Raw genomic sequence first — 230,686 nt, forward strand, 5'->3', positions numbered from 1 at the left:
CCAGCGCGCCCGGCTCGACGGCCGGACCGGCGTCGGAGATCTCCGCACCCGCGGCGAGCCGGGCCGCGGCCGGGGCGAACACGTCCCGCCCGTGGAACGTGCGCGACACGTCGCCCAGCGTCCAGTCCTTGTTGGTCAGCTCGTGCGCCGCCGTGATCCCGCCGAGCGCGTCGGCCGCCCAGATCAGCAGGCCGTTGTCCGGGCCGACGAGCACGCCGTTGGGGGTGGCCAGCACCACACCCCGGCGGGCCGTGCCGACGCCCGGGTCGACCACCGCGAGGTGCACCGACGCGGGGAGGAACGGCGCGGTCTGGGCCAGCACGGCGGCACCCCGGGTCACGTCGGCGGGCGGCACGTGGTGCGTGACATCGATCACGCGGGCATCCGGCGCGATGCGGGCGATCGAGCCGTGGCAGGCCGCGACGAAGCCGTCGAACGTGCCATAGTCGGTGGTGAAGCTGATCCATCCATAACCGGGCATGCTGGCGACGTTACTGGCAGCCGCGGCCGGATGCGGGCCGGGCGCGCCGCGTATCTGGCAGGGTTGTCCCCATGCGTCTTGTGATCTTCACCGAACCCCAGCAGGGTGCGAGCCACGACGACCTGCTGCGAGTGGCGAAAGCTGCCGAGGACGGCGGTTTCGACGGGTTCTTCCGCTCCGACCACTACCTGAAGATGGGCGACGGGCCCGGCCTGCCCGGGCCGAGCGACGCCTGGATCACGCTGGCCGCGCTGGCCGTGCAGACCTCCCGGATCCGGCTGGGCACGCTGGTCAGTTCGGCGACGTTCCGGCTGCCCGGGCCGCTGGCGATCGCGGTCGCGCAGGTCGACGCCATGAGCGGCGGCCGGGTCGAGTTCGGGCTCGGCGGCGGCTGGTTCGACGCCGAGCACAAGGCTTACGGCATCCCGTTCCCGGCGGTCGGCGAGCGCTTCGACCGGCTGGAGGAGCAGCTGGAGATCATCACCGGCCTGTGGAAGACCGCGGAGGGCTCGACCTTCGACTTCGACGGCAAGTTCTACCAGGTCAGCGACTCGCCGGCGCTGCCCAAGCCGGTGCAGTCGCCGCTGCCCGTGATCATCGGCGGCCACGGCAAGAAGCGCACGCCGGACCTGGCCGCCCGCTTCGCGGCCGAGTTCAACGTGCCGTTCTCCAAGATCGAGGACATTCCCGCACAGTACGAGCGTGTCCGCGCGGCAAGCGCAGCCGCCGGTCGCGCCGAGCCGCCGGCGTTCAGTGCGGCGACCGTGCTCTGCGTCGGCCGCGACGACGCCGAGGTGCGCCGCCGGGCCGCGGCGATCGGCCGCGAGGTCGAGGAGATGCGGGAGAACGGCGGCGTCGTCGGCACCCCGGCCGAGGCCGTCGAGACGATCAAGCGGTACGCGGCGGCGGGATCGTCCCGGCTCTTCCTGCAGGTGCTGGACCTGTCCGACATCGATCACATCGACCTGGTCGCCTCGGACGTGCTGCCCCACGTGTGACCGGTCCCGGCGGCCGCTCGACCGGGCGGCCGCCGCCCGCACGTCCCAGGGGCGCCCCCCGAGGCGATTGTCCCGCGAAACGCCAAGATCGTGCCGACGGCCTGTGGACAAGCCGTCGTTGTGGACAAGCCGTCGTTGTGGAGAAACCCGTCGCTGTGGAGAAACCCGTCGCTGTGGACAGAGCCGCGTCGCCGCCCGGGCCCGGGCCTCCGGCTGCGGTCACCCCCGGAGCCGCAGCCCGCGCGGCGTGGCCCGGAACCCCGCCGCCTGCAACGCGTCCCGCAGCGGCGAGGCGTTCACCGACTCCCCGTCGGCCCGCTCGACCGACATCGCCCCCAGCGCCCCGGACCGCACCGACCCGGCCAGCGCCTGCCCGGCCGCCAGCAGCGATTCCGGATCGTCGGCGAACGACAGCAGGGTCCGCCCGCCGCGCTCCACATAGAGCACCAGTTCACCGCCGACGAGCACGACCAGCGCCCCCGCTTTCCGCCCGGCGCGGTGCCCGGCTTTGGCGACCGGTTCGCCGTCGCCGCTGTCGATGATCCGTTCCGGCCAGGGCAGCGCGGCACCGTACGGATTGGCGGGGTCGGCCGCGGCCAGCACCAGCGCACCCGACCCGGTACGTTTGGCCAGTTCAGCGGGCTCGGCCAGGGCTCGCAGCCGATCCACCGCCCCGGGCACCGCGAACTGGGCCGCGCCGAGCCCTTCGACGAAGTAGCCCCGCCGGGCCGCGCCGCGCTCCTCCAGCGCGCTCAGCACCGGGTAGACCGCGGCGAACCCGCCGGTCACGCCTTCGGCCATCACCGCGCCGCGGGTCACCACGCCGTGTCGTTCCAGCAGCAGGTCGGCGAGGGCGGCGGCCCGCCGGGTCGGGTCGAGATCGCGTTCGGGCAGGCGGGACCAGCGGCCGGCCATGTTCAGCGGACCGGTCCGGGACGGCATGGTCGCCCGGCCGGGCCGCCGGTACCGGCTGCGGGCCGGGGCGGCCTTGGCCTTGTGCGCGCCGCTGCCGCTGAGCAGCGCCCGTAACGGCGCGAAGGTGTCGTTGGTCAGGTGCCCGGCCCACACCAGGTCCCACACCGTCGCGGCCAGTTCGGTGTCGTCGGTGGAGCCCGCTCTGTCCGAAAGCGATCGGAAGAACAGTGCCTGCCCGTCGCCCAGCGCGTCCAGCACCGCCTGGTGTGCGGGGGTGAGTGCGAGTTCGTCGTCGGGCGGCGGGAGCAGCAGGGGAGCGCTGTCCGCGTAGGCCAGCGTCACCCACCCGTCGCCGCCGGCGATCGACCCCGAACCGGCCCACAGCACCTCGCCGCTGCCGCACAACTCGTCGAGCAGCGGCGGCGTGTAGTCGGCGACCCGGGCCGGGAGCACCAGTCGTTCCCAGGCCGAGGCCGGCACGGCGACGCCCTGCACCTGCTCGATCGTCGCGGCCAGTGCGTCCACCCCGCGGACGTTGCCGCCGACCTGATGCCAGCGGGGCAGGAACGCGGCAAGCGTTTTCGGCGGCACCGGTTCGATCTCCCGGCGCAGTGCAGCCAGCGACCGCCGGCGCAGCATCCGCAGCACCTCGGCGTCGCACCATTCGGTGCCCGCGCCGTCCGGTGAGAACTCGCCGGAGGTGACCCGTCCGGTCGCGCTCAACCGTTTGAGGACCTGTTCCACCACGAAGACGCCGAGCCCGAACCGGGCCGCGCAGGTCGCCGCGAGGAACGGCCCGTGCGTCTTCGCATAGCGCGCGACCAGGTCACCGAGCGGGTCGGCGACCGGCTCCAGGTAGGCCTCGGCGATGCCGACCGGCAGGGCGACGCCGAGCGCGTCCCGATAGCGCCCGGCGTCGTCGATGCCGATCCAGCGCTCCTGGCCGGCCACCCGCACCCGGGCCGCCCGCCGCGTCGTCTCCAGCGCGACCACCCACTCCTCGGGCACGCCGCGCTCGGCCAGCTCGGCCGCGGAGAGATCGCCGAGCAGCCGGAGCAGCTCGGCCGCGTCCTCGGCGTCCCGTGGGGTGCGCTGGGTCGTGCGCCACTGCAGCTGGGCCTCGGTCTCGGCGACCACCGCCGGGTCGAGCAACTCCCGCAGGTCGACCCGGCCGAGCAGCTCGCCGAGCAGGGTCGCGTCCAGGGCCAGGGCGGCGGCGCGGCGCTCGGCCAGGGGCGCGTCACCCTCGTACAGGAAAGCGCCCACGTATCCGAAGAGCAGTGATCGGGCGAACGGGGAGGGCCGCGGGGTCTCGGTCTCGACCAGGCGCACCTTGCGGCCGCCGATCTCGCGCATCAGCCCGGACAGGCCGGGCACGTCGAAGACGTCCTGCAGGCACTCGCGGGCCGCCTCCAGGGTCACCGGGAAGTCGGCGAACTCGCGGGCGACGTCGAGCAGCTGCGCGGACCGCTGCCGCTGCTGCCAGAGCGGCTGGCGGCGGCGCGGATCGCGGCGCGGCAGCAGCAGCGACCGGGCCGCGCACTCCCGGAACCGGGATGCGAACAGCGCGGACGTGCCGACCGACTCCTCGACGATCTGGGCGATCTCCTCCGGGTCGAACGCCACCAGATCGGCGCCGGGCGGCTCGTCGGCGGTGTCCGGCAGCCGGATCACGATGCCGTCGTCGGAGGGCATGACCTGGCCGTCCACCCCGTAGCGCTCGCTGAGCCGCCGGCCGATGGCCAGCGCCCAGGGCGCGTTGACCTTGGCGCCGAGTACGCAGTGCACGGTCATCCGCCAGTCGCCCAGCTCGTCGCGGAAACGCTCGACCACGATGGTCCGGTCGTCGGGCAGGTGCCGGGTGGCCTCGCGCTGCTCGCGCAGGTAGTTCACCAGGTTCGCGGCGGCCCATTCGTCCAGACCGGACTCGCGCAGCGCCGTGGTCGCACCCTCGTCGCCGGCCTTGGTCAGCGCGCGCAGCCGGGCCCCGATCGCCCGGCCCAGCTCGATCGGCCGGCCGGGGGAGTCGCCCTTCCAGAACGGCATCCGCGCCGGGGCACCGGGTGCGGGGGAGACCAGCACCCGGTCGGGCGTGATGTCCTCGATCCGCCAGGAGGTCGAGCCGAGCAGGAAGACATCACCCACGCGGGACTCGTAGACCATCTCCTCGTCCAGCTCACCGACCCGGGAAGCCCGCTCGGAGCCGGCCAGGAAGACACCGAACATTCCGCGGTCCGGAATCGTGCCGCCGCTGGTCACGGCCAGCCGCTGCGCGCCCGGACGCCCGGTCAGCAGGTCGGTGCCGCGATCCCAGACCAGCCGCGGCCGCAACTCGGCGAACGCGGTCGACGGATATCGCCCGGACAACATGTCCAACACCGCGTGGAGCGCGGATTCCGGCAATTCGGCGAACGGGGCGGCCCGCCGGACCAGCCCGGCCAACTCGTCGACCGGCCACTCGTCCAGCGCCACCATCGCGACCACCTGCTGGGCCAGCACATCGAGCGGATTGCGCGGATAGCGCAACTCCTCGATCGCGCCCGCACTCATCCGCTCCGCCACCACGGCGCAGGAGAGCAGGTCACCGCGGTGCTTGGGGAACACGACACCGCGCGAGACGGCCCCGACCTGGTGCCCGGCCCGGCCGATCCGCTGCAACCCGGCCGCGACCGTGGGCGGAGCCTCGATCTGCACGACCAGATCGACCGCGCCCATGTCGATGCCGAGCTCCAGGCTCGACGTGGCGACGACGGCCGGCAGCCGGCCCGACTTCAGCGCCTCCTCGATCTGTTTGCGCTCCTCACGGGAGACGCTGCCGTGGTGCGCGCGGGCGACGACCGGCGGCGCGCCCTGGGCCGCAGCCGACTGCGCCATGATCGCCGCGGGCATTCCGGCGGCCCCGTTTCCCCTGATCAAAGGCGGGATTCTGCCGGGTTCAGCTGCGCTTGCGGCTTCCGGCACTGCGCCGAGGGAAAACCCGTTCGCCGTACGGCCATAGCCCCGTCCCCCCTCGGCGGGGTCCGGCTCGGTGCGGGGCTCCGTCGTACGCCAAGCGTCTTGGTCTTGGTCTTGGTTTGGGTTTGGGTCTGTCGTGGCGAAGCCGGCCGGGTCGCCGGGCTCTCCGCCGGACTCGTCGAGGCGGGCGAAGTCGGCACGCTCCCCGGATTCGTCGAGGCGGGCGAGCTCGGCGCGCTCCGCGGACAGTTCGTTGAGGCGGGCGCAGAGGCGTTCCGCGCCGCGTCGTGAGTTGGTGAACACGATGGTCGATCGGTGAGCCTCGATCAGGTCGAGCACCCGCTCCTCGACGGCCGGCCAGATCGACGGCGTGCGCCGCCCACCCTCCAGGTCGTCGTCGGCGGGCTGCTCGTCCAGCCGGGTCATGTCCTCGACCGGCACCTGGACGGAGATCTCGATCGTCTTCGCACTGGGCGGCCGGACGATCTCCACGTGCTGCGACCCGCCGAGGAACCGCGCGGTCTCCTCGATCGGCCGCACCGTCGCGGACAGGCCGATCCGCTGCGCGGGACGCTCCAGCAGCGCGTCCAGCCGCTCCAGAGAAAGTGCCAGGTGAGCGCCGCGCTTGGTGGCCGCGACCGCGTGCACCTCGTCGATGATCACCGTCTCGACGCCGCGCAGCGACTCCCGCGCCGCGGACGTGAGCAGCAGGAACAACGACTCCGGAGTGGTGATCAGGATGTCCGGCGGGGTGCGGGCGAAGCCACGCCGCTCGTCGGCCGGCGTGTCCCCCGTGCGCATCCCGACGGTGATCTCCGGCGGGGGCAGACCGAGCCGGCCGGCCGCCTGGCGGATGCCGGTGAGCGGCGCGCGCAGGTTGCGCTCCACGTCGACGGCCAGGGCCTTCAGCGGGCTCACGTAGAGCACCCGGCATCGCCGCCGGACCTGCTCGGGGACCGGCTCGCGGGCCAGCTTGTCGAGTGACCACAGGAAGGCGGCCAAGGTCTTGCCGGAACCGGTGGGCGCGACCACGAGCGCATGACGGCCGGCCCCGATCGCCCGCCACGCGCCGTCCTGAGCGGCGGTGGGCGCGGCGAACGCGGCCGTGAACCACTCCCGGGTGGCCGGACCGAATTTCTCGAGCACCTCTCGCACGCCATCCATCCCTCCCCGGGGGTACGACAAAAACCTCGCCGAGCCCCACGCGGAACCCGGGTGATCGTCATTCCGTGGGCGGTCTGTACCTGATTATCCTGATGACCGACGTGATGGGTGGTTGCCGATGGCGGTCAGGCAGATGCTCGTCGCAGGCCGGTACCGTCTTCTGGAACCGGTCGGCGCCGGTGGAATGGGTCGGGTCTGGCTGGCCCGCGATCAGATGCTGGATCGGGACGTCGCGGTCAAGGAGATCGTCCCGCCCGATTGGATGTCCGACGCCGAGAAGGACCGGCTGCACAGCCGGACCCTGCGCGAGGCCCGGAGCGCGGCCCGGCTGACCCATCCGCACGTGGTCCGCGTCTACGACGTGGTCCACGCCGAGGGGCTGTCCTGGATCGTGATGGAGTACGTCGCGTCCCGGTCGCTCTACCAGGTGCTGACCACCAAAGGGCCGTACCCGCCGATCGCGGCGGCCCGGATCGGCCTGGCCGTGCTCGACGCGCTCACGGCGGCCCACCGAGCCGGCGTACTGCATCGCGACGTCAAGCCGCACAACGTGTTGATCGGCTCCGACGGCCGAGTTCTGCTGACCGATTTCGGCCTGGCCACGTTCGTCGACGACGGCATGATCACCACACCCGGTCTGATCGTCGGATCTCCGCAGTACGTGTCACCGGAGCGCGCCCGCGACGGCGCCTCCACGGTGGAGTCCGACCTGTGGTCGTTCGGGGCGACGCTGTACGCCACGGTCGAGGGACAGTCGCCGTACGCACGGGACAGTGCGATGGCGACCCTTGCCGCCCTGGCCACCGAACCCCCTGATCAGCCGTTCCGGGCCGGGCCGCTCGGGCCGATCCTGGACGGGCTGCTCCGGTACGAGCCGGCCGAACGGCTGAGCGCCCGCGAAGTCGAACGGCGACTGCGGGCAGTGCTGGAAGCGGAACCCGCGGAGACGCGCCGTGACGTGGGCGTCGCGCGGCCGAGCGTCGAGCCGGTCGCCGAGAACACCGAGGAACTGGGCGGGGGACCGGTGAGTCCGGCCGATCTTGACACCCCGAATCTGACCGAGTCTGATCAGTCGCTTCTGCCGGTTCTCTTCGTAGGAGCACGGGAACTCCCGGCCGGTGTTCTGGGGAACCCGGCCGGCGGCGCTCCGCAACCCGCCGACGAGCCGTCGGCGGCGATCGACGACTCCGACGAGTGGTGGCGGTCCTCGGACGACGACCTGTCCCGGAGCGGCTACATCGAGGGCACGTTCACCGACGTTGAAGTCTTCTCGCAGGTCGGAGCCCATGTCGTCGGCGATCGGGGCGGGGCTGAGGCCCATCCTCTGGGCGAACCCGGGGGCGTCACCGGGAGAAAGGCCGGCGAGGGCAAAACCCGCGGTGCCGCCTCACCCAGGCCCCGTCCTAATCGCCGGCCGTCCGCCGCGGGAGAACCCGCGGCCAGTCCCTCGGCCCGCCGGGGCAACCAGGTGCTGCTGGGTGCGATCCCGTCGCAGCGGTCACCGGTGTCCGGCCCGCTCGCCGCGAACGAGCCCCCGCCGGGCCGCTGGTCCCGACGTTCCCGGCCGGCGACCCCGGGCCGTACCCGGCTGATCCTCGGCGCCCTCGTGGTGGCTGTCCTGCTCGGTGGTGGGTTGGTCGGGATGCGGCTGATCGCCCAGGAGGACTCCGCGCCGGAGGTGGGCGTGCCCCCGACCCCGTCCACTCAGTCGTCACCGCGTGCCTCGCCGTCGGTCTCCGCCGCGGCCCTGCCTGGTTCCGCGCAGCCCTCAGGTCCCGCGTCACCAGCGGTTTCCGCCCCGGGCTCGGCGTCTCCAGGTTCGGTGCCGGTGCCGGGATCGGTGTCAGCGCCGGGCTCGGCTTCGTCCCCTGGCCCGGCGTCGTCGCGCGGTTCCGCGGCAGCGTCCGGTTCGAGTTCGTCCCCGGCGGCCGGTTTCTCGCCGGTCGTCTGTGATGTGCGGCCGCCATCCCGCGTGCCGATCACCCCGAAGGAGGATGCTGCCCGGGGCGTCAACGGCTGGGAGTTGCAGGCCGGCTGGTCCTACTTCACCGACGGCACCGGATTCCACATCCCGATCCCGGACGGCTGGACCTACCAGCGGATCGGCACCACCTACTGCTTCCGTGACCCGCGCGGAGCCCGGGTACTGAGCCTGGACGTCGGCCGCCCCACCGGCACCGCCCCGCAGGAGGGGTGCCGTGCCGAGGATCGCCGCCTGCGGGCATCCACCCGTATCCGCGACTACACGCCGATCGCGATCTCCCCGGTCACGCTGCTGCACGAGGCCGCCGACTGGGACTACCGGTACCGCACCGCCGCCGGCGTGCTCCGCCGCGCCACCACCAGGTGGTTCGCTCTTGGCGGCCACGCCTACGCCCTCGGCTGGGCCACGCCGGAAGCCGCCTGGGCCACCGAGCTCAGCAAGATCCAGATGGTCCGAGCCACTTTCTACACCGACACCCCGTCCACCACCCCCACCCGCAGCTGACCACCCCGCCGCACTGCGCGCCGCCGCACTGCGCGCCGCCGCACTGCGCGCCGCCGCACTGCGCGATGCCGCACTGCGCGATGCCGCACCCACCGCGCGTGCAGAATCGCGCCCCACCCCGCCGCCTCGCGCCGAGACCTGGCGTGCCGCGCAGCCGTCGGACTGCGCTGCGCCGCGCCGGAGCGCGCCGCGCCGCGCCGCGCAGGGTAGGGCAGGGCCGCGCCGCGCCGCGCCGCGGTCAGCTCAGGCTGGCGGTGGCCAGTTTGATGCTGAAGCCGACGAACAGCGCGCCCACCCCGGTAGCCGCCCCAGCCGCCAGCCGGCGCCGCCGCTGGAACTGCCCGGCCAGGAACCGCCCCCCGAAGATCAGCGCGGTCAGGTACAGCGCGCTGAAGAACTGCACGACCGCCCCGAGCACCAGGAACGACAGCGCGGGATGCGCATATCCCGGCTGGACGAACTGGATGAAGAACGAGACGAAGAACAGGATCGCCTTCGGGTTCAGCAGACTGATCACCAGCGCCCGCCGGAACGGCCGCTGCATTTCAGCGGGTTCTTCCTCGACCGCGTTGGCGACGGTCTCGCCCCGGTTCCGCCACCGGCCCCAGGCGCCGCGCAGAATGTTCACGCCCACCCAGGCCAGGTAGGCCGCACCCGCATACTTCAACACCAGGAACAGCGGCGGATAGGCCCCCAGCAGCGAGGACACCCCGGTCGCGGACAAGATCATCAAGACCGCGTCGCCGAGGAACACTCCGCAAGCGGCCTGATACCCGACTCGCACGCCGCGCCGCGCCCCCACCGAGAGCACGAAGATCGAGTTCGGCCCGGGCAGCAGGATGATGGCCACCACACCGAGCACGTACGTCCAGAAGTCAGTTATGCCCAGCACGAGTCACGCCTCCCCAGCCCTGATCAACCGGCGGCGAGCCGGTCCCGCAGGCGCTGAGCCGCGGCCGGCCACTCGTCCGCCGTCATCGCGAACACTACGGTGTCCCGCCAGCTGCCATCCGGCCGTAGCCGCTGCCTGCGGATCATCCCGTCCCGGCTCGCGCCGAGCCGGGCGATCGCGCGCTGCGACCGCTCGTTGCGAATGTCGGTGTACCAGAACACCTTGGCCGCGCCGAGCACGTCGAACGCCCGCTCCAGCAGCAACAGCTTCGCCTCCGTGTTGACCCCGCTCCGCCACCACTTGCGGCCCAGCATGGTGTGGCCGATCCCGACCGAGCGACGGACCGGATCGACGTCGTGATACGTCGTGAGGCCCATCACGACGCCGGTCACCGGGTCGACCTGGGCCCAGCCGGACCGGTCGCCCCGCCACTGCCCGCGGATCACCTCGGCGATGTCGGCCGCCGTGTCGTCCACCGAGCGAGCCTGCGGCGTGGGGAGATACCGCCAGACCTCCTCGTCGTCCAGCGCCTCGAACATCCCCGGCGCGTGCGCGGGGGACAGCGGCTCCAGCCGCACGTGCCGGCCCTCCAGCCGGACCGGGGTCTGCCAGGCGGTCGCCGGATTGCCGGGCAGATAGGCCGGCGGCGGCAGCGCGACGCCGGCGTCGGTTTCCGGCGGGCCGGACACCCGGCGGATCGGCAGGACGCCGGCCCAGTGCGGCAGGCCGAGGTCGGCCTCGTCGTCCTTCACCCCGCCGGACCGGGCCCGCACCGACACCTCGACCAGCGGGAGAGCCAGCACACTGGTCTGCGCCATCTCCTGCTTGGTCGGCGGGCGGCTCCCGGCCGCGCGCCCGGTGCCGGTCTTCTCCACCAGGGCCAGCATGGCCTCGGCCTTCTCCGCCGGGTCGGTGACCGGCCGGGCGACGCCGAGGGCGACCACCGAGCGGTAGTTGGCACTGTGGTGGAACTGGGAACGCCCGTAGACCAGGCCGTCGAGCAGCGTCACGCTGACGCAGACCGAGACGCCGTCGCCTCGGGCCCCCAGCGCCATCCGGCCGCCGGTGGACCCGTGCAGATAGAGCGTCTCGCCGACCCGGACGTGCAGGGTCGGGAGCACGCGGGGCTCACCGTCCACCACGAAGCCGACCGAGCAGTCGAACGCTTCGTCGAGAATGGCATGCGCGGCCTCCCGCTCGTAATGCATGCGCTCCCGTGTGCGGGTCGCGGTGGTGCGGTCGGTAGCGGCGTAGACATCGGTCATCAGGGCCTCCCCGGGTGGCGTTGTTCCACTTGCTTTCGAGCTTGTACTAGTACAGAATCTCGGCTGTGGCAGAACAATATCAGGTCAGCGGGGACACTGCCGCCGAGATTTCGGCGAGCATCGAGGCCGGCGTCGTCCGCGGCGACTGGATCTTCGGGGCAGCCCTTCCTCCCGTGCGGGTCCTGGCCGGCGCTCTGCACGTCAGTCCGGCCACGGTCGCCAAGGCGTATCAGGAGCTGCGGCAACGCGGTGTCGTGGAGACCGAGGGCCGGCGCGGCACTCGGATCCGGGCCCGGCCCCCGGTCGAGGTGTCCCGGTCAGCGCTGCGTCTCGCCGTACCGGAAAATGTTCTCGATCTTTCTTCTGGCGAGCCCGACCTGCGACTTCTCCCGCCGCTGGGTCCGGCTCTGCGCGCGGTCGCCGAGCACGTCGGGCCGCCGCAGGGCTACACGTCGGCGGTGACCATGCCGGAGCTGATCGAGGCGGCTCGCGCGCGCCTGTCGGAGGAGGGCATTCCGGTCGACGGTGCGGCGATCGCGGTCACCGCCGGCACGCTGGATTCGATCGAGCGCCTGCTCATAGCTCATCTCAGACCGGGCGACGCGGTCGCGGTGGAGGATCCGGGCTGGGCGAATCTGCTGGATCTGGTCGCGGCTCTGGGTATGCGGACGGTGCCCGTCGCGATGGATGAGGAGGGGCCCGAGCCCGAGTCGCTGGCCGCCGCGCTGCGGGCCGGTGCCCGCGCCGTCGTGATCACCGTGCGCGCGCAGAATCCGACCGGCGCCGTGGTCAGCGCGGCCCGGGCCACGTCGATGCGGGAGCTGTTCGCGGAGCATCCCGAGGTCCTGCTGGTGGAGGATGATCATGCGGCTGAGCTGGCCGTCGAGCCGGCTCAGGTGGTCGGCCCGGTGACCCGGCGGTGGGCCTTCGTCCGATCCGCGTCGAAACCGTTCGGTCCCGACCTGCGCATCGCGGTGCTGGCCGGGGATGAGGCGTCGGTGGCCCGGGTCGCCGGCCGGATGCGGATCGGCATGGGCTGGGTCTCCACCCTGTCCCAGCGGCTGTTGCTCCAGCTCTGGCGGGACGAGGCGGTCACCGCGCTGATCAAAGAGGCGGCCCGATCGTACGGGGTTCGGCGCACCACCCTGATCGACATGCTCCGCGTGCAGGGCGTCGCGGCGTCCGGCGCGGCCGGCATCAACGTCTGGGTCCCGGTGCCGGACGAGACCCACGCGGTCGCCGCCCTGCGTGACTCGGGTTACGCGGTGGCTCCCGGCGCCCGGTTCCGGATCTCCTCGCCGCCCGGCGTCCGGATCACCGTCAGCCCGCTCGACGAGCTGGATCTTCCCGCGCTCGCGCAGGCGGTGGTGGCCGCCGTCCGCCCGGCCGTCGGCATCGTCATGCGGTGATGTCCTTCGGATGGGTGGGCCGGTCGGCGTGACGCGGGTCACCCCGGGTAGAACGGAGGGATGCCGAGGACCGAAGCGCCGGTCGGCGCTCAGCAGTGGGTGCCGCCACGACCGCACAGCATCGACGAGCTCAAGCAGGCCGCCGCCGACTGCCACGGCTGTGAGCTGCACGAGCACGCGACCCAGACGGTCTTCGGCCGGGGCGCTCCGCACGCGAAGATCGTCTTCGTGGGTGAGCAGCCCGGCGACATCGAGGACCAGAAGGGCCTGCCGTTCGTCGGCCCGGCCGGTCGGCTGCTGCGCGAGGCCGTGGACGACGCCGGCATCGACCCGGCCGAGCTGTACATCACGAATTCCGTGAAGCATTTCCGCTTCGAGCTGCGGGGGACGAGGCGGGTCCACCAGACGCCCGGCCCGGCGCACATCACCGCCTGCCGGCCCTGGCTCGTCTCGGAGTTCTCGCTGCTCAAGCCCCAGTTGGTGGTCATCCTGGGTGCGACCGCGGGCAAGGCGCTGCTCGGGCCGTCGTTCCGCGTCAACCGCTCCCGCGGCCGGCTCATGCCCTGGCCGGGCTCGGCCGAGCACCCGGAGGACTTCCCGGTGACCGAGATCAGAGCGCTGGCCACGATCCACCCGTCGGCGGTCCTGCGCGCGGACAACCGCGAGATCGCCTACCGCGGCCTGGTCGACGACCTGAAAGTCGCCGCCGCGGCGATCGCCGCCTGATTCGGAAGAGATTTCGCGCGTACGGAATGTGCCCCGCACCGTGTTCCGCCGGCGCCCCCGCCCCTGAGTGCCGCACGTCACAAACGGCTGCACAGCTTTGCGGAAGGAGTCACTCCGGAGTCCCGTGGGTACGCTCGGGTCGTGCGATTGACGGACTTCTGGGGACGCCTGGAGCAGGCGTTCGGGGCACCTTACGCCCGCAGCATCGCGGCCGACCACGCCTTCGGTGACCTGGGCGGACGCACCATCAACCAAGCCATTGCCGACGGTGTCGAAACGGCTACTATCTGGCGTTCCGTGGTGGCCGCATACCCCGATCGGGTGCCGTCCCGGCTGCATTGAGTCATTTTTCGTACGCTTGTTCTGGCGTGTCGCTCGATGTAGTACAAGTGTTCGGCTATTGTCCACAGCGGCTCGGCCATCCACAGCCCTCGGTGGGGTGGAGGATTTTTGTCATACCCACCGCATACCGTGTCGGCCGTGGCGAAGAACGCGAAGTCCAATACAGGGGTGGCGGCAATGGTGGCAGGACCGGACCGGGAAAAGGCGCTCGAACTGGCGCTGGCACAGATCGACAAGCAGTTCGGCAAGGGCTCGGTGATGCGGCTCGGTGAGCGGCCGGTCGTGCAGACCGCCGTGATCCCGACCAGCTCCATCGCGCTCGACGTGGCCCTCGGCGTCGGCGGCCTGCCGCGCGGCCGGGTCATCGAGGTCTACGGACCGGAGTCCAGCGGCAAGACGACCGTCGCGCTGCACGCGGTGGCGAACGCGCAGAAGGCCGGCGGCACCGCGGCCTTCATCGACGCCGAGCACGCGCTCGACCCGGTTTACGCCCAGGCGCTCGGTGTCGACACCGACGCGCTGCTGGTGTCCCAGCCGGACACCGGTGAGCAGGCGCTGGAGATCGCGGACATGCTGATCCGCTCCGGCGCCATCGACGTCATCGTCATCGACTCGGTCGCCGCGCTGGTGCCGCGCGCCGAGATCGAGGGCGAGATGGGTGACAGCCACGTCGGTCTGCAGGCCCGCCTGATGAGCCAGGCGCTGCGGAAGATCACCGGCGTGCTCAGCAACACCGGCACCACGGCGATCTTCATCAACCAGCTGCGCGAGAAGATCGGCGTCATGTTCGGCTCGCCGGAGACGACGACGGGTGGTCGCGCGCTGAAGTTCTACGCTTCGGTCCGGCTCGACATCCGCCGCATCGAGGCGCTGAAGGACGGCACCGACGTCGTCGGTAACCGCACCCGGGTCAAGGTCGTGAAGAACAAGGTCGCGGCGCCGTTCAAGCAGGCCGAGTTCGACATCATGTATGGCAAGGGCATCTCCCGCGAGGGCTCGCTGATCGACGTCGGCGTCGAGCAGAGCATCATCCGCAAGTCCGGTGCCTGGTACACGTATGACGGCGACCAGTTGGGCCAGGGCAAGGAGAAGGCGCGGGAGTTCCTCAAGGAGAACCCGGACGTCGCCGCCGAGATCGAGAAGAAGATCCTGGAGAAGCTCGGCGTCGGGCAGACCACCGGGGACGCCACCGGCGGCCCCGAGCTGCCGCCGGTCGACTTCTGATCCGGTAAGCCGAGATGGCCGGACGACGTGGTGCCCGGTCCGGGCGCGGGTGGGATGCGATCCCGCCCCGGGCCGGCGCCGACGAACCGGATGGCGAGACCCCGGGCGAGCCTGCCCGGGGAGAGCCCCGGCGTGGCTTCGGGCGGCGTGGCGCCTCCGCGCGCCGCCGCCGTCCCGAGACCGAAGAGGGGCTCTGGCAGACGTTCGGTTCCTCCAGCGAGCCGAGTGAGCCGAGTGAGCCCAGCGAGGCGAGTGGCCTCGGCAAGGCGACTGCGCCCGACGACACCTCGGAGGGGAGCGCCCGACGCGGTCCGAGAAGCGAGCGCAGCGCGGCAGGGAAACCGGATGGCGGCTTCGGACGCGGCGGCGTGAGCAGATCGGCCCGGCCCGACCGTGGCTCAGGGCTGACCAGCGATTTCGGCTCGGGTGCGGCCGATCCTCGGGCGGCCCGGGGGTTCGGTTCGGGGGCCGCCGATTCCCGGGCGGGGGAGGGCCGGCGAGGCGGTTCACGGGACGAGCCGCGGAAGCCCGCGCCGCCCGAGCAGACCGAGTCGGAGCGGGCCCGGGAGATCTGTCTCAACCAGCTCTCGACCCGTCCGCGCACCCGGGCCGAGCTGGCCAAGGTGCTGGCCCGCAAGGAGATCTCCGAGGAGGTCATCGCCGAGGTCCTGGACCGGTATGACGAGGTCGGCATCATCGACGACGCGGCGTTCGCCCGAGCCTGGGTGTCCAGCCGGCATCACGGGCGTGGCCTGGCCCGCCGGGCGCTCGCCAACGAGCTACGGCAGCGCGGGGTGGACGCCGAGGTGGCGAGCGAGGCCCTGGAGTCCGTCGACGACGAATCCGAGGCGGAAACCGCCCGCGCTCTCGTCGATCGCAAGCTTCGCACGGCCACCGGCACGCCGGAGGCCGTCTTCCGGCGGCTCGTCGGCATGCTCGCCCGCAAGGGCTACCCCGCGGGTATCGCCATCCGCGCGGTCAAGGATGCGCTGGCCGCCCGGGACGAGGAGGCCGCCGAGTTCGCCGAGAACGTGGACGCCGACGCCCTGGCCGACCAGGCCGACCCGCTCTCCTGACCCTCGCTGCCCAGCCGGGCGAGAAGATCCGATCCTCGCTGCCCAGCCGGGCGAGAAGATCCGATCCTCGCCGCCGAGCCGGGCGAGAAGAGCCGATCCTCGCTGCCCAGCTGAACACCCCACGTCACCCGGCCGTGGCTGTGTGCACGTTCCCAGCCCGCCGAGCGAAGATTGCCCATGGTTGCGCTTTGTAACAAGTGCCCATGAGCGCAGAGAAATCCCCCGGACCCGGTCAAGCCGATCGCCCCGCACCCCGGCGGCCTCCGTGGTTCTCGGTTCCGGGCTTCGGCGGGCCACCCGGACGAGGTGGCATTGGTGACGATCTCAAGGCGTCGGACCTATATAGTCCGGATGTGAGGAAGTCCACCCATTCGACGGGAACCTCCGGATCGGTGTCCACCGACCCGGTGTTCGTCACGCTCGGTGGGGTGGGCGGCCGCTCGCCGGGCCGCGGAATAATGGTTGGACGGGCATCAGTCGACGTGCTCGGAGCGCCCGTTGAAGCGCTCGATGTTACGGCACGTCGGAAATATCCGGGCGATATCGTGAGCTGGGCGTAAGTGGGTCTGTGCCCTACGTCCCATCCGCTGCCGAATCATGAGTCCTTGACCGAAGCGGCACTTGCGACCTAGCCTCGCGTTACACAAGGTTTGCTCGACCATCGCAAGCAACACACACAACATAGATCGCATTACATTACGGCATCACTTGACGGGTCCGGCCCGTCAGAGGATGCCGCAGACGTCGCCTACCGCTGACCGCGCGGTGGACGGTGAGACATAACAGCGGTCGACCCCACAACTCCACACACTCTGATCCGAGCCATCAGCAGCCGACCCGGATTCGGAAGCCGCCCACACCCATCAGCGGGCCGGGCAGCGCCTTGAGGACGAGGCGTTGTCACACTCCGTTGACGATGGTGAGAGCTGGCGATCGAGCAGGTCGACGATCGTGAAGCCGACACCGAGAGGTGTGTCGTTCACGAGAGCCGACGATCGAGAGCCGGCCGTTCACGTGGCGCGGCACCGGTCTTGACGACGGCAGGGCGAGCGACTCCCGCAATCATGCGCGTGGGCCGCCCGGCCGAGTCGTCGGCACGACAGTCCGAGAACGGGCCAGGGGGCACGACGGGCCGATAGGGCACGCCGGGTCGCCAGGTTGCACGGGATGCGGAACGGCGAATGGCACGACCGGCACTGCGGAAACCGTGAAGCCGGCCGTGCGACGAGCCGTCGAGCGCCGACCCGAGCAGGCTTCGGACCGGCAAAGCGGATCGGCCCCCGGCCGACCGGCACCGCGGATCCCCGCGACGCAGGCCGACCGGAATCAGCCAAACCCGCCGCAAAGCCGAAGCGCCAAGCCGCAAGCCGCAAAGCCGAAGCGCCGAGCAGCAGGCAGCGAGGCCACCGAGCCGAGCAGCAGGCAGCAAAGCCACCGAGCCGAGCAGCAAGCAGCGAAGCCAAGAAGCCGAGCAGCAATCCGCCCACCCCGGACCAACCACCGAAACCAGCTGGGGAACCCCCGAACGCAGGGACCTGAAGGCAAGCCGGAAATCGGCCACCACGGCACCACATGCCGGAACGGCCCCGACGACACCTCCATAAACCAGCCGGAGTCAGAGAAACGACGAACCGGCCGGAGCGGCGTAAACCGATCCGGAAGCCGGAACAGGCGGCAACCGGCCTCTCCGAGAGGCGAAGCTGGTAGTCGTTAGGGCGGAGCGTGTGAGCCGGTCATCTGCCTTGGTCGGGCATCCCGCAGATAGCCCGCGCGCGTGCACACCGCGCCGGCGGCGAAGGGAGACGCGGCGAGATGGCCCCCCAGGACTGGGTGTTGGTAGTGGCGGTCGTCGTGCTCGCCGTGACGGTGATCGTCGGCATGACACTCGGCGCCCGTGCGCTGCGTCAGTTCCGGACCGAGCGGCAGGACGCCCAGGACCGGCAGGAGCAGGAGGTCGGCGTCGCCCAGGCGAAGGTGGCCGACGCGAACGCCAAGGCCGCTTCGGTGCGGGCCGAGGCCGCCGCAGCGAAGGCCGAGGCCGCGGCCGCCCGCGCCGAGGCCCGCCGGGTGCTGGAGAACGCGCACAGCGAGGCCGACACGATCCTGGAGCACGCCCACCGGCAGGCCGAGACCGACGTCGAGCAGTTGCGGACCGCCGCCCGCCGTTCCGGTGAGCGCGAGATCGCCCTGCTCAACGCGACCGTGAAGGAGCAGGCGGCCGAGGTCGAGCGCCGTGCCGCCCGGATCGACGAGCGGGAGCGTCTGCACTCCGAGGAGGTGGAGCGCCTGGTCGAGCGGGAGCGCCGGCTGGGCACGCTGGAGTCGGAGCTGAACAAGAAGCAGGCGCTCCTGACTCAGCGCGAGGCCGATCTGGCCAAGAACGAGGAGACCAAGCGCCGCGAGCTGGAACGCATCGCCGGTCTGACCGTCGAGACCGCGAAGACCGAGCTGATCGATTCGATCGAGGGCCAGGCCAAGCGGGAGGCGGCGATCCTGGTCCGGGACATCGAGCAGGACGCGCGGAACACCGCCGATACCCGGGCCCGGCACATCGTGGTCGACGCGATTCAGCGGATCGCCAGCGAGCAGACCGCGGAGAGCGTGGTCAGCGTCCTGCACCTGCCGAGCGACGAGATGAAGGGCCGGATCATCGGCCGTGAGGGCCGCAACATCCGCGCGTTCGAGTCGACCACCGGCGTCAACCTGATCATCGACGACACTCCCGAGGCCGTGCTGCTCTCCTGTTTCGACCCGGTCCGCCGCGAGGTCGGCCGGCTCACGCTGGAGAAACTGGTGCTGGACGGCCGGATTCATCCGCACCGGATCGAGGAGGTTTTCGACAGCGCGAAGAACGAGGTGGAGCGGCTCTGCGACCGCGCCGCCGAGGAGGCGCTGGTCGACGTCGGCATCACCAGCATCCACCCCGAGTTGACCAAGCTGCTGGGTCGTCTGCGGTACCGGACGAGTTACGGCCAGAACGTGCTCAAGCACCTGGTCGAGACCGCTCACATCGCCGGGATCATGGCCGCCGAGCTGGGCCTGGACGTGCCGACGATGAAGCGCGCGGCGTTCCTGCACGACATCGGCAAGGCGTTGACGCACGAGGTCGAGGGCAGTCACGCCCTGATCGGCGCCGACATCGCCCGCAAGTACGGCGAGCACGAGGACATCGTCCACGCCATCGAAGCGCATCACAACGAGGTGCCCCCGCAGACCATCGAGGCGGTGCTGACCCAGGCATCGGATGCCTGCTCAGGGGGTCGGCCGGGCGCTCGGCGGGAGAGCTTGGAGGCGTACGTCAAGCGTCTCGAACGTATCGAGGAGATCGCCGGCGGCAAACTCGGAGTCGAGAAGGTCTTCGCGATGCAGGCCGGTCGCGAGATCCGCGTCATGGTCCGCCCGGACGACATCGACGACATCGGCGCCGCCGTCCTCGCCCGCGACGTCGCCAAGCAGATCGAGGAGGAGCTGACCTACCCGGGCCAGATCCGGGTCACGGTCGTCCGCGAGTCCCGCGTGACGGAACTAGCCCGCTAAAACCCTCAAAATCCTATTTTTGTACGTCGGCCGACCGGTCCCCACGGCCCGGCCGAACGCGCCCACCCCCTCCCGCGCTGTGGCAACGCGAGGTGCAGGGGGCGCGCGGCCGGAGCCTCAGACCTGCCGGTCCACCGAGTTCACCGGCAGCGGCTTCGCCGCCGTCGTCCGCACCCGGGTCAGCCGCCGCTGCAGCCACCACGCGAAGACCGACAGCAGCCCGCAGATCCCGATGTAGATCGCCGCCACCACCATGTACGCCGGCACGTAGGGGAACCCGAAGGCGAGCCGCCCACCGATCGTCTTCCCCACGGTCAGCAGTTCCGGGTACGTGATGATGAACCCGAGCGCGGTGTCCTTGAGCAGCACCACGATCTGGCTCACGATCGCCGGCAGCATGGTCCGGACCGCCTGCGGCAGCAGGATGATCCGCAGCACCTGGTTCTTGCGCAGCCCGATCGCGTACGCCGCCTCGGTCTGCCCCCGGGGCACGGCGTTGATGCCGGCCCGGAAGATCTCGGCCAGCACCGACCCGTTGTACAGGGTCAGGCCGAGGACCAGGGCCCACAGGTTGCTGATCGACCAGCCGTACTGCAGGGGCACGTAGTACCCGAAGAAGATCAGGATGAGCAGCGGGATCGCCCGGAACAGTTCGACCACCGCGGTCGACGGCGCGCGCAGGATCGCGTGGTCGCTGAGCCGCCCGGCGGCGAAGACCGACCCGAAGAGCAGCGCCAGCACGGTCGCGATGCCGGCCGCCTTGAGCGTCGACAGCAGCCCGTCGAGCAGTTCGGTCTGGACCGCCTTGTACTCGAACTGCACCCAGCGGCGTTGCTCGAACTGCCCGGTCGCGTTGAAGCGGTAGATCACCCAGGCGATCAGCGCGACGATGGCCAGCGAGGCCAGAACGCCGATGATCAGATTGCGCCGACGCCCGCGCGGCCCCGGCAGGTCATACAGAACCGAGGAGCTCATCGTGTCGCCTCCGCTTCGCTCCGGCGCCACGATGGGCTGACGACTGAGCCTATGGATTCGTTCGCAAGCTCTCTCATCGCGCCACCGCCAACTTGCGCTCGAGGACCCGCTGCAGCACCACCAGCGGAGTGATCAGGATCAGGAAGCCGATGACGATCCAGAGCAGCACGTAGAACTGCGGTTCGCCGAACTCGGACATGTACGACGGGATCGCGCCGGCCTCGAGCACCGAGAAGCCGGCCGCCACCGTCGTGTTCTTGAGCATCGCGATCTCGACGCTCATCAGCGGCGGCACCATCGCGCGCAGCGCCTGCGGCAGCACCACCTGGGTGAGCACCTGCCCGAAGCCCAGGCCGAGCGCCCGTGCTGCCTCGGCCTGCCCGGGCGGGACGGTGTTGACGCCGGAGCGGACCACCTCGCAGATGAATGCGCCGGTGTAGACGGTCAGCGCGACCGTGGCCGCGGTGAAGTACTCCAGGTTCAGGCCGAGCTTGGGGGCGGCGAAGACCAGGAACGCGAAGACCAGCGTCAGCGGCGTGTTGCGGACGAGGTTGACGTAGGTCGCGCCGAACCAGCGCAACGCCGGGATCGGGGACACCCGGAACGAGCCGATCAGGATGCCGACCACGAGGCTACCGACGGCGGCGATCAGGAACAGTTTGACCGTGTTCCAGAAGTGCTCACCGAACAGGCTCCAGTGATCCGTCAGTACGTGCAGGAACTCCGTCATTCCCCGTCCTCAGGTCCCACCGGCCGGGGCCGGACGGAAGTGATCCGCCCGGCCCCGGCTCATGATGATGTGGATCAGTACCGCTCGAGGGCCGGCGGCGTGGCCGGCGAGCCCGACTTGCCCAGCGTGCCGTCGTAGATCTTCTGCCAGGTGCCGTCCTTGAAGGCGGCCTCCAGCGCGTTGTTGACGTAGTCGCGCAGGGCCTTGTCGTCGTGCGGCAGGCCGATGCCGTACTTCTCGGTGCTGAACGGCTGGCCGACGACCTTCAGGTCGGTCGAGTTCTGCGCGGCGTAGCCCTTGAGGATCGCGTCGTCGGTGGTGACGGCGTCGACCTTCTTGTCGAGCAGCTGCGAGACGCACTCGGAGTAGGTCTTGAACTCGACGATGTTCTCCGGCTCGGTCAGCTTCTCGTCCTTGACCCGCTGGATCGGGGTCGAGCCGGTGGCCGAGCAGACCTTCTTGCCCTTGAGTGTGTCCTTGCCGGTGATCGCCGACTCGTCCTTGCGGACCAGCAGGTCCTGGCCGGCCACGAAGTACGGCCCGGCGAACGAGATGTCGGCCTTGCGCTTGTCGGTGATCGAGTAGGTGCCGACGTAGTAGTCGACCTCCCCGCCCTTGATCGCCGTCTCGCGGTTGGCCGACGGGATCTCCTTGTACTCGATCTTCGCCGGGTCGACACCCAGCTTGGACGCGATGTACTGGGCGATCTCGATGTCGAAGCCGCAGCGCTTGCCGGACGTGTCCTTGTAGCCCAGGTTCGGCTGGTCGAACTTGACGCCGACGACGACCTTGCCGGCCGACTTGATCTTGTCGAAGGTGGTGCTGCCGGCGACCGCCGCGGCGCTGTCCGCCGTGAAGGTCGCGCCCGACGACACGCAGGTGTCGGAGGCCGGTGCGGCCCCGCTGGCCCCGCCGTCGCCGCTGGCCGTGGGGGTCCCCTCTTTGCCGCACGCGGTCAGCGTGAAGGCGAATGCCGCAGCGGTGGCGAACACCGCTACCCGCTTCATGCCCATGATCAACTCTCTCCTCTGCTCCAGTGGTGACTGGAATCGGCTTGGGGGCCGGTCATTGGGGTTACTCAGTGCGTAAGGATCTTGGAAAGGAAGTCCTTGGCCCGGTCGCTCTTCGGGTTCGCGAAGAACTCAGCGGGCGGAGCCTGCTCGACCAGCTGGCCGTCGGCCATGAAGACCACCCGGTTCGCCGCGTGCCGGGCGAAGCCCATCTCGTGGGTGACGACCACCATGGTCATCCCCTCCCGGGCCAGCGAGGTCATCACGTCCAGCACCTCGCCGACCATCTCCGGGTCGAGGGCGCTGGTCGGCTCGTCGAAAAGCAGGGCCTTGGGCTGCATCGCGAGGGCCCGGGCGATCGCCACGCGCTGCTGCTGGCCGCCGGAGAGCTGGGCCGGGAACTTGTCGGCCTGGCTGGCGATGCCGACCCGCTCCAGCAACGCCATCGCGCGATCGCGGGCGGCGGCCGGTTTCTCCTTGCGGACCTTCACCGGGCCGAGCGTCACGTTCTGCAGGATCGTCTTGTGGGCGAACAGGTTGAACGACTGGAAGACCATGCCGACCTCGCTGCGCAGGCGCGCCAGCGGCCGGCCCTCGGCGGGCAGCGGCGTCCCGTCGAAGGTGATCGTGCCGGAGTCGATGGGCTCCAGCCGGTTGATCGCCCGGCACAGCGTGGACTTGCCCGATCCGGACGGTCCGATCACGACGACGACCTCGCCGCGCTCGACGGACAGATCGACGTCCTGCAGCACGTGCAGTGGACCGAACCACTTGTTCACGTTCTCCAGAACGATCAGAGCCTCGCCTGCCACCTGATCCCCATCCCATCCCCGCCCATCCGCCCGGCGTCCATCCGCCAGCCGGGCCAGCTGTTGGCAGCCACCCTAGGGGGACATGTGTATCGGAAGGTGACGAGAATGGTCACGGAGCCGTAACGCAGCGAGCGCGGGAGGAAAGGTGCCGACACCATGGTGGTTATGTCTGGCCTCTGGAACTGGTCCGCCGCCGGGCTGATCGAGCCCGATCGGGTGCGGAATGCGCTGGCCGGAGCGCTGGAGTCGCCGGTGGGCGAGCTGCCCGACGTCGGCCCGGGCGCGCTGATGTGCGACGTCTACCACGTCGGTGGCGACTTTCCGACACTGATCGATGTATTTCTTGCGCCCGAGCACGTCGCTGAGGAGATCGTCGCGAGCGCGGTGGCGGTCCGGCTGGGCGCCGCGCTCCTGCTCCCGGACGACACGCTCAACCCGACGAGATACGTGCTGGCCGAGCCGGACGGGACGCTGCGAGCCGTGCACGTGGACGAGGAGGAGACCGACGACGGTGCCGAGCGACGGCACGCCCGCCCGTGCACCGGCGTCGACCCGGCGTGTGCCACCGGCCCGGGCTGCAGCCGTTCCCGCTTCCGGCCGGGCGGCGACCCGGGCCGCTCCGCCGCGGCCTGAGCGTCGCGGGTTAATGGCGGGAGAAGGGCGGGTGAACAACCTCCACAATGGACGTGCGGTACATCACATGGCGTTTGCGAACTGGGCATATGTTAATCCGGCCCGCATATAAGTCATCGAGTGAGATCACTTCTACGAGCCGCGGCCGCCGCGGCGTTACTCAGCTCCGCGCTGCTCGTTCCGGCCACCGCCGCCCAGGCCGCCGCCGTGAGCGCCGCCCGCCTGCTGCCCAACCCGGGCTTCGAGGCCGGCCTGGCCTCGTGGACCGCCGACAGCACCGCGGCGACCGCGACCACCGATACCGTCCGCACCGGCTCCGGCGCGGTGCGGATCGTCGACTCCAGCACCACCACCGGCGTCAGCGTCCGGAGCGCCCGGCTCGCCGTCGTCCCGGCTGAGCGGCTGACCGCGAGCATCTGGGTCAAGCAGGCCGTGGCCGGCGCGGGCGGCTCGCTCTATCTCGAGTTCCGGCGGGCCGACGGCAGCCGCACCACCCCGGTGCTGGCCCGGGCGGCCGTCGCCGGCACCGCCTGGCAGCAGCTGACCGTGGTCGGCGACGTGCCGGACGACGCGGTCACCGCGAACGTGCTGGCCTACTCGTCGCTGGCCGACTCGGGTACCACCTACTGGGACGACGCCGCGGTCAGCGCGCTGCCGGCGCCGCTGCGCAAGGTGCCGAACGCGGGCTTCGAGGAGCAGCGCGACGCGACCTACCCGACCCAGTGGGCGACCGACAAGACCGGGGTCAGCCTGGTCCGGGACGCCGCCGCCTTCGAGGGTGACACCGCGGTGCGCATCACCGACACCAGCACCACCGACGCCGTCTCGGTGCTCAGCAAGGCCGTCCCGGTCGCGGTCGGGGAGAGCATCACCGCGTCCGCCTGGGCGAACCCGCTCAGCGGCACCGGCGCCACCCTCTACCTGGAGTTCCGGAACGCCGACGGGGACCGGATCGGCGCCACCACCGCCACCCCCGGTTCCGCCGGGAGCGGCTGGCAACGGGTCAGCGTCACGGCGACCGCGCCGGCCGCCACCACCACGCTGACCGTCCGGCTCTACAACCTGCTCGGCGACGTCGGCACCACGACCTGGGACGACGTGCGGCTGCGGTCCGGCGCGGACACCTCGTACGCCCCGGCGCTCGGCGCCGGCCAGCAGGTGCTGTTCGCCGGGGACGAGCGGATCGAGTCGTACAGCGGCGTGGCCCATCGGGTCTTCCCGGGGACCAAGGCCGGCGCCACCGGCATCGTGCTCGGCAAGGGCACCGCGGCCTACACCGCGAACCCGCGGTGCCCCTGCACCGTGCTGCCGGGCGCGACCGGCGAGCCGGCCTGGAAGATGTGGTTCGCCGGCAGTCCGCAGGACGGGCTGAACTCCGGATACGCGACCAGCGCGGACGGGCTGACCTTCCAGCACGTCGCGGTCGTCACCGGGACGCCCGGCCTGGGCGGTGTGGTGGCCAACCCGGCCTGGAGCGCCGGCGCCGGCGTTCCCCGCTACTTCGGCCTGGGCAAGCGCACCGACCCGGCGAACCAGTACTACTGGGTGCAGTCCACCGACGGCATCGCCTGGACCGAGGTGCCGGGCTCGACGCCGCTGGCCGGCTTCGACGTCGCCACCGTGACCTACGACCCGATCGCCAAGCTCTACGTCGCGCAGATCAAACGGCACCTGAGCATCCCGCTCGGCCCGCGCACCACCTGGGTCTCCACCAGCACGAACTTCGTGCAGTGGAGCACGCCCCGGCCGTCGTTCGCCACCGACGGGCTGGACGACGAGCTGATCACCGGGGCCGGCCGGCACGGCCAGACGCCGTGGAGCGAGGTCTACGGCATGCCGGCGATCCGCTACGGGGACCAGTACCTGGGCACACCGTGGATCTTCGACATCACGTACAGCCCGAATCGGGATGCCGGCGACAACGGCCCGGACAAGGGCCGCAGCCACCTGGAGCTGACCACGTCGCGGGACCTGGTCAACTGGAGCCGGCCGAGCCGGGGCGACCTGGTCACCCCGGGCGCCGCCGGCTCGTGGGACTACGGTTTCCAGCTCAGCGGCACCAACTTCGTCACGGTGACGAATGCGGCGGGCGAGCCCGAGACCCGGTTCTACTACGGCTCGTTCAGCGGTGAGCACAGTTGCTCGGCGGCGAACGTCACCGCCGGCGACTGCCTCTACGGCGCCGGCAACTCCAACGTCGGCATGGTCAGTTGGCCGGCCGATCGGTTCGCGTCGTTCCACGGCACGGGCACGGTGACCACCCGCCCGCTGACCCCGGCCGGCACCGGCCTGACCGTGAACTACGCCCCCGGGGCGAGCGGTGACCACCTGGTGGTCGAGGTGCTCGGCGTCGACGGCACCGTCCTCCCCGGGTACGGCGCGGCGGACGTCACCCCGATCACCACCGATGCCCGGGCGCCCGGTGCGCGGGTGACCTGGGCCGCCGGCACGACCCTGCCGACCGGCCCGATCCGGCTGCGGTTCACCCAGACCGGCGGCGACCTGTACGCGTTCACGGTCTCCTGAGGTGTTCGGGCGGGTGGCGCTACCGGCCACCCGCCCGATCGGTTTCCCGCGCCGATGGCAGTACCCTGGTCAATTGCCATGACTACCGAGATGCAGGGCGCCGCGCGCACCTACGATGTGCGCACCTACGGCTGCCAGATGAACGTGCACGACAGCGAGCGGATCTCCGGGCTGATGGAGGACGCCGGCTACGTGCGCGCCGCTGACGCCGACGCGGCCGACGTGGTCGTCTTCAACACCTGCGCGGTCCGGGAGAACGCCGACAACCGCCTCTACGGCAACCTCGGCCACCTGCGCCCGACCAAGATGAAGAACCCGGGCATGCAGATCGCGGTCGGCGGCTGCCTGGCCCAGAAGGACAAGGGCGACATCGTCAAGAAGGCGCCCTGGGTCGACGTGGTCTTCGGCACCCACAACATCGGCTCGCTGCCGGCACTGCTGGAGCGCGCCCGGCACAACGAGGAGGCCGAGGTCGAGATCCTCGAGTCGCTCGAGGTGTTCCCGTCGACGCTGCCGACCAAGCGCGAGTCGACGTACGCGGGATGGGTCTCGATCTCGGTCGGTTGCAACAACACCTGCACGTTCTGCATCGTCCCGTCGCTGCGGGGCAAGGAGAAGGACCGCCGCCCGGGTGACGTCCTGGCCGAGGTGCGCGCGCTCGTCGCCGAGGGTGTGTCCGAGGTCACCCTGCTCGGGCAGAACGTGAACTCCTACGGTGTCGAGTTCGGCGACCGGCTGGCCTTCGGCAAGCTGTTGCGCGCCTGCGGCGAGGTCGAGGGCCTGGAGCGGGTCCGCTTCACCAGCCCGCACCCGAAGGACTTCACCGACGACGTGATCGCCGCGATGGCCGAGACGCCGAACGTGTGCCACTCCCTGCACATGCCGCTGCAGTCCGGGTCGGACCGCGTGCTCAAGGCCATGCGCCGCAGCTACCGCCAGGAGAAGTACCTGGGGATCATCGAGAAGGTCCGGGCCGCGATGCCGGACGCGGCGATCACCACCGACATCATCGTCGGCTTCCCCGGCGAGACCGAGGAGGACTTCGAGCAGACCCTCGAAGTCGTCCGCCAGGCCCGCTTCTCCAGCGCCTTCACGTTCCAGTATTCGATCCGCCCCGGCACCCCGGCCGCGACGATGGAGGACCAGGTCCCGAAGAAGGTCGTCCAGGCCCGCTACGAGCGCCTGATCGCCACCCTCGAAGAGATCACCTGGGCCGAGAACAAGAAGCTCGTCGGTCAGAAGGTCGAGGTCCTGGTCGCGGTCGGCGAGGGCCGCAAGGACGAGCGCACCGGCCGGATGAGCGGCCGCGCCCGCGACGGCCGCCTGGTCCACTTCGCCACCGGCACGCTCACACCGCGCCCGGGCGACATCGTCGAGACGGTCATCACCTACGCCGCGCCGCACCACCTGAACGCCGACGGTGACCCGCTGAGCCACCGCCGCACCCGCGCCGGCGACGCCTTCGAGGCCGGCGTCACGCCGAAACTCAAGGGTGTCTCGCTCGGCCTGCCGACGATCGGCGTTCCCGCCCCGCTGCCCCCGGCCGCGGACGGTTGCGCTCTCTAAAACTTCAAGATCCAAACATCAACCGCTTCGGCGGTACGGCGGTGAGCCCGCGACCGCCCGCAGCTGACGCAGCAGCGCGGAGGTCCCGGGCGGGTCGGGCGTGTCCCCGTAGACCGCGGCGTAGACGTTCCGGCTCGTCGCGGGCAGCTGAAATGTCCGTACCCCCGAATTGTGGTGTGCGGCCAAGGCCAGCCCGGGCAGGACCGTGACCCCCAAGCCGGCCGCGACCAGCGCCTGCACCGCGACGTAGTCGTCGGTGGTGAAGCGGATGTCCGGCTGAAAGCCGGCCGCCGCGCACACCCGCAGCAGCTCCCCGCGGCAGCGCTCACACCCGGAGATCCACGGCCGCTCCCGATAGTCGGCGAGCGTCCCGCCCTCCCCGCCACCCGGCATCCCGCCGCCGGCGTCGGTCGGCGTCCCCTCGTTCCCGTCGGCGGGCGTCACGAGATCGTGGCCGGCCGGAGGCGCGAGATCGCGGCCGGCTGGGGGCAGGAAATCGTGGCCGGCCGGGGTCACCAGGTGTAGCGGCTCTTCGAGAAGCAGCTCGTGTCGCAACCCGTTGAGGTCCGGCGCGATCCGGGCGGCCGGGTCGCCGGGCGACTGATCCGATGCGGGCACCGGCTCGCCGGGATAGGTGAACAGCAGCGCGACCTCGACCTCACCGCTGCGCAGCAACCGCACCGCCTCGGGCGGCTCGGCCTCGGTGAACCGCAGGTCGACCCCGGGATGAGCGGTCACGAACCCGGCCGCCGCGGCCGGCACGAACGTCCCCAGCGCGGACGGGAAAGCGGCCAGCCGCACCCGCCCCGACCGCAGCCCGGTGTGGGCCGCGAGCTCGGCCTCGGCCGCGTCGAGCCGGCCCAGGATCTCCTCGGCCCGCTCGGCCAGCATCCGCCCGGCGTCGGTGAGCCGGATGCCCCGCCCGGCCCGCTGGATCAGCCGGCTGCCGGTCTCGGCCTCCAGCCGGGCGAGGTGATGGCTCACCGACGGCTGGGCGTAGTGCAGCGCGGCCGCGGCGGCGGTCACCGATCCGTGCCGGGCCACGGCGACCAGCACCCGCAGACGAGTCACGTCGAGCATGGGGGCAACCTATCAACGCGGCCTATGAGTCTATCCGAATTCCGGCATTGGACCGATGGGTCGGGCCCGGCCGAGGATCGACCGCATGGACCTGACCCTCGCGGATTTCCGTGCCGCCCACGACGTCGTCGGCCGCCACCTGCCGCCCACCCCACTGTGGAACTACCCGCTGCTGGACCGCGCGACCGGCGCGAACGTCCTGGTCAAGCACGAGAACACGCAACCGGTGGGCGCGTTCAAGGTGCGCGGCGGCCTCACCCTGCTGGACGCCATGCCGCCGGCCGACCGGGCCCGGGGCACGGTCACCTGGTCGACCGGGAATCACGCGCAGTCGATCGCCTACGCGAGTCGCCTCTACGGCGCGCCGTGCACGGTCGTCATGCCGTCGACCGCCAGCCCGTCGAAGGCCGCCGCGGTCGAGGCCTGGGGTGGCCGCGCGGTGCTGACCGGCGACTCCCTGGAGGACGCCCAGCGGCACGCCGAGAAGCTGGCCGCCGACTCCGGCGCGCGGCTGGTCAGCCCGGGTGACACGCCGGAGCTGCTGGCCGGCGTGGGCACGCTCTACCTGGAGATCCTGGAGCGGGCGCCGAAGCTGGACGCGATCGTCGTGCCGGTCGGCAGCGGCACCGGCGCGGCCTCGGCCGCCCTGGTCGCGGCCGCTCTGGCGCCGGGCTGCGCGGTGATCGGCGTGCAGTCCTCGGCCTCGCCGGCCGCGCACGACTCGTGGCGGTCGGGCGAGTTGCTCGCCCGGCCCAACCGGACCGCCGTGGCCGGGCTGGCCACCGGTCGCGGGTTCGCGCTGCCGCAGCGGGTCATGCGGGCCCGGCTGGCCGACTTCCTGCTGGTCACCGACGAGGAGATCGGCGCCGCGCGGCGGCTGCTGGCGACCGCCGCGCACACCCTGGCCGAGGGGGCCGGGGCGGCCGCGGTCGCGGCCGTGTCGAGCCGGCCGGACCTGTTCGCCGGGCGCTCGGTCGCGGTGGTCTGCACCGGAGGCAACGCCGACGCGGCCGAGCTGTCCACGTTGATCGATCGGTGATGGGGCTGTCACACTGGAATCTGTCGAGAGGTGTCGATGGTCAACTTCCCACGCGCGCCCCTGCCCCTGCGCGGTGAGCGGCGCCGGCCGGCGGTCACCGCGACCCGTCTGCTGTTCGCCCTGACCGGGCTGGCTGCGCTGGTGCTGGGCTATGCCGGCCTCGATCAGTACCTGGCCGGGGCGTCCGACCCGCACACCCGCGACCCGCTCAACCTGACCTACAACACGCTGCAGCTCTTCGTCCTCGGGGCCGACCCGCTGCAGGACGCGGTGCGGATCCCGCTCGCGCTGCAGATCGCCCGGTTCGCCGCGCCGGCCGTCACCCTCTACGCGTTCTTCGAGGCCGGCCGGGTGCTGCTGGCGGCCGAGCTGCGCCGCTGGCGGGCCCGCCGCTCCCGCGGTCACGTGGTCGTCTGCGGCGACACGTCGGTGGCCCGGACGCTGGCCGAGCGGCTGCACCGGGCCGGCCGTCGCGTGATCTGGGTGCGGACCCGGCCGATCGGCCCGCTCGAACTGCGCCGGCGCACCCTGCTCGGCGTGCAGGGCGACGCCCGCGACCCGGACGTGCTGCGCGGTGCCGCGGCCGGGCACGCCGCGGTCGTCTACCTGTGCACGGGGGAGAGCGCGGCCAACCTGGCGATCGCCGCGGCGGTGTCCCGGCTGGCCCCGCCGGGCCGCTCCGATCTGGCCATCTACGCCCAGATCCACGAGCCCGACTGGGCGTTGACCCTGCAGGCGCGGCGGCTCGGGGTGCCCGACGTGGCCGCCCAGCGACTCGACTTCTTCCACCTCGACGAGCTCGCCGTGCGGGTGCTGCTGGCCCGGTCGCCGCTGCTCGTCCGGCCGGACGGGTCGGTGCCCCGGGTGCTGGTCGCCGGGGATTCGTCGCTGGCCCGGTCGCTGCTGGTCGAGCTGGCCCGGCACTGGCGGCTGCACCGGCGTGTCCCGGGCAGCCGGGTCGAGGTGGACTTCGTGGCGCCGGACGCCGCCCGGGCGGTGGAACAGCTGGCCCGGCGGCATCCGGGGCTGCGGGACGGGTGCCGGATCACGACGTACGAGGAGATGCTCTTCGAGGTCATCTCGAGGGAGTCCCGTTACGACCGGGCGTTTCTCTGCTTCACCGATGAGCGCTACGGCCTGCAGGTGGCGCTCTCCGAGTTCCGGTTGTGGCACGCGGTCGACGGTGACGTGGTGGTCGCCGTGGACGGGCTGGCCGAGCTGGCCGACGTGTTCAGCCCGCGCCGGTCACCGCCGCTGCTCGATCCGCTGGGCGGTCGCCTGCGGCTGTTCTCGCCGGTCGCGGCCGGCGGTGATCCGGAGCTGATCGCCGAGGATCTCTCCGAGCGCCTGGCCCGCCTGATCCACGAGCGGTACGTGGTCGCGGGCCAGTCCCGGGGCGACCGGCGCGCCGCCGTGACCTGGTCCGATCTGCCCGAGTCACTGCGTCGCTCGAACCGTCTGCAGGCTGCCGACATCGGTCCGAAGCTGCACCGGGCGCACTGCGCGATCGTGCCGAGCGACGGATCGAGCGACGTCTTCCGTTTCCGTGACGACGAGATCGAGGAACTGGCCCGTCACGAGTCGCGCCGCTGGGTCGAGGCGACCGAGGCCGAGGCCCGCGAGCACGGCCGGCCGATCGACGAGGAAACGGCCCGTTACCTGCGCGACTGGGACGACCTGCCGGTTGACGGGCAGGAGAAGTGTCGAGCGGCAATCCGTGACATTCCAGACATTCTAGGCGAGGCTGGCTTCCAGGTTGTCCGATTGGCGGACACTGAGGCCGGCCGGGCCTTGTACCCGGCGTAAGGCAAGGGGGAGCGATGGTGCGCATCGGCGTGACGGGCCATGTCCGGTTGCAGCCGTCGGCCCACCGGTTGATCACCCGGGAGCTGAGACGGCTGCTCCGGGGCTATTCCGGCATCCACGGCGTGACCTGTCTGGCCGAGGGGGCCGACCGGATCTTCGCCGAGGTGGTGCGGGACAGCCGCGGCACGTTCGAGGCGGTCCTGCCGGTCCCGGAGATCTCGGCGGCGCCGGAAGAAGACCGTGACCTGCGAGAACTTCTGAAGTATGCAACCGACGTCACCAAGATCACGGTGCCCGGCCCGCCCGAGGCGTCGTACGAGGCGGCCAGCCGCGAGGTGGTCCTGCGCAGCGACGTGCTCGTCGCGATCTGGGACGGCGGCGAGGAGGGCCTGCGCGGTGGCACCGCGGCGACCGTGGCCTTCGCCCGCGAGCAGGGCCGGCCGGTCGAGGTGGTCTGGCCGGTCGGAGCGCTGCGCCTGCCCGCCGAGCCACTCGTCGCGGCGGCCCCGGTCCGTTCGTCCTGGCTGGGCCGCTGGGCCGACACGAGCACCCCGGCGACGAACCAGGCCTCCTGATCCACGCGGCGCCGGTCAGCCGGAAAGCGCATCGGCTGTCCGGAAGACGCAGCCGGCCGTCAAAGGGTCTCCCAGGCGTCGTCGTCGACCAGGTCCCGCGCGAGCCGGATGAACGCGTCCCGGGTCTCCACATTGGCGACGCCGAGCACCACGTCGCTGTCGGTGATCAACTGCTCCTGCCACTGCAGCACCGGATCGGTCGGGATCGACCCCAACAGGACGTTGCGTCCCAGCTGGTGGCTGTCGGCCAGGCGCAGCAGCCGCCAGTCGCACTGCTGGAGCCAGACGGTCTGCTCGACGCTGAGACCGCGCTGGCCCAGGGAGTCCGGGTTGATCACCACGGTCCGGACGAACCGCAGGCGGCCGGCGAACGCGCTCGGATCGTGCCCGAACTCCTTGGCCACCGGCAGCAGACCGCGCGGGCCGTTGACCAGGTTGCCCGCGGCTATCACATGCTGCCTGGTCCACCGGTGGAAGACCAGCCAGCGGGCGGGAACGTTGCGCATCGACGGCATCGCCGTCACCCGCAGCGCCAGCTCCACGGCCAGGTTCCGGCCGGCGCTCAGATCGACGAAACAGATCGAGAACTCGTCGTTCAGCCGGCGGAACAGTTTCTCGCAGCGCTCGGCGAGCTCGGCACTGTCGCCGCGGAAATCGGCGCCCCCGACATCACCCGGGAACAGCACGAGACGACCCGCGCCGACCGGCCGGTCCCGGATCGTGCTGAAACCGGTCTCCTCCCACACGTCGATCCGCTCCGGCTGCGCCACCGTGCCGTTCAGGTACGAGTGCAGGCCCGCCCCACCGATCGTGCCGCTCTCGGCCCGCTCCAGGCCGAAAACCGCCCCCGCCGTCGGGGAACCGAAGTCGAAATCCAGGTAGCAGACGTCGTGACCGTCCAGGGCAGCCCGGTACATCAGGTTGCAGCTGGTCACCGAGCGGCCGGTGCCACCCTTGTCGGACGCGGCGAAGACGAACATCAGAGCACCGTGTTCGACGAGTCGCGGGCGGCGTCCAGGTTGCCCAGCATCTCCAGCGCCGCACTGGCCGAGGCGACGGCCACGGCCGGGCGGGTGCGGGCGATCGCGCGGGCCCGTTCGAGTTTGGTCCGGATCTCGGTCAAATGATCCTTCAATCCGAGACTCACGCCGGCCGAGCCTCTCATGAGTTCCATGTCGTACAGGTGCTCGGCCTCGTAGAGCAGGTCGTACGCCTGACCCACCAGCCGGTCGTTGACCAGCGGCTCCTGGCTGACCAGGCCGGCCGCGCCGACCAGGCCCCGGACCACCCGCTCGGTGTGGTACCAGGACGGCCCGGCATGCTCGGGCACCGTCTCGAACACCTGGGACGGCTGATCCCACAGCCCGCGGAACTCACCGTCGGTGAACCGGCGCCGGGCGATGTGGTCCCACACCCGGTCGGCCAGCCGCAGCATCCGGGCCCGGGACTCCGGCTCGGTCAGCAGCGCGGCCACCGTGAGGCACTGGCGCAGCAGCAGCGTGGAGAACTCGCCGACGCTCCACCACGGTGTCGACTTCGGCTCGTCGTCCGCGTCGGCGGCGACCGCCAGGGGAACCAGCAGGCCCGGCTCGTGCAGTCGGATCGCCGAGTCCTCGCTGTGGTGCTGGCGGGTCACCCGGGCCTCGTTGGCCAGGTCGGCCAGGACCGCGCCGATCCGCCCCAGCTGAGTGTCCGAACCGCGGCGCCGGACCAGGTCCTTGGCCACGATCGAGGTCACCAGCAGCGTGTAGTACTCGCTGCGCCGGGTGTCGGTGGTCTGCCAGGGCGGATTCTCCAGCGGCCAGACCGAGCCGTCGCCGAACGTGGCCACCGTCGCCCAGTACGTCAGGGTCAGGTCCCACCGCAGCTGCAGCGCCCGGGCCAGCCGCTGCTGCTCCTCGCTGAGCAGGCCGAGCACGCGGGTCCGCTCGGAGAACAGGTCCTCGATGGCGTCGACGGCGATCACGGTGAAGTACAGGTACGGCTTGTTCTCGGCGCAACCCTCCGGCTGGGCGCCGCCGTCGGCCGGGTCGCTGGCGTCCACCTCGGCGGCGACCGCCACCGTCGGCGCGTCCTTGACGACGCTCCACGACCAGCCGCACTCGAAGAGCTGATCGGCGCCCTGCATCTGACTCGTCTGCCCGGATCCGATCAGGACCTCGCCGAACGACGCGATCGTCTCCTGCAGGGCGTGCTGGAACTGGGCGACCACCTGCCTCGACGGCAGGCCGGCCGGGTTCAGCGTCGCGACCAGGGTCCGGCCCGGCTCGCTGCCGGCGTCGAAGACGTGGGTGGAGAAGCTGCGCAGCAACCCGATCATGGCGGCGGTGAGCCGGCCGCCGGCCAGCCGCTCCAACCGGCGCAGCCGCTCCCGCAGCTCGGCCCGGCTGACCGCCTGCCGGAAGATCCGGACGAACCCGATCGTGGCCAGTGACAGGGTGACCGAGATGGCGAACGAGTCCACGATGTCCCGCCCGCGCTGATCGTCGGTCAGGGTCTCGCTCTCGTCGGCCGAGTAGTAGTCGCCACCGGCGAACGTCGGCCGGCCGGTCTCGTCCCGGTACCGCTCGAAATACTCGGTGGCGATCTCGACCAGGCGCACCGGAACGGTCCGCTCGTTGCCCAGCGGCGCCAGGGCCTGCAGGATCTCGTCCGAGGTCACGTTCGGACGGTCCACCGCGAACGGCATGACCTGGGTCGCCGGCCGGAGGATGCAGAGCAACTGCTCGGCGTCGCTTATCGAGTTGGCGCCGTCGCGACCGCCCCAGCGCCAGGCCCCGTCACGCCACGACGTGGCGACTGTCGCCTTCCACGTCTCCAGCAGGTGTTGCCGCGGTTCGATCCTCACGGGTGCGCACCACCATTCCGGTCGGCCCATCCCATGATGGCGCACCGGTCGCGGCGGTGGGAACGCGAAAAGGGCGGCGGATCGATCGATCCACCGCCCTTGTCACCGACAGAGCGTCAGTTGGCCTGCTCGGCCAGGGCCAGGAACTGCTTCTTGGAGGCGAGCGCCTGCTCGGCCTCCTTGATCCGGCGGTTGTCGCCGGCCGCCTGGGCGCGGGCCAGACGCTGCTCGGCCTCGGCGACCTGGTCACGCATCTGACGCAGCAGCGGGTTGTCCTGCGGGCTGGTCTTGCGCCAGGCCGAGTCCATCGCGACCCGGATCCGGTCCTCGGCGGCCCGCCAGCGGCGGTCCAGCCCGGCGGCGGCCTCACGCGGCACGCGGCCGGCGTCGTGCCACGCGGCCTGGGCGTCACGCAGCTTGTTCTGCGCGGCGCGGGCGTCCGCGTCGACGTCGATCGCCTCCAGCTCGGCCAGGATCGCCTGCTTGCGGTCCAGATTGCCCTGGTACTCCGCGTCGCGGGCCGAGAAGACCTCGCTGCGCCGGGTGAAGAACGCGTCCTGAGCGGCCCGGAAGCGTTCCCAGAGGCGCTGCTCGGCCTCCTTGGCGGCGCGCGGCGCCGCCTTCCACTCGGTCATCAGCTCCTTGAGCCGGTTCGCCGTGGTGTTCCACTCGTCCGAGCCCGAGATCGCCTCGGCCTCCTTGACCAGGTCTTCCTTGGCGGTCTGGGCCTGCTTGCGCTGCCCGTCCAGGGTGGCGAAGTGGGCGCCCCGGCGCCGGGTGAAACCGTCCCGGGCGGCGGCGAACCGCTTCCACAGCTCACCGTCGGTCTTCTTGTCGACGCCGCGGATCGTCTTCCACTCGTCGAGGATCTCCTTGAGCCGGTCACCGGCCGACTTCCACCCGGTGGCCTCGGCGGCGAGCTTCTCGGCCTCCTCGACCAGCGCGGTCTTGCGCGCGAGGGCCTCGGTCCGGGCGACCTCGCGGGCGGCCTTGGCCTCGCCCGCCTTCTCGTCGGCGAGCGCGGCGAGCCGCTCCAGCCGGGTCGTGAGGCCGTCGATGTCGCCGACCACGTGCGCCTCGTCGAGCTGCGTGCGCAGCCGCTTGACGCTGCTCAGGGAGTGGGCCGCGTCGGCCACACCCGACTTGAGCCGGGCCTCGACGAGCTCGACCTCGGTCAGCAGGTCCTCGAATCGCCGGGCGAAGTGGGCGAGGCCCTCCTCAGGAGTCCCGGCCTGCCACGAGCCGACCACCCGGTCGCCCTCGGCGGTCTTCACGTACACGGTGCCGTCGGCATCCACGCGCCCGAAGGCAGTCCAGTCGGTGCTCATCAGCTCATCCTCGTTCTCCCGGCGCCGCCGGACCACTCCGGTCCCCGGCCACCGCCACAGCGCAGTGGAATGCCAACCTTCTCAGTGGCATTCTTTCTCGCGCATTGTCACAGGTCCAACCCGGTCAGGGGAAAGCTCCCGCCGACGACCGTGACACAACCTTGTCCTACGGTTGCTTTGTGCCGTCAAGTCCGGGTCTCCGTGTGGTCACCGTCGTCGGGCCGACGGCGGCCGGCAAGTCCGCCCTGAGCATCGCGATCGCCCAGGAACTGGGCGGTGAGGTCGTCAACGCCGACTCGATGCAGCTCTACCGCGGGATGGACATCGGGACCGCGAAGCTGAGCGTGGCCGAGCGCGACGGCGTGCCCCACCATCTGCTCGACATCTGGGACGTCACGGTCACCGCGGCCGTCGCCGAGTACCAGGCGCTGGCCCGGGCCGCGATCGACGACATCTTCGCCCGCGGGCGTGTCCCGGTGCTGGTCGGCGGCTCGGGGCTGTACATCCGGGCGGTGCTGGAGGAGTTCGAGTTCCCGGGCACCGACCCGGCGATCCGGGCGCGCCTGGAGGCGGAACTGGCCGAGACCGGTCCGGCTCCGCTGTTCGCCCGGCTGACCGAGCGCGACCCGGTCGCCGCCGCCAAGATCCTGCCGTCCAACGGCCGCCGCATCGTCCGCGCCCTCGAAGTGATCGAGCTGACCGGGCTGCCGTTCACCGCGGCCCTGCCCGACCCGAAGCCGTACTACGACGCCGTGCAGATCGGTGTCGACCGGGACCCGGCCGAGCTGGACGAGCGGATCGCCCGGCGCGTCGACCTGATGTGGGCGGCCGGCCTGCTCGACGAGGTGCGCGCGCTGGACGCGGCCGGGATCCGGGACGGGCGCACCGCCTCCCGGGCGCTCGGCTACCAGCAGGCCCTGGCCGAGCTGGACGGCACGACGACCGAGGCCGAGGCCAAGGAGGACACGGTCCGCGGCACCCGGCGGTTCGTCCGGCGGCAGCGCTCCTGGTTCCGCCGCGACCCGAACATCGCCTGGCTGGACGGCGCGACCCCGACGCTCGTAGCCGATGCCCTGGTCCTTGCGCGATGATGGACCGCGTGTTTTTCACCAAGGGCCACGGCACCTCGAACGACTTCGTCATCCTCGCCGACCCCGACGGCGAGCTGGAGCTGACGCCGGCGCTCGTCGCCGCGCTCTGCGACCGGCGGCGCGGGATCGGCGGCGACGGTGTGCTGCGGGTGGTGCGCGCGGCCAAACACCCCGCCGCGGTCGAGCACGCCGCCGAGGCCGAGTGGTTCATGGACTACTGGAACAGTGACGGCTCGATCGCCGAGATGTGCGGCAACGGGGTCCGGGTCTTCGCGCGCTACCTGGTGGAGAACGACCTGGCCACGCCCGGCCCTGCGGGCCTGCCGGTGGCCACCCGCGCCGGGATCATGCACGCCGTGGTCCAGGCCGACATCATTTCGGTACGGATGAGCACCCCCCGGGTGTACGCGGCCAGCACCGCCACCGTCGGCTCCCTGACCGTTCCCGGCATCGCCGTCGACTGCGGCAACCCGCACCTGGTCTGCGGCCTGCACGACGGTGTCGCCCTGGCCGGGCTCGACCTGACCGTCGCCCCGCTGGTCGACAAGACCCTGTTCAGCGCCGGGGTCAACGTCGAGTTCGTCGAAGCGGCCGAGCCCGTCGAGGGGCGCGACCGGCACGTCACGATGCGCGTCCACGAGCGCGGGTCGGGCGAGACCATGTCCTGCGGCACCGGCGCGCTCGCGGTCGGCGCGGTCGCGCTGCGCGAGGCCGGCCTGACCGGCGGCTCGGTCGCGGTCGACGTGCTCGGCGGACGCCTGGTGATCACCTGCGACGAGCAGGGTGCGTGGTGGCTGGCCGGCCCGGCCGTCCTGGTCGCCTCCGGCGAGATCGACCTCACCGCCCTCCCCTTCTGACCCACCACCTGTCCAGCTGGCGCTCAGGGCTGTCTCCGGCCGCTTTTTGCAGCCCTGAGCGCCAGCCGAGCCGGTGAGCCGCGGCTGGGGCTTGTGTGGCAGCCACGTCGCGGCGTTGACGCTGGTCAGGCGTCGCGGCGCGGGTTGCGGGGCTCGGCTGGTGCTCAGGGTTGTGTCTGGCTGTTTTTGGAGCCCTCAGGGCCAGCCGAGCGGCGGGGGCGCGGCTGGGGGTGGGGTGGGCTGCGGCCTTGCGTGGGACGGCGGGCGGGACTCTGGTGGGCGGTTTCGGGCGTGGGTGGGTTTGTTGCTCTGAGCGCAACCCAAAGATCAGGTCGCCCTTTCGGGCCTTGCGTTTTGGCCGCGCCAGCGGCCTGCGAGGGTCGGAAGGGTCCCCGCGGGAGCGGCGATCGGGACCACGGCGGACCGGGGCAATGAAGAATTTGATCTTGGGGTTCAGGGGTGTGACCCGGAAGTCACACCCCTGAGGGACCCTAGAAGATGCCTTCCGGGGCCTTGTCGAGCTCGGACTCCGGGGCGGCGGCCGGGTTGGCCGGGATCGGACCGCCGCGGACGACCGCGCGGATGGCGGCCGCGACGGCCGGGGTGACGCGGGGGTCGAACACGCTGGGGATGATCACCGTGGGGTTGAGCTTGTCCTCACCGACCACGTCGGCGATGGCGCGGGCTGCGGCCAGGGCCATCTCCTCGGTGAACTCCTCGGCGGCGGCGTCCAGCATGCCGCGGAACACGCCGGGGAAGGCCAGCACGTTGTTGATCTGGTTGGGCTGGTCGGAGCGGCCGGTGGCGACGATCGCGGCGTGCTTGCGGGCCTCGCGCGGGTCGACCTCCGGGTCCGGGTTGGCCATCGCGAAGACGATCGACCGGTCGGCCATCTTGGCGATGTCGTCGCCGGTCAGCAGGTTGGGGGCGGAGACGCCGATGAAGACGTCGGCGCCGGCGATGGCCCCGGGCAGGTCGCCCGCGTAGTTCGCCTTGTTGGTGTGGTCGGCCAGCCACTGCATGGACTCGTTCAGGTCGGGCATGCCACGGTGCAGGGCGCCCTTCCGGTCGTAGGCGATGATGTCGCCCACACCCTGACGCATCAGCAGCTTCATGATCGCCGTGCCGGCCGCGCCCGCACCGGAGACGACGACCTTGACGTCCTGCATCCGCTTGCCGACCACGCGCAGCGCGTTGGTCAGCGCGGCCAGCACGCAGATCGCGGTGCCGTGCTGGTCGTCGTGGAAGACCGGGATGTCGAGCAGTTCCTTCAGCCGGGCCTCGATCTCGAAGCAGCGCGGCGCCGCGATGTCCTCCAGGTTGATGCCGCCGTAGGCCGGCGCGATCGCCTTGACGATCTTGACGATCTCGTCCGTGTCCTGTGTGTCCAGCACCACAGGCCAGGCGTCGACGCCGCCGAAGCGCTTGAACAGCGCGGCCTTGCCCTCCATGACCGGCATCGCCGCGGCCGGACCGATGTTGCCCAGGCCCAGCACGGCCGAGCCGTCGCTGACCACGGCCACGGTGTTGCGCTTGATGGTCAGCCGGCGGGCGTCGGCCGGGTTCTCCGCGATCGCCATGCAGACCCGGGCCACACCCGGCGTGTACGCCCGGGAGAGCTCGTCACGGTTGCGGAGCGCGACCTTCGAACTGACCTCGATCTTGCCGCCGAGGTGCAGCAGGAACGTACGGTCGGAAACCTTCCGGACGTCGACGCCGTCCTGGTCCTCGAGCTGCTTGACGACCTGGTCGGCGTGCGCGGAGTCGGCGGTGTCACAGGTCAGGTCGACGACGACGTGACTGGGGTCGGAGTCCACCACGTCCAAAGCCGTCACGATCGCACCGGCCTCGCCGACGCAGGTGGTGAGGCGGCCGATGGACGACGCGTCCGCGGTAACAGCGATGCGGATCGTGATCGAGAATCCTGCGCTCGGCAGGCGGGTGGTCACCACGGTTGTCCCTCCGACGTTGGTGGGGTGATCGAACAAATTGTCGCTCGCTCGGAATGTTCGATCGCCTTGCGGTGGTTACTGGTGAGTCAGCCACGCTTATGTGGATGCGCTCGCCCGCGTGACGTGCCACGATCGGGCGTAGGAGGTCACTTTTGCGAAACACGTACCAGACACCCGTCCTTGACGAGCCGGATCTGACGACCGGCGATCTCGAGCTCGAGGAGCGGCACTCGCTCAGGCGGGTGGCCGGTCTCTCCACCGAGCTCACCGACATCACCGAGGTCGAGTACCGCCAGCTGCGACTGGAACGCGTCGTCCTGGTCGGCGTCTGGACCGAGGGCAGCGTCGAGGACGCGGACAACTCGCTGGCCGAGCTCGCGCAGCTCGCCGAGACCGCCGGCTCCCAGGTCCTGGAGGGCCTGATCCAGCGGCGCCGGCAGCCCGACGCGGCGACGTTCATCGGCCGGGGCAAGGTCGACGAGCTGCGTGACGTAGTTCTCAGCAGCGGCGCCGACACCGTCATCTGCGACGGCGAGCTGTCCCCGTCCCAGCTGCGCAACCTGGAGCAGCAGGTCAAGGTCAAGGTCGTCGACCGGACCGCGCTGATCCTGGACATCTTCGCCCAGCACGCGAAGAGCAAAGAGGGCAAGGCCCAGGTCGAGCTGGCCCAGCTGCAATACCTTCTGCCGCGACTGCGCGGCTGGGGTGACTCGCTGTCCCGGCAGGGCGGTGGCGCCGGCGGTGGTTCCGGTGGCGGCGGCGTGGGCACGCGCGGTCCCGGTGAGACGAAGCTGGAGACCGACCGTCGCCGGATCAATCAGCGCATCGCCAAGCTGCGCCGGGAGATCAAGGCCATGCGGACGGTACGGGAGACCAAGCGCTCCCGCCGCCAGTCCAGCGGCACGCCCGCCGTGGCCATCGCCGGCTACACCAACGCCGGCAAGTCCAGCCTGCTCAACCGCCTGACCGAGGCCGGCGTCCTGGTGGAGAACGCACTGTTCGCCACCCTGGACCCGACCACCCGGCGCACGTCCGCGGAGGACGGCCGGGTCTACACGCTCTCCGACACCGTCGGGTTCGTCCGGCACCTGCCGCACCAGATCGTCGAGGCGTTCCGCTCGACGCTGGAGGAGGTGGCCGAGGCCGACCTGCTGGTGCACGTCGTCGACGGCTCCCACCCGGACCCGGAGGGCCAGGTCAGCGCGGTCCGCGAGGTGCTCAGCGAGGTCGAGGCCGACCGGGTTCCCGAGCTGCTGGTCATCAACAAGATGGACGCGGCCGACGAGGAGACGGTTCTGCGTCTCAAGCGGGCGTGGCCGGATGCCGTGTTCGTCTCGGCGTGGAGCGGCTCGGGCATTCAGGAGCTGAAGGCGGCCATCGCGGAACGGCTTCCGCGGCCGGCCGTGGATCTGCGGGTTCTGTTGCCTTATTCACGGGCCGATCTGGTCGCCCGGGTGCACCGGACGGGGCAGGTTCTTCAATCCCGTCATCTGGACGACGGTACGGAGATGCAGGTCCGGGTCGGTGAGCACCTCGCCGCCGACCTGGAACAGTTCCGTTGCTGAGAGTTACCTGTGTCTAGGCGCGAAATCAGACACCTGGTGAGCTTTGACCAGGGTTGATCCACGCGTTACACCGATGGGTGACGCCGCATGCGACACTGTGCGGATGCGGCGTCTCGTGTTCTCGATCGTGCTGGGTGTGGGCCTGGTGGCGATTGGCGGTACAGGCGCGTCGGCCGCTGACCCGACGCCGACGGCGACGGTCAGCGCGAAGGCGACGCCCGGCAAGAAGATCTGTCAGATCAAGGACGAGAAGCTCGACGAGCTCTCCGGCCTGGTCGCCACGAGCTCCGGCTTCATCGTGATCGACGACAGCAGCACGCAGGACGCCAAGAAGAAGATCTTCTTCCTGGACAAGAACTGCAAGATCAAGAGCACCCGGAACTTCGGTAGCCCGCCGCGGGACACCGAGGACATGGTGCTCTCGCCCGACCAGAAGACCCTGTGGATCGCCGACACCGGCGACAACGAGGTCCTCAAGGGCGGCGACGTGCGCACGTCGGTCGTGCTGTGGAGCATGCCGCTGGCCGGTACCAAGGACGCTACTCTCCACCGGTTCACGTACCCGGACGGGGACCTGCACGACGCCGAGGCGCTCCTGCTCGACGGTGACGGCACGCCGATCATCGTGACCAAGGAACTCGGCAACGCCTACATCTACAAGCCGGCCTCGGCGGTCAAGAACAGCGACACCGCCGTCCCGCTCAAGCGGGTCGGGGAGCTGGCGCTGCCGGCCACCGAGACCACCAGCAACGCCTTCGCCAAGATCTTCAACCGGGTGATCACCGGTGGGGCGATCGCGCCCGGCGGCAAGAAGGTCGTGCTGCGGACGTACACCGACGCGTCCGAGTGGGACGTGACGAACGGCGACGTGCTGGCCGCGCTGAAGACCAAGCCGCGCACCACGGGCCTGCCGAACGAGACGTTCGGCGAGGCGATCTCGTACAGCGCGGACGGCAAGACGTTCTACACCGTGTCGGACATGAACGGCGACCACGACACCGAGAACTGGATCCAGCAGTACGTGCCGGCCACCGAGGTCGCCGTGGTCTCCAAGAAGCAGGACGGCGCCGGCGGCACCGGCGACTCGTGGTACTCGAACCTCAGCATCAGCGACATCACGAAGCTGGTCGGAGGGGTCGGCGTCATCGGCCTGGTGCTGGTCGCGATCGGCGTCATCGGCATCGTCCGGTTCCGCAAGCGCAACCCGGCCGGGCTCGTGGTCGACGAAGCGCCCAGCGGGGGCATCGACAAGGTGGACCCGGCGACCGAGCTGATCGGCGTGGGCAGCGGGGGCGGGCCGCAGCGCGGCGCGGCCTACGGTTCCGGCGGTGGCGGCAACGGTCCGGTGTACGGCAGCGGGGGTGGCCAGCAGCAGCGTCCCCCGGCCTACGGCGGCGGCGGTCAGGGCAGCGGCGGTCAGGGCAGTGGCGGTCAGGGCGGCGGGCAGTACGGCCGGCCGGCTGGGCCCGGTGGCGGGCAGCCGCCGCGCGGTCCGCAGCGTGGCCCCGGCGGCCCCCAGCAGAATCCGCAGCAGCGGCCCCAGGTTCAGCCGCCGCGCCCGCAGGTGCAGCAGCCGCAACGTGGGCCCCAGCAGCAGCCGCCGCGCGGTCCGCAGCAGCAGCCCCCGCGTGGGCCGCAGCCTCCGCGCGGGCCCCAGCAGCCGCAGCGTGGTCCGCAGCAGCCGCAGCGCGGCCCCGCCGGTGGGCAGCAGCCCGGCGGTGGTGGCGGGGTCTACGGTGGGCAGCAGCGTCCGCCGCAGGGCGGTGGCCAGCAGCAGCGGCAGGGCGGGACCTACGGTGGTGGGCGTCCGCCCCAGAACCGCGACGACAACGGCTTCAACCGCCGCTGACTTCCTGAATCGAACGCGAAGGCCGGCATCCGCAGGGGTGCCGGCCTTTCCGCATCCAGCCGTCAGCGCCGGCCCACCGCGGCGAGCTGGCGCTGGCGGCTGCCTCAGCGCCCCGAATACAGCCGTGAGTTCCAGCCGGCGGCAGTGAGCTGGTGCTGGCGGCTGTCTCGGGGTCCCGGATGCAGCCGTGAGTTCCAGCCGGCGGCAGTGAGCTGGTGCTGGCGGCTGTCTCGGGGCCCCGGGCGCAGCCGTGAGTGCCAGCTGGCGGTGGTGGGCTGGTGCTGGTGGCTGTCTCGGGGTCCCGGATGCAGCCGTGAGTGCCAGCTGGCGGGCCGGGGCGGCGGGGTGGCCTGGAGTTGGGCGGGCCTTGCGTGGTGAGGGCCCGCCATCCCCGGCGGCGCGGGCCGGGGATGGTGGAGCGGCGGCGCCGCGGACCGTGGGGACGGGCGGGTGCTCACCGGCGTACGCAAAAGGGATTTTCAGACGCGGCGCAGGACCGCGACCACCTTCCCCATGATGCTGGCGTCGTCACCGGGGATCGGGTCGAAGGCCGGGTTGGCCGGCATCAGCCACACGTGCCCGTCGCGCTGCCGGTAGCTCTTGACCGTCGCCTCGCCGTCGATCATGGCGGCGACGATGTCGCCGGCCTCGGCGGTGGGCTGCTGGCGCACGACGACCCAGTCGCCGTTGCAGATCGCGGCGTCGATCATCGAGTCGCCCTTGACCTCGAGCATGAAGACCTCGCCCTCGCCGACCAGCTCGCGCGGCAGGGGGTAGAACTCGTCGACCGACTGCTCGGCCAGGATCGGGCCACCGGCGGCGATCCGGCCGATCAGGGGCACGTAGGCCGGCTGCGGCCGGGCGGCCCGCAGCGCGTCGTCGTCGACCAGCTCGCCGGGGGAGCGGACGTCGACGGCGCGCGGACGGTTCGGGTCGCGGCGCAGGTAGCCCTTGGTCTCGAGGGCCTTCAACTGGTACGCCACCGAGGAGGGGGAGACCAGGCCGACGGCCTCGCCGATCTCACGGACGCTGGGTGGGTAACCGTATTTCTCGCCCCACTCGCGGATGAAGTCGAGGATCCGCCGCTGGCGGGCGGTGAGGTCGTTGGTGACCGGTTCGGTCACGCTGCCGATTGCGGTCACCGACCGCAGCTGCGGGGCGTCGGCGGAGCGAGCCCGGCCCGGTGTGCGGCGGCGAAGAGCGGAGTCCTGCCTGATCGGTTGCTTGCGGTCGTCGGTCGACACGTCCGCCCTCCCTGTCGGCCAGTGCCTGTCGGCACGTGGTGCGTCGCGGAGCCGGACGCGCCGTGGGGATGGCGTTTGTCCGGCTGACCCCTCTTGACAGGAAACCGTAGTGGGCGGGGCCGACATATTCAAACATCTGTACGAGGTTTCACCGGCGTGTCGCCCCGGAAGACTGGATTTTCGTACTCCCGTTCTGATAGACCGTCGTACGGGCGTTCTATCGAACGGGTGTCCGAGAGAGAGGGAGCTTGTCATGGTGGTCACCGGTGGGGCTCGGCACACGGCGCCGCCCCTGCGACTGACTCGCCGCGGCCGGGTGGTCGTTCTCGGTCTCTTCTTCGCGTCGGCGGCGCTGGCGAGCATTGTCTTGTTCATGACTGCCGCGCGGGCCTGACGCCCCGGCAACCGGTTTCCCGACGCGCCAGGTGATCGCACCGTCACCCCAGCGTGTTGAGGTGCGAATTACGGCGCGTCGGCACGTCGCTTAACTTGCATCGGCGTCGGCTGCGGCATAGCGTCGTCCCCAACATCTAGTGGTTACAGAGATGTAAGTCATCCACAGGTTGGGTTTCTCCTCCCCGGTTTTCCGCAGGTTCGGCCGCAGTCGCGCGATGGGTTAGTACATTGCGAGGCTGGGCTTCGCCATGTCTGGACCAAGGCCGGGGTGGGGCGAAGGGGGAGATCGCGGTGCGTTGCCCGTATTGCCGGCACGCCGACTCGCGCGTCGTGGACTCGCGGGAGGCCGACGACGGTCAGCTGATCCGTCGCCGACGGTCGTGTCCCGAGTGCGGGAAGCGGTTCACCACGGTCGAGGAGGCGATTCTCGCGGTGGTCAAGCGCAGTGGCGTCACCGAGCCCTTCAGCCGGACCAAGGTCATGAGTGGGGTGCGCAAGGCCTGTCAGGGCCGGCCCGTCGACGAGGACTCGATCGCGCTGCTCGCGCAGCGGGTGGAGGAGACCGTCCGGGCCCGCGGCGCCGCGGAGATTCCGAGCCACGAGGTCGGTCTGGCGATTCTCACGCCCTTGCGTGAACTCGACCAGGTCGCCTATCTGCGGTTCGCCAGCGTGTACAAGGCTTTCGACTCGCTCGACGAGTTCGAGAGCGAGATCGCCGCGCTCCGTGAGGCGCCGCCGGTCCGGGACGCCGGGACGCGACATGCCGTCGCGCCGCGGTCCGGTTCGGCCCGCCCACCCAAGATCAACGGCTGAGCACACCCGGCCGCATCAGAGCTACACCTGTCAGCAGTACTACGAGGGGGAGCACGTTCATATGGCCGGAGACGGCGTGACAGCGGGTCGCCAGCGGAGCAGGGCAAGTTCCAGTGGCGGGGCGGCCGGGGGGCTGCGTGTGGAGCGGGTGTGGACGACGGCGGGAGTCCACCCGTACGACGAGGTCGAGTGGGAGCGCCGCGACGTCGTCATGACGAACTGGCGTGACGGCTCGATCAACTTCGAGCAGCGTGGTGTGGAGTTCCCGGCGTTCTGGAGCGTGAACGCCGCGAACATCGTGACGACGAAGTACTTCCGGGGTGCGGTCGGCACGCCCGAGCGGGAGCAGTCGCTGCGGCAGCTGATCGACCGCGTGGTCCAGACGTACCGCAAGGCGGGCGAGGAGCACGGTTACTTCGCGAGCGCGTCCGACGCCGAGGTGTTCGACCACGAGCTGACCTGGATGCTGCTGCACCAGGTGTTCAGCTTCAACTCGCCGGTCTGGTTCAACGTCGGCACCAAGTCGCCGCAGCAGGTCAGCGCATGTTTCATCCTCTCCGTGGACGACTCGATGGACTCGATCCTCGAGTGGTACAAGGAGGAGGGCCTGATCTTCAAGGGTGGTTCCGGCTCGGGTGTGAACCTGTCCCGCATCCGCTCGTCCAAGGAGCTGCTGTCGTCCGGGGGAACGGCGAGCGGCCCGGTCAGCTTCATGCGCGGCGCGGACGCGAGCGCCGGCACCATCAAGTCCGGCGGCGCCACCCGGCGCGCGGCCAAGATGGTCATCCTCGACGTCGACCACCCGGACATCGAGGAGTTCGTCCGGACCAAGGCGCGCGAGGAGGACAAGATCCGCGCGCTGCGGGACGCCGGTTTCGACATGGACCTGGGCGGCACCGACATCGTCTCGGTGCAGTACCAGAACGCCAACAACTCGGTCCGCGTCAGCGACGAGTTCATGACGGCGTACGAGAACGGCACCGAGTTCGGTCTGCGTGGCCGGCTCAACGGCGAGGTCATCGAGACCATCGACGCCCGCAAGCTGTTCCGGGACATCGCCCAGGCCGCCTGGGAGTGCGCCGACCCCGGCCTGCAGTACGACGACACCATCAACGACTGGCACACGAACCCGGAGACGGGCCGGATCACCGGCTCCAACCCGTGCTCGGAGTACATGTCGCTGGACGACTCGTCCTGCAACCTGGCCTCGCTGAACCTGATGAAGTTCCTCAAGGCCGACGGCGGCTTCGAGGTGGAGAAGTTCGTCAAGAGCGTCGAGTTCATCATCACCGCGATGGACATCTCGATCTGCTTCGCCGACTTCCCGACCGAGAAGATCGGGGTCACCACCCGGGCGTACCGGCAGCTCGGCATCGGCTACGCCAACATCGGCGCGCTGCTGATGGCCTCCGGCCTGCCGTACGACTCGGACGGCGGCCGCACCCTGGCCGCCGCGATCACCTCGCTGATGAACGGTACGGCGTACCGTCGCTCGGCCGAGCTGGCCGGCGTCGTCGGCGCGTACGAGGGCTACGCCCGCAACGCCGACGCCCACCAGCGCGTGATGCGCAAGCACGCCGCGGCCAACGACGAGATCCGTCCCGTCGGCCCGGTCGCCACCGAGATCGTCCGTGAGGCCACCAAGCAGTGGAAGAACGGCAACAAGATCGGTGAGAAGAGCGGCTGGCGCAACGCCCAGGCGTCGGTGCTGGCCCCGACCGGCACCATCGGCCTGATGATGGACTGCGACACCACCGGCATCGAGCCCGACCTGGCCCTGGTCAAGTTCAAGAAGCTGGTCGGCGGCGGCTCGATGCAGATCGTCAACCAGACCGTGCCGCGCGCGCTGCGCAGCCTCGGGTACCCCGAGGAGCAGGTCGAGGCGATCGTCGAGCACATCGCCGAGCACGGCAACGTGGTCGACGCGCCCGGCCTCAAGACCGAGCACTACGCGATCTTCGACTGCGCCATGGGCGAGCGGGTGATCTCCCCGATCGGTCACGTCAAGATGATGGCCGCGGTGCAGCCGTTCATCTCCGGTGCCATCTCGAAGACGGTCAACATGCCGGAGACGGCGACCGTCGAGGAGATCGAGGAGATCCACTACCAGGGCTGGAAGCTGGGCCTGAAGGCGCTCGCGATCTACCGCGACAACTGCAAGGTCGGCCAGCCGCTGTCGGCCGGCAAGGGCGCCAAGGAGACCGCTCCGGCGGTCGTCGAGCCGGCCGTGCAGACCGTGGTCGAGAAGGTCGTCGAGTACCGGCCGATCCGCAAGCGCCTCCCGAAGAAGCGCACGTCCGAGACGGTCTCCTTCTCGGTCGGCGGCGCCGAGGGCTACCTCACCGCGTCGTCCTACCCGGACGACGGCCTCGGCGAGGTCTTCCTGAAGATGTCCAAGCAGGGCTCGACCCTGGCCGGGGTCATGGACGCCTTCTCGGTCGCGATCTCGATAGGGCTGCAGTACGGCGTCCCCCTGGAGACGTACGTCAGCAAGTTCACCAACATGCGCTTCGAGCCGGCCGGCATGACCGACGACCCGGACGTGCGCATGGCGTCCTCGGTGATGGACTACATCTTCCGTCGCCTGGCGCTGGACTTCCTGCCCTACGAGACCCGCGCCGAGCTGGGCATCTTCACGGCCAAGGAGCGCACCGCGCAGGCTCAGGCCGAGGCGGCGGCCGAGGCCGCGGCCGACCTGGCCGTGTCGGTGCCGGTCACGGCTCCGGTCACGACGACGGTCACGGTCGCCGAGGTGCGGGCCGCGGCCACCCCGGAGAAACAGGCCGGTTCCTCGACCGAGCTTCTCGAACTGGTCACCGGTCACGCCGCGGACGCGCCGCTCTGTTTCACCTGCGGCACCAAGATGCGCCGGGCCGGCAGCTGCTACGTGTGCGAGGGCTGCGGCTCGACCTCCGGCTGCAGCTGATCATCAAGATGTGAGGGCGGGCGGTGAGCGGGAAGCTCACCGCCCGCTGTCGCGTACGGCGGTCAGCGCTTCTTCGGCGCCTCGTCCCGCAGCCACACCCCGAACTCCACGGCCGTTCGCACCCCGTGCTCCAGCACCGCCGTGCACACGTCCCACCCGCACACCTCGTCCGGATATTCCGGCCGCTGGTGCCACATGGTCTTGATGGCCAGGATGGCCTGCCGCTCCTCCTCGGTCAGCCGCCCGGCCAACTTCCGGTGCCACTCGCTCACGTCCGCGTGGTCCTCGTTGAGCCAGATGGAGAGGTCCACCCGCCACTCGCCGAGCGTGATCGTCACGTGGTACCGCTCGTCCCGCTTCTCCCCGCCGCGCTCGTCCCGGTAGGCGAAACCGGTCACGCCCGGGATCGCGACCACCGTGCCGAGCAGTGCGAGTACATCCGACGGGGTGAATCCGGGCCCGCCGAGCAGCATCACGTCAAGGTCGCGCCAGACCATGAGCCCGGACACGTAGCTGCCCGTGGGGAGCAGCGGTCCCAGCGGCTCCAGCAGCGCGAGCACGGAACGTGCCTCCGCCTGCAGTTCCTCGGGCCGGTCCATGCCGCTCTCCTTCCGTATCCATCGACGCCGGGGGGAACGACGCCGACGCCCATTGTGGGACGTGCCCGGAGCGCGCCCGCTTCCGGCCCGGCCGCGAAACCTCGATGACCCGATCGGCTTTAACGTGTAAGTTGAGCTGGTGAGCAGCGTTGACGTCGTACCCGCCCGGGTGAACACGGCCAAGATCGCAGTTGGCGTCACGTTCGCCATGAACGGTCTGGCCCTGGCCGGCTGGCTGTCCCGGGCCCCCGCGATCCGCGACGGCCTGGAGCTGTCGGTCGCCGGTTTCGGCCTGCTGCTGCTCTGCATGTCCGGCACGTCGGTCGCGTCCATCCCGCTGGCCGGCCCGCTGGTGCAGCGCGTCGGCCCGGCCCGCGCGGTGCTGATCGCCAGCATGGCCGAGGCGTTCGGCCTGGCCCTGCTGGCCACCGCCACGCTCATCAGCTCGGTTCCGCTGGCCGGTCTCGCCCTGCTGTTCTGCGGCTTCGGCACCAGCACCTGGGACGTCGCCATGAACGTCGAGGCGGCCGACGTCGAGCGCCGCATCGGCCGCACGATCATGCCGCGCTTCCACGCCGGTTTCAGCCTGGGCACGGTCGCCGGCGCCGGCGTCGGTGCGGCCGCCTCGGCCATCGGCGTGCCGATCTGGGCCCAGCTCTACGTCACCACGGTGATCGTCGTCGCCGTCCAACTCGCCGTCGTCCGCCGCTTCCTCCCGCACGTCGAGCCCGAGCCGGGCACGAAGCCGGCAATGACCGCCGGTCAGGCCTGGCGCGAGCCGAGGACGATTTTGATCGGCCTGATCCTGCTCGGCTTCGGCTTCACCGAGGGCAGCGCCAACGACTGGCTGGCCATCAGCCTGGTCGATGGATACCACGCCGGCGACACCCTCGGTGCCATCGGCTTCGGTGTATTCGTCACGGCCATGACCCTGGGTCGCATGTATGGCGGCGCCGCCGCCGACCGCTGGGGCCGAGTCCCCGTCCTCCGCCTGACGGCGGTCTCCGCCGCGGCCGGCGTCCTGCTCGTCGTCTTCGGCGGTTCCATCGAGTTCGCCCTGGCCGGAGCCCTCCTCTGGGGTGTCGGCGCCTCCCTCGGCTTCCCGATCGGCATGAGCGCCGCCGCCGACGACCCGATCCATGCCGCCATGCGCGTCTCGGTCGCCGGCTCGGTCGGCTACGGCGCTTTCCTGGCCGGCCCGCCCCTGATCGGCTTCCTCTCGGAGCACTTCGGCATCCTCAAGGGCCTCCTCTGCGTCTTCGCCGCCCTCCTCCTCGGCCTGGCCGCCTCGCACGCCGCCAAGCCCCTCCGCACCCCCTGACCACCATCCCCCAAGAGCCAGCCACTGTCCGCTTCTGATCACGCGAGGCAGGTGGTCAGGTCCGCCCCGAAGATCAACTTCAAATTCTTCATTGCCTCGGTCCGCCGTGGTCCAGATCGTCGCTCCCGCGGGGACCCTTCCGACCCTCGCAGGGCGCTGGCGCGCCCAGAACGCGAGGCCCGCAAGGGCGACGTGGTCGGGTGGTTGCGGTCAGAGCAACAACCCGACCACGGCCCGAGCCCCAGGGCTGGTGCTCAGGGGTGTCTCCGGCGGAGAAGCCGGCGGCGCGCTGGGGGCCGGAGGACGGCGGAGGCCGCGACGTACGCGCAAAAGGTTTTCAGGGTTTGGTGAGGAAGTCCGTGATCAGGGCGGCCAGCAGCGCCGGCTGCTCGATGACCATGGCGTGCGAGGCGTCGGCCAGCTCGACGTGCCGCACGTGCGGCACGGCCTGCACCTGGGCGAGCAGGAACCGCCGGTGCGCGGCGTAGAGATCCGCGAACGACTCCTGTTCCGGCAGCGACCGGGTGGCCAGCACCACGAGGGCCGGGCAGCTGATCGCCGCGTAGACCGGCCCCAGGTCCAGCGAGTTCATCAGCCCCCGCAGCTGCGTGACGGTCTCGAACGAGGGCCGGAACGTCGTCCGCCCGTCCTTGCCGTGGACGAGGTTGCGCCGGAAGCCCTCGATCCACACCTTCTCGTTGGCCCCCATGTCCCGAGCGGCCATCCGCTGCCGTTCCACCAGGTCGGCCAGTTCCTCGGCGGCCACGGTCTGCCCGGCGGCGGCCTCCACCATGTCGAAGACCGAGGCCAGCCGTTCCAGCTCGGCCGTCGCGGTGGACGGGTCGAGGCCGGGCAGCTGGGCCGGGCCGGTCGGCGGCGGGTTCCCGTCGAGGCTGACGACGCCGGGGGATTCGGGGTGGCGTTCGCCCCAGAGTGCGGCCAGCATCCCGCCGAGCGAGTGCCCGACGACGGCCGGGCGTTCCAGTTCCAGTTCGACGCAGACCGCGGCGAGGTCGCCGAGTGCGTTGTCCCAGCTCCACGGCCCGTCGGCGGAGCGGCCGTGGCCGCGCAGGTCGACCGTGACCACCCGGTGGCTCGGGCGCAGCGCCCGGGCCAGGCCGGTCATCTGGGCGAGGTTGCCCCCGGCGCCGTGGACCAGGAGCAGCGGTGGCGCGTCACCCCCGAAGTCGCGAACGGCGAGCTGCACGTTCCCCACGTCGACAAGACTGTCGTTGATCATTGCCCCTCCACGTCGAAGCCGTAGTCGTCCGAGGCGAGCAGGCGTTCCCGCACCGCGCTCACCAGTACCCCACCGTCCGGGTGGCGGGGCAGTTTCCCGCGCCGCACCAGGTCGTGCACTCCCTGCCGGCTGATCCCGAGCATGGCGCCGGCGGTGGCCAGCGACACCGACGTGACGAACGGGTGCCCGACCCGCCGCGCCACGACCTGCCCGAGCGGTGTCTGCCACCACTCGGGGGGCGGCGCGAACGCGTGATCGTCCGGGTAGAGCGTCGCGATCAGTCGCGCGATGGTCCCCACGGCTTCCGGCTCCGGCCCGTACGAGATCACGAAAGCCCAGTCCAGGGCCCGTCGATGCAGTCGCCGGCGGACCTCGTCCACACTGCGGTCCCCCTCCAGGAGGATTTCCAGCGGGTCGGCCAGGCGCGCGTCGACGAGCCGGACGATCTGCTCGGCGAGAGGTGAAGTCACCGCGCCATCCTGCCGGTACTTGACATCGACCGTCAAGTACCGTGGCGCACACCTTACGGCTACCCTCCGTACGCGAATAATCTTTGGCTTCCGTGAAGCGCCCTCCGGGCAATAGGGTGTGGCCCGAAACCCGGGAGGAGCACTGGTGCGAACAGTCGGAGCCGTGTTCGGCGTCGTCGCGTTGCTCGCCGTTTCCGGCTGCAACGAGAAGCCGGAGACGACCGCCAAGCTGCCGCCGGTCACCATCGCCGAGGCGCCGGCCGCCTCCGCCGGTGGCGCGTGCATCCTCTGGGACTGGTCGTTCATCCAGGAGAAGATCGGCGTCAAGTTCTCGGTCGCCGCCTCCGACCAGGTCGACGACACGTCCACCTGCGTGGTGCAGACGGTGGACGGTTCGTGGCCCGACCTCTCACTCTCCGTGGTCGAGCAGACCAAGGCCGACGCCAAGATCTTCCTGGCCACCCGGATGCCGAAGAAGGCGACCAAGCTCAAGGGGCTCGGCCAGGCCGGCTATCGGCTGAACTCGGCGGCCGCCTCTGGCCACGGCCCGTCGGTGGAGATCGGCTGGCTGAGCGAGGCCGACCAGCTCCAGACGCTGAAGTTCACGTTCGCCAAGGGCGCGACCAACGCGGCCGTGACCCGGATGAACGCGGGCCTGTTCGAGCTGGCCAAGGCGATGGACACCACCGACGGCTGATCGCCGCCGGCGGATGTCCACAAGCCCGGCCGAGCCGAGACGGGTCAGCGAGCGGCGACGAACACCCGCGACGCCACCTCACGGGGCAGCCGGATCTTGTCCCCCGACTTGTCGATGGTGACGCCGTCCCGCTCCTGCGCGACGGTCACCGTCGTACCCGGATCGATGCCGGCCGCGTGCAGCTGCCGCAACACGTCGGCGTTGGTCTGGACGCTCTCGCAGATCCGGGACACGACGACGCTGCCGGTCAGCCCGGGGAACGCCAGGTTGCGCTCACCGTGACCGAACGGGTCGGTGTTGTCGTCCTCGGGCAGGCCGAGCTGCTCCAGACCGGGGATCGGATTCCCGTACGGCGAGCGGGTCGGCTTGTTCAGCAGCTCGTAGACCCGGCGCTCGACCGAGTCGCTCATCACGTGCTCCCACCGGCAGGCCTCCTCGTGGGCTTCTTCCCACGGCATGCCGATGACGTTGACCAGTAGTAGTTCGGCCAGGCGGTGCTTGCGCATGACGGAGACGGCGGTGGCCCGCCCCTCCTCGGTGAGCACCAGGTGGCGGTCGCCCTCGACGGTGAGCAGACCGTCCCGCTCCATGCGGGCGACTGTCTGGCTGACCGTGGGGCCGCTCTGGTGCAGGCGCTCGGCGATGCGAGCCCGAAGCGGAGGCACGCCTTCTTCTTCGAGTTCGAGAATGGTCCGGAGATACATCTCGGTGGTATCGACAAGGTCGTTCACGATGCGGTCCTCCCAGCAGCGATGTTACCGCGTGGCGGGGGGTTGACATCCGCCCCGAGCAAGTGCCAGGAGACCCTACCGGAGGCGGCGTGACGAGTGCCTCCTTAGGCACCCCGTGGGAGCATGTCGGGATGGCGGACGAGACGACGGCGGTGGTCTGGGACAAGGCCCTGCTCGACTACGACATGGGCGATCACCCGCTCAACCCGGTACGGGTCGAGCTGACCATGGCGCTCGCCCGTGAGCTGGGGGTGCTCGACCGTCCCGGTGTGCAGTTGATCACGCCGCGGCCGGCCACCGAGGCCGAGCTGACCCGGGTCCACCGGGAGGACTACCTCGATGCCGTACGTCAGGCTCCGATCGATCCGTTCTTCCTCGGGTGGGGGCTGAACACTTCCGACAATCCGGTCTTCGAGGGGATGCACGAGTCGTCGGCGCGGATCTGTGGCGCCAGCATCGCCGCCGCCGAGGCCGTCTGGCACGGTTCGGCCCGCCGCGCGGTGAACGTGGCCGGCGGCCTGCACCACGCGATGCCGGCCCGGGCGGCCGGTTTCTGCGTCTACAACGACCCGGCGGTGGCGATCGCCTGGCTGCTGGACCACGGCGCGCAGCGGGTCGCCTACATCGACGTCGACGTGCACCACGGCGACGGGGTGCAGGCGATGTTCTACGACGACCCGCGGGTGCTCACGGTCAGCCTGCACGAGACGCCGCTGGCCCTGTTCCCGGGCACCGGCTTCTGCGACGAGACCGGGGGGCCGGGCGCCGAGGGCACCGCGGTGAACGTGCCGCTGCCGCCCGGGACCGGGGACGCCGGCTGGCTGAAGGCGTACCACGCGGTGGTGCCGTCGGTGGTCCGCGCGTTCGCGCCGGAGATCATCGTGAGCCAGTGCGGGGCGGACGCGCACCGGCTGGACCCGCTGGCCGACCTGATGCTGTCGGTCGACTGCCAGCGGGCCGCCTACGTGGCGATGCGCGAGCTGGCCGACGAGCTCTGCGACGGCCGCTGGGTGGCGCTCGGCGGTGGGGGATACGCGCTGGTCGAGGTCGTGCCCCGGGCGTGGTCGCACCTGCTCGGGGTGGCGACCGGGGAGCCGTTGGACCCAGGGATCCGTACCCCCAAGGCCTGGCGGAAGATGGCCGCCGACCGTCGACCGGGGGCCGCCGTCCCGGAGACGATGGGTGACGACGCCGTGCTGGTCGACGAACCCTGGACCCCGGGCACCGAGAGCGACCCGGTCGACCGCGCGATCCTCGCCACCCGCCTCGCGGTCTTCCCCCTGCACGGGCTCGACCCGCACGACCCCCGAGACTGACATGGAACGCAGCGCTGACGTTCTCCTGGCCGACGGCACCGCCGTGCACCTGCGGCAGATCCGTCCCGAGGACGCTCCGGCCATCGTGGAGTTCCACTCCCGGATGAGCGACCGGACGCGGTACCTGCGCTACTTCTCGCCCTATCCGCGCATTCCGGAGCGCGACCTTCACCGGTTCGTGAACGTGGACCACCGCGACCGGGAGGCGTTCGTCACGGTCACCGCCGACGGCCGGATCACCTCGGTCGGGCGGTACGAACGTCTCGGCCCGGACTCCCCGGAGGCCGAGGTCGCGTTCGTGGTGGAGGACGCCCAGCAGGGCCGCGGGATCGGCTCGGTGCTGCTGGAACACCTGGCCGAGGCCGCCCGCGACCACGGGATCAGCCGTTTCGTGGCCGAAGTGCTCCCGGAGAACGGCGGGATGCTGCGCGTCTTCGGCGACTCCGGTTACCAGGTGCAGCGCCGGTACGCGGACGGCGTCGTCCACCTGAACTTCCCGATCGCCACCACCGAGAAATCGCGTGAGGTGCAGGAGTCCCGGGAGCACCTGACCGAGTCGCGCTCGATCGCGCGGCTGATCGCCCCGCGCGGCATCGCCATCTACGGCGCCAGCGCGAGCGGGCACGGGATCGGCGCGGCCATGCTCGGCAATCTGCGCGACGGCGGCTACACCGGCGCGGTCGTCCCGGTGCACCCGTCGGCCGAACGGGTGGCCGGGCTCACCGCGTACCGGAAAGCGTCCGATGCCCGGACCCCGATCGACCTGGCCGTGATCGCCGTGCCGGCCGAGAAGGTCGCGGAGGCCCTGGCCGACGCGGCGTCGGCCGGCGCCGGCGGCGTGGTGATCGGCTCGGCCGGGTTCGCCGAGTCGGGCGCCGAGGGCGTGGCCCGCCAGCGGCAGCTGATCGAGACCGCGCACGCGGCCGGCCTGCGGGTGGTCGGCCCGAGCAGTTTCGGGATCGCCAACACCGACCCGGAGGTCCGGCTGAACGCGACGATGGCGCCGCGCCTGCCGGCCGCCGGGCGGGTCGGTTTCTTCGCGCAGAGCGGCGCGCTGGGCGTGGCCCTGCTGGCCGAGGCCGACCGGCGCGGCCTGGGCCTGTCCAGCTTCGTCTCGGCCGGCAACCGGGCCGACGTGTCCGGGAACGATCTCCTGCAGTACTGGCGTGACGATCCCGGCACCGACGTGGTGCTGCTCTACCTGGAGACGTTCGGCAACCCGCGCAAGTTCGCCCGGCTGGCCCGCCGGATGAGCCGGGTCAAGCCGGTGGTCGCGGTCGCCTCGGCGACCCGCCCGCCCGGCCTCGCCGGTGATCTCCCGGGGCCGGACGCGCACGCGGTCACCGCCCTGTTCGCCCGGTCCGGGGTGATCCGGGTCGACACCGTGCAGGAGCTCTTCGACGTCGGCATGCTCCTGGCCCACCAGCCGCTGCCGGCCGGTCGCCGGGTCGCCGTGGTCGGCAACTCGTCGGCGCTGGCCGCCCTGGCCGAGGTCGCCTGCCGCGCGGCTGGCCTGGTCGTCGCCGAGGGCTATCCGCACGACCTGAGCCCGATGGCCTCGGCCCACGACCTGGCCGACGCGCTGGCCGACGCCGCGGTCGACGACCGGGTGGACGCCCTGGTCGTGGTCTTCGCGCCGGTCGTGCCCGGCCAGCAGCTCACCGAGGAGGACGCGGATTTCGCGGCCGCGCTGGCCAGCGTCGCGCTCGCCGGGGAGAAACCGACGGTGGCCACGCTGGTCTTCGGCCGGGTGCCGCCGCGCGTGCCGGTCTACGCCTCGGTCGAGGAGGCGGTCCGCGCGCTGGCCCGGGTCGTCAACTACGCGGAGTGGCTGCGCCGGCCGCCGGGACTGATGCCGGCCCTGTCGGGAATTGATCCGCCCGCCGCCGAGTCGGCCCCGTCGGCCACGGAACTGCTGACCGCGTACGGGATCGAGGTCGTTCCGTCGATCCTGGCCCGCGAAGCGGACGAGGCGGTCGCCGCCGCCGGCGAGCTCGGTTACCCGGTCGCTCTCAAGGCGGCCGGTGGCGGTCTACGGCATCGCATCGACCTCGGCGCGGTCCGGCTGGCACTTCACAACCCAGAGGATTTGCGTACGGCCTACCGCGAACTCGCCGGCACGTTCGGCCCCGAGGTGCTCGTCCAGACGATGGTCGCCCCCGGCGTCGCCTGCGTCGTCGAGGTGATCGAGGATCCCGCGTTCGGCCCGGTCGTCGGCTTCGGCCTCGGCGGGGTCGCCAGTGAACTGCTCGGCGACCTGGCCTGGCGGGCCGCCCCGCTGACCGATCGCGCGGCCGAGGCGCTGGTCGACGAGCCCCGCGCGGCCCCGCTGCTGCACGGCTACCGCGGGTCGACCCCGGTCGACCGGGCCGCGCTGATCGACCTGTTGCTGCGGGTGGGCCGGCTCGCCGACGAGCACCCGCGGGTGCGGTCGCTGATGCTCAACCCGGTGCTGATGCGGCCGGACGGCTTCTCGGTGCTGCACGCGGCCGCGGAACTGGGCGAGCCCGGCGTCCGTCCGGACACCGGGCCCCGCAGGTTGCACTGAGGATCAGACCGCGTAGGCCTCCAGGCGGGACGCCCGCTCCGGGTCACGCAGCTTCAGCATCGTGACCTTCTCGATCTGGCGGATGCGCTCCCGGCTGAGGCCGAACTCGCGACCCACCTCGTCGAGCGTGCGCTGCCGGCCGTCGTCCAGGCCGAAGCGCAGCCGGATCACCGCCGACTCCCGCTCGGAGAGCGTGGCCAGCACGATCTCGACCTGGCCGCGCAGCTCGCCCTGGGCGACGCCCTCGCCGGGCTGGTTCGGGTCGACCGCGGCGACGAAGTCACCGAGCGCGCTCTCCCCGTCCTCACCGACCGCCTGGTCCAGGCTGACCGGCTCGCGGTCGTACGAGATCAGCTCGATGACCTGGAACTCCGGCACCGCCATGGCGACCGCGATCTCGGCGACGCTGGGCTCCCGGCCGAGCTGGGTGGCCAGGTCACGGCGGGCCCGGACCATCCGGTTGACCTGCTCGACCATGTGCACCGGGATGCGGATGGTGCGGGCCTGGTCGGCCATGGCGCGGGTGATGGCCTGGCGGATCCACCAGGTGGCGTACGTGGAGAACTTGTAGCCCTTGGTGTAGTCGAACTTCTCGACCGCGCGGATCAGGCCGAGGTTGCCTTCCTGGATCAGGTCCAGGAACGCCATGCCGCGACCGGTGTAGCGCTTGGCGATGCTGACGACCAGCCGCAGGTTGGCTTCGAGCAGGTGATTCTTCGCGGCCCGGCCCTCGGCGATGATGACCCGCAGCAGCGGCGCCAGCTCGTCGCCGGCCGTCGGGAGCTTCTCCTCGGCGTAGAGGCCGGCCTCGATCCGCTTGGAGAGGGTGACCTCCTCCACCGCGGTGAGCAGGCGGGTGCGGCCGATGCCGTTGAGGTAAGCCCGGACCAGGTCGGCGGAGACGCCCCGCTCGTCCGTCGCGTCGAGGTCAGCCATCGTCGGCTCGACATCGCCGGTCGTTAGGTCGGCCTCCGGCTCGACAGAGTCGGTCATGCTGTCCTCAACCGTCGCCTTCGTCGTCTCCAGGACCACTGGAAGCCCCTCCCCGTTTGTCGTGCCTGCCAGCCACTTCCGTGCCGGTGACGAGAAGCTTCGTCGCAGACGCGTTAAGCGGAGGTGAGGCCAGCGTCCAGGTGGCATGAATCAGGGAGAACCCTGACGTCGGCAAGCCGACAAGCCTGGGTGAAACGGACGATCATCCTTGCCGCGCGGGGATAATGTGCAGGCGTGGTCTTCAAAAGGATGTTGCAAGCACTCGGTGTGGGTGGCCCGTCCGTCGACACCGTGCTGACGAATCCGAACTGTCGCCCCGGTGGTTCCCTGGAGGGTCAGGTCCACGTCGTCGGGGGCGACCACGCGGTCGACGTGGAATATGTGGCCGTCGGCCTGATGACCCGGGTCGAGGTCGAGAGCGGCGACAGTGAGTACCAGACCAACCAGGAGTTCCATCGCCAGCGCCTGACCGGCTCGTTCCGCCTGGAGGCCGGGGCCCGGCACGACGTCCCGTTCCGGTTCGAGGTGCCGTGGCAGACCCCCATCACCGAGGTGTACGGGCAGCGCCTGCACGGCATGACGATGGGCCTGGCCACCGAGCTGGAGGTCGCCCGCGCGGTCGACAAGTCCGACCTGGACGCGGTGCACGTCCACCCGCTGCCGGCGCAGGAGCGCATCCTGCAGGCGCTGCTGCGGCTCGGCTTCCGCTTCCACAAGGCCGACGTGGAGCGTGGCCGGGTCTACGGGGTGGAGCAGGAGCTGCCGTTCTACCAGGAGATCGAGTTCTACCCGCCGGCGCAGTTCGCCGCCGGCATCACCCAGCTGGAGCTGACGTTCCTGCCCACGCCGCGCAAGCTGCAGGTGGTGCTCGAGCTGGACAAGCGCGGTGGCCTGTTCACCGAGGGGCACGACGCGTTCGGCAGCTTCGACGTCGATTACGCGACCGTGGACCAGGTCGACTGGATCGGCCGCCTCGACGAGTGGTTGCGCCAGTCGGCCTCGCGTCGGGGCTTCCGCTTCTGATCGTCTAATATTCCCCTGCCATTCATTTACACGGGGGAATATTTAAATGCGAAGAGCTCTGACCGCGTTCGTGGCACTGATCGTCGCCGGGGTGGTCGCGGCCGTGCCGTCTCCATCCCCGGCCAGTGCCGCCGAGCCCGATCCGGTGATCGGCGGCGCCGTCTTCAACAACCCGGCCGGGGCCCAGACCTCGCAATATGCGATCTACCAGCAGATCGCCCGGATCATCGACCGGGTGCCGGCGGGCGAGACGATCCGCATGTCGTGGCTCGACTTCTCCAACCCGGTCGCGGCCGGTGAGGCCGACACGGCCGAGCGGCCCAACCTGGTCGAGCGGCTCAAGACCGCTCACCAGCGCGGTGTGAACGTGCAGATCATCCTGAACTACTCGTCGTACGACGACAGTGCCGGCACCCGGATCTACCCGGGCGTGGCCCTCTCGGCCGAGCTGGGCACGAACGCCGCGGCGTCGTCCTTCGTGATGTTCTGCCGGGACGGGGCCGGTTGCATCGCCAAGCGCTCGGTCTACAACGTGCTGGCCTACAACCACAACAAGTTCCTGCTCGCCTCGCGGGTGGTGCTCAACAGCGGCGCCTCGGTGAGCAACGTGGCGTTCCAGTCGTCCGGCAACCTCACGGTGTGGGACGCGGAGTCCGCGTACAACAACTCGATCACGTGGAGCGAGCTCAGCTCGTACACCAACTACGTGAACTACTTCGCCGACCAGAAGAAGTACGGGCCGCTCGCCACCGGGGTGGACAACTACTACCGGACCGGTTCGACCGACGACGTCTACAAGACGCACTTCTTCCCGCGGATGGAGACCGACGGGGACCCGAACCAGACCTCGACCGACACGATGATCTCGGTGCTGAACTCGGTGACCTGCTCGTACAAGGGCGAGACGGACGGGCTGACCCACCAGACCGACATCCGGGTCGTCGTCTGGGGCTTCACCCGGATCGAGGTCGCCAAGAAGCTGTCGGCGCTGGCCAAGGCCGGCTGCTGGGTGGATGTCGTCTACGCGGCCGGGCCGTCGTCGGACCCCTACGCCTACGCCAGCGAGCGGGTGGTCAACGAGCTGAAGAGCGCGGGGACCAAGCTCGGCCTGCACAGCTGCGGTGTGGCCTACGACGGGCGGACCCTCAAGCCGCACAGCAAGTACATGCTGATCGACGGGCAGTACGACGACGACCAGATCCCGCGGGTCTTCACCGGTAGCCACAACTACTCGTACTCGGCCCTGCGCAACGCCGACGAGACGATCGTGCGGGTGCGCAGCGCGGAGATCCACCGCCAGTACCTGACCAACTTCTACAAGGTCCGGGACACCTGCAGCGGCAAGATCCCGCCCTCCTGATTCACAGCTCCAACAGGATCGTCCGCGGTCCGACGTTCACCGATTCGACGAGCATGTGCGCCCGGAAGCGACCGGTCTCCACGGTCGCTCCCCGGGCGCGCAGTGCTTCCACGTACGCCATGACCAGCGGCTCGGCCACCTCGGCGGGCGCCGCCGCGTTCCAGGTGGGCCGGCGACCCTTGCGCGCGTCGCCGTACAGCGTGAACTGACTGACGACCAGCAGCGGGGCGTCCTCGTCCGACGCCGACCGGTCCCCGTCCAGGATCCGCAGCTCCCACGTCTTGCGGGCGAGTTCCGCCGCCGTGGCCGGCGTGTCGTCGTGGGTCACCCCGACCAGCACGAGAAGCCCGTCGGTGATCTTCCCGATCACCTCGTCGTCGACCGTGACACTCGCCCGGCTCACCGTCTGCACCAAAGCCCGCATGCCGCGCAGCCTAAAACATCGAACTGGCCGCATACTCCCTCGCCGAGGCGGCGAGGATGCCAAGAATTGGTGCCGGGCGGAGGGGCCACCGGACGTTCGATTTTCTGGGGAGGGTGGCCGGATCGCCACCGGACTCAGACGGGAGACCACCCATGCCCCTCACCAGTACTGCGAACGGACGGAGCACCGAGCAGACCCGGCCGGCCCGCTCACCCGCCGCTCCGGCCACCGCCGCCCGGAGCGCTCGGGGGCCGGACAGCGACGCGACCCGGCGACAGGCCCGGTCGGTGGCCAAGCAGCAGCAGGCGGCCGAGCGGATCGCCGCCGCCACCGCCGAGATCTCCGCGCAGAACGCCGAGGCCGCCGAGGCGTCGCGCCAGCTCACCGAGTCCATGCAACAGATCGCCGCCGGCGCCGAGGAGGCCTCGGGCGCGACCCAGCAGAGCCTGGCCGCGATGAACCAGATCGAGGACCGGGTCGGCCGTCAGGAGCTGACCACCCGTCAGGTCGCCGACCTCAGCCATGCCTTGCAGGGGCTGTTGAACGAGACCCGGACCGGGATCGTCGGCCTGCTGACCAACGTCGAGAGCGCGTCCGCCCGGCAGACGGCGTCCGTCGTGACCATCTCCGAGCTGGAGAAGCAGGCGGACGAGATCGGCGAGATCGTGAAGACCGTCGCGCACATCGCCGACCAGACGAACCTGCTGGCGCTGAACGCGGCGATCGAGGCGGCCCGGGCCCGGCAGCACGGCAAGGGCTTCGCGGTGGTCGCCGACGAGGTTCGCACGCTGGCCGAGACCAGCGAGCGCAGCGCGCGGCAGATCCGGGACCTGATCGACGAGGTCCGCAATTCGGTGACCGAGATCGCGGGCGCGGTGCAGAGCTCCGCGGAGATGGCCCGGGGCGAGGCGGAGAAGGGCAAGGCGATCACCTCGCAACTGGAGACGATCCGGGCCGACATGGGTTCGATCATGTCGGCGGCGACCGAGATGGCCGCCGTGGCGGAACAGGCCAAGCGCTCCGCCGGGAGCGCCAAACAGCGGTCCGAGGAGATCGCCGCCGCGGCCGAGCAGCAATCCGCGGCGTGCGAGGAGTCGTTGCAGACGGTCGGTCAGCAGACCCAGGCGTTGCGGCAGAGCGAGGAGGCGGCCGAGGCCCTGGCCGAGGTTTCCGAGACGCTGCGCAGCAGCACCGACATCGCGAAGAGCGCCGAGGACGTGGCGTCGACGGCCGAAGAGCTGTCCGCGGCGGTGGAGGAGATCAATCGGGCGGCCAGCCAGATCGACATCGCGATCAAGGAGATCAACGCCGGAGCGCGGACGGCCGCCGAGAAGGGTGAGCAGACGGCCGTGCTGGTGAACGAGATCGAGCAGGGGGCGCAGCTCTCGGCGGAGCGCGGCAACACCGCGGTGGAGCGCTCGGACGCGATCCTGGAGCTGCTGGCCACCAACAAGGAAGCGGTCGACTCGATGATCGACGCGATCGGCCGGGCCGCCCGGGAGGGCATCGACAACGTCCGGAAGGTCGGCGAGCTGGAACAGATCTCGCGCCGGATCGACAAGATCGTCGACGCGATCGCGAACGTGTCGATCCAGACCAACATGCTGGCCGTGAACGGTTCGGTCGAGTCGGCCCGGGCGGGCGAGTTCGGCAAGGGTTTCGCCGTGGTCTCCACGGACATCCGGAACCTGGCCAGGGATTCGGCGGACAACGCCGACCGGATCAAGGATCTGGTCAAGTCGGTTCAGGATCGGATCGTCGAGGTCCGTGGCGATCTGGAGGAGACCAGTCGCCTGTCGCTGGCCGAGGCGGAAGCGGCGAAGGCCACCACCGCGCGGCTGGACGAGATCGAGCGCGACATGCAACAGGTGCGGGGCGGCAACCAGGAGGTGAGCGAGGGCGCCGAGGAGATCGCCAAGGTGCTCGGCGAGGTGAAGATCGGCCTGGAACAGATCTCCGGCTCCGCCAGCGAGGCCGAGCAGCTCGCCGCGCAGGCCTCCACCGCCGCCCGCGAGCAGGCCCAGGGCGCCGAAGAACTGGCCGCCGCCGTCGAGGAGATCGCCGCACTCGCCGACGAGCTGCAGAATGCGGGCTGATCATGGACGACATCGAGTTGGGCGAGGACGGGGACTCCTCCGACTACGTCACCTTCGACATGGTGGGAGAGCGGTACGCCTTCCCGATGCGCCGGGTACAGGAGATCATCCGGATGCCGTCGGTGGTGAAGGTCCCGCTCGGGCCACCGTCCCTGGAAGGGCTGGCCAACCTGCGGGGCCGTGTCCTGCCGGTGGTCAACCTGCGGCAATGCTGCGCGCTGGAGCAGGCTGAGCACGACGAGACCACCCGAGTGATCGTGGTCGACGGCGGGGTGCCGCTCGGCTTCGTGGTGGACCGGGTGGCCAGCGTGATCAGCGTCGACCCGCAAGCGCTCGAACCGGCCGAGGCGGTGCAGGCCACGGTCCGTTCGGACGTGCTGGTCGGCGTGATCAAATCGGATGGCGGGGAGATGACCACGGTTCTCGACGTCGATCAGCTGATCGGTACCCAGTTCACCCGGCTGGCCGAGAGACGCGGCGGCGGCGGTGGCCGGGACGCCGCGGTGTCCCGGATGTCCGGCGAGCCGGATCCGGACGCCGAGTCGGACGACACGCTGGAACTGGTCAGTTTCGCGGTCGAGGGCCAGGAGTACGCCCTGCCGATCGACCAGGTGCAGGAGATCGTCCAGGCCCCGGAGTCGGTCAGCCACGTCCCGAACGCGGCCGGCCAGGTGCTCGGCGTGATCGACCTGCGCGGCCGGCTGCTGCCGGTGGTGAGCATGCGCCGGGTCTTCGGGCTGCCGGTCACACCGCTGGAGGCGCAGAACCGGATCGTCGTCGTCTCCCTGCCGGACGGGGTGGTCGGCGTCGTGATGGACACCGTGCGCGAGGTGCTGCGGGTCCCGCACGAGCTGGTCGCGCCGCTGCCGAGCGTGGTGGCCGGGGCACGCGGCCGGACCGAGGTGGAGTCGGTGTGCCGCCTGGAGGACGGCAAGCGGCTCGTCTCGGTGCTGAGCGTGAACCGGATGTTCGACTCGCCCGAGGTACGCGACGAGATCGCCGAGTACCGGGACGACGCCCAGGAGGCAACCATGGACCGTCCAGGCGAGGCCGACGACGGCCGCGGTGACGAGGAACTGTTCGTCGTCTTCCGGCTCGACGACGAGGAGTACGCGGTCGACGTCGACGCGGTGCAGGAGATCATCCGGGTGCCCCAGGCGCTGATCCGGGTGCCGAAGTCCTTCGACTTCGTAGAGGGCCTGGTCAACCTTCGCGGCACGGTGTTGCCGGTGGTGGACCTGCGGACCCGGCTCGGCCTGGTCCGCACCGACCGGGACGAACGGCAGCGGATCGTGGTGCTGATCATCGGCGGGGTCCGGACCGGTTTCATCGTCGACTCGGTGGCCGAGGTCGCCCGGGTCGGCCGCAACGTCCTGGAACCGGCCCCGGAGCTCTCCGAGGAGCAGGCACGCGTGGTGTCCCGGGTCGCCAATCTGCCCGAGCAGCAACGGATGCTGCTGCTCGTACAGGTGGATCAGCTACTCGCGGCCGAGCAGGCCGTCGTGGCGGCGCGCCTGGGCGAGGAGACCGCCGACGAGGCACTCGCCGGGGTTTGAGCACGATGGCAACTTCGGTCCTGGTTGTCGACGACTCGGCGCTGATGCGGCGGGCGCTCAAGGGCATGCTCGTGGACGCGGGCGACTTCGAGGTGCACACCGCCCGCAACGGGGTGGACGCCTTGGACCAGCTCGATCGCGTCCACCCAGATGTGGTCACCCTGGACGTGAACATGCCGGAGATGGACGGACTCACCTGCCTGGCCGAGATCATGGCGAAGCATCCGACCCCGGTCGTCATGGTCTCCTCCCTGACTGATCACAACGCCCTGGTCACGCTGGAGGCGTTGCAGCTGGGCGCGGTCGACTACGTGCCCAAGCCGGGCGGCACGGTCTCCCTCAACATCGACGAGGTCGCCGCCGAGCTGGTCAACAAGGTGCGCGGCGCGGCGAAAGCGAGGATCAAACGGGCCCGGCGGGGCGTTGCACCGCCCGTACGGGAGCACCTCTCTTCCGAGAGGAACCAGGTGGACCTGGTCCTGATCGGTTCGTCCACCGGCGGCCCGGCGCTGCTCTCCGAGCTGTTGCCACAGCTGCCCGGCACGCTGGCCGCACCGGTCGTGGTGGCTCAGCACATCCCGGCCTCGTTCACCGCGCCCCTGGCCCGCCGGCTGGACGACGCCTGCTCGCTGAGGGTGCACGAGGTCGACCGGGTCATGACGCTCCGCCGCGGGAATGTCTATATCGGCCGTGGTGGCGCCGACGTCCTGGTGGCGCGGCGCGCCGACGGGATGATCGTGAAGTCCTCGCCGGCTGACCCGCAGTACCGCTGGCATCCCAGCGTGGACCGGCTGGTGCAGTCGGCGAGTCGCTGTGCCGACCCCCAGCGGCTGGTGTGCGTGCTGCTGACCGGCATGGGAGACGACGGCGCCGCGGCGATGGCCGCGGTCCGGATCGCCGGCGGCCGGACCATCGCCGAGAGCCAGGAGACCGCGGTGGTCTGGGGAATGCCCGGCGAACTGGTCCGCCGGGGCGGGGCCACCGAGGTGCTGCCGGCGTACGAGATCGCCGGCCGGCTTGTCGACTGGGTGCGCTGAGAGAGGTTGAGGGGCATGGGACTGGTCCGTAAACAGGCCGCCGAGCCGGAGACGCCACGCGCGCTCGACCCGGGCGCGCTGATCCGCCAGCTCGACGACTCGGATCCGGAGCGCCGCCGCGAGGCCGCACTCGATCTGGCCGACGTGCCGGACGCGGTTCCGGAGCTGCTGGCCCGCGCCGGGCTGGAGTCCGAGCCGCGGGTGCGCGACGCGGTGCTGACCACGCTCGCCGGGCACGACACGGAAGTGGTCGCGGCCGGCCTGGCGGTCCATCTGGCCAGTGACGATGCCGGGCTGCGGACGGCGGTGGCCGAGTCGCTGGCGACCATGCCGCGGTCGGTCCCGGCGCTTCTTCCCAGCCTGGTCGCGGCGCCCGATCACGATGTACGCGTGATGACCGCCATGGTCCTCGCCGACCTCGCCGACCCGGCCGCACACGACTGGCTGATCCGGATGATCACCGAGGACGACCATCCCAACGTGGTGACGGCCGCGATCGACGCGTTCCTGCCGTCCGCCACGAGCGATCATGTCCCGGTCCTCCAGGCGGCCGCCGATCGCTTCCCGGACGATCCGTTCCTCCAGTTCACGGTCCGGGTATCACTGCCACGGCTGGCCGGTACGGCGTGATGGCCGGCGCCACCACGACCGGTTCCGGCCTCAGCGATGCTGACTTCACCCGGTTCACCGAGTACTTCTACAAACGCACCGGCATCCACTTCACGACGGGCAAGCGGTACTTCGTCGACAAGCGTGTGGAGACGTGCGTCCGCAGTTCGCCCTACGACTCGTTCACGACCTGGTTCGCCGCGCTCCGGATGGACAAGCCGGACATGCTCCAGGAGCTGATCAACCAGCTCACCGTGAACGAGACGTACTTCCTGCGTGAGGACTACCAGTTCGACGCGATGCTCAGCACGGTCCTGCCGAATACCCTGGTGGCGCGGGGTGGACCGGCGCGGATGACCGGCCCCGTCAAGATCCTCTCGCTGCCCTGCTCGACCGGCGAGGAACCGTACTCGATCGCCCTGCGCCTCCTCGAGGAATGGGATCAGATCGACCACGTCGACGTCGAGATCCACGGGGCCGACATCGACAGCGACGTGCTGGCCAAGGCGGCGCACGCCAGCTACGGCGAACGGTCGCTGTCGCGGGTGCCGCGTGCCTGGGTGGACAAGTACTTCACCGCGGTCGGCTCCGGGCGCTACCAGGTCGACGAGGGCATCCGTAGCGCGGTCACGCTGCACAAGATGAATGTCTGCGACACCACGGCGATGCGTGCCCTCCGCGACTTCGACCTGATCTTCTGCCGCAATGTGCTGATCTACTTCGACGAGCTGTCCAGCCGGCGAGCCGCCGAGAACCTCTACGGCGCGCTGCGTCCCGGCGGCTACCTCTTCCTCGGGCATTCCGAGTCGATGAGCCGGATCTCGCCGATTTTCACCCCGACCCGCCTGCCGGAGGGCATCGTCTACCAGCGACCGACCGGAGCGAAGTGATGACCCGAGTTTTGGTAGTGGACGACGCCGCGACCGTGCGTCTCTATCACTGCAGCCTGCTCCAGGAAGCCGGCTTCGAGGTGGCCGAGGCGGCGAATGGGCTGGAGGCCGTCGAGGCGGCCATGACCGCGTCCTACGACCTGTTCGTGGTGGACGTGAACATGCCCAAGATGAACGGCTACACCTGTGTGGAGACGCTGCGTTCGGAGGCTGTCGGGACGGCCGCGCCGGTGCTGATGATCAGCACCGAGGACCGGCCCGGCGACGCCGACCGGGCATATCAGGCCGGGGCCAACCTCTACCTGGTCAAGCCGGTGGACGCCGAGCGGCTGGTCCGGGTCGCCACCATGCTTACCGCGGGAAGGGGCCCGGCGGCATGAATCCGCTGCTCGCCCAGTTCCTGGCCGAGGCCGGCGACCTGCTCGCCTCGGTCGACGACGGCCTGCTGCAGCTGGAACGCAATCCCGGCGACCCGGAGCTGGTCAACGAGGTGTTCCGGGCCGCGCACACCTTCAAGGGCTCCTCCGGGCTTTTCGACTTCCCGGAACTGACCCGGCTCACCCATGCCGCCGAGGATCTCCTGGACTCGGTACGCGGCGGCCGGCTGGCGCTGGACTCCGGCATGGCCGACGACCTGCTCGCCGCGTTCGACCTGATCCGCGGCTGGCTCGCGCACGTTACCGCGCACGAGCGGTTGCCCGCCACGGCCGGTCAGGACGCGGCCGGTCTGATCACCCGGCTGCGGGCTCCGCTCGGCGAGCCCGAGGCCGTTGATCAAGGTCAAGGGCCTTCCGTCGTACGGCGGTCGGATCCACCCCCGGAATGGCTCGCGCACCTCGGCACGGAGTGGCTGATCGAGACCGCCGGCTGGCTCACCATCACCAGGTCCACACTGCGGTTCGTCCGGTACCGGCCGGATCAGGACTGCTTCTTCCGCGCCGAGGACCCGCTGCATCTGATCCGCCAGGTGCCCGGCCTGGCCAGGATGGTGGTGATCCGCCCCGAACAGTGGCCGCCGCGCGAGGAGTACGACGAGTACGCCTGCCTGGTCTCCTTTGTCGTCGCCACCCGCGCCTCGATCGGCGAGCTGGACTATCTGTTCCGCTATGTCTCGGACCAGATCAGCGTCGTCGAGCTGGACGGCGCGGCGATCACCCGCCACCTGGAGGACGAGGACCTGGCCGAAGCCGGGGCCGGGCCGGTGGCGCCGCCCGTGGTCGTGGAGCCCCTGCACGTCGACGCCGGACTGGCCGCCGACGCCCGGGCCGTGCTCATCGCCGCCCACCGCACCCTCGCCGTCGGCGAGCCGGCCGGCACCCAGCTGCTCGCCCTGATCAGCTCGGTCACCTCGGCCGCGGATGCGCTCGGCGTCCCGCTCGATCTGAGCGGCGCCGACCGTGCCGCGGTGAACGCCGCTGTCGAGGGTGTCCTGGGCCGCGCGCCGGTCGAGCCGGCCGCGACCCCGCCCGCCCTCGATTCGCCCGTGCTCGCCGCGCTGGTCGCGCCGCCCGCCGGGAGCGCGGCCGCGGCCGAGCCGGTCGCCCGGGCCGACGATCCCGGCGGCCAGGTCGGCACCCGGATACTCAAGGTTGACCAGGAGAAGGTGGACCGGCTGATGGAGCTGGTCGGTGAGCTGAACGTGGCCAAGAATGGGCTCACCTTCCTGGCCGCCGCAGCCGAGGAGGAGTACGGCAGCCGCGCGCTGAGCCGCCGGATCAAGGACCAGTATGCGGGCCTGCACCGGATCGCCGAAGAGCTGCAGGCGGCCGTCATGGACGTCCGGATGCTGCCGCTTTCGGTCGCCTTCGGCCGCTTCCCCCGGCTGGTGCGGGACCTGAGCCGCCGGCTCGGCAAGTCCATCGAACTGGTCACCGAAGGCGACGACACGATGGCCGACAAGGACGTCATCGAGGCCCTCGGCGACCCGCTGGTGCACCTGGTCCGCAACAGCCTCGACCACGGGATCGAGACCTCCGACGAGCGCGTTGCCGCCGGCAAGCCGGCTACCGCGCGGCTCACCCTCGCGGCGGTCGCCGACGGGGACGCGGTGCTGGTCGAGGTCTCGGACGACGGGCGGGGCGTGGACCCGGCCCGGGTGAAGCGGAAGGCGTACGAGAAAGGCCTGATCTCCGAGGAGGAACTGGAGGCCCTCAGCGACAGCGAGGCCGTGGACCTGGTCTTCCGGGCCGGCTTCTCGACCGCCGACCAGATCTCCGACCTCTCCGGACGCGGCGTGGGGATGGACGCGGTCCGGGCCAGCGTGGAGAAGCTCGGCGGCACCGTGACCATGCGCTCCCAGCTGGGCGGCGGCACCGTCACCCGGTTGCGGCTGCCGCTCTCCATGGCGGTCACCCAGGTGATGGTGGTCAGTGTGGCCGGCCAGCGCTTCGGTGTCCCGGTGGATCTGGTGGTGGAGACGGTCCGGGTGCCGGCCGCTGAGATGGGCCGGGTCCTGCACCAGGACGTCGTGGTGATGCGCGGTGAGGTGGTGCCGGTGATCGACCTGGCCCGGGCACTGGAGATGCCGTGGTCGCCGGCGGCCGACCGGGATCGTGCGGTACTGATCGCGTCGGTGAACGGACAGCGAATCGGCCTTCTGGTCGAGCAGTTCCACCGCGAGGTCGACGTGATCCTCAAGCCGATGGAGGGTCTGCTCGCCTACGCCGACGAGTTCTCCGGCACCGCACTGCTCGGCGACGGCCTGGTTCTGCTGGTACTGAACCTGAAGGAGGTGCTCGGCCTTGCCGCTCGAACTGCATGACGAGAACGCCACCCTGATCGGGGTGGTGACGGTCGACGAGGTGGAACAGTTCGTCGGCTGGCTGCGCTCCTGCCGGCGCCCACGGGTCAGCCTGCGTCGATGCAACCATCTCCATACCGGCGCACTCCAGGCGATGCTGCTTTTCCGGCCGAAGATTTCAGCGGCACCGAAGGACGCCTTTCTGGCGGATCAGGTGCTGCCGCTGCTCACCGGAGCCGGCGGGGACACCAGCCGACAGGGGACCGAACCACCATGACCACCGTGATGCTCGTCGACGACTCGGCCACGATGCTGATGAGCCTGAAGTCGATCCTGACGAAGGCCGGTTACGCCGTCGAGACCGCCGCCCACGGCAAGGAGGCGCTGGACAAGCTCGGCAAGGGGGTCAAGCCGAACCTGATCATCAGTGACGTCAACATGCCGCAGATGGACGGGATCACCTTCGCCCGTGAGGCGCGTAAGACCCCGGGTATGCGGTTCACCCCGATCCTGATGCTGACCACCGAGTCGGAGCAGACCAAGCGGGCCGAGGCGAAGACCGCCGGTGCCACTGGCTGGCTGGTCAAGCCGGTCGGGCCCGACCAGTTGCTCGGTGTGATCAAGCAGGTGTTGCCCGGCGCCTGAGGGCGCGTTCCCACGCAACGGAGGTATCGCATGGTCAGCCTGCTCCGCAGGCCGACGCCTGGTCCGGATCAGATGGCGGGGCAGAGCGTCCGGGGCGACGTCGTCGCCGACGCGCTGGGCCCGGTCCCGGCGTACTGCGACGTGATCGACGGCCACGTGCGGGACGTGATCGAACAGACCGGTGACGCCGCGACGGCGATCGTCCAGCAGATGGTGAAGGTCGACTCGCTGGCTGAGGTGATGTCCGGCGACGTGTCCCGGCTTGCCGGCACCCTCAGCCGTACCGAGCGTGAGCTGAGTCAGGTCAGCTCGTCCAACGATCAACTGGTCGGCCGTCTGATCTCGTACTTCATCTACCGCGATCATCAGATCCGGGCCCTGGTCGACCAGATGCGGGACCTGAACGAGCACGTCAATGAGATCGAGCAGGTCAGCCGGGCCACCAACATCCTCGCCCTGAACGCGATGATCGAGGCGGTCCGGGCCGGTGAGGCCGGCGAGGGCTTCTCGGTCGTCGCCGACGAGGTGCGAAAACTGGCCCACCGCTCGTCAGAGGCGGCTCAGGGCATCGGCAGCAGCATCGCCGACCTGACCGCCAAGCTCGACGGCGTACTCTCCGACGACACCCAGTTCGATCGCGCCCAGGGTTTCCCGGTCGGCGACCAGGACACCGCGATGACCCGCCGGCTCGGTGGCATCGCCAGCGCCCAGCGGGAGATGTCGGAGATGGTCAGCGGCATCCTGCGGGACACCGTCGAAGCCGCGCGCCAGGTGCAGAAGAGTTCGGACGTGCTGATCTCGGAGACCACCGGAGCTGTCGGACATGTCCAGTTCCAGGACATCAGCCGCCAGATGCTGGAACATGTTGCTGACGCGGTGGCCGACATCTCTGGGCAGGCGGAGACGGTCACCGGGTACGCCCGGGGCGAGATCACCGAGGAAGAGGTCCGGAAACGAGCCATCGACGTCGATGATCTGCGAGCGAAGCACGTGATGGCCCGGCAGCGGTTCACACATGCCACGCAGACCGGAGCGGACGACCAGACCGCGGACGAACCGTTAATCGAACTGTTCTGAGCGAGGGAAGAGGCGTCGCGATGGCTCGCATGGAGGACTACGGCCAGGAGGTGCCGACCGAGGAGGACGCGGTCAAGGCCTTCGCTGACCTGGTCGGTCCGAGGATGGCCGAGGGGCTGTGGAGCCTCGCCGTGCAGTCGCTCGGCCTGGAACGGCCGGTCACCGACCCCGGCGACCTGCGCAAGGTGGCCGAGCACGTGATGGAGGTCGGTGAGCTGAGCCGGGTGGCCGGGCGCTCGCTGAAGGTGCGGCTGATCACGTACGAGGCCCTGGCCCGGACGGTCCAGTCGTGACCTCACCCGCCCAGGTGCGGGACCCCGTCCGCCTCCGCGAGGTGGCCCGGCTCGGGCTCGACCGCGAGGGCCCGCGGGACTACCTGACCGACGTGGTCAAGACGGTCTCGAACCGCCTCGGCACCCCGTTCGCGATCGTGGACGCCCTGCTCGACGACGCCCAGGTGTTCCTGGCCGGGTGCGGCCCGGTCCCGGAGTGGTTCGACGAGGCCGGCGGCACCCCGATCGAATGGGCGTTCTGCGCGCCGTTCGTCCAGGACCGCGTGCCCCGGGTCATCGACGACTTCACCAGCGACCCCAGGTACCGGCACAACCCCCTGGTCATCGTCGAGGGCGTGCGGTCGTACATCGGCGCCCCGCTGATCACCGCGGGTGGCCACGTCGTCGGCGGCCTGTGCGCCCTGGACCTGCGCCGCCGCAGCTTCACCGACGCCGACGTCGAATATCTGGCCGACATGGCCGACCGGACGATCCGCCGCATCGAGGAGCACGCCGAACCGGCATCATGACGGCATGACTTTCTCCCTGCCCATCCCGGCCGAGGCCAACGCGCTGCTGGACCGTTCGCCCCTGGCCGTGCTGCTCGGCCTGGTCCTGGACCAGCAGATCACCATGGAGAAGGCGTTCACCTCGCCGCTCGTGCTGGCCCAGCGGCTGGGCCACGAGCCGACCGCGACCGAGCTGGCCGACTTCGACCCCGAGGCGCTGCTCGAACACTTCGCGACCCCGCCCGCGCTGCACCGCTTCCCGAAGGCGATGGCCACCCGCGTGCAGGAGGTCTGCCGGGTGATCGCCGATCAGTACGACGGCGACGTCGCCGCCCTGTGGAAGGACGCCCCGACCGGCGCCGAACTCTACAAGCGGATCTTCGCGCTCCCCGGCTTCGGCCGGCAGAAGGCGCAGATCTTCGTCGCGCTGCTCGGCAAGCAGATCGAGGTGCGGCCGGCCGGCTGGCGGGAGGCCGCCGGCGGCTACGGCGACGAGGGCGCCTACCGCTCGGTCGCCGACATCGTCGACGACGAATCCCTGGCCAAGGTGCGCGAATACAAGAAGGCGGCGAAGGCGGAGGCCAAGGCCGCGAAGGGGTGACGCCGTTCCTGTGCAAGGATGGCAGGGTCGGACGGAGACCCCTGTGAAGAAGCAGCCCTCGGTGGTGATCACCGACGCCGCCCCGAGCCCCGGTGACCAGCTCCGCAGCCGCGAGATCCGTTACGTCACGATGATGAGCGCCCGCGTCGCCTGCCTGATCATCGGCGGGGTGCTGGTCAGCGTCAACGCGCCGTGGCTGCCGCTCTGGCTCACCCTCTGCGTCATCGGCATGGTCCTGCTGCCCTGGATGGCCGTGCTCATCGCCAACGACCGCTCACCGAAGTCGAAGGCCGAGCGCGCCGCCGACGCCGCCGCCCGCGAGCGCCACCAGATGTCCCTGACCGAGACCACCCCCGACCCGGTCGAGCCGATCACCATCGACGCCGAAATCATCGACCGAGACCCAAAACCGTAAGATCAAATTCTTCATTGCCCCGGTCCGCCGTGGTCCCGATCGTCGCTCCCGCGGGGACCCTTCCGACCCTCGCAGGCCGCTGGCGCGGCCAAAACGCAAGGCCCGAAAGGGCGACCTGATCTTCTGGTCACGCTCAAACCAACAACCCCACCCACCAGAGTCCCGCCCGCCGTCCCACGCAAGGCCGCAGCCCACCCCACCCCCAGCCGCGCCCCCGCCGCTCGGCTGGCCCTGAGGGCTCCAAAAACGGCCAGACACAACCCTGAGCACCAGCCGAGCCCCGCAACCCGCGCCGCCACGCCGGACCGGCGTCAACGCCGCGACGTGGCTGCCACGCAAGGCCCAGCCGCGACTCACGGGCTCGGCTGGTGCTCAGGGCTGTAAAAACGGCCGGAAACAGCCCTGAGCACCAGCTGGGTCTGTGACCCGCGCCGCGACGCCGGACCGGCGTCAACGCCGCGATGTGGCTGCCACGCAAGGTCCGGCTGGGGCGGCGCTGGGTGGGAGGTTATGGGGTGGGGCGGGCGCCGATTCGCTGGACGGCGGCGGCGCCGAGGGTGGCGCCGGCCGCGAGTGCGTCGAGCGGTGACGTTCCGGACAGCCAGGCTGCGAGCAGGCCCGCGGCGAAGGCGTCGCCGGCGCCCGTGGGGTCCTTGACCGGGACCGGGACGGCCGGGGCGGTCCACGACGAGCCGTCGCGGGAGGCCCAGACCGCGCCGGCGGCGCCCTGCTTGACGACGGCGTGGTGGACGAAAGCGGTCAGGCGGGCCGCCTGGTCGGCGGCGGGACCCGGACCGGCGAGGACGTCCGCCTCGTCGGCGTTGCACAGGAGCAGGTCGGAATCCCGTACCCAAGCAAGGAAGACCTCGGCCCCCGCATCGCGCAAGGGGGCAGCGGAGGCCGCGTCGACGCTCACCGTGATTCCTTGTTCTTTGGCGGCCGTGAGGGCCGCCAGGCCCGCCGGCCGGGACCCGGCGTGCAGCAGCGGATAACCGGAGAGGTGCAGATGGCTCCCGGGCGCCGCGGCCCGCACCGCGGCGGTCACGTGCCCGGGGTCGAGCAGCAGGCAGGCCCCCCGATCGGTGATCATGGTGCGTTCGTCGGCGCCGGTCAGCACGACGACGCTGCCGGTCACCGCCCCGGCCTGCACCTGGATCGCGTCCCCGACGCCGGCCGCGGTCAGCTCGGCCACCCGGTCCCGGCCGGCCGGGTCGTCCCCGACCGCGGCCACCAGCACCGTCGCCTGCCCGGAGTGGGCCAGCCAGGCGGCCGTGTTGGCCGCCTGGCCGCCGCCGCTCACCCGGATGGCGGCGGCGGTGTCCGAGCCGGGCCGGATCGGCCCGTCGTGTTCGACCAGCACGTCGGTGACCAGGTCACCGACGACGATCACGGCGCCCACGGATCAGGCCGGCACGGCGAAGCCCACCGGCGCCGACGACCCGGTGTTCTCGGCCACCGCGATCTTGGCGGCCAGGGCGGCGTTGCGCAGGATGATCCGGACGTTGGTGGCCAGGCTCTGCCCGTCGGTGCTGGAGTGGAAGTGCGCCAGCAGGAACGGGGTGACCGCCTTGCCGGTGACGCCCTGCTCGGCCAGCAGCGCCAGCCCGGACTCCAGGGTCCGGTCGTGCAGCGCCGGGTCCAGCTGCTCGTCGACCGGCAGCGGGTTGGCCAGCACCAGCGCGCCCTCGGTGACACCCTGGTCGCGGCGGGCCCGGATGAAGTCGGCGACCTGGTCGGGCGTGTCCAGCTGCCAGTCGACGTCGAAGCCGCCGTCGGTGATGAAGAAGCCGGGGAAGCGGCGGGTGCCGTAGCCGGCCACCGAGACGCCCAGCGTCTCCAGCCGTTCCAGGGTCGCGCCCACGTCGAGGATCGACTTGACCCCGGCGCAGACCACGACGATCGGGGTCCGGGCCAGCGCGGTCAGGTCGGCCGACTCGTCGAACGTGAGGTTGGCCTCGCGGTGCACCCCGCCCAGGCCGCCGGTGGCGAACACGCCGACCCCGGCCGCGGCGGCGACCGCGCTGGTGGCGGCGACCGTGGTGGCGCCGTCGGCCCGTTTGGCGGCGGCGATGGCCAGGTCCCGCACCGACAGCTTGGCCACGTCGCCGGCGAGCGCCAGGTGCTCGATCTGGGCGTCGTCCAGGCCGACGACCAGTTCGCCGCCGATCATGCCGATGGTCGCGGGGACCGCGCCGTTGTCCCGGACGGTCTGCTCGATCTCCCGGGCCACCCGCAGATTGTCCGGGTGCGGCAGGCCGTGCGAGATGATGGTGCTCTCCAGGGCCACCACGGGCCGGCCGTCCCGGCGGGCCCGGGTCACGTGCTCGCCGTACTGAATTACGAAGTCAGTCACGTTGACCAACGTTACGGTGCGGACCAGCGCAGTTGCCGTTGGACCGACCCGGCGTGAGGTGTCAGACTTGTCGGTCGGAGCTTGCTCCGTGACTAAACGATCTCCTGAAGGGCAGATACCCGTGAGCACCCAGATCCTGGAGCGTCCGGAAACCAAGGATGCCGACACCGGTCCGGAGATGTTCCACTACGTGCGCAAGGAAAAGATCGCCGAGAGCGCGGTCATGGGCACCCACGTGGTCGCCCTCTGCGGTGAGACCTTCCCGGTGACCAAGACCCCCAAGAAGGGCTCGCCGGTCTGCCCGCAGTGCAAGGAGATCTACGAAGCCATGAAGGCCTGATCGGGGCGTGGCGGGCGGATATGGACTGCTCGTCGCGGATCTGATCGGGGTGGCGGTGTTCGCCGCCTCGGGCGCCTCGGCCGGCGTCGCGAAACGCCTCGACCTGTTCGGGGTCGCGTTCGTCGGCTTCGCGGCGGCACTGGGTGGTGGCATCCTGCGCGACCTGACGATCGGCGCGGTCCCTCCGCTGGCCTTCTCGGACTGGCGGTACGCGGTGACCGCGGTGCTCGCCTCGATCGCGGTGTTCTGGCTGCACCCGAAACTGAACCGGGTGCGGCGGACCGTTCTCGTCCTGGACGCCGCCGGCCTCGGCCTGTTCACCGTGACCGGCACGATGAAGGCGCTGGCGGCCGGGGTGCCGCCGGTCGGCGCGTGCCTGATCGGCATGCTCACCGCCATCGGTGGTGGCCTGACCCGCGACCTGCTCACCGGGGAGATCCCGATCGTGCTGCAACGTGACATCTACGCGATCGTCGCCCTGGGCGGGGCGATTCTTGTCACCATTCTCCAGCGGCTGGGTCATACCGGCCTGATCTCGCTGGTCGGCGCTTCGGCCCTGATGACCGGGCTGCGCCTGGTGGCGCTCTACCGTCGATGGTCGGCGCCCGTCGCGGTGCCGTAACCCGCGATCGCACCCGTCCGTGGCTATGCTGGAGCCTCGCCTCCGCGACCTGTGCCGCGGAGGTTTTTCCATGGATTGAAGGGATCACCGGAGCTTGAGCCCGACCGCGCCGAACCTGGAGACCTTCCCGCCCCTGCGGGCATGGCAGCGCAAGGCGATGGTGGAGTACCTGCGCCGCCGTTCCGAGGACTTCATGGCCGTGGCGACGCCCGGCGCCGGCAAGACCACGTTCGCGCTGCGGCTGGCCGCCGAGATGCTGAACGACGGAACGGTCGACGCGGTCACCGTGGTCTGCCCGACCGAGCACCTGAAGACCCAGTGGTCGCTGGCCGCGGCCCGGGTCGGCATCCAGCTCGACCCGAAGTTCCGCAACTCCGACGTCCACTCCTCGCGGGACTTCCACGGTGCCGTGGTGACCTACGCCCAGGTCGGCATGGCGCCCCAGGTGCACAAGCGCCGCACGATCACCCGGCGGACGTTCGTCATCCTGGACGAGATCCACCACGCGGGCGACGCGCGGACCTGGGGTGACGGGGTCAAGGACGCGTTCGAGCCGGCCGAGCGGCGGCTGCTGCTCACCGGGACACCGTTCCGCTCGGACGAGAACCCGATCCCCTTCGTGCAGTACGAACGGGGCATGGACGGGGTCCAGCGGTCGAAGGCCGACTCGGTCTACGGGTACGCGGACGCGCTGAAGGACCGGGTCGTGCGGCCGGTCATGTTCATGGCGTACTCGGGGGAGACCCGCTGGCGCACCAACGCCGGTGACGAACTGGCCGCCCGCCTCGGCGAGCCGATGACCAAGGACCTGATCGCGCAGGCCTGGCGGACCGCCCTGGACCACCGGGGCGAGTGGATGCCCCAGGTGATGGGCGCCGCCCACAACCGGCTGCGCCGCGTCCGTGAGGGCATGCCGGACGCCGGTGGCCTGGTCATCGCCAGCGACCAGACCGCCGCCCGGGCGTACGCGAAGCTGCTGCACGACCTCACCGGCGAGGCTCCGACGGTGGTCCTCTCCGACGACGACGGCGCCTCGGGCCGGATCGCCGAGTTCGCCGCCTCCGACAAGCTCTGGATGGTCGCCGTCCGGATGGTGTCCGAGGGCGTCGACATCCCGCGCCTGGCCGTCGGCGTCTACGCGACCAGCGCCTCCACCCCGCTCTACTTCGCCCAGGCGATCGGCCGGTTCGTGCGGTCCCGGCAGCCGGGCGAGACCGCCACCGTCTTCCTGCCCAGCGTGCCGCACCTGCTCGGGCTGGCCAGCGAAATGGAGGCGGAACGCAACCACGTCCTCGGCGCCCCCAAGGAGAAGGACGGGCTCGACGACGAGATGCTGGAGCGGGCCCAGAAGTCCGAGGACGCACTCGGTGACCTGGACAAGCAGTTCGAGGCGCTGTCCGCGACGGCCGAGCTGCAGGAGGTCATCTACGACGGCGCGTCGTTCGGCCTGCCCGCGCAGACCGGCACCGCCGAGGAGGCCGACTACCTGGGCCTGCCCGGCCTGCTCACCCCCGACGAGGTCTCGATGCTGCTGAACAAGCGGCAGTCCGAGCAGATGGCCGCGCAGAAACGCCAGGAGAAGACCGCGCCGGAACCGGCCCCGGTCGAGAAGGTCGTGCCGATGAGCGCGGGGGAGCGCCGGGCGACCCTGCGCCGGCAGCTGAACACCCTGGTCGCGGCCCACCATCACCGGACCAACCTGCCGCACGGGAAGATCCACGCCGAGCTGCGGCGGCTCTGCGGCGGCCCGCCCAGCGCGCAGGCCACGATCGAACAGCTCGAAGAGCGGATCGCGACGATCCAGACGCTGTAGTTCTCTCGCCTGGCGCCTCTCCCGGTCGATAAGGCCCCGAGGAGGTGCCGATGCGGGAGATCACGCAGCACGCGGTACGCCTGCTGGAGCGGGCGCAGACCGGCGATCCGGACGGTGCGCTGGCCGAGGCCGAGACCGTCCTGCGGGCGGCCACCGGCGACCTCGTGGACGGTCCCGCCTGCATGCACTTCGTCCGGGTCGTGGCGCACATCGCCCGTTCCGACCCGCGAGGCGCCATCGCCGCCGTCGAACCGATGCTGACCGCCGCCGTCCGCGAGGACAGCGGCGGCTGGCAGGCGTGCGCCCTGGCCAGCCGGGCCTGGCAGCGCCTGCGCCTGGGCGAGCTGGACGCGACCGAACACGACCTGGACGGCGTGCTGCACGACCTGGTCGCCGCCGAGATGCTGGCCGCCGGTGAGGCCGACCCGGTGGCCGCGGTCAACTCGCGGGTCGCGGTCGCCATCGGCTATTACGAACTTCGACTGTACGAGCTGGTGGAACCACAATTCCGCAGCGCGTACGAGATGAGCGCGGCCGACGGCGAGCAGAACGGCAACCGCGCGATGTGGCTGATCAACCTGGCCGAGATGCACCTGCGGTGGGCGCTTGAGCTCTACCAGATCCACCGGGTGACCGAGGCCGAGGCGCACACGGCCGAGGCCGAGCGGTACGCGACCCAGGCCGCCGCCGAGGTCTCCGGCGACGACGCGGTCGTGTGGCGCGACAACGCGCTGCTCTACGCCGCGTGCGCCCGGGCCGACCGGCACGACCCGGCCGGTGCCGCCGTCGACATCGAGCTCTACACCGGTTACCTGCGCAAACGGGGCTTCACCCCGGACGCGCTGGCGCTGAGCCGGCCGTTCTACGCGGTCGCCCTGCAACGCTCCGGACAGCCGCAGGCGGCCCTGACCGTCCTGGCCGACGCGGCCACCGAACTGCCGCCCGACGCCGACTGGCTGGTGTCGGCCAGCACCCACCGGACCCGGGCCGTGCTCCTGGCCCACCTCGGGTCACCCGACGCCCGGTCGACCCTCGCCTACGGGGACAGCCTGGCCACCGCGCTCTGGCGGCAGCGGCTCAACACCCTGCACGCGGCCCGGACCATGCACGACCTGGCGATCCTGCGGACACAGCACGAGCAGGTCGCCCGGGCCGCCGACCTCGACCCGCTGACCGGGATCGCCAACCGGCGGGCCTTCGACCGCGCGACCGGCCTGGTCGCCGACCGGCCCGGCGTGGTCGCGGTCCTGCTCGTCGACACCGACAAGTTCAAGGTGATCAACGACACGCGTGGGCACGCGGCGGGCGACGAGGCCCTGCGGGCGATCGCCGCGGCGCTGTCGGCCCAGGTCGGCCCCGGCGACGTGGTCGCGCGGCTCGGCGGCGACGAGTTCGCGGCCCTGCTCCCCGGGGCGTCCGCTGCCGAGGCCGCGGCCGTGGCCACGCGGATGATCCAGGCCGTCCGCGACATCCCGGACTGCATCGCCACGGTCAGCGTCGGCGTCGCCCTCGGCCCGTCGACCGACCTGCCCGACCTGATGAGCCGGGCCGACGACGCCATGTACCGCATCAAACGTCGCGGCGGCGACGCCCTCCACCTCGCCGAACTCCCCGCCCACCCCCGAGCCGCCTGACCCCGGTCGGGTCGCGCTCCTGAGAGCGGGCCGAGGGCGTGAGCCGCGGCCGGGCGGTGCATGGCGGCGACCTCGCGAAGTGCCGGCCGGCAGCGCGGTCGTCGGCTGGTGCTGGTGGCTGTTTTTTCCCGGAATTAGGACCGTGAGTGCCAGCTGGAGAGCGGGCGGCGCGGGGGTGGGTTTTGGGTTGAGCTCAGCCACCCGACCACGTCGCCCTGGAGGGGTTCGCGTTCTGGGCGCGCCAGCGCCCTGCGAGCCCCGGAAGGGTCCCCGCGGGAGCGACGGTCTGGACCACGGCGGACGTAGGCCATGAAGATCTTGATTTTGGGTGGGCATGGTGAAGGGGCGCCTCGTTGGAGACGCCCCTGACCACGTCTTTTCAGTTTTGGGGGACCGCTGTTGCTGCTGTTAGTTGCTGGAGTTCGACATCATGTTCGCGCCGCGCCAGGTGAATTCCGGATCGGCGGAGAACTGCACCGCGATCTTCACCAGGTCCTCGGCGTAACGGTTGGCGTGGTGGCCACAGAAAACGAGGTCACCTCCACCCGCCAGGGTCAAACGGAGCTTCCCTGCTGCATTGCAGCGGTCGCACCGTTCATCGGCTGCTGTGCCGGCCAGGCTTCCCGCTGGCGGCGTGAGAGTCGGGGTCATCGCCTTCCTCCTCTGTTCGTCACCGATGAACATGTTCCTCGGCTACTGCTCACACATCGTGCAACACCCTGCACCCTTGCAGCCTTCCCAAAGTGCCCCGGGGGGACCGAGGTCACACCGGTTCCGACTAGTGTGCCGTGATCCCAGGGTGCCACGTCAACGATCACTTCTGCACAACGGTCTGATCACCACCCGTTGATGTACGGGTGGTGACCAAATGGACACGTAAAGTTGACTGAAAGTCCTAGTCGAGGTAGTCGCGCAGAACCTGCGACCGTGATGGGTGCCGCAGCTTCGACATCGTCTTGGACTCGATCTGGCGGATCCGCTCGCGGGTCACGCCGTAGACCTGGCCGATCTCGTCCAGCGTGCGGGGCTGACCGTCGGTCAGGCCGAACCGCAGCCGGACGACGCCCGCCTCGCGCTCGGAGAGCGTCTGCAGCACCTGCTGGAGCTGGTCCTGCAGCAGCGAGAACGACACCGCGTCGACCGCGACGACCGCCTCGGAGTCCTCGATGAAGTCACCGAGCTGGCTGTCGCCCTCGTCGCCGATCGTCTGGTCCAGGGAGATGGGCTCACGCGCGTACTGCTGGATCTCCAGCACCTTCTCGGGCGTGATGTCCATTTCCTTGGCCAACTCCTCCGGGGTGGGCTCACGGCCCAGGTCCTGGAGCAGCTCGCGCTGGATGCGGCCGAGCTTGTTGATGACCTCGACCATGTGCACCGGGATGCGGATGGTGCGGGCCTGGTCGGCCATGGCGCGGGTGATGGCCTGGCGGATCCACCAGGTGGCGTACGTGGAGAACTTGTAGCCCTTGGTGTAGTCGAACTTCTCGACCGCGCGGATCAGGCCGAGGTTGCCTTCCTGGATCAGGTCCAGGAACGCCATGCCGCGACCGGTGTAGCGCTTGGCCAGCGAGACGACGAGCCGCAGGTTGGCTTCGAGCAGGTGATTCTTCGCCCGCTCGCCGTCCCGGTTGATCCACTTGAGGTCGCGCTCGAAGTTGCGTTCGAGCGTCTCCTCGCCCTCCTCGGCGGCGCGCAGCCGCTCGGCGGCGTAGAGGCCGGCCTCGATGCGCTTGGCCAGCTCGACCTCCTGCTCGGCGTTGAGCAGCGGAACCTTGCCGATCTGCTTGAGGTAGGCGCGGACCGAGTCGGCCGAGGCGGTCAGTTCCGCGTCGCGGCGGGCCTGCTTGAGGGCCTCGGACTCCTCGTCGTCCCACTCGAAGTCGCCGTCGGTGGCCGAGCTGGCGGCGTCGGCCGCGGCCGCCGCGACGACCGCCGCCGGCTCCTCGACGACGACGTCCTCGATCTCGGCGGCGAGCTCCTCGGGGTCGATCTCCTCGCCCTCGGGGCCCTCCTCGCCGGGCTTGGCGGCCTTGGCCGGCGCCGCCTTGGCGGTCGTGGCGGCCTTCTTCGCGGGGACGGCCTTGGCCGCGGCGGCGGTGGCCTTGCGGACCGGGGCGGGCTTGCCGGCCGCGTCGGCGGACGGGGCCGCCTGCTTCGGGGCGGGCGCCGCCTTCTTCACCGGGGCGGTCTTGGCGGTGGTCGCCTTCGAGGCCGGGGTGGCGGAGCGTGCGGCCGCCACCTTGGGGCGGCGGGTGCTGGCCGACCCGTCGACGACGACGGTGATGCCCGCGTCGACCAGACCGCGAAGGATCTTCTTGGCCTGCGCCGGGTTGACGGCGGCGGACTCGAGCGTGTGCGCGACCTGTGCCGACGTGAGCTGCCCGCCCGCACCCTGAGCATGGGTGATCAAAGCCTCGGTGAGAGAGCGAACGTCGGCACCGTTCTGGTGGGCTTCTGTCACGAATGACCTTCCGGAGGCGATGAGGTTGGGCACGGCCATGTCCAGCGCAGGCACGCGGGGGCGAGTCTCGCCGGAGTCGATTTTGGGAACCCCCGGGTCATGGACAGTCCCACTGCGGCCTGTTCGGTGGAGCGCAGTGAGTGTCCGTGAAGCGTGGGCAGGGGTGAATTGTAGCGCCGTCCACCGAGATCCTCCCCCCGCAGCACGCCGCCGGGGGCCGACGACCTCGTCGGAGACGCTCCGGGCGAGAATCGTATCGGCGGAAAGGACGCAAACGTGAGCGAGATTTCTCCGGGCTCGTCGCCCGAGGAGCTGTTGTCGATCGCCGTCCGGGTGGCCCGGGAGGCCGCGGCCACCGCGCGCCGGATGCGGGACGAGGCGATCGGCGACGTGCAGACCAAGAGCACCGACACCGACGTCGTGACCGCGGCCGACAAGGCGGTCGAGCGCCAGGTGGTGGAGGCGCTGCTGGCCGAGCGCCCCGGCGACACGGTGCTCGGTGAGGAGTACGGCGGGGCCGACCGTGCCGCGCCGGGCGCGGTCCGCTGGATCCTGGACCCGATCGACGGCACGGTCAACTACCTGTACGGCCTGCCGCAGTACGCGGTCTCCCTGGCCGCCGAGGTCGACGGCGAGGTGGTGGCCGGGGTGGTCCGCAATGCCGCCACCGGCGACGAGTGGACGGCGACCCGCGGCGGCGGCGCCTGGCGCGACGGCCGGCGGATCACCTGCTCGACCGAGACCACGCTGGGGCAGGCGCTGATCGGCACCGGGTTCGGCTACGACCCCCGCCGGCGGGCCCATCAGGGGCAGGTCTTCGCCCGGATGATCACCCGTGTGCGGGACATCCGGCGACTGGGCGCGGCGTCCCTCGACCTGTGCCTGGCCGCGGAGGGCAGACTGGACGCCTTCTTCGAGAAAGGTCTCAACCCGTGGGATCATGCGGCCGGTGGGCTGATCGCGGCCGAGGCCGGAATGGTCGTCTCCGGCCTGAACGGTGCCCCGGCCGGTGTCGAGATGGTGCTGCTGGCCCCACCGGCGCTTCATCCGGAACTGCACGACCTGCTGGTCGAGCTGGACGCCGCCGGTGGGCCGTAAAGGCCGCTCAGAGCCCCGCTGGGGGGCGCCGGCGGCCTCGGTGCGAGTGTGGGGCCGACCCGTACGCCTCAGTCGTCCTCGGGCTTCTTGGTGGCCGGCTTGACGCAGGCGCCGGGCGGGAGGGTCGGCTCGCCGATCTCGACCAGGGACTGGTTGACCTCGGTGGTGGTCGCGAGGGACTGGAACTTGCTTCCGATCACGATCTCGACCACCGCGCCCTTACGCTTGGCGTTGTAGACCATGTCCGACTGGGCGAGGAAGTATGCCTGGACCAGCTGCGCCTTGCCGACCGCGTCCGGGCCGAAGCGGATCTCGGCGACGCCCTTGTACTTCGTCTTGCTCTGGCCGGACGGCTGGACGGTGAACCGGCGGTTCTTGAACTCGGTCGTCACACTGTCGGCCAGACCGACCTGGGCGGTGCCGTTGAGGATCTTCAGAGTCACCTCGGCGGGGTCGTCCGGCAGCTGCACGTCGGCCAGCGGGGCGCCGTCGGGGCAGTTGGCGCCGTTGGCGATGTCCGCCTGCTTGTCGCGCACCAGGGCGACGACGACGAAGACGATCGCGGCAACGGCGAGCACGCCGACGACGACAAGCGCTCGGACGCGCGCAAAGCTCATGGGGTTGGCTCCAGGATCGGACGACAGGTCCCGGTGAGGTCGCCGGGCCTGTCGAGAGGTTAACGTCTGTCCGCCAGGCGCGCGGAAACAGGGAATGCTTCCGGCGTGCCGACGATGATCCAGAGGCTGGTACCCCTACTTTGATGTCGCCTCAGTCACATCGGGAACAATGTGCCGCCAGTGGGCGTACAACTCTGCCGCAACAGCGGTAAGGTTCCGCGCTCGCCAGGCCGGTGCTCGATGTTTGAGCGAGTGTCAGAAATCGTCTGGCGGAACCGGGAACCGAAACCATGCCATTGGCGTTACTAACGCCAAGTGACACATCGATACAGGAGAGTGAAGACCGATGGCCACCGACTACGACGCCCCGCGTCGCGATGAGGTCGACCTCGGCGAGGACAGCCTCGAGGAGCTGAAGTCGCGCCGTGCTGACTCCCAGTCCGGCTCGGTGGACGTTGACGAGGTCGAGGTGGCGGAGAGCTTCGAGCTGCCGGGCGCCGACCTCGCCGACGAGGAGCTGACCGTCAAGGTTCTGCCGATGCAGACCGACGAGTTCCGATGCTCGCGTTGTTTCCTCGTGCACCACCGCAGCCAGCTGGCGACCGAGCGCAACGGGGAGCTGATCTGCCGCGAGTGCGCCTGATCCGGGGCGCTCGCATTGACACGGGGTTTGACCCTGACGCTGAACCGGGCACAGGTACCGGTGACGAAGACGGGGAGGACGGACGATGACTGAACCGGACCGCGTTACCGGCTCCGAGCCGCCCGCGATCGGCACCGACCCGACGGAGACACCCGCCGAGGCGCGGGCCGACGAGGAACTGGGCCGCACCGTGGCGGCCCTGACCGAGGACGACCTGGAGCCGTCAGGCCGGCGGCGCCTGCTCGGCCGGCTGGTCGGTGACGTGCGCCGTCGTGGCGTGGGCCAGCTGTTCAAGCCGAAGGCGGCTCTGCGCTGGATGGCCGACGTGGTGGCCGATGTGGCGCCGCACGTCCCGGTGCGCAGCCGGGAGACGCTGCGCCGGCACTTCCCGGACCTGGACGACGACGCCCTCGCGGACCGACTGATCCGCAACGCCGCCCGGGCGACGGCCGGCGTGGGTGCGGCCGGCGGCGGTGTCGCCGCCGTCGAGTGGGCCGCGGCGCCGACCCTGCTCTCCGCCCCGGTGCTGCTGTCGGCGGAGACGATCGCCGTGGTCGCGATCGAGATGAAGCTGATCGGCGAGCTGCACGAGGTGTACGGTGCGCCGATCGTCGGCAACGGCACCGAACGGGCCCTGGCGCTGATCCAGGCCTGGGCCGGGCAGCGCGGGGTGAACCCGCTCGTGCCGGGGACGGGCGTGGCCAGTGTGCTGGGCACTGCCGCCCGCGGTGAGCTGCAGAAGATGCTGCTGCGCCGGTTCGGGCGCAACCTGACCTCGATGGGCCCGATGCTGACCGGGGCCGCCGTCGCCGGCTACCTGAACCGGCGGGCCACCCGCGCGATCGGCGACAAGGTGCGCGACGACCTGCGCAAGAAGGCGCTCAAGACGCCTGAGCGGCGCGCTCTCGACGGCTGACCTCGAGCAACGCGGTGGCCAGCTCGACCGGCCGCCGGCTGCTGATCACCCAGTAGGGGGTCGGGTCGGCCGGATCGTCGAGCAGGACCTGCACGGCCGTGCCGATCCACGGGCGCTGGACGACGAAGGCGAGCGGGTGCGCGCCGACGCCCAGCGCCTCGCGCTTGCCCGCCGCGTCCAGAGCGACCACGCCGGCGATCACCGAGGTCGGCAGACGCGCGTCGTCGACCAGGAATTCACCATCCCGTACGGCGACACGGAGCCGCCCCAGGGGGAAGATCAGCAGCAGTGAGAGCGGGAGCAGGATCGCGTACGGCAACCAGGCCGGCAGGTCGGGCACGCCCAGGGTCAGCTCGGTGGCCACGACGGCGCCGGTCAGCAGGCTCGACGGCCACGCCCACCACGGCAGGCCGAGGCGCTCCTGGTAGGTCTCGGCGGTGCGGGCCGGGGGCTGGGGTGTCACCCTCGAAGGGTACGGCGTGCCTCCGCTGCGGGGCGCGGCAGGATGGCAGGGTAGGCACCGACTCCGCCCGTACGTATGTGAGGAAGTTTTCTTGACCGAGGTAGTCATCCAGGTCCGCCGGCTCGACCCGGATCTCCCCCTTCCGGACTACGCGCACCCGGGCGACGCGGGCGCCGACCTGGTCGCGGCCGAGGACGCGGAGATCGAACCGGGCACCTGGGTCAAGGTCCGGACCGGCATCGCGATCGCCATCCCGGAGGGTTTCGTCGGGCTGGTCCACCCCCGTTCCGGACTGGCCGCGCGACTGGGCGTGACGGTGCTCAACGCGCCCGGTACGGTCGACGCCGGTTACCGTGGCGAGATCCTCGTCAACCTGATCAATCACGACCGGGCCCGGACCGTGAAGATCTCCCGTGGTGACCGGATCGCCCAGCTGGTCGTCCAGCGGGTGGAGCGGGCGGTGTTCCACGCGGTGGACACCCTCGACGACACCTCGCGCGGCGCGGGCGGCCACGGTTCGACCGGCGGCCACCAGGCCCTCTGAGCCCTGAAAAGTAAGAAAGGCTGGCAGTGATGTTCTCCCGTAAGCGCGAGGGCGCCAAGCACGTACGCTCCGCCGACGCGCCGCCCTCCAAGGCGCTCGCCCAGAGCCTGGCGGCCGACGGGGAAGCCCCGGCGCCCGAGTTCGGCCCGTGGGACGTCCGGCACGCTCCGGGCGACGTGCAGCGGCTCGACCTGGGCAGCCTGCAGATCCCGGCCATCGAGGGCGTCGAGGTGCGGGTGCAGGCCAACCCGGACGGCGGCATCGAGCAGGTCGTCCTGGTCGACGGCGAGAGCGCTCTGCAGCTCGGGGTGTTCGCGGCGCCGAAGACCGAGGGCATCTGGGACGAGGTGCGCGAGGAGATCGCCACCGCGATGGGCGACGACGGCGTGCAGCCCCGCGAGGTCACCGGGCGGTACGGCACCGAGCTGATCGCCCGGGTCAACACCCCGGACGGCCCGGCCGACGTCCGGTTCGTCGGCGTCGACGGCCCCCGCTGGATGGTCCGGGCCCTGTTCCAGGGCGCGGCCGCCTCCGACCCGGCCCGCGAGGGTGTGCTCGGCGTCGCGCTGGAGGGCCTGGTCGTGATCCGCGACGACGAGCCGCGCCCGGTGCGCGAGCCGCTGCCGCTGCGACTGCCCCGCGAGATGGCCGAACAGAACCCCGCACAGCAGGTTTGAGCCCCGATCGGGTTACCGTGAACTCATGACCACCGACGAGCGCACCGGCCTGCGCCGGTTCCTTGACCGGTTGACCGCCACCGACTCCGAGCTCGACGCTCAGGAGCTGCAGCGGGATTCCGCCAAGTGCGGCGCCATGCCCGCCGGCCAGTGCCGGCGGGGCCAGGTCGTTTCGGTGTCCGGGCGACTGCGCACCGTGGCGTACACTCCACGCACCAACCTGCCGACCCTGGAGGCCGACCTCTGGGACGGCAGTGACGTGGTCACGCTGGTCTTCCTGGGTCGCCGGTCGATCGCCGGCATCGAGCCCGGGCGCCAGCTCACCGCGCGTGGCCGGATCGCCATCCGGGACGACCGCAAGGTCATCTACAACCCGTACTACGAGCTGGAGGCGCCGCGGTGACACCCGGCAACGAGCCGCGCCACGTGGCGCACGAAACCGTCGAGGAGCGGCTCGCCGAGGAAGTCGTCGAGGAGCTCGACCTGCACCCGGTTCCTCAGGACGACGAGGAGGAGCCGCTCCCGCCGCTCAGCGAGCAGATCGCCGAGCAGTTGGGCGGGGTGCGCGGCCTGATCGAGTCGAGCGTCCCGGTCCTCGCCTTCGTGCTGTTCAACGTGCTGTTCGGCGAGTCCGTGATCGGGCTGGAGAAGCGCACCGCGCTGCTCTGGGCGATCATCGGCTCGGTCGGCTCGGCGGTCGCCATCGGCGCCGTCCGGCTGGCCCGCAAGCAGCCGGTCCGGCACGCGGTGAACGGGCTGTTCGGCATCGCGCTGGGTGCGTGGCTGGCCTGGCGCAGCGGCGACGCGAAGAACTTCTACCTGCCGGGCATTCTGCTCACGTTCGGGCAGGCGGCGGTGCTGCTGGTGTCGGTGGCGTTCCGCAAGCCGCTGATCGGTTACGCCTGGGGCATCATGGCCAACAAGGGCCGGCAGGACTGGTTCGGCAACGCGCGGCTGTTCCGCGCCTTCCAATGGCTCACCCTGCTCTGGGTGGTCTCCCTGGCGGCGCGTGCCGGCATCCAGTTCTACCTGTGGAAGCTCGGCGAGGCGAACGCTCTGGGTGTCGTGCGGATCCTGATCAGCTGGCCGATCTACGCCGCGACGTTCGCCTTCACCGCCTGGTTCATCCACCGCATCAACTCGGCGGAAAAAAACTAGGCGTTCCCCAGGACGACCGCGCGGATCTGGTCCTCCACCTCGGTGGTGCACACGAAGATCAGCTCGTCGCCGGCCTCCAGCGGGTCGTCCGGCGTCGGCACGACCACGCGCTTGCCGCGCAGGATGGCGACCAGCGCCGCGTCCCGCGGCATCGGCACCGACCGCAGCGGCTGGCCCTCGTAGGGCGCGTTCCTCGGCAGGGTGATCTCCACCAGGTTGGCCTCACCCTGCCGGAACGTCATCAGCCGGACCAGGTCGCCGACCGTCACCGCCTCCTCGACCAGGGCGGCCATCAGGCGCGGCTTGCTGACCGAGACGTCGACCCCCCACTGCTCGGTGAAGAGCCACTCGTTCTCGGCCCGGTTCACCCGGGCCACCACCCGGGCGACCGCGAACTCGGTCTTGGCCAGCAGCGACACCACCAGGTTGGCCTTGTCGTCGCCGGTCGCGGCGACCACCACGTCGCAGGACGCGACGTCGGCCTCCTCCAGGCTGCTCAGCTCGCAGGCGTCGGCCAGGATCCACTGCGCCTGGGGCACCCGCTCGGGACGCAGCTGGCGCGGCTGCCGCTCGATGAGCATCACCTCGTGGCCGTTGCCGATCAGTTCCTGAGCGATGGAGCGGCCCACGTTGCCGGCTCCCGCGATGGCGATGCGCATGTCAGTGCCCCTCGTTCCCGGCGCGCCCGGCGATGTCCAGAACCTTGTTCGCGGTCTCGTCGGTGACCAGCATGAAGACCTGGTCACCGTCCTGCAGCACGGTGGACGGCTGGGCGAGCGCGCCCATGCCGAACCGGGACAGGTAGGCCACCCGGGCGCCGGTGCCGTCCTCCAGCGACTTCACCGGCTGACCGACCCAGTCGGCGTGCAGCGGGACCTCGAGAATGCTGACCACGCTGGTCGGGTCCCGGAACACCTCGTTCTGGGAGTCGGGCACGAGGAGGCGGAACATCCGGTCGGCCGCCCAGCGGATGGTGGCGATGGTCGGGATGCCGAGACGCTCGTACACCTGGGCGCGTTTGGCGTCGTAGATCCGGGCGACCACGCGTGCGACGCCGAACGTCTCCCGGGCCAGCCGGGCCGAGATGATGTTCGAGTTGTCCCCGCTGGAGACCGCGGCGAACGCGTCGGCCCGCTCGATGCCGGCGGCACGCAGCACGTCCCGGTCGAAGCCGATCCCGTTGACCGTGATGCCGCCGAAGTCCGAGCCCAGGCGCCGGAACGCGTCCGCGTTCTGATCGATCACGGCCACCTGGTGACCGCCCGAGTCGAGGCTCTGCGCCAGCGTGGATCCGAGCCGGCCACACCCCATGATCACCACGTGCACGGTCTGTGTCCTCCCCGATCGCCTACCGTCCCGGGATGAGCGTCCCATGCCGCTCTGGCGCACGGTGTCCGGGGCGGGCAACGGCTGAAGTCGCCCGGCCGTACCCTTGGCAACCGTGGCAAGTACCACCTCCCTAGCCAAGCGGCTGCTCCTCGGCCGGCCGTTCCGCTCGGACAAGCTGCAGCACACGCTGCTGCCCAAGCGGATCGCCCTGCCGGTGTTCGCGAGCGACGCTCTCTCCAGCGTGGCCTACGCGCCGGACGAGATCCTGCTGACCCTCTCGATCGCGGGGGCCAGTGCCTTCGCGATCTCTCCCTGGGTGACGCTCGCGGTCGCGGTGGTGATGGTGACCGTGGTCGCCAGCTACCGGCAGAACGTGCACGCCTACCCCTCCGGCGGTGGCGACTACGAGGTGGCCACGGTCAACCTGGGCCCACGGGCCGGGCTCGGGGTGGCCAGCGCGCTGCTGGTCGACTACATCCTGACCGTCGCGGTGTCGGTCTCCTCCGGGGTGAACAACCTCGGGTCGGTCGTGCCCTGGGTGGCCGACAACCGGGTCGGGGTCGCGATCGCCGCGGTCGCCCTGCTGACCGCGCTCAACCTTCGCGGGCTGCGCGAGGCCGGGGTGGCGTTCGCCGTCCCGACGTACCTCTTCATCATCGTCATCCTCGGGATGATCGCGACCGGCCTGTTCCGGATCTTCATCCTCGGCCAGGACCTGCGGGCGCCCAGCGCCGGCCTGGTCATCTCGGCCGAGGAGCATCACCTCACCAGCTTCGCCTTCGTCTTCCTGCTGCTGCGGACGTTCTCCTCCGGGTGTGCCGCGCTCACCGGCGTCGAGGCGATCTCCAACGGCGTGCCCGCGTTCAAGCCGCCCAAGAGCAAGAACGCCGCGACCACACTGTTGCTGCTGGGCGGCCTGGCCATCGTGATGCTGGCCGGCATCGTCCTGCTGGCCCGGATGACCCACCTGCAGTACGTCGAGGACCCGACCACCCAGATCGTCTCCAACCCCGGGTTCTACGAGCAGAAGACGGTCACCGCCCAGCTGGCGCAGACCGTGTTCGGCTCGGGCTCGTTCCTCTTCCTGCTGACCGGCGCGATCACCGCGCTGATCCTGTTCCTGGCCGCGAACACGGCGTTCAACGGCTTCCCGGTGCTCGGCTCGATCCTGGCTCAGGACCGTTATCTGCCGCGCCAGTTCCACACCCGCGGCGACCGGCTGGCCTTCAGCAACGGCATCGTCTTCCTGGCCGGGGCCGCGATGGTGCTGATCGTCGCGTTCGGGGCGGAGACCACCCGGCTGATCCAGCTCTACATCGTCGGCGTGTTCGTGTCGTTCACCCTGTCGCAGGGCGGCATGATCCGGCACTGGAACCGGCTGCTGAAGATCCAGCGAGACCCGGAACGCCGGCGCCGGATGATCCGCTCCCGGGCGATCAACGCCTTCGGCATGGGGCTGACCGGTGCGGTCCTGATCGTCGTGCTGATCACCAAGTTCCTGCTCGGCGCCTGGATCGCGATCGCCGCGATGATCCTGTTCTACGTGCTGATGCTGGCCATCCACAAGCACTACACGCGGGTCGCCGAGGAGTTGCAGCCCACCGAGGAACGCCCGGTGCTGCCGTCCCGCAACCACGCGGTGATCCTGGTCAGCAAGGTGCACCAGCCGACGCTGCGGGCGGTCGCCTACGCCCAGGCGACCCGGCCGGACACGATCACCGCGGTCACCGTGAACGTCGACGACAAGGACACCCGGGCCATCCAGGCCGAGTGGGAGCGCCGCGAGCTGCCCGTGCAGCTGACCGTGATCGACTCGCCGTACCGGGAGATCACCAAGCCGATCATCGACTACGTGAAGGGCGTGCGCCGGGCGTCGCCCCGGGACGTGGTCACGGTCTTCGTTCCCGAGTACGTCGTCGGCCGCTGGTGGGAGAATCTGCTGCACAACCAGAGCGCGCTGCGGATCAAGGGACGGCTGCTGTTCGAGCCCGGAGTCATGGTGACCAGCGTGCCGTGGCAGCTGAGGTCCAGCCAGGATCGCGATCTCGACCGGCTGGACCGCGGGTTGAGCCGGGCGCCGGCTCGTGGGCCGCGGTTCCATCCGGTGGAGCCGGCGCCCGTTCCCGATCAGGAAGGCGCCGACAAGAAATGACATCTCCCGACTTCGCCCCGCTGTCCCCGGCCGATGATCTCGTCGAGGGGGACCGGATCGAGCTGGTCGTCGGGGCACCCGCCCACGGCGGCCACTGCGTCGCCCGATTCGGCGGCGAACACGGGCGGGTGATCTTCGTCCGGCACGCCCTCCCCGGCGAACGCGTCACCGCCGAGATCACCGAACGCCACCGTGGCTACCTGCGTGCCGACGCCGTCGAGATCCACGAGGCGTCCCCGGACCGGGTCGAGGCGCCCTGCCGCTTCGCCCACCCGGGCGGCTGCGGCGGCTGCGACCTGCAGCACGTCACGCCCGAGGCCCAGCTGCGCTGGAAGACCCAGGTCGTCCGGGAACAGCTGGGCCGTCTGGGCGGGCTCACCCCAGAAGATCAGGACAAGGTTTTCGTACGGACGGAGCCCCTCCCCGGCGGCCCGCTGGGCTGGCGCACCCGGGTCCGGTACGCCGTCGACGCGCTCGGCCGCCCCGGCCTGCTCCAGCACCGGTCGCACCAGGTCGTCCCGGTCGACCGATGCCTGATCGCGCACCCGGCCATCCAGGAACTCGACCTGCTGAGCCGTACCTGGCCCGAATCGGCGGCACTCCAGGCCGTCGCGTCCGGCGGCGGTGACGTGGTCGCGCTCGAACGCCCGGCCGGAACCTCGGGCTCGTCCGGCGGCGACCCGACCGACGAGCCCGGCGGCACCGGACTCGTCCGGCTCAGCGGCCCGGCCGAGGTGGCCGAGACGGTCGGCGACCGCACCTGGCAGGTGGCACCCGAAGGCTTCTGGCAGGTCCATCCCGAGGCCGCGGCGACCCTGACCGCCGCCGTGCTGGAGATGCTGCGACCGGCCGCGGGCGAGGTCGCCTGGGACCTGTACGGCGGAGCCGGCCTGTTCGCCGCCGCCGTCGCCGAGGTGACCGGGGCGCGGACCACCGTCGTCGAGTCCTCCACCCCGGGCGTCGCCGCGGCCCGGGCCAACCTGGCCGACCTGCCCCAGGTCGAGGTCGTGCAGGCCGCGGTCGAGACGGCCCTGAGCCGCCGCCGGATCACCGGCCCGGTCGACCTGGTCGTGCTCGACCCGCCCCGGGCCGGCGCCGGCGCCCGGGTGGTGCGCGGGATCGTGGCCTCGTCGCCGCGCGCGGTCGCGTACGTGGCCTGCGACCCGGCGGCCCTGGCGCGGGACGTGAAGACGTTCCGGTCGCTGGGCTGGGAGCTGGCGGAGTTGCGCGCCTTCGACTGCTTCCCGATGACCCAGCACGTGGAGTGCGTAGCCCTGCTCCTCCCAGCGCTCTGAGCGCCAGCTCAGCCCGTTCGGCTGGTGCTCACGGCTGTAAAACAGCGCCGAGGCAGCCCTGAACGCCAGCTCAGCCCGTTCGGCTGGTGCTGAGGGTCGCAAAACAGCGCCGAGGCAGCCCTCAGCGCCAGCTCGGCCGGCTTGGCTGGTGCTGAGGGCTGTAAAACAGCGCTGGGGCAGCCCTGAACGCCAGCTCGGCCTGTTCGGCTGGTGCTCACGGCTGTAGGGCGACGGCCGGGTGCGGGCGGTGGGGTCAGAAGTGGTCGCGATACTCCGCGGCGGCGGACATCAAGTGGTCGAGGGCGTCCCTCGTACGGATCAGGTCTTCGATGTGGGTGGAAAGGCGATCGCGTTCCTCGCGCATCCGGGTCATGGCCGCGTCGGAATTCTCCAGACTGGGGGAGTCGACGCAGGGCAGCAGCTCGGCGATGGTGCGACTGGAGAGCCCGGCCGCGTAGAGCCGCTGGATGAAGCCGACCCGGTCGACCTCCTCCTCGGTGTAGTGCCGCTGGCCGCTGGGACTGCGGACGCTGCTGAGCAGGCCCTGCTCCTCGTAGTAGCGAACCGAGCGGACGCTGACGCCGGCCCGCGCCGCGAGATCACCGATGCGCAATTCACACCTCCCGGGAAACTCTGCCTCTGACGTCAACGTCAGGTTTCAGCGTAGCCGCCTGAGCGCTGACCGAGTTTGTCCAGCGCCCCGAGCCGGCCCGGCCGGACCGTGATGACGCCCGCCCCGACCGACATTTCGGAAATGTCGGGAAAGCGGTGGCCGCGCGCCGAAATCGGAAACGCGCGGCCACCCCCGAAACCCCAGGACGGCCGCCCCCGAGACCCGAGGACGGCCGCGCGCCGAAACTACGGGTTGGCCCGCTCCGCGGCGCTCACCGCGTTCCGGAAGAGCATCGCCACCGTGGTCGGCCCCACACCCCCGACCCGCGGAGTGATCGCCCCCGCGACGGCCGCGCACGACTCGTCCACGTCCGGAAGCAGCCGCCGGCCCTCATACCGGACCCCGGCCCCGATCACCGTGGCCCCCGGCTTCACGTGCTCCGGCTGGATGATCCCGGGCACCCCGGCCGCCGCGATCAGGATCTCGGCCCGCTGCGTGTACCGCGGCCAGTCCTTCACCCCGGTGTGCACCACGGTGACCGCCGCGTTCGCGGTCGGCCGCTTCTGCGCCAGCAGCATCGCCAGGGGCCGCCCGAGGGTCGCCCCGCGACCGAGAATGACCACCTCCCGGCCGGAGATCTCGATGCCGTGGTGCGCGAGCAGCGCCTCGATCCCGGCCGGCGTGCACGGCAGCGGCCCGGGCAGCCCGACGGCGAGCCGGCCCATGTTGAGCGGGTGCATGCCGTCGACGTCCTTGTCCGGATCGAGGGTCATCAGCGCCGCGTCGTAGTCCAGGTGGGCCGGGATCGGGTACTGGATCAGGACGCCGTGCACGCCCTTGTCGTCGTTGAACCCGGCGATGACCTTGAGCAGGTCGGCCTGCGTGACGTCCCCGCTGAGGTGCTCGTGCGGCGACTCGAAGCCCAGCTCGGCGGCCTGCTTCTGCTTGATCCGGATGTACCCGGCGCTGGCGTCGTCGTCGCCGACCAGGATGGTGGCCAGGCTCGGCCGGATGCCCCGGGCCTTCAGCGCGGTGACCCGCTCCCGGACATCGGCCAGGACGGCCTCGGCCACGGGCGCGCCGGGCAGGAGGCGGGCGCCACTGTTTTCGCTGGTCATGTCTTTGCTCCTTGGCCGGGAGCCCAGGCGGTCGACTCCCGTGAACGAGCTCCCCGATGGTTCGACCATCCCCGAGCCGCCAGTCGCTGCTTGCCCTCCAGGATGCCGGACGCGACCGATCCGCGAGGCGGCGGGGGTCCGGAAAATCAAGATCAAATTCTTCATTGCCTACGTCCGCCGTGGTCCCGATCGTCGCTCCCGCGGGGACCGTTCCGGGCTGAGCAGGGCGCTGGCGCGCCCAGAACGCTCAGCCCGGAACGGCGACGTGGTCGGGTGGTTGCGGTTACCCCGAAGATCACAACCAACCGGATGCGAGCGTCACGTCGGTGGCGACCAGCACCAGGAGCAGGATCCCGGCGAGGATCCAGAAGCTCGCCGGCTGTCCGAAATTGAGGGTCATCCGGCCCAGCGCCCCGGGGACGAGCAGGTCCGGGTTGCCGGGGTCGTACCGGATGAGGTGATGCCGGGCGCCCGGATTCCGCCGGGCCCGAGCCATCAGCAGCCGGACGACCAGCAGGGCGCCCGCCATGACGAACCCCACCCCGAGGGTGGGCGCGACGAGATCGCCGAGCGGCATGCCCCGACGGTATCGCCGGGCGGGGGCCGGCCGGCGCGGTGGGCGAGGGCTGGCCGGCTCGGTGGGCGAGGGTCGGCCGGCTCGGTGGGCGGGGGCGGGTCCGGCGGGAGCGGGAGCAGGCCGGTCAGCCGGGCTCGGCCGGGCGTGCCGGTGGGGCGGAAACCGGGGTGCCGGCCGTGGCGGGTTCGGCCGCACGGTCGCCGTGCGGGTCGTCGTCGAAACTGGACTCGTCGAACGGGGCCTCGCCGGCCAGCACCCGAGCCGCCTGTTCCCGATCGATCTCGTGGGTCCACGTGCCGACCAGGACGGTCGCGACCGCGTTCCCGGCGAAGTTGGTCAGGGCCCGGGCCTCGGACATCAGCCGGTCGATGCCCACGATCAGCCCCACCCCGGGCACCAGATCGGGCCGATGGCTCTGCAGTCCACCGGCGAGCGTCGCCAGCCCGGCCCCGGTGACCCCGGCCGCCCCTTTGGACGCCACGATCATGAAGAGCAGCAGCCCGATCTGCTGCCCGACCGAGAGCGGCTGGTCCAGCGCGTCGGCGATGAACAGCGACGCCATGGTCAGGTAGATCGCGGTCCCGTCCAGGTTGAACGAGTACCCGGTCGGCACCACGATCCCGACCACCGGCCGGCTCACCCCGAGGTGGCCCATCTTGGCGATCAGCCGGGGCAGCGCCGACTCGGACGACGACGTCGACAGGATCAGCAGGAATTCCCGGGCCAGGTACCGCAGCAGCCGGAAGATCGACACCCCGGCGGCCAGCCGGAGCAGCAGTCCGAGCACCACGAACACGAAGATCGCGCAGGTGATGTAGAAGCCGACCATGATCGCGGCCAGGCTCTTCAGCGCGTCGAACCCGGTCGCCCCGACCAGGGCGGCCATCGCCCCGAAGGCCCCGACCGGCGCCAGCCACATGATCATCGCGAGGATCTTGAAGACCACCCGCTGGATCAGTGCGACCGCGGCGATCACCGGTTCGCCCCGGTCGCCCAGCGACTGCACGGCGAACCCGACGAGCAGGGCCACCAGCAGCGTCTGCAGCACCTGGGTGCTGGTCAGGGCCGAGACCAGTGTGTCCGGGATGATCCCGAGGACGAAGTCGACGCCGCCCTCGGCCTGTTTGCTGACCTGGGCCGTGCCGGTCTTGGCGAGTTCCTGGCTCAGGTGCAGGCCGGAGCCGGGGTGCAGGATGTTGCCGACCACCAGCCCGATCGCCAGCGCGACGGTCGACATGATCAGGAAGTAGCCGAGGGCCAGCCCGCCGACCCGGCCGACCTGGGCGGCCCGCCGGATCGAGCCGACGCCGAGCACGAGCGTGCAGAAGATGACCGGGGCGATCATCATCCGGATCAGGTTCACGAACCCGGTGCCGAGCGGTTTCAGCTCGACCGCGAAGTCCGGGAAGAGGAACCCCACCGCGATCCCGAGGGCCATCGCGACGAGCACGGCGAGGTAGAGGAAGTGGCTACGGTCCCGGCGCCGCGGGGCCTCGGCATCGACAGACATGCATCGACGGTACTCCCGCTCGTGATCTGAGTCACAGGTCAGCGCGCAAACCTCCCCCGTACCGGGGAATGTGTAGGTGCTGTGGAGGATTCCGGCCTGTCCGTTCGCTCCAGGTCGCGCCCGCCCGCCACCCCGATAGACTCGTGCCTCATGAGCGACTCCCCCTCGACCCCGGCCGGCCTGCTGACGACCATCACCACCCCGGGTGATCTGAAGCGACTGTCCGCGGAGCAGCTGACCCTGCTCGCGGCCGAGATCCGTGACTTCCTCGTGACCAAGGTGTCGAAGACCGGGGGGCACCTCGGTCCGAACCTCGGGGTGGTCGAGGTGACCCTGGCGATGCACCGGGTCTTCGACTCCCCGCGGGACAAGATCCTCTTCGACACCGGCCACCAGTCGTACGTGCACAAGATTCTCACCGGCCGGCAGGAGGGCTTCGATCTGCTGCGCCAGCGTGGCGGGCTGACCGGATACCCGAGCCAGGCCGAGAGCGAGCACGACCTGATCGAGAACTCGCACGCCTCCACCGCGCTCTCCTACGCCGACGGCCTGGCCAAGGCGTTCGCCCTGCGCGGCGAGGACCGGCACGTGGTCGCCGTGGTCGGTGACGGCGCGCTGACCGGCGGCATGTGCTGGGAGGCGCTCAACAACATCGCCGCCACGAAGAACAAGCTGGTCATCGTCGTCAACGACAACGGCCGGTCCTACGCGCCGACGATCGGCGGCCTGGCCGACCACCTCTCCACCCTGCGACTCAATCCGGGCTACGAGAAGGTGCTCGACCTGGTCAAGGACGCGCTCGGCCAGACCCCGGTGGTCGGCCGGCCGGTCTTCGAGGTGCTGCACGCGGTCAAGCGCGGTATCAAGGACGCGATCAGCCCGCAGCCGATGTTCGAGGACCTGGGGCTGAAGTACATCGGCCCGGTCGACGGCCACGACCAGCAGGCGATGGAGTCGGCGCTGCGCCGGGCCAAGGGCTTCAACGCGCCGGTCATCGTGCACGCGGTCACCCGCAAGGGGTTCGGCTACAGCCCGGCCGAGCAGGACGAGGCCGACCGCTGGCACAGCCCGAGCGCGTTCGACGCGGCCACCGGCAAGCTGGTCGCCTCCTCGGCCGTGAAGTGGACCAAGATCTTCGCCGAGGAGCTCGTGGCGATCGCCGATGAGCGACCCGACATCGTCGGCATCACGGCCGCGATGGCCGAGCCGACCGGCATCGCCGCGCTGGCCAAGAAGTACCCCGAGCGGACCTATGACGTGGGCATCGCCGAGCAGCACGCCGTCACCAGCGCCGCCGGCCTGGCGATGGGCGGCCTGCACCCGGTGGCCGCGATCTACGCCACGTTCCTCAACCGCGCCTTCGACCAGGTCCTGCTGGATGTGGCGATGCACAAGCTGCCGGTCACGTTCGTGCTGGACCGGGCCGGCATCACCGGTCCGGACGGTCCGAGCCACTACGGCATCTGGGACATGAGCGTCTTCGGCACGGTCCCCGGGCTGCGGCTGGCCGCCCCGCGTGACGCCGCCACCCTGCGTGAGGAGCTGCGCGAGGCGGTCGCGGTCGACGACGGCCCGACGGTGGTGCGGTTCCCGACCGGCTCGGTCGCCCCGGACACCCCGGCCCTGCGCCGGGTCGGCCCGGTCGACGTGCTGCGTGAGGACAAGAAGAAGGACATCCTGCTGGTCGGGGTCGGCTCGTTCGTCGGCCTGGGGCTGGACGCGGCCGAGCGCCTGGCCGAGCAGGGTTACGGCGTGACCGTGGTCGACCCGCGCTGGGTCCGCCCGGTGCCGGCCGAGCTGGTCGCCCTGGCCGCCGAGCACCGCCTGGTGGTGACCCTGGAGGACGGCATCCGCGCCGGTGGCGTCGGTGACGCGGTGGCTGCCGCGCTGCGGGACGCCGGGGTGCCGGTGCCGCTGCGCGACTTCGGTGTGCCGGCCGGTTTCCACCCGCACGGCACCCGGGCCGAGATCCTCACCTCGCTGGGCCTGACCGCGCAGGACATCGCGCGGGACGTGACCGAGTGGGTGTCCCGCATCGACGCCGGTGCCGCCGTGGAGGAACCCGCCCTCTGACATTGGCAGAACTGTGACAAGCGCCTCCGTTACTACATCGTTATATTCGATGGATGGGAGCGGAGGCGTTCGTCATCGACCTCGGCCTGGGCCGGGGCGACTCGGAGGCCGCCTATGAGCGGCCGTGGCGGGAGACGGTGCCGCGCTGGTTCACGCCGGTCCTGGTCGTCGTCCTGCTGCTGCTCGGCTCGGGGGCGTCGGCCGCCCCGGCCAAGCCGCCTTTCAGCGCGCTCCTGCGGATCACCCTCGGCCCGGCCGATCCGTACCTGATCACCGGCGCCGGGCGGCTGCTCACCCAGACCAACGGCCTGATCACCGCGTACGACCTGGGCACCGGCACGCTGCGCTGGCAGGCCGGCCAGTCCACCCCGGTCTACCGGCTGCGCATCGGCGAGGGCCTGGTGCTGATGCAGCCGTGGACCACCACCGGCGCCTCGGACAGCACCAGCGCGATCTCGGTGGCCACCGGGGCCAAGGTGTGGGACAACCCGCGCAGCGTGATCACCTTCACCGGCAGTGACACGCTGCTCGCAGTGACCGGGACCCGCAGCCTCTCCGGCACCAATCGCCGTGTCCAGGGCCTGATCGAGGTGCTCGACCCGGGCACCGGCCAGGCCCGCTGGCAGGTCCGGGTGCCGTCGACCGCGGTGGTGCTGGGCGTGCCCGGGCCGGCCGACTCGGGCACACGGATGCTCATGGTCCGCGACGACCGGACCGCGCGCCTGTTCGACCTGTCGGACGGGCGGCAGATGAACGTCCGGGAGCTGCCGGCGGCCAACTACGGCCCGGAGAACCCGGTCGTGGCCGGTGGGGTCGTGCTGCTGCGCCATCCCGGGCCGTCCGGGATGGAGGTCTCGGCCTACGACCCGGTGACCCTGCGCGAGTTGTGGACCATGCCGGCCGACGGGACGTACGAGGTCCGCTCCTGCGGTCTGCTCGCCTGTTTCCTCGGCCAGGACGGGGTGTCGGCCGTCGACCCGTCGACCGGGGACCGGCGCTGGGCCGAGGCCGGCTGGCAGGCCGTCACCGAGCGCGGTTCGGCGCTGCTGGCCTACCCGGACTCGGACATCAGCCGCCCGGTCGGCCTGGTCGACAGCGCGACCGGCCGGGTGCGGGTCGACCTGCGCGGCTGGCTGCCCATGCCGGGGTCCGACAGTTCCGGCGATCTGCTGGTCACCCGGGAGGTGCCGGCCGGCGCGCGTACCATGGTCGCGGTCGCCGACCAGGTCGCCGGCCGCGTGCGCCCGATCGCCCTGCTCCCCGAGGACACCGGGGACTGCGAGGCCGCCCCGGGCCGGCTGGTCTGCCGGTCGACGACCGGTGAGCTGGTGGTGTGGGCCTACGACGAGGCGGCGGGCGCGGGCTGATCCCCGTACGGGAAAGGGTGTCGTGTGACGCTGATCGAGCTGGACCGCGAAGCCCACCTCGACCCGCCGCCGGCCTCGCGTCCTCCGATCTCCGCCTATCGTCGCGGCGGCCTGCTGCTGGCCGTGCTCCTGCTCGCGGTCGTGGGTGGCGCGGTGCCCGCGGCCGGCATCGGCTGGCGTTACCTCGGCGCGATCTCCCCGGCGCCGGGCCCGGACGTTCCTTTCGAGCTGGTCGACGGCCAGGTCTACACGGTCGACACCGGCGGCTCCGAGCCGGTGGTGACCGCGTGGAGCCCGGCGAGCCCGCCGGTCCGGCTCTGGGAGGTCCGGCTGCCGGTCGGGGACGAGAAGAGTGTGATCCCGGCCGGGTCGGTGACGGTCCGGGCCGCCGGTGAGATGACCCTGCTGACCGCCGGGGTCGCGACGACCGCGGTCGACACCGCGACCGGGCGGGTCCGCTGGTCCTCGCCGATCGCGGTGACCGTGCTGCCGGGCAGCGGCATCGGTGTCACCGTCGACCGGGTGTTCCGGCCCGGCACCGAGTACGACCAGGAGTCCGGTGATCCGGGCCCGCTCTACTTCTCGGCCAGCGGCGAGCCACACACCGAGCCGCCGCTGCGCACCGACGTCCGTGGCCTGCGGCTCAGCGACGGGAAGACGTTGTGGACGACCGCGCCGGGCGGCTCGGTGACCGTCGACGGGGTGCCCGGCGAGGACCCGGCCGTGCTGATCACCTCGTCGGAGCGGCTCACCCTGGTCGACGGCGACACCGGCACGCTGCTGCGGGACACGCCGCTGCCGCAGTTCTCCGGGCACGGGCCGGCCAGCGGTTCGCTGCTCGGCGACGTCGCGCTGATCAGCTACCAGAGCCCGGGCCGGCAGATCGCCTTCGACGCCCGCACGCTGCGGCAGCTGTGGAACCGCAAGGTGCCCGACATGGTCGCCGACCCGGCCGACTGCCAGGGCGTGCTCTGCGACGGCGGGCACGGTGACCTGCGCGTGCTCGACCCGGTGACCGGGCTGACCCGGTGGCGGGTGAAGGACGACGTCGACCTGACCGTCCGCGCGGGGTACGTGCTGGAGACCGACGCGGCCTCGGACGAGCCGGTGCGGCTGGCCGACCCGCGGACCGGGGCGACCCGGGCCGACCTGACCGGCTGGACCGGGGACGTGGCCGGGGCGGCCGACGAGCCGCTGGTGCTGCGCCGCCGGGAGAGCAGCGGGCAGGCGTTCGCGGCGGTGGTGCCCGGGCACGCGGAGATCCGCCGGCTCGGGGTGGCCACCACCGGGTCGGGGGACTGCGACTCGGACGGTCGGTACCTGGTGTGCCGGTCGTCCGGCGGGCTACGCATCTGGGCCTATCGCATCTAACTTGTTCGGTGTGCCCGACGTATTGATCGACCTCGGTGTAGTCCCCGACGAACCGGCGGCGATCCCACCGCGGCCCCGGCGGCAGTACCTCCGGCCGCTGGCCGCGGTCGTCGCGGCCGGACTGTTGTTCCTGCTCGGCGGCGCGGCGACGGCCACCCGGCCGGCGCCCCCGAAGATCGTTGCGGCCGCGGTCGACGGCCGGGTGGTGGTGCGGGCGAACCGGCTGTTCGTGGTCGACGCCGGGCGGCCGGTCGGCGCCCCGGAACGGCAGCAGGTCATCCACGCGTACTCGCTGCCCGACGTCCGGCCGCTCTTCGACCAGACCGTGACCGTCTCCGGGGAGATCATCGACGTCCGGCCGGTCAGCGACGACCTGCTGCTCGTCGAGGAGCGCAGCTACACGCAGGCCGCGCGGAGCATCATCGCGATCCGGCCGGGCACGGCCGAGCCGCTCTGGCGGCGGGACGGGATCCTGGTCGGCGTCACGCCCGGTGGCCCGGCCGTGTTCGGGGCGGACATCCTGGTCGGCGACGACGCGGACGGCCCCGTCGAGTGGACCGGGGTCGACCTGGCGACCGGCGCGACCACGTGGACCGTCACCAAGTCGGCCGGGGAGCGGGCCTTGCCGGACACGCTGCGCGGCGACCCGCGGTGGCTCTACGTGCTCCGGGCCGGGCGGCTGACCTCGTACGACATGCGGGACGGCCGGCCGGCGGCCGAGGTGCCCCTGCCCGGGCTGCGGCCGGACACGTCCGCGCTGTGGCCGCTCGGCGACCGGCTCCTGGTCAGCAGCGACGCGACCGGCACCACGATCTTCAGCACCGCGGCCGGACTGACCCCGTCCGCGCACACCGTCCACAGCCTGGCCGCGTACCTGGACGGGTACCCCTGCGGGGAGCTGATCTGCGCGTACGCCGCGGGCGGCGGCCTGACCGGCATCGACCCGGCCACGCTGGCCGACAAGTGGTCGGTCGAGCACGCGGAGTACTCGCTGTGGATGAGCGGCTACCTGTTCGCGATCGAGGAGACCACCTCGGAGCCCCGGATCCGGCGATCCGATCCGGTCACCGGCCGGGACGCCGGGCAGCTCGACGGCTGGACCCTGGCCGCCGCGACGAGCGAGGACTTCTACGTACGGCACAAGGAGGACGGCGGCCGGCTGTGGTTCGGCCTCCTGGATCCGGCCCGGCTGCGGGTCCGGCCGCTCCTCGCGGCCGACGGGGTCACCGACGAGTGCCTGATCGCCGACGACGTGCTGGTCTGCCGCAAGATCGATGCGAACGTCGGGGTTTGGCGGCTTCGGTAGCCTTCAGCTACGGCCGCCGGGGCCGGGCGGCGGGGTACGGAGGTCTGCGATGCGCGTGCTGGTGGTGGAGGACGAGCGGACGATGGCCGACGCGATCGCCCGGGGGCTGCGGCGGCACGGGATGGCGGTCGACGTGGCCTACGACGGCCTGGAGGGCCACGAGATGGCCTACGTCACCCGCTACGACGTGGTCGTGCTCGACCGCGACCTGCCCGGCATGCACGGCGACGAGATCTGCGCCGCCCTGGTCGAGTCCGGCGCGCTGACCCGGGTGCTGATGCTCACCGCCAGCGCCTCGGTCGCCGACCGGGTCGAGGGCCTGCAGCTGGGCGCCGACGACTACCTGCCCAAGCCGTTCGCCTTCGACGAGCTGGTGGCCCGGGTGCAGGCGCTGGGCCGGCGGGCCACGCCGCCCGCCCCGCCGGTCTTCAGCGTGGGGAACCTGGTGCTCGACCCCGGCCGCCGCGCGGTGACCCGCGGCGAGTCCCCGGTGGATCTCACCAACAAGGAGTTCGGGGTGCTGGAGGTGCTGCTCAAGGCCAGCGGCGCCGTGGTCTCCAGCGAGGAGCTGCTGGAGCGGGTCTGGGACGCGAACACCGACCCGTTCACCACCACCGTCCGGGTCACCGTGATGACCCTGCGGAAGAAGCTCGGGGACCCGCCGCTGATCGAGACGGTCGTCGGCGCGGGCTACCGGGTCGTGAACAATTGACCGTCTACCAGGGACAGGGCCAGCAGCCGGCCCGGCGGCCGGGTGTGCTGCGCCGGCTGGCGCGACCCACCCTGCGGTTGCGGCTCACCCTGCTGAACGGGATCCTGCTCGTCGCCGCCGGCGCCGTCCTGGTCGTACTGGCCTGGCTGCTGGTCGACGAGTCGCTGCACCCGGCCGACGAGCTGCGGCCCGGCTCAACCGTCACCCTGAACGACGGCAGTGTCCGCGAGGCGCGCGCCTGGCAGACCCGGACCATCGACGCCGCCTCCGATCAGCTGCTCGTCAAGGGCCTGAGCGCGCTGGTGGCGATCGGCATCATCGGCATCGCCGGGGGTTACCTGGTGACCCGCCGGGCACTGCGCCCGTTGCACACGGTCACGCAGACCGCCCAGCGGCTGGGTGAGGAGACGCTGGACCAGCGGATCCGGTACGCGGGGGCCGACGACGAGGTGGCCGAGCTGGCCCGGACGTTCGACGCCATGCTGGACCGGCTGGCCGAGGCGTTCGAGTCGCAGAAACGGTTCGTCGCCAACGCCTCGCACGAGCTGCGCACCCCGCTCGCGGTGATGCGCACCGAGATCGACGTCACGCTCAGCGACCCCGAGGCCGACCTGGCCGAGTACCGGCGGATGGCCCGGGTCGTGCGCGACGCGTCGAGCCGCGCGAACGGGCTGGTCGACGCGCTGCTGGTGCTGGCCCGCTCGGAGGCGCAGTCCGGCCGGCGGCTGGTCCGCAAGGTGCCGGCCGACCTGGCGACGAGCGCCTACAACGCGCTGTCGGCGGTCAAGGACGAGGCCGAGCGGATGCGGCTGGAGATCACCACGGATCTGGCCGCGGCCCCGGTGGTCGGCGACCCGAGCCTGCTCGACCGGCTGGCCGGCAACCTGATCGAGAACGCGATCCGCTACAACCACCTGCTCGGGCGGCTGTGGCTGCGCACCACGTCGGTGGACGGGCAGGCGCGGCTGATCGTCGGCAACACCGGGCACGAGGTCGAGCAGTCCGAGGTGCCGGGGCTGTTCGAGCCGTTCCGCCGGGGCGGCTGGGAACGGACCGGGTCGCGCGGCTCCGGGCTGGGGCTGTCGATCGTCCGGGCGGTGTGCGACGCGCACGGCGGCACGGTCTCGGCGATCGCGCTGGCCGACGGCGGGCTGGAGGTCACGGTCTCGCTGCCGGCCGCGGACACCACTCCCGTGGTGGCCGCGACCGCCAGCGTCCCGCGAACCTAGAGCCCGGGCGTTACTTGATCTGCTCCATCTCGGCCCGCACCTTCGGGAACTCCGCCTTCGCCTTGGTGGCCGAGGAGTAGTACCACACCAGCATGCCGACACTGCCCTCGTCGGCCCAGACGCAGACGGCCAGGTCGATGCCGGACGACTCGCTGTTGCCGCACTTGGCCGAGCCGCCCAGCGTGCCGGTGTCGACCGGGGCCACGTCGTCCACCGCGAGGCCGGTCAGGGCCGCGTTGGTGAAGTTCTTGTCCAGCTCCAGCGCCGGGTTGGGGATCGGGGCGGCGACCGCGATCGCCATCACCATGTTCTTCTTGGCCGGGGTGCCGTAGAACGCGCCGAACGACTTCGTCGCCCCCGGGTAGGAGGTCAGCAGGCCGTCCTCCATGGTCTTGGTGACCTCGGCGAACGCGGCGGTGTCCAGTTTCGGCCGGCCGTTCAGCGTCTTCGGCTCGACGACGGTGATGTCGGCGGTCTTCGGCGCGGTGGTGCTCTCGGCCGGGCCGCTGCCCGGGTCGGCGCTGGTGGAGCTCTGCGCGGTGTCCTTGGCCTGGTCGTCGCCGTAGACCATGCCGACCACGGCCAGACCGCCGATGCAGAGCACGATCACGATGGCGACCGAGACCAGGACGATCGGGAGGGTCCACGACTTCTTCGGCGGCCCCGGCGGGATCGGCGCGAACTGCGGCTGCTGCGGGAAGACCGGCTGGCCGTAGGCGGGCTGACCATAGGCCGGCTGCTGCGGATAGCCGTCGGGCTGCGGCGGCACGTAGCCCGGCGGCTGACCGTAGGCAGGCGGGGCCGACGGCTGCCCATAGGCCGGCTGTCCGGGCTGGCCGTAGGCCGGCGGGAAGGGCTGGGCCGGAGGGAAGGGTTGCGCCGGATCGGGCCCGGGCACGTTGGGATTCGGCACGCCGGGGTAGGGCGGGCCCGAGTACGGGTCTTGCGACATCGACGGACTCCAGGATCAGGGGTAACGCGCCGCAGCCTATCCGCGCGGTATGACAAAAAGCGACGCCCCCACCCGGATGACGGGTGAGGGCGTCGCTGGAATCACGCTCAGGAGCGGCGTACGTTCGCCAGACCCGAGGGCAGGAAACGCTTGCCGGTGACCTGCTCGGCGATGCCGCTGCGGTCCAGGTACGGCGTCACGCCACCCAGGTGGAACGGGTAGCCCGCCCCGAGGATCATGCACAGGTCGATGTCCTGCGCCTCCGCGACCACGCCCTCGTCGAGCATGATGCGGATCTCCTCGGCCAGCGCCGCGAGGGCCGCCGCCCGCACCTGGTCGCCGGTGAGCACGGTGTCGCCGACCTCGAGCAGCTTTACGACCTCGGCGTTGATCTCGTCGTCGACCAGCAGGGGCAGGCCGGCGTCGACGATGCGCTTGAGGTTCGGGCTGTCCACGTACCGCTCCGGGAACGCCCGGTGCAGCGTCTCGCCCACGTGGTAGGCCACCGCCGGGCCGACCAGCTGCAGCAGCGCGATCGGGCGCATCGGCAGACCCATCGGGTCGAACGCCTCGTTCACCACGTCGAGCGGGGTGCCGGCGTCGATCGCCTTGAACACCTCGCTGGTGAAGCGGGTCAGCACCCGGTTGACCACGAACGCCGGGGCGTCCTTGACCAGCACCGAGGACTTCTTCAGCTCCTTGCCGACCGCGAACGCGGTGGCCAGCGTGGCGTCGTCGGTCTTCTCGCCCTTGATGATCTCCAGCAGGGGGAGGACGGCGACCGGGTTGAAGAAGTGGAAGCCGACCACCCGCTCGGGGTGCTCCAGGTCGGCCGCCATGTCGGTGATCGACAGCGAGCTGGTGTTGGTGGCGAGGATCGCCTCCGGCTTCACGATCTTCTCGAAGTCGGCCCAGATCTGCTTCTTCAGGTCGAGGTTCTCGAAGACGGCCTCGATCACGAAGTCGGCGTCGGCGAAGACCGACTTGTCGACCGAGCCGCTGATCAGGCCGCGCAGCTTGGCCGCGGTGCCCTCGTCCAGGCGGCGCTTGCCGACCAGCTTGTCGATCTCGCCGGTCACGTAGGCCACGCCTTTGTCGACCCGCTCCTGGTCCAGGTCGGTCAGCACGACCGGGACCTGCAGGCGGCGCAGGAAGAGCAGGGCCAGCTGGGACGCCATCAGACCGGCGCCGACGATGCCGACCTTGGTGACCTTGCGGGCCAGCGACTGGTCGGGCACGCCGACCGGACGCTTGGCCCGGCGCTGCACCAGGTCGAACGCGTACAGGCTGGCCCGCGCCTCGTCGCCCATGATCAGGTCGGCCAGCGCCTCGGTCTCGGCCGCGGTGCCGTCCTCGAACGACGCGTCCTTGGCCAGGGCCAGCAGCTCCAGGGCCTTGTTGGCCGAGGGGACGGCGCCGTGCAGCTTCTCGTCCAGCTGGTTCTTGGCGAACCAGAGCACGCCGTCCCACATGTCCCGGTCGATCTCCGGCCGTTCGACCGTGACGTCGCCCTTGACGACCCCGGCCGCCCAGGCCAGCGAGTCCTCCAGGAAGTCGGCCGCCTCGAACAGCGCGTCGGCGACGCCCAGCTCCTTGGCCTGCTTCGGGCGCAGCACCTTCTGGGTCAGCGGGTTCTGCAGGATGACCTGGGCCGCGCCGGGGATGCCGATCAGGTTCGGCAGCAGCTGGGAGCCGCCCCAGCCGGGGATCAGGCCGATCGCGACCTCGGGCAGGCCGAGCGCGGCGGCACCGGTCGAGACCGTGCGGTAGTGGCAGTGCAGCGCGACCTCGAGGCCGCCGCCGAGCGCCGCGCCGTTGACGAACGCGAACGTCGGGATGGTGCTGTTCTTCAGGCGGGCGAAGACCCGGTGGCCCAGCTCGCCCAGCTCGACCGCCTGCTCCCGGGTGGAGAGCAGCGGCATACCGGTGATGTCGGCGCCGACGCAGAAGATGTACGGCTTACCGGTGATCGCGATGAACGCCGGGTCGGCCGCGGTCGCCGCGGTGATCGCCTCGTCCAGCGACTTCAGACCGGCCGGGCCGAAGCTGTTCGGCTTCTTGTGGTCGAAGCCGTTGTCCAGGGTGATCAGGGCGACCGGCTTGTCCAGACCGGGGACCCGGACGGCGCGCACCAGCGCCTTGGTCACGACCTCGTTCGGGTTCTCGATCACTTCGCGAAGCCTTCCCAGTTCGGGTTCTCCCAGATCACGGTGCCACCCATGCCGATACCGATGCACATGGCGTTGAGGCCGTACCGCACCTCGGGGTGCTCGGCGAAGTGCCGCGCGAGCTGCGTCATCAGGCGCACGCCGGAGGAGGCGAGCGGGTGGCCGATGGCGATCGCGCCGCCCCACGGGTTGACCCGCGGGTCGTCGTCGGCGATGCCGTAGTGGTCCAGCAGCGCCAGCACCTGCACGGCGAAGGCCTCGTTCAGCTCGAACAGGCCGATGTCGTCGATGGTCAGGCCGGCCTTCTTCAGCGCCTTCTCGGTCGACGGGATCGGGCCGTAGCCCATGATCTCCGGCTCGACACCCGCGTAGGCGAACGACACCAGCCGCATGGCGACCGGCAGGCCCAGCTCACGGGCGGTGGCCTCGTCGGCCAGCAGGGCCGCGGTGGCGCCGTCGTTCAGGCCGGCCGCGTTGCCCGCGGTGACCCGGCCGTGCGGGCGGAACGGGGTCTTCAGCGTCGCGAGCTTCTCCATCGAGGTCTCGCGGGGCGCCTCGTCGACCGTGGCCAGGCCCCAGCCCAGCTCGGCGCTGCGGATCGCGACCGGGACCAGGTCCGGCTGGAGCTTGCCGTCGGCATACGCCTTGGCCGTCTTGAGCTGCGAGTTCAGCCCGAAGCGGTCGGTGCGCTCCTTGGTGATGTGCGGCAGCCGGTCGTGCAGGTTCTCCGCCGTGGAGCCCATGACCAGGGCCGACGGGTCGACCAGCTTCTCGGTCAGGATCCGCGGGTTCGGGTCGACGCCCTCGCCCATCGGGTGGCGGCCCATGTGCTCGACGCCACCGGCGATGGCCAGGTCATACGCCCCCATCGCGATGCCGCCGGCGACGTTGGTCACCGCGGTCAGCGCGCCGGCGCACATCCGGTCGATGGCGTAGCCCGGCACCGTCTTGGGCAGGCCGGCCAGCAGGGCCGCGGTCCGGCCGATGGTCAGGCCCTGGTCGCCGATCTGGGTGGTGGCCGCGATCGCGACCTCGTCCACCCGGTCCGTCGGGAGCTGCGGGTTGCGCTTGATCAGCTCTCGGATGCAGCGGATCACCAGGTCGTCGGCGCGGGTCTCGGCATACATGCCGCCCGCCTTGCCGAACGGGGTGCGGACGCCGTCGACGAAGACGACCTCGCGTACTTCACGGGGCACAGCAAGCCTCCTTGCGGGCGTGAACCCAAATGTGTGGAGAATGCTACTCGCCGGTAACTAGCGCCCGCCATGCCCTGGCCGAAATGTCACAGCGCTGTTTCCGCGGACGCCCCAGCAGATCAAGAAACCCAAGATCAAGGGCCTTTTTGCCTACGTCCGCCGTGGTCCCGATCGTCGCTCCCGCGGGGACCGTTCCGGTCTGAGCAGGGCGCTGGCGCGCCCAGAACGCTCAGCCCGAAACGGCGACGTCCGTGGGTGGTTGCGGTCAAACCCCGTTCAGTCGGTGAGCGGGGAGGGTAAGACTGCGGCCAGCTGGTTGGCGATCAGGCTGACCTGCCAGTTGCGGGCCCCGAAACCACGCAGAGTGTCGCTGACCGTCTGCGCGCTGACGTCATCCGGCGGGGACCAGGCCAGTCGCCGGATGTAGTCCGGGCTGATCAGGTTCTCCGGGGGCAGCCGATGCGTCTCGGCGGTGCCGACCACGACCGCCCGGCAACGAGCCAGGCGGGCCGCCGCGATCGGGTCGCGTTCGGCCCAGCGGTGCGGCGGGGGCGGCCCCTCGACCGGCTGGTTCACCGGCAGCGCGTCGTCCGGCAGGGCCCGCGCCTGGTCCAACGCGTCCAGCCAGATCTTGGCCAGGCGGCGCACCGAGCGCCCCCCGAACCCGGGAATGGCCAGCAGGGTCCGCTCGTCCTTCGGGTCGGCCTCGGCCGCGGCCACGATCGCCGAGTCGGGCAGCACCCGGCCCGGCGCCGAGTCCCGGCGGGCGGCGACACCGTCCCGCGCGTACCAGAGCGCGCGCACCCGGCCCTGCGCCCGCGCCCCGCGCACCCGGTGGATGCCGGACGTGCGGCGCCACGGGTCGGCGCGGACCCGGGGCGGCCGGTCGGCGCCGGCCACCAGCGCGGCGAACTCCTCCGCCGCCCAGGCCGCCTTGCCCTGCCGGTCCAGCTCGGTCGCCAGCAGGTCACGCAGGTCGGTGAGCAGTTCCACGTCCAGCGCCGCGTACGTCAGCCAGGACTCCGGCAGCGGCCGGGTCGACCAGTCGGCCGCCGAGTGGTGCTTCTCCAGGGAGAAGCCGAGCAGGCTCTCGGTGAGCGCGGCCAGACCGACCCGCTCGAACCCGGCCAGCCGCGCGGCCAGCTCGGTGTCGAACAGCCGGCGCGGTTTCATCCCGAGCTCGGCCAGGCAGGGCAGGTCCTGGCTGGCGGCGTGCAGCACCCACTCGGTGTCGGCCAGGGCCGTGTCCAGGGTGCGCAGGTCGTCCAGCGGGAGGGGGTCGAGCAGCACCGTGCCGGAGCCCGCCCGGCGCAATTGCACCAGGTAGGCCCGCTGGGTGTAGCGGTAGCCGGAGGCACGCTCGGCGTCCACGGCGACGGGGCCGGTGCCGGCGGCCAGCCGGGCCACGACCTCGGCCAGCTCGGCCGAGGTCTCCACCGGGGCGGGGGTGCCGTCGCGGGGCGCGGTCAGGGGAACAGCCTCGGAACCGCCAGAACTCGGGTCGGGCGGCACTTCGTGCGGTCCGTCCCCTGCTGGCTCTGGCGTGTCCCGACGGCGCAGGGGTGTTTCGTCGGTCACTCCGTAACCGTACGGGGGTCACACCCTTGCCGTGCGCAGCCGGGTCCCGGCGCGCCGATTTCTCGATCGACTTCCGGTCCGGATCTCATAGCGGAAGCACAGGTTCCGGGTTCAACCATTGCGCGGTTCGCTCCGTATATCCGGGTGCCACGCCGAGACACCGGGAGGCCGTGCGGATGACCGCCACCTACGAGCCCTTCACCCCAGCCGGTTCACCCGAACCGCGCCGGGACCGCTACGCCTCGCGGCAGGATGAGCGTTACGCCTCGCAGGAGGAGCGTTACCCGCGGGAGGAGGAGCGCTACGACACGCGCTACGACGACCGTTATGCGCGGGCCGAGGATCCGTGGGCGGCGCAACCGGCTCCGCAGCAGCGGTCCTGGGAGCAGCCGGCCGCGCCCGCCTGGCAGGACCCGGAGCCGGCTCCGCGCTGGTCGGACCAGCCGTCGCAGCAGTTCGCGGCCCAGTCCTACAGCGCGCCGGCCTACACGGCCCCGGCGTACTCCGCCCCGGCCTACGAGGCGTCCGCGCCGCCGGCCGTCCGGGCGAACCGTCCGGGTCGCGCCAAGCCGATCATTCTCGGGCTGGTCGTGGTGCTGCTCGCGGTCATCGGCTGGCAGGCGTACCGCATCGAGAGCGTGATCAAGAGCAGCAACGACCTGGCCTCGGCCGTGACCAACGAGAAGGACCGCAGCGCCGACCTGGAGAAGCAGCTCACCAACGTCTTCGACCCGGAGTCGATCTCCTCGGCGACGCTGCCCAGCGTCTTCCGGGTGCGTGCGGGCGACTTCACCGGCACCGCGTTCTCGGTCGGGACCAAGGCCGCGGGCGGCACGGCCAACCTGTTCACGAACTTCCACGTCGTCGAGTCCATCTGGAAGGCCGGCAACAAGGCGGTCACCCTGGAACGCGGCACCACCAAGATCAACGCGACGATCGTCAAGGTGGACGAGGGCAAGGACCTGGCCCTGCTCGTCGCCAAGAAGACGATCAAGCCGCTGGCCGTCTTCACCGGCACGGTCAAACCCGGTCAGCAGGTGGTCGTCGTCGGCGCCCCGCTCGGCCTCGACGACACGGTCACGGTCGGCGCGATCAGCGCCTACCGCGAGGACGACGCCGACGGCCCGACGATCCAGTTCGACGCGCCGATCAACCCGGGCAACTCCGGCGGCCCGGTGGTCAACGCCTCCAAGCAGGTCGTCGGCCTGGCCACCGCCAAGGCCCGCGACGCCGAGGGCATCGGCCTCGCCATCACCATCACCACGGCCTGCGACACCTTCAAGGTCTGCTGAAGCCCGCGAGTCGCCCACCCGGCCCGAGCCCCGTGCGTATCTCGCGCGGGGCTCCGGCGTTCCCGCCCCCAGCCGCGCCGCCGGCCCTCGGCTGGTGCTCACGGTCGTATCGGGGCCCTCGGAACAGCCCTCAGTGCCAGCCGGCCGGCGGGAGACGCGGCCGGGGCCCGGACCCGGGACGACCTTGCGGGCCATCCACTTTCGCCGGTGGTCGCCGGGCGGCCCGGCACCGGGACGAGCTCGCGTGATCGGACCAGGGGCTGGGGGATTGCGGTTGGGGGGTTGCTAGGACGTACTGCCGAAGGGGTTTTTTCGTCAGGAAGCCGGGGCCCGGTGGCGGTCGGCCAGGGAGGCGACGCCGGGTGGGGGCAGGCCGGCGGTGGAGGCCAGCATGGCGCACCAGCCGCAGAGGTGGGCGGCGAGGTCGTCCGAGGTCGGGGTCCAGGAGGCGCGGACCTCCAGGTCGGCCGTGGGGGCCGGGCCGGCGAGTTCGCCGAAGCGGGTCGACGCGGTCTCGGTGACCGTGCCGCCGATCGCCGTGTAGGACGCCGAGAACTGTTCCAGGGCGTCGGTCAGCCAGGTCCAGGCGACCGCCGGGAGCAGCGGGTCGGTGGCCAGGTCGGGTTCGAGTTCGGCGGTGACCAGGGTGACCAGCCGCAGGTCGCCGCGCCAGGCGTCGTGCCCGGCCGGGTCGTGCAGGAGGATGAGACGGCCGCTGGCCACCTCGTCGCCGGATCGGAGGACGGTTGCGCTGAGCGCGAACGAGTACGGCGCGAGCCGCTGCGGCGCGGCGATCTCCTCGAGCAGGATCTCCGGCCGGGGCGAGTCCGCGCGCAACGCGGCCACCGCACGGGTGAACGTGTCGGGAACAGCGGAGGGGGACGCCATGGGGGAAGAGTATGCCGATCTACGCCCCGGCCGCCGTCGCCGCGCCGCCGGAGGCTCTTCACTCACGTGGCACGATGACCCGGTGACGGTTCTCGAGGATTCCGCTTTCGTCCGCGCGTGCCGGGGGTTGCCCGGTTCGCACACGCCGGTCTGGTTCATGCGGCAGGCCGGGCGGTCGCTGCCGGAGTACCGGAAGGTTCGCGAGGGCATCGCCATGCTGGAGTCGTGCCGCCGGCCCGATCTGGTCACCGAGATCACCCTGCAGCCGGTCCGCCGGCACAACGTGGACGCGGCGATCCTGTACAGCGACATCGTGGTGCCGATCGCCGCGGCCGGCGTCGACCTGGACATCGTGCCCGGCACCGGCCCGGTCGTGGCCGACCCGATCCGCACCGAGAAGGATCTGGAGCGCCTGCGGCCGATCACCGCGGACGACGTGGACTATGTCGCGCAGTCGGTCCGGCTGCTGGTCGCCGAGCTCGGGGCCACCCCGCTGATCGGTTTCGCCGGGGCGCCGTTCACCCTGGCCAGCTACCTGATCGAGGGCGGTCCCTCGCGGACCTATCTCAAGACCAAGGCGATGATGTACGGCGATCCGCAGCTCTGGCACGCGCTGCTGTCCCGCCTGGCCGGGATCACCCTCGCGTTCCTGCGCACGCAGATCGACGCCGGGGTCAGCGCCGTCCAGCTGTTCGACTCGTGGGCGGGCGCGCTCTCCGAGGCCGACTACCGCGAGTTCGTGATGCCGCACTCGGCGAGCGTGCTGCGCGGCCTGGACGACGCCGGGGTGCCCCGGATCCACTTCGGGGTGGGTACGGGCGTGCTGCTGGAGGCCATGGGCGAGGCCGGCGCGGACGTGGTCGGGGTCGACTGGCGCACCCCGCTGGACGTGGCCACCAAGCGCATCGGGCCGGACAAGCCGGTGCAGGGCAACCTGGACCCGGCGATCCTGTTCGCCGGCTGGGACGTGGTCGAGCGGGAGGCCCGGCGGGTCCTGGCGCAGGGGCAGGCGGCCCCCGGTCACGTGTTCAACCTCGGTCACGGCGTGATGCCGGAGACCGATCCGGAGATTCTCACCCGGCTCACCGCCCTGGTGCACGAGGTCTCCGCTCGGTAGCTCACACCCGCGGGACCCGGCTGGGCGAGCGGGCGCGGGGCCTGGGAGGGTGGGGAACGTGCGGAAGCGGATCGCGATCATCGGCGGGGGTGTCGCCGGCCTGGCCGCGGCTGTGCGCCTGCGGGACGTGTCACCGGCCGACACCGAGATCATCGTGTACGAGCAGAGCGGCGCCCTGGGCGGCAAACTGCGTACCGGTGAGCTGGCCGGTGTCCCGGTCGAGCGCGGCGCCGAGTCGTTCCTGTTCGGTGCGCCCGACGGCGGCGAGTCGGCCGCGGTGACGTTCGCCCGCCGGCTCGGCCTGGGTGACGCGCTGGTGCATCCGGCGGCTCAGCCGGCCGCGCTGGCGATCGGCGGGCGACTGGCCCGGATCCCGGCCGGCACCCTGGTCGGTGTGCCCGGCGACCTGTCGACGCTGGACGGTGTCGCGCTGCCGGACACCGATGCCGATTCCGACGACGGCCACCCGTTGCTCGCCCCCGGGGCTGACATCGCGGTCGGCGCGCTGGTCCGGTCGCGTTACGGCGCCGAGGTGGTGGACCGGCTGGTCGACCCGATGCTCGGCGGGGTCTACGCGGGCCGCGCCGACCGGCTCTCGCTGCGCGCCACGATGCCGCAGCTGGCCCGCACCGCCGAGACCGAGCACACGCTGCGCGGGGCGGTCCGGGCCGCCCAGGCGCTCAGCAAACGAACCCCTGGTCAACCGGTGTTCGCGGCCGTGGACGGTGGGATGAGCCGGCTGATCGGCGCCGCCGCGACCGCGGCCCGGGCCCGGATCAGCCTGGGCCTGCCGGTGCGTGAGATCGTCCGCACCGGTGACCGCTGGCACCTCGTGCTCGGCCCGGCCCCGGAACCGCAGACCGACGACGTCGACGCCGTGATCCTGGCCGTCCCGGCCAAACCGGCGGCCCGCCTGCTCATCGACGTCGCACCCGAGGCCGCGGCCGCGATCGGCGGGTTGGAGTACGCGAGCGTCGCCCTGGTCGGGATGGCCCTGCCGCCCGGCACCCCGCTGCCCGAGCTGTCGGGTTTCCTGGTCCCGCCGGGCGAGGGCACCCTGGTCAAGGCGGCCACCTTCTTCACCCGCAAATGGCCGCACCTGGCCGGGCCCGACGGGCCGGTGATCGTGCGGGCGTCGCTGGGCCGGGCCGGCGAGGAGGAGCGGCTCCACCTCAGCGACCAGGCGCTGCTCGAGATCGCGCACCGGGAGCTGGGCGAGCTGGCCGGTGGTGGGCTGCCCCCGGCGGCCGCGGCCTGGATCCAGCGCTGGGGCGGCGGCCTGCCGCAGTACGCACCCGGCCACCCGGATCGGGTCGCCGCGGCGCGGGCCGCGCTGCCCCCGGGCCTGGCCGTGGCCGGCGCGGCGCTGGACGGCGTGGGCATCCCGGTCTGTGTGGCCGGCGGCGAGCGGGCGGCCGACGATGTGAACAGTTATTTGGAGGCAGCATGAGCGAGCAGACCAACGCGGCCCGGATCAACGAGCTGAACGCGACGATCCGGTACACGATGTGGTCGGTCTTCCGGGCGTCGAGCCCGCTGCCGGCGCTGCGGGACGAGCTGGCCGGTGAGGTCGACGCGCTCTTCGAGCAGCTGGCGGCCAAGGACGTGACGATCCGGGGCACCTACGACGTGTCCGGGCTGCGGGCCGACGCCGACCTGATGATCTGGTGGCACTCCAGCGACCCGGACGCGCTGCAGGAGGCGTATTCGCTGTTCCGGCGCACCGCGCTGGGCCGGCACTTCACCCCGGTCTGGTCGCAGATGGCGCTGCACCGGCCGGCCGAGTTCAACAAGAGCCACCTGCCGGCGTTCCTGGCCGGTGAGGAGGCGCGGCCGTACATCTGCGTCTACCCGTTCGTCCGCTCCTACGAGTGGTACCTGCTGCCCGACGAGGAGCGGCGCGACATGCTGGCCGAGCACGGCCGCCAGGCCCGCGGCTACCCGGACGTGCGGGCCAACACGGTGGCGTCGTTCGCGCTGGGCGACTACGAGTGGATGCTGGCCTTCGAGGCCGACGAACTGCACCGCATCGTCGACCTGATGCGCGACCTGCGGGCGTCCCGGGCGCGCCGGCACGTCCGCGAGGAGGTGCCGTTCTACACCGGCCGCCGTCGCTCGATCGCCGAGATCACCGCGTCGCTGCCCTGAACAACCCCTGAAGATCAACTTCAAGATCTTCATGTCCCCGGTCCGCCGTGGTCCGGATCGTCGCTCCCGCGGGGACCCTTCCGAGCCTCGCAGGCCGCTGGCGCGGCCAGAACGCGAGGCCCGGAAGGGCGACGTGGTCGGGTGGTTGCGGTCAGAGCAGAAAACCGGTCATCGGCCGCGCCGACGAGCACATGCCCCGCCCGCGAGGCGCTGCCACCGGCGGCCCGGCCGCGCCCTCGGTCCCCGGCTGGTTCTCCAGGGGTGCCGGCCGGGCCTCGCGCGGCGGGCGCGGGCTCATGGCCGTACCGAATCGGGGGTTTCAGGGTTTTCGGGCCATGGGGGTGTGGGGGATGCCGTCCTCGACGAACTCCGGGCCGGACGGCTCGAAACCGTACTTCGCGTAGAAGCTCACCAGGTAGGACTGGGCGTCCAGGACGGCCGGACGAGAACCGATGATCTCCAGCGCGTGATCCATCAGGCGGCCGGCCAGGCCGGCGCCGCGGGCCGACTTCGCGGTGACCACGCGGCCGATCCGTTCGACCCCATGGTCGTCGAGAATCCGCAGATAGGCCCGAACTTCCCGATCATGGGAGAACCATAGGTGTCGGGTACCGGGTTCGGTGTCGCGACCGTCCAGGTCGGGGTAGGGGCATTCCTGCTCCACCACGAACACGTCGCTGCGCAGACGAAGGATGTCGTACAGCGTCGCGGCGGGAAGGTCACGGAACGAGGCCGCGCGGAACTCGTCGTCGTGTACGGGGTGCATCGGCACAGCGTAGAGCGGCGCGTCGTCACTCCGTCGCCGGTACCGCTGTTGTAGTGATGAGGCTACGGCCGGTGGAGGACGCCATGATCAAACGCAGCAAACTGTTCGGCAACAAGACGCGGGTGACCTTCACCCTGCCGGCCGAAGAGCCGTCCGGAGTGGTGAGCGTGGTGGGCACCTTCAACGACTGGCAGCCGGGGAAACACGAGCTGCAGGTGCGGCGCAACGGCACCCGGACCGTGAGCGTCCCGCTCGACCCGGGCGAGTACCGGTTCCGCTACCTGGCCACCGGCGGCGTCTGGTTCGACGACCCCGAGGGCAGCGAACTCCGCCTATAAACGATTCGGCCGACCCGTCGAGACGATTTGCTGGAGTCCGGCAAGTGCATCCTCGACGAAGGGCACATCGTGGCAGACGTCAAGCTGGCGATCATCTACTACTCGGCGACCGGCACCGTGCACGCGATGGCGCGCCGGCTGAGCGAGGCCGCCGAGAAGACGGGCGCCGAGGTGCGCCTGCGCCAGGTCGCCGAACTGGCCCCGCCCGAGGCGATCGCCTCGAACGCGGCGTGGAGCCAGCACTTCGACACCACCAAGGACGAGCCGCGGGCGACCGCGGACGACGTGGTCTGGGCGGACGCCGTGCTGTTCGGCACGCCCACCCGCTACGGCAACGTGACCAGCCAGCTCAAGCAGTTCATCGACACGCTCGGCCCGCAGTGGGCGCAGGGGCAGCTGGCCAACAAGGCGTACGCCGGGTTCACCGCGTCGATGACCGAGCACGGCGGTCAGGAGTCGACGCTGCTGGCGCTCTACAACACGATCTACCACTTCGGCGGGGTGGTGGTGGCGCCCGGCTACACGGATCCGCTCAAGTTCTCCGACGGCAACCCCTACGGTGTATCGCACGTCACCGGGGGCACCAACGACGCGCCGTTGACCGACGTCCAGTACGCGGCGCTCGATCACCTGGCCCGGCGAATCGTCTCGATCGGCGGCAAACTGCGCGGCTAGGCGGTCCTTGATCACGGCGGGCGAGGCGTTACCGTTTCGCCATGGCCGTCGACACGCAATACGAGGACCTGCTGCGGCGGGTGCTGGAGACCGGGACGCCGAAGAGCGACCGCACCGGAACCGGCACCCGCAGTCTCTTCGGTGAGCGCCTGCGCTACGACCTGTCGGAAGGGTTTCCGCTGGTCACGACGAAGCGGGTGCACTTCAAGTCGATCGCGGTGGAGCTGTTGTGGTTCCTGCGCGGCGAGACGAACACGCAGTGGCTGCGGGACCAGGGTGTGACGATCTGGGACGAGTGGGCCTCGCCGACGGGGGAGCTGGGCCCGGTCTACGGCTATCAATGGCGGTCCTGGCCGACGCCGGACGGTTCCGTCGATCAGATTTCCGAAATCTTGGACACTCTCCGGAAAAATCCGGACTCGCGCCGCATGATCGTCTCGGCCTGGAACGTGGGACAACTCGGTGAGATGGCCCTCATGCCGTGCCACGCGATGTTCCAGTTCTACGTGGCCGACGGCAAGCTGTCCTGCCAGCTCTACCAGCGCAGCGCCGACCTGTTCCTCGGCGTGCCGTTCAACATCGCGTCGTACGCGCTGCTCACCCGCATGATCGCCGACCAGGTCGGCCTGATCCCGGGCGACTTCATCTGGGTCGGCGGCGACTGCCACATCTACGACAACCACGTCGAGCAGGTGACCGAGCAGCTGAGCCGGGAGGCGTTCGCGTTCCCGACTCTGGAGATCGCCGCGCGGCCGAGCCTCTTCGACTACGAGTTCGCCGACTTCCAGGTCGTCGACTACAAGCACCACCCGGCGATCAAGGCGCCCGTCGCGGTATGAGCGGCGACACCGGGGGCGGTCGAAGCGGTCGAAGCGGTCGAAGCGGTCGAAGGGGTCGAAGCGGTCGTAGCGGCCGGGCCGAGGGGCGGGCGTGAGCGTGCACCTGATCTGGGCCGAGGCCCGTCGCCGGGTGATCGGCGCCGGGGGGAGCATCCCCTGGCGGGTCCCCGGCGAGCAGGCGATCTTCAAGGAGCGGACGGCCGGCGCGACGATCGTGATGGGCCGGGCCACCTGGGACTCCCTGCCGCGGCGGCCGCTGCCCGGGCGGCGCAACGTGGTGCTCACCCGGGACGCTTCGTGGCGGGCGGACGGGGCTGAGGCCGTACCAAATCCGGATCTGATCGTCGAAGACGATTTCTGGGTCATCGGGGGAGCGGCGATCTACGCAGCGTTCCTGCCGGTTGCGGACCACATCGTGCGTACGACGATCGATCTCGACGTGGAGGGCGACACCTACGCCCCGGAGCTGGGCCCGGAGTGGGCGGTGACCGCCTCCACCGGGTGGATCACCGCACCGAACGGGGTCCGGTACGTGGTGGAGGACCTGATCGCTACTTCGGGTCGAGCCGGATAGACAGGCTGTTCACGCAGTGCCGCGTGTTCTTGTCGGTGAAGCCCTCGCCGCGGAACACGTGGCCCAGGTGCCCGTCGCAGCGCGCGCACCGGATCTCGACCCGCGTCATCCCGTGGCTGCGGTCCTCGATCTCCTTGATCGCGCCCGGGATGGCGTCGTCGAAAGAGGGCCATCCGCAGTGTGAGTCGAACTTCGTGGTGCTCGGGTAGAGCTCGGCGCCGCAGCCGCGGCAGTGATACGTGCCCTCGGTCTTGGTGTCCACATACTCCCCGGTCCAGGCGGGCTCGGTGCCGGCCTGACGGAGCACCCGGAACTCGGCCGGGTCGAGCCGGACCCGCCACTCGTCCTCGGTGGTGGGCAGGGTGGTCTCTTCGATTGCCATGCCCTCAAAGGTACGTCGCACCCGGGGTGCGCCGCCGCTCGCGGGCGGGCCGTTGAGCCGTCTATGGAAGCTGCATCCCCGACGTTCCGGCCGACCTTCCAGCAGGCATTCGGCCACGGCCTCTATCTCGGTGCGCTGAGCGCCGTGGCGAGTGTCACCACGGGGGTGATCGCGACCATGGTCTGGCCCGGGCCGGCGAGTCCGCCCGCCTGGTCGTGGGCGGTGCTGGTGCTGGCGCCGCTGATGCTCGGGGTGGCGCTCGGGATCATGTCCGGGCGGCGCACCGGGGTCGAGGTGGGCAGCCGCGAGATCCGTACGTCGTCGCTGCTCGGCGAGGGTGAGGTGCCCTGGAACCGGGTGGTCGACCTGCGGGCCGAGCGCCGGGGGCGCCGCAACGTGGTCTCGGTCTACCTGGACTCGGGTGCCAGCGTGCAGCTCACCGCCCCGTACAGCGGGGGTCTGTTCGCGGCCGACCCCCAGTTCGAGCTCAAGGTGTTTGCTTTGTCGCATTTGTGGCGGAGTCACCGTTTCGGTGGTCTTCCGGGCTGAAGACACGCGGCGGGATGTTTTCGGGTAAAACGGGCAATTCCTGCTAAGCTCCCGTGCGACCATGCAATCGTACCTAACAGCAACAGAACGGATACTCCTCATGAGCTTTGTTCGTCGGCTGGCCCTGGGTCTCCCCGTGGCCGGCGTCACCGCCTTTGCCGCGCTCACCATCGCGTCGCCGGCCCTCGCGGCCGCCGACGCCGCCCAGGCCGCACACCCGGTCGTGGCGGCCAGCCCGGACCGGGGCAACACCGGATACGGCAACGGCGAGCTGCCGTCGCCGCCCACCACCCCGCCGACCACGGGGGTCGTGACGACCACCCCGCCGCCGGCCGTCACGCCGTCGGCGTCGGTGAGCCCGGACACCACCGGTGCCACTCGCGGGCACCCGGGCTACAGCGCCTCCATCAGCGCCGGCCCGAGCGGTGGGGCGCAGTCCGTCCCCGGCAACGGTGTGAACCACGAGACCGTGCCGTCGCCGAGCGAGTCGGTCAGCAGCACGCCTCAGGTCAGCTCCGGCTCGCTGCCGCTGACCGGTGGACCGGTCGGGGCGACCGTCGGGGTCGGCGCGGTTCTGGTGGCTGCGGGCGCGGGTGCGCTCTGGTACACGCGTCGCCGCAAGACCGCCTGATCTGAGCCTATGTCCGATTTGTGAAGGTCACCCGGTTATGTCGGGTGGCCTTCACCTTTTTATGGGCTCTGTCGTCTTTGCGGTCTCTGTCGTCGCAGCCCGCTCTTGTCATGGCTTGTTCGTGGTGGCGCGGGGGCGAGGGCAGGCCTGCTGCGGCGCGGGGTCGAGGACATGGTGAAGGCTGCCGCGCTCGTTGTGGCATAGGGTCGGAGGCATGCCGAAAGCCGCCGCGGAAGAGCACGACATCGCCGGCCACACCGTGCGCCTGAGCAGCCCCGACAAGATCGTTTTCGCCGAGCGTGGCTACACCAAGCGGGACGTCTTCGAGTTCTACCTCGCGGTCGGCGACGGCATCCTGCGCGCCCTGCGGGACCGGCCCACCACGCTGCAACGCTTCCCCGACGGCCTGGACGGCGAGGCGTTCTTCCAGAAGCGCATCCCCACCCGCGGTGTCCCCGATTGGATCACCACGGCAAAGATCAAATTCCCTTCGATGCGTACGGCGGATGAGCTGTGCGTCGCCGACCTGGCGCACGTCGCGTGGGCCGCCCAGATGGGCACCGTGGTGTTCCACCCGTGGCCGGTCCGCGGGGCCGCCCCCGACAACCCGGACGAACTGCGCATCGACCTCGACCCGCAGCCCGGCCTGACCTTCCGCGACGTGACCGCCGCGGCCGGCGTCGTGCACGAGGTCCTCGACGAACTGGGCTGGGTCGGCTACCCGAAGACGTCCGGCGGGCGCGGCGTGCACGTGTACATGCGGATCGCCCCGCAATGGGACTTCGTGCAGGTCCGGCGGGCCGCGATCGCCCTGGCCCGCGAGGTGGAACGGCGCAACCCGGCCGGGATCACCACAGCCTGGTGGAAAGAGGAACGCGGGCAGAAGGTGTTCCTCGACTTCAACCAGATGGCCCGGGACCGGACCATCGCCTGCGCCTACTCGTTGCGGGCCAACCAGCGGGCGACCGTGTCCACCCCGGTCACCTGGGACGAACTGTCCCAGGTCGAACCGGACGACTTCGACCTGCGGACCGTGCCCGTGCGGATCGCGAAGATCGGCGATCCGCACGCCGGGATCGACGACGTGGCCCATGACCTGACGCCGCTGCTGGAATGGGTGGAACGTGACGAGAAGGCGGGGGTGGGCGACATGCCGTACCCGCCGGACCACCCGAAGATGCCGGGCGAGCCGCCGCGGGTCCAGCCCAGCAAGAAGAACCACGCCAACTGGACCACCGACTCCTAGCCCACCCGCGCCGTGGCCGTCCCACCCGCGCCCCGCGTCGCGACGGCGTCACGGTTTGGCGCCGCCGCGCGGTCGGGCGGGGCGCCACGGCCGACCCGGCGAGGCCGCCGCACCCGTCGCGCGCCACTTCCCCGGGCAGTCGTCACCGCAGCGTTTGCCGGGGGTATTCCGTGGGCGCCGCCGTCGCGCGTGCCGCTGCTTGCCTTCGGGGGCGCTCACCCGCCGTACGCGCAAAGCGGTTTTGATCTTGGTTTCAGAGGGTGAGTTTCATGCCCACGTGGGAGGCGGTGAAGCCGAGCCGCTCGTAGAAGCGGTGCGCCGCGGTGCGCTGGTTGTCCGAGGTGAGTTGGACCATCCGGCAGCCTCGGGCGCGGGCGCGCTCGATCGTCCAGCGCATCATCTCCGCGCCGAGTCCGTTGCCGCGCAGGCCGGAGTGGATGCGGACGGCCTCGATCTGCATCCGCCACGAACCGCCGCGGCTCAGCCCGGGCAGGTAGGTGAGCTGGCAGGTCCCGACCACGACCCCGTCCTGGACGGCCACGATCAGCTCGTTGTTCGGGTCGTCGGTGATCGCCGTGAACGCGTCCTGGATCGCCGGCGCGACCTCGTCCGGAACGTCACCGAACCCGCGCTGATGCGAGATCGCGTCGTCGGCGAGCAGCGCCAGCACGGCGGGGACATCTTCACGTTCGGCGATCCGGAATTCCATGATCATCATTCTGTCAGCCGCGCCGGGCGCATCGTGCTGACTACTTGGCCGGGCAGCGCAACCCCTCCTTCGGCACGGTCAGATCGATCAGGTAACCATCGACCGCCTTGACGATGCAGTCCGTCGAGGGGTAGGCCGTGTGGCCCTCGCCCTCCCAGGTCAGCACGTGCCCGGTGCCCAGCATGGTGGCCAGGTGGGCGGTGTTCTCGTAGGGCGTGGCCGGGTCCCCGGTCGTCCCGACGACGACGATCGGCGGCGCGCCGTTCGCCTTGCCGGCCGGATACGGATCCCGCTTGCCCGGCCAGTACGTGCACGGCAGCATCCCCATGGCCAGCGGCGCCCCGAAGATCGGATATTTCGCCCGCCACTCGGACTGCAGCTTGCGGACCTGCTCGGCGGTCGGCGCGTCCTCGGTGTCGGCGCAGTTCACCGCCAGGTTGGCGTCGAACAGGTTGGAGTAGGTGCCGTTGGTCTTGCGCTCCGCGTACTGATCGGCCAGGTCCATGATCCCCTTGGCGTCCCCGTCGGCCAGGTCGGCGATCGCCTCGGCCAGCGAGGTCCAGCCGGTCTCGGTATAGAGCGACGAGATCAGCCCGACGAAGATCCAGCCGGCGGTGACCTGGCGCCCGTCCTTGTATTTCATCGGGGACTTCTCGGCCTTGGCCAGCGCGTCGGTCACCGCGCCGCGCGGGTCGGCCGAGATCGGGCACTTCGCCGCATTCGCCTTGCACCAGGTGGTGAAGTTGCCGAACGCCCGCTCGAAGCCCTTGGCCTGCGTCTCCGAGCCCTGGATGTAATCCTCGGTCGGGTCGACCGCGCCGTCGAGCACCAGGGCGCGAATGTTCTGCGGGAACAGCTGGGCGTAGGTCGCCCCGAGCAGCGTGCCGTAGGAGAAGCCCAGGTAGGTCAGCTTGCTGTCGCCCACCGCGGCGCGCAGCGCGTCCATGTCCCGCGCGGCCTGCTCGGTGGCGAACTTGGGCAGCTGGTCGCCGTATTTCTGGCCGCAGCCCGCGGCGATCTTCTTGTTCAGCGCCGCGACCTCGTCGAACTCGGCCTGGCTGACCGGGTCGGGGTCGGCGCCGAAGCTGGCGTCCTGATCGCTGTCGCTGATGCACTTGACCGGGCTGGACCGGCTCACCCCGCGCGGGTCGAAGCCGACCAGGTCGAACCGGTCGGTGATCTCGGTCGGCAGACCGCCCAGCTGCGGGCCGAACGACAGGTAGACGGCCAGGTCGATGCCGGAACCGCCGGGACCGCCCGGGTTCAGCATCAGCGAGCCGATCCGCTGCTTCTGCGTGCGGGACCGGATGCGGATCATCGCGATGTCGTAGGTCTCGCCGTTGTCCGGCTGGGCCCAGTCGCGCGGCACCGACACGGTGGCGCAGTCGTAGCTCATCCCGGCGGCGCCCCGGCCGACCAGCTTCTCGGGCACGTCGTCGCAGGGTGACCACTGGGCGGCCGCGCCCGGCGTGGAGCCGGTGGTCGGCCGGCTGCCGGTCGCACCGGCCGGCTCGTCCGTGCCCTCCGGGGCGAACGCGGGCAGGGTGCAACCCCCGAGGGTCATGACCAGCGTGGCCAGCAGAGCAATGACCGAACGCGATCGACGGGGCACGGCGCGACCTTTCGACGAGCGTTTTGCGGAGCGCGCCCTAGGCTAGCCGGTGGGTCCGACAGCCGCGGTCAGCGGCTGGTGAGCACCTCGGCCAGATCGAAGCTCACCGGGCGCTCCAACTGGTCGTAGGTGCAGGTCCGGGGCTCGCGATCGGGACGCCAGCGCTCGAACTGGGCGGTGTGCCGGAAGCGGATGCCCTCCATGTAGTCGTAGCGGACCTCGACCACGCGCTCCGGGCGCAGCGGGATGAACGACAGGTCCTTGCCGTTGTTCCAGCGGCTCACCTCGTTCTTGCGCGGGGTGCGTTCGCCCTGCTGGTGGGCGGCCCAGTTCCACGGATGGTCCTCGAACTCGGTGACCAGCGGCTGCATCTCCTCGAACAGCTCCTCGCGCACCTTCATCGGGAACGAGCCGATCACGCCGACCGAGACCAGCACGTCCCGCTCGTCGTAGAGGCCGAGCAGCAGCGATCCGATCCGGTTCTCGCCCGACTTGTGCACCCGGTAGCCGGCGACCACGCAGTCCGCCGTGCGCTTGTGCTTGATCTTGAACATCACCCGTTTGTCGGGCTGATAGGTGAGATCACGCCCCTTGGCGATCAACCCGTCCAGCCCGGCGCCCTCGAACTGCTCGAACCACCGTTGCGCGGTGGTCATGTCATCGGTGGCCGGGGTGACGTACACCGGAGGTTCGGCCTTGGCCAGCGCCTGCCGCAGCCGTTCCCGCCGGGTCTCGAAGGGCAGCTCGGTGAGATCCTCGTCGCCGAGCGCGAGCAGGTCGAAGGCCACGAAACCGGCCGGCGTCTGCTCGGAGAGCAGCTTGACCCGGCTCGCGGCCGGATGGATGCGCTGCTGCAGGGCCTCGAAGTCGAGCGTGTTGCGCCCGGTGTCGGCGACGATCACCTCGCCGTCGATCACCGCCCGCTCCGGGAAATTGGCCAGCACGGCCCGCACGACCTCGGGAAAGTAGCGGGTCATCGGCTTCTCGTTGCGGCTGCCGATCTCCACCTCGTCACCGTCCCGGAAGATGATCGAGCGGAACCCGTCCCATTTGGGCTCGTAGATCTGCCCCGGTGGGATCTCGGCGACGGGCTTGGCGAGCATCGGCTTGACCGGATGGTGGATCGGCAGCTGCATCCGCTCAGTGTGCCGGGAAAATTGTCTCGGGGAAGCCCTTTACTCGGCCCCTGGGGCAGACCCCACGATCGATCGCATGAGCGAGCCTTGGTCGTCCACCGGTTCCCCGTCCGCTTCCCCATCGGCCGATTCCACCGATTCGCTGTCCACTGCCGAGTTCGGCCGCCTCGCCGGGCTGTCGATCAAGGCCCTCCGGCTCTACGACGCGTCCGGCCTGCTGCCACCCGCTGCGGTCGACGAGCTCAGCGGCTATCGGCGGTACCGGCCGGAGCAACTGGAGCCGGCCCGGCGGGTCAGCCTGCTGCGCCGGCTCGGTGTGCCGCTCGCGGTGATCCACGAGATGCTGGCGCTGCGCGACGCCGAGGTGGTGACCCGCCTCGACCGCTGGTGGGCGGGGGAGGACGCGGCCATGGAGGCCCGCCGGTCGACCTACTACTGGTTACGCACCAGTCTTGCCCACGGCGACGACCCCGAAAGAATTTATTCGGTACGGACGGAGCACCGCGCCGAACGCAAGGTCGCCACCATCCGGGTCGAGGTCGATCAGCAGTCCCTGGTGCCGGCGATCGGCACCGCCCAGTGGACGATCCGGGCGCACCTCGACGAGCAGGGCGCCGTGCACGGCCCGGAGCACTGGGTGATCTACCACGGCCTGGTCACGCCCGACGCCGAGGCGACCGTCGAGGTCTGCGTGCCGTTCTCCGGGACGGTCGAGCCGGCTCGGGACATCGCGCTCCGGCTGGAGCCCGGCCGGCTCGTGGCGTTCGCGACGGTGCTGCGCGACGACTGCTTCTACCCGCGGATAACGGCCGCCTACGAGGCCGTGCAGCGACACATCACCACCGGCGGGCTGGTCGCGGCCGGCCCGCCCCGGGAGATCTATCTCAACCACTGGGAGCGACTGACCGGCGAGGACCCGTTCGCCCTGGTCGCCCAACCGATCGAGGAGTGACGACAACGATGGACTGGACACGACAGACCCGATTCTCCGACCCCGGCCGCCACCACGACCGGCTCGCGGCGCTGCCCGCCGACGTGGCCGCGATCAGCGCGGCCGTGCGCAACCTGACCGTGCACTATCGAGCCTCCGGCATCGACTTCCCGCCGGAGCGTCTCGCCGAGATCGACACCCGCTGGGTGAGCCGCATGCTCGACCTGGACCAGGAACGTTTCGCCGGCGCGCCCCTGGACACCCCGCGCCCCGAGGCGGAACAACTCGTCGGCTGCTGCCGGGACGAGACCCTGCTGACGGTCTCGGCCCTGCGGGCGCACGGCATTCCGGCCCGCAGCCGGGTCGGCTTCGCCGGCTACCTGGCGCCGGATTACCACGTCGACCACGTGATCGCCGAATATCACGACGGCACCCGCTGGATCGGCACGGACTCCGGCGTCGGCCTGCCCGAGGTCGCGCTGAACCCGGCCGGTCTGCACACCGCGGCCCAGAGCTGGGTGGCCATGCGCCGCGGCGAGATCGACCCCTCGACGTACGGGGTGGGTCCGGGCCAGGAGATCAGCGGCCCGTGGATGCTCCTGCAGTACCTGTTGCTGGAACTGGCCCACCGCATGGGCGACGAGGTGCTGCTCTGGGACATCTTCGGGCAGGGCATCCCGTTCGCGGATCGCGAGTGGTCCGAGCTCCCGGCCGACCTGCCCGCGGACCTGAGCCTCCAGGACGAGATCGCCGACCTGCTGCTGGCGGCCGACGCGGGGGACGAGGCCGCCGAGCGGAAGCTGGAGGCCCGATACCGGGAGGACGACCGACTGCATCCGGGGGCGACGGTCCGGTGCGTGTCGCCCCGGGGCGCCCGCTACGACGTATCCCTCACGTAGCCACAACCTCGTTCCGAGCCGAGCCGAGCCGGGCCGGGCCGGGCTGGGCCGAGCCGGGCTGGGCCGGGCTGGGCTGGGCTGGGCCGGGCTGGGCCGGGCTGGGCCGGGCTGGGCCGGGCTGGGCCGGGCCGGGCCGGGCCGGGCCGGGCCGCTTGGTGGGTCGGGTTGGGGCTTTCGGGTGGGTTAGCGGACGAGGAGGTCGACGAGGCGGGAGAGTTCGGCGGCGGGGTCTTCGGCCAGGCCCATGTGGACCGGGCCGGCGCGGAGGATGGTGCTGCGGGGGGCCACCAGCCAGCGGAAGCGTTCGCCGAGTTTCATGCCGGCCGAGGCGCCGCCGCCGGTGCAGGTGGTCTCCCACGAGCCCAGCGCGGCGCGGACCGCGGTCACGTCGGCGGCCGGGTCCAGGCAGAGGAGGCGGGGCTCGTCCAGGTGGGTGTGCGCGGCCAGGAAATCCCGGCGGTGACAGTAGAGGAGGACTCCGACGTTGATCAGTTCACCGCGTTCGATCCGGGGGACGGCCTGGATGACGGCGTACTCGTAAGGGATTCTCATGGCAGCCACGCCTCCGGCTGCGCGGCCCGGCGCACGAGATGGTCGAGGTAGGCGCTGCGGTCGCCGTCGTCCAGCCAGTCCTGCGGGACCAGCTCGATCACTTCGGTAAGCAGTTCCGGCGTGATCCGGGCGGCGAGGGCCGGGCCCTCCACGGGCAGCTGGGTGGCGTAGGGCTTGAGCACGTGGTCGTCCCACTTGTAGGGCCGGTGCACGACGCTCTCGGCCCGGGCCCAGTTGTGGTGGAAGTACAGGGTGGCGCCGTGGTCGATCAACCAGAGGCCGCCGTGCCAGATCAGCAGGTTCGGGTTGCGCCAGCTGCGGTCCACGTTCTCGACGAACGCGTCGAAGGCGAGGATCCGGCTGGCCAGTCCGGCCTCGACCGGGTGCGCGTTCGGGTCGTAGCCGAGCGCGCCCGGCAGGAAGTCCATCCCCAGGTTGCCGCCGGCGCTGGCCTTGATCAGCTCCTGGACCTCCTCGTCGGGTTCGGCCCGGGCGACGACCGGGTCCAGCTCCACCCGGGTCAGCTCCGGCATCGGCAGTTCGAGCCGCCGCGCCAGCTCGCCGGAGATCACCTCGGCGACCAGGGCTTTCGGGCCCTGCCCGGCGCCGCGGAACTTCACCACATACGTCCCGAGGTCGTCGGCCTCGACGACGCCGGGCAGCGAGCCACCCTCTCTGAGAGGGGTGACATAACGAATGGCGGTGACCTCGCGCAGCACCCGATCACCCTAGCGGTGCCCTGCCCCGGCGGTTACCGAGTATTCGCCCGGCCGCTCTCGCCCGGGCTCTCACCGTGGAACCGGTCCGCGGCGCGCGGACGGTGGGCGCGGCATGGGTGTCGGGTGGTTACCGGCGGGGGCGATGTTTGCGGTGCGGGTGCTGGGGCTCACCGCGGGGGTGGTTGTTTGCGGTGCGGGTGCTGGGGCTCACCGCGGGAGTGGTTGCTTGCGGTTGGGGCGCTGGGGGCCACCGGGTGGAGGTAGCTTGCGGCGGGGTGCGGGTCGGGTCGTCCGCTGCCAGGGTGGTGGGGCCTGGCAGCGGACGGTGTCGGGGTTGCTCGGCGCCGGGGTTACTGGGTGTTGGGGCCCTGGCGACGGAGCTCGTCGACCTTGGTCATGGCTGAGCGGAGGTCGGACAGCCAGTCCTCGGTGTGCTGGCCGACCAGGCGGACGCACCAGGCCAGGGCGTCCGAGCGGGAGCGGGCCACACCGGCGTCGACCAGGGTGTCCAGGACCTGGCGTTCGGGCTGGCGCAGGCGGGTCATGACCGGGGCGGCGAGGTGGGTGTAGAGCTCCGACGTGTCGCCGCAGCGGGCGCCCCAGGCGACCTTGCGCTGGTAGCGGTGCTCGACCTGGCGGGCGACCCGGATCCGGTCGTCGCGGGTGTTCTCCCGGAACTGGGTGACGCGTCCGCCCTGGGCGGCGGCCCGGTCGGCGTCGGTGGCGTCGGCGGCCAGGTCCGGCTCGGGCAGGCGGCCCCAGATGATGATCTCGTCGCGGTCGACGACGACCTCGGGCGGCTCGACGAACCAGCCGTCCGGCACCGCACCGGTCACCCAGGCGGCGGCGTCGTCAGCGGGTGGTGGTTCGGTGCGTGCCCCGGGCGGGGTGGGACGAAAACGCATGACGACCTCCTCGGTCATTGCAGTGATTACATGCTTACACCGCAATCACGTAAGCCGCCAACAAAGCGGGTGAGCCGTTTCGCGAAAGACTTGAGCGGTTGCTCAAATCCGTCTAGCCTCAGTTTTGAGCGGTCGCTCAAACGGGGGGTGACCGCTCAGGAAACGAGCGAGACGGGGTGAGATGCGGATGGCGATGGATCGGATCGTCGCAACGTCGCTGGTATCGGTGATCGCGCACGGGGCGAGCGTTCTTCTGCTCCTCGCCCCGATCCTGCTCGGCGCCGGCCGCGGCCGACGGGAGCGGGCGGGCGCGTTCCTCGCGTTCCTGGTCGCCGTGCTCGGTGTCGCGGTTCTGCACGAGCTGGCCGGGATCGCCGGGTGGTATGGATTCGCCCCGGGCGGACTCGACTACCGGGGCATGCCGGTCGACCTCTGGCTGGCCTGGGCCGCCCTCTGGGGTCCACTCCCGGTCCTGCTCAGCCGCCACCTGCCAATCTCGGGCCCGGGCCGCCGCCATCAGCCGCACCCGGGCCTGCCTCGCCGAGAGCTGCCCCTCCCGGTCCTGCTCAGCCGTCAACTGTCGGTGCCGGTCACGCTGGCCGGGCTGTTCGGGATCGACCTGGTGGCCATGCCCGCGCTGGATCCGCTGGTGCGGCTCGGCCCGCACTGGCTGCACGGCGAACTTCTCGGCCTGGCGCTGGTCGCCCTCCCGGCCCAGTTGCTCGGCCGCTGGACCGCGACCGGCCGTCACCTGTACGGCCGGGCGACGCTCCAGGCGATCGTGTTCACCGGGCTGTTTCTGTGGCTGGTGCCGATGGTGGCGTTCACCGTCGGCAACGGCGGCTGGCCCGACCCCGCCCGGGCCGTCGTGTTCCTGCCGATCGCGGCGCTGCTGGGGCTGCCGACGGTGGCCGCGGTCCGGGAGTTCGCGGTGCGCGGTGGCGGCACCCCGTTCCCGTGTGATCCGCCGGTGCGGTTGGTGACGACCGGGCCGTACGCCTGTGTCGCCAATCCCATGCAGGTCAGCATGGTCGCCGAGCTGGGCCTGCTGGCCCTGGTCGCGCACAGTCCGGCGCTGGGCGTGGCCATGGTGGGGGCGGTGCTCTTCTCGATCGTCGTCGCCGCTCGGCAGGAGCGGTGTGACCTGGGGAGGCGGCACGGGGCGGCGTGGCTGGACTATCGGCGGGAGGTTCGCTCCTGGGTGCCCCGCTCACGTCCGTACGCGCAAATCGTCTTTGATCTTCAACGGTGAAACCGGTGAAGCCGGTGGATACTCCGCCCGGGATGTGGCGGGCGGGGCGTCCGCGTTCGATCATGTGGGACTGGGCCGCGCCCGAATCGGAGGACTACGGTGAGTGACACCAAGCAGCGCCTGCTCGACGGCGCGCTGGCCGCTGTGCGTGAGCACGGCGTGACCGGCGCGTCGGCCCGGACCATCGCCGCCGCCGCCGGGGCCAACCAGGCTCTGGTCTTCTACCACTTCGGGTCGGTCGACGAGCTGCTCGGCGCGGCCTGCCGGCAGGCGACCGAGCAGCGGGTGGCGTTCTACGCGGACCGGTTCGCCGCCGTCACCTCGCTCCGCGATCTGCTGCAGGTGGGGCGGGACCTGCACGCGACCGAGCTGGCCGAGGGCAACGTGTCGGTGCTGGCGCAGACGCTGGCGGCCGCGCAGAGCAACGAGCGGCTGGCCGAGTCGATCCGGGCGACGCTCCAGCTCTGGACCGACGAGATCGAGAAGGTGCTGCGCCGGGTGCTCGCCGGGTCGCCGATCGCCGAGGTGGCGGACGTGCCGGGGCTGGCCGGGGCGATCTCGTCGGCGTTCGTAGGGCTGGAGCTTTTCGAGGGGATCGACGCCGAGGGCGGGCAGCGGGCCCTGGAGGCGATCGATCAGCTCGCGGTGCTGGTGGAGGTGATGGACGAGCTGGGCCCGCTGGCGACGCGGGTCCTGCGCTCCCGCCTCAAGAAAGCCGGGAAGAAGTAGCGAGGCTCACAGCACGAACGTATCGGTCCACAACTGCCGCGACCGCCCCGACAGCGCGTCCATCAGCCCCACGGCCTGACTGTCCGTCAACCCCGCCACGAAGTCGATCACCGCGCGCCCGCGGGCCCGCCCGATCCGCTCCGGCGTACCCTCCGGAAGCTCCGCCTCGGCCAGTTCCACCAGGTCACGCAGTCGCCGCGGCAGCCGATCCTCCTCGTCCGGGTCGGTCAGCCAGGCCAGCAACGCCTCCACCAGCGTGGCCAGCAGTCGCCCCTGACCGCGCTGGTGCAGGGCCAGATCCGGCCGGGCCAGCACGAACGTGTTCTGCACGAACTTGAGGATCTGCACCTCGTGCCACTGCGCCACGGCCAGCTGCGCGTGCCCGCTGCGGATGGCCGCCTGCTCGGTCAGCTCCACCGAGTCGACCAGCCGGCGCGTCCAGGTCGCCGAGAACGCCGCGACCCGGGCCTCGGACTGCACCGACCCGTCGAACGGCTGGGCCAGCAACCCGTCCACCAGCTCGGCCCGGACCAGCTCGACCGCATCGGCGAACGCGCCGTCGTCGGCGATCCAGCCCTCCTTGCGGTGCAGGCTGCGGCGCAGTGACTCGATCGCGCCGCCGGCCCGTTTCAGATCGGTCGACGCGCCCCAGCGTTGCCAGGCCATCAGCTCGGTGGCCACGGCGCCCTGCTGCAGCACGCCGACCCGGTGCACATCCTCAAGATCATGGATTGCGTACGCGATGTCGTCCGCCGTATCCATCACCGAGGCCTCGACGGTCTGCTGCCAGTCGGCGACGCGATCGGTGAACGGGGCGCGAGCCGCCCGTACATCATTGATCTCGGTCGAATAGGCACCGAACTTGGCCGATCCGCCGTCGGGATCCTCGGCGTGGGCCGCGGCGCCGCGCGGGGGCGGATCCATGAACCGCGGATGCGGCTCCGGATGCCCGTGGCGGGTCCACGGATATTTCAGGATCGCCGCCCGTACGGCATTGGTCAGGTTCAACCCGATCGTGGCCTGCCCGCGGATCTCGGTGCTGGTCACGATCCGATACGACTGGGCGTTGCCCTCGAACCCGTCGCGCAGCCCCAGCCGTTGCCGGGCCAGCCGGTCCAGCACCCGCTCGCCGAGGTGCCCGAACGGCGGGTGACCCAGATCATGTGCGAGCGCCGCCGCCTCGACCACATCCGGGTCGCAGCCGCCCAGCTTGTCGGCCAGGCCCGGGTCGCCGGCCTGGATGCGCTCGGCGATGGCCCGCGCCACCTGCGCGACCTTGAGACTGTGGGTGAGCCGGTTGTGCACCAGCAAGCCGGCCCCGCCGGGGCTGATCACCTGGGTGACCCCGGCGAGGCGGGCGAAGAAGGGTGAGCTCACGATCCGGTCCCGGTCGACCCGGAAGGGGCTGAAAGCAAGATCGCCGGGGGCTACCGTGCTGTCTCCGAAGAGGCGTTGAGCACGCGGATCGTCCATGCGGCGAAGGTTACCGGGACTGCAGGGCGTCCAGTCCGACGGCCATGGCCACGACCAGACGGCGGTCCAGGTTCGGCTCGTTGATGGTCACGTTGTAGGTGTCCCGCAGGCCCCACTTGCGTTCCACCGAGAACGCGACGCGGCCGTCGATCTCGAAGTCGAAGTGGTACGGCAACCAGGACAGGTAGTCGATGAAGCGGCGCAGCAGCGCCACGAAGAAGTTCCGCTCCTGGCCGACGATCTCGGGCCAGCCCGGCTGCTCGACCACCCAGGTGGACCGCAGCAGCGAGGCGCCGAACTTCTTGCGGAACAGGCCGATGCCGGTGCCGGCCGCGTCGAACACGTCGTAGGTGGCACCCAGGTCGATCACCTGACGGGCCTTGAAGCCCAGCACCGGGACCTGCTTGGTGTCATCGGTGTAGAGGGTGACCTGCTCCTTGAACGCCAGCCGCTTCTGCTGGGCGAAAGCCAGGACACCGGCTTCCTGCCCGTCCGGGCCGACCGCGTGCACCTCGTACTGATTCACCATCAAACGAATGCGCTGACGCACGATGAGCTGCGTCTGCTGCTGGAGAATATCGATCGTCACGGCGGCAGTGTGTCATACCGGTCACAAGCTGAGGGCGGCCTCAGGGAGGCGGTGGGCGCGGAGGGCCGGATCGGTTCAGACTGGACGCATGGCGAAGCGTGTTCGTACCCGTACAGTCGTTGCTCTGGCACTCGGCGCCGCGGCGGTCTGGGCCGCCCGCGACCTGCCCGCCCAGATGGGCGCCAAGGCGCGTGGCGCACGCCGCGCCCGGATGGAGTCGTCCCCGCAGTTCTCCGGCGGCAAGTTCCGCAACACCGTCCCGGCCACCGAGGTCGCCGCGGCCTCGATGCCCCGGCTGTTCGTCGCGGCGATGACCGACCGTGACACCCGCCGCCCGCACCTGCCGGTCCCGGTGGTCACCCCGGCCCCCGCGCCCGCAGACGGTCTGCACGTCACCTGGTACGGCCACTCGACCGCGATGGTCGAGATCGAAGGCCGCCGCGTGCTGCTCGACCCGGTCTGGAGCGAACGCTGCTCCCCGTCCCGGCTGACCGGCCCGCGCCGCCTGCACCAGCCGCCGGCCCCGCTGCGCGAACTGCCCCCGCTGGACGCGATCCTGATCTCCCACGACCACTACGACCACCTCGACATGGAGTCGATCCAGAACCTGGTCGACCTGCAGGCCGCCCCGTTCCTGGTCCCGCTCGGCGTCGGCGCCCACCTCGAACGCTGGGGCGTCCCCGAGACCCGCATCATCGAGCTCGACTGGAACGACAGCCACAAGATCGGCAACCTGGAGCTGATCGCCACCCCGGCTCGCCACTTCTCCGGCCGCGGCTTCAACCGCGACGAAACCCTCTGGGCCAGCTGGGTGATCAAGGGCCCCACGCGTCGCGCCTTCTACTCCGGCGACACCGGATACTTCCCCGGCTTCGCCGACATCGGCGCCGAACACGGTCCCTTCGACGTCACCCTGGTCCAGGTCGGCGCCTACGGCGACGCCTGGCCGGACATCCACATGATCCCGGAAGACGGCGTCTCGGTCCACGTCGACGTCCGCGGCGGCCTCATGATCCCGGTCCACTGGGCCACCTTCAACCTGGCCCTGCACGACTGGTCCGAACCCGCCGACCGCACCTGGAGCGAAGCCAAAGCCCGCGGCGTCCGCCTCGCCGTCCCCCGCCCCGGCGAACGCGTCGACGTCGACAACCCGCCCCCGGTCGACGGCTGGTGGCAACAGATCGCCTGACCCCACCACCCGCCGCAGCCGCCCGCCCGACCCCCACCGCCCCTCGGCGCCCTCCGGCCCACCGCGGCACCACGACCGAGCCCCGACTGCCTCGCCGCGGCACCACGACCGAGCCCCGACTGCCTCGCCGCGGCACCACGACCGAGCCCCGACTGCCTCGCCGCGGCACCACGACCGAGCCCCGGCCGGCTTGCCGTGGTAATAAGGCCGAGCGCCGGGTTCCGCGATCCCCGGGCTGATCTTCCGGTCAGCCCGGGCCCAAACCAAGATCAAATTCTTCATTGCCTCGGTCCGCCGTGGTCCAGATCGTCGCTCCCGCGGGGACCCTTCCGGGCCTCGCAGGGCGCTGGCGCGCCCAGAACGCGAGACCCTCCAGGGCGATCTGGTCGGTTGGTCGCGCTCAGAGCAAAAAACCCACCCACCCCCTCCAGCCCCAACCCCGAACCCGCGCGTGCCCCCACGCGAGCCCGCCCCCACTCCAGCCCCACCCGCTCCGCACGGTCACCAGCTGGCACTGAGGGCTGCCTCAACCCCACGAAGCAGCCCTCAGCACCAGCTCCTGCCGCTCGGCTGGCGTTGAGGGTTGCTTCGGCCCTTGCGGGGCAGCCGTCAGCGCCAGCTTGAGCCGCTCGGCTGGTGCTGAGGGTTGTCTCGCGGGGCTCGAAGCAGCCCTCAGCGCCAGCTGGAGGACTGGGCGGCGCGGGTGGGGCTGGAGTGGCGTGGGGCTGCGAGTCCGGCCTCGAGGGTGCGGGGTCCGTCAGGTGAAGGGGGTGGGGAGCGGGAGGCCGAAGCGTTTGCAGAGGAGGGGGACGTCGTGGCGGTCGGCGGCGCGGGGTGGGTAGCCGGTGTGCCACTGGACAGCCCAGGCCGGGGCTTCGCAGCGGACCGGGCGGCCGCTGATCTCGCCGCGGCCGGAGAGCGCGGCGGCGGGGAAGACAGAGCTGGTGGAGGCCGGGCTGGTGGAGGCCGAATCGGCTGGTGCCGAGCCAACGAGGGCTGGAACGCCGGTGGCAGTCGAGTCGGATGGGGTGGGGGCTGCGGTGGTGACGTGCCTGACCGCCATCGGTGCTCCTGTCGTGCGGTGTCAGAGGCGGGTGCCCGCGGCGGCCCGGACTTCCGGGGTTTCCAGGGGATCATCGTGGAGCCATCGGAGGGCGGATCGGGTTCGTTCGTCGAGATCCACGTGTTCCGCGGCGAATGTGCGGACGTCCGTCTCGGCGTCCCATAGGCCTTCGACGAGGAATTTTGTGGCCGCCGAGGGGTCCAGGGTGTGGATGGCGCGCAGGCAGGCGGCCCGCTCGTAGCTGTGCGGGCTGTACCAGGCGCGACGGATCCGGGGGAGCAGGTCGTGTCCGCCGAGGCGGGCGGCGCCGGCGGCCAGCCGGTAGTAGCCGCAGCGGTCGCCGCGGCGGGCGTCCAGCCAGTCCCATGCGGCGGTGAGCGCGGGCAGGTCGGTCTCGTCGCCGATCTCGGCCAGGATCAGCCAGGACTGCCATCGCATGGGCCCGTTCTCGGTGGCCGCCCAGGCCCGGGCGGTGGGGAGGGCCGCCGCCCCGAGCCGCAGGAAGGCGTCGATGACGGGTACGGCCAGTTCGTCGTGGCGCAGGTGTTCGGCGATCTCCAGGAGTTCCGGGTGAGCGCCGCGCCGGTTGAGCTCGCGCAGGGCCCGCCGCTGGGATGACGTGTCGCCGCCCGGCAGCGACGCCAGCAGGTCTTCGGTCGTGCGGTCGAGCGGCGGGCGCCGGCCCGGGCCGGGGCGAGGCCGGATCCGGGCGGCGATCGTCGGATCGGTCTCGGCCCACACGGTCCACGGCGGCCCGGGGAAGAGGCTGGTGGGTTCGGCGTCGAGCCGGTTCCGGGCGATCGGCCTCAGGTCGTCCCAGTGCGGGCGGGACCACTCACGGGCGATCGTCTCCAGGACGTCCGTGTACGCGGGCCCGTCCCGCACATACCGCCGCAGGCCGTCGACCGCGGCCGGGTCGTCGTCGCGGCCGAGCACGACCAGCACGTCGAGGATGTTGTCGAAGGCGTCGCCGCCGTCGAGGAGCACGTCCACGAGCGGGCCGATCGGCATCTCCAGTCCACGGACCAGCTTGGCCAGGTAGATCGCGCGGCTGTCGATCGACCGGAACCAGCGGTGGTCCCGGGTCAGGCAGGCCAGTACGTCCTCGGTGGCGTGCCGCGATCGGGCCTGCACGAACCCGCGCCCGAGCCCACGCTGCAACGCTCCGAGAGGAGTGTCGAAGCGCTCGTAGTGCACCGCGCGACGCTAACGGCGGGCGTGGGCGTCACGCGACGCATTTACCACGCCGTACGCGCGAATCGGCCGGAGCCTGGAGTCAAGCGACCGGAAGTGATCAGCGAGCCAGGTCGAACGCGGCGGCCGTCAGGCCGATCAGCAGGAGCAGCGCGCCGGCGGCTAATCGGGCGGTGTGACCCCAGGCCGTCCGGCGGTCCCGGCGCAGCGACCGCTTCGCGTTGTGCGCGTCCTGCCAGGCCGCTTGGGCGCGACCGACGCGGTAGGCCAGGAACGGCACGGTGCCGGCGGCCAGCAGGCTGCCGATGATCCTCGTCATGGTGGACCCCTTCGAGAGGCGGATGTGAAACGCCAGTCTGGGGTCAGCCGCCCGCCACAATCCAGTGGATTCATGGGCAAATACCGGCAAAAACGTGGCGGACGGCGATGAACCTCGCTGTCGCTTATCGGTCACTGGAATCGTCGGACCGAGCGGGCACGCAGACGCGCACCGCCGACGGCACGACCTTGGCCCGGAAGTGCTTGGTCCGGGTGCGGGCGCCGCCGTCGAGCTCGTACTCCAGCTTCGACTCCAGCGTGACCTCGATCTTCCGGGCCCTCGTGGTCCGCACGAACGGCGAGCTGTCGGACCGTTTCACCGCCATCGTGCCGAGCGCCCGGGCCCACTGCATGGCGCCCTGGGCGGTGGCCACGCCGACGTCGAGCCAGCCGTCGTCCGGCGACGCGTCGTCGAAGGCGTGGATGCCGCCGGTGATGGTGCCGACGTTGCCGATCAGCACGCAGCTGGCCGCGTCGTCGAACCAGGTCGTGCCGTCCACCTTGATCTTCGTGCGGGGCGCGTCGCCGCCGACGTGGCGAATGCCGGTCCAGACGTACGCGAGTTTGCCCAGCCGATCCTTCAGGTCACCGTCGGCGTCCTTGATCATCGCGCCGTCGAAGCCGACCCCGGCCATCACGGCGAAGTGCTCGCCGTTCAGTTTGCCCAGGTCGAGGCGGCGGTGCTCGCCCTCGAAGGCGATCTCGACGGCCTTCGGGAGGTCGGCCGGGATACCCAGGTTGGTGGCGAACAGGTTCCCGGTGCCGGCCGGCATGATCGCGACCGGGACGGACGAACCGGCGACCACGTCCAGGGTGCGCTGCACCATGCCGTCACCGCCCCAGACCACCAGCAGGTCGGGCTTCTCGCGGAGGGCCTTGCGCACCAGCTTGGGTGCTTTGCGGGACTTCGGTACCTCGTACCAGATCAGGTCTTTGATGTCGTGATCGGTGAGCAGCCGGCGCAGCTCGTCCAGGCCACCACCGAGGGTCTTGTTCTGATGGGCGACGACAGCGATCGTGCGGGGGGTTCGCATGTGGAGCCGTTACCCGAATCGGGCTCCTCAGAACCGGGCGAAGGACCGCACCGGCATCCGCGGGCCGTAGCGGGGCGCCATCAGGCCGCCCAGAGCGAGCAGGTCGCAGACCCGGCCGCGGTGACCGCGGAACGGTTCGAGCAGCTGCAGCATCCGCTCGTCGGTGCCGCGCGGCTCACCGGCCAGCGCGAAGGCCACCGTGTTGGGGATGTGGTAGTCGCCGACGCTCACCGCGTCCGGGTCACCGAAGGCGATCCGCACCACCTCGGCCGCGGTCCACGGCCCGATCCCGGGCAGCGCGGTCATCCGGGTGGTCGCCTCGGCGGCGTCGGCGCACTGTTCGAGCCGGTCGGCGACGGCGGCGGCGCGCAGCAGGGCCTGGGTGCGGCGCTGCTCGACGCCGAGCGGGTGGAACACCCAGTACGCACTGGCGGCGATCGCGGCCGGGTCGGGCGGCAGCATCAACTCGACCGGGCCGGGCGCGGGCTCACCGAAGTGCCGGCAGATCGCCCGGTACGACCGGTGCGCCTCCTTGCCGGTGACCTTCTGCTCCAGGATCGCCCGGAGGAGACGGGGGAAGACACGGCCGGTGTTCGGGATCCGTACGCCGGAAAAGGTTTTGGCCAGTTGAGCGACGACCGGATGACGCCGGGCCAGCTCGGGGAAGTCGCTCACGTCGTCGCGGAGACCGGCGATCGCGTCGGCCTGCTCGACGGCCCACCGCGCCCCGGGGCCGAAACCGGTGGCGACCAGCTCACGGTCCAGGCGAAGCGTCGCGGCGCCGTCCGGGGTGCGCATGGCCAGCCACAACGCGCCGTCGAGGATCGTTCCGCAGGGATCGTGCTTGGGGACCAGCAGCGGTCGCACCGAGGGGCCGAACTGATACCGCTCGGGGGGCGTCAGCCGGCGGGTCACCTCGGAAGTCACCGCTGAACTGTACTGCCGGACAAGCCGATGGCCCTGTCCCCGGTGCTGGGGGTCAGGGCCATCGGACGGTGATCGAACACCCGAGAAAGGCTCGATCACCCGGTTGCGGAGCGGTGCCCCGGGTGGAGGCCGGGCAACTGTGGTTCCGTCCGGCAGGGGGAAGGACGGTCGGCGGGCCCGAAGGGGGGTCCCGGCGAGGACACCGTGGGAATGTGCCCTCTCCGGTTCGGGCCCGCCGAACAGCTGTGCTCCGCGGGCTTTACAGGGTCAGCGCACCCGGATCTTGACCACGTCGAACGCCGGGGTCTGGTTGGCGCGCTCCATCATCGGGATACGGTGCGAGCCGTCACCGGCCCACGAGGCGCACTGCGCGGTGCCGGCGGTCGGCAGGCCGGGCACCTGGATGGTGACCGTGTCCGGGGTGGCGCCGCCCTTGCTGTCCTCGGTCGCCACGAAGAACGCGGGCACCGGGTCCGGGGCCGGAGCCTCGGTCAGGCTGGTGAGCATCCGGCAGGCGGTGTGGAAGTGGCCGCGGACCAGGCCGTTCTGCAGCACGCTGGACTCGACGTAGTAGCCGCCCTGGCCGGCCGCGAGGAAGCGGTCGCGGATCAGGTTCCGGGTGCTGACCTGCAGGGTGAACGCGGTGTTCCGGTTGACCTGACGCGGCGCCTGGGTGATCAGCAGCGACGGGTTGTTCGCGGCCGAACCGACCTCACCGAACTCGGTGCTGACGCAGCGGTCGCCCTTCTGGAAGCCGTCGTGGGCGGGCAGGTTGCTGGTCGCGCAGCTGTTGGTCAGGATGCCGAGGCCGGCGCCGGGCGGGGCGGTGCTGGGGGCCGCGGTCGCGCCGCCGCCGTTGTTCCCACCACCGTTGTTGTTGCCACCGCCGTTGTTGCCGTTGTTGTTCCCACCGTTGTTACCGGCCGGAGCGCTGCTGGCGCCGGCCGACGGCGCGCTGCTCGCCGCCCCGCCGTTGTTACCGCCGTTGTTCCCGCCGTTGTTGTTCTTGCCGCCGCGACCCTTCTGGGTGTTGGCGACGTTCTTCATCACCCAGTCCCGGCAGCGGGCGCGCACCTGCTCGGTGGTCGCCACGTTGGCGGCGCCGTCGTCCGGGTGCTGCGTGACCGTGCCGTTGTTGGTGGTGTAGTCGGTCCGGCGGGTGTTCGTCGACAGCTTGGTCTGACCACCGGCCTTCAGGTTGTCGCAGGCCGCGAGCGCGGTCTTCTGACCGTCGTTGGTGCTCGCGCTGGAGATCTGCGTAACCGTCACGATGCCGCCGAACGCCGCCAGCGTGGCCGCCACGGCGATGATCCGGCGACGCCCGCTGAACCACTTAGAGTCGTTAGCGCGCCGGTACTTGGACCTTCGCATGGGTGACACCTTTCTTCGTCGCCGTCGGGGCGATATCTCTCGGGGCTACCGCGAACGGAAGATGCGCATGGTGGTGATCACGCCGATCACCAGTGCGGCAGCAAGGACGAGCAGGACTACCGTGTTGCTGAGACCAGGCACTCCGCCGCCGTTGCTGGCCGCCTGGATCATCTGGTTGTCGATCGGGACCGGACCCTTCTGGGCCGGGTTGACCGGCGCGGCCACCGTCGGCAGCGCGCCGTAGTCGACGACGCCGCTGCTCTCCAGCAGAGTCATGTGTGTCATCACGAACTGGTTGGCCTGCTGGGCCAGCTTGCGGACCGTGTCGTTGCGCGTACCGGCCCGGATGCTGGCGATGGCCGGGAAGATCTTGCCGTGCGCGGCGCGGAGCCGGTCGACGAAGATCTGGTCGAACTGGGCCCCCGAGGCGTTCTTCATCTCGTTGAGCCAGCCCTGCTGGTCACCGTTGGGCTGGTTCGGCAGCTCGATGTTGAGCTTCTTGGCCGCCGCCCGGTCCAGGTTGTCCAGAGAGACGTGCTGCGCCGCGATCGACTTGCCGATCTTGACGACGTTCGGGTCGTTCGACTTCTCCTGGGCCATGTTGCCGGCCGGGATCTCCCAGAGCCCGGCCAGCCGGACCTTGATCACGAAGTCGATGTCGGCCGGGCTGATCGCGCCCTTGGCCGTGTCGGTGAGCCCCGTGTTCGGGGGAACCGGAACCGGGTCGTCGGCGGCCAGGGCCGGCGCGGCCGGCGTCAGAAGGAACGCCAGCGTCACCGCCGCGGCGCCGACCAGCCAGGATTTAATCTTCACACCCATCACCATCAGTAGCTAATGTCGCCGCTGGAGTCGCCGGAGTCCGCGGGCGGCGCGACCGGCTTCGAGATCTTCGGAAGGCAGGTGAGGTTCTTCGTGCCGGTCGGAGTGATGACGAACCACTTGCCGTTGACGTTCTGGCCCTTCCACGAACCGGCCTTCTTGTCACCGACGTAGCCGTAGAGCGGCCAGCCCTTGAGCGTCAGCTGCTTGGTGCCGTCGGCCCGGGTCACCGTGCCGACCAGTTTGGAGTCGACGCCCTTGATGGTCGGCTTGGCGTCGTTGGTCAGCGCCGGCGGCCAGATCTTGGCGCAGTCACCGTTGCAGTTGGACTTGCTCGGGTTGTCGCCGTCGTCGTCGAACCGGTAGAGCACGAAGCCCTTCTGGTTCTCCACGACCTTGCCCATCTTCGGCACCGAGGTGCCGGTGAGCGAGGTGGTCACCAGGTTCTCGGCGACCTTGGTGCCGCTGTCGGCCGGGGCCGGCTCGGCAGTGGACGCGGGGTCGGCCACGTTCGGGTCGACCGCACCCGCGGTCGACTCGGCGCCCGGGGTCGCCGCCACGTCGGCCGCGGCGGGCTCGGCGGCGTTGCCGTAGTCGGCCGCGTTGTAGCTGGCCGGGGCGCAGCCGGGTAGTGCGACCAGTGCCGCCAGCGCCGCGCTGGCGACCATCAACTTGCGCTTGTCCGGTGCCACTGGGCTCCTCCAGCTGATCGAAACCTCTAGCCTTTTCCGCGCAGTAGTACGGGACCTGTGCGGTAGCGGTTGAATATTCGGCTCGATCAAATTGGGGAATTTTTGTTTGAACCCTCCACCGGGTCGCGTACGTAAAGGAATGGCCCGGACGACGAAAAAGGGCCCAGCCGGTATCGGCTGAGCCCTTTTCGTGTTCGTACGATTACGGAATGCTTACCAGCGTCTCCGAAGTGCCGCCGGCCGAGAGCTCCTGAACCTGCACGTGGGCGATGTCGTCCCGCGGGGTGCCGGTGACCGCCTGCAGCAGCAGGGGTGCCGGGTTGGCCGCGGTGCCCCAGCCCTTCTCGCCGATCGTCCAGCTGGCCACCCGCTCGGACGTACCGTCCGTGTGGACCAGGGTCAGCGCGCAGGTCTTCGGGCCCTTGAGGTTGGAGACGGCGAAGGAGATCTGGGTGCCCCAGTCCTTCTTCTCCAGGCCGACCGCGGCGCTCACGTTGGTGCGGGTGTCGGTGCCGCTGTAGTTCTCACCCGGCAGGCGGGTGCCGCCGATGCCGACCCCGTTGCTGTCCGGCAGCGGGTCGAGCTGGTCGCTGCCGCGCTGGGCGGTCGTGCCCGGGTTGGTGGTCGCCGAGTCGCCGCCGAGCCACTTGCCGCCGGCGAAGAGCGCGCCGATGGAGAGCATCGCGAAGATGACCACGGCGGCGGCCAGCGAGTAGAGCCGGCGGCTGTTGGCCCGGCTCCGGTCGGAGCGCACCTCGTGCATCATCTTGGTGAGAAGGAGCGCGTCCTTCTCCGACTTCTCCGCGGCCAGCAACGCCTCCGCGTCGACGTCGGCCAGCACGTCCGCGACCTGGACGAACGACTCCAGCTCGTAGGCGCACTGCGGGCAGTCGATCAGGTGGTCCTCGAAGCGGCCGGCGTCACGGTCGTCGAGCACGCCGAGGGCGTACGACGCGACGTCGTAGTGCTCTTCCTGGGTCATTCCGTCACCCCCCGCTGCTGCAGAGCGGTACGCAGCGCACGCAGAGCGTAATACACCCGCGACTTCGCGGTACCCAACGGAAGGCCGAGAGTTTCGGCCGCCTCGGGCACGGTCCGTCCCCGGAAGTACGTCTCGATCAGGATCTCCCGGTGCGAATGGCTCAACTGACGGAGCGCGTCCGACACGGTCATGGACTGCAGCACGCGGTCCGTGTCGTCGGCCGTGCTCGGGAAGCTCTCCAGCTCCCGATCGTACGTCTCCGCGGGGCGCGCGTTGGCGCTGCGGTGCTCGTCGATCGCGATCCGGCGGGCGACCGTGACCAGCCACGGGCGCAGCGACTGCTGACCCTGCGCGCCGAGCCGGTGCGCGTTGCGCCAGGCCCGCAGCAGCGTCTCCTGCACGATGTCCTCGGCGCGCTGCCGGTCACCGCCGGTCAGTCGCAGCACGAACATCAGCAACGGTCCCGCGTGCTCTTCGTAGAGCAGCTTGACCAGAGTGTCCTCATGGCTGGCACCGGTATCCGGCTGGGCTCCGTGCCGAGCCGACTGCTGGCGGGGAATCACCGAACCGTCATCCTGCGCACCGCGCCCTCCGTCGACCGCCTGCCACCTGCTTCCGGAGTGTCGCGCCATCACACGCACCCTCTCCGGCGTGAGCCGCTTCTCGGCCACCGCATGCATCGATTCCTCCGCCCGGACCTTTCCCCGTCGCCTGAGATACGGCTGGGGGGCCCGGCCGGGATCAAAGCCGGCGCGAGATTTTCCGGGACACGCGGTCTCAAGGGTCCTCCGCTGTGGTGACGATCGTGTGGGCGTGCCGGGCCGCGGATCACGGGGGGATTGATCTACGCCGATTCGGACGCCAGGTAAGGCGGAATGATACTCAGTGACATCGGGACCGAGACATGGCTCTGAGAATAATTTCCCCCGACCGAAGAGAGCGTGATCTCGCTCCGTGAACGCGTGATTCCGTTGCGTGCGCACGGATGAGTAATGTGTGGTGAAAGGCGTGGCCGCCGAACCGTTCGGGGGATGCCCGGATATCTCTTGGACCCTTTCGGGCGACACCCGGTGGGGAGCGCTCCCATTTCTTGATCTTGCTGCTGGGGCGCCTCTGGATCTTGTAAGCGACTGTTTACCAGATCTTGGTCCGGAGCGCGGGGGCGGTGCTTTTCCGGCTGGTCCGGACCAGTTATGGAGCCACTCCGACTAAATTCGTTTAGTTGGTCGAAGTGTTCCGATATGCGGGCTCGCATCCCGATAAGTGAGACAGCGTCCCGAAGCCGGCGCGAGGTCCGCTTGCCGCCGCCGGCTCCACCCACCCAAAACCAACCGCCTGAGACGTACGGCCACAGCCCCGCCCACCCAAACCCGCCGCTCCCCACCCGGCCCTCCACGCGACCCGCCCTGCCCGTGGCCATTGCACGCCGCCGCGCCCCCACGCGACCCCCGCCCCACTCACCCCCGCGGCGCGGCTTGCGGTCTGCGGCTGGTGCTCACGGCTGTAAAACCCGGTGGGATCAGCCGTGAGCGCCAGCCGGCGGTGTGTGCCGCGCGGTGTGCTGGGCCGACGCGATGTTGGCGGCCTGCTTGCTGTCCGCGGCGCGGCTTGCGGTCTCCGGCTGGTGCTCACGGCTGTAAAACCCGGCCGAAGCAGCCCTGAGCGCCAGCCGGGCTGCCCGCGGTGTCCGGCATGCCCAGCCCCGCGGCCGGGCCGACCGCGAGCGACCGCGAGCGACCGCGAGCGGGCTCGGGTGGGCTCGGGTGGGCTCGGGGTGGGGTCAGCGGGTTTGGGAGGTGGCCAGGGCCAGGGCGCGGTGCAGGACCCGGGAGTCGCCGAGCATGCCGCGCAACCGCCGCTCCAGCCCGGCGATCGGGACGAGGTTCTGCGGGGCGCGCGGATCCTTGTACGACGCCGACGCGAACCGCGGCAGCGTCGCCTGGGACTGCGCGGCCAGTTCGATCGCCTGCTCCACGGTCAGATCGGGCGAGCATTCGACCCGCACGATCCCGGACCACGGCGCCCCGGTCGCCCCGGGCAGCCGCAGGTACCACGACCAGCCGCCCCACACCGTCCCCAGGTGGAAGACGGGGGTCCGCTGGGCCGGCCGCAGCGTGGTCACCACGGTGGTCAGCGCGGCCGGCAGGTACTGCTTCTGCTGCGTCTTCACGTACCCGATGGTGCGTGGCAGTTGTCGCCGGTTGCGCAGCGGACCGTCCACGATGAGCAGGTCGGCGCCGTCCGACCCGGTGTCCCGGGCCGCGCTCGAGATCTCGATCTCCAGTGCGGTCAGCGGCCCCTGCACGGCGGCCGGGAGTTTGCTGGCCTCGCCGCTGCCGTTGATCCGGTGGATCTCGTACCGGACCGTGCCGGCCTGCAGATCCGAAACGGAGGGGCTGGCGGTGAACAGCCCGCGTCCGACCCGGGCGGAGACGAGGTCGGCCACGCCGTTCCTCAGGTCGCACCGGACGACGCCGGCCGCGAAGGACGCCGCGAGCCCGGCGAAGGAGGTGCCGTCGTCCTCCGCCGTCCAGATCTGCGCGTCGTTGCGCCGGACGCCGTCGACCAGGAACACCACGTCGGGCGGGCGGGCGCCGGAGGGTACGTCGATCGGCGCCCATTCGGCGGCCGGCACCTCCACATCGGTGTCGACCTGGGCGCTGCTGGGCGAGGCCGGCCCTTCGCCGTCCCCGCCCTCGAAGCTGGCCCCGTACGCCGGGTCCCACATGTCGACGAACATCCGTGTCACAGGCCGACCCTTTCGACGTACGCCGTCCGTGCGTCCTTGTGCACCTCGAACCGCACCGGCACCCGTTCGGCCAGCGCGTGCACGTGGGTGACCAGCCCGACCATCCGGTCACCGCGGGCGGCCAGGTTCTCCAGGGTGGCCGCGACCACGTCCAGGGTGGCCGCGTCCAGGGTGCCGAAGCCCTCGTCCAGCACGATCGACTCCAGGCTGGCGGCGGTCGTGCTCATCCCGGCCAGCTGTTCGGACAGGGCCAGGGCGAGGGCCAGCGACGCCTGGAACGTCTCGCCGCCGGAGAGGGTGCGCACGCCCCGCCGCAGCCCGGCGTCGTGGTGGTCGATGACGTAGAACTCGCCCTTGTCGTGCATCAACTCGTACTGCCCGCCGGTGAGCTCGCGCAGGATCCGGGACGCGCCGTCGACGAGCATGTCGAGCGCCTCCTCGAGCAGCCAGCGCTCGAAGTTGTTGGCCCGCAGGTGACCGGCCAGCGACTTGGCGACCCGGCTCTCCTGGACCAGCGTCATGCGTTGTTCCTGCTGTTCGCGGGCCTGTTCGAGACGTTCGACGGTCCGCTGCCAGGCCGCTTCGGCCCGCTCGGCGGTGACCGCGGCGGCCCGGATCAGGGTGGACTCGGCGTCGACCGGGGACGCGGCCGGCGGCTGCACCCCGGCCGCGGTGAAGAGCGCGACGATCGCCGAGTGCGCCCCGGCGGTCGACTGCTGGGCCGCGCGCACGGCCGCCTCGGCCTCGGCCCGCCGGTCGGAGCGGGTGGCGTGCTCGCCCCGGGCCCAGTCGACCAGGGTGTGCCAGGCGGCGGCCAGGTCGTCCCGGTCGGCCGGCGGCGGTACGAAACGGGCCAGCCCGTCCCGTACCGCATCGAATTTCCGCCAGGCGGATCGCTGTTGCTCCTCCGCGGCCCGGACCGACGTCTGCGCGGAGCGCAGCGTGTCCCGGGCCGAGCGGACGCCCGCGGTGGCGTCCTCCAGCTGGCCCTGCAGGCGCCCGAACTCGGCCAGCTGCTGTTTGATCGCCTCGACCCCGGGCAGGCCCTGGACGGTCTTGCGAACCTCGGCCAGCCGGGTCAGATGGTGTTCATACTGCCCGCGCTTGCGTTCGAGGTCGCTCTCCAGGTTGCGGGCGACCGCGTCGCGCTGCTGCCAGCGGGCGGTCGCCTGCTCGGCCGCCTCCCGCGCGGCGGCCCCGGCGGCCTCGGCCAGCCGCACCGCGGACTCGCGCGGCACCTCCGGCACCACGGTGACGGTCTGCTCACAGACCGGGCAGTTGTCCCCGGCGGTCAGGTGCCCGCGCAGCGCGGTGGCGCGATCCCGCTGCTGGGCGTCCCGATAGTCCTGCCGGGCTTGTTCCAGCAGCTGCTGGGCGCCGGTGTGCTCGGACTCGGCCAGGTCGGCCGAGGTCCGGGCGTCGCGGCACTCGACCTCGGCCACCGAGACCTTGCCGGCGAACCACGCCTCCTGCTCGGTGAGACGTTCCCATTCGGTGTGCCGGTCCAGCGCCAGCCGCAGCGATCCGGGGTCGCCGGCCGCGGTCAGCTCGCCGCGGACCTTCTCCTCGGCCTCCTCGGCCTCGTGCACCGCTTCCGCCGCCTTGGCGGCGGCGTCGCGGGCGGCCAGGACCGCTCCGGTCGCTTCCGACAAACCTTGGGGGGTACGGACGGAGGACAGCAACCCCAACTCGGAGTCCAGGGTGTCGCGGGTGCTCCGGGCGCCCTCCTCGGCCGCCCGCGCCGCCCGCAGGCCGGGCATCGCGGCCTCGACGTCGGCGGTCAGTTCCCGCATCCGGGCCAGGCGGGCGGCCGCCTCCTCGACGGCCTCCTCGGTCGCGTCCTCCAGGGCGGCCAGCGACTGGTCGACCACGGTCAGCTTGGCCTCGGCCGTCTTGCCCCGCTCGGCCGCCTTGACCTGCACCTGCTCGTACATCTGCAGGCCGAGCAGGTTGATCAGGATCTGCTGCCGGGTGGCCGGCTTGGCGTGCAGGAAGTCGGCGAACTGGCCCTGCGGCAGCACCACACAGCTGGTGAACTGCTCGTAGGGCAGCCCGACGGCGTGCAGCACGGCGGCGTCCATCTCGGCCGGGACGCCGGCCAGGACCTCGCCCAGATCCTCCAGGTCCATGCCGGTGTCCAGCTTGCTGACGTCGAAGCCGGGCGGCATCAGCTGCAGCCCGGCGCCGGACGTCTTGACGTTGCCCCGCCCGTCGCGCCGGATGACGCGGGTCGCCACGTACCGGTCGCCGGCCGACTCGAAGACCAGGCGGACCCGGGCCTCGACGGCCGACGGGGCCAGCGCGTTGCCGATGCCGCGGACGCCACCCCAGCGCGGGACCTGGCCGTAGAGGGCGAAACAGATCGCGTCCAGCACCGTCGACTTGCCCGAACCGGTCGGGCCGACCAGGGCGAAGTAGTCCGCGTCGGTGAAATCCACGGTGGTCTGGTCACGGAAGACCGTGAACCCGGACATGTCCAGCCGGATGGGCCTCATTGGTTGCTGCTCACCTCGTCGTACAGCTCGTCGAAGAGCTCGCGGACGCCCTCCTCGGCGTTGCCGCGACTGTCCAGGTAGTCGCCGAAGAGCTCGCGCGGGGAACGGCCGGCGCGCTCCGCGGCGCGGGCCCCCGTGCGGTCGGGCAGCATGTCGGGGTCGATGCGGACCTCCAGGGCGTTCGGCAGCAGCTCCTGCACGTCCTCGCGCAGGCCGGGGCGGGGTGCCTCGCGCACCAGGACACGCAGCCAGGCATCCGGAAGGTTCACCGTCGCGAGCTGTTCCAAGGTTCCTTTGACAGTTCGCAAAGTGAGCGCTTCGGTCACCGGGACGTCGCGCACCTGGGCCGCCTTGTCGACGCCGACCTCGACGATCGCGACCGAGCTGACGTTCTCCTCCTCGCCGAAGTCGACGGCCAGGGGACTGCCCGAATACCGCGTCGGGCAGGGGGAGATCACCCGCTGCGCCCGGTGCAGGTGACCGAGGGCGACGTAGTGGGCGTTGGGCGGGAAGACGGTCGAGGGCACCGCGTATCCCATGATGGTGTGCGCCTCTCGTTCACCGCCGCCGGTGCTGGCCCCGACCAGGGTCAGGTGGGCGGTGACCAGGTTGACCACGCCGGGCTCGTCGAAGGACGAACTGAGCTTGGCGATCAGCCGGGCCATCAGATCGGCATAGGTCTGGTTGGCCTCGGCCTCGGTGAGCTCATACATCTCGGCGGCGCGGACCGCGAAGCGCTGGGAGAGGAACGGCAACGCCACCAGCTTCCACCGCTCGCCGCTCGCCGTCGTCCCCTCGATCAGCAGATCTCCGAGGCTGTCCCGGACCGAGCCGCGCAACTCGATGCCGGCGGCGTCGGCCCACGGGCGCAGCGCATCCAGCGCGTTCCCGTTGTCGTGGTTGCCGCCGATCGCCACCACCCGGGCCCCGGTGTTGCGCAGCGCGGAGAGCGCCCGGGTGACCAGGCGGGTCGACTCGGCCGTGGGGGCTGCGCTGTCGTACAGATCACCCGCGACGATGACCAGGTCGGGCTTCTCGGCCCGGGCGATCTCGATCACCTGGGCGAGCACCTTGGTGTGCTCCTCGAAGCGGTTCCGGCCCTTGAGGACCTTGCCGACGTGCCAGTCGGAGGTGTGCAGGATGCGCATCGCAGAACCTTAGACCTAGAACGGGATGTCGTCGTCGCCACCGGCGCGCCCGCCGATGACGGCGAACGGGTCGGCGCCCTGCACGATCGAGCGCTGCGTCTCGGCCGGTGGGGGACCGGACTCGGACTTGCGGGTGGCCCAGGCCGGGAACGGGAACTCGACGCAGAGCGGGACCGGGATGTCCGGCTGGTTGACGAACATCGTGCCCGGGCGGGCCAGCAGCGCCCGCTGGCGCATGGCCGGGGGGAGGAAACCGTATTCCGGCCGGGACGCCTCGGCCGGGTCGAGCCGGCCGACGACCCGGATCGCCGAGTTGGTCACGATGCGCCGCTCGACCTCGCTGGCCGTCTGCTGCGCGCCGATCAGGATCACGCCCAGCGAGCGGCCGCGCTCGGCGATGTCCAGCAGCACCTCCTTGATCGGGGAGGAACCCTCGCGAGGTGCGTACTTGTTCAGCTCGTCGAGGACCACGAAGAGCAGCGGACGACCGGTGCCGGCCTTCTCCTTCTCCTCGAACTCGGTCTTGAGCGTCACGCCGACCACGAACCGCTGCGCGCGATCGGGCAGGTTGTGCAGGTCGACCACGGTGACCTGGGCGCTGTCGGCGGTCTTGATCTGGTGCGGGCGGCGCTGGGCCAGGTCGCCCCGGATCAGCCGGGACAGGTCGCGCTTGCTGTTGATCATGCGGCGGGCGAACGCGTTGACCGTGCCCATGTTGACCGCGCTGCCGGCCCAGGTGCCCCGGGTCTCGTCGTCGGTGAGCTGCTCGACGATGTGGTCGACGAGATCACCGTACGACCCGATGCGGCGGCCGTCGATGCTGATGCCGCCCTCGGCCGGGACGGCGTAACGGTTCAGGTGGGCGGTCACCGAGTGGACGACCATCGTGTACTGCTGGCGCTCGTCGTCGGCGTCGGCGAACACGTACGGCAACAGCTTCAGGGAGCAGAACTCGTCGAGCGTCCAGTAGAACGAGTCGACCCCGGTCAGCCGGCCGCTCACGTCGGGGGCGCCGGACGGGTCGTTGGCCCGCGGCGGCGCGTAGACCCGGACGTCGGTGAACGGGGTGTCCGGCAGGTCCAGCAGCTTGTAGTTGGCCCGGGTGTTCTCGTCCAGCTTCGTGTTCGGGTGGTCGAGGAAGAGCAGGTCCTCACCCTTGACGTTGAAGATCAGGGCCCGCGCGTTGGCCCCGTCGGCGCCCAGCTGACCGGAACGGAACACCGAGTAGAGCAGGAACGTGGCGAAACTGGTCTTGGTGGCGACGCCGGAGATGCCGGAGATCGAGACGTGGGCGCCGCGGGTGCCGTCCAGGAAGTCCGCGTTCAGGAAGACCGGGACGCCGTCGCGGCCGGTGCCCATCGGCACGCGGCGCTCCATGCGGTCGAAGTGCAGGGCGGCGTCGCGGTCCTCACCCGTGGCGCGGTGCACGATCGCGCCGGGAGCGGGCGGAACATACAGCTCCGGGTCGACGCGCGTGGTGGTGATCTCGGCCGCCTCCTGGACCATGGCCGGCAGTGTGCCGTCGGCGATGGCGAACACGTCCGAGTCGAACTGGGCGCCCTCGTGCCGGGCCCGGACCTGGGTGACCACGCCGGAGATGGTCACCGGCTCCCGGTCCGGAAGGTCACGCTTCGTGGTCACGACGTCGTCGAGCTGCAGGTAACTGCCGGGGGCGACGGCCGTCCAGAACTGGAGCGGGGTCGCGTCGGCAGTACCAAGCACCCGCCCGACGGGGGAAGTTTCGTCAGACACGTCGATCATGGTGCCTCAGAGGTACGACAAAATCCCCACGGGATCTTCCCTCTTTCGGGTTTTCCACAACTTCTGGGGTTCATCCACAGAGTTATGCACAAGATCTTGATCGAGAGCGTCAGACACGCGGGCGCCCGTATCGGAGGAACAACATGTCCTCCCGGGTCAGCGCGTGCCGCAACGCCATCCGCCGCGGCGGCGTCCCCGGCCCGTGCGCGATGCGCCCGGCCGAACCCCCGGCCAGCAGCGGCGCGACCGTGAGGCAGAGCTCGTCGACCAGGTCGGCGGCGATCATCGAGCCGAGCAGGCCCGGACCGCCCTCGCAGAGCAGCTGTGTGGCACCGCGCTCGTGCAGCGCGGCGATCCCGGCGGCCAGGTCGACCTGCTGGTCACCGACCCGGACCAGCTCGGCGACCTCGGCGATCGGGCTGTCCGAGGGGGCGGCGCGACTGGTCAGCACGATCGGGCGGACCGGTGCGTCCGAGAAGATCAGCTGGGCCGGATCGAGATCGAGCGAGCCGGAGACGATCACCATCAGCGGGAACTCGGGGAGTCCCATGGCCGTACGCCAAGCGCGGTCTTCCGATGTGAGGCGAAGCGCGTCGTAACGCTCGGCGCGCACCGTGCCGGCGGCGACGACCAGCGCGTCGCAGACCGTCCGGAGGGTGTCGAAGACCTCCTTGTCGCCCGGCCCCTGCAGGCCGGCCGAGAGACCGTCGACGCTCACCGCGCCGTCGGCGCTGGCGATGAAGTTCACCCGGAGGGTGGGCTCCGGTAGTCGCGGATAGTGGCCGGCCAGCGCGTCGCGACCGGTGGGGAGCGTGCTCACGGGCCGGGTGGCCCGGTCACCGGTGGAACCGGCTCGGGTTCCCGATGCTGGCAGTCGCACCACGACCCGCCCTTGCACTCCCCGTGCCGCTGATCCCGGCAAGCCACGCAAATCATTCCGCAATTTTAGAGGTACGAGGTCTGTCCGACAGGCGACAGGCGGTGGCGAAGCCGGACCCTTCGTTGCCTACTCTGAGTTGTGAAATCTGGCATATCCCGCCCGGCTTGACGGCCGGGACACGGCCGTGCAACGGCTCGGAAACGCCGGGTGGGCACTGTTGTTCACCAGGACGGCGTCACCGGCCGTCGCGACGGGAGGAGTTACATGTTGCTGCGGGTTCGAGTCACCCTGCCGGACCGTCCCGGTGCTCTCGGCCAGGTCGCGCGCACCCTGGGTGTCGCCGGCGCGGACATCGTCCAGGTCGTGGTGCTGGAACGCCTCGGCGGCCGGGCCGTGGACGACTTCACCGTCGTCTGGCCGGGCGCGGCACGCGTGGAACGCCTCCTGGCCGGGCTCGCCGCCATCCCGGGAGTGCAGGTCGACGGGGTGTGGAAGGCGATAGGAGCACCGGTCAGCGGTGGTCACGACGCCGAACTGCTGGCCCAGGTCGCGGCCAACCCGGCCGACGGGCTGGCCACCCTGGTCGACGCCGTGCCCGGGCTGCTCGCGGCCGACTGGGCGGCCGCCGCGGTGGTCCCGGCCGACTGGGCCGCCCGCAACGGCGCCAACGGCGTCAACCACGAACCCCAGGTGGCGTACGCGAGCTGGCGCGCCCCGTCCCCGCTGCACCTGCCCGAGGTCACCCCGCTGCGGGCCCGCCCGTTCGCCGAGCCGGGTGGCCCGCGGTACGCGGTTGCCCCGTTCGGCCGGGGCGGCCTGGTCCTGCTCGTGGCCCGCACCGACGAGGACGACCTGCAGGCCGCCGCGTTCCACGTCACCGAGGTGGACCGGGTGGCCCAGCTGGTGCGCGCGGCCGCGGTGATCCTGGGCGACCGGCTGGACTCCGTGACGCCCGCCACGATCGCCCAGGTGTGATCGTCTTAACGGAGAAATCGCAGCTCAGGCAATAAGACGGCAACAACGTCGGGGCACTCTTGAGTCAGGGCTCGTCCGGTGGATCCGGTGGGATCGGGGCGGCGTCCAGGAGCGAAAGGAGTGCCCCGCGTGGCGTTGTGGCGAATCCGGGCGACGGTCGACGACCGCCCCGGCTACCTCTCCGTGCTGACCGCGAGTCTCGCCCTGAAATCGGTGAACATCCTCGCCGTCCAGGTGCACACCACCGAGGGCGGTGCGGTCGACGACTTCCTGGTCGACGCGCCGGACGCGATGACCGAGGCCGACGTGCTGGCCGCGGTGGCCAAGGGCCGCGGCCGGGACGCCTACGTCACCCGGGCCGAGGCCCAGGGCCTGGCCGACCAGCCGACCCGCGCGCTGGCCATGGCCGGCCGCCTGGTCCACGAGCCCGACGCGCTCGGCGAGACCCTGGCCACCCTGCTCGACGCGACCGACGTGCGCTGGCGTCCGCACCCGGCCTACGACCAGCCCGGCGTCCACGGTGGGCGGATGACCCTGGCCGACCCGGCCGGCGGGTCCTACGAGGTGCTCCGGGCGCTGCCCGCCTTCACCCCGGCCGAATACGCGCGGGCCCAGGCCCTGGTCGAGCTGGCCGCCGCGGTCACCCGCCACCAGCGGGAGAATGTGACCTTCATGCTGCCGGACGGCGCCGAGGTCACCCTGCGGCCGGCCGCCGCGGACGATCTGGCCGCCGTTCGCGAGCTGCACGACCACTGCTCGGCCACCACCCTGCGCCGACGTTACCTGGGCGGCGGCGCCCCGGTCGAGTCCCGGCTGCGCCGCCTGCTGGAACCGGCCGGCGGGGTCACCCTGCTCGCCGTCGCCGGCGGCGGGCGCGTGGTGGCGATGGCCAGCCTGCTCGCCGAGGGCGACCTGGGCGAGGTCTCGGTCCTGGTCGAGGACGCGTGGCAGCGTCGTGGCCTGGGCACCGCCCTGCTCCGGCGGCTGCGGGCCCACGCCGAGCGGGCCGGGTTCGCGGCGCTGGTCGCCCACACGGCGGCCGACAACGTGGGGATGCTGCGCACGCTGCGCCGCCTCGGCCACGGCCCGATGGATCGTGACGGCGCCCTGGTCAGCGTCACGCTGCCGGCGGCACCCCAGCCGGTCGGCGAGGAGACTCCCGCTACCTCGGGGTAGCCGGGTGAGAGGGGTGGCGGCGGGTACCGGTTCGGGCCCGCCGTCACCCAGGGTTGTCAGCTCGTGCGGAGCCCGTGCTCCACACACTTCGCGGTCCAGCCGGTCGGGACGACCTGGACCTTCATGCGGCGTCGGCAGTCCGGGCAGAACCGGGGCGGCTCCAGCTCGCGGGCCGCCGCGCAGGCCGTGTGGTCGCCCGCCGCGGCCGGCTCGCCGCACCGGTCGCAGTAGGAGCCGAGCACGGTCGCCATCAGAACGTCGCCGACAGCGACTTGACCGGCATCTTCAGATCCTGCAGGAGTTCCAGGTCGGCGGTGGCGGGCCGGCCCAGCGTCGTCAGATAGTTCCCGACGATCACGGCGTTGATGCCGCCGAGCAGCCCCTCCCGCGTGCCCAGGTCGCCCAGCGTGATCTCGCGCCCACCCGCGTACCGAAGAATGGTCTTGGGCATGGCCAGGCGGAACGCCGCGATGGCGCGCAGCGCGTCCTTGCCCTCGACCACCGGCCGGTCGCCGAGCGGCGTGCCGGGCCGCGGGTTCAGGAAGTTCAGCGGGACCTCGTGCGGGTCCAGCCGGGCCAGCTGCGCGGCGAACTCGGCCCGCTGCTCGATCGACTCGCCCAGCCCGAGGATGCCGCCGCAGCAGACCTCCATCCCGGACTCGCGGACCATGGTCAGCGTGGACCAGCGCTCTTCCCACGAATGGGTGGTTACCACGTTCGGAAAGTAGGACTCGCAGGTCTCGAGGTTGTGGTTGTACCGGTGCACGCCCATGTCGACCAGGTCGTCGACCTGTTCCTGGGTGAGCATGCCGAGGCTGGCGGCGACCTGGATGTCGACCGCCTCCTTGATCGCCTTGACGCCCTCGCGCATCTGATCCATCAGACGCTGGTCGGGACCGCGGACGGCGGCGACGATGCAGAACTCCGTGGCACCGGTCGCGGCAGTCTGCTCGGCCGCCTTGACCAGGGACGGAATGTCCAGCCAGAGGGATCGGACGGGCGACGAGAACAGCCCCGACTGGGAGCAGAAGTGGCAGTCCTCCGGGCAGCCGCCGGTCTTCAGCGAGACGATCCCCTCGACCTCGACCTCGGGGCCGCACCACTTCATCCGGACGTCGTGGGCGAGTTGGAGCAGCTCGGGAAGGTCCTCGTCGGGCAGTCGCAGGATCTCGAGGATCTCGGCCTGATCGAGGCCGGCGCCGCCGTCGAGGACCCGGGCACGGGCCCGGTCGAGGATCTGAGGCATGTCCGTACCCTACAGACTTCCCTTCCGGGCTGGGACTGTCGGAGGTGGGTGGTAGTTTCCGGTTCTCGTGATCTCTGGGGGCGTTTTGGCGGACTGGCTGGAGTCGCTCGATCGCCTGGCCCGTGAGCGGGCCAAGGCGGGACTCACCCGTCACCTGAGGCCCCGGCCGGCCGACGACTCCGTCGTCGACCTCGCCGGCAATGACTACCTCGGGCTTTCCGATCACGTCGCGGTGGTCTCGGCCGCAAGATCAGCCCTTGAGGCGTACGGGTTGGGAGCCACCGGTTCACGACTCGTCCGGGGCAGCACCGACGCCCACGCCGAGCTCGAATCGTCCCTGGCCGCGTGGCTCGGCACCGAGGCCGCCCTGGTCTTCTCGTCGGGTTACCTGGCCAACCTGGCCGTCATCCGCGCCGCCGCCACGGTCTGCGAACTGGTCGTCTCCGACGCGTACAACCACGCCTCCCTGATCGACGGCTGCAAGATCTCCGGCTTGCCGGTGACGGTCGCGCCGCACAACGATCCGGCCGGTGTCGCCGCGATCCTGGACGCCCGTCCGGGCCGCACGGCGGCCGTGGTCACCGAGTCGGTCTTCTCGGTCGACGGCGATCTGGCCCCCCTCGACGAGCTCTACGCGGTCACCTCGGCCCGGGGCGCGCTGCTGATCGTCGACGACGCGCACGCGCTCGGCCTGCTCGGCCCGTCCGGCAGCGGTGGTGTGGCCGCGGCCGGCCTGGCCGGGCGCCCCGACGTGGTCGTCACGGCCACGCTCTCCAAGTCGCTGGGCGGCGCCGGCGGGGTCGTCGCCGGTGCCGAGGCGCTGATCCGGCACCTGGTCGACACCGGCCGCACCTTCATCTACGACACCGCCCCGCCGCCCGCCGTCGTGGCCGGCGTGCGGGCCGCGGTCGACCTGGCCCGGGCCGCCGACGACCGGCGCGCGACGCTGTTCGAGCGCGGCGCCCGGATCGCCGCGCGGCTGCGGGCCGCCGGGTTCGCGGTCACCGACCCGGCCGCCGGGGTGCTGTCGGTGCCCGCGCCCGGCCCGGAGGCGGCCGTCGGCTGGGCCGCCGACTGCCGGGATCGCGGGGTGGCGGTCGGCTGCTTCCGGCCGCCGTCGACCCCGGACGGCAGCTCGCGCCTGCGTCTGACCGTCAACGCGGGCGTGCCCGAGGCGGACTTCGCCCGGGCTCTGGACGTGATCGTGGAGTGCGCACCATGAACGCCAACCCTCCCCGGACCACCCCGTCGTACCCGGGAGTCGCGGTCACCCCGCTGCCCCGGGGCTGGCGCAGCGGGGGCCACGGGCTGCCGATCGTCACGCCGGTCCGGGTGCTGGACCCGGTCGACCCGCTGCTGGCTCACGGCGGCGGACACCATGTGGGAGACGAGGGGCGGCCGGAGGGCGTACCGTCGCCGGTTGTGACCGCGCCGCCCGCCGAGCCGGAAGCCGAAGAGCCCGGCCCGACCACCAGCGACCCGGGCGTTCCGCCGCAGGCGGCGCCCGACGATGCTCCCGCGCCTCCGGGCGATGCGCCGACGTCTCCCGGCGATGCGCCCGGGGTGCAGGCCGCGCCCCGCCGCACCCCCGAGCACGGCGAATGGCACGGCATCGTCCTGGTCACCGGCACCGACACCGAGGTCGGCAAGACCATCACCACCGCCGCCGTGGCCGCCGCCGCCCAGGCCGCCGGGCTGCGTGTCGCGGTTCTCAAGCCGGGCCAGACCGGCACGATCACCGGCGCCCCGACCGACGCCGAGGTGATCACCCGCCTGGCCGGCCCGGACACGGTGAAGACCCTCGCCGAGTATCCGGAGCCGCTGGCCCCGCTGGCCGCGGCCAAGGTCGCCGAGCTGCCCCCGCTGGAGCTGTTCGACGTCGTCGACGCGATCCGGGCCGAGGCCGACAAGCACGACCTGGTCCTGGTCGAGGGCGCCGGCGGTCTGCTGGTCCCGATGGGTGTGCGTCCCTCCGGCGAGGCCTGGACGTTCGCCGACCTGGCCACCACCCTGGCGGCGAACGTGCTGGTGGTGGCCCGCGCCGGGCTGGGCACGCTGAATCACACCGCCCTCACCCTGGAGGCGCTGAGCCGTCGCGGGGTGCGGGCCCGGGTGATTCTCGGCGCCTGGCCGGCCGATCCCGAGCTGGTCCACTGGGCGAATCTGAGCGAGCTGGTCCCGCACCTGGTCGGCGCGTTGCCGGCCGGTGCCGGATCGATGGATCCGGGTGTCTTCCGGCGTTCCGCGCCGGGCTGGCTCACCCCGGCCCTGCACGGCGTGCTGGATAATTGGCGGGTGTGGGCCGAGGAAGCGGGCTGATCCGCGGCCGGCGGCGGCACCGTCGAACAGTGCGGGACTGACCGGGCAGGCGGGATCGTGAACAGTCGAGAGGGTTCGTAGATGACGAGCGAAGACCTGGCGACGCCGGTTTCCCTGGGGCGCAACCCGATCTTCACGCTGACCATCGACTGTGGCGGCGGCGGCATCAAGGGCTCGGTGCTGGACGAGGCCGGGACGATGCGGGCGCACCCGATCCGGGTCCCCACGCCGTACCCGTTGCCCCCCGAGTTGTTCGTCAAGACCCTGGTCGACCTGGCCGGCCAGTTGCCGAACGCGGATCGGGTGACGGTCGGGATGCCGGGCATGATCCGGCACGGCGTGGTGGTGGCGACCCCGCACTACGTGACCCGCAGCGGCCCCCGCACCAAGGTGGATCCGGAGTTGTTCGAGGCGTGGCGCGGTTTCGACGCCCGGACCGCGCTGGCCGAGGCGTTCGGGCTGCCCACGCTGGTGCTCAACGACGCCGAGGTGCACGGGGCCGGGGTGGTCGCGGGCACCGGCTGCGAGCTGGTGCTGACGTTGGGGACCGGGCTGGGGTGCGCGTTGTTCGACGGTGGTGAGCTGGCCCCGCATCTGGAGATGTCGCAGGCGCCGGTGCGGTGGGGGATGTCCTACGACACGTACATCGGGGAGCATGAGCGGCGTCGCCTGGGTGACGCGCTCTGGTCGCGCCGGGTTCGCAACGTGATCGAGGGGCTGCGACCGGTTTTCCTGTGGGACCGGGTCTATCTGGGTGGCGGCAATTCGCGCCTGATCACTCCGGCCCAGCTGGCCCGGATGGGTGACGACGTGGTCGTGGTGCCGAACACGGCCGGCATCGTCGGCGGTGTGCGCGCGTGGACGTTGGGGCAGCGATGATCCCGGCCGCGCTTCTGCTGGATTTCGGTGGTGTGTTGGCCGATTCGCCTCGGCCGTTCCGGGCGGCGCCGCCCGAGATCGTCCTGCGGATCTACAACCTGACCCGGGGTGTGATGACGCCGGGGGAGATCCAGGCGGCGCTGACCGAGGGCGCCGCGGCGTATGCGCGCTGGCGCGACGAGGATTCTCCGGACGAGTTGCCGCAGGCCGAGGTCTGGGAGCGGTTCGTGATCGGGAAGTGGCCGCCGGCCGCGGCGGTTCCGGTGCGCGGCGCGATCGCGAAGCTCAGCTACGAGTGGGCCTGGCGGGACGACTGGGCGTTGCGGCCGGGTATCCCGGAGGCGCTGGAGGCGTTCACGGCGGCGGGTGTCCCGCTGGCCGTGGTCAGCAACACGCTGTGCGGCGCGGCCCACCGGGATTTCCTGGCCAAGGTCGGTGTCGGGCACCTGTTCGCGGTGCAGGTGTACAGCGACGAGGCCGGTGTCCGGAAGCCGAATCCGCAGATGATCTGGAATGCGACCGACGCGCTCGGGGTGCCGCCGGCCGACTGCTGGTTCGTCGGTGACAGCCGGCGGCGGGATGTGGCCTGTGCCCGTCGCGCCGACGTCGCCAAGGCGATCCAGATGCCTTCCGGCCGGGTCGATCAGTCCCCGGATCCGGAGCCGGACGTGATCGTCGAGGACGGCTTCGGCTTGATTGGTCTTCTGTCGGAGTAAAAAGATCAGACAACCTGCCACACCGACGTACGGCGGATCGTGCAGCTCTCCAGCGCCTCGGTCACCGGCACGTCGTACGTGGCCCGTTTGACCAGCCCCGGCGGCAGGTAAGCCCGCCCCGGGTCCCCGACCAGCACGAGCGACCCCCGCCCGGCCGCCCGCCGCAGATACGGCAGCACCCGTGCGGCCATCTCCCGGCTGTAGAACACGTCGCCGGCCAGGACCACCCCGTACTTCTCGTCCGTGTCCAGCAGGTCCGCTTCGACGGTCTCCACCGCCATCCCGTTGTCCTCGGCGTTGGCCGCGGCGGCGGCCAGCGACAGCGGGTCGATGTCGTTGGCGACCACCGGCCGTGCCCCGGCGACCGCCGCCGCGACCGCGACGAGCCCGGATCCGGTGGCCAGGTCGAGCACGCTGCGCCCGGCGACCAGCGTCGGATCGTCCAGGATGTGCCGGGCCAGCGCCTGCCCGCCGGCCCAGGCGAACGCCCAGAACGGCGGCGGCTGCTCGGCCCCGCCCGCCTCGGTGGCCTCCCAGAGCGCGATCGGTTCCTCGGCCTGCCGGAGTCGAACTTCCGGCACGAAGGCGACCGGCGCCAGGACGGTGTGGGCACGTACGAAATCGAGGAGCACCCGACGATTGTGCCCTTTCCCTCAGATCGGTGATCTACCAGCCGAAGAGTCGGTCAGAAGAGCGTGAGTCGGGAGGGTGACGGGATGCCGACGCGGTGGCCGGCCGCCCTCTTCGGCGCCTGGATCGTGGTCCTCGGCGTCGTCTACGCGCTCACTCCCGCCGTGCACGGCTGGCTGATTCTGGCCGGTGGTCTGTCCGCGGCGGTGGCCGTGCTGGTCGGCACGTACCGCAGTCAGCCCGACGACCGCCTGCCGTGGTGGCTGCTGGCCGGCGCGACCGCGCTGTCCGGGCTGGGTGCCGCGATCGCCCAGGCCCCGTCGTTCCTGACCAACTGGCTGCTGTGGCTGGAGCCGGTCGGCACCGGGCTGCTGCTGGCCTCCTATCCGCTGCTGGCGGTCGCGCTGTCCCGGTTCACCCGCCGGCGCACCGGCTCGGCCCGGGACGTGCCGGGCCTGCTCGACGCCGCGATCGTCACCTCGGGCGCGGCCCTGCTGGTGTGGACGTTCGTGGTCGGCCCGCGGATGTCCGACCTGAGTGTGGGCGGGCTGGAGCAGTTGCTGCCGGTGGCCGACCTGCTCTGTCTGGGTCTGCTGATCCGGCTGGCCGTGGTCCCGGGACGGCTCGTCGCGTCCGGGTACTGGCTGGGTGCAGGCACCGGCGCGATGCTGATCGCCGACGTCACGCGGTCCTCGGCGTACGGGCAAATGGCTCTTTATGCGACAGCGGCGATGGCGGCTCTGATCCCGTCGATGGCCGAGTTGACCCGGCAGACGTCGGCCCCGCCGTCCGAGACCAGCCGTGGACGCCTGGCCCTGCTCGCGGTCGCCGCCCTGGTGGCGCCGAGCGTGCTGATGGTCAAGCTGTTCCAGGACAGCCAGGTGGCCGGCCTGTTCCTGGTGGCCGTGCTCAGTCTGCTGATGCTCATGCTGGTGCTGGCCCGGATGTCCGGGATCATGGCCAGTCACCGCCAGGCGATGAGCCGTGAGCGCGCGCTGCGCGAGGCGTCGGCGGCGCTGGTCTCGGCGGCCGACGCCGAGGCGGTCGGGCTGGCCGTGCGCACCACGGTGGCCCAGTTGCTGCCGGGTGACGTGCCGCACGGCGTGGTCCTGGCGATCAGCATCGCCCAGGTCGAGCCGCAGTCGCCCGAGGCGGCCGCGCAGGCCGCGGTGGACCGGGCCACCGGCACCGCGGCGCGGCTGGTGCAGACCCGGGACGTGGACTGGGCGGTCGCGGTCCGGCTGACCCAGTTCGCCGAGACGCTGCGCTGTCCGATGGTGCTGCAGGACCGGCCGCACGGCGACTCGCTGGTCGGCGTGCTGCACGTGGGTGCGCCCGGCTGGGCGTTGCGGGAGTTGCGGCGCTCGGTGGAGGTGCTGGCCGGGCCGGTGGCGCTGGCCCTGGAGCGGATCGCGCTCAGCCACGAGGTGGCCCAGCGCAACAGCGAGGCGTACTTCCGGACCCTGATCCTGAACACCGCCGACGTGATCACCATCCTCGACCAGGACGACCGGATCCGGTACGCGAGCCCGTCCGCCCTCGGGGTCTTCGGCGCCGACCCGACCGGGGTGCGGTTGCCCGACGTGATGCAGCCGGCCGACCGGAATCGGCTGGTCAGCCTGCTGGCCGGGGTGCGCGGTGGCGCCGAGGACCCGGAGCAGCTGGACTTCCGGGCGCTCAACGCCCGCGGCACCGACCTGCTGCTGGAGCTGCACTGCCGGGACCTGCGGGCCGACCGCAGCGTGGCCGGGCTGGTCATCACCATGCGCGACGTCACCGAGCAGCGCAAACTCCAGGAGGAGCTGGTCCACCAGGCGTTCCACGACGCGATGACCGGACTGGCCAACCGGGTGCTGTTCCACGACCGGCTCAAGCACGCGCTGGCCCGCAGCGCCCGGGACGGTTCGGTGGTCGGGGTGCTCTTCATCGACCTGGACGACTTCAAGATCGTCAACGACACCCTCGGGCACGCGATCGGCGACCAGCTGCTGATCGAGGTGGCCAACCGGATCGCCGGTTCGCTGCGGGCCGACGACACCGCGGCCCGGCTCGGCGGTGACGAGTTCGCCGCCCTGATCGAGAACGTCAACGACCCGCTGGCCGTGGAGGAGACCGCGACCCGGATCCTGAACGCGCTGGCCTCGCCGATCGACACCGACGCCAAGCCGCTGCACGCGATGACCAGCATCGGCATCACCACCACGCTGGAGGCGACCGACGGCGACGAGTTGCTGCGCCAGGCCGACCTGGCGCTCTACGTGGCCAAGGGGGCCGGCAAGAACCAGTGGCGGCGCTACCAGCGGCACCTGCACGACGAGATGGTGGAACGCCTGGAACTGCGCTCGGCCCTCGACCACGCGGTCAACGAGGGTCACTTCCTGCTGCACTACCAGCCGATCGTCGACCTGGTGAACGGCTACCCGGTCGGCTTCGAGGCGCTGGTCCGCTGGGCCCACCCGAACCGTGGCGTGATCACTCCGGACCAGTTCATCGAGGTCGCCGAGGAGAGCGGGCTGATCGTGCCGATGGGCCGCTGGGTCCTGGAGGAGGCGCTGCGCACGGTCTCCGAGTGGCGCCGGATCCTGCCGCCGGGGCGCGCGCCCTACGTCAGCGTCAACGTGTCGGTCCGCCAGTTCCGGGAGGCCGGATTCGTCGACCAGGTGCGCAACGCGCTGCACCACACCGGCGTACCCCCGGAGTCGTTGATGTTGGAGATCACCGAGACGTTGCTGATGAAGGACGATGAGCAGCGGATCTGGGCCGACCTCGGCGTGCTGCGCGAGATGGGCATCCGGATCGCCATCGACGACTTCGGCACCGGGTACTCGTCGCTGGGCTATCTGCGCCAGCACCCGATCGACATCGTGAAGATCGACAAGACGTTCATCGACGACATGGTCGACAGCCCGCAACTGGTCGGCGGCATCGTCAGCCTGGCCCGATCACTGCAGCTGGTGGTCGTCGCCGAGGGGATCGAGGACATGGCGCACCGCGATCTGCTGATCCGGATGGGGTGCCCGCTGGGCCAGGGATTCCTGTTCTCCAGCCCGCTCGGCCCGACCGAGGTGCTCGCCTGGATGACCAGCTCCTCGGTCGCCGTCTGAAAAACCTTTCACCAGACGATTTTCCCGTACGTCGTCAGGAGGCGTCCCCGGAGCCGGGCAACCGCCCCCGCAACAGTCCACCGAAACGCCCCGGCCGGCTCGCCGCGGTGTCCGGCGGCGGCTCGTCGTCCCGTCCCGCCCGTTCGGCCAGCCCGTCCACCGCCTCGCGCAACGCCGCCACCGCGTCCCGCTCCGGCCGCCACCCGAGTTCGGTCTTGGCCCGATCGCAGGACATCAGCGGCGCCTTGAGGGCCAGTTTCACCCATCCGTGGTCCACCGGCTGCAGCCGTAGTCGCCAGCTCAGCGACGCGGCCCCGGTCAGCGCGAACCCGGGCACCGGGATCGGCACCCCGTGGAACGCCCGGGCCAGCGTCATCGGGTCGAGCACCGGCCCGGCCGCTATGTTGAACGCCCCCTGCACGTCGGCCCGCAGCGCCCGCACGTACGCCTCGGCCAGGTCGTCGGCGTGCACCGCCTGCAACCGCAGTCCGGGGGTGGCCGGCAGCACCGGGATCCACCCGTGGCGCAGCAGTCGTGCCGGCACCGGCGGCCCGATCCCCGCCCCGGCGTCCCGCTGGAAGATCAACCCCGGTCGCAGCCGCACCACCCGCAGCGTCGGATGGTCCGACTCGATCTCGTCGAGCAGCCGCTCGACCAGCACCTTGTGCCGGCTGTAGGACGACTCGGGCACGCCCGTCCGCGGCCACGTCTCCCGCACGAACGCCCATTTCGGGCCGGGCCCGTAGACCCCGACCGACGACGTGTGCACCAGGGTGGCGACCCCGGCCCGCAGCGCCGCCCGGAACACCGTACGGCTGCCCAGCACGTTCGTCCGGTACAGCCGCCGGGTGTCGTGGCTCGGCCGGATCTGCCAGGCCAGGTTCACCACCGCGTCGGTGCCGTCGAAGACCTGGGTGAGGTGATCGAGCGCGTCGTCCCGCCCGATGTCGACCGAGTGCCACTCCATGTCGGCGTACGGCCCGCTGTCCGACGGGGTCCGCCGGGCGATCCCGATGACCTCGACGTCCGGCTCCGTACGGAGGCGGCGCAGCAGCGCGGTGCCGGCGTTGCCGGTCGCGCCCACGATGACGACACGCATGCCGGAAGGCGTACCCGCCCGGGCGCGATCGAATCAGATTCCGGCCGCTATTCGGCCCGTTCCCGGTTTCCGGCGACGGCTCACCGGCCCCTGGGATTCGGCCCGGCCGGCGGCTCGGGTTTCGGCGCGGAGCGGTGCTCGACGGCCCCTCGGGCCCGGCGTTTTCGTTCTCGGCCCGCGCGGTTTCCGCACTTCCGCGCGCCGGTTTCCGGCCCTCTACGCGCCGGTTTCCGGCCGTCCACGTGCTGGTTTTTGCCCTTCCCGGCGCCGTTTCGGCCCGATGGGAACGCACAGTTTCCGAGCGGCCGGTCCGCCGCCGGAACGTTGGGTCGACTCGGTACCGGCCCGGCGTCACCGTTTTCCCGGACGTCCGGCGTCGCTTTCCCGCACGGTTCGTTCGGCTTTCCGGTACGGTCTTCGCCCGCCCGCCGGCGATTCGACCGGCAAGCCGCCCGAGGTTCACAGCTCGCGCTCAGATACCGCGAGGATCGGCCGGTCATTCCGCACCCGCCGCCGAATTGGCCCCGGACCGGCACCGTTCTCGATCATGAACGTGGGTTGTCCGCCCGATCCGCGAAATCCGCCCGGATTGACAGCAGTCATCCCGCCCGGCGGCCCGTTCCGGCCCGCCGGTTCCGCGGACAAGCGTCGTGACCTGCGGATACATGCGAAAACGGCGCCACCGGAGGATCCGGTGACGCCGTTTACAACGGACGGTCCGACTATCGCTTGGCGTGGTACGCCTCGACGACGTTGCTCGGGATCCGGCCACGCTCGGAAACGGGGTACCCGTTCTTGTTGGCCCACTCGCGAATGGCCTGATTCTGGTCGCGGCTGGACCGGCTGGTGGCGGCCGGCGCGGCCCGCCGGGCAACCGCCGGAGTGACGCCGGAACGCCCGAGCCGGGTGGCTGCGGAGAGGAACGGTTCCAGAGCCTTGCGCAGCTTGCCGGCGTTCTTCTCGGACAGATCGATCGTGTAGTTCACGCCGTCGAGTCCGAATTCGACGGTGCGGTCGGCCTCCCCGCCGTCGAGGTCGTCGGTCAGAAGGGTAATTATCTGCTTGGCCATGTTGTGTTCGCTCCTACAGCGATGTCATTCGGGTGACGGCTGTACGCGAGCGATGGGGGTGCCGCGATTAGTCGTCGTCGCATTCATTGTGTCGCGCACATGGTAGCTATTGCAAATTGCGTCTCTTGGCATGTCGCAATTCCTCTGCGCATCCACCCGGCAGCGGAGGGTGGTCGACGCTGGTCGGAAACGTGTCCCGCAGACTCTTTTCGAACTCGTGAATGTACGGTAACGTCGCAGCTGGGAGCGCTCCCAGCAGCTCGGACCGGCCTCCCCCTCGCCACCAGGCGTCTCATTCCCGAGCCGCCCCGTCGCCGATTCTCCGACGCCGGGGCGGTTCGTCCAACCCGGCCGCGCGAGATCCCCGGCCGGCGCTGAGTGCTGCCTCAGAGCGGCCGGGGCAACCCTGAGAACCAGCCCGACGGTCCCGGCCGGCGCTGAGTGCCGCCTTGCCGCCGCCGGGACGACCCTGAGGACCAGCCGGAGAGCGGCGCCGCCGGCTGTCACCTGTTCGGGGCCCACGACCGCGTTCGGTGTGGACAGGGTGCCGATCCGGCCGCCGTCGTCTCGGGAAGCGTCAGGCCCCGGATCCTCCGGCAGGTGAACGCAGCGCCGCCGGTGCGTGCGCCGGGACCGCCGGTGACTCCGGCGCCACCGCCGCCACCCGCCGATACTCGGCCCCCAGGGCCGGCCGCCCGTCGGCCGCACCCTTGTTGGGCCAGAACGACATGGCCCGCTCGGCCATCGCCGTGATCGTCAGTGAGGGGTTGACCCCCAGGTTGGCCGGCACCGCCGACCCGTCGACCACGTGCAGCCCGGGGTGACCGAAGACCCGGTGATAAGGGTCCACCACCCCGGACTCGGCGGTCGCCCCGATGGTCGCCCCGCCGAGGATGTGCGCGGTCATCGGGATGTTGAAGATGTCACCGACCGTGCCTCCGGGGAACCCGTCGATGCGGTCGGCGATCCGCCGTACGGCTTCGTGGCCGACCGGGATCCAGGTCGGGTTCGGGTCGCCGTGCCCGGGGTTCGTGGTCAGGCGGCCGCGCCTGGTCCGCCGTACCGTCAAGGAATTGTCCAAAGTCTGCATGACCAGCGCGATGATCGTGCGCTCGCTCCACCGCCGCACCGAGAGCGAGTAGGCCAGCACCATCGGATGCCGCACGCAGTTGAGCAGGAAGCGCAGGGGCCGGGGCAGTCGCCCGCCGCCGTCGACCAGCAGCGTCGAGAGCAGGCCCATCGCGTTGCTGCCGGGCCCGTATCGGACCGGCTCGATGTGGGTGGTCGGGTCCGGGTGGAACGACGAGGTGATCGCCACCCCGCGGCTGAACGGCTGGGCCGGCACCTTCTTGGTCTCCGCGCCGAGCAGCGCTTCGGAGTTGGTCCTGGTCAGCGAGCCGATCCGGGGCGAGATCCGGGGCAGGACGCCGGTGTCGCGCATGGCGTGCAGCAGCCGCTGGGTGCCGAGCGCGCCGGCCGAGAGGATCACCTGCCGGGCCGTGAACGTGCCGTTGCGCGTCTGGACCCGCCAGCCGTCACCGTCCGGCCGGATCGCCGTGACCTCGGTGTCCGGGTGCACCGTGGCACCCCTGCGTTCGGCCAGGTAGAGGTAGTTCACGTCGAGCCGGTTCTTGGCGCCGACCTTGCACCCGATCATGCAGTTCCCGCATTCGACGCAGCCCGTGCGGTCCGGCCCGGCGCCGCCGAAATAGGGATCGGGAACGGTCTTGCCGGGCTCTCCGAAAAAGACCCCCACGGGGGTACGGCGGAACGTGTGCCCCACCCCCATGTCATCCGCGACCTGCTTGATCACCACGTCGGACGGTGTCATGGTCGGCTGCTCGGTCACGCCGAGCATCCGGGACGCCTGGTCGTAGTGCGGCGCCAGCTCGTCGGCCCAGTCGGTGATCCCGGCCCAGTGCGGGTCCTGGAAGAACGGCGCCGGCGGCTGGTAGAGCGTGTTGGCGTAGACCAGCGAACCGCCGCCGACCCCGGCCGCGGACAGCACCATGATGTCCTTGAGCAGGGTGATCCGCTGGATGCCGCGCATGCCGAGCTTCGGCGCCCAGAGGAAGTTCTTCAGGTCCCATGACGTCTTCGGCAGCGTCTCCGGGGTGAAGCGGCGACCGGCTTCGAGCACGCCGACCCGGTAGCCCTTTTCGGTCAGGCGCAGTGCGCTGACGCTGCCGCCGAAGCCGCTGCCCACGATCACGATGTCGTAATCCGTCATCGCTTCACCTAAGCATTACTCGCCAGTAACGTCCAGGGGCGAAATCAGCGCCGGTAGATCGTCATGGAATATCCGACTTGATCGATCTCGGTGCTTGTCGAGAGCAATGCCCGCAGACGTACGGTCGCGAGCGCCACCCGCGAGTCGGAGACGACCAGGATGCCGTGGACCTGCTCCGGCGCGACCGTGTACGGATCGCTCGACCGGATGCCGTAGTAGGCCGGCACCCCGCTGCCCTTGTAGATCAGCCACACCTTCTCGCCCGGATAGTCGGTCTTCAGCTTCTGGCTGAGCCGGGCCAGGTCCTGCCCCCAGTCCACGTTCGAGTCGTGCAGGTTGAGGTGCGTCCTCGCGGTCCCGCCGAACGCCTCGTTCGAGTAGGGCAGGTAGTACGGGAACGTCCGCAGCGAACTCACCGCCACGAACAGGACCAGCAGCGCGGTCGTGACCTGCACCCAGCGGACCCGGATCAGCGTGACCGTGCCGGCCGCCACGGCCAGGAACATCGGCAGGAAGATCGCGTACCGGGTGCCGTAGTCCCGGGAACCGGTCATCGCGATCACCAGCAGCACGACCGAGACCGGCAGCAGGTAGAGCGCGGCCGCCCGCAGCCGCGGGATGAAGATCATGGTGAGCCCGCCGACGGCCCACAGCACCAGCATCCCCAGCGGTGTCTTGATCAGCAGGGCGGCGGGCAGGTAGAACCAGAGATTTCCCTTGTACGCGTGCCCGAACAGGAACCCGTTGTAGGTCTTCAGTTCCAGCTTGAACTGCATGAGGATGCCGTCCCGGTAGGCCTGCGGGAACGGCAGCCAGTCGACGGCCAGCCCCTTCAGCCCGCCCGGGTGCGGCAGGTTCGCCGGCGGTGTCCACCGCAGATGCGGGTCCACCGCCAGGTAGACCACCCACACCACGGCCACCGCGATCAGCCCGGTCCCCACCGCCGCCCCGGCACTGGCCAGAAGCCGCCCCCGAAGCCCCGGCCCGGACCGCGGCTCGTCCGCCACCGCCACCCCGGCGGGCTCGTCCGTACCCGCGGCGTCAGCGGGCGGGGCAGAAACCTCGGCCTCGGCCGGGCGGGCCCGTTGCGCCTGCCACATGGACCAGGCCGCCAGAAGAACCAGCAACGGTACGGCCGGAAGCGCGCTCGCCCGGGTGGCCAGCGCCGCCCCGAGCGCGAGCCCGGCCAACGGCAGATACCGATACGGCCGTTTCCGCCCCCGCCAGGCCAGCCAGAACGCGGTGAGCAGCATCCCGGCGGCCGGAACGTCGAGCGTGGCCAGGGACCCGTGCGCGATCACGTCCGGCGAGAACGCGTACAGCGCCAGCGCGACCAGCCCGCCCGCCGGCCCGGCCACGTCCCGCGCGAACGCGAGCACGACCAGCCCGAACAGCAACGTCAGCAGGATCATCGGCAGCCGGGCGGCCATCAGCAGCCGGAACGGGTTGTTCCCGCTCTCGTAGAGCAGCGTGCGCCCCAGCGCGGTCTGGCTGCCCGGATACGCCGGATCCAGCTCGTGCGCGCCCCCGAACGCCAGCCCGGCCGCCATGATCAGCTTGCCCAGCGGCGGATGCTCCGGGTTGTACCGCAGGCTGTGCTGCTGCGTGTACACCTCGGCGGTGGCCAGGTAGACCGGCTCGTCGATGGTCGGCGTCTGCTGCATCGCCGTGGTCACCATCGCGAACGCCATCTGCCCGAGAATCGCGACGACGGCGAGCAGATACAACAGGCGTCGTCTCGGCATCGGGCAAAGATAGCCGGAAAGATCAGCCGGTGTACTCGCCCGCAGGAGTGGCGGCCGGGTCGGCGTGCTTCTCCAGCTCGGCCGCCCGCAGCTCGACCCGCCGGATCTTCCCGGAGATCGTCTTGGGCAGGTCGGCGAACTCCAGCCGGCGAATCCGCGCGTACGGCGGCATGTGCTCCCGCGCATGCTCGAAGATCGCCGCCGCGGTCTTCTCGTCGGCCGCCCACCCCTGCGCGAGCAGCACGTACGCCTTGGGCACGGCCAGCCGCACCGGGTCGGGCGACGGCACGACGGCGGCCTCCACCACGGCCTCGTGCTCGATCAGCACGCTCTCCAGCTCGAACGGCGAGATCCGGTAGTCGGAGGCCTTGAAGACGTCGTCGGTCCGCCCCACGTACGTGATGTAGCCGTCCTGATCCCGCGAGGCCACGTCCCCGGTGTGGTAGAACCCGTCGACCATCCGCTCGGCGGTCAGCTCCGGATCGCCGTGGTAGCCGACCATCAGCCCGACCGGCCGTGGCTCCATGGCCACGCAGATCTCGCCCTCCTCGGCCGGCAGCCCGGTGATCGGGTCGAGCAGCGCGATCGTGAACCCGGGCACGGGCCGGCCCATCGACCCGGACTTGACCGGCTGCCCCGGCGAGTTGGCGATCTGCACGGACGTCTCGGTCTGCCCGAACCCGTCCCGGATGGTGACCCCCCACCTGGCCGCGACCTGCTCGATCACCTCGGGGTTGAGCGGCTCCCCGGCGCCGACGGCGACCCGGGGCGGTGTCTTGAGCTCGGTCAGGTCGGCCTGGATGAGCATCCGCCAGACCGTCGGCGGCGCGCAGAAGCTGGTCACCCCGCAGCGCTGCATCTCGCCCATCAGCCGCCCGGCGTCGAACCGGGTGTAGTTGTAGATGAACACGCAGGCCTCGGCGTTCCACGGCGCGAAGACGTTGCTCCAGGCGTGCTTGGCCCAGCCCGGGGACGAGATGTTCAGGTGCACGTCGCCCGGCTGCAGACCGATCCAGTACATCGTCGAGAGGTGGCCCACCGGATACGACACGTGGGTGTGCTCGACCAGTTTGGGTTGCGCGGTCGTGCCCGAGGTGAAGTAGAGCAGCAGCGTCTCGTCGGCCCGGGTGACGCCGTCCGGCGTGAACTGGGCGCTCGCCCCGTACGCCGAGCGGAAGTCCTGCCAGCCCTCGGCGGAACCCACCGCGATCCGGGTGACCGCGGGATCGACCTGCTCGAACTTGGCCGCGGCGGACCCCATCGCGATCACGTGCCGGGCGCCGCCGCGGGCCACCCGGGCCGCCGCGTCGGCCGGGCCGAGCAGCGGGGTGGCCGGGATCAGCACGGCGCCCAGCTTGATCCCGGCGAGCACGGTCTCCCAGAGCTCGACCTGGTTGCCGAGCATGACCACGATCCGGTCGCCGCGCCGCACGCCCTGCTCACGCAGCCAGTTGGCCACCCGGTTGGAGCGCTCGGACATCTCGGCGAACGAGAGGCGCTGCTCGGAGCCGTCCTCCTCGACGATCCAGAGCGCGGGCCGGTCGTTGCCCGCGGCGATCACGTCGAACCAGTCGAGTGCCCAGTTGAATTCCTCCAACTCGGGCCAGGCGAAATTCTCGTACGCGAAGGTGTAGTCCTCGCGGTGAGCGAGCAGGAAGTCCCGCGCCTGCCGAAAGCTGTCAGCCATGTGTCCCCTCCTAGCGGCCCCGTCAGTCTGCTCCCCACGACTGAGCCCCGCCACCAGGTAGGCCATAACCCCGGCCCGGGGTTGTCCCCGGGGTCAGACCCCGCTGGAGACGAGCCGCTCCCGGGCCGCCGCGAGCCGAGCCGGATGTTCCCGGGCCGCCTGATAGAGCCGGATGATCACGATCAACTCGAAGAGCAGCAGGGCCGCCCCCGCGACGATCGTCACCGGGAAGATCAGGCCGGTCAGCGGGCCGATGATGTAGACGAACATCTCGAACTCGATCCCGCTGAACAGATGCGTCCGGATCCGGCGGCGCCCCAGCCAGGCCGCGGTGCGCCCGGCTCCGCCGGCATCGTCCTCGGCCGGCCCGAGCTCGTCGGTCATCACCTGGCGGACCTTGGCGACCTGGCTGCCGTTGAGGTAACGGATCAGGTCCAGGAAGATCGCCACGGCCATCAGCCACAGGTAGGCCACGTCCTGGTGCCGCAGGTACTGCCCGCCGAAGAGGGTGAGCGCGCAGAAGAAGACCCGCACCCGGTCGAGCACGAAGTCCAGCCACTGGCCGAAGACCGTGCCGGTCCCGTTCAGCCGGGCGATCTTGCCGTCCATGCAGTCGACCACGAAGCTCAGGTGGAACAGGACCGCGCCGAGGACCAGCGACCGCGGGTCACCCTGGGCGAACGCGGCCATCGCGCCGACGCCGATCACGGTGGCGACCAGGGTCAGCCCGTTCGGGGTGATCCACCGGCAGGGCGCGACCAGGCGCACCAGCCGGGACGCCAGCGGATCGACCAGGAGCACCGTCCACCAGGCGTCGACCGGCTTGTACGTACGTTCGCGGATCTCGGCCAGGGAAACCCTCACGCGCTCTCCTTGAGGCCGAGCCGCGCGTGCAACGCCCGCAGCGGTCGCGGCGCCCACCAGTTCCACCGCCCGGCCGCCCGCATGAACGCCGGCACCAGGATCGGCCGCACCAGCAGCGCGTCCAGGATGATGGCCAGGCTGGCGCAGAGCCCGAAGAACTGGATCAGGGACACGCCGGACGAGAGCATGGCCAGGAACGACACCGACAGGATGCCGGCCGCCGCGCTGATCACCCGGACGCTCTTGGACATCCCCTCGACCACCGCGGTGTGCAGGTCGGCGCCGTGCTCGCGGCGTTCGATGATCCGGGACAGAACGAACACTTCGTAGTCCATCGACAGGCCGAAGGCCACGCAGAACAGCAGCACCGGGATGGCCACCGCGAGCGGCGCCCCGGTCTGCCCGAGCACCGACGAGAGGTGGCCGTCCTGGAAGACCCAGACCGCCACGCCGAAGACCGCGCTCATCGTCAGCGTGTTCAGCAGCAGCGCCTTGATCGGCAGCAGCACGCTGCCGGTCAGCAGGAAGAGCAGGATGAACGTGGTGACCGCGATCAGGATCGCGGCGATCGGCAGCCGCCCGCCGATCGAGCCGGTGATGTCCACCAGCTGCGCGCCCGGGCCGGTGACCAGCACCGGAACCTCGGCCGGGACCGGCACCGAACGCACCGCGCGGGCCAGGTCGGCGCCCGCGTCGGAGTACGGCTCCACCTCGCTGACCACCGAGAACCAGGTCGCGTCACCCTCGGTGAAGCGCGGGTCGGCGTGGCCCGGGGCGATCACGATCACGCCGTGCTGGTACGTGCCGACCATGCTGTCCACCCGGGTCACACCGGGCACCTCGGAGAGTCGCGCGGCGTAGTCGGCCGACCGGATCCGCGCGTCGGTCCCGCCGCCCCAATGCTCGGCCACCACCACCGTCGCCCCGCTGCCGGTGTCGGCGAACTCGTTGCGCAGCGTGTCGGCGACGACCCGGCTCTCGGCCTCGTGCGGCAGCACGCGATCGTCGGCCACGCCGAAACGCACATGGGTGAAGGGAAGAGCGAGAAAAACCAAGATCAAGATCACCGGCGCGGCCGTACGGACGGGCCGGCGCAACACGAAGGCGGCCAGTCGCGCCCAGAACGTCGACTCGGCCCGCACCTTCCACACCGACCACTTGTCGATCCGGGCCCCGAGCAGCGCCAGCAGCGCCGGGAGCACCAGCATGGCGGCGCCGACGGTGGTCACCACGACGGCGATGCCGGCGAACGCGAACGAGCGCAGGAAGTACTGCGGGAACACCATCAGGCTGCACAGCGCCACGGCCACGGTCGCGGCGCTGAACAGGATGGTCCGCCCGGCCGTCCGCATCGTGTTCCCGAGCGCCACGGCCAGGTCGGCCTCCCGGACCCGCTCCTCGCGGTACCGGGAGACGAACAGCAGGCTGTAGTCGACGGCCAGACCCAGCCCCAGCGCCGTCGCCATGTTGACCGAGAAGACCGACACGTCGGTGATCGCCGCCAGCAGCCGCAGCGTGCCCAGCGTGGAGACGATCGAGAAGATGCCGATCAGCAGCGGCGCCCCGGCCGCCCCGACCGTCCCGAAGACCAGCAGCAACAGCACCAGGGTGATCGGGATGGCGATCGACTCGGCGGTGGCCAGGTCCTTGGTGACCTGGTCGTTGATGTCGTTGTTGATCTGGGTGAACCCGCCGAACCGGACCTGGATCGGCCCCTGGTCGACGGCGAGCTGGTCGTGCAGGACGGCGGCCCGGTCGGCGCTGGTGTCGTCGTCGCCGTCTACGTGGACCAGGATCATGCCCTTGTCGTGGGCCCGGCCGGCCAGCTGCGGCGGCCCGCCGGCCCAGTAGGAGCCGGCCACGGTCACCCCGGGGTCGGCCGCCAGGTGCTGGGTGACCCGCTTGGCCGCCGCCCGGACGTCCGGGTCGTCGACGCTGCCGCCCGGCTTCGAGATCAGCACCACCAGGTTCGGGTCGGCGGTACGGAAGTGCTCGGCGAGCACCTGCCGTCCGCGTACCGAATCGGAGTCCGGATCGTCGAAACCGCCGGTCTTCAGAGCGGTCACCACGTCGCCGCTGAACGCCACGGCCAGCCCGGCCAGCAGCAGCGCGACGAGCAGGACGAGCTTGGGGCGGCGGGCGGTGAACCGGACGACGGGCCCCGGCCCGGGGACGACCGGCTGGTCGTCCCCGGCCACGGGCGGCGTGCGTGTCAGAGAGGTCATGATCTGCTTTCAGGCTGGTCAGGCCGGTTGTGGCACCCGAGCCGGGTCGAGGAACCGGGCGCACAGGTCCACGGTCGTCTCGATGTCCTCGTTGCTGTGCTCGGCGGTGATGAAGAACCGGAGGCGGGCCAGTTGCTCCTTGACGGCCGGGTACATGATCGGGTTCGCGCTGACCCCGTTCTTGAGCAGCGCGTCCGCCAGCTTCAACGCCTTGACCGAGTCGCCGGTGATGCACGGGACGACCGGGGTTCCGAGGCTCGGCCCGGTGTCCAGACCGGCCTGCTTGGACAACCGCAGGAACGTCGCGGCCCGGTCGTGCAGCACCTTCAGCCGCTGCGGCTCCTCCCGCAGGATGTGCAGCGCGGCCAGCGCGGCGGCGGCGTTGGCCGGGCTCATGCCGGCGCTGAAGATGAAACCGGGCAGCGTGTAGCGCAGGTACTCGATCAGCTCGTGCCGGCCGGCGATGTAGCCGCCGCAGCTGGCCAGCGACTTCGACAGGGTGCCCATCCAGATGTCGACGTCCCGGCGGTCCACCCCGAAGTGCTCGCCGACCCCGCCGCCGCGGGCGCCGAGCACGCCGATGCTGTGCGCCTCGTCGACCATCAGCAGCGCGCCGTGCTTCTTCTTGAGCGCGATCAGGGCCGGCAGGTCACAAATGTCGCCGTCCATGCTGTAGACGCCCTCGACGATGATCAGCACCCGGCGGTACCGGTCGCGGATCCGGGTCAGCAGCGCGTCCAGGGCGGCCAGGTCCTGGTGCGGGAACGGCTGGCGGTTGGCCCCGGAGAGCCGGCAGCCCTGCAGGATGCTGTCGTGCGCGAGCGCGTCGTGCACGATCAGGTCCTCCGGGCCGACCATGTGCCCGATGATCCCGACGTTGGTCGAGTGCCCGCCGAGCAGCGAGATCGCGTCCTCGGCGCCGACCAGCGCGGCCAGCCCGCGGTCGAGCTCGTCGTGCAGGGCCCGGTTGCCGGAGAGGATGCGGGCGGCCGAGACCGAGGAGCCGTAGCGCTCGACCGCTTCCTTCACCGCGTAGTTGACCATCGGGTGCCCGGACAGGCCCAGGTAGTTGTAGCTGGAGAAGGAGATCAGCTGGCGGCCGTGCACCGAGGTCCGGGCGTTGATCACGCTGTCGTGCACGATGTAGTACGGGTTGGCCACCCCGACCCGCTCCAGGATGTTGCCGCGGGACTCGAACTGCACGACCTCGGGCAGCTTGGTGATGTCGGCGACCTCGGGCCGGCGGGTGTCGGACCGCGGGACGAGCGACTGCTGCGGCTCGGGTTCGGGCGTGGGTGCCGGGGCCACGACCGGCGCCGGAGCGACCGCACCGCCGCCCAGGGCCCGGGCCAGCAGCTGGGTCAGCTCGCCGACCGTGGCGATGCCGAACACCTGCTCGGGCGCGATGTCGAGGTCGGTCCAGCGGCGCTTGGCCGCGGCGATCAGCTCGGCCGTCATGATCGAGTCGAAGCCCAGGTCGGTCGCGAACGACTGCTCGGGCCGGACCATGTCGGCCGGGTACGCGCTGATCTTGCCGACCATGGCCGCGAGCTCGGCGAAGATCTGCCGGTCGTCGACCTTCGAGGGCGCCGGCTTCTGGGCCGGGACGGCGACGCGGGCCGCGGGCGGCGGGGCGATCTCCGGCTGGGCCTTGGCCGGGGCCTCGGCGGCGGCCACGGCCGGGAGGGCCGGGACGGCGGGGACGGCCGGGCTGACCGGGGCGTCCGGAAGGGCGCCCGGCTCGGCACCGATGCCGCGAAGGACCGCAAGCTGCTCGCGCATCAGGGAGATGACGTCGTTCACCGGGATCTGCTCTCCGTTCCTGTTTGCGGCGGCCGGCTGCGCCTCGCGCGCCGGGGTTACGGGGGTACGGGTGTGACGATCTTCACTTGTCCGGACAAATCGGGCCGGGGCTGCGCCCGGTTGAGTGCGCCGGATCGAGTAGTGCTGCTCGGCCAGCGGTGACGGCGGCAGCGTGACCAGCGGAATGCCCAGCCCCTCGAAGAGCGGCGTGAGATCCACCGGAGCACCGGCGACGGCGATCCGCCCCAGGCCCTCCAGCAGCGCGTAGCCCTCGTCCGGTTCGGACGGCATCAGCGCGATCGAGTCCAGCCCGCGGGCCGCCGGCGTCTGCGCCGCCATCCCGAGCAGCGCGTCCCCAGCCGAGACCTGGACCAGGATCTTCGCGCCCCCGGCGATCGCCTTGTCGATCGCGTCGCGGAACAGCACCGGCGCCGAACCCTGCCGGGCCCAGAGCGCACGCAGCGTCTCCGGATCGGCCGCGGCCGACGGGTCCACGCTGGAGACGAACGTCCGGATCGGCTTGCGCACCGGCAGCCGCTCCAGGTGCTCGGCGACCCGGGTGTCGACCTCGGACATCAGCGGCGAGTGGAACGCGTGCGACACCCGCAGCGGCACCACCGGGACGTCGCGCTCCCGGCACCGCTCGACCAGCCGGTCGACCGCGTCCCGGTGCCCGCTGGCGACGATCTGGGTCGGGTGGTTGTAGCAGCCCGCCCAGACCCCCTCGATGCCGGCGCGCAGCTGCTCGAAGCCGGCCGCGTCGATCCGGACCGCGGCCATCGTGCCGGGCTCCGGCTCCGGGCCGGCGGTGACCGCGGCGCCGCGCTCGATCAGGAATTCCAGCCCGTCGTCCGGGGTCAGCGACCCGGCCGCGACCGCCGCGGCCAGCTCGCCGACGCTGTGCCCGAGCGTGACCTGCGGGGTCACGCCCAGGTCGGCGAGCAGCTGGGTCATCCCGATCCCGGTCACGCCGAGGCCGGGCTGACAGATCCGGGTGGCGCTGACCAGGTCCTCGTCGCCCGGTCCGGGCGTGTCGCAGAGCAGGTCGGTGACCGGGGTCTTGGTGCGCTCGTCGACCCGGTCGGCCAGCGGGCGGACGTGCTCGGCCAGCGCCGGGAACCGCGCGACCAGGTCCCGCAGCACGCCGGGCCGCAGCGAGCCCTGACCCGGATAGAGGAAGGCCAGCGAGCGCTGCTCCGGCGCGAGCGGGGCGAGGCTCGCGTACAGCCCGGCGGCCAGCCGTCCGGTGGCCCCCGCGGCCAGCTCCCGGGCGGCCACGGCGAGACGTTCGGCCAGCTCGGCGCGGGTCCGGCACATCACCGCGAGCCGCGCGGTGAGCAGGGTCCGGCTGGCCATCGTCCGGGCCACCGCGGCCGGCGTCAGCGCCGCGTTCGCGGCGATCAGACCCGACAACCTTTGCGCGTACGAGGTGAGCAGCTCCCCGTTGTCGGCGGAGAGGAGCACCACCCACGGACGGTCGGCGTCGTCGCCGTCCTCCTCGGGCTCCGGCGCCTCGCTGAGCACCGCGTGCACGTTCGTGCCGCCGAACCCGAACGAGCTGACCCCGGCCCGCCGCCGGTCGTCGGCCGGTTGCTCCCACGGCCGCGGTTCGGTGGCGATGGTCAGGCCCGACTCGGCCAGCGGCAGCTCGGCGTGCGGGTCGATGCTCGCCGGCTGCGGCGGGACGGTCCGATGGTGCAGGGCGAGCGCGGTCCGCAGGACACCGGCGGCGCCGGCCGCGGGCAGCGTGTGCCCGATGGTCGCCTTGCCCGACGACAGGTAGCAGGCCCGGTCCGCGGACTTGGCCCGCAGCCGCCGGACCGCCTCCATCTCCACCTTGTCGCCGACGGTGGTGCCGGTGCCGTGCGCCTCCAGGAAGTCGATCGCCCCCGGCTCCACGCGGGCGTCCCGGTAGGCGGCTCGCATGGCCTGCTCCTGGCCCTCGGCGCGGGGCGTCATCGGGCCGGCACCCTTGCCGTCGTTGGCCGTGCCGATGCCGTTGATCACCGCGTAGATGCGGTCGCCGGCCTCCAGCGCGTCGTCCAGCGGGCGCAGCACCGCGAGGGAGCCGCCCTCGCCGAGCACGAAGCCGTCGGCCCGGGTGTCGAACGGCCGGCACACCCCGGCCGGCGACAGCGCGCCCACCCGGGAGAAGCCGACCAGCGCGTTCGGCGTCAGGTTGACGAACACCCCGCCGACCAGGGCCGCGCTGCACGAGCCGGCGCGCAGGTGGTTGACCGCCTCGTGCATGGCCACCAGCGCCGACGAGCAGGCCGCGTCCACCGCGAACGACGGGCCGCCCAGGTCGAGCAGTTCGCTGACGGTGGCCGGGGCCATGTTCAGCAGCGAGCCGGCCATCGAGAACGACTGCGGCGGGTCGATGGCCGCCTTGGCCGCCTCGGCGATGGCCTTCAGCAGCTCCGGGTCGTTGGCGTTGGCCGACAACGAACCGTCCGCGAGCAGGCTCGCGGTGAGCCGGGCCCCGGTCATGTCCTTGTAGTCGGCGGTGCTCAGGCCGACGAAGACACCGGTGGTCGAACGATCGAACGGACGCCGCTCCCAGCCCGCGTCCTGGACCGCCTCACGGGCCAGGTCGACGAGCAGGCGGTGCTGCGGATCCATGGCTTTGGCACGCCGCGGTGGGATGCGGTGGTGCAGGGCGGCGAACTTCTCGACCTCGTCAAGAAAGGCCACCCGGTCGGTGTACGTGGAATGGGTGTCACGAAAATTCGTCGAATAGAATGTTTCGTGATTCCAACGTGTCGACGGTACGGGCCGGAATTGATGAGCGGCGGCCAGTGAGTTCGCCCAGAACTCGACCACGTCGCGCGCCCCCGGAAAACGGCAGGATAGGCCGACGATGGCAATGTCCAATGAATGTTCCCCATGCTTGCGTGCCTGAAGGTCCGCCGTAAGGCGACCGGGGAAGCGCGGGACAAGCCGATGGATGATCGTCGGCAGATGCGCTTCGTCCGCAGAGGCTAACGCACGACGCGCGGAAAAAGGATGGAAGCTGTCTCGGCGTTTTCACGAGACACCTGTTGCGGCTTCCTCTCAAAAGTTAGAGCAACGCCGGGCCGGGCGGTGTGATCTTTTACTCCGGATCACCCCTTCGCATTACCCCCGTGTCGCGGTCGGGGCCGCTCGCGCGTTGTCCCCATGCAGGTCGGGGAGGATTTCCGTCACCCGTGAGTGTGTCGATTTGGGAAAAACGCCCGCTTCGCCTAGTTTTGTGCGCCATGAAGCAAACGACCATGCGGTGGCTCGCAGCAGCCGCGGCGCTGGCCGGCCTCGCCGCCTCCAGCCCCGCTCAGGCGGCCCCCTCGGCACCACGATTCGGTCCCGTTCGCATGAACGCGACCGCCTACTACGGGACTCTCGACGTCATCGCTCGCGAGACGCTCGGGCTCAAGGCCCACTTCACTACCTGGGACGGCCACCCGGTGGCCGGCCTGCCGATCCAGTTCACCACCACCGGTGAGCGCTTCCCGCTCTGTGAGGCGACCACCGACTTCGGCGGCTGGGCCGAGTGCAAGAACGGCCCCGTCCCGCCGCCCGTCTCCCTGGCGAACCTGCTGGTGAACGGATACGACGCGGTGTGGCTGGGCAACCGGCGCTTCGCTCCGGTCAGCGCTCACAACAACATCGGGATCGGCTGATCGCCGTACGGCGAAATTGTTTTTAGTTTTTTGATGCGGCCGTGGGGCGCGCGAACCGCGCGCCCCGGGGCGGCCTTGATCCTCAGCTCCGAAGGTCGGCGCCGACCTCGTGCAAATGGCGCAGAGCCTGCCGGTAGGAATCGAACAGACCGGTCATCTCGTAAGGAACCCCGATCTCCGCACAGTAATCCCGGACGATCGGCTGGGCCTTGCGCAGATTGGGCGTCGGCATCGCCGGGAAAAGGTGATGCTCGATCTGATAGTTCAGCCCGCCCAGCGCCGCGTCGGTGAGCAGGCCGCCGCGAACATTGCGTGACGTCAGAACCTGCTTACGGAAGAAATCCTCGGTTCCGTCCGGGTGCGGCATGCCCTTGTGATTGGGCGCGAAGGTCATTCCCAGATAAACCCCGAAAAGCGCCTGGTGTACGACCAGGAACGCCAGAGCCTGCAGCGGGCTCAGCACCAGCAGCAGCGCCGCGAGATATCCCACGAAGTGCGCGCCGAGCAGCACCCACTCCATTCCACGCCGTTTCACCGTCCCGTTCATCAGCGCGCGGACACTGTCCCGCTTCAGCGAGATCCCGAGCAGGGTGAGCAGCGGGAAGAAGAGCCAGGCCTGGTGCCTGGCCAGGAATCCGCCCTGCTCCCGGGCCTGCTCCCGCGACCAGACCAGAACACCGGGCCCGACGTCCGGATCCAGGTCGTCGTGATTCGGATTCGCGTGATGCTTGGTGTGCTTGTCCATCCAATAGCCGTAGGACATGCCGATCGCCAGGTTGCCGGCGATCAGGCCGGCCCGCGAACTCGGCCGGTTCGTGCGGAACACCTGCCGGTGCGCGAGATCGTGCGCGACCAGCGCGACCTGCGCGAACACCACGGCCAGGAAAACCGCCACCGCGAGGGTCCACCACGACGCGCCGACCAGGAAGAACGCCGTCCAGCCGCCGATCAGGGCGAGCGCCACCAGGCTCAGGCGGAGCGCGTAGTAACCCGGCCTCCGGCGGAGCAGCCCGGCCGCGTTGATCCGTCGGTTGAGCTCCGCGAAGTCACTTCCGGCGGCGCGTGGCCGCTCCGTCATGGTCGTCATGCCTCTCAGCCAACCGGTTCGGCGGCGCCGGCACAGGAGCGCAGACCCCCCGACCGGGGCCGGGAAGACCCCCGGTGCGGGGGTAGTGCTGGCACTACCGACAGGCGGGCGAAGGGTGGGCAGGATGGGGTCATGGACTCGCGTGACTGGATCCGGGGCGGGCTCCGCGCCGTCCTCGGCGGGCTGATCGCCATCCCGCTCGCGGCGCTGAACCTGCCGCTGTTCGTGCTCTCCGTGGCCACGCTCGTCCTGGGCGTGGTGCCGTTCCTCGGCATGGTGCTGTTCCCGCTGGTCACGCTCCTGGTCCGGGCGCATGCCGACCTGGCCCGGCGGCTCGCCGCGCGATCCGGCGTGCCGATCGCCCGGCCCTATCGCCCACTGCCGGAGAGCGGCCGGGTCGGCCCGTGGCGTTACTACAGGTGGATCCTCACCGACCCGGCCACCTGGCGCGACTTCGCTTGGCTGGTCCCCGGCGCCGTGATCGGCATCGCCCTCGGCGCGCTGATACTTGCCGTTCCGCTCTACGGGCTGGAGGGCGTCCTGCTCGTTCCGCTGTGGATCTGGCTCGGCACGGGGTGGTATGGCTACGGTGCCATCTGGCCGTTCGACACCGTCGGCGACGCGTTCCTGTCCCTGCCCCAGGGCGTGCTGATCCTGGCCATCGGGGTGGCCGGCGCACCCCACCTGCGCCGGTTCGACGCGCTCTTCGCCCGCCTGCTGCTCGGGCCCACCCGCAACGCCGAGCTGCGCCTGCGGGTCAGCCAGCTCACCGTCACCCGGGCCGACACGGTCGACGCGCAGGCCGCCGAGCTCCGCCGGATCGAGCGTGACCTGCACGACGGCGCCCAGGTCCGGCTCGTGTCGCTCGGCATGACGATCGGCCTGGCCGAGGAGATGGTCGAGTCCGACCCGGCCGGCGCCCGCAAACTGCTCGCCGAGGCCCGGGAGACCAGCACCGCCGCGCTGGCCGACCTGCGGCACCTGGTCCGCGGCATCCACCCACCGGTGCTGGCCGAGCGCGGGCTGGACGGCGCGGTCCGCGCGCTCGCCCTGGCCCTGCCGATCCCGATCACCGTCGAGACCGCGCTGCCCGGGCGGCTGGACACCCCGGTCGAGTCGGCCGCCTACTTCGCGGTCGCCGAGGCCCTGGCCAACACGACCCGGCACAGCTATGCGACAAGCGCCCGGGTCGACCTCCGGCACAGCGGCACGCTGCTGATCATGCAGGTCAGCGACGACGGGCTGGGCGGCGCCGACCCGGCCGGGGGCAGCGGCCTGCGAGGCATCGAACGCCGTCTTGCCGCGTTCGATGGCACGATGAGCCTGTCCAGCCCACCGGGCGGACCGACCGTCGTGACCATGGAGCTGCCTTGCGCGTCGTTCTCGCCGAAGACCACGCCCTCCTCCGGGACGGGTTGACCCGCCTGCTGACCGCGCACGGCTGCGAGGTCGTGGCCGCCGTCGACAACGGACCGGCGCTGCTCCCGGCCCTGATGGAGCATCGCCCGGACATCGCGGTCGTCGACGTACGCCTGCCGCCCACGTTCACTGACGAGGGCCTGCAAGCCTCGATCGCGGCCCGCGGCAAGATCCCCGGCATGCCGATCCTCGTGCTCAGCCAGCACGTCGAGCCGCTCTACGCCCGCGAACTGCTCTCCGACCGCACCGGCGGCGTCGGCTACCTGCTGAAGGACCGCGTCTCCCACGTCGCCCAGTTCATCGACGCCGTCCGCCGCGTCGCCACCGGCGGCACCGCCATGGACCCCGAAGTCGTCTACCAACTCCTGGCCCGCCGCCAATCCCCACTCTCCGCCCTCACCGCCCGCGAACGCGAAGTACTCGGCCTGATGGCCGAAGGCCGCTCCAACGGCGCCATCGCCACCAAACTCTTCATCGGCGAGAAAGCGGTCAGCAAACACATCAACAACATCTTCACCAAACTCGACCTCCCCCCGTCCGACGACGACAACCGTCGAGTCCTAGCCGTCCTCACCTACCTCAACCCCTGACCCACCCCTCCCTCCTTCCCGATCTCCCTGCCACCGACCACCCCACCCCTCCCGGCCTTCCTGCCCACCGACCGCCCCACACAGCGTTGCCGCCCCATCTCCCACGGCACGTTGCCGTCCACGGACCTGTTCCGTGCGGCGTTGCCGCTGGCTGGGCGTTCTCCCGCGGTGCGTTGCTGTTCACGGACCGTCCCGCGCGGCGTTGCCGCCGGCCGGGTGCTCCCGCGACGCGTTGCTGCTGGCCGACCGTTCCGCGACGTGGCGGCCCACTCCAGGTTGCCGGGGCGGGGCGCGGTTTCCAGCTGGTGCTCACGGCTGTATCGGTGCCCACGAACCAGCCCTGATCGCCAGCTGGGCTCGGTTGGCTGGTGGTGGTGGTTGTGTCAGGGCCTGCGAAGCAGCCGTGATCGCCAGCTGGGCTCGGTTGGCTGGTGGTGGTGGTTGTGTCAGGGCCTGCGAAGCAACCGTGATCGCCAGCTGGGCTCGGTTGGCTGGTGGTGGTGGTTGTGTCAGGGCCTGCGAAGCAACCGTGATCGCCAGCCGGGATCTCTCGGCCGGCGATCACGGGTGTGTCGAGGGGGTGAAGCGGGAGTGGAGTGGGGTTGGGGGTGAACTGGGGGTGGGAACGGGTTGGTTAGAAGGGGGTGGTGAGGCGGGCTACCCGGCCCTGTTCGCCGGAGGCCCAGCAAGTGTGGGCGACGCAGGCGACGGCGTCGAAGCTGCCGGTGTCGAAGCGACGCCAGGTGAGGCCGCCGTCGTGGGAGAGGTCGCTGCCGGTGGGGCCTACCGTGATGGCAGCGCGGCCGGACCAGGCCACGCCGGAACGGTATTCGCCCGGGGGAGTGGTGGACGCCGACCAGGTGCGGCCGTTGCGGGTGACGGCGGCGCCGGCGGGGGCGGAGTCGGGGACGGTGTAGTCGCCGCCTACGGCCAGGCCGTGGGCCGGGTCGCGAAATGCGAGACCGTAGATGCCGGCGCTCGGGCCGCTCGGGATGGGGGTTTCGGTGACGCGCCAGCTGCGGCCGAGGTCGTTCGAGCTGAAGACCCGGGATGCCGGGCCGCCGCCGGTGGCGAAGTAGGCGCGGCCGGAGGACGACGTGAGGCAGGTGCCGCTGGCGGCGAACGCGAACTCGCCGTCCAGGGCGGCCGGCATTCCGGTGTCGGGGAGGACCGACCAGGTGCGGCCGCCGTCGCGGGTGGCGAGGATGCGGAACTTTCCGTTGACCGGGTCGGAGAGGGCCAGGCCGTGCCTACGGTCGAGGAAGGTCATGCAGTCGTAGAAGGCGGACGCGTCCTCGTTCTGGAACGTGCGGGTCCAGGTCCGTCCGGCGTCCGCGGTCGCGTAGATCCGGGAGTCGGTGCCGGAGCCGATGGTCAGGGCCACCGCGTGCCGGGCGTCGAACGCCTCGATGTCGCGGAACTGCAGCTCAGCGGCGTCCGCTGGGCCGACCGAGGACCAGGTGCGGCCGGCGTCGACGGTGCGCAGGACGGTTCCGGCGCTTCCGGCCACCCAGGCGACCGAGGCACTGACCGGTGCCAGGCCACGGAAACGCGCGGTGGTCCCGGTGTCACCGAGCCGCCAAACCGGATCATGCCCGCCGGACAAGCCGGATGCCCCACCGGACAAGTCCGTGGCCGCGCCGGACAAGCCCGAGGGAAGGCCGGACGGGCTCGTGCTGGTGAACCCGCTCGTGGCGGCCACCGTCCCGAGCGCCAGCAGAACAATCGACAACCTTCGCTTGATCGTCATGTTCGCAGAACATACCGGGTCGCCGGGTGTGTGGCACGGCACTGATTGGCGGGACGCCATCGGGGCGAAACACCCGCGTACCAGAATGTGGGACATGGAATCCGCTGTCACCGTCGCCATCACTCGCCGCGCTGATCCGTCGCGAGCTGCGGAGATGGCCGCCTGGGTGCGCGCCGGGGCCTCGCTCGCCGAGGACTTCCCGGGCTTTCTCGGCACGGGCTGGGTGCGCCCGGCCCCGGGTTCTCCGGAGTGGCACATGCTCTACCGGTTCGCGACCGCGGACGCTCTCCGGGAGTGGGAGGAGTCGCCGCAGCGGCTGTGGTGGCTGACTTCGGCCGAGGGTTTCGTCGAGCACACCCGGATGGAGAAGCGCACCGGCATCGAGGGCTGGTTCGATCCGCCGCGTGAGCTCCCGCCGAGTGACCTGCACGTCAAGCCGGAGGTGAAGGCGCCGCCGCGCTGGAAGCAGGCGGTGACCATCTGGCTCGGCTTCTTCCCGGTCAGTTTGCTCGCCGGCTGGCTGCTGGCCCCGCATCTGACCGGCCTGCACCTGATCCTGCGCACCATGATCACTACGCTGATCCTGACCCCGATCATGACCTACCTCGTTCTGCCGAGGGTCACCCGAGCCCTCCAGCCCTGGCTGACCGGGCAGCGCCCAAAATAAAAACCGACTAAAGCCCACAAAACGCCAATAATCCGAAGAGGGCGAGGGTCGCGCCCTAGTTGCCGAGCCGGTCCCGCAACCGGATCGTGTCGGCCACGGTCCATCCCGACGGCGGCGCCACGGTGGCCCACCCGTCCACCGTCGACGACTTGTAGACGTGCCCGTGCCCGGTCGGTGCCTTGTTGGCGAAGACCAGATCGCACGTGGTCTGCCAGAACGTCACCCACGGAAACCAGTGCATGGACGGCATCACGTCCGGCCCGCGTTCGCCGCGCAGCCAGGCCGGGCGTTGCCAGAGCAGGCTCCAGTTCCACCAGACGATCGGGTCGGACGAGTTCTGCAGGTAGACGACCTTGGGTCGCACCCCGGGCCGGTCGCGCAGTTCGGTCGCGGTGTCGGCGAATTCGATGGGCAGCCGGGGGTAGGCCGGGTCCCACACCGGTGAGCCGGCCGCCCGTTCCCGGGTGAGCTGCTGGTGGATCGGGTTGGCGAAGGTGGGCCCTTCCATGAGCACCCCGTCGGCCCCGGCGGCCAGGGCTTCCGCGGTGCCGAAGGTGGCTTCGATCCCGTACGTCCCGAGGCTCTCGCCGAAGAGCAGCAGCTTGGGCCGATGGTCGGAGGGGAGTGCCGCCCAGCGCCGCTGCACGGCGGTGATCAGGGCGGAGGCCGCGTCGGCGACGTCGGATCGGTCGCCGATGAACGAGATCCAGCTCGGCAGGTACGAGTACTGCACCGACACCAGCGCGGTGTTCCCGGCGTACATGTATTCCAGCGACTGGGTCACCTTGTTGTCCACCCAGCCGGTGCCGGTGGGCAGGAACAGGGCGACCACGTCGCGCTGGAACGCGCCGGTCCGGTCCATCTCGCGGACCACCAGGTCGGCCCGGGCCTGCATGGTGTCGGCCGAGGCGAGCCCGGCGTAGAGGCGGATCGGTTCGACGGCGGGCCGCCCGGCGAACGCGGTGAGTTCCTCGTGGGTGGGTGCGCTGGCCACGAAGTTGCGGCCCTGCCGGCCGAGGGTGTCCCAGGGTACGAGCGATTGTGGCCCACCCGACCGCAGTGTCGAGGTGGGCACGTGCACGCCGTTCCCGGTCCCGTTGTTGATCACCGCGGCGGACCGGTCGGCGACCGCGAACAGGTGGGCGACGAGCAGTCCGTCGAAGGCGCTGTAGCTGAGGACGGCCACCACGACGGTGCCGGCGCAGTAGGCCGCCCGTTCGGGCACGATCAGCCGGAACACCTGGGCGCAGCCGTGCGTGGCCAGCCGCAGGGCGCGCGCGACCAGCAGGATCAGGCCGAAGGTGAGCAGGCTGGCTCCGACGGTACGGACGATGTCGTACTCCTGGGCCGGTGCCATCCCCAACCGGAGTCGCAGCTCACGCTGCCAGCGGACGCCGAGCACCAGGCACGTGGCGATCATGGGGATGAGCAGGACGGCCAGTACACGCCACCAGATCCGGACGGCCCGGGCCGAGAACCGGAACCGCAGACGGATCAGCGCGCCGATCGCGGTGCCCAGCGCGTACCCCATCGTGGCGGTGATGCCGGCCACAGCGCCCTGCAGGATCCCGGTGCGGGGGAGCAGCGAGGGGGTGAAGGCCAGGCAGTAGAAGAGGGCGGCCAGCCCGGCCCCGGTGAGACTGAGCGGGGCCCGCATGATCCGGGGCCGAAGATTTTCCGGTGAGCGCCTGGGCCGGGGAATCCGCGCGCCGAATTTCTCCGCGGCGGGTGCGACAACCTCGTTGCGCATGCAAGCTCCGATCATCGACGGGGGCGTCGGGTCGGTACCTCCTCATCATCGGGGGTCGATGGGTTCATGCGCTTCCCCGTTTTCGGGGGGTTTTGTGCCACAGGTTCATTCAGCCGGGCGATCTCCTGCCGATGACATGCGGTGAGGGAGGGACGCGATGCGGGTACGGAACTGGATCGCGGTGTTGGTCAGCCTGTTGCTGCTGGCAGCCGCCGGCGGAGTCGCCATCGTGGTGAACCGCTCGGCGCTGAGCGCCGCGGACGCGGTGCACCGCACCGACAGCACCGAGCTGGGCACCAACAACGCGACCCTGACCGGTCAGCTGCAACTGCTTTCCGCGCAGGAGCTGGCCCAGGTGCTGGCCGAGCATCCGCTCAACATGGCCAAGGGTGACGCGACCGACCATGCCCTGCTGGTTCTCGCCGCGTCCAAGAGCACCACCTTCCAGTACGGCATGCTCATCGCCGACTCGGCGGGCAACGTCCTGAACGCGAGCCGCACGGCCGGCCTGCCCGACGCCGACAACGCCGGCTGGGCGCCGATGCGCAAGCAGCTCACCGCGGGCGCCGACGTCGGCTTCTCGTCGGTGATGACCGTCGACAACATCCCGCTGGCCGGGGTGGGGGTGCCGATCCTGATCGGCGGCGAGACGGCCGGGTACCTGATCGGGCTCAACCAGGTCGCGATCACCCCGTTGCAGAAGTACACCGTGCAGCTGGCCAGCGACAATCACCGTACGGATGTGGTCGACAGCTCCGGGGTCGTGGCCGCGAGCAGTGTCGCCGACCTGATCGGCGGCCGGATCGACCCGGCCATCGCGGTCCACCTGGGCACCAACGGCACCCAGTTCGTGGAGTACCGGTCGGGCAGTACGGCCATGATCGCGGTCGTGGTCGGCGGCCTGCCCAGCGGCTACTCCTATGTCCGCTCGCAGACCAAGTCCACCTTCGACGGCGCGGTGCACCGCCGCAGCCAGACGGTGAACATCACGCTGCTCGTCATGCTGCTGATCGGCGTGGTCGGCATCTCGGTGCTCGGCTATCGCACCCAGGTCCAGCGGCGCCGCGCCGACGAGCGCTTCCAAGCGCTGTTCCAGCACGCCCCGGACATCGTCACGGTGATCGACCGGGACGGCCGGATGATCTTCACGAGTCCCAGTTCGGCGGCGATCCTCGGGTTCGAGCACGGCATGCTCACCGGGCACAGCGTCTTCGAGCTGGTGCACCCGGACGATCAGCCGGCGATGCGGGAGCGGCTGGGCGCGCTGTTGACCGACCCGGCCGGGGTGCTGCGCCTGCAGTGCCGGGTCCGGGCGTCGACCGGCCACTACCGCTGGTTCGACTTCACCGCCTCCAACCAGATGGCCAACCCGGCCCTGAACGGCGTGGTGATCAACGCCCGGGACATCTCGGAGAACCGGGCGTTCCAGGAGCGGCTGGCCCACGAGGCGCAGCACGACCCGCTGACCGGTCTGCCCAACCGGCGCCGGATGCAGGACGCGCTCTGCTCGTCGCTGCGCCGCGACCCGGTGGCGGTGCTCTTCGTCGACCTGGACGGGTTCAAGCCGGTCAACGACAAGTACGGCCACGAGGCCGGCGACGAGTTGCTGCGCCAGGTGGCCGAGCGGCTGAGCGGCTGCATCCGGGCCGGTGACGTGCTATCCCGGGTCGGCGGCGACGAGTTCGTGGTGCTCATGCCCGGTGTGCTCGGGCCCGCCGACGTCGAGGCGATGGCCAATCGGGTCCGGATGGTGGTCGAGATGCCGTTCCGGATCGCCGGTCAGCACATCAACATCGGCGCGAGTGTCGGTGTCCACCTGGCCAACCCGGCCTCGGACCCGGACTCGGCGCTGCGGGCGGCCGACCACGCGATGTACGAGATCAAGCGTTCGGGCGGGAGCCGTGGGCTGAATCGGGTCCTGGAGACGATCGGACGGCACCGCGCCCGGGACTGAAGTTAGTGCACACTAGGTGCATGAATTCCAAGGTTCTGTCGCGGCGCGACCTCGACTTCCTGCTCTACGAATGGCTCGACGTCGAGTCGCTGACCACCCGTGAGCGGTTCGCCGACCACTCCCGGGAGACGTTCGACGCCTTCCTGGACGTCTCCCAGCAGATCGCCGAACGGGACTTCGCGCCGCACAACCGCAAGAACGACCTGAACGAGCCGACCTTCGACGGCGAGCGGGTGACGATCATCCCCGAGGTGTCGCACGCGCTGCGGGTGTTCGCCGAGTCGGGGCTGCTCGGCGCGACCATGGACGCCGAGCACGGCGGGTTGCAGCTGCCGCACGTCGTGCAGCGCGCCTGTTTCCTCTGGTTCCAGGCGGCCAACACGGCCACGTCGGCCTACGCGATGCTCACCGGCGGCAACGCGCACCTGCTGCTCGCGCACGGGACCGAGGACCAGATCCGGCGGTTCGTCCACCCGATGCTGGAGGGCCGGTTCACGGGCACGATGTGCCTCTCGGAGCCGCAGGCCGGTTCGTCGCTGAGTGACGTGACCACCAAGGCCGTACGCGAAGAATCTGGTCTTTATCGGATCAGCGGCGGCAAGATGTGGATCTCCGGGGGCGACCACGAACTCAGCGAGAACATCATCCACCTGGTGCTCGCCCGGGTCGCCGGCGCTCCGGCCGGGGTGAAGAGCCTCTCGCTGTTCATCGTGCCCAAGAAGCTGGAGTCGGGCGAGCGTAACGGCGTCACCCTGGCCGGGCTCAACCACAAGATGGGTTACCGCGGCACCACCAACACCGTGCTCGCCTTCGACGACGCCGAAGGCGAACTGGTCGGCGAGGAGGGGCGCGGCCTGCAGTACATGTTCCACATGATGAACGAGGCGCGGATCGGCGTCGGGTCCGGCGCGGTCGCCCTCGGATACACCGGTTACCTGCACGCGCTCGATTACGCGCGGGAGAGGCTGCAGGGCCGCCCGGTCGACGCCAAGGACCCCACGGCACCTCCGGTGCCGATCATCAACCATGCCGACGTACGGCGGATGCTGCTCGCCAGCAAGACGTACGTCGAAGGCGGTTTGGCTCTTATGCTCTATTCGGCGAAACTGCTGGACGAACCGTCCCCGGAGAACGACCTGCTCCTCGACACGCTCACGCCGATCGTCAAGGCCTGGCCGTCGCAGTGGTGCCGGCTCGCCGACGACCACGCCATCCAGATCCACGGCGGCTACGGCTACACCCGGGAGTACCCGGTCGAGCAGTTCTACCGCGACAACCGGCTGAACTCGATCCACGAGGGCACCGACGGCATCCAGGCCCTCGACCTGCTCGGCCGCAAGGTCACCCAGCGTGGCGGGGCCGGCCTGGCCCTGCTCCTGGACCGGATCCGCGCCACCGCCACCAAGTCGGATCTCGGCGCCCCGGTCCTGGCCGCCTGCGACCGCCTCGCCGCGACCACCGCCAAGCTGTGGGCCGGGGGCGACCCGAACCGGGCGCTGGCCAACGCCACGGCGTATCTCGACGCCGCCGGCCACCTGGTGATCGCCTGGATGTGGCTCGCCCAGCTCGAAGCCGCGTCCGGCCGGGACGGCGACTTCTACGACGGCAAGCGGATCGCCGCCAGGTACTTCATCACCCACGAACTGCCCCGCATCGGCCCGATGCTGGACCTGCTCGATTCCGGTGACACCCTCCTTCTCGACCTTGAGGACGCCTGGTTGGGCTAAGTTCGCTGTATGGCCGGTAAAGCCACCGTCATCGAAGTCGGCGACCACGACGTCCGCGTCTCCAACCCGGACCGGATCTACTTCCCGGAGCTCGGCGCCACCAAGCTCGACCTGGTCGAGTACTACCTGGCGGTGAGCGACGGGATAGTCCGCGCACTGCGCGAACGCCCGTGCATGCTGCACCGCTTCCCGGACGGCCTGGCCGGGGAGAAGGTGCACCAGAAACGGGTGCCGAACGGCGCACCACCCTGGCTGGAGACGGTCCGGGTCACGTTCCCGCGCTACCACCGGCACGCCGACGAGCTGTGCGTGACCAAACCGGCCGACGTGATCTGGGCGGTCCAGATGTCCACCGTGGAGTTCCACCCGTGGAACTCCCGGCGGGCCGACACCGAGAAGCCGGACGAGTGGCGCATCGACCTGGACCCGATGCCGGACTGCCCGTTCGACACGATCCGCCGCGTCGCCCCGGTCGTCCGCTCGGTCCTGGACGAGCTCGGCATCGTCGGCTACCCGAAAACCTCCGGCGGCAAGGGCCTGCACATCTACGTCCGGATCCAGCCGAGCTGGGGATTCTCCGACGTACGGCGGGCCGCGCTCGCGTTCGCCCGCGAGGTCGAACGCCGCGCCCCGGACGACGTCACCACCACCTGGTGGCGCAAGGACCGCGACCCGAAAGCGCTGTTCATCGACTACAACCAGAACGCCCGCGACCACACGATCGCCAGCGCCTACTCGGTCCGCGGCGTCCCGGCGGCCACCGTCTCGACCCCGATCACCTGGGACGAGATCCCCGGCGTCGACCCGCAGGCGTTCACCATCCGAACGGTCCCGGCCCGGTTCGCCGAACTCGGCGACCTGCACGCGACCATCGATGACACCCACCACTCCCTCGATACGCTGCTGGAATGGGCCGACCGCGACGAGCGGGCCGGCCTGGAAACACCAGCCGAGCAGTGATCGTGGGAGCGTTATGCCGTGGGGCCGGTCCCGACCCAGCGGTAGCGGCGTTTTGGGCTGTGGGCCGGCCCGATGACGTCGACCGCTCCGGTATCGATCAGCTCGCGCAGGTGATTATGGATTGTTCTCCGAGACCAGCCGGTGATCTCGACGAGCTCGATGACAGTGGCCTCGCCGCGGCTGCTGAGCACGTCGCCAACGCTGGGCACCACTTGAGCCGGAGGGAGCGCGGAGAAAAGATCGGGCTGCTCCGCGCGGCCAGAAATCCTGGGATCGAGGACGTACCGCGCATATCGCCGTCCGCCCTCCTTGACGGCCAGATCCTGGTCGACCGGATCGCCTCATCGTCCAAATCCTGCGCCGAGGTGCCGTCGACAGGTTCACGGTCGTACAGAGGTTGAGTACGGGCGGCCATGACCATGGCGATTTCAGCCTCGGCCATATGGCGATCGCCGTCTCCGCCGCGCAGGTACGACCCTGCTGAGATGCCCTGTGCGGTGACGTATGCCGGTCGCCGGTCTGCCGACAGAGGCGGCACTTCAGCGACCACCAGCCGGTGACCTTCCGCCTCGACGACCTCGGCGCTGATCTGAAGTGAGGGCGTTATGTCATCGCGCGACATCTGAACAAGGCTGTTCCGCAGGGCAGAGGGATCGGCCAGTTCGACGACACTGAAATCGGTCTGCTCGTCGACGCCCAGCAGGATCGTCCCGCCATCGGTGTTCGAGAAAGCGGACAACGTCTCACGGATTGCCTTCGGTAACCCCCCGGAAGCTCTCTTAGCCTCCACGCGGGTGGGCTCTCAGCCGATCCTCCGCAGCGTGGCGAGGGTTTTCCAGCACTTCCTCCGCACTCATAGGGCCATCTCAGCACTTGACTGCGCACTGCGCAACGGAGATGCGCAGTCCATTGCGCAGCCTTGCGCAGTTCTGCGTAGGCAGGTGGGCTCGATGGCCGGCCTGCGGTCGTCAATGGCGGCCGGTGGTGCTCTCTCGGACGATCAGTTTGTGGGGGGCCCGGATCTCCAATGCGGCCGGCGGGGTCGGGCTGCCGATGCGCAGCAGCAGGCGCTCGACCGCGCTGGTCGCGATCATCTCCTTGTCCGGGGAGATCGTGGTGACCGACGGGTTGGAGTAGGCGCCGTCCTCGATGTCGTCGTAGCCGATCACGGCCACGTCCTCCGGCACCCGCAGCCCCCGCCCGATCAGCGTGTGGATGGCTCCGAGGGCGACCAGGTCGGAGTAGCAGAACACGGCGTCCGGCGGGTCTTCCCGGTCCAGCAGGAACGCCATGGCCTGGGCGCCGTCCTTCCGGTTGAACCGTGGCGTCCCGATGATCAGGTCTTCCCGGGCGGTCAGTCCGCGCGCCTCGTGCGCTTCCCGGAAGCCCCGGGTGCGCAGCTGGGCGGCCTCGCCGGTCGCGTACGGCTGGTCGCCGATCGCGGCCAGCCGGCGCCGGCCCAGGTCGAGCAGGTGTTCGGTGGCCTGGCGGGAGGCGGCCACGTCGTCGATGCCGACGTGGTCGAACGTGCCGTCGCTGGAGCGTTCGCCGAGGACGACCAGGGGCAGGTTCGGGTCGTGGTCGGCGAGGGCTTTCTGGTCGAGGCCGAGGGGGCTGAAGATGACGCCGTCGAAGAGGAGCCGGCGGGAGCCGTGGGCGATGAACGCGCGTTCGTGTTCGGGGTCGCCGTCGGTCTGGTCGATCAAAACGTTATAGCCGCGTTCCCGGGCCGCTCTTATCACGCTCTGCAGCAGCTCGGAGAAGTACGGCGTGTCGAGGTAGGGCACCACCAGGGCGATCTGACCGGACCGTCCCTGCGCCAGGTTGCGCGCGAGCACGTTGGGGCGGTAGCCGAGTTCCTCCACCGCACGCTGCACGCGGACCCGGGTCCGCTCGGTGACGTTCGCATACCCGTTGACCACGTTGGAGACGGTTCGGCTGGAAACCCCGGCCAGTTCCGCCACGTCACGTAGCGTGACTTCTCGACGCAATGTGCCCCCTCTGCCCGCGCCAAGTTTCCGGCAGGTTACCCCTTGCCGTGGTTTGGACGCCCGTGCATGCTGTTTTGCAGCGCTGCAAAAGCGTAGCAACAAAGACCAACGCGAACTGAAGAGCTGATTGCCGACCCCCGGTGTGCCAGCACCGGAGGCCGGCCTCTGACCCATCACTAATCTTGTGAGGACCCAGTGAACGTCAGAAAGTTTAGTGTACGGCGGTCGGCCGCAGCCGTGATCGCGGCTGTGACCGCCCTGACTCTCACCGCCTGTAGCGGTGGCTCGGACGCCGACGCGGGCAAGTCCGACGGCCCGGTGACCGTGAAGGTCTGGGCGTGGTACCCGTCCTTCCAGAAGGTCGTCGACCTCTACAACTCCACCCACACCGACATCAAGATCGAGTGGACCAACGCCGGCGCCGGCCAGGACGAGTACACCAAGCTGCAGACCGCGCTGAAGGCCGGCAAGGGCGCCCCCGACGTGGTCATGCTCGAATTCCAGGAGCTGCCCACCTACCAGCTCACCAAGCACCTGGTCGACATGGGCAAGTACGGCGCCAACGACCTCAAGTCGAGCTACGTCGACTGGGCCTGGAAGCAGGTCAGCCAGGGCGACAAGGTGTACGCGATCCCGGTCGACGCCGGCCCGATGGCCATGCTCTACCGCGAGGACCTGTTCAAGCAGTACGGCCTGACCATCCCGACCACCTGGGACGAGTACAAGGCGCAGGCGGAGAAGCTGAAAACCGCCTCGGCCGGCAAGGCGTACATGACCGACTTCGGCGGCAACGACGGCGGCTTCATGACCGGGCTGATGTGGCAGGCCGGCAGCAAGCCGTACACCTACGACCCGGCCAACCCGTCGAACATCGGCGTGACCGTCAACGACGCCGGCGCCAAGCAGGTCGCCACGTACTGGGAGGGCATGGTCAACTCCGGCCTGGCCGACACCAAGGCGTACGGCACGACCGACTTCTACAACGGTCTCGGCTCCGGCAAGTACGTCACCTACCTGGCCGCCGGCTGGGGCCCGGGCTACCTGGCCAGCGTGGCCAAGACGACCGCGGGCAAGTGGCGCGCGGCCCCGCTGCCGCAGTGGACCGCCGGCGCGAACGTGCAGGGTGACTGGGGTGGCTCGTCGTTCGCGGTGACCGACCAGGCCAAGAACCCGGAGGCCGCGACCAAGGTCGCGATGGACATCTACGGCGCCAAGAACACCGACGCCTGGAAGATTGGCATCGACGAGGCCTACCTGTTCCCGACCGCGACCCCGGTCCTGGAGTCGGACACGTTCCTCAAGAAGAAGTACGACTTCTTCGGCGGCCAGACCGTCAACGACGTCTTCGTCCCGGCCTACAAGCAGATCTCCCCGTTCTCGTGGAGCCCGTTCAACAGCTACAACTTCAACCAGCTGACGACCGGGATCAACGGCGCGATCGAGAAGAAGACGTCCTGGACGGCGGCGCTCGACACCGCCCAGACCAACATCAACCAGTACGCCACCCAGCAGGGCTTCAAGGTTCAGTAATGACCCAGGTGGAAACCCGGTCCGCGACCGCTCCGGCGGTCGCGGGTCCCGCGCCCCGTTTCAAGAAAGGCCGGGAAGCCGCGACCGGTTGGCTCTTCGTCCTCCCGTTCGCGGTGCTCCTGGTCGCGTTCCTGCTGCTGCCGATGGCCTACGCGCTCAAGCTCAGCCTGTACCGCTCCACCCTGATCGAGGGCGAGCACTTCGCGCTCTTCGAGAACTACACCCAGGCGTTCAAGGACCCGCTGGTCCGCCAGGGGGTGGTCCGGGTGATCCTGTTCGGTCTGGTGCAGACCCCCGTGATGATCGGGATCGCGCTGCTCGCGGCACTGCTGATCGACCACGCGACCTCGCGGTTCTCCCGGTTCTTCCGGCTGGCGGCGTTCGTCCCGTACGCCGTCCCGGTGGTCATCGGCACGCTGATGTGGGGCTTTCTCTACAGCAAGGACACCGGCCCGCTGAGTTCGCTGCTGCACGTGGACTTCCTGTCCAGCAGCGTGGTGCTGGCCTCGCTGGGCAACGTGGTGACCTGGCAGTGGGCCGGCTACAACATGATCGTGCTGTACGCGGCCCTGCAGGGCCTGCCGCGGGAGGTCTACGAGTCGGCCCGCATCGACGGCGCCGGCCCGGCCCAGATCGCGTGGCGGATCAAGACCCCGATGATCTCCTCGGCGATCATCCTGGCCACGCTCTTCACGATCCTCGGCACGCTGCAGTTCTTCACCGAGCCGCTGATCCTGCAGCCGCTCAACCCGGGCTCGATCACCCAGCACTACACCCCGAACGTGTACGCGTTCAACCAGGCCTTCTCGTTCCAGCAGTACAACTACTCGGCCGCGATCTCGTTCCTGCTCGGCGCGGTGGTCTTCGTCGGGTCGTACATCTTCCTCTTCGCCACCAGGAAACGGAGCGCGCTGTGAACAGCAAGACCGAGCGCGCCGGGGTCGTCCCGCACCTCGTCATGGGCGTGATGGCGATCTACTTCCTGCTGCCGTTCTGGTGGCTGCTGGTCGCCGCGACCAAGGACAACGACGGGCTGTTCCTCTCCGCCCCGCTGTGGTTCTCCGACTTCCACCTGATCGACAACCTGAAGACGGTGTTCTCCCAGGAGAACGGGATCTACCTGGTCTGGCTGCGCAACTCCGCGCTGTACGCGGTGGTCAGCGGCGTCGGCGCGACGGCCGTCTCGGCGCTCGCCGGGTACGCGTTCGCCAAGTTGCGCTTTCCCGGCCGTACCAAATTATTCGGTTTGCTCTTGGGTTTGATCATGGTCCCGGCGACCGCGCTGGTGCTCCCCACCTACCTGCTGATGTCGCAGGCCGGGCTGGTCGACTCGATCTGGGCGGTGATCCTGCCGTCGCTGCTGAACCCGTTCGGCGTCTACCTGCTGCGGGTCTACACCCACGAGTCGGTGCCGGACGAGATGCTCGAAGCGGCCCGCATCGACGGCGCCGGCGAACTGCGCGTGTTCACCAGCGTGGCGCTCCCGGCGATGCGCCCGGCCTTGGTCACCGTGCTGCTGTTCTCGATGGTCGCGTCCTGGAACAACTTCTTCCTGCCGCTGGTCATGCTCAGCGACGACCATCTCTTCCCCCTGACGGTCGGCCTGCGCACCTGGTACATGTCGGCGACTCTCGGCAACGGCGGCGAGGCCCTGTTCAACGTCATCGTGACGGGTGCGCTGGTGGCCATCGTGCCCCTGATCGCCGCCTTCCTCCTTCTTCAGCGTTACTGGCGCGGTGGCTTGACCATCGGCGCCGTCAAGTAGCCATTTTCAAGGGAAAACACATGTTTCGTGCGCATGTCGCATTGAATCCGGCTGCCGTCGTGGCCCCCGTCAACCGCCGGACCTTCGGCTCGTTCGTCGAGCACATGGGCCGCTGCGTCTACACCGGCATCTACGAGCCCGGCCACCCCAGCGCCGACGAGGACGGTTTTCGCACCGACGTCCTGGCCCTGGCCCGCGAACTCGGGGTCAGCATGATCCGCTACCCCGGCGGCAACTTCGTCTCCGGCTACCGCTGGGAGGACGGCACCGGCCCGGTCGAGAAGCGCCCGCGCCGCCGTGACCTGGCCTGGCGCAGCATCGAGACCAACGAGGTCGGCATCGACGAATTCGCCAGATGGGCCACCAAGGCCGACGTCGAGATCATGTACGCGGTCAACCTCGGCACCCGCGGCGTCCAGGAGGCGTTGGACGTCCACGAATACGTCAACCACCCGGAAGGCACCGAACTCTCCGAGCGCCGCCGGTCCAACGGCGCCGAGAAACCGTACGGGATCAAGCTCTGGTGTCTCGGCAATGAGCTCGACGGGCCCTGGCAGACCGGACACAAGACCGCCGAGGAGTACGGCCTGCTCGCCGCCTCCACCGCCCGTGCCCTCAAATCGGCCGAACCCGATCTCGAACTCGTCGCGTGCGGCAGCTCCAGCTCGACCATGCCCACGTTCGGCGCCTGGGAGTCGACCGTGCTGGAGCACGCCTACGACGTCGTCGAATACGTCTCCTGCCACGCCTACTACGAGGAACACGACGGCGACCTGGGCAGCTTCCTGGCCAGCGCGGTCGACATGGACCACTTCGTCAACAGCATCGTCGCCACCGCCGACGCGGTCGGCGCCCGCCTGAAGAGCAAGAAGAAGATCAACCTCTCGTTCGACGAGTGGAACGTCTGGTACCTGTCCCGCTTCCAGAACGCCCCGCTCCCCAACGAGTGGGAGGTCGCCCCGCGCGTCATCGAAGACCGGTACAACGTGGCCGACGCCGTCGTCGTCGGCAACCTGCTGATCTCCCTGCTCCGCCACAGCGACCGCGTCACCGCCGCCTGCCAGGCCCAGCTGGTCAACGTCATCGCCCCGATCATGACCGAACCCGGCGGCCCGGCCTGGCGCCAGACCATCTTCCATCCGTTCGCCCGCACCGCGGCCCTGGCCAAAGGCGACGTCCTGGAAACCCGCATCGACACGCCCGGCTACCAGACCGCCAAATACGGCGAAGCCCCGCTGATCGACGCCGTCGCCACCCACGACCCGGCCACCGGCGACGTCACCGTCTTCGTCGTCAACCGCTCTACCACCGACCAGGCCGACCTGACCATCGACCTGTCCGCCTTCGGCCCCGGCCTCGCCGTCGCCTCCTCGGACACCCTGACCGACGACGACGTCCGGGCCACCAACACCAAGGACACCCCGGACCGCGTCACCCTCCGCCCCACCCCGGAAATCCCCGGCGGCGCGGTAGCCACCGAAGGCAGCACGGTCACCCTCTCGCTGCCCGCCGTCTCCTGGACGGCCCTGCGCCTGACCAGGTGAAAGACGCTGATCCTCAGGGCCGCGAACCGGGGCGGGACGTGTCCCTGAGGATCAGTTCAACTTCACATTCTTCATTGCCTCGGTCCGCCGTGGTCCCGATCGTCGCTCCCGCGGGGACCCTTCCGGGCCGAGCAGGGCGCTGGCGCGCCCAGAACGCTCACCCCTCCAGGGCGACGTGGTCTTCTGGTCACGGTCAACCCAAACCCCCACCCCACCCCGGCTCGCCCCGCGCGCCGCCGCGTGGGCCCGCTCGGCTCGCTGTCGGGCCGGCCCGAAGCCGATCGCGATACGCCCAGCGCTACCCGCACAACGCCGCCAGGCCGCACCCACGCAGCCCCCAGCCGCGACTCGCGCCCCTCGGCTGGCGCTCACGGTTGTTGCAGTGCCTGCGAATCAGCCCTGAGCACCAGCTGGTTCGCGCCGCGGCGCGGCTGCGAGCTTGAACGGCTGCGGCCGCGCGTCGGCGGGCGGGGAGGTCTGGGCGGGCGGGCCACGGGCGCGGGCCTGTCGCCGTACCCGCGAATGGTGTTTTGAATGGGGTTGAGGCCCGCCGCGAGAAAGCGGCGGGCCTCAAGGAAACGCTGGTCAGAACGGGGTGAACGTGATCGCGGCGGTGCGCGGGTCGCCGTCGTGGACCAGGGATTCCTGGTTCTGGACGTCGTCGAAGGCGAACGCGTACGCCTTCCCGTCGACCATGTTGGCGTGGATCACCCGGGCGTAGACGTTGGCCGGATCGCCCTGGTAGAAGTCCGCAGCCGTGCCACTGGGCTGGACGTCGAGCCGGCCCAGCGTGGTCCGCTGCAGAGCGGCGCACAGGGTCCGCGCGATCGGGCCCACCACCTGGTCGTTCGGCGCGCCGAGGGCACCGTCGCAGCCCCAGACGTTGGCCGTGGACGGCTTGGTGAACGACGCCACCACCTTGCCCGTGCCGTCGGTGAAGCTCATCACGTCACCCGAGGTCCGCCCGGTGTACTTGACGGCCGGCTGGTCGGTGAACGGCGTCACCGTCAGATTCTTCGACGTGTACGCCGACCAGGCCGACGTGATGTACGAGTCCAGATAGGTCGGGCTCATCAGGCCGGCATCGGCCGCCTTGCCCGGCGCGAGCACCCGCAGAACCGTGCCGTCGGCCCGGGTCACCACGCTCTTCGCGAAGTCGGCGTTCCCCTTGATCGCGTCGATGACCTTCTGCCGGCCGCCGGTCACGACCTCACCGGTCGAGCTGGTCGTGCCGCTGCCGCCGGTGACGCTGACGATGTGCGGCACCGCGAACATGTCCACCTGGGAGCTGTTCAGCCACAGGCCGGACGAGTTGACGGTGAACTCGCTCCAGTCGAAGAGGATGTCGTGGTTCGGGTCGCCGCCGGCCCACGGCGCGGGCTGGACGAGTCCGTCCGTGGTCAGCCGGAAGTCGAGCTTCTGACCGAACGAGAAGTACAGCCGGCCGGACAGGTTGCGCGGCACCCGGATCGTGGTGCTGCCGCCGTTGGCCGGGCCGTCGATCGACACGTCGGGCGCCGGGACCGGCGTGGCCGCGCCGCCGGTCCACGCGGTGAACCCGCCGGTCCTGTTCACGTAGCCGAGCTTGCCGGTGTCCAGGTTGACGCCGAGAACGTACAGGTGAACGGCGTCGCCCCGCCCGGTCTTGTTGGTGACCGTGACCGGGAGCAGGTCTTCCTTCGGCGGAACGGTGGTCGCCGCTGGTGCTGCCGTGGTTGTCGTGGCCTTCGTCGGCGTCGGAGCGGTGGTCGTCACCGTCCTGGTCGGCGTGACCGTGGTCGGGGCGACCGTCGCCGGCGTGGTCGGGGCGGTCGTGGCCCCGGTGCCGCACGGCTGGCCGTTGAGCTTGCAGTTCACCGGCTGCCCCCCGGACCCGACGAACCCGAACGTCACCTTTCCGTCGACCGGAACAGCACCGTTCCAACTACGATTGGTGAATGTCCGATGACTGCCGCTGACCGCCATATCGGTGTCCCAGAAACTGCCGATCGTGGCCCCGGAAGGTAGATCGAATTCGACTTTCCAGGAGGTCAACGCGGCCGTTCCGGCGTTGCTCACCACCACCTCGTCCTGCCAGCCGGTGCCCCAGTCGGACACCGTACGCAGGGTCGCCGTGGCCGCTGCGGCCGAAGCGGGCAGCGCGATCCAGGCGGTCGCGACCGCCGCGACGGTTGCCAGCGAGGCGAACAGCAACGTTCTTTTCCGGCGCATCAGGAATTGCCTCCGGGGATAGGCGACGGGGAGACTTCATTATGGGAAGCCGCCCCGGAATCACGCCTGTCGTTTAAGGTTCCTTTAACGTCGACGACTTTCCCGGGAATGGATAACACTTTCCCGCATGATTTTTTCTTGAGCGGGACTGCGCGAACGCGGGCGGGCGGGCTATCGTACGTTTTCAGCGCTGCACCGACCTCGGTAGCACGCGTTCACCTGCCACAACCCTGTAAATCAACCGAATCCGCCGCAGCAGGAGATCGGGATGACCACCGCACTCGAAGCGATGATCGCCGCCCAGCCGACCGCCCTGAAAACCCTCGCCGACCCGGAGCCGACCGCCAAAGCGGCCGCGCAGCTCGACCCGGCGTCCCGGATCTGGCTGGTCGGCACCGGCACCAGCCACCACGCCGCCGAACTCGGCGCGAACGCGCTGCTCGACGCCGGCCGCGACGCCCGCGCCACCCCGGCCGCTCACTTCACACCACGCCTGCTCCGTGCCGGAGACGCCGTCGTCGTGATCACGCACACCGGCGAGACGCCGTACGCGCTGCGCGCCCGCCGCATCACCCAGGACGCCGGGCTGCCCCTGGTCACCGTCGCCGGCCCGGAAGCCCAGTTCACCGACGTGATCCGTACACCGGTGGTCGAGGCTTCGGAGACGTACACCGTCAGCTACACCACCGCGCTGACCGTCCTCGCCCAGCTCGCCCACCACCTCGGCGCCCCCGGCCTCGGCCCGGACGCGATCCGCACCACCGCCGACCGCGTCGCCACGGTGCTCGCCTACCCCGGCCTCACCGGAGTCCCGATCCCCGGCCGCGCGATGGCCATCACCGCCCCCGGCCCCTGGTCGATCACCGCCCGCGAAGGTGCCCTCAAGATCCGCGAAGGCGCCCGCATCCTGTGCGAGGGCTTCGACCCGGAACGTCTTCTGCACGGCGCCGCGGTTCCCTACACGGCCGCGGACACGCTGCTCGCCCTCCAGCCCTCGGCCGACCCGGACGGCCTGACCGCCGCGGTCACCGAAGCGGCCCGGCAGGAGGGAATCCACGTCGCCACCCTGACCGAACCCGACACCGGCCTCCCCGGCATCCTCGCCCAGATCCCGATGACGGTCCGCCTGCAGCTGCTGGCGTTGCGCTTCGCCCGCATGCGCGGCCAGGACGCCGATGTCGCCATCACCGGGGCCTGGGCCGACAAGCCCCTCTGGCGAATCGGCTGACCCCGGCCCATCGACGCGCGAGGGAGTCCCGGGCCAAGGCCCGGCCCCGCGAGGAAATCCCGGGTCAAGGCCCGCCCGCGACCCGCGCTCGCCGGCTGGCGCTCAGGGCTGTAAAACGGGCTGAGAACAGCCGTGAGCACCAGCCGACTAGCGCGGGTCGCGGCTGGGGCTTGGGTGGGCCGGAGCCTTGCGGGGTTCTTTTGAGCGCAACCACCCGACCACGTCGCCCTTGCGGGCCTCGCGTTCTGGGCGCGCCAGCGCCCTGCGAGGACCGGAAGGGTCCCCGCGGGAGCGACGGTCTGTACCCCGGCGGACCGAGGCAATGAAGAATGTGAAGTTGATCTCAGGAAGTGGGGCGGTAGGCGATCTCGGGGTCCAGCAGCGGGGTCCAGGTCGGGCGCCACCTGGGGTGGCGGGCCTCGACCTCCTCCTGCAGGTTGGTGCGCCAGGGGCCGGAGACGCTGTCGTCGTGCCACCAGGCGGGCCAGGAGTCGTAGCAGCGGTCGATCTCGTAGCCGGTCGCCGTCGTCTCGACGCGCAGGAACAGCCAGCGGCCGTAGCGGGGGTCGGACTCGGCGCGGCGCAGGGCGCGGACCAGCTCGGTCTGGCGGCGGAAGGCGAAGTAGCGCTCCTCGCCGGGGCGGTCGCCCGGGGGGTGCTCGCCCGGCTGGGAGCTGAAACTGGTGGCGTCGGCGTAGATCAGCAGGGAGCAGCGGCCGTCGCCCGCCGGGGCCCGTTCCCGCAGCCAGCGGACCAGTTCGGCGAGCTCGTCGGTGTCCGGCGGGGACGGGCGGCGCAGCTCGGTGGCCTCGTGCATGGCCGACCAGACCAGGCGGTCGTGCTCGCCCTGACTGATCCGGCGGACGCGGCGCATCGGCGGGCGGGTGCCCGGCGGGATTCGCGGTGGACGGGTGCCCGGGGTGATGCCGCCCCGGTTGGCCGCGGCCAGCGCCGCGTCCAGGTCGGCGGCGTCGCCGAGCAGCGCGCCCAGACTGCCGGCGTCGACCTCGCCGCGGACGGCGGCGTGCAGCAGGTCGGCGGCGATCTCCCGGGCCGTCGGCCGGTCGGCCGTGGTGTTCAGGCCGCGCAGCACGGCGGCGGTCTGCTCCTCGGAGAGCAGCGGCGCGATCACCTCGGTCAGGCCGTCCTCGGTACGGTGCTGGTAGCGCACCCGGGACCAGCGGCCGCTCTCGTGCCAGATCACGAAACCCAGCTGATCGGTCTCGGCCAGCGGGGTCAGATCGGCCCAGGGCAGCCAGTCCGGCGCGCCGGTGAGCGGATCCACCGCCGGGTCGGAGGAGACGGCCGCGTGATGGTCGCGGTGGGCGCCGTACAGGACCGCGCGGCGTCCGTCGAGCAGGGCGAAGCGGGCCCAGCCGGTCGCCGGGTCGTCGTGCCGGGCGCCGCGCTCGTCGACGGACCACGGTTCACCACGGTCGATACCGGTCATCGCGGCGCTCAACGCCGCCCAGCGGGTCCAGAGCAGTCCGGGCGCGGGGAGGTCCACGTCGGTCAGCATGTGTCCACTGTGCCAAATGCGGCGGGCCGGGTGTCACTCGCGGGGGTGCCGCTCGTGACGATCTTGAGGGGATTCGGGGGATACGTGCATCGGAGTCCTACGATGCGAGCTTCGTGAGAAAGGGGCTCTGCATGCACCTCTCCAGATCACGCTTCATGGCCGCCGGAATCGCCGGTATCGCTCTGGCCGCAAGCGTGTCCGTCCCGGCTTCGGCCGCTGCGAAAACCGGCGTCGACGCGGTGCCGACGCCAAAACTCGGCTGGTACAAGTGCTACGAGATCGCCGAGTGCGCCACCGTCCGGCTGCCGCTCGACTACGACCAGCCCAAGGGGGCGACCACCGAGATCGCGGTCCTGCGGGTCAAGGCCAAGGACCAGAAACACAAGATCGGCAGCCTGTTCGTCAACCCGGGCGGGCCGGGCGGCTCGGCCACCGACTTCGCGCTGAACGCGCCGTACTTCCTCAGCGACGCCGTCCTGCAGAAGTTCGACGTCGTCGGTGTGGACCCGCGCGGCATCGGCGCCAGTGCCAACATCAAATGCTTCAAGTCGGTGAAGGCGCAGACCGCGGTCATCGACAAGCTCAACGTCGCTTTCCCGGTCGGGAAGAAGGAAGAGGCGACGTACGCGACCGGGTCGCGCGAGCTCGGAAAGGCGTGCTCGTCCACCGGCAAGCCGCTCTCCGGCTCGATGTCCACGACCGAGGTCGCCCGGGACATGGACGTCATCCGCCGCGCGGTCGGCGACAAGAAGCTCACCTACCTGGGCTTCAGCTACGGCACCGCCCTCGGGGAGTATTACGCGAACCTGTTCCCGGACCGGATTCGCGCCCTCGCCATCGACGGCAACCTCGACCCGCGCTCGTGGGTCGGCGCCGGAAAGGCCGGCGACCAGATCCTGGACGCGCGGCTGCACTCGGCCGACGGGGCCTACCGTGCGCTGAAGGAGATCTTCAAGCGCTGCGACCAGGCCGGGGAAGAGTACTGCGCGTTCGCCGCGGGCAACCCGGAGGCGAACTTCGCGGCGATCGCCAAGAGCCTCAAGGCCAAGCCGCTGGTGGTCACCGACGAGAGCGGGACGTACGAGATCACGTACGCCGCGTTCGTGGGCGGGGTGCTCAGCCTGCTCTACTCGCCCTACGCCGGTGAGGGCACGATGCAACTGGCGGCCGACGTCGCCGCGCTGATCAAGGGCGGGGCGCCGGCCACCGACGCCCGGGCCTCGGTGCTGCAACGAATCCGGGCGGCCAAGGTCGGGTACGACTTCCCGTACGACAACGGCTACGAATCCACGATGGGCGTGGTCTGCACCGACGGCACCCACCCGCGCAACGCCGCGAGCTGGGCCGCCGCCACCGACGTGCGGGACCGGCAGGCGCCGTACTTCGGGAAGGTGTGGGGTTACCTCGACGCGCCGTGCGCCCGCGACACGTGGACCGTGCGGGACGAGGACGCGTACCGGGGGCCGTTCAACAAGCGGACCTCCGCGCCCGTGCTGATCGTCGGCAACTACTGGGACCCGGCGACCAACTACGACTCGTCCGTGGCGATGAGCCGGGTGCTGCCGAACTCGCGGCTGCTGAGCAGCGACAACTGGGGGCACACGGCGTACGGGACCGGGGTCTGCGCGACCGACGCGATCGACAACTACCTGCTGAGCGTGACGGTGCCGGCCAAGGGGACGGTGTGCGCGGCCGAACACCAGCCGTTCACCGAGCCGATCGACGGCGGGGACGCGCCGGCCGTGGCCACGACGATGGCCGCCACGGCGGGCAAGCGGCTGCCGCCGGTGGTGGCGCCGCTTCCGGCTTCGATCCTGGTGGCTGGTCGCTGACGTCTTAACAGGTGGGGGCCCACGGCACACGCTGTGGGCCCCCACCCTCGTCTCCGAGGTCGGCCCGGAGCACTCGCGGCGGCGGGAGACGGCTGGCGATAATGGCCGGATGACGGGACTGACGGCCGAGATCATCGTTGACGGCCGGGGTCCGCGGACTCCGGTGATCTCCCCGGACGGGCGGCTGGTCGCGTACGTCGTCGGCGACCAGATCCGGCCGGCCGGCGGGGACGGGTCATGGGCGGTCGACGGTTCGGAGCCGCGCTGGTCGGCCGACTCGTCCGCACTGTTCTTCCTGTCCGGGCAGGTGCACCGGCTCGACCTGGCCGACCACGCGGTGACGGTCCTGTCCGACTGGCCGGGTGAGATCGTCGACCACCGGCCGCTCGCGGGTTCCGATCTCATCGCGTTGATCGCCGAGGACGAGCCGGTCGTGCGGGACCCGATCGTCGCCGGTGTCGACGAGCCGTTCGCCCGGCTGCGCCTGCTCGACCCGGGCACCGGCGTGATCACCACGCCGGAGGTGTTCGCCGGGCGGCACGTCGTGGAGCTGCGGCAACGGCCGGACGGCGGCCCGCTGGCGGTGCTGACCCGGGCCAGTGCGGACAGCGACCTCGGCCCCCGTACCTGCGCATTGCACGTCTTCGATCCGGTCACCGGGGCGGCCGAGGATCTGGGCCCGATCGAACCCGACGCCGATTCGCTGGCCTGGTGGCCGGAGGAGGACGGCTGGCACCTCGGCTGGATCGCGCTCACCCCGCCCGTCCTGCACGCCGGCACCGCCGTGTTCGACCTGGCCTTGACCAGCGGGTTCCGCCGTAACCGGACCGCCGGCACCGAGATGTGTCCGGCCGAGCTCTGTCAGACCGGCGCCGCCCCGCTCGTCGTGTTCGCCGACGGCCTGGATTCGACGCTGGCTCGGCTCGATCCGGCCGGGTTGACCACGCTGTCCCGGCATCCGGGGAATCTCGACGGGCTGACCTCCACGCCGGGTGGCGGGGAGATCGCGGTGCTGGCCGGCAGTCGTTATCGGCCGGCCGATGTCCACATCGGATCACCGGGCGGCCCGCTGCGCCGGGTCACCGACCTGCACCCGGAGCTGGGCGGTGTCACGCTCGGCCGGCAGGAGCCGTTCACCTACCGCGCCGCCGACGGCCTCGACCTGGACGGACTGCTGGTTCTCCCGCCCGGGTCCGGCGAAGGGCCGTTTCCGCTGGTCACGATCGTGCACGGCGGCCCGTACCACCGCTATGCGGACGACTTCCAGCCGAACCCGCAGTGGCTGGCGACCGCCGGGTACGCGGTGTTCCTGCCCAATCCGCGGGGCGGTCAGGGGCACGGCCACGCGTTCGCGGCGCGGGTCGCGGGCCGGGTCGGGCGGGAGGAGTGGACCGACATCCTGACCGGAATCGATCTGCTCGTCGATCGGGGGGTCGCCGACCCCGGGCGGCTGGGCATCTCCGGGTGGAGTCACGGCGGGTTCATGGCCGCCTGGGCGGTCGGGCAGTCCGATCGGTTCCGGGCGGCGCTGGTCGGGGCCGGGGTCACCGACTGGGGCATGCTGGCCGCGACCGGGGAGAACGGCCGGTTCGAGGCCGCGCTGGGCGGCAGCGACGGCTGGTCCGGGATCGGTCCGCATCCGCATGACGAGGTCAGCCCGATCTCGTACGCGGGCAGCATCCGCACGCCGGTGCTGCTCGTGCACGGCGCCGAGGACACCAACGTCCCCATCGGACAGGCGGTGTACCTGCACCGCGCGTTGCGGCACTTCGGTGTCGAGCACGAGTTCGTGATCTATCCGCGCGAGGGTCACCGGATCGGGGAGCGCGAGCACCGGCTGGACCTGCTGCACCGGACCCGCGCGTGGTTCGACCGGTGGCTCTAGATGCGGGGGAGTTCCTCCTGCGCGGCCGAGAGCCAGTCCAGGGCGTACTCCAGATCGGCGGCCGAGGCCCGGCGCCGGTAGGAGCGGTCGGCGCGGGCCGAGGCGGCACAGGCCTCGATCGTGCGGCGGGCCCGGGCGTACAGGAACGGATCGTCGATCGGCGCTGAGCGGTCCGGCGCACCCCGGGCCCGGCGGATCCGCAGCCGGCGCAGCCCGGCGCGGATCAGGTAGGCGGCCCAGACGCCCGCGACGGCGATCCCGGTCAGCACCGGCGGGCGGGCCGGGTCCGGCACCAGGAGCAGCGGGGGAAGCCCGACCAGAAGAGCGGCGAGCAGTACGGCCAGGACCGTCGTGTGGCCGGTCCCGGTCGGGGCGGCCCGGTAGCGGGCGGCGGCGTTCCCGAGGTCGTGGCGGACCTGGCCGAGCCGGGCGAAACCGACCCGGTCCGGGCGGTCGGCCGTCCAGTCCCGGCTCTGCGCGTCGACGATCGCGGCGGCGAGTTCCCGGTCGAGCCCGCGCAGCCGAGGCGCGACACCTCCGGCAAACGGATCGTCCCTGGTCACGAGGTCCCCCGAAGAACGGTCACGGCCAGCCCTTCGAGAGGTCGTCCAGGTATCGCTCCAGGCAGTCGATCGCCTGGCAGAGCAGTAGATCGGCCCGAGCCACCCGCCCCAGCACCGGATCCCCGCTCAACGCCCGCCGCAACGCGGGCGCCCGCCAGTTGGCCCGCCCGGCTCGCCGCAGGCCGGCTGAGACGAGCCGGACCCGGGCCCGCTCCAGCGCGAACGGCACCTCGACCAGCCCGGGTCCGGGCCGGTCGGGTGGTACCGGCAGCGCCGGGGCGGTACCGCGGCGGCGCAGCACTCCGGCAAGGTGCAGCGCCATGATCAGCAGGAGACCGGCGAACGCAAGAGCGGCGGGCAGGCCGCCGCCGGTGACCCGGGCCAGGGCGGCCGACCCGGCCACCACTCCGGCCGTGACGACCGTCGTGGTCAGTACCGACACCAGCGGTGATCGGCGGCCGAGCAGCCCGGCCAGTTCGGCGTCGGCCGCGGCCAGCCGGGCGCAGGCCGAGCGGATCCAGAACTGGTCGAGGTCGTCGGCTTCCCGGACGACCTCGGCGAATCCGTCGGCGATGAGCGCGCGCACGGCGTCCAGTTCGGCGGGCAGCGCACGGACCGGCGGCATACCTGCAGCGTCGCACCGAACCGGCGGTTGCGGACTGTCGGGTTTCCGCAATGCTCAGGTCCCCGGGCGCCCGACCGATCGTTCCGCCGTGTTCAGAGAATTGCCGGTCCGGACGGTCGACCGTACGCGGCTCGCCGCCGCCGGTATCGGCAGCCTCGCCATGCTTCTGCAGCTGGGGCAGGTCGGCAACGCTTTGCGCTCGCCCGGGTTCATCCGGCTGTCGACGATCTCGGTGCTCCTGCTCGTCGTCCTGATGATGGACATGCTCCGCCGCAAGAGTTCCTCGTGGTGGACCGTTCCGGTCGTCCCGGCCCTGGTCGCGGTCGGCGCGGCCGGCCTGAAGGATCCGCTCGGCGGGACCTCGCTGGCCCTGTCCACGTTGATCGTCTGCTCGCTGTACGACACCAACCGGCGCTGGTTCGCCCGGATGGCCGGCGCGCTGGTGGCGATGCCGGTCGCGGTCGCGATCTCCCCGGACGTGGTCGCCCAGGCGACGTCCTGGCACACCCCGTCGGTGCTCGGTCTGCTCCCGCAGATCCTGCTGATGGGTGTGCTGACCCGGGCGTTCTACCTGGGTCTGCTGCGCCAGGAGCGGGCCGCGGCCCGGGACGCCACGCTGACCCAGGCCGGCCACGAGCTGCTCGCGGTGACCGAGAACGCCGAGATCCGCCGGATCGGCGAGCGGACCGCCGAGGAACTGGTCCGGACGCATCCCGGGGTGGCTCTGCTCATCGTCTCCCGGGACCGGCCGGGGCTGACGATCTCGTTCGGGGCGGGCACTCCGGAGGGCGTGTCCGGCCGGCTGCTGACCGGTTCGACACCCGATCCGGCCGAGTTGTCGGCGCTGATCCCGGGCTTCGGGAACTGGCAGGTCGACCCGCTCGGCGGGGAGCCGGCGACGGCACCGCTGCTGATGGTGGTCGGTGGCCGCAGAGCCGTGCCGGACGAGGTCCGGGACGCCTTCCGCAGCCTGTCCTACCAGGTCATTCTGGCCGAGGAGGCGCAGCTGGCCCGGGCCGAGCTGGAGTACCGCGCGCACCACGATCATCTGACCGGCCTGCCGACCCGGGCCAAGTTCCTGCGGGCGGCGGCGTCCGCGATCGACGGCGGTGGGCCGGTCACGCTGCTCAACATCGACCTGGACGGTTTCAAGCGGGTCAACGACCAGCACGGGCACGCGGCCGGTGACGAACTGCTGGTCGCGGTGGCCGAGCGGATCAGCGCGGCGGCCGGCCGGGACGGGATCGCGGCGCGTTTCGGCGGCGACGAGTTCGCTCTGCTGCTGACCGGTCCGACCGGGATCGATCAGGCAGAGCGGCTCTGTGCCGAGCTCTGCGAGCCGGTGCGGCTGAGCGCGGCCACGGTCCGGGTCGGCGCGAGCGTCGGTGTCGCGCCGGCCGAGCCCGGTGTCACCGTGGCCGACCTGCTCCGCCGGGCCGACCAGGCGATGTACAGCGCCAAGGCGGGCGGCAAGAACCGCGTGGTCCGCTACGGCGTCACCGAGACGGTAGCCGTCTGAGCCACGCCGCCGCGGCCTCCGCGCTGGTCACGCCGGGTGCCGCGGGCAGCGGCGGCCGATCGATCATCAGCACGCGTACGCCCAGGGCCCGCGCCGCCACGAGCTTCGCGTCGGCCCCGCCGCTGTCCTTGGTGACCAGCACGTCGATCCGATGCTCGGCGAGCAGCCGCGTCTCGCCCTCGACGGTGAACGGCCCCCGGTCCAGCAGCACTTCCAGGCGTCGCGGCATCGGCGGCTCGGGCGGTTCGACCGAGCGGGCCAGGAACCAGCCGGTGTCCAGGTGCGCGAACGCCCCGATGGTCTGCCGCCCGGTGGTCAGGAACACGCGCTCATCGGTCAGCCGGGCCGCCGCCTCCTCGACCGACGCGACGCGGTGCCAATCATCGCCCGGCGACGCGACCCACCCCGGCCTTCGCAGAAACAGCGTGGGTACGGACATGGCCGCCGCGTTCGCACTGATCCGCGCCGCGAACGGGTGGGTCGCATCGACGAGCACGTCGATCCGCCGCTCGGCGAGGTAGCGGGCCAGGCCGTCCACGCCGCCGAATCCGCCCACCCGGACCTCGCCCGCGGGGAGCCGGGGCGCACTGGTCCGCCCGGCCAGCGAGGTGATCACCTCGTGCTCGCCCGCGATCAGCCCGGCCAGCTCACGGGCCTCGGTCGTGCCGCCCAGGATCAGGACTCTCACGGACGGCAGCGGTCCGCGGAGTAGAGGTGGCTGTCCGGGAACTGGCCGGCGGTCAGCGCGGCCCCGACCACGATCACCGCGGTCCGCCGGATCCCGGCCGCCTTGACCCGGTCCGCGATGTCGGCCAGGGTGCCCCGCACGACCAGTTCGTCCGGACGGCTGGCCCGCGCGACCACGGCGACCGGGCAGTCCGCGCCGTAGTTGCCGACGAGTTCGGCGACGACCGCGTCGATCCGCTGCACGGCCAGGTGCAGCACCATCGTGGCCCGGCTGCGGCCGAGCGTGGCCAGGTCCTCGCCGGGCGGCATGGCGGTGGCCCGCTCGGCCGTCCGGGTCAGGATCACCGTCTGCGCGACCTCGGGCACGGTGAACTCGCGGTTCAGGGCGGCGGCGGCCGCGGCGAACGCGGGCACGCCGGGGGTGACGTCGTAGGGCACGCCGGCCGCGTCGAGCCGGCGCATCTGCTCGGCGACCGCGCTGAACACCGACGGGTCGCCCGAGTGCAGGCGGGCCACGTCCTGACCGTTCGCGTGCGCGGCCACCATCTCGGCCACGATCTCGTCGAGCGTGAGGTTCGCGGTGTCGACCAGCCTGGCCCCGGGCGGGCACGCGTCGAGCAGCTCGGGCGGGACCAGGCTGCCCGCGTACAGGCAGATCGGTGTTTTGCTGATCAAGCGGTGCCCGCGCAGCGTGATCAGGTCGGCGGCGCCGGGCCCGGCGCCGATGAAATGTACGGTCATCGGGTCATCGTCCAGATCGTCACCGGCATGAAGGATCGCCAGCCGGTGAAACCACCCACCGGCGACCCGCGCTGCACCGTCAGGCGGGTCAGCTCGCCGCCCAGTCTCGCGTATGCCCCGGCCAGCACGGCCTCCGACTCCACGGTCACCGCGTTCGCGACCAGCCGCCCGGCCGGCTTCAACCTTTCAAGACAATTTTCCAGTACGCCGTGACGGGTCACGCCACCACCGATGAAGATCGTGTCGGGGGCCGGGAGATCGTCCAGCGCCTCCGGGGCGCGCCCGTGCACGACCCGCAGGTGGGGCACGCCGAGCGCGGCGGCGTTGGCGGTGATCGTGGCGACCCGGGCGGCGTCCGGCTCGACGGCCACCGCGCGGCAGGCCGGGTGGGCGCGCAGCCACTCGATGCCGATGCTGCCCGAGCCGGCACCGACGTCCCAGAGCAGCTCACCGGGGGCGGGCGCGAGCGCGGCCAGGGTCACGGCGCGGACCTCGCGCTTGGTGAGCTGGCCGTCCGTCGCGAAGGCGTCGTCGGGCAGGCCGGGCACGACCGGGAGCCGGGGGCCGTCGCCGCACTCGACCGCGATCACGTTCAGCGGGTCGCCGGCCGGCATCGTCCAGTCGCCGGCCGCACCGGTGACCAGACGCTCGTCCGGCCCGCCGAGCTGCTCCAGCACGGTGATCAAGGCATCCGGGAAGCCCCGTCCGGTCAGGTATCCGGCGACCGCCGCCGGGGTGTCCGCGCCCGAGGACAGAACCAGGATCCGGCGACCCGGGTTGAGGGCGCGACCCAGAGCCGCGACCGGGGCCGTGACCAGACTCACCACATCCGTGCGGGCCAGGTCCCAGCCCAGCCGGGCGGCGGCCAGCGAGACCGACGACGGGTGGGGCAGGACCCGCAGGCGCTCCGGCCCGAGGACGCGGGCGAGGGTCGCGCCGATGCCGTGGAACATCGGGTCGCCGCTGGCCAGGACGCAGATCCGGCGGTCGCGGGCATCCTCGAACAGGCCGGGGAGCGCGGGGAGCATCGGGCTCGGCCAGGCGCGTCTTTCCGCGGTGACCGAACCCGGGAGCAGGGCCAGCTGCCGGGCGCTCCCGAAGATCAGATCGGCGTCGTGGAGCGCTGCTGTGGCCGTACGGGAAAGGTCTTGAAACCACCCGGCGCCGATGCCGACAACCGTGACCGACGGAGGGGTTTCTGATCGCACCGGGTGAACCTATCCCGTCCCGGGATCCGGAATTTCTCGGTGGGAGGTTGAGCCATCCGGCGACGGCGTGCGTACGCATTCCTGACGGCCTTGAACCGAGACCTGGTCGTCACGTCGGCCGCAGGGGTGGCGGGCGCCGATAGACGACTGGTGAGCAGGTGAGGATGATGGCCATACCGGCCTTCCAGGACCAGCGTGAGCTACCGGACGACGACGACGGATACTTCGCCGGCCTGCGCGCGGAACCGCGTGACACCGACGATTCGTGGTCGCGCAGCTCGACGCGGGCGGCCTCCCGGTACGAGGACTCCCGGTACGAGGACGACCGTCCGTCCTGGGACTCGCCGTCGCGGTCCTCCGCCCGCACCGACACCGCCCCGCGCCCGTCCTGGGACTCCCCGTCCCAGTCCTCGCGGCCGTCCTGGGACGGGCCGTCGCACGCGGCGCCCACCTGGGACTCGATGCCGGAACCGGAGCCCGCGCCCCAGGGCCGCCCGGCCGATCCGTACCGTCGCGGCGACATCGTCGTCGAGTCGAACACCTCGCCGACCGGCTGGAAGGTCGGCACCGGCGTCCCGGTGCCGGAGGACGACCGCCCGCCGGCCGAGGCCACCTCGGGCAACCGGCTCTTCACGGTCATGCTGTTCTTCTCCGGGCTGGCCACCAGCATCTCGCTCTGGCTGTTCGACACCCAGGCCGGCGCGGTCAACGACACCGCGACGATGATGCTGGCCGTCGGCCGGGTCTCCGGCCTGATCGCCGGCTACCTGCTCTTCATCCAGCTGCTGATGATGAGCCGGGTCTCCTGGCTGGAGGAGTGGGTCGGCTCGCGCGACCTGCTCCGCTGGCACCGCTGGCTCGGCACGTCGCTGCTGGTCATGGTGCTCGCGCACATCGTCACCATCGTCTACGGGTACGCGCTGCTGGCCCAGACCGGCGTCGTCGACCAGGCCTGGAGCGTGATCACCACGTTCCCGGAGATGATCAGCGCCACGGTCGCGACCGGCCTGCTCGTGCTGCTGTCGTTCACCTCGATCCGGTGGCTGCGCACCCACCTGCCGTACGAGCTCTGGCACCTGATCCACCTCACCGGCTACGTGGTCCTGCTGCTCGGATACGGCCACCAGCTCGCCACCGGCGCCGACCTGAGCGGCCGGTTCGCCTCCTACTTCTGGCCCGGCCTGGGCGCGCTGGTCATCGCCGCCCTGGTCTGGGGCCGGATCGTCGAGCCGCTCTGGCTCAACGCGCGGCACCGGTTCAGCGTCGCCGAGGTGGTCGCCGAGGGTGCCAACACGTTCTCGATCTACATCGCCGCCAAGAACCTCGACAAGCTGCCCGCGCAGGCCGGCCAGTTCATGCGCTGGCGGTTCCTGAACGGCAACGGCTGGTGGCAGTCACACCCGTTCTCGCTCTCGGCCGCCCCCAACCGCGAATGGCTGCGCCTGACCGTCACGGTCGCCGGCGGGCACACCTCCAAACTGGGTGAGCTGCGACCGGGCACACCGGTCTGGGCCGAAGGACCGTTCGGCACGTTCACCGCGCAACGGCGTACCCGCCGAAGGGCTCTTCTGATCGCCGGCGGCAGCGGCATCGCGCCGATCCGGGCGCTGCTCGAAGACATGCCGTCCGACACCATCGTGATCTACCGCGCCAGCCGCCCGGACGAACTCGTCTTCCGGGCCGAGCTGGAAGAACTGGCCGAGGAACGCGACGCCTGGGTGCGGTACATCGTCGGCTCCCGCAGCGACCCCGGCCCGCGCCGCCTCTTCACCCCGAACGGCCTGCGCGGCCTGGTGCCGGACGTCAACCGGCGCGACGTCTACCTGTGCGGCCCGCCCGGACTGGTCGAAGCCGCCGTCGGCACCCTCAAGCAGCTTGAGGTGCCGGACAGCCAGCTTCACCTCGACCCCTTCGAGTTCTGACCCCCACGTTCCCCCTACGACCTGGAGTTTTGCCATGCGCCGTAGTACCGCAGCAGCAGTCGGCACCCTCACCGGTGCGGCCCTGATCCTCGGGGTCCGCCTGAGCGTGCAGCCGCCGGCGGCACCGGCGGAAGCCGCGCCGGCCGCTCAGGAACTGACCGAGGAGCCGGCCCCGGCCGAGACCTCCGCGGGCGCGAAGAAGCCGGCCACGGGCGCCACCTCACCCTCCTCGAAGAAGAAGGAGAGCGCCAAGCCGACCGAGGAGGCCGGCGGGCTCAAAGCCGGCACCTACAAGGGCAAGGCCGTGCAGAACCCGTACGGCACGGTCCAGGTCACCATCAAGGTCAGCGGCGGCAAGATCTCCAGCGCCGACGCCACGTACCCGAAGACCGGCTTCAGCGCGACGATCAACCCGGACGCGGTGACCAAACTCAACAAGGAGACCCTGACCGCGCAGAGCGCCAAGGTCGACACGGTCTCCGGGGCCACGTTCACCAGCCAGTCGTATGTGACCTCCCTCCAGGCCGCCCTGGACGCCGCCGGCGCGTAGGGTCGGGCCGTGCGCCACGTCGAGCAGGTGATGGGAACGGTCGTCAGCATCGAACTGGCCGACGACCTCCCCGAGGAACGGCTGCGGGAACTGATCGCGTCGACGTGCTCGTGGCTGCACGAGGTGGACGCACGGTTCAGCACGTACAAGGAGGACAGCGAGGTCTCCCGGCTGCGGCGCGGCGAGATCCGGGCCGAGAACTGCTCGGACGACCTGCGCCTGGTCCTGGACCGCTGCGCCGACCTGTGGCGGGAGACCGACGGCTACTTCGACGTGTACGCGACCGGGCCGCTCGACCCGTCCGGATACGTCAAAGGCTGGTCCGTCGAAGAGGCCTCGGCCCGCCTGGCCGCCGCCGGCTCCACCCGGCACCACATCAACGCCGGCGGCGACATCCGGATGCGCGGCACCGCACCGGGCGGCGGGCGCTGGCGGGTCGGCATCCGGCACCCCTGGCAGGCCGACAAACTGGCCTGGGTCCTCGCCGTCGGCGAAGGCGCGGTGGCCACCTCGGGCACGTACGAGCGGGGCGCCCACGTCTGGAACCCGCGCACCGGCACGGCCGCGACCGGGCTGCGCTCGGTCACCGTCGCCGGGCCCGACCTGGCCGTGGCCGACGCCTACGCCACCGCGGCCCTGGCCATGGGCGAGCCGGGGCTGGCCTGGCTGGCCAAGCGGGTCGCCGACGGCTACGAATCCGCCGCCGTGACCGAGGACGGCCGCGCCTTCACCTCACCCGGCCTCCCCGTCACCCGCGACGAATAGCCATCCCGCGCGCTTGCCTGCCCGCGCGCCTGCTTGCCCGCGCGCCTGCTTGCCCGCGCGCTTGCGTGCCCGCGCGCCTGCCCGGCTGCGGGCTGCTCGGTGCGCTGGTCAGAAGTCGGCGAACATGTAGGGCATGCGGGTCGGGAACAGCACCCCCAATCGCTCCATCGCCTCCGCGTCCAGATCGCCCAGGCCGCGCGTGAACACCTCGACCGGATCCAGCGCCCCGTAGACCAGCGCGCTGAACCCGCCCACCGTCAACGTCGCCTCCGGAACGCCGCCGGGCTTCACCGTGAGCTGCCCGTCGTCGGCGCCGAACTGCCAGACCCCGCCGATCAGGTCGTCGCCGACGATCTCCACGGTGATCCCACCCCGGCCCACGCGACTGCCGGCCAGCGCGGGCACGTCCAGCACCCGGACCATCGGCGCGTTGTGCGTCGGACTGTCCACCGCCGCACTGGTCGTGACCGTCATGTCGGTGCCCCACAGCTCGGCGAGCTCATCCGCCCCGAGGTACACCTCGATCGCGGAGACCTGGTCGACGTGCCGGGCCAGGAACTGCAACAACAGCGCGCGCCCGAGCGGACCGGTGCTGAACAGGCTCGACCCGAGCAGATCGCCACCGTGGCCGTCGATCCGATACCGCAGCGCGCCGACCACCTCGCCGTCGACCCGGGCCAGCGCGACCCAGGCCTTCTCCTCCCGGAACTCGGCCGACCGGGTCTCGTCGAACACGGCGAACCCGTGGCGGTGGGCGAGGAGACGGTGCTCCAACGCCTCGTACGCCGCGAAGCCCTCCTTGATGGGCAGCCGCTGGACCGAACCGGGAAGGTCTCGCCGCAGGAGCTCGGAAAGGCCTTCCGGGGCGAAACGGGCCTTGCGCGTCTTCGGGATGCCGACATAGCCGAACCGGGCGTAGAAGCTCGGGCGGAACGGGTAGAGCGCGCTCACCGCGCAACCCTGCTCGCGCGTGTGCCGCAGCAACCGGGTCATCAGCTCACGCACCAGGCCCCGGCGCCGCGCCGACGGGTGCGAGGCCACCGCGGCCACGCCGGCCATGTCGTGGACCAGGCCGCGCACGTTCTGCCGCATGGGCAGGGAGGCGGCCCCGGCCAGGGTCTCGCCCGCCTCCTCGGCGACGAAACTGGTCGCCGTGGTGAAGAATCGCTGCCGTCGCTGATATCGCTCGGCCTCGTCGTCGGGCCCGGGGGACGGGCTGAACGCATAGGCTTGCAGCGGGAACGTGGTCGTCACGCGCTCGTCCGTGGTCACCTGCCGGATCTCCATGCCTCACATCCAACCCAAACCCCGGCCCGTCCGGCGAGCCAAATTCCGGGCCTGTGGATAACTCGGCGTCTGCCCAGGTCACGACACGCCGGGGGACCCCGGTTTGGAGAAGTCCCAGGTGACCGGCTATGGTTTTGTCCGTCGCCAGGGAGACCGAGCGGCAACGCGGAAGTGGCGCAGTGGTAGCGCATCACCTTGCCAAGGTGAGGGTCGCGGGTTCGAATCCCGTCTTCCGCTCGGAGAGGGCCTTCACAGGTACACGTGCGGGGCTGGCTCGGTGGAGTGGCCGAGAGGCGAGGCAACGGCCTGCAAAGCCGTGTACACGGGTTCAAATCCCGTCTCCACCTCGCAATGCTTCTTTTTGAAGCCAAGCCAGGGCGATTGGCGCAGCGGGAGCGCGCTTCCTTGACACGGAAGAGGTCACTGGTTCGATCCCAGTATCGCCCACGATCTAACGGCGCCTCCTGTCCGCGAAAAGCGCGGACCGGGGGCGCTTGTCATTTTGGCCGCCGGGGCCGAGCCCCCGCGGACCCCACGGTGCGACGGTTGCGGTGATTTGGCCCGCTGGCCGGTTCGTGGTGACGTAACAAACGGCCGGCTGCGAACGGCTGTGGCTCGGCTGGGTTGTCGCGGTTGATTGACGGCTGCCGGGGCGCTGAATCCGTACGGCTGCTTGGGTGGGTTTGGGCAGTGATGACTGGTGATGGCTGGACCGCCGATCGGTGATGGCTCGGCCAGGATTGTGCGAATGACGCTAATCAGTACGCCATGACAGGCCGTTACCTCGCGCGCACTGAACGGAGCGCACTCCCGGTGCGACATGATCCACTATGGAGTGGCGTACGTTCCCATTTCAGGGGCCGTCTGTGAGGTATCGCCGATAGCCAGTCCGTCAATCGGGCAGGTACGGTACAAATCTCCTAGTCGGTGATCTTCTACTAGCGAAGGCGAATGGGGGAGCAATCGATGCCCGAGGCAGGCCGCTGGATGAGCTGGTTGCGCGGGCGGCGGCACGAGCAGGGCGAATCCGAGGCCGTACGGGAGAGCGAGCCCGCCCCACCACCGGAGAAACCGGACCCGTGGCGACCCGTGGCCGGCGAGTTCGCGCTGCGGCTGCTCACCCTCACGTGGGAGGCCGTTCACCACATCGGGGAGGCCGAGTTCCGCGAGCAGGACTCCGAGCGTCGCAAGATCCTGTTCCGGATCGACCATTCGGTGACCCGGGTGCGGCGCCTGGCCGAGAACCTGCGCGTGCTGACCGGTGAGCCGCTCGACGACCCGGATCAGCAGATCACCTCGCTGCACGATGTCACGCACGCGGCCGGCGCGGCCGTGGAGCACTACGAGCGGCTGCACTTCGGGCCGATCGCCGATCTGGCGGTGGCCGCGAGCGCCGCCGACGACGTGATCCGGATCCTGACCGAGCTGATCGACAACGCGGATCGCTATTCGCCGCCGACCGAGCCGGTGGCGGTCGCCGCGCACCTGACCGGTGACGGTGACGTGGTGATCCGGGTGGAGGACAACGGGATCGGCCTGAATCCGGCGCACGTGCCGTGGATCGAGGCGATGCTGGAGAACGGGCCGGCCGAGGGCGAGTTGCAGCCGGCGCATCTGGGTCTGACGGTGGCTTCGGTGCTGACCCGCCGGCACAGCTCGTTGCGGGTGCGGGTGGTGCCGCGCCGGCCGCAGGGCACGGTCGCCATGTTGCTGATCGGCGCCGATCTGTTGTGCGAGGCGCCGCGGGTCGATCCGGAGTCGTCGGCGCCGTCGATGCCCGAGCCGCCGCCCCCGCAGAATCATCGCAACGACGTGACCATGGTGCTTCCGGCCGTGCAGAAGCCGATGCCGCGCCGGGTTCCGGCCAGTGTGCGGACGAGTGTGCCGCCGCCCCCGGTCGCCACCGAGGTCCACCACACCGCCTGGCACGACGACGCGGCCGATTTCAACGCGGGCGTGGACGCGGCCCGGGCCAAGGCGCCCCCAGCGCCTCCGCAAACGAACCCAGTACCCCAGCAAGCGGGCGCAGCCCCCCAGCAAAGAACGAGCACCGCCCCCCGGCAAGAATCGAAGGACCCCCATGACTGACAAACCGGATGTCTCCTGGCTGATCGGGCAACTCGTCCGCGAGGTGCCGACGATCACCGCGGTCGTCCTGGTCTCGGCCGACGGCCTGCAGCTCGCCTCTTCCGGCCACTTGAGCCGGGAGCACGCGGAGAGCGTCGCCGCGCTCGCCGCCGGCTTCCTCGGCATCACCGGCCAGCTCGGCGGCCTGCTGCAGCTCGGCGCCCCGGAGAACCTGAGCATCCGCTACCCGCACGGTCACCTGGCGTTCCTGCGGATCGACGATCCGGCCGGCGAGTTCGTCGCCGCGCTGCTCGTGTCGGCGCAGCCGCAGACCCAGATCGGCCAGCTGGGGTACGCGATGACCACGTTCAGCCAGGCCGTCGGGCACGCGCTCACCCCGGCGACGCGTTACGCCCTGCACCAGGGCACCCTGCCCGTGCCGGCCCGCTGATCCGGAGGCCACCGATGGCTAGAAGGCCGGGACTGCACTGGAAGGTGCGCCCGTACATGACCGCGCGGGGGCGGACCAGCGGGCGTAGCCCGTTGCTGATCCACACCCTGGTCTCCACCGGCAACCGGTACGACCCGGTCCTCGCCGCCAGCATGACCCCGGCGTCCCGGTCGCTCTACGAGCAGGCCCGCCGGATGTGTTCGGTGGCGGAGCTGTCGGCGGCCTGCAATCTGCCGCTCGGCCTCACCCGCCTGCTGATCAACGACCTGCTCAAAATCGGTCAGCTGGTCGTGCATGACGCTCGCCCCTCGCAAGATCTAGCCCTCCTGGAGAGACTTCGTGCAGGCCTCCTCCGGCTCACCTAGAACCGAAGGCTCACATAGAGCCGATGACGGCTCACGCAGAGCCGATGACGGCTCACACAGAGCCAGCGCTGTCGAAGGCTCGTACCGAGCCGAAAGCTCGCACCGAACCGAGATGACCTCGGCGAAGATCGTGATCGCCGGGGGTTTCGGCGTGGGCAAGACGACCGCGGTCGAGGCCATTTCGGAAATTCCGGCAATTCGCACGGAGTCCTGGATGACCGCGGCGGCGGCCCAGATCGACCGCCTCGATCCGGGCATCGACAAGGTCACCACCACCGTGGCGATGGACTTCGGCCGGGTGACCATCGACGATTCTCTTGTGCTCTATCTGTTCGGCACGCCGGGTCAGCCCCGGTTCTGGCCGATGTGGGACGACCTGGTCCGAGGCGCGGTCGGCGCCCTGGTCCTGGTCGACACCAACCATCTGGAGAACTCGTTCGCCGCGGTCAACTACTTCGAGAACGACGCGGACGTGCCGTGGATCGTCTGCGTCAATCTTTTCCACGGCGTTCAGACCCACGAGCTTTCCGAGGTACGGGAGGCACTCACGCTGCCACCGCACGTCCCGTTGATCGCCGCGGACATCCGCGAGCCGCGCAACGTCGCGCACGCATTGCTGGCCGTGGTGAACCACGCGACGGAGCGCGCCACCGCCCTCGCCCCCACCGGCGTCGGCTAGTTGCACAGGAGGCACCACTTTGCGCAAGATCCTTATCGTGGGGGCCGGTCAGGCCGGCCTCCAGCTCGCCCTCACCCTGCGGGCCGAGGGCTACGAGGTCACTCTCATGTCGGCGCGCACCCCGGCGGAGATCCGCACCGGCTGGCCCACCTCCACCCAGGCCATGTTCGACCTGGCCCTGGGCACCGAGCGGGCGTACGGGCTGAACCACTGGGAGTCCGAGGTCCCACCGATCCACGGGCTGCGGCCGCAGCTCTCGGTCGAGAAGGGACAGCTGGCGCTGGCGTTCAACGCGCCGCTGGACCGCCCGGCCCAGTCCACCGACCAGCGGGTCAAGATGGCCCGCTGGCTGGAGGACGCCGAGGAGCGCGGCGTCGAGGTGATCTACAACGCGGCCACCACCCAGGATCTGGACGCGATCACCCAGATCGGCCGTTACGACCTGACGATCGTCGCGGCCGGCAAGGGTGACCTGGTGGCGATGTTCGACCGTGATCCGGACCGGTCGCCGTACACCGAGCCGCAGCGTGGCCTGGCCGTCGCCTACGTCCACGGTCTCGAACCGGACCCGGAGTGGCCCGAGCCGCACGTCGGTTTCCACGCCCTGCCCGGCCTGGGCGAACTGTTCGTGATCCCCGGCCTGACCCACACCGGCCCGTGCGACATCCTGTTCTGGGAGGCGATTCCCGGCGGGCCGCTGGACCGCTGGGCCGGCAACACCGGCCGGATGGCCCCCGAGCAGCACCTCGAACTCACCCTCGACCTGATCCGCGAGCACCTGCCCTGGGTTGCCGCGCGCGCCGGGAACGTCCGGCTCACCGACGCCAAGGCCACCCTGCACGGCCGTTACACCCCGACGGTCCGCCGGCCGGTCGCGCACCTGCCCGGCGGCGGCAAGGTTCTCGGCCTGGCCGACGTGGTCATCGCCAACGATCCGATCACCGGTCAGGGCAGCAACACCGCGGCCAAGGCGGCCCACCACTACCTCCAGGCCATCCTGGCCCGCGGTGACCAGCCGTTCGACGAGCGGTGGATGACCGACACCTTCGAGCAGTTCTGGACCGCCCACGGCATGGCGGTCACCGGCTGGACCAACGCGATGCTGCAGCCGCTGCCCCCGCACGTCCAGCAGCTTCTCGGCGCCGCCACCGCCAACGAGCAGATCGCCCGCCGTTTCGCCTACGGCTTCGTCGACCCGAACGACCTGCTCAACTGGTTCGTCGACCCGGAGAAGGCAGCTGCCTACCTCGGCGAGGTCTCCGGAGCTTAAAACCAAAATTCCCGATTTGGTACGGCGTGAGCACCGCGACCGTGCCCGCGGGAGGCTGCGAAGTCACCCCATGAAGAAGGCGCATCCGGGGATGGATGCGCCTTCTCCCTGTGCCCGTGGTCAGGTGCCGGTGCCGGTGGTTCCACTCTGGGTGGTCGCACCCTGGTTCTGATCGGTGGTCCCACCCTGGCCGGTGGTGCCCCCTTGGCCTGTGGTGCCGGTCTGGCCCTGCTGGCCGGTCTGCCCGCTCTGGTCACCGCCCATGTTGCCGCCGAAACCGCCGCCCCCTCCGCGCATGCCCCCTCCGCCGCCGGGGCCGCCCTGCTGGGAGACTCCGGCCGGGGTCGAGGAGTCACCGCCGACCGCGGCCATGATCCCGGCGGTGATGCCGGAGCTGGCCACGGCCGTGGCCAGGACCGCGGCGACCAGGATGGTCTTCGGGCTGCGCGGTTTTCTGGACTTCGCGGCCGGCCCGGGCGGAACCCAGGACCCGGGCGGCCCACCGACCGGCTGCCCCGGGATCGCCCCGAACCCGGCGGGCGGCCCCGGAACCGCCGAGCCGTGCGGACCGTCGCCCGGCCCGGGAACCGCGGTCGACGGGCCGTCGGCCTGCCCCGGGATCGCGCTGGACGGGACGTCGGCCTGGATCGGGACCAGTTCGGTGGGCGGTTCGGTCTCCTCGTGGGCGGTGGCCGGCTCCGACCACGGGTCACTCGGCTGAAGGGTTCCCACCGCCCCGGCCGGCTCGGTGAGCGGCGCGGTCGTAGTGGTCGGTAGTCCGGATTCTTCGTTCTTGCTCATGCGGCGACTCCTCGGCTCATCGCGGTGAGCAAATCGTGGCGTCCCGGACTATGTGGACCCTGTCCCCGATGTAGGCCTTTCCTGTCAACCGCGCGGCCGCCGGTCAGGTTCCGACGCCGGGCGCGGCGGTGGGCGGCTGGTCGCCGGAGCCACCGCCGGGGAACCCGCCGCCGTTCTGCGAGGTGTCGCCGTTCTGGGCGCCGCCACCGTTCTGCGTGCCGCCGGAGAATCCGCCGCCGTTCTGGTTGCCACCGGGGAATCCGCCGCCGTTCTGGTTGCCGCGGCCGAAGCCGCCGCCGCCCGGACCGCCCTGCCGGCTGGTGCCCGGCGGCCCACCAAGGCCGCCCCCGGACGAACTGTTGTCGCTGTTCAGCGCGGCCATGATGCCGGCCGTGAGCGCGGAACTGGCGACGGCGGTGGCCAGGACCGCGGTGATCAGCGTCCGCTTGAAGCTCGGCGTGCCCGGATCACCTGGCGCGCGAGGCGCGGGCGGTGCCCACGGCTGCGGCGGTCCGTCCAGGAGGTCGGCCCCGGAGACGAATGCCGGGCCGGGCGGCGGGGAGGACGGCTCGGCGGGGATCGGAGCCGTGGCGGGCTCGGATGCGGGCACCGGGGCAGGGTGTCCGGTACTCATCGGCTACTCCTGAAGAGGGCGGCTGCTGAAGAGGGGAGAACGGATACGCGTGCGCGAAGCCTGCCCGCACCGCCTGTGCGTCACCTGTCCGTGCTCTTGGCGCAACCTGACAACCCAACGAAATTCCCGCTTTGGCGGCAGATGGGCGATCTTGCGTACCGGAAACCATTAGAGGACTCACGGGGAATTCTTAGAAATCGCTTCTAGGGTCGAAGAATGCTGAGTGTGGCGGTCGTGCCGTGATGACCGTGCTCCGCCCGGACGGCTCCGAGCCCTCGGAACCCGCCCCGGAGGAGCCGACCCCCAGCCGAGTGGCCCGGTGGAACACTCCGGACCGGCGCCGCAAGGCCCTGATCGCCCTGGTCGCGCTCTGGGCCGTGGTGATCACCGTGGTGGCGTTCACCCGTGGTGGCGGCAGTGGGGAGAGTCCACAGGCGGCCGCGCCCAAGCCGTCCCCGTCGGCGTCGAAGGGGCCGCTGGCGGTCTCCGAGATCTATCAGACGCTGCTCCCGTCGGTGGTGCTGATCCAGACGACCGGCCACGACGCGAAGAAGGCGGTCGAGTCGGCCACCGGCACCGGCGTGATCGCCAATGCCGACGGCACCGTGATGACCGCCAATCACGTGGTCGACGGCGCCGAGACGATCAAGCTGACGTACGCCGACGGCACCACCAGCCCGGCGAAGGTCGCCACCGCGAACGCGGCGCAGGACATCGCCACCCTGACCCCGGCCAAGCTGCCCGAGACGCTGGTCCCGGCCGTGCTCGGCGGCGGCGTGCAGGTCGGCGACACGGTCGTGGCGATCGGTAACCCGCTGGGCCTGGTCGACTCCACCAGCAGTGGCGTCGTCTCCGGCCTGGACCGGGAGCTGACCCGGGAGGCGCGGGACGACATAGCCGGGCTGATCCAGTTCGACGCGGCGGTCAACCCGGGCAACTCGGGTGGCCCGCTCGTCAACGACCAGGGCCAGGTGGTCGGCATCGTGGTCGCCCTGGCCAATCCGACCGACGCCGGCACGTTCATCGGCATCGGGTTCGCCGTCCCGATCGGCGCCGCGCTGGGCGGCGGCGACGAGGGCGACGGACGAGCGCCGCCCCTTTAAAGAGAAGGACGGGATTCATGAGCTGGACCGATGCCCCGCCGGCGTCCGCCGGACCGATCGAGAAGGTGCTCTACGAGGTCAAGAAGACCATCGTGGGCCAGGACATCCTGCTCGAGCGGCTGATCGTGGCCCTGCTCGCGCGCGGCCACATCCTGGTCGAGGGTGTGCCCGGGCTGGCCAAGACCCTGGCCGTGAAGTCGCTCGCGCAGGCCATCGGCGGTGACTTCCACCGGGTCCAGTTCACTCCCGACCTGGTTCCGGCCGACATCGTCGGCACCCGGGTCTACCACCAGCCGTCCGGCGAGTTCCAGGTGCAGCTCGGCCCGGTCTTCACGAACCTGCTGCTGGCCGACGAGATCAACCGCGCGCCGGCCAAGGTGCAGAGCGCGCTGCTCGAGACGATGCAGGAGCGGCAGGTCACGATCGGGCGGGAGACGCACAAGCTGCCGAACCCGTTCCTGGTCATGGCCACCCAGAACCCGATCGAGAACGAGGGCGTCTATCCGCTGCCCGAGGCCCAGGTCGACCGCTTCATGATGAAGGTGGTGATCGGCTACCCGAGCCCGACCGAGGAGTTCGTGGTCGTCGAGCGGGCGCTCGCCCCGGCCGCGGTCATCCAGAAGATCATCGACCCGGAGACGCTGGTCACCCTGCAGCAGGCCGCCGACCAGGTGTATGTCGATCCGTCGCTGATCGAGTTCGCGGTGCAGCTGGCCAACGCGTCGCGCGATCCGGCCCGGGTCGGTCTGACCGACCTGGCCCGCTACGTGACGTACGGCGCCAGCCCCCGATCCTCGATCAGTCTCGTGCTGGCCGCGCGCGGTCTCGCGTACATCCGAGGTCGTGAATATGTTGTTCCGGAGGACCTCTCCGACCTGGCCCTCGACGTGATGCGCCACCGGATGGTGCTCTCCTACGAGGCGTTGTCGGACGACGTGACGGCCGACCTGATCCTCTCCAAGATCATTGCGAATCTGTCGTTCCCGGAGCCCACCGGCCGGGGCCGCTGAGTCATGGCGACACCCTCCGACCGGCTGCTGCGGCGCCTGGAGTGGCGGCTCGGCCGCCGACTCGACGGGCGGTTGCAGGGCGCCTACCGCACGGTCTGGCACGGCACCGGGATCGACTTCACCGACCTGCGCGCCTACACGCCGGAGGACGACGTCCGGCACATCGACTGGAACGTGACGGCGCGACTGGACGAGCCGTACGTCCGGCAGTACACGGAGGATCGTGAACTCACCGCCTGGCTGGTGATCGACAAGTCGGCGTCGATGAGGTTCGGTGGCCACGACGGCAAGGACTCGGTCGCCACCGAACTGGCGGTCAGCCTGGCCAAACTGGTGTCCAAGGGCGGCAACCGGGTCGGCGCGATCCTGTTCGACAACGCCGCGCACAAGGTGATCCCGCCCCGCGGTGGTCGCGACCAGATCCTGCGCATCGGTCATGAGCTGCTGAAAGCCGCCCCGGCGGCCAAGCCGGCGAAGAAGCGCGGCAAGGAGCCGGCCGCCACCACCGATCTCGCCGCGATGCTGAACCTGGCCGCGGTGACGACGGCCAAGCGGCGCAGCCTGATCTTCGTGATGTCCGACTTCATCGGGGATCCGGGCTGGGACCGGCCGCTCGGCATGCTCACCCACCGGCACGAGGTGGTCTGCGTGCGGGTCGTCGACCCGGCCGAACTGGACCTCCCCGACCTGGGCGTGATCCTGGTCGAGGACGCCGAGACCGGTGAGCAGATCCTGGTCGACACCAGCGACCCGCTGCTCCGCAGCCGCCTGTCGACCCAGGTCGACGCCCGGGAGGCCGAGCTCACCGAGGCGATGCGCAAGGCGGGCGTCGCCGCGCACCGGATCACCACGGATCAGGACCTGATGTCCGCGCTGGTGCAGATGGTCCAGTCGTCGGGGCAGGCCCGCCGATGAGCTTCCTGTACCCGTACGTCCTGGTCGTCGCGGTCTTGATCTCCGGCGCGGCGATCGCCGCCTACGTGTCCCTGCAGCGCCGCCGGGCCGCGGCCCTCAAGGCGGCCGGTTTCGGCACGCTGATCGGCGGACGCCTGCGGCGCCATCTGCCGTACGCATTGCTCCTGGCCGCCCTGCCGATCCTGCTCGTCGGTCTGGCCCGGCCGCAGGCGCAGGTCGCGGTCCCGCGCGTCTCCGGGACCGTGCTGCTGGCCTTCGACATCTCGAACAGCATGGCCGCGACCGACGTCTCCCCGACCCGGCTCGCCGCCGCGCAGGCCGCGGCGACGAAGTTCGTCGACGAGCAGCCGTCCACGGTCGACGTCGGCGTGCTCGTCTTCGGCGACCAGGCGCTGCTCACCCAGGCGCCGACCGCCGACCACACGGCCGCGACGGCCGCGATCGCCCGGGTCAAGGCCAGCGGCGGCACGTCGCTGGGCCAGGCGATCCTGGTCGGGCTGGGCACGATCACCGGCAAACCGGTGAGCCTGCCGGCCGACGGCTCGGCCCCGGACACCAGCGCCCTCGGCTACTGGCCGTCGGCCACCATCGTCGTCTTCTCGGACGGGGAGAACACCGGCGGCCCGGACGCCGAGGCCGCCGCCGAACTGGCCGCCGCCGCGGGCGTACGGATCCAGACCGTCGGCGTCGGCACGGCCAAGGGCGCGACCGTCGAGGTCGACGGCTACCAGCTGAACACCGCGCTGGACGAGAGCACGCTGACCGCGGTCGCCCAGGTCACCGGCGGGGCGTACCACGCGGCCGGGGACGCCGACACCCTCAACGACACCACCAAGTCGATCGACCTCCGGCTGACCACGAAGAAGGAGCCGCTGGAGCTGACCGCCCCGTTCGCCGGGGCCGCCCTGCTGCTGCTGGCGCTCGGCGGGATGCTCGGCACCCGCTGGCACGGAAGGATCGTGTGATGTCGTTCCACTGGCCGTGGGCGTTGGCGGCGCTGCTCGTCGTGCCGCTGTTGCTGCTGGTCCGCTGGTTCCTGAACCGGCGCCGCAAGCGGACCGCGGTGACCGTCTCCAGCGTCGCCCTGATCCGGGCGGCGCTGCCCGGCCGGTCGGCCTGGCGCCGGCGCATCCCGGTCTACCTGTTCCTGGCCGGTCTGGTCGCGCTGAGCGGCGCGCTGGCCCGGCCCCAGGCCCGGCTGTCGGTGCCGGCCAACAACACCTCGATCCTGCTCGCCATCGACGTCTCCGGCTCGATGTGCAGCACCGACGTCCAGCCGAACCGGCTCTCGGCGGCGGTCGACGCGGCCCGCAAGTTCGTGAAGGCGCAGGGCGACGGCACGAAGATCGGTCTGGTCGCGTTCTCCGGGATCGCCGGTCTGCTGGTCACCCCGACCACCGACAAGGACAAACTGCTCGACGCGATCGACACCCTCAAGACGGCCCGGGGCACCGCGATCGGCCAGGCGATCCTCACCTCGATCGACGCGATCGCCGAGATGAACCCGGACGTCGCGGCGACCGGCGCCGACCTCGGTGACGCCGCGCCGAACACGGCCGGCGACTACGAGCCGGACACGATCGTCGTGCTCACCGACGGCTCGAACACCACCGGCGTCGACCCGGTGACCGCGGCCGAGCAGGCGGCGGCCCGCAAGGTCCGGGTCTTCACGATCGGTTTCGGTACGACCACCCCGTCCCAGATGGTGTGCACCGCCGACCAGGTCAGCGGGGACTCGTTCATGGGCGGCGGCGGTTTCCGCGGGGGCGGCGGGTTCGGCGGCGGTGGCCGCGGCCGGGTCCAGGAGATCGACGAGGACGCGCTGACCAAGGTCGCCGACCTGACCGGCGGGCAGTACTTCAAGGCGCAGGACGCCGACGAGCTGAACGGCGTGCTCGGCGACCTGCCCAAGGAGATCGGCCTGCACAAGGAGAACGTCGAGATCAGCTTCTGGTTCGTCCTGGCCGGCGCGGTCCTGGTCTTCACCGGCCTCGCCCTGTCCCTCTGGTGGAGCCGCGGCCCGGCCCGCCGCTGACCGCCGCCGGCTGGTGCTCAGGGCTGTCTTCCGGCCGTTGAAGCAGCCCTGAGCACCAGCCGGGGAGCTGGAAGTCCCGGAGATGTAACTCCCGGCCAGTACCTTTCCGGGATGGAGATCGACTTCGCGGATCCCGGGTTCCTGGCCGACCCGTATCCGGCCCTGGCCGAGCTGCGGGCCCGGGCGCCGCTGAGCTGGCACGAGCCGACCGGGCGGTTCCTGGCCGCCGGGCACGCCGAGGCCAACGCGGTGCTGCGGGACCGGCGGCTCGGCCGCTTCTGGACCGACCGGGAACCGGCCGGCGTGTGGGAGCCGTTCAACGCGCTGCACCGCAACCAGATGATGGAGAACGAGCCGCCCGCGCACACCCGGCTGCGCGGGCCGGTCGCGCGGGCGTTCGCGCGTGGTCACGTGGAGCGGCTCGGCCCGGCCATCGCCTCCGGGGCCGAGACGCTGCTGGACGCCGCCGGACCGGAGTTCGACCTGCTCACCGACGTCGCCGAGCCGCTCGCGGTGACCGTGATCGCGGAACTGCTGGGCGTGCCCGAGGCCGATCGGCACCGGCTGCGACCCTGGTCGGCGGCGATCGTCCGGATGTACGAGGTGTCCCGCACCGCCGCCGACGAACAGGCCGCGCTCACCGCCTGCCGCGAGTTCGCCGACTACCTCGACCACCTCGCCGCGGCCCGCCGCGCGTCGCCGCGGGACGACCTGATCAGCCACCTGGCCGAGTCCGAGCTCACCGGCCCGGAACTCGTCGCCTCGGCGATCCTGCTGCTCAACGCCGGTCATGAGGCGTCCGTGAACGCGCTCGGCGGCGGCCTGGTGGCCCTGATGCGCCATCGCGATCAATGGCGGCGGCTGGTCGCCGACCGCGGCCTGGTCCCGACCGCGGTCGAGGAATTCCTTCGGTACGACTCCCCGCTGCACCTG

The 230,686-nt window shown here is 70.9% G+C and carries 198 protein-coding genes, 3 tRNA genes, 1 pseudogene and 1 riboswitch (2 of these 203 cut by a window edge); of the genes and pseudogenes, 114 read left to right on the forward strand and 88 right to left on the reverse strand.

Annotation, left to right across the window (positions count from 1 at the left end; all coding sequences use genetic code 11):
- Positions 1-481 carry the 5' portion of an SAM hydrolase/SAM-dependent halogenase family protein gene (locus ACSHV8_RS47575; RefSeq protein WP_436527082.1) on the reverse strand. The gene continues 311 nt to the left of window position 1, outside the view, so only the first 481 of its 792 coding nucleotides appear in the window; the start codon lies at positions 479-481; its stop codon lies off the left edge, out of view.
- A 71-nt stretch (positions 482-552) separates the two neighbouring features.
- Here ACSHV8_RS47575 and ACSHV8_RS47580 point away from each other — a divergent pair, with 71 nt between their 5' ends.
- Positions 553-1,479 carry an LLM class F420-dependent oxidoreductase gene (locus tag ACSHV8_RS47580; protein WP_436527083.1) on the forward strand — a complete coding sequence of 309 codons (927 nt, stop codon included), beginning with the start codon at positions 553-555 and terminating at the stop codon, positions 1,477-1,479.
- Between the two features lie 219 nt (positions 1,480-1,698).
- Here the strand turns inward: ACSHV8_RS47580 and ACSHV8_RS47585 are convergent, their stop codons facing one another.
- Complete coding sequence (locus ACSHV8_RS47585) at positions 1,699-6,513, reverse strand: Lhr family helicase (RefSeq protein WP_436527084.1); 4,815 nt, start codon at positions 6,511-6,513, stop codon at positions 1,699-1,701.
- A gap of 118 nt (positions 6,514-6,631) precedes the next feature.
- Between ACSHV8_RS47585 and ACSHV8_RS47590 the strand changes: the two genes are divergently transcribed.
- A complete protein-coding gene (locus ACSHV8_RS47590; protein WP_436527085.1) occupies positions 6,632-9,001 on the forward strand; it encodes a serine/threonine-protein kinase in 2,370 nt (789 codons plus the stop codon).
- A gap of 238 nt (positions 9,002-9,239) precedes the next feature.
- On the opposite strand, the gene leuE is transcribed toward ACSHV8_RS47590, so the two are convergent.
- Together leuE and ACSHV8_RS47600 are read right to left on the reverse strand one after the other, a co-directional pair.
- Complete coding sequence (gene leuE, locus ACSHV8_RS47595; protein WP_436527086.1) at positions 9,240-9,893, reverse strand: leucine efflux protein LeuE; 654 nt, start codon at positions 9,891-9,893, stop codon at positions 9,240-9,242.
- 23 nt (positions 9,894-9,916) lie between these two features.
- A complete protein-coding gene (locus tag ACSHV8_RS47600) occupies positions 9,917-11,158 on the reverse strand; it encodes a bifunctional pyridoxamine 5'-phosphate oxidase family protein/GNAT family N-acetyltransferase (RefSeq protein ID WP_436527087.1) in 1,242 nt (413 codons plus the stop codon).
- 65 nt (positions 11,159-11,223) lie between these two features.
- Here ACSHV8_RS47600 and ACSHV8_RS47605 point away from each other — a divergent pair, with 65 nt between their 5' ends.
- From ACSHV8_RS47605 to rny, 6 genes and pseudogenes are all read left to right on the forward strand, one after another.
- A complete protein-coding gene (locus ACSHV8_RS47605) occupies positions 11,224-12,567 on the forward strand; it encodes an aminotransferase class I/II-fold pyridoxal phosphate-dependent enzyme (protein ID WP_436527088.1) in 1,344 nt (447 codons plus the stop codon).
- Between the two features lie 60 nt (positions 12,568-12,627).
- A complete protein-coding gene (locus ACSHV8_RS47610) occupies positions 12,628-13,293 on the forward strand; it encodes a UdgX family uracil-DNA binding protein (RefSeq protein ID WP_436527089.1) in 666 nt (221 codons plus the stop codon).
- A gap of 141 nt (positions 13,294-13,434) precedes the next feature.
- Positions 13,435-13,635, forward strand: coding sequence for a DUF3046 domain-containing protein (locus tag ACSHV8_RS47615; protein ID WP_436527090.1), 201 nt, complete (start codon positions 13,435-13,437; stop codon positions 13,633-13,635).
- Between the two features lie 177 nt (positions 13,636-13,812).
- Positions 13,813-14,859: a recombinase RecA gene (gene recA, locus ACSHV8_RS47620; RefSeq protein WP_436537297.1), complete on the forward strand. Its 1,047-nt coding sequence runs from the start codon at positions 13,813-13,815 to the stop codon at positions 14,857-14,859.
- A gap of 404 nt (positions 14,860-15,263) precedes the next feature.
- On the forward strand, positions 15,264-15,935 hold the full coding sequence (locus ACSHV8_RS47625; RefSeq protein ID WP_436537299.1) for a regulatory protein RecX: 672 nt from the start codon (positions 15,264-15,266) through the stop codon (positions 15,933-15,935).
- A 2,001-nt stretch (positions 15,936-17,936) separates the two neighbouring features.
- A pseudogene (gene rny, locus ACSHV8_RS47630) lies at positions 17,937-19,472 on the forward strand (ribonuclease Y); the annotation flags it as partial.
- A 117-nt stretch (positions 19,473-19,589) separates the two neighbouring features.
- Here the strand turns inward: rny and ACSHV8_RS47635 are convergent.
- The 4 genes from ACSHV8_RS47635 to ACSHV8_RS47650 form a co-directional block, all read right to left on the reverse strand.
- Entirely contained in the window at positions 19,590-20,447 is an 858-nt protein-coding gene (locus tag ACSHV8_RS47635) for an amino acid ABC transporter permease (protein ID WP_436527091.1), read from the reverse strand.
- A 73-nt stretch (positions 20,448-20,520) separates the two neighbouring features.
- Positions 20,521-21,177, reverse strand: a complete 657-nt coding sequence (locus ACSHV8_RS47640; protein ID WP_436527092.1) for an amino acid ABC transporter permease — start codon at positions 21,175-21,177, stop codon at positions 20,521-20,523.
- Positions 21,178-21,251: 74 nt separating this feature from the next.
- Complete coding sequence (locus ACSHV8_RS47645) at positions 21,252-22,190, reverse strand: glutamate ABC transporter substrate-binding protein (RefSeq protein WP_436527093.1); 939 nt, start codon at positions 22,188-22,190, stop codon at positions 21,252-21,254.
- Between the two features lie 65 nt (positions 22,191-22,255).
- Complete coding sequence (locus ACSHV8_RS47650) at positions 22,256-22,999, reverse strand: amino acid ABC transporter ATP-binding protein (protein WP_436527094.1); 744 nt, start codon at positions 22,997-22,999, stop codon at positions 22,256-22,258.
- A gap of 165 nt (positions 23,000-23,164) precedes the next feature.
- Between ACSHV8_RS47650 and ACSHV8_RS47655 the strand changes: the two genes are divergently transcribed.
- The 3 genes from ACSHV8_RS47655 (at position 23,165) to miaB (ending at position 27,724) form a co-directional block, all read left to right on the forward strand.
- Positions 23,165-23,632 (forward strand): hypothetical protein, encoded by a 468-nt coding sequence (locus ACSHV8_RS47655; RefSeq protein ID WP_436527095.1) that lies wholly within the window; start codon positions 23,165-23,167, stop codon positions 23,630-23,632.
- A gap of 120 nt (positions 23,633-23,752) precedes the next feature.
- Positions 23,753-26,158, forward strand: a complete 2,406-nt coding sequence (locus ACSHV8_RS47660; protein ID WP_436527096.1) for a carbohydrate binding domain-containing protein — start codon at positions 23,753-23,755, stop codon at positions 26,156-26,158.
- 78 nt (positions 26,159-26,236) lie between these two features.
- The gene (gene miaB / locus ACSHV8_RS47665) at positions 26,237-27,724 is read left to right on the forward strand and encodes a tRNA (N6-isopentenyl adenosine(37)-C2)-methylthiotransferase MiaB (RefSeq protein WP_436527097.1); all 1,488 of its coding nucleotides are present in this window, start codon (positions 26,237-26,239) and stop codon (positions 27,722-27,724) included.
- An 18-nt stretch (positions 27,725-27,742) separates the two neighbouring features.
- Here miaB and ACSHV8_RS47670 read toward each other — a convergent pair whose 3' ends face one another.
- Entirely contained in the window at positions 27,743-28,804 is a 1,062-nt protein-coding gene (locus ACSHV8_RS47670; RefSeq protein ID WP_436527098.1) for a LysR family transcriptional regulator, read from the reverse strand.
- 85 nt (positions 28,805-28,889) lie between these two features.
- Between ACSHV8_RS47670 and ACSHV8_RS47675 the strand changes: the two genes are divergently transcribed.
- The 3 genes from ACSHV8_RS47675 to ACSHV8_RS47685 are packed head-to-tail and all read left to right on the forward strand — an operon-like array spanning position 28,890 to position 32,224.
- A complete protein-coding gene (locus ACSHV8_RS47675) occupies positions 28,890-29,843 on the forward strand; it encodes a threonine ammonia-lyase (RefSeq protein ID WP_436527099.1) in 954 nt (317 codons plus the stop codon).
- Between the two features lie 36 nt (positions 29,844-29,879).
- On the forward strand, positions 29,880-31,649 hold the full coding sequence (locus ACSHV8_RS47680) for an NAD-binding protein (protein ID WP_436527100.1): 1,770 nt from the start codon (positions 29,880-29,882) through the stop codon (positions 31,647-31,649).
- Positions 31,650-31,663: 14 nt separating this feature from the next.
- A complete protein-coding gene (locus ACSHV8_RS47685) occupies positions 31,664-32,224 on the forward strand; it encodes a hypothetical protein (RefSeq protein WP_436527101.1) in 561 nt (186 codons plus the stop codon).
- 59 nt (positions 32,225-32,283) lie between these two features.
- Here ACSHV8_RS47685 and ACSHV8_RS47690 read toward each other — a convergent pair whose 3' ends face one another.
- The 3 genes from ACSHV8_RS47690 to ACSHV8_RS47700 all read right to left on the reverse strand — a co-directional run bounded on the left by ACSHV8_RS47690 (position 32,284) and on the right by ACSHV8_RS47700 (position 36,400).
- The gene (locus tag ACSHV8_RS47690) at positions 32,284-33,204 is read right to left on the reverse strand and encodes an SCO2523 family variant P-loop protein (RefSeq protein WP_436527102.1); all 921 of its coding nucleotides are present in this window, start codon (positions 33,202-33,204) and stop codon (positions 32,284-32,286) included.
- The gene (locus ACSHV8_RS47695; protein ID WP_436527103.1) at positions 33,204-35,072 is read right to left on the reverse strand and encodes an SCO2524 family protein; all 1,869 of its coding nucleotides are present in this window, start codon (positions 35,070-35,072) and stop codon (positions 33,204-33,206) included. The genes ACSHV8_RS47690 and ACSHV8_RS47695 overlap by 1 nt, the downstream gene beginning before the upstream one ends.
- 116 nt (positions 35,073-35,188) lie before the next feature.
- Positions 35,189-36,400, reverse strand: a complete 1,212-nt coding sequence (locus ACSHV8_RS47700; protein WP_436527104.1) for a DUF349 domain-containing protein — start codon at positions 36,398-36,400, stop codon at positions 35,189-35,191.
- A gap of 161 nt (positions 36,401-36,561) precedes the next feature.
- Between ACSHV8_RS47700 and miaA the strand changes: the two genes are divergently transcribed.
- Together miaA and dapF are read left to right on the forward strand one after the other, a co-directional pair.
- Complete coding sequence (gene miaA / locus ACSHV8_RS47705) at positions 36,562-37,491, forward strand: tRNA (adenosine(37)-N6)-dimethylallyltransferase MiaA (RefSeq protein WP_436527105.1); 930 nt, start codon at positions 36,562-36,564, stop codon at positions 37,489-37,491.
- A complete protein-coding gene (gene dapF, locus ACSHV8_RS47710) occupies positions 37,491-38,348 on the forward strand; it encodes a diaminopimelate epimerase (RefSeq protein ID WP_436537301.1) in 858 nt (285 codons plus the stop codon). The genes miaA and dapF overlap by 1 nt, the downstream gene beginning before the upstream one ends.
- 491 nt (positions 38,349-38,839) lie before the next feature.
- On the opposite strand, the gene ACSHV8_RS47715 is transcribed toward dapF, so the two are convergent.
- Positions 38,840-40,300, reverse strand: a complete 1,461-nt coding sequence (locus ACSHV8_RS47715; RefSeq protein ID WP_436527106.1) for an NAD-dependent malic enzyme — start codon at positions 40,298-40,300, stop codon at positions 38,840-38,842.
- Between the two features lie 152 nt (positions 40,301-40,452).
- Here ACSHV8_RS47715 and hflX point away from each other — a divergent pair, with 152 nt between their 5' ends.
- Both hflX and ACSHV8_RS47725 read left to right on the forward strand, forming a co-directional pair.
- On the forward strand, positions 40,453-41,865 hold the full coding sequence (gene hflX / locus ACSHV8_RS47720; protein ID WP_436527107.1) for a GTPase HflX: 1,413 nt from the start codon (positions 40,453-40,455) through the stop codon (positions 41,863-41,865).
- 103 nt (positions 41,866-41,968) lie between these two features.
- Positions 41,969-43,714 (forward strand): hypothetical protein, encoded by a 1,746-nt coding sequence (locus tag ACSHV8_RS47725; RefSeq protein ID WP_436527108.1) that lies wholly within the window; start codon positions 41,969-41,971, stop codon positions 43,712-43,714.
- A gap of 479 nt (positions 43,715-44,193) precedes the next feature.
- On the opposite strand, the gene lexA is transcribed toward ACSHV8_RS47725, so the two are convergent.
- Positions 44,194-44,958 (reverse strand): transcriptional repressor LexA, encoded by a 765-nt coding sequence (lexA, locus tag ACSHV8_RS47730; protein ID WP_436527109.1) that lies wholly within the window; start codon positions 44,956-44,958, stop codon positions 44,194-44,196.
- Positions 44,959-45,645: 687 nt separating this feature from the next.
- Here lexA and nrdR point away from each other — a divergent pair.
- Positions 45,646-46,167 carry a transcriptional regulator NrdR gene (gene nrdR / locus ACSHV8_RS47735; protein WP_436527110.1) on the forward strand — a complete coding sequence of 174 codons (522 nt, stop codon included), beginning with the start codon at positions 45,646-45,648 and terminating at the stop codon, positions 46,165-46,167.
- Positions 46,168-46,228: 61 nt separating this feature from the next.
- Positions 46,229-49,093 carry a vitamin B12-dependent ribonucleotide reductase gene (locus tag ACSHV8_RS47740; protein WP_436527111.1) on the forward strand — a complete coding sequence of 955 codons (2,865 nt, stop codon included), beginning with the start codon at positions 46,229-46,231 and terminating at the stop codon, positions 49,091-49,093.
- Positions 49,094-49,155: 62 nt separating this feature from the next.
- Here the strand turns inward: ACSHV8_RS47740 and ACSHV8_RS47745 are convergent, their stop codons facing one another.
- Positions 49,156-49,692 carry a hypothetical protein gene (locus ACSHV8_RS47745; RefSeq protein ID WP_436527112.1) on the reverse strand — a complete coding sequence of 179 codons (537 nt, stop codon included), beginning with the start codon at positions 49,690-49,692 and terminating at the stop codon, positions 49,156-49,158.
- 139 nt (positions 49,693-49,831) lie between these two features.
- Between ACSHV8_RS47745 and ACSHV8_RS47750 the strand changes: the two genes are divergently transcribed.
- A complete protein-coding gene (locus ACSHV8_RS47750) occupies positions 49,832-51,013 on the forward strand; it encodes an MFS transporter (RefSeq protein WP_436527113.1) in 1,182 nt (393 codons plus the stop codon).
- 337 nt (positions 51,014-51,350) lie between these two features.
- Here the strand turns inward: ACSHV8_RS47750 and ACSHV8_RS47755 are convergent, their stop codons facing one another.
- Complete coding sequence (locus tag ACSHV8_RS47755; RefSeq protein ID WP_436527114.1) at positions 51,351-52,253, reverse strand: alpha/beta fold hydrolase; 903 nt, start codon at positions 52,251-52,253, stop codon at positions 51,351-51,353.
- Positions 52,250-52,723, reverse strand: coding sequence for a hypothetical protein (locus ACSHV8_RS47760; RefSeq protein WP_436527115.1), 474 nt, complete (start codon positions 52,721-52,723; stop codon positions 52,250-52,252). The genes ACSHV8_RS47755 and ACSHV8_RS47760 overlap by 4 nt, the downstream gene beginning before the upstream one ends.
- A 145-nt stretch (positions 52,724-52,868) precedes the next feature.
- Here ACSHV8_RS47760 and ACSHV8_RS47765 point away from each other — a divergent pair, with 145 nt between their 5' ends.
- Positions 52,869-53,420 carry a hypothetical protein gene (locus ACSHV8_RS47765; RefSeq protein ID WP_436527116.1) on the forward strand — a complete coding sequence of 184 codons (552 nt, stop codon included), beginning with the start codon at positions 52,869-52,871 and terminating at the stop codon, positions 53,418-53,420.
- A 44-nt stretch (positions 53,421-53,464) separates the two neighbouring features.
- Here the strand turns inward: ACSHV8_RS47765 and ACSHV8_RS47770 are convergent, their stop codons facing one another.
- A complete protein-coding gene (locus ACSHV8_RS47770) occupies positions 53,465-54,154 on the reverse strand; it encodes a metal-dependent transcriptional regulator (protein WP_436537303.1) in 690 nt (229 codons plus the stop codon).
- Positions 54,155-54,282: 128 nt separating this feature from the next.
- Between ACSHV8_RS47770 and ACSHV8_RS47775 the strand changes: the two genes are divergently transcribed.
- Both ACSHV8_RS47775 and ACSHV8_RS47780 read left to right on the forward strand, forming a co-directional pair.
- A complete protein-coding gene (locus ACSHV8_RS47775) occupies positions 54,283-55,467 on the forward strand; it encodes an acetoin utilization protein AcuC (RefSeq protein ID WP_436527117.1) in 1,185 nt (394 codons plus the stop codon).
- A 1-nt stretch (position 55,468) separates the two neighbouring features.
- The gene (locus ACSHV8_RS47780; RefSeq protein ID WP_436527118.1) at positions 55,469-58,015 is read left to right on the forward strand and encodes a bifunctional acetate--CoA ligase family protein/GNAT family N-acetyltransferase; all 2,547 of its coding nucleotides are present in this window, start codon (positions 55,469-55,471) and stop codon (positions 58,013-58,015) included.
- Between the two features lie 3 nt (positions 58,016-58,018).
- On the opposite strand, the gene sigB is transcribed toward ACSHV8_RS47780, so the two are convergent.
- Positions 58,019-59,008, reverse strand: a complete 990-nt coding sequence (sigB, locus tag ACSHV8_RS47785; RefSeq protein WP_436527119.1) for an RNA polymerase sigma factor SigB — start codon at positions 59,006-59,008, stop codon at positions 58,019-58,021.
- A gap of 234 nt (positions 59,009-59,242) precedes the next feature.
- Between sigB and ACSHV8_RS47790 the strand changes: the two genes are divergently transcribed.
- Positions 59,243-60,031 (forward strand): sporulation protein, encoded by a 789-nt coding sequence (locus ACSHV8_RS47790; protein WP_436527120.1) that lies wholly within the window; start codon positions 59,243-59,245, stop codon positions 60,029-60,031.
- Positions 60,032-60,077: 46 nt separating this feature from the next.
- Positions 60,078-61,391 carry a phospholipase D-like domain-containing protein gene (locus ACSHV8_RS47795; protein WP_436527121.1) on the forward strand — a complete coding sequence of 438 codons (1,314 nt, stop codon included), beginning with the start codon at positions 60,078-60,080 and terminating at the stop codon, positions 61,389-61,391.
- Between the two features lies 1 nt (position 61,392).
- Here ACSHV8_RS47795 and dtd read toward each other — a convergent pair whose 3' ends face one another.
- Complete coding sequence (gene dtd, locus ACSHV8_RS47800; protein WP_436527122.1) at positions 61,393-61,815, reverse strand: D-aminoacyl-tRNA deacylase; 423 nt, start codon at positions 61,813-61,815, stop codon at positions 61,393-61,395.
- A gap of 152 nt (positions 61,816-61,967) precedes the next feature.
- Here dtd and ACSHV8_RS47805 point away from each other — a divergent pair, with 152 nt between their 5' ends.
- The 14 genes from ACSHV8_RS47805 to ACSHV8_RS47870 are packed head-to-tail and all read left to right on the forward strand — an operon-like array spanning position 61,968 to position 74,262.
- On the forward strand, positions 61,968-63,911 hold the full coding sequence (locus tag ACSHV8_RS47805; RefSeq protein WP_436527123.1) for a methyl-accepting chemotaxis protein: 1,944 nt from the start codon (positions 61,968-61,970) through the stop codon (positions 63,909-63,911).
- Positions 63,912-63,913: 2 nt separating this feature from the next.
- The gene (locus tag ACSHV8_RS47810; RefSeq protein WP_436527124.1) at positions 63,914-65,467 is read left to right on the forward strand and encodes a chemotaxis protein CheW; all 1,554 of its coding nucleotides are present in this window, start codon (positions 63,914-63,916) and stop codon (positions 65,465-65,467) included.
- Between the two features lie 5 nt (positions 65,468-65,472).
- Positions 65,473-66,504: a chemotaxis-specific protein-glutamate methyltransferase CheB gene (gene cheB, locus ACSHV8_RS47815; RefSeq protein WP_436527125.1), complete on the forward strand. Its 1,032-nt coding sequence runs from the start codon at positions 65,473-65,475 to the stop codon at positions 66,502-66,504.
- 15 nt (positions 66,505-66,519) lie between these two features.
- Complete coding sequence (locus ACSHV8_RS47820) at positions 66,520-67,134, forward strand: HEAT repeat domain-containing protein (RefSeq protein WP_436527126.1); 615 nt, start codon at positions 66,520-66,522, stop codon at positions 67,132-67,134.
- Positions 67,134-68,003 (forward strand): CheR family methyltransferase, encoded by an 870-nt coding sequence (locus tag ACSHV8_RS47825; protein WP_436527127.1) that lies wholly within the window; start codon positions 67,134-67,136, stop codon positions 68,001-68,003. The genes ACSHV8_RS47820 and ACSHV8_RS47825 overlap by 1 nt, the downstream gene beginning before the upstream one ends.
- Complete coding sequence (locus ACSHV8_RS47830) at positions 68,003-68,383, forward strand: response regulator (protein ID WP_436527128.1); 381 nt, start codon at positions 68,003-68,005, stop codon at positions 68,381-68,383. The genes ACSHV8_RS47825 and ACSHV8_RS47830 overlap by 1 nt, the downstream gene beginning before the upstream one ends.
- On the forward strand, positions 68,380-70,764 hold the full coding sequence (locus ACSHV8_RS47835) for a chemotaxis protein CheA (RefSeq protein WP_436527129.1): 2,385 nt from the start codon (positions 68,380-68,382) through the stop codon (positions 70,762-70,764). Before ACSHV8_RS47830 ends, ACSHV8_RS47835 begins: the two co-directional genes overlap by 4 nt.
- On the forward strand, positions 70,745-71,020 hold the full coding sequence (locus ACSHV8_RS47840) for a hypothetical protein (RefSeq protein WP_436527130.1): 276 nt from the start codon (positions 70,745-70,747) through the stop codon (positions 71,018-71,020). Before ACSHV8_RS47835 ends, ACSHV8_RS47840 begins: the two co-directional genes overlap by 20 nt.
- The gene (locus ACSHV8_RS47845; RefSeq protein WP_436527131.1) at positions 71,017-71,388 is read left to right on the forward strand and encodes a response regulator; all 372 of its coding nucleotides are present in this window, start codon (positions 71,017-71,019) and stop codon (positions 71,386-71,388) included. Before ACSHV8_RS47840 ends, ACSHV8_RS47845 begins: the two co-directional genes overlap by 4 nt.
- A gap of 30 nt (positions 71,389-71,418) precedes the next feature.
- Complete coding sequence (locus ACSHV8_RS47850; RefSeq protein WP_436527132.1) at positions 71,419-72,465, forward strand: methyl-accepting chemotaxis protein; 1,047 nt, start codon at positions 71,419-71,421, stop codon at positions 72,463-72,465.
- Between the two features lie 20 nt (positions 72,466-72,485).
- A complete protein-coding gene (locus tag ACSHV8_RS47855) occupies positions 72,486-72,758 on the forward strand; it encodes a hypothetical protein (RefSeq protein WP_436527133.1) in 273 nt (90 codons plus the stop codon).
- The gene (locus tag ACSHV8_RS47860; protein ID WP_436527134.1) at positions 72,755-73,267 is read left to right on the forward strand and encodes a GAF domain-containing protein; all 513 of its coding nucleotides are present in this window, start codon (positions 72,755-72,757) and stop codon (positions 73,265-73,267) included. Before ACSHV8_RS47855 ends, ACSHV8_RS47860 begins: the two co-directional genes overlap by 4 nt.
- Positions 73,268-73,271: 4 nt before the next feature.
- On the forward strand, positions 73,272-73,847 hold the full coding sequence (locus ACSHV8_RS47865) for an HhH-GPD-type base excision DNA repair protein (RefSeq protein WP_436527135.1): 576 nt from the start codon (positions 73,272-73,274) through the stop codon (positions 73,845-73,847).
- 43 nt (positions 73,848-73,890) lie between these two features.
- A complete protein-coding gene (locus tag ACSHV8_RS47870) occupies positions 73,891-74,262 on the forward strand; it encodes a DUF3099 domain-containing protein (RefSeq protein ID WP_436527136.1) in 372 nt (123 codons plus the stop codon).
- A gap of 508 nt (positions 74,263-74,770) precedes the next feature.
- Here ACSHV8_RS47870 and ACSHV8_RS47875 read toward each other — a convergent pair.
- Positions 74,771-75,661: a carbohydrate kinase family protein gene (locus tag ACSHV8_RS47875; protein WP_436527137.1), complete on the reverse strand. Its 891-nt coding sequence runs from the start codon at positions 75,659-75,661 to the stop codon at positions 74,771-74,773.
- A 3-nt stretch (positions 75,662-75,664) separates the two neighbouring features.
- Positions 75,665-76,615 carry a pseudouridine-5'-phosphate glycosidase gene (locus ACSHV8_RS47880; protein WP_436527138.1) on the reverse strand — a complete coding sequence of 317 codons (951 nt, stop codon included), beginning with the start codon at positions 76,613-76,615 and terminating at the stop codon, positions 75,665-75,667.
- 115 nt (positions 76,616-76,730) lie between these two features.
- Between ACSHV8_RS47880 and ACSHV8_RS47885 the strand changes: the two genes are divergently transcribed.
- The 4 genes from ACSHV8_RS47885 to ACSHV8_RS47900 all read left to right on the forward strand — a co-directional run bounded on the left by ACSHV8_RS47885 (position 76,731) and on the right by ACSHV8_RS47900 (position 81,024).
- Positions 76,731-76,955: a DUF3039 domain-containing protein gene (locus tag ACSHV8_RS47885; RefSeq protein ID WP_396337590.1), complete on the forward strand. Its 225-nt coding sequence runs from the start codon at positions 76,731-76,733 to the stop codon at positions 76,953-76,955.
- Between the two features lie 7 nt (positions 76,956-76,962).
- Complete coding sequence (locus tag ACSHV8_RS47890) at positions 76,963-77,577, forward strand: trimeric intracellular cation channel family protein (RefSeq protein ID WP_436527139.1); 615 nt, start codon at positions 76,963-76,965, stop codon at positions 77,575-77,577.
- Between the two features lie 94 nt (positions 77,578-77,671).
- Entirely contained in the window at positions 77,672-79,390 is a 1,719-nt protein-coding gene (locus tag ACSHV8_RS47895) for a DEAD/DEAH box helicase (RefSeq protein ID WP_436527140.1), read from the forward strand.
- 50 nt (positions 79,391-79,440) lie between these two features.
- Positions 79,441-81,024, forward strand: coding sequence for a GGDEF domain-containing protein (locus ACSHV8_RS47900; RefSeq protein WP_436527141.1), 1,584 nt, complete (start codon positions 79,441-79,443; stop codon positions 81,022-81,024).
- A gap of 408 nt (positions 81,025-81,432) precedes the next feature.
- Here the strand turns inward: ACSHV8_RS47900 and ACSHV8_RS47905 are convergent, their stop codons facing one another.
- A complete protein-coding gene (locus tag ACSHV8_RS47905) occupies positions 81,433-81,675 on the reverse strand; it encodes a DUF7455 domain-containing protein (RefSeq protein ID WP_014694059.1) in 243 nt (80 codons plus the stop codon).
- A gap of 244 nt (positions 81,676-81,919) precedes the next feature.
- Positions 81,920-83,485 carry an RNA polymerase sigma factor gene (locus tag ACSHV8_RS47910; protein ID WP_436527142.1) on the reverse strand — a complete coding sequence of 522 codons (1,566 nt, stop codon included), beginning with the start codon at positions 83,483-83,485 and terminating at the stop codon, positions 81,920-81,922.
- A 276-nt stretch (positions 83,486-83,761) separates the two neighbouring features.
- Here ACSHV8_RS47910 and ACSHV8_RS47915 point away from each other — a divergent pair, with 276 nt between their 5' ends.
- Entirely contained in the window at positions 83,762-84,583 is an 822-nt protein-coding gene (locus ACSHV8_RS47915; RefSeq protein WP_436527143.1) for an inositol monophosphatase family protein, read from the forward strand.
- Positions 84,584-84,651: 68 nt separating this feature from the next.
- On the opposite strand, the gene ACSHV8_RS47920 is transcribed toward ACSHV8_RS47915, so the two are convergent.
- A complete protein-coding gene (locus tag ACSHV8_RS47920; RefSeq protein WP_436527144.1) occupies positions 84,652-85,200 on the reverse strand; it encodes a LytR C-terminal domain-containing protein in 549 nt (182 codons plus the stop codon).
- 346 nt (positions 85,201-85,546) lie between these two features.
- On the opposite strand from ACSHV8_RS47920, the gene ACSHV8_RS47925 reads away from it, so the two are divergent.
- Complete coding sequence (locus ACSHV8_RS47925; RefSeq protein WP_067689470.1) at positions 85,547-85,843, forward strand: DUF4193 domain-containing protein; 297 nt, start codon at positions 85,547-85,549, stop codon at positions 85,841-85,843.
- Positions 85,844-85,928: 85 nt separating this feature from the next.
- Positions 85,929-86,759, forward strand: a complete 831-nt coding sequence (locus tag ACSHV8_RS47930; RefSeq protein ID WP_436527145.1) for a hypothetical protein — start codon at positions 85,929-85,931, stop codon at positions 86,757-86,759.
- Here the strand turns inward: ACSHV8_RS47930 and ACSHV8_RS47935 are convergent.
- Entirely contained in the window at positions 86,725-87,222 is a 498-nt protein-coding gene (locus tag ACSHV8_RS47935) for a DUF3093 domain-containing protein (RefSeq protein WP_436527146.1), read from the reverse strand. The genes ACSHV8_RS47930 and ACSHV8_RS47935 overlap by 35 nt on opposite strands.
- 91 nt (positions 87,223-87,313) lie before the next feature.
- Here ACSHV8_RS47935 and dut point away from each other — a divergent pair, with 91 nt between their 5' ends.
- From dut to ACSHV8_RS47955, 4 genes are read left to right on the forward strand one after another with little or no spacing between them, the layout of a single operon-like run.
- Positions 87,314-87,766: a dUTP diphosphatase gene (gene dut / locus ACSHV8_RS47940; protein WP_436527147.1), complete on the forward strand. Its 453-nt coding sequence runs from the start codon at positions 87,314-87,316 to the stop codon at positions 87,764-87,766.
- A gap of 29 nt (positions 87,767-87,795) precedes the next feature.
- Positions 87,796-88,443 (forward strand): DUF3710 domain-containing protein, encoded by a 648-nt coding sequence (locus ACSHV8_RS47945; RefSeq protein WP_436527148.1) that lies wholly within the window; start codon positions 87,796-87,798, stop codon positions 88,441-88,443.
- 25 nt (positions 88,444-88,468) lie between these two features.
- The gene (locus ACSHV8_RS47950) at positions 88,469-88,846 is read left to right on the forward strand and encodes an OB-fold nucleic acid binding domain-containing protein (protein WP_436527149.1); all 378 of its coding nucleotides are present in this window, start codon (positions 88,469-88,471) and stop codon (positions 88,844-88,846) included.
- Positions 88,843-89,601 (forward strand): DUF3159 domain-containing protein, encoded by a 759-nt coding sequence (locus ACSHV8_RS47955; protein WP_436527150.1) that lies wholly within the window; start codon positions 88,843-88,845, stop codon positions 89,599-89,601. The genes ACSHV8_RS47950 and ACSHV8_RS47955 overlap by 4 nt, the downstream gene beginning before the upstream one ends.
- Here the strand turns inward: ACSHV8_RS47955 and ACSHV8_RS47960 are convergent.
- Together ACSHV8_RS47960 and ACSHV8_RS47965 are read right to left on the reverse strand one after the other, a co-directional pair.
- The gene (locus ACSHV8_RS47960) at positions 89,598-90,260 is read right to left on the reverse strand and encodes a potassium channel family protein (protein WP_436527151.1); all 663 of its coding nucleotides are present in this window, start codon (positions 90,258-90,260) and stop codon (positions 89,598-89,600) included. The two genes, ACSHV8_RS47955 and ACSHV8_RS47960, sit on opposite strands and share 4 nt — an antisense overlap.
- Position 90,261: 1 nt before the next feature.
- The gene (locus ACSHV8_RS47965) at positions 90,262-90,927 is read right to left on the reverse strand and encodes a potassium channel family protein (RefSeq protein ID WP_436527152.1); all 666 of its coding nucleotides are present in this window, start codon (positions 90,925-90,927) and stop codon (positions 90,262-90,264) included.
- 115 nt (positions 90,928-91,042) lie between these two features.
- Between ACSHV8_RS47965 and ACSHV8_RS47970 the strand changes: the two genes are divergently transcribed.
- Positions 91,043-93,082, forward strand: a complete 2,040-nt coding sequence (locus ACSHV8_RS47970) for an APC family permease (RefSeq protein ID WP_436527153.1) — start codon at positions 91,043-91,045, stop codon at positions 93,080-93,082.
- Entirely contained in the window at positions 93,079-94,377 is a 1,299-nt protein-coding gene (locus ACSHV8_RS47975) for a class I SAM-dependent RNA methyltransferase (RefSeq protein ID WP_436527154.1), read from the forward strand. The genes ACSHV8_RS47970 and ACSHV8_RS47975 overlap by 4 nt, the downstream gene beginning before the upstream one ends.
- A gap of 253 nt (positions 94,378-94,630) precedes the next feature.
- On the opposite strand, the gene ACSHV8_RS47980 is transcribed toward ACSHV8_RS47975, so the two are convergent.
- From ACSHV8_RS47980 to ACSHV8_RS47995, 4 genes are all read right to left on the reverse strand, one after another.
- Complete coding sequence (locus tag ACSHV8_RS47980) at positions 94,631-94,990, reverse strand: MerR family transcriptional regulator (RefSeq protein WP_436527155.1); 360 nt, start codon at positions 94,988-94,990, stop codon at positions 94,631-94,633.
- 245 nt (positions 94,991-95,235) lie between these two features.
- Positions 95,236-96,108 (reverse strand): bifunctional 5,10-methylenetetrahydrofolate dehydrogenase/5,10-methenyltetrahydrofolate cyclohydrolase, encoded by an 873-nt coding sequence (locus ACSHV8_RS47985; RefSeq protein WP_436527156.1) that lies wholly within the window; start codon positions 96,106-96,108, stop codon positions 95,236-95,238.
- A 14-nt stretch (positions 96,109-96,122) separates the two neighbouring features.
- A riboswitch (ZMP/ZTP riboswitch) is annotated at positions 96,123-96,205 on the reverse strand.
- 198 nt (positions 96,206-96,403) lie between these two features.
- Positions 96,404-96,685, reverse strand: a complete 282-nt coding sequence (locus tag ACSHV8_RS47990; RefSeq protein ID WP_436527157.1) for a hypothetical protein — start codon at positions 96,683-96,685, stop codon at positions 96,404-96,406.
- A 124-nt stretch (positions 96,686-96,809) separates the two neighbouring features.
- On the reverse strand, positions 96,810-98,195 hold the full coding sequence (locus ACSHV8_RS47995; RefSeq protein ID WP_436527158.1) for a cation:dicarboxylate symporter family transporter: 1,386 nt from the start codon (positions 98,193-98,195) through the stop codon (positions 96,810-96,812).
- A gap of 150 nt (positions 98,196-98,345) precedes the next feature.
- Between ACSHV8_RS47995 and dxs the strand changes: the two genes are divergently transcribed.
- The 6 genes from dxs to ACSHV8_RS48025 are packed head-to-tail and all read left to right on the forward strand — an operon-like array spanning position 98,346 to position 106,253.
- Complete coding sequence (gene dxs, locus ACSHV8_RS48000) at positions 98,346-100,268, forward strand: 1-deoxy-D-xylulose-5-phosphate synthase (protein WP_436527159.1); 1,923 nt, start codon at positions 98,346-98,348, stop codon at positions 100,266-100,268.
- A 53-nt stretch (positions 100,269-100,321) separates the two neighbouring features.
- Positions 100,322-101,635, forward strand: a complete 1,314-nt coding sequence (locus ACSHV8_RS48005) for an outer membrane protein assembly factor BamB family protein (protein ID WP_436527160.1) — start codon at positions 100,322-100,324, stop codon at positions 101,633-101,635.
- A gap of 24 nt (positions 101,636-101,659) precedes the next feature.
- Complete coding sequence (locus tag ACSHV8_RS48010; protein WP_436527161.1) at positions 101,660-103,006, forward strand: outer membrane protein assembly factor BamB family protein; 1,347 nt, start codon at positions 101,660-101,662, stop codon at positions 103,004-103,006.
- A gap of 10 nt (positions 103,007-103,016) precedes the next feature.
- On the forward strand, positions 103,017-104,312 hold the full coding sequence (locus ACSHV8_RS48015; RefSeq protein WP_436527162.1) for a hypothetical protein: 1,296 nt from the start codon (positions 103,017-103,019) through the stop codon (positions 104,310-104,312).
- Positions 104,313-104,361: 49 nt separating this feature from the next.
- Positions 104,362-105,024, forward strand: coding sequence for a response regulator transcription factor (locus ACSHV8_RS48020; RefSeq protein ID WP_436527163.1), 663 nt, complete (start codon positions 104,362-104,364; stop codon positions 105,022-105,024).
- 44 nt (positions 105,025-105,068) lie between these two features.
- Positions 105,069-106,253, forward strand: a complete 1,185-nt coding sequence (locus ACSHV8_RS48025; protein ID WP_436537306.1) for a sensor histidine kinase — start codon at positions 105,069-105,071, stop codon at positions 106,251-106,253.
- A 10-nt stretch (positions 106,254-106,263) separates the two neighbouring features.
- Here the strand turns inward: ACSHV8_RS48025 and ACSHV8_RS48030 are convergent, their stop codons facing one another.
- From ACSHV8_RS48030 to ACSHV8_RS48045, 4 genes are all read right to left on the reverse strand, one after another.
- Entirely contained in the window at positions 106,264-107,205 is a 942-nt protein-coding gene (locus tag ACSHV8_RS48030) for a hypothetical protein (RefSeq protein ID WP_436527164.1), read from the reverse strand.
- Positions 107,206-107,312: 107 nt separating this feature from the next.
- Positions 107,313-109,376 carry a 3-hydroxyacyl-CoA dehydrogenase NAD-binding domain-containing protein gene (locus ACSHV8_RS48035; protein ID WP_436527165.1) on the reverse strand — a complete coding sequence of 688 codons (2,064 nt, stop codon included), beginning with the start codon at positions 109,374-109,376 and terminating at the stop codon, positions 107,313-107,315.
- Entirely contained in the window at positions 109,373-110,569 is a 1,197-nt protein-coding gene (locus ACSHV8_RS48040) for a thiolase family protein (protein ID WP_436527166.1), read from the reverse strand. The genes ACSHV8_RS48035 and ACSHV8_RS48040 overlap by 4 nt, the downstream gene beginning before the upstream one ends.
- Positions 110,570-110,845: 276 nt before the next feature.
- The gene (locus ACSHV8_RS48045) at positions 110,846-112,147 is read right to left on the reverse strand and encodes an HRDC domain-containing protein (protein WP_436527167.1); all 1,302 of its coding nucleotides are present in this window, start codon (positions 112,145-112,147) and stop codon (positions 110,846-110,848) included.
- 176 nt (positions 112,148-112,323) lie between these two features.
- Here ACSHV8_RS48045 and ACSHV8_RS48050 point away from each other — a divergent pair, with 176 nt between their 5' ends.
- Positions 112,324-113,439 (forward strand): trypsin-like peptidase domain-containing protein, encoded by a 1,116-nt coding sequence (locus tag ACSHV8_RS48050; protein WP_436527168.1) that lies wholly within the window; start codon positions 112,324-112,326, stop codon positions 113,437-113,439.
- A gap of 315 nt (positions 113,440-113,754) precedes the next feature.
- Here the strand turns inward: ACSHV8_RS48050 and ACSHV8_RS48055 are convergent, their stop codons facing one another.
- A complete protein-coding gene (locus ACSHV8_RS48055; protein ID WP_436527169.1) occupies positions 113,755-114,327 on the reverse strand; it encodes a DUF3000 domain-containing protein in 573 nt (190 codons plus the stop codon).
- 82 nt (positions 114,328-114,409) lie between these two features.
- Between ACSHV8_RS48055 and hemE the strand changes: the two genes are divergently transcribed.
- From hemE to hemQ, 3 genes are read left to right on the forward strand one after another with little or no spacing between them, the layout of a single operon-like run.
- On the forward strand, positions 114,410-115,444 hold the full coding sequence (gene hemE / locus ACSHV8_RS48060; protein WP_436527170.1) for a uroporphyrinogen decarboxylase: 1,035 nt from the start codon (positions 114,410-114,412) through the stop codon (positions 115,442-115,444).
- 49 nt (positions 115,445-115,493) lie between these two features.
- Positions 115,494-116,894, forward strand: a complete 1,401-nt coding sequence (gene hemG / locus ACSHV8_RS48065) for a protoporphyrinogen oxidase (RefSeq protein ID WP_436527171.1) — start codon at positions 115,494-115,496, stop codon at positions 116,892-116,894.
- Positions 116,891-117,592: a hydrogen peroxide-dependent heme synthase gene (hemQ, locus tag ACSHV8_RS48070; RefSeq protein ID WP_436527172.1), complete on the forward strand. Its 702-nt coding sequence runs from the start codon at positions 116,891-116,893 to the stop codon at positions 117,590-117,592. The genes hemG and hemQ overlap by 4 nt, the downstream gene beginning before the upstream one ends.
- A 151-nt stretch (positions 117,593-117,743) precedes the next feature.
- Here hemQ and ACSHV8_RS48075 read toward each other — a convergent pair whose 3' ends face one another.
- Together ACSHV8_RS48075 and ACSHV8_RS48080 are read right to left on the reverse strand one after the other, a co-directional pair.
- Positions 117,744-117,890: a hypothetical protein gene (locus ACSHV8_RS48075; protein WP_436527173.1), complete on the reverse strand. Its 147-nt coding sequence runs from the start codon at positions 117,888-117,890 to the stop codon at positions 117,744-117,746.
- A gap of 21 nt (positions 117,891-117,911) precedes the next feature.
- Entirely contained in the window at positions 117,912-118,358 is a 447-nt protein-coding gene (locus tag ACSHV8_RS48080; protein WP_436527174.1) for a GNAT family N-acetyltransferase, read from the reverse strand.
- An 83-nt stretch (positions 118,359-118,441) separates the two neighbouring features.
- Here ACSHV8_RS48080 and ACSHV8_RS48085 point away from each other — a divergent pair, with 83 nt between their 5' ends.
- The 4 genes from ACSHV8_RS48085 (at position 118,442) to ACSHV8_RS48100 (ending at position 120,784) form a co-directional block, all read left to right on the forward strand.
- Positions 118,442-118,696, forward strand: a complete 255-nt coding sequence (locus ACSHV8_RS48085) for an isoamylase early set domain-containing protein (protein WP_436527175.1) — start codon at positions 118,442-118,444, stop codon at positions 118,694-118,696.
- Between the two features lie 69 nt (positions 118,697-118,765).
- Positions 118,766-119,371 (forward strand): NAD(P)H:quinone oxidoreductase, encoded by a 606-nt coding sequence (gene wrbA / locus ACSHV8_RS48090; protein WP_436527176.1) that lies wholly within the window; start codon positions 118,766-118,768, stop codon positions 119,369-119,371.
- A 41-nt stretch (positions 119,372-119,412) separates the two neighbouring features.
- Positions 119,413-120,210, forward strand: coding sequence for a thymidylate synthase (locus ACSHV8_RS48095; RefSeq protein ID WP_436527177.1), 798 nt, complete (start codon positions 119,413-119,415; stop codon positions 120,208-120,210).
- Positions 120,211-120,301: 91 nt separating this feature from the next.
- Entirely contained in the window at positions 120,302-120,784 is a 483-nt protein-coding gene (locus ACSHV8_RS48100) for a dihydrofolate reductase (protein ID WP_436527178.1), read from the forward strand.
- Here ACSHV8_RS48100 and msrB read toward each other — a convergent pair.
- Positions 120,762-121,166 carry a peptide-methionine (R)-S-oxide reductase MsrB gene (msrB, locus tag ACSHV8_RS48105; protein ID WP_436527179.1) on the reverse strand — a complete coding sequence of 135 codons (405 nt, stop codon included), beginning with the start codon at positions 121,164-121,166 and terminating at the stop codon, positions 120,762-120,764. The two genes, ACSHV8_RS48100 and msrB, sit on opposite strands and share 23 nt — an antisense overlap.
- Positions 121,167-121,229: 63 nt before the next feature.
- Between msrB and ACSHV8_RS48110 the strand changes: the two genes are divergently transcribed.
- From ACSHV8_RS48110 to ligD (ACSHV8_RS48120), 3 genes are all read left to right on the forward strand, one after another.
- Positions 121,230-121,715, forward strand: coding sequence for a hypothetical protein (locus tag ACSHV8_RS48110; protein ID WP_436527180.1), 486 nt, complete (start codon positions 121,230-121,232; stop codon positions 121,713-121,715).
- A 100-nt stretch (positions 121,716-121,815) separates the two neighbouring features.
- Positions 121,816-122,346: a hypothetical protein gene (locus tag ACSHV8_RS48115; protein ID WP_436527181.1), complete on the forward strand. Its 531-nt coding sequence runs from the start codon at positions 121,816-121,818 to the stop codon at positions 122,344-122,346.
- A 214-nt stretch (positions 122,347-122,560) separates the two neighbouring features.
- The gene (gene ligD / locus ACSHV8_RS48120; protein ID WP_436527182.1) at positions 122,561-123,592 is read left to right on the forward strand and encodes a non-homologous end-joining DNA ligase; all 1,032 of its coding nucleotides are present in this window, start codon (positions 122,561-122,563) and stop codon (positions 123,590-123,592) included.
- A 253-nt stretch (positions 123,593-123,845) separates the two neighbouring features.
- Here the strand turns inward: ligD (ACSHV8_RS48120) and ACSHV8_RS48125 are convergent, their stop codons facing one another.
- The 3 genes from ACSHV8_RS48125 to ACSHV8_RS48135 form a co-directional block, all read right to left on the reverse strand.
- A complete protein-coding gene (locus ACSHV8_RS48125; RefSeq protein ID WP_436527183.1) occupies positions 123,846-124,301 on the reverse strand; it encodes an N-acetyltransferase family protein in 456 nt (151 codons plus the stop codon).
- A 40-nt stretch (positions 124,302-124,341) separates the two neighbouring features.
- Positions 124,342-125,865 (reverse strand): alpha/beta hydrolase, encoded by a 1,524-nt coding sequence (locus ACSHV8_RS48130; protein WP_436537308.1) that lies wholly within the window; start codon positions 125,863-125,865, stop codon positions 124,342-124,344.
- A gap of 116 nt (positions 125,866-125,981) precedes the next feature.
- Positions 125,982-127,049 (reverse strand): ATP-dependent DNA ligase, encoded by a 1,068-nt coding sequence (locus ACSHV8_RS48135; protein WP_436527184.1) that lies wholly within the window; start codon positions 127,047-127,049, stop codon positions 125,982-125,984.
- 76 nt (positions 127,050-127,125) lie between these two features.
- On the opposite strand from ACSHV8_RS48135, the gene ACSHV8_RS48140 reads away from it, so the two are divergent.
- Together ACSHV8_RS48140 and ACSHV8_RS48145 are read left to right on the forward strand one after the other, a co-directional pair.
- Complete coding sequence (locus ACSHV8_RS48140; protein ID WP_436527185.1) at positions 127,126-128,001, forward strand: MerR family transcriptional regulator; 876 nt, start codon at positions 127,126-127,128, stop codon at positions 127,999-128,001.
- An 8-nt stretch (positions 128,002-128,009) separates the two neighbouring features.
- Entirely contained in the window at positions 128,010-128,879 is an 870-nt protein-coding gene (locus ACSHV8_RS48145; protein ID WP_436527186.1) for a transglutaminase-like domain-containing protein, read from the forward strand.
- A gap of 183 nt (positions 128,880-129,062) precedes the next feature.
- Here the strand turns inward: ACSHV8_RS48145 and ACSHV8_RS48150 are convergent, their stop codons facing one another.
- The 3 genes from ACSHV8_RS48150 to ACSHV8_RS48160 form a co-directional block, all read right to left on the reverse strand.
- On the reverse strand, positions 129,063-129,431 hold the full coding sequence (locus ACSHV8_RS48150; protein ID WP_436527187.1) for a DUF3037 domain-containing protein: 369 nt from the start codon (positions 129,429-129,431) through the stop codon (positions 129,063-129,065).
- Positions 129,428-130,150, reverse strand: coding sequence for a HipA family kinase (locus ACSHV8_RS48155; RefSeq protein ID WP_436527188.1), 723 nt, complete (start codon positions 130,148-130,150; stop codon positions 129,428-129,430). The genes ACSHV8_RS48150 and ACSHV8_RS48155 overlap by 4 nt, the downstream gene beginning before the upstream one ends.
- A 350-nt stretch (positions 130,151-130,500) precedes the next feature.
- Positions 130,501-131,055 carry a hypothetical protein gene (locus ACSHV8_RS48160; protein ID WP_436527189.1) on the reverse strand — a complete coding sequence of 185 codons (555 nt, stop codon included), beginning with the start codon at positions 131,053-131,055 and terminating at the stop codon, positions 130,501-130,503.
- A gap of 187 nt (positions 131,056-131,242) precedes the next feature.
- On the opposite strand from ACSHV8_RS48160, the gene ACSHV8_RS48165 reads away from it, so the two are divergent.
- Positions 131,243-132,307, forward strand: a complete 1,065-nt coding sequence (locus ACSHV8_RS48165; protein ID WP_436527190.1) for a methyltransferase family protein — start codon at positions 131,243-131,245, stop codon at positions 132,305-132,307.
- A gap of 99 nt (positions 132,308-132,406) precedes the next feature.
- Positions 132,407-133,036, forward strand: a complete 630-nt coding sequence (locus ACSHV8_RS48170; RefSeq protein WP_436527191.1) for a TetR family transcriptional regulator — start codon at positions 132,407-132,409, stop codon at positions 133,034-133,036.
- Between the two features lie 6 nt (positions 133,037-133,042).
- Here the strand turns inward: ACSHV8_RS48170 and ACSHV8_RS48175 are convergent, their stop codons facing one another.
- Together ACSHV8_RS48175 and ACSHV8_RS48180 are read right to left on the reverse strand one after the other, a co-directional pair.
- Positions 133,043-134,509, reverse strand: a complete 1,467-nt coding sequence (locus tag ACSHV8_RS48175) for a deoxyguanosinetriphosphate triphosphohydrolase family protein (protein ID WP_436527192.1) — start codon at positions 134,507-134,509, stop codon at positions 133,043-133,045.
- Positions 134,510-134,519: 10 nt separating this feature from the next.
- A complete protein-coding gene (locus tag ACSHV8_RS48180; RefSeq protein WP_436537310.1) occupies positions 134,520-135,038 on the reverse strand; it encodes a hypothetical protein in 519 nt (172 codons plus the stop codon).
- A gap of 148 nt (positions 135,039-135,186) precedes the next feature.
- Here ACSHV8_RS48180 and ACSHV8_RS48185 point away from each other — a divergent pair, with 148 nt between their 5' ends.
- The gene (locus tag ACSHV8_RS48185; protein ID WP_436527193.1) at positions 135,187-136,287 is read left to right on the forward strand and encodes an MBL fold metallo-hydrolase; all 1,101 of its coding nucleotides are present in this window, start codon (positions 135,187-135,189) and stop codon (positions 136,285-136,287) included.
- 1,084 nt (positions 136,288-137,371) lie between these two features.
- On the opposite strand, the gene ACSHV8_RS48190 is transcribed toward ACSHV8_RS48185, so the two are convergent.
- The 14 genes from ACSHV8_RS48190 to ACSHV8_RS48255 form a co-directional block, all read right to left on the reverse strand.
- Positions 137,372-138,547 (reverse strand): HEAT repeat domain-containing protein, encoded by a 1,176-nt coding sequence (locus ACSHV8_RS48190; protein ID WP_436527194.1) that lies wholly within the window; start codon positions 138,545-138,547, stop codon positions 137,372-137,374.
- Positions 138,548-138,644: 97 nt separating this feature from the next.
- Positions 138,645-138,863: a hypothetical protein gene (locus ACSHV8_RS48195; RefSeq protein ID WP_436527195.1), complete on the reverse strand. Its 219-nt coding sequence runs from the start codon at positions 138,861-138,863 to the stop codon at positions 138,645-138,647.
- Positions 138,864-138,987: 124 nt separating this feature from the next.
- Positions 138,988-139,896, reverse strand: a complete 909-nt coding sequence (locus ACSHV8_RS48200) for a diacylglycerol/lipid kinase family protein (RefSeq protein WP_436527196.1) — start codon at positions 139,894-139,896, stop codon at positions 138,988-138,990.
- Between the two features lie 27 nt (positions 139,897-139,923).
- Positions 139,924-140,823 (reverse strand): DNA-3-methyladenine glycosylase family protein, encoded by a 900-nt coding sequence (locus tag ACSHV8_RS48205; RefSeq protein WP_436527197.1) that lies wholly within the window; start codon positions 140,821-140,823, stop codon positions 139,924-139,926.
- 267 nt (positions 140,824-141,090) lie between these two features.
- On the reverse strand, positions 141,091-142,194 hold the full coding sequence (locus ACSHV8_RS48210) for a Pecanex-like protein 1 (protein WP_436527198.1): 1,104 nt from the start codon (positions 142,192-142,194) through the stop codon (positions 141,091-141,093).
- A 45-nt stretch (positions 142,195-142,239) separates the two neighbouring features.
- The gene (locus ACSHV8_RS48215) at positions 142,240-143,001 is read right to left on the reverse strand and encodes a DUF4142 domain-containing protein (protein ID WP_436537312.1); all 762 of its coding nucleotides are present in this window, start codon (positions 142,999-143,001) and stop codon (positions 142,240-142,242) included.
- 17 nt (positions 143,002-143,018) lie between these two features.
- On the reverse strand, positions 143,019-143,705 hold the full coding sequence (locus ACSHV8_RS48220; protein WP_436527199.1) for a hypothetical protein: 687 nt from the start codon (positions 143,703-143,705) through the stop codon (positions 143,019-143,021).
- 202 nt (positions 143,706-143,907) lie between these two features.
- On the reverse strand, positions 143,908-144,687 hold the full coding sequence (locus ACSHV8_RS48225) for a hypothetical protein (RefSeq protein WP_436527200.1): 780 nt from the start codon (positions 144,685-144,687) through the stop codon (positions 143,908-143,910).
- Complete coding sequence (locus tag ACSHV8_RS48230; protein WP_436527201.1) at positions 144,684-145,367, reverse strand: sigma-70 family RNA polymerase sigma factor; 684 nt, start codon at positions 145,365-145,367, stop codon at positions 144,684-144,686. Before ACSHV8_RS48230 ends, ACSHV8_RS48225 begins: the two co-directional genes overlap by 4 nt.
- 1,100 nt (positions 145,368-146,467) lie before the next feature.
- Entirely contained in the window at positions 146,468-147,436 is a 969-nt protein-coding gene (locus ACSHV8_RS48235) for a hypothetical protein (RefSeq protein WP_436527202.1), read from the reverse strand.
- Positions 147,433-149,931, reverse strand: a complete 2,499-nt coding sequence (locus ACSHV8_RS48240) for an AAA family ATPase (RefSeq protein ID WP_436527203.1) — start codon at positions 149,929-149,931, stop codon at positions 147,433-147,435. The genes ACSHV8_RS48235 and ACSHV8_RS48240 overlap by 4 nt, the downstream gene beginning before the upstream one ends.
- On the reverse strand, positions 149,928-151,079 hold the full coding sequence (locus ACSHV8_RS48245) for an exonuclease SbcCD subunit D (RefSeq protein ID WP_436527204.1): 1,152 nt from the start codon (positions 151,077-151,079) through the stop codon (positions 149,928-149,930). Before ACSHV8_RS48245 ends, ACSHV8_RS48240 begins: the two co-directional genes overlap by 4 nt.
- A gap of 15 nt (positions 151,080-151,094) precedes the next feature.
- Entirely contained in the window at positions 151,095-152,840 is a 1,746-nt protein-coding gene (locus ACSHV8_RS48250) for an ATP-binding protein (RefSeq protein ID WP_436527205.1), read from the reverse strand.
- A 109-nt stretch (positions 152,841-152,949) separates the two neighbouring features.
- Positions 152,950-153,660 carry a pyrimidine reductase family protein gene (locus ACSHV8_RS48255; protein WP_436527206.1) on the reverse strand — a complete coding sequence of 237 codons (711 nt, stop codon included), beginning with the start codon at positions 153,658-153,660 and terminating at the stop codon, positions 152,950-152,952.
- 324 nt (positions 153,661-153,984) lie between these two features.
- Here ACSHV8_RS48255 and ACSHV8_RS48260 point away from each other — a divergent pair, with 324 nt between their 5' ends.
- The gene (locus ACSHV8_RS48260; protein WP_436537314.1) at positions 153,985-154,695 is read left to right on the forward strand and encodes an amino acid-binding protein; all 711 of its coding nucleotides are present in this window, start codon (positions 153,985-153,987) and stop codon (positions 154,693-154,695) included.
- Positions 154,696-154,824: 129 nt separating this feature from the next.
- Positions 154,825-155,871: a GNAT family N-acetyltransferase gene (locus tag ACSHV8_RS48265; protein WP_436527207.1), complete on the forward strand. Its 1,047-nt coding sequence runs from the start codon at positions 154,825-154,827 to the stop codon at positions 155,869-155,871.
- Between the two features lie 56 nt (positions 155,872-155,927).
- On the opposite strand, the gene ACSHV8_RS48270 is transcribed toward ACSHV8_RS48265, so the two are convergent.
- Both ACSHV8_RS48270 and bioB read right to left on the reverse strand, forming a co-directional pair.
- On the reverse strand, positions 155,928-156,122 hold the full coding sequence (locus tag ACSHV8_RS48270) for a hypothetical protein (protein ID WP_436527208.1): 195 nt from the start codon (positions 156,120-156,122) through the stop codon (positions 155,928-155,930).
- The gene (bioB, locus tag ACSHV8_RS48275; RefSeq protein WP_436527209.1) at positions 156,122-157,117 is read right to left on the reverse strand and encodes a biotin synthase BioB; all 996 of its coding nucleotides are present in this window, start codon (positions 157,115-157,117) and stop codon (positions 156,122-156,124) included. Before bioB ends, ACSHV8_RS48270 begins: the two co-directional genes overlap by 1 nt.
- 85 nt (positions 157,118-157,202) lie before the next feature.
- Between bioB and ACSHV8_RS48280 the strand changes: the two genes are divergently transcribed.
- The 4 genes from ACSHV8_RS48280 to ACSHV8_RS48295 all read left to right on the forward strand — a co-directional run bounded on the left by ACSHV8_RS48280 (position 157,203) and on the right by ACSHV8_RS48295 (position 161,031).
- Positions 157,203-158,339, forward strand: coding sequence for an 8-amino-7-oxononanoate synthase (locus ACSHV8_RS48280; RefSeq protein WP_436527210.1), 1,137 nt, complete (start codon positions 157,203-157,205; stop codon positions 158,337-158,339).
- Between the two features lie 341 nt (positions 158,340-158,680).
- A complete protein-coding gene (gene bioD / locus ACSHV8_RS48285) occupies positions 158,681-159,436 on the forward strand; it encodes a dethiobiotin synthase (protein ID WP_436537316.1) in 756 nt (251 codons plus the stop codon).
- Between the two features lie 81 nt (positions 159,437-159,517).
- The gene (locus ACSHV8_RS48290) at positions 159,518-160,315 is read left to right on the forward strand and encodes an ROK family protein (protein WP_436527211.1); all 798 of its coding nucleotides are present in this window, start codon (positions 159,518-159,520) and stop codon (positions 160,313-160,315) included.
- On the forward strand, positions 160,312-161,031 hold the full coding sequence (locus tag ACSHV8_RS48295) for an HAD family hydrolase (protein ID WP_436537318.1): 720 nt from the start codon (positions 160,312-160,314) through the stop codon (positions 161,029-161,031). Before ACSHV8_RS48290 ends, ACSHV8_RS48295 begins: the two co-directional genes overlap by 4 nt.
- A gap of 5 nt (positions 161,032-161,036) precedes the next feature.
- Here ACSHV8_RS48295 and ACSHV8_RS48300 read toward each other — a convergent pair whose 3' ends face one another.
- Positions 161,037-161,663 carry a class I SAM-dependent methyltransferase gene (locus tag ACSHV8_RS48300; RefSeq protein WP_436527212.1) on the reverse strand — a complete coding sequence of 209 codons (627 nt, stop codon included), beginning with the start codon at positions 161,661-161,663 and terminating at the stop codon, positions 161,037-161,039.
- Positions 161,664-161,747: 84 nt separating this feature from the next.
- Between ACSHV8_RS48300 and ACSHV8_RS48305 the strand changes: the two genes are divergently transcribed.
- Positions 161,748-164,765: an EAL domain-containing protein gene (locus ACSHV8_RS48305; protein WP_436527213.1), complete on the forward strand. Its 3,018-nt coding sequence runs from the start codon at positions 161,748-161,750 to the stop codon at positions 164,763-164,765.
- A gap of 34 nt (positions 164,766-164,799) precedes the next feature.
- On the opposite strand, the gene ACSHV8_RS48310 is transcribed toward ACSHV8_RS48305, so the two are convergent.
- From ACSHV8_RS48310 to ACSHV8_RS48345, 8 genes are all read right to left on the reverse strand, one after another.
- Positions 164,800-165,864, reverse strand: coding sequence for an NAD-dependent epimerase/dehydratase family protein (locus ACSHV8_RS48310; protein WP_436527214.1), 1,065 nt, complete (start codon positions 165,862-165,864; stop codon positions 164,800-164,802).
- A gap of 722 nt (positions 165,865-166,586) precedes the next feature.
- Positions 166,587-166,934, reverse strand: a complete 348-nt coding sequence (locus ACSHV8_RS48315; RefSeq protein WP_436527215.1) for a histone-like nucleoid-structuring protein Lsr2 — start codon at positions 166,932-166,934, stop codon at positions 166,587-166,589.
- A gap of 577 nt (positions 166,935-167,511) precedes the next feature.
- Positions 167,512-169,164, reverse strand: coding sequence for an FAD-dependent oxidoreductase (locus tag ACSHV8_RS48320; protein WP_436527216.1), 1,653 nt, complete (start codon positions 169,162-169,164; stop codon positions 167,512-167,514).
- 44 nt (positions 169,165-169,208) lie between these two features.
- On the reverse strand, positions 169,209-170,909 hold the full coding sequence (locus tag ACSHV8_RS48325) for a phospholipid carrier-dependent glycosyltransferase (protein WP_436527217.1): 1,701 nt from the start codon (positions 170,907-170,909) through the stop codon (positions 169,209-169,211).
- Between the two features lie 22 nt (positions 170,910-170,931).
- Complete coding sequence (locus ACSHV8_RS48330; protein WP_436527218.1) at positions 170,932-172,596, reverse strand: AMP-binding protein; 1,665 nt, start codon at positions 172,594-172,596, stop codon at positions 170,932-170,934.
- A 93-nt stretch (positions 172,597-172,689) separates the two neighbouring features.
- Entirely contained in the window at positions 172,690-173,460 is a 771-nt protein-coding gene (locus ACSHV8_RS48335; protein WP_436527219.1) for a CDP-alcohol phosphatidyltransferase family protein, read from the reverse strand.
- The gene (locus ACSHV8_RS48340) at positions 173,457-175,685 is read right to left on the reverse strand and encodes an MMPL family transporter (RefSeq protein WP_436527220.1); all 2,229 of its coding nucleotides are present in this window, start codon (positions 175,683-175,685) and stop codon (positions 173,457-173,459) included. The genes ACSHV8_RS48335 and ACSHV8_RS48340 overlap by 4 nt, the downstream gene beginning before the upstream one ends.
- Before the next feature lie 18 nt (positions 175,686-175,703).
- Entirely contained in the window at positions 175,704-180,362 is a 4,659-nt protein-coding gene (locus ACSHV8_RS48345; protein WP_436527221.1) for a type I polyketide synthase, read from the reverse strand.
- Positions 180,363-180,727: 365 nt separating this feature from the next.
- On the opposite strand from ACSHV8_RS48345, the gene ACSHV8_RS48350 reads away from it, so the two are divergent.
- Entirely contained in the window at positions 180,728-181,147 is a 420-nt protein-coding gene (locus ACSHV8_RS48350) for a hypothetical protein (protein WP_436527222.1), read from the forward strand.
- Positions 181,148-181,229: 82 nt separating this feature from the next.
- Here ACSHV8_RS48350 and ACSHV8_RS48355 read toward each other — a convergent pair whose 3' ends face one another.
- Entirely contained in the window at positions 181,230-182,234 is a 1,005-nt protein-coding gene (locus ACSHV8_RS48355) for a fatty acid desaturase family protein (RefSeq protein WP_436527223.1), read from the reverse strand.
- A 132-nt stretch (positions 182,235-182,366) separates the two neighbouring features.
- On the opposite strand from ACSHV8_RS48355, the gene ACSHV8_RS48360 reads away from it, so the two are divergent.
- Together ACSHV8_RS48360 and ACSHV8_RS48365 are read left to right on the forward strand one after the other, a co-directional pair.
- The gene (locus ACSHV8_RS48360; protein ID WP_436527224.1) at positions 182,367-183,653 is read left to right on the forward strand and encodes a sensor histidine kinase; all 1,287 of its coding nucleotides are present in this window, start codon (positions 182,367-182,369) and stop codon (positions 183,651-183,653) included.
- On the forward strand, positions 183,605-184,243 hold the full coding sequence (locus tag ACSHV8_RS48365) for a response regulator (RefSeq protein WP_436527225.1): 639 nt from the start codon (positions 183,605-183,607) through the stop codon (positions 184,241-184,243). The genes ACSHV8_RS48360 and ACSHV8_RS48365 overlap by 49 nt, the downstream gene beginning before the upstream one ends.
- Positions 184,244-184,877: 634 nt before the next feature.
- Here ACSHV8_RS48365 and ACSHV8_RS48370 read toward each other — a convergent pair.
- Positions 184,878-185,993, reverse strand: a complete 1,116-nt coding sequence (locus tag ACSHV8_RS48370) for a WD40/YVTN/BNR-like repeat-containing protein (protein ID WP_436527226.1) — start codon at positions 185,991-185,993, stop codon at positions 184,878-184,880.
- Positions 185,994-186,087: 94 nt separating this feature from the next.
- On the opposite strand from ACSHV8_RS48370, the gene ACSHV8_RS48375 reads away from it, so the two are divergent.
- On the forward strand, positions 186,088-186,660 hold the full coding sequence (locus ACSHV8_RS48375; protein WP_436527227.1) for an antibiotic biosynthesis monooxygenase: 573 nt from the start codon (positions 186,088-186,090) through the stop codon (positions 186,658-186,660).
- Positions 186,661-186,715: 55 nt separating this feature from the next.
- Here ACSHV8_RS48375 and ACSHV8_RS48380 read toward each other — a convergent pair whose 3' ends face one another.
- Positions 186,716-188,410 carry an alpha/beta hydrolase gene (locus tag ACSHV8_RS48380; RefSeq protein WP_436527228.1) on the reverse strand — a complete coding sequence of 565 codons (1,695 nt, stop codon included), beginning with the start codon at positions 188,408-188,410 and terminating at the stop codon, positions 186,716-186,718.
- 157 nt (positions 188,411-188,567) lie between these two features.
- Here ACSHV8_RS48380 and ACSHV8_RS48385 point away from each other — a divergent pair, with 157 nt between their 5' ends.
- Genes ACSHV8_RS48385 through ligD (ACSHV8_RS48395) form a run of 3 tightly spaced genes read left to right on the forward strand, consistent with a single transcriptional unit; the run spans position 188,568 to position 193,051 of the window.
- Complete coding sequence (locus ACSHV8_RS48385; RefSeq protein ID WP_436527229.1) at positions 188,568-190,364, forward strand: diguanylate cyclase domain-containing protein; 1,797 nt, start codon at positions 188,568-188,570, stop codon at positions 190,362-190,364.
- A gap of 20 nt (positions 190,365-190,384) precedes the next feature.
- Entirely contained in the window at positions 190,385-192,091 is a 1,707-nt protein-coding gene (locus tag ACSHV8_RS48390) for an acyl-CoA dehydrogenase (RefSeq protein ID WP_436527230.1), read from the forward strand.
- A gap of 9 nt (positions 192,092-192,100) precedes the next feature.
- Complete coding sequence (gene ligD / locus ACSHV8_RS48395; RefSeq protein ID WP_436527231.1) at positions 192,101-193,051, forward strand: non-homologous end-joining DNA ligase; 951 nt, start codon at positions 192,101-192,103, stop codon at positions 193,049-193,051.
- Positions 193,052-193,148: 97 nt separating this feature from the next.
- Here the strand turns inward: ligD (ACSHV8_RS48395) and ACSHV8_RS48400 are convergent, their stop codons facing one another.
- Together ACSHV8_RS48400 and ACSHV8_RS48405 are read right to left on the reverse strand one after the other, a co-directional pair.
- Positions 193,149-193,841: an AlbA family DNA-binding domain-containing protein gene (locus ACSHV8_RS48400; RefSeq protein WP_436527232.1), complete on the reverse strand. Its 693-nt coding sequence runs from the start codon at positions 193,839-193,841 to the stop codon at positions 193,149-193,151.
- A gap of 178 nt (positions 193,842-194,019) precedes the next feature.
- Positions 194,020-195,042, reverse strand: a complete 1,023-nt coding sequence (locus ACSHV8_RS48405; protein WP_436527233.1) for a LacI family DNA-binding transcriptional regulator — start codon at positions 195,040-195,042, stop codon at positions 194,020-194,022.
- 249 nt (positions 195,043-195,291) lie between these two features.
- On the opposite strand from ACSHV8_RS48405, the gene ACSHV8_RS48410 reads away from it, so the two are divergent.
- From ACSHV8_RS48410 to ACSHV8_RS48425, 4 genes are read left to right on the forward strand one after another with little or no spacing between them, the layout of a single operon-like run.
- Positions 195,292-196,572: an ABC transporter substrate-binding protein gene (locus tag ACSHV8_RS48410; RefSeq protein ID WP_436527234.1), complete on the forward strand. Its 1,281-nt coding sequence runs from the start codon at positions 195,292-195,294 to the stop codon at positions 196,570-196,572.
- The gene (locus ACSHV8_RS48415; protein ID WP_436527235.1) at positions 196,572-197,489 is read left to right on the forward strand and encodes a carbohydrate ABC transporter permease; all 918 of its coding nucleotides are present in this window, start codon (positions 196,572-196,574) and stop codon (positions 197,487-197,489) included. Before ACSHV8_RS48410 ends, ACSHV8_RS48415 begins: the two co-directional genes overlap by 1 nt.
- Positions 197,486-198,337, forward strand: coding sequence for a carbohydrate ABC transporter permease (locus ACSHV8_RS48420; protein WP_436527236.1), 852 nt, complete (start codon positions 197,486-197,488; stop codon positions 198,335-198,337). The genes ACSHV8_RS48415 and ACSHV8_RS48420 overlap by 4 nt, the downstream gene beginning before the upstream one ends.
- A 20-nt stretch (positions 198,338-198,357) precedes the next feature.
- Entirely contained in the window at positions 198,358-199,881 is a 1,524-nt protein-coding gene (locus ACSHV8_RS48425) for an alpha-N-arabinofuranosidase (protein WP_436527237.1), read from the forward strand.
- Between the two features lie 585 nt (positions 199,882-200,466).
- Here the strand turns inward: ACSHV8_RS48425 and ACSHV8_RS48430 are convergent.
- Entirely contained in the window at positions 200,467-202,092 is a 1,626-nt protein-coding gene (locus tag ACSHV8_RS48430; RefSeq protein ID WP_436527238.1) for a beta-1,3-glucanase family protein, read from the reverse strand.
- Positions 202,093-202,360: 268 nt separating this feature from the next.
- Here ACSHV8_RS48430 and ACSHV8_RS48435 point away from each other — a divergent pair, with 268 nt between their 5' ends.
- On the forward strand, positions 202,361-203,320 hold the full coding sequence (locus ACSHV8_RS48435) for an SIS domain-containing protein (RefSeq protein WP_436527239.1): 960 nt from the start codon (positions 202,361-202,363) through the stop codon (positions 203,318-203,320).
- A 343-nt stretch (positions 203,321-203,663) separates the two neighbouring features.
- On the opposite strand, the gene ACSHV8_RS48440 is transcribed toward ACSHV8_RS48435, so the two are convergent.
- The gene (locus tag ACSHV8_RS48440; protein ID WP_436527240.1) at positions 203,664-204,839 is read right to left on the reverse strand and encodes a hypothetical protein; all 1,176 of its coding nucleotides are present in this window, start codon (positions 204,837-204,839) and stop codon (positions 203,664-203,666) included.
- Positions 204,840-204,970: 131 nt separating this feature from the next.
- Between ACSHV8_RS48440 and ACSHV8_RS48445 the strand changes: the two genes are divergently transcribed.
- Both ACSHV8_RS48445 and ACSHV8_RS48450 read left to right on the forward strand, forming a co-directional pair.
- Positions 204,971-206,671, forward strand: a complete 1,701-nt coding sequence (locus ACSHV8_RS48445; RefSeq protein ID WP_436527241.1) for an alpha/beta hydrolase — start codon at positions 204,971-204,973, stop codon at positions 206,669-206,671.
- A gap of 109 nt (positions 206,672-206,780) precedes the next feature.
- Positions 206,781-208,556: a prolyl oligopeptidase family serine peptidase gene (locus ACSHV8_RS48450; protein WP_436527242.1), complete on the forward strand. Its 1,776-nt coding sequence runs from the start codon at positions 206,781-206,783 to the stop codon at positions 208,554-208,556.
- Here the strand turns inward: ACSHV8_RS48450 and ACSHV8_RS48455 are convergent.
- Together ACSHV8_RS48455 and ACSHV8_RS48460 are read right to left on the reverse strand one after the other, a co-directional pair.
- Positions 208,553-209,119 (reverse strand): hypothetical protein, encoded by a 567-nt coding sequence (locus tag ACSHV8_RS48455; RefSeq protein ID WP_436527243.1) that lies wholly within the window; start codon positions 209,117-209,119, stop codon positions 208,553-208,555. The two genes, ACSHV8_RS48450 and ACSHV8_RS48455, sit on opposite strands and share 4 nt — an antisense overlap.
- 19 nt (positions 209,120-209,138) lie before the next feature.
- Positions 209,139-209,744, reverse strand: a complete 606-nt coding sequence (locus ACSHV8_RS48460) for a hypothetical protein (protein WP_436527244.1) — start codon at positions 209,742-209,744, stop codon at positions 209,139-209,141.
- 88 nt (positions 209,745-209,832) lie between these two features.
- Between ACSHV8_RS48460 and ACSHV8_RS48465 the strand changes: the two genes are divergently transcribed.
- Positions 209,833-211,263: a diguanylate cyclase domain-containing protein gene (locus tag ACSHV8_RS48465; protein ID WP_436527245.1), complete on the forward strand. Its 1,431-nt coding sequence runs from the start codon at positions 209,833-209,835 to the stop codon at positions 211,261-211,263.
- On the opposite strand, the gene ACSHV8_RS48470 is transcribed toward ACSHV8_RS48465, so the two are convergent.
- The 3 genes from ACSHV8_RS48470 to cbiE are packed head-to-tail and all read right to left on the reverse strand — an operon-like array spanning position 211,241 to position 213,899.
- The gene (locus ACSHV8_RS48470) at positions 211,241-211,951 is read right to left on the reverse strand and encodes a cobalt-precorrin-6A reductase (RefSeq protein ID WP_436527246.1); all 711 of its coding nucleotides are present in this window, start codon (positions 211,949-211,951) and stop codon (positions 211,241-211,243) included. The two genes, ACSHV8_RS48465 and ACSHV8_RS48470, sit on opposite strands and share 23 nt — an antisense overlap.
- Positions 211,948-212,691, reverse strand: a complete 744-nt coding sequence (gene cobM / locus ACSHV8_RS48475; protein ID WP_436527247.1) for a precorrin-4 C(11)-methyltransferase — start codon at positions 212,689-212,691, stop codon at positions 211,948-211,950. Before cobM ends, ACSHV8_RS48470 begins: the two co-directional genes overlap by 4 nt.
- Positions 212,688-213,899 carry a precorrin-6y C5,15-methyltransferase (decarboxylating) subunit CbiE gene (cbiE, locus tag ACSHV8_RS48480; protein WP_436527248.1) on the reverse strand — a complete coding sequence of 404 codons (1,212 nt, stop codon included), beginning with the start codon at positions 213,897-213,899 and terminating at the stop codon, positions 212,688-212,690. The genes cobM and cbiE overlap by 4 nt, the downstream gene beginning before the upstream one ends.
- A 167-nt stretch (positions 213,900-214,066) precedes the next feature.
- On the opposite strand from cbiE, the gene ACSHV8_RS48485 reads away from it, so the two are divergent.
- From ACSHV8_RS48485 to ACSHV8_RS48495, 3 genes are read left to right on the forward strand one after another with little or no spacing between them, the layout of a single operon-like run.
- Entirely contained in the window at positions 214,067-215,821 is a 1,755-nt protein-coding gene (locus tag ACSHV8_RS48485; protein ID WP_436537320.1) for a ferric reductase-like transmembrane domain-containing protein, read from the forward strand.
- A 34-nt stretch (positions 215,822-215,855) separates the two neighbouring features.
- Positions 215,856-216,371 (forward strand): FMN-binding protein, encoded by a 516-nt coding sequence (locus tag ACSHV8_RS48490; RefSeq protein WP_436527249.1) that lies wholly within the window; start codon positions 215,856-215,858, stop codon positions 216,369-216,371.
- A 30-nt stretch (positions 216,372-216,401) separates the two neighbouring features.
- Entirely contained in the window at positions 216,402-217,136 is a 735-nt protein-coding gene (locus ACSHV8_RS48495) for an FAD:protein FMN transferase (RefSeq protein ID WP_436537322.1), read from the forward strand.
- A 108-nt stretch (positions 217,137-217,244) separates the two neighbouring features.
- On the opposite strand, the gene ACSHV8_RS48500 is transcribed toward ACSHV8_RS48495, so the two are convergent.
- The gene (locus tag ACSHV8_RS48500; RefSeq protein ID WP_436527250.1) at positions 217,245-218,423 is read right to left on the reverse strand and encodes a GNAT family N-acetyltransferase; all 1,179 of its coding nucleotides are present in this window, start codon (positions 218,421-218,423) and stop codon (positions 217,245-217,247) included.
- A 165-nt stretch (positions 218,424-218,588) separates the two neighbouring features.
- Between ACSHV8_RS48500 and ACSHV8_RS48505 the strand changes: the two genes are divergently transcribed.
- The 8 genes from ACSHV8_RS48505 (at position 218,589) to ACSHV8_RS48540 (ending at position 223,255) form a co-directional block, all read left to right on the forward strand.
- Positions 218,589-218,660, forward strand: a tRNA-Gly gene (locus tag ACSHV8_RS48505).
- A 39-nt stretch (positions 218,661-218,699) separates the two neighbouring features.
- Positions 218,700-218,770 (forward strand) — tRNA-Cys (locus ACSHV8_RS48510).
- A gap of 28 nt (positions 218,771-218,798) precedes the next feature.
- A tRNA-Val gene (locus tag ACSHV8_RS48515) sits at positions 218,799-218,870 on the forward strand.
- Positions 218,871-219,389: 519 nt separating this feature from the next.
- Positions 219,390-220,511 carry a sensor histidine kinase gene (locus ACSHV8_RS48520; protein WP_436527251.1) on the forward strand — a complete coding sequence of 374 codons (1,122 nt, stop codon included), beginning with the start codon at positions 219,390-219,392 and terminating at the stop codon, positions 220,509-220,511.
- Positions 220,504-220,941: a roadblock/LC7 domain-containing protein gene (locus ACSHV8_RS48525; RefSeq protein ID WP_436527252.1), complete on the forward strand. Its 438-nt coding sequence runs from the start codon at positions 220,504-220,506 to the stop codon at positions 220,939-220,941. Before ACSHV8_RS48520 ends, ACSHV8_RS48525 begins: the two co-directional genes overlap by 8 nt.
- A 14-nt stretch (positions 220,942-220,955) precedes the next feature.
- Positions 220,956-221,306: a DUF742 domain-containing protein gene (locus ACSHV8_RS48530; protein ID WP_436527253.1), complete on the forward strand. Its 351-nt coding sequence runs from the start codon at positions 220,956-220,958 to the stop codon at positions 221,304-221,306.
- 112 nt (positions 221,307-221,418) lie between these two features.
- A complete protein-coding gene (locus ACSHV8_RS48535) occupies positions 221,419-221,985 on the forward strand; it encodes a GTP-binding protein (RefSeq protein ID WP_436527254.1) in 567 nt (188 codons plus the stop codon).
- Positions 221,986-222,004: 19 nt separating this feature from the next.
- The gene (locus ACSHV8_RS48540; protein ID WP_436527255.1) at positions 222,005-223,255 is read left to right on the forward strand and encodes a styrene monooxygenase/indole monooxygenase family protein; all 1,251 of its coding nucleotides are present in this window, start codon (positions 222,005-222,007) and stop codon (positions 223,253-223,255) included.
- 120 nt (positions 223,256-223,375) lie between these two features.
- Here ACSHV8_RS48540 and ACSHV8_RS48545 read toward each other — a convergent pair whose 3' ends face one another.
- Together ACSHV8_RS48545 and ACSHV8_RS48550 are read right to left on the reverse strand one after the other, a co-directional pair.
- Entirely contained in the window at positions 223,376-224,056 is a 681-nt protein-coding gene (locus ACSHV8_RS48545; RefSeq protein WP_436527256.1) for a hypothetical protein, read from the reverse strand.
- A gap of 103 nt (positions 224,057-224,159) precedes the next feature.
- Positions 224,160-224,666, reverse strand: coding sequence for a hypothetical protein (locus ACSHV8_RS48550; RefSeq protein WP_436527257.1), 507 nt, complete (start codon positions 224,664-224,666; stop codon positions 224,160-224,162).
- 266 nt (positions 224,667-224,932) lie between these two features.
- On the opposite strand from ACSHV8_RS48550, the gene ACSHV8_RS48555 reads away from it, so the two are divergent.
- The 6 genes from ACSHV8_RS48555 to ACSHV8_RS48580 all read left to right on the forward strand — a co-directional run.
- A complete protein-coding gene (locus ACSHV8_RS48555) occupies positions 224,933-225,793 on the forward strand; it encodes a S1C family serine protease (RefSeq protein WP_436527258.1) in 861 nt (286 codons plus the stop codon).
- Positions 225,794-225,810: 17 nt separating this feature from the next.
- Positions 225,811-226,803 (forward strand): AAA family ATPase, encoded by a 993-nt coding sequence (locus ACSHV8_RS48560; RefSeq protein ID WP_436527259.1) that lies wholly within the window; start codon positions 225,811-225,813, stop codon positions 226,801-226,803.
- 3 nt (positions 226,804-226,806) lie between these two features.
- The gene (locus ACSHV8_RS48565) at positions 226,807-227,718 is read left to right on the forward strand and encodes a DUF58 domain-containing protein (RefSeq protein WP_436527260.1); all 912 of its coding nucleotides are present in this window, start codon (positions 226,807-226,809) and stop codon (positions 227,716-227,718) included.
- Positions 227,715-228,683 carry a vWA domain-containing protein gene (locus ACSHV8_RS48570; protein ID WP_436527261.1) on the forward strand — a complete coding sequence of 323 codons (969 nt, stop codon included), beginning with the start codon at positions 227,715-227,717 and terminating at the stop codon, positions 228,681-228,683. The genes ACSHV8_RS48565 and ACSHV8_RS48570 overlap by 4 nt, the downstream gene beginning before the upstream one ends.
- Entirely contained in the window at positions 228,683-229,753 is a 1,071-nt protein-coding gene (locus ACSHV8_RS48575; protein WP_436527262.1) for a VWA domain-containing protein, read from the forward strand. The genes ACSHV8_RS48570 and ACSHV8_RS48575 overlap by 1 nt, the downstream gene beginning before the upstream one ends.
- A gap of 111 nt (positions 229,754-229,864) precedes the next feature.
- Positions 229,865-230,686, forward strand: partial view of a cytochrome P450 gene (locus ACSHV8_RS48580; protein WP_436527263.1) — the 5' portion only. The gene runs 330 nt beyond the window's last position; 822 of the gene's 1,152 nt are visible here — the first part of the coding sequence; its start codon is at positions 229,865-229,867; its stop codon lies off the right edge, out of view.

Origin of the sequence: Actinoplanes sp. HUAS TT8, assembly GCF_051380535.1 — a bacterium.
Classification (GTDB): domain Bacteria; phylum Actinomycetota; class Actinomycetes; order Mycobacteriales; family Micromonosporaceae; genus Actinoplanes.

Coding starts and splice junctions, on each gene's coding strand:
- ACSHV8_RS48495 (WP_436537322.1), top strand. CDS start 216,402: ATGGGAACGGTCGTCAGCATCGAACTGGCCGACGACCTCCCCGAGGAA.
- ACSHV8_RS47845 (WP_436527131.1), top strand. CDS start 71,017: ATGACCACCGTGATGCTCGTCGACGACTCGGCCACGATGCTGATGAGC.
- ACSHV8_RS48390 (WP_436527230.1), top strand. CDS start 190,385: ATGAATTCCAAGGTTCTGTCGCGGCGCGACCTCGACTTCCTGCTCTAC.
- ACSHV8_RS47930 (WP_436527145.1), top strand. CDS start 85,929: ATGACTGAACCGGACCGCGTTACCGGCTCCGAGCCGCCCGCGATCGGC.
- ACSHV8_RS48560 (WP_436527259.1), top strand. CDS start 225,811: ATGAGCTGGACCGATGCCCCGCCGGCGTCCGCCGGACCGATCGAGAAG.
- dapF (WP_436537301.1), top strand. CDS start 37,491: ATGGACCGCGTGTTTTTCACCAAGGGCCACGGCACCTCGAACGACTTC.
- ACSHV8_RS47825 (WP_436527127.1), top strand. CDS start 67,134: ATGGCCGGCGCCACCACGACCGGTTCCGGCCTCAGCGATGCTGACTTC.
- dxs (WP_436527159.1), top strand. CDS start 98,346: ATGAGCGACTCCCCCTCGACCCCGGCCGGCCTGCTGACGACCATCACC.
- sigB (WP_436527119.1), bottom strand. CDS start 59,008: ATGACCGACTCTGTCGAGCCGGAGGCCGACCTAACGACCGGCGATGTC.
- ACSHV8_RS48435 (WP_436527239.1), top strand. CDS start 202,361: ATGACCACCGCACTCGAAGCGATGATCGCCGCCCAGCCGACCGCCCTG.
- ACSHV8_RS48180 (WP_436537310.1), bottom strand. CDS start 135,038: ATGGTGAATCAGTACGAGGTGCACGCGGTCGGCCCGGACGGGCAGGAA.
- ACSHV8_RS47830 (WP_436527128.1), top strand. CDS start 68,003: ATGACCCGAGTTTTGGTAGTGGACGACGCCGCGACCGTGCGTCTCTAT.
- ACSHV8_RS47700 (WP_436527104.1), bottom strand. CDS start 36,400: ATGAGCACCGACTGGACTGCCTTCGGGCGCGTGGATGCCGACGGCACC.
- ACSHV8_RS48425 (WP_436527237.1), top strand. CDS start 198,358: ATGTTTCGTGCGCATGTCGCATTGAATCCGGCTGCCGTCGTGGCCCCC.
- ACSHV8_RS47775 (WP_436527117.1), top strand. CDS start 54,283: ATGGCGGACGAGACGACGGCGGTGGTCTGGGACAAGGCCCTGCTCGAC.
- ACSHV8_RS47670 (WP_436527098.1), bottom strand. CDS start 28,804: ATGCTCGACGTGACTCGTCTGCGGGTGCTGGTCGCCGTGGCCCGGCAC.
- ACSHV8_RS48175 (WP_436527192.1), bottom strand. CDS start 134,509: ATGGACGATCCGCGTGCTCAACGCCTCTTCGGAGACAGCACGGTAGCC.
- ACSHV8_RS47835 (WP_436527129.1), top strand. CDS start 68,380: ATGAATCCGCTGCTCGCCCAGTTCCTGGCCGAGGCCGGCGACCTGCTC.
- ACSHV8_RS48225 (WP_436527200.1), bottom strand. CDS start 144,687: ATGACCCAGGAAGAGCACTACGACGTCGCGTCGTACGCCCTCGGCGTG.
- ACSHV8_RS47590 (WP_436527085.1), top strand. CDS start 6,632: ATGGCGGTCAGGCAGATGCTCGTCGCAGGCCGGTACCGTCTTCTGGAA.
- ACSHV8_RS47585 (WP_436527084.1), bottom strand. CDS start 6,513: ATGGATGGCGTGCGAGAGGTGCTCGAGAAATTCGGTCCGGCCACCCGG.
- dtd (WP_436527122.1), bottom strand. CDS start 61,815: ATGCGGGCTTTGGTGCAGACGGTGAGCCGGGCGAGTGTCACGGTCGAC.
- ACSHV8_RS48430 (WP_436527238.1), bottom strand. CDS start 202,092: ATGCGCCGGAAAAGAACGTTGCTGTTCGCCTCGCTGGCAACCGTCGCG.
- ACSHV8_RS48485 (WP_436537320.1), top strand. CDS start 214,067: ATGGCCATACCGGCCTTCCAGGACCAGCGTGAGCTACCGGACGACGAC.
- ACSHV8_RS47740 (WP_436527111.1), top strand. CDS start 46,229: ATGGCCGGAGACGGCGTGACAGCGGGTCGCCAGCGGAGCAGGGCAAGT.
- ACSHV8_RS47850 (WP_436527132.1), top strand. CDS start 71,419: ATGGTCAGCCTGCTCCGCAGGCCGACGCCTGGTCCGGATCAGATGGCG.
- ACSHV8_RS48490 (WP_436527249.1), top strand. CDS start 215,856: ATGCGCCGTAGTACCGCAGCAGCAGTCGGCACCCTCACCGGTGCGGCC.
- ACSHV8_RS48350 (WP_436527222.1), top strand. CDS start 180,728: ATGAAGCAAACGACCATGCGGTGGCTCGCAGCAGCCGCGGCGCTGGCC.
- ACSHV8_RS48240 (WP_436527203.1), bottom strand. CDS start 149,931: ATGAGGCCCATCCGGCTGGACATGTCCGGGTTCACGGTCTTCCGTGAC.
- ACSHV8_RS48545 (WP_436527256.1), bottom strand. CDS start 224,056: ATGAGCAAGAACGAAGAATCCGGACTACCGACCACTACGACCGCGCCG.
- ACSHV8_RS47680 (WP_436527100.1), top strand. CDS start 29,880: ATGGTCAACTTCCCACGCGCGCCCCTGCCCCTGCGCGGTGAGCGGCGC.
- ACSHV8_RS48385 (WP_436527229.1), top strand. CDS start 188,568: ATGCGGGTACGGAACTGGATCGCGGTGTTGGTCAGCCTGTTGCTGCTG.
- ACSHV8_RS48445 (WP_436527241.1), top strand. CDS start 204,971: ATGCACCTCTCCAGATCACGCTTCATGGCCGCCGGAATCGCCGGTATC.
- ACSHV8_RS47610 (WP_436527089.1), top strand. CDS start 12,628: ATGCCGAGGACCGAAGCGCCGGTCGGCGCTCAGCAGTGGGTGCCGCCA.
- ACSHV8_RS47990 (WP_436527157.1), bottom strand. CDS start 96,685: ATGCCGCTCGGCGATCTCGTCGCGCCCACCCTCGGGGTGGGGTTCGTC.
- ACSHV8_RS48185 (WP_436527193.1), top strand. CDS start 135,187: ATGGCGAAGCGTGTTCGTACCCGTACAGTCGTTGCTCTGGCACTCGGC.
- ACSHV8_RS47580 (WP_436527083.1), top strand. CDS start 553: ATGCGTCTTGTGATCTTCACCGAACCCCAGCAGGGTGCGAGCCACGAC.
- hemQ (WP_436527172.1), top strand. CDS start 116,891: ATGAGCGAGCAGACCAACGCGGCCCGGATCAACGAGCTGAACGCGACG.
- ACSHV8_RS47635 (WP_436527091.1), bottom strand. CDS start 20,447: ATGAGCTCCTCGGTTCTGTATGACCTGCCGGGGCCGCGCGGGCGTCGG.
- ACSHV8_RS48520 (WP_436527251.1), top strand. CDS start 219,390: ATGCCCGAGGCAGGCCGCTGGATGAGCTGGTTGCGCGGGCGGCGGCAC.
- cobM (WP_436527247.1), bottom strand. CDS start 212,691: ATGACCGTACATTTCATCGGCGCCGGGCCCGGCGCCGCCGACCTGATC.
- ACSHV8_RS47690 (WP_436527102.1), bottom strand. CDS start 33,204: ATGTTCGTCTTCGCCGCGTCCGACAAGGGTGGCACCGGCCGCTCGGTG.
- ACSHV8_RS48530 (WP_436527253.1), top strand. CDS start 220,956: ATGGCTAGAAGGCCGGGACTGCACTGGAAGGTGCGCCCGTACATGACC.
- ACSHV8_RS48165 (WP_436527190.1), top strand. CDS start 131,243: ATGGCGATGGATCGGATCGTCGCAACGTCGCTGGTATCGGTGATCGCG.
- ACSHV8_RS48150 (WP_436527187.1), bottom strand. CDS start 129,431: ATGAGAATCCCTTACGAGTACGCCGTCATCCAGGCCGTCCCCCGGATC.
- ACSHV8_RS47945 (WP_436527148.1), top strand. CDS start 87,796: ATGTTCTCCCGTAAGCGCGAGGGCGCCAAGCACGTACGCTCCGCCGAC.
- ACSHV8_RS48340 (WP_436527220.1), bottom strand. CDS start 175,685: ATGACCTCTCTGACACGCACGCCGCCCGTGGCCGGGGACGACCAGCCG.
- ACSHV8_RS48570 (WP_436527261.1), top strand. CDS start 227,715: ATGAGCTTCCTGTACCCGTACGTCCTGGTCGTCGCGGTCTTGATCTCC.
- ACSHV8_RS48145 (WP_436527186.1), top strand. CDS start 128,010: ATGGACTGGACACGACAGACCCGATTCTCCGACCCCGGCCGCCACCAC.
- cheB (WP_436527125.1), top strand. CDS start 65,473: ATGGCAACTTCGGTCCTGGTTGTCGACGACTCGGCGCTGATGCGGCGG.
- ACSHV8_RS48160 (WP_436527189.1), bottom strand. CDS start 131,055: ATGCGTTTTCGTCCCACCCCGCCCGGGGCACGCACCGAACCACCACCC.
- ACSHV8_RS48565 (WP_436527260.1), top strand. CDS start 226,807: ATGGCGACACCCTCCGACCGGCTGCTGCGGCGCCTGGAGTGGCGGCTC.
- ACSHV8_RS48535 (WP_436527254.1), top strand. CDS start 221,419: ATGACCTCGGCGAAGATCGTGATCGCCGGGGGTTTCGGCGTGGGCAAG.
- ACSHV8_RS48525 (WP_436527252.1), top strand. CDS start 220,504: ATGACTGACAAACCGGATGTCTCCTGGCTGATCGGGCAACTCGTCCGC.
- ACSHV8_RS47925 (WP_067689470.1), top strand. CDS start 85,547: ATGGCCACCGACTACGACGCCCCGCGTCGCGATGAGGTCGACCTCGGC.
- ACSHV8_RS47920 (WP_436527144.1), bottom strand. CDS start 85,200: ATGAGCTTTGCGCGCGTCCGAGCGCTTGTCGTCGTCGGCGTGCTCGCC.
- ACSHV8_RS47985 (WP_436527156.1), bottom strand. CDS start 96,108: ATGACCAGCGAAAACAGTGGCGCCCGCCTCCTGCCCGGCGCGCCCGTG.
- ACSHV8_RS47820 (WP_436527126.1), top strand. CDS start 66,520: ATGGGACTGGTCCGTAAACAGGCCGCCGAGCCGGAGACGCCACGCGCG.
- ACSHV8_RS48050 (WP_436527168.1), top strand. CDS start 112,324: ATGACCGCCACCTACGAGCCCTTCACCCCAGCCGGTTCACCCGAACCG.
- ACSHV8_RS48135 (WP_436527184.1), bottom strand. CDS start 127,049: ATGCAGCTGCCGATCCACCATCCGGTCAAGCCGATGCTCGCCAAGCCC.
- ACSHV8_RS47905 (WP_014694059.1), bottom strand. CDS start 81,675: ATGACCCCGACTCTCACGCCGCCAGCGGGAAGCCTGGCCGGCACAGCA.
- ACSHV8_RS47960 (WP_436527151.1), bottom strand. CDS start 90,260: ATGCGCATCGCCATCGCGGGAGCCGGCAACGTGGGCCGCTCCATCGCT.
- ACSHV8_RS48575 (WP_436527262.1), top strand. CDS start 228,683: ATGTCGTTCCACTGGCCGTGGGCGTTGGCGGCGCTGCTCGTCGTGCCG.
- ACSHV8_RS48005 (WP_436527160.1), top strand. CDS start 100,322: ATGGGAGCGGAGGCGTTCGTCATCGACCTCGGCCTGGGCCGGGGCGAC.
- ligD (WP_436527231.1), top strand. CDS start 192,101: ATGGCCGGTAAAGCCACCGTCATCGAAGTCGGCGACCACGACGTCCGC.
- ACSHV8_RS48140 (WP_436527185.1), top strand. CDS start 127,126: ATGAGCGAGCCTTGGTCGTCCACCGGTTCCCCGTCCGCTTCCCCATCG.
- ACSHV8_RS48080 (WP_436527174.1), bottom strand. CDS start 118,358: ATGCACCCCGTACACGACGACGAGTTCCGCGCGGCCTCGTTCCGTGAC.
- ACSHV8_RS48500 (WP_436527250.1), bottom strand. CDS start 218,423: ATGGAGATCCGGCAGGTGACCACGGACGAGCGCGTGACGACCACGTTC.
- ACSHV8_RS47810 (WP_436527124.1), top strand. CDS start 63,914: ATGGACGACATCGAGTTGGGCGAGGACGGGGACTCCTCCGACTACGTC.
- ACSHV8_RS48415 (WP_436527235.1), top strand. CDS start 196,572: ATGACCCAGGTGGAAACCCGGTCCGCGACCGCTCCGGCGGTCGCGGGT.
- ACSHV8_RS48360 (WP_436527224.1), top strand. CDS start 182,367: ATGGACTCGCGTGACTGGATCCGGGGCGGGCTCCGCGCCGTCCTCGGC.
- ACSHV8_RS48250 (WP_436527205.1), bottom strand. CDS start 152,840: ATGATCGACGTGTCTGACGAAACTTCCCCCGTCGGGCGGGTGCTTGGT.
- ACSHV8_RS47675 (WP_436527099.1), top strand. CDS start 28,890: ATGGACCTGACCCTCGCGGATTTCCGTGCCGCCCACGACGTCGTCGGC.
- ACSHV8_RS48355 (WP_436527223.1), bottom strand. CDS start 182,234: ATGACGACCATGACGGAGCGGCCACGCGCCGCCGGAAGTGACTTCGCG.
- ACSHV8_RS48075 (WP_436527173.1), bottom strand. CDS start 117,890: ATGAGCCCGCGCCCGCCGCGCGAGGCCCGGCCGGCACCCCTGGAGAAC.
- ACSHV8_RS48195 (WP_436527195.1), bottom strand. CDS start 138,863: ATGACGAGGATCATCGGCAGCCTGCTGGCCGCCGGCACCGTGCCGTTC.
- ACSHV8_RS48305 (WP_436527213.1), top strand. CDS start 161,748: ATGCCGACGCGGTGGCCGGCCGCCCTCTTCGGCGCCTGGATCGTGGTC.
- ACSHV8_RS48375 (WP_436527227.1), top strand. CDS start 186,088: ATGGAATCCGCTGTCACCGTCGCCATCACTCGCCGCGCTGATCCGTCG.
- ACSHV8_RS47805 (WP_436527123.1), top strand. CDS start 61,968: ATGCCCCTCACCAGTACTGCGAACGGACGGAGCACCGAGCAGACCCGG.
- ACSHV8_RS48295 (WP_436537318.1), top strand. CDS start 160,312: ATGATCCCGGCCGCGCTTCTGCTGGATTTCGGTGGTGTGTTGGCCGAT.
- ACSHV8_RS47640 (WP_436527092.1), bottom strand. CDS start 21,177: ATGACGGAGTTCCTGCACGTACTGACGGATCACTGGAGCCTGTTCGGT.
- ACSHV8_RS47755 (WP_436527114.1), bottom strand. CDS start 52,253: ATGATCAACGACAGTCTTGTCGACGTGGGGAACGTGCAGCTCGCCGTT.
- ACSHV8_RS47685 (WP_436527101.1), top strand. CDS start 31,664: ATGGTGCGCATCGGCGTGACGGGCCATGTCCGGTTGCAGCCGTCGGCC.
- ACSHV8_RS47950 (WP_436527149.1), top strand. CDS start 88,469: ATGACCACCGACGAGCGCACCGGCCTGCGCCGGTTCCTTGACCGGTTG.
- ACSHV8_RS48200 (WP_436527196.1), bottom strand. CDS start 139,896: ATGCGAACCCCCCGCACGATCGCTGTCGTCGCCCATCAGAACAAGACC.
- ACSHV8_RS47865 (WP_436527135.1), top strand. CDS start 73,272: ATGACTTTCTCCCTGCCCATCCCGGCCGAGGCCAACGCGCTGCTGGAC.
- ACSHV8_RS47655 (WP_436527095.1), top strand. CDS start 23,165: ATGTCTGGCCTCTGGAACTGGTCCGCCGCCGGGCTGATCGAGCCCGAT.
- ACSHV8_RS48380 (WP_436527228.1), bottom strand. CDS start 188,410: ATGCGCAACGAGGTTGTCGCACCCGCCGCGGAGAAATTCGGCGCGCGG.
- ACSHV8_RS48130 (WP_436537308.1), bottom strand. CDS start 125,865: ATGACCCTCGGGGGTTGCACCCTGCCCGCGTTCGCCCCGGAGGGCACG.
- ACSHV8_RS48370 (WP_436527226.1), bottom strand. CDS start 185,993: ATGACGATCAAGCGAAGGTTGTCGATTGTTCTGCTGGCGCTCGGGACG.
- ACSHV8_RS48290 (WP_436527211.1), top strand. CDS start 159,518: ATGACGAGCGAAGACCTGGCGACGCCGGTTTCCCTGGGGCGCAACCCG.
- ACSHV8_RS48325 (WP_436527217.1), bottom strand. CDS start 170,909: ATGCCGAGACGACGCCTGTTGTATCTGCTCGCCGTCGTCGCGATTCTC.
- ACSHV8_RS47745 (WP_436527112.1), bottom strand. CDS start 49,692: ATGGACCGGCCCGAGGAACTGCAGGCGGAGGCACGTTCCGTGCTCGCG.
- ACSHV8_RS47995 (WP_436527158.1), bottom strand. CDS start 98,195: ATGTCTGTCGATGCCGAGGCCCCGCGGCGCCGGGACCGTAGCCACTTC.
- ACSHV8_RS48450 (WP_436527242.1), top strand. CDS start 206,781: ATGACGGGACTGACGGCCGAGATCATCGTTGACGGCCGGGGTCCGCGG.
- ACSHV8_RS48115 (WP_436527181.1), top strand. CDS start 121,816: ATGAGCTTTGTTCGTCGGCTGGCCCTGGGTCTCCCCGTGGCCGGCGTC.
- ligD (WP_436527182.1), top strand. CDS start 122,561: ATGCCGAAAGCCGCCGCGGAAGAGCACGACATCGCCGGCCACACCGTG.
- ACSHV8_RS48230 (WP_436527201.1), bottom strand. CDS start 145,367: ATGCATGCGGTGGCCGAGAAGCGGCTCACGCCGGAGAGGGTGCGTGTG.
- ACSHV8_RS48110 (WP_436527180.1), top strand. CDS start 121,230: ATGGAAGCTGCATCCCCGACGTTCCGGCCGACCTTCCAGCAGGCATTC.
- ACSHV8_RS47645 (WP_436527093.1), bottom strand. CDS start 22,190: ATGGGCATGAAGCGGGTAGCGGTGTTCGCCACCGCTGCGGCATTCGCC.
- ACSHV8_RS48055 (WP_436527169.1), bottom strand. CDS start 114,327: ATGGCGTCCCCCTCCGCTGTTCCCGACACGTTCACCCGTGCGGTGGCC.
- ACSHV8_RS48315 (WP_436527215.1), bottom strand. CDS start 166,934: ATGGCCAAGCAGATAATTACCCTTCTGACCGACGACCTCGACGGCGGG.
- ACSHV8_RS47725 (WP_436527108.1), top strand. CDS start 41,969: ATGCGGCGTCTCGTGTTCTCGATCGTGCTGGGTGTGGGCCTGGTGGCG.
- miaB (WP_436527097.1), top strand. CDS start 26,237: ATGACTACCGAGATGCAGGGCGCCGCGCGCACCTACGATGTGCGCACC.
- ACSHV8_RS47855 (WP_436527133.1), top strand. CDS start 72,486: ATGGCTCGCATGGAGGACTACGGCCAGGAGGTGCCGACCGAGGAGGAC.
- ACSHV8_RS48125 (WP_436527183.1), bottom strand. CDS start 124,301: ATGGAATTCCGGATCGCCGAACGTGAAGATGTCCCCGCCGTGCTGGCG.
- ACSHV8_RS48440 (WP_436527240.1), bottom strand. CDS start 204,839: ATGCTGACCGACGTGGACCTCCCCGCGCCCGGACTGCTCTGGACCCGC.
- msrB (WP_436527179.1), bottom strand. CDS start 121,166: ATGGCAATCGAAGAGACCACCCTGCCCACCACCGAGGACGAGTGGCGG.
- ACSHV8_RS48085 (WP_436527175.1), top strand. CDS start 118,442: ATGATCAAACGCAGCAAACTGTTCGGCAACAAGACGCGGGTGACCTTC.
- ACSHV8_RS47975 (WP_436527154.1), top strand. CDS start 93,079: ATGACATCTCCCGACTTCGCCCCGCTGTCCCCGGCCGATGATCTCGTC.
- ACSHV8_RS48245 (WP_436527204.1), bottom strand. CDS start 151,079: ATGCGCATCCTGCACACCTCCGACTGGCACGTCGGCAAGGTCCTCAAG.
- ACSHV8_RS48555 (WP_436527258.1), top strand. CDS start 224,933: ATGACCGTGCTCCGCCCGGACGGCTCCGAGCCCTCGGAACCCGCCCCG.
- ACSHV8_RS48210 (WP_436527198.1), bottom strand. CDS start 142,194: ATGCGAAGGTCCAAGTACCGGCGCGCTAACGACTCTAAGTGGTTCAGC.
- ACSHV8_RS48310 (WP_436527214.1), bottom strand. CDS start 165,864: ATGCGTGTCGTCATCGTGGGCGCGACCGGCAACGCCGGCACCGCGCTG.
- ACSHV8_RS48095 (WP_436527177.1), top strand. CDS start 119,413: ATGGCCGTCGACACGCAATACGAGGACCTGCTGCGGCGGGTGCTGGAG.
- ACSHV8_RS48260 (WP_436537314.1), top strand. CDS start 153,985: ATGTTGCTGCGGGTTCGAGTCACCCTGCCGGACCGTCCCGGTGCTCTC.
- ACSHV8_RS47900 (WP_436527141.1), top strand. CDS start 79,441: ATGCGGGAGATCACGCAGCACGCGGTACGCCTGCTGGAGCGGGCGCAG.
- recA (WP_436537297.1), top strand. CDS start 13,813: ATGGTGGCAGGACCGGACCGGGAAAAGGCGCTCGAACTGGCGCTGGCA.
- ACSHV8_RS48460 (WP_436527244.1), bottom strand. CDS start 209,744: ATGCCGCCGGTCCGTGCGCTGCCCGCCGAACTGGACGCCGTGCGCGCG.
- ACSHV8_RS48330 (WP_436527218.1), bottom strand. CDS start 172,596: ATGGCTGACAGCTTTCGGCAGGCGCGGGACTTCCTGCTCGCTCACCGC.
- ACSHV8_RS48030 (WP_436527164.1), bottom strand. CDS start 107,205: ATGTCGCAAGACCCGTACTCGGGCCCGCCCTACCCCGGCGTGCCGAAT.
- ACSHV8_RS47795 (WP_436527121.1), top strand. CDS start 60,078: ATGCGAAGAGCTCTGACCGCGTTCGTGGCACTGATCGTCGCCGGGGTG.
- bioB (WP_436527209.1), bottom strand. CDS start 157,117: ATGCCTCAGATCCTCGACCGGGCCCGTGCCCGGGTCCTCGACGGCGGC.
- ACSHV8_RS48020 (WP_436527163.1), top strand. CDS start 104,362: ATGCGCGTGCTGGTGGTGGAGGACGAGCGGACGATGGCCGACGCGATC.
- ACSHV8_RS48270 (WP_436527208.1), bottom strand. CDS start 156,122: ATGGCGACCGTGCTCGGCTCCTACTGCGACCGGTGCGGCGAGCCGGCC.
- ACSHV8_RS48320 (WP_436527216.1), bottom strand. CDS start 169,164: ATGACGGATTACGACATCGTGATCGTGGGCAGCGGCTTCGGCGGCAGC.
- ACSHV8_RS47780 (WP_436527118.1), top strand. CDS start 55,469: ATGGAACGCAGCGCTGACGTTCTCCTGGCCGACGGCACCGCCGTGCAC.
- ACSHV8_RS47600 (WP_436527087.1), bottom strand. CDS start 11,158: ATGACCGATGTCTACGCCGCTACCGACCGCACCACCGCGACCCGCACA.